The sequence below is a fragment of the Conyzicola nivalis genome, from assembly GCF_040548875.1.
GTDB lineage: Bacteria > Actinomycetota > Actinomycetes > Actinomycetales > Microbacteriaceae > Conyzicola > Conyzicola nivalis_A.
Genome location: NZ_JBEPSJ010000001.1, coordinates 55529 through 277799, shown reverse-complemented (window position 1 = coordinate 277799; position 222271 = coordinate 55529). Strand labels below are relative to the sequence as shown.

Genomic DNA, 222271 nt, shown 5'->3' with positions numbered 1-222271 from the left:
GGGCGGGCAGCTCGTCGGCCTCCCCGCCGCCGAAGGTGTTGCCGACAGTGCCGCGCCGCAGCACCCAGGTGACGCGCGTTCCGGGGTGACTCCCGGCGATTCTCGCCAGCTCGTTCACCGCGGTCGCCGCCGAGTGCCCGCTGCCTACGACGACGGTGTGCCTTCCGGCGAAGGGCTGCGGGTGCGCGAAGTCGGGGATGCGATAGGACAGACTCCCGGATGCCGCCCGCTCGCCGATCGCGGCAAGCCCATCGGCTCCGGCGGGGTTCGGTTGCCCCCATGTGCCGGAGGCGTCGATCACGGCGCGAGCGTCGACGCGCGACTCGCGCCCCGAGGCATCCACGATATGAACGGTGAAGGGCTGCCCGTCGCGCCCCGCGTCGACGAGCCGGTCGCGTCCCCTGCGCCCGACGCCGGTGACACGCGTGCCGTACCGCACGCGCTCCCCTACGACGGCGGCGAGCGGCGCGAGATACGCCGAGATCCACTCGCTGCCGGTCGGATAGCCGCTCTCGGGCGCCGCCCATCCCGTGGGCTCGAGCAGACGCGCCGCCGCCCGGTCGACGAGCTCTCTCCAGTCGGAGAACAACCGCACGTGTCCCCACTCGGCGACGGCCGACGCCGGCCCCGATCCCGCTTCCAGAACCAGCGGCGACTCCCCTCGCTCCAGCAGGTGGGCGGCGGCGGCGAGCCCCTGCGGGCCGGCCCCGATCACGACGACGGGCAGTTGGCTCACGGTGGTCTCCTCGCGACGAGCGGCTGATGCTGACTTCGATGCATCGAGACTCGTCGATACATCGACATTTGTCAATATGAATGGCAGGATGAATCCATGACCTCGCCGCTCCCCCTCGTCGACGACGCCTCCTGCTGCGCCACCGTGACCGGCGGGGTGCTCGACGCGCCCCAGGCCGAGCGCATCGCGCGTGTCTTCAAGGCCCTCGGCGACCCCACCCGGGTGCGCCTGCTCTCACTCATCGCGGCGAGCGACGGCGGCGAGGCGTGCATCTGCGACCTCACCGAGCCGGTCGGGCTGACCCAGCCGACGGTGTCGCACCACATGGGCAAGCTCGTCGCCGCCGGCCTCGCCACCCGTGAGCAGCGTGGGAAATGGGCGTACTACCGCGTCGTGCCCGAGGCGCTCGACTCGAGCGCCAGAGCGCTGCTCTCGTCGTGATCAGTCCGGGGCGCCCTAGCGCGTCACGTCGAGCGTGAACCGCTTCTTGTCGCGATAGACCGCGCCCTGCCGCTCGTAGAAGCGCACTGCGTCGTCGTTCCAGTCGGGCGTCTGCCACTGCACCTCGGCGACCCCGAGCTCGAGCGCGAGCACCCGCACGCGGTCGAGGATCCGGCGCCCGATCCCCGCCCCGCGGGCGCCGGGACGCAGATACAGGCAGTCGAGGTGCAGAAAGTGGGATGCCCTCCACGTCGACACCTCGAGGCTCGCCGTCGCATACCCGTCCAGACCCCCGTCCCCCTCGGCGACGATGGCGTGCAGTCGGGGCGGCGGCGAGAACAGGAGCGACTCCAGGCGCGCAACGAGTCCACCGTCGATCGGTGCCGCCCGCTCGAACAGGGCGTGCTCGCGGATGAGCAGCTCCAGCTCTGCGAGATCGTCGGGCCGCGCCATCCGTATCGTGACCGGCCCCGACGGTTCAGCAGTCACAGGTGATGGAGTTCATCGGCGCGGTGAGCGCGTCCTTCGGGCGCGTCGTGGCCCCGTCGTCGTTCTCGGTCGGGTACCCCTCCCGCGCCCAGTACTCGTAGCCGCCGATCATCTCCACGACCCGGTACCCGAGCTTCGCGAACTCCAGCGCCGCACGCGTGGAGCCGTTGCATCCCGGCCCCCAGCAATAGGTCACCACGGGCATGTCGAGGGGGATCTCGGCGGCAGCGCGAACGGCGATCTCGGCGGTCGGCATGTGCAGTGCACCCGTCACCCGGTCCTGACGCCATCCGGAGACCCCGCGCGAGTCGATCAGCGCGAACCTCACCCCGTTTTCCAGGTCTGCGTGAACATCGGAGGGGTCGGTCTCGAAGTCGAGTTTCGACGAGAAATGGGCGACGAGGCGATCGGTCTGTGAGGGTGTGATGTGCATGCACCGACGATATCCAAGCCGGAATGCGGTTCTGAAGAGCCAATCCACGCCATTAACGCGAGCAGACCGCCATTCTCGTGCCATAGTTTCGTCATGACCGCGAATATCACTTCCGCTCTCGACAAGGTCGATACGGCGATCCTGATAGCCCTCCAGGCGAACGGACGCCTGAGCATCGCCGACCTCGCACGAAGCATCAGCATGTCGCACAGCGCGGCGGCGGAGCGGGTTCGGCGCCTCGAGGAGTCGGGCATCATCAGCGGCTACGGCGCGCGGGTAGAGCCGGAACCGCTCGGGTTCTCGATCATGGCGTTTCTGCGCCTGCGCTATCCGAGCAGCAGCTACGACCCACTGCACCGGCTGCTCGCCGACACCCCCGAGGTCGTCGAGGCCCACCACGTCACGGGAGACGACTGCTTCATCATGAAGGTCGTGGCCACCTCTATGGGACACCTCGAACGGGTCAGCGGGCGCATCGGCACCCTCGGCAGCGTGACCACGAGCGTCGTGTACTCCTCACCGCTTCTGCCGCGCGCCATCCTCCCTCCAGCGGTCTAGCCCTGTCACCCGCCCGGGGTGAAGAGCCACGGGCACACGCCGCACAGGCTGTCTTCCAACGACACCGATGGAGGCACACATGACCGACGGCAAGCCGAACATCCTCGTGATCTGGGGCGACGACATCGGCATCAGCAATCTCAGCTGCTACAGCGACGGGCTGATGGGATACCGCACCCCGAACATCGACAGGATCGCCGACGAGGGCATGCGCTTCACCGACTCCTACGGAGAACAGAGCTGCACGGCGGGCCGGGCTTCGTTCATCACCGGTCAGAGCGTGTTCCGCACGGGACTGAGCAAGGTCGGCATCCCCGGCGCCGACATCGGCCTGCGCGCCGAAGACCCCACCATCGCGCAGTTGCTCAAGCCGCTCGGCTACGCCACCGGCCAGTTCGGCAAGAACCACCTGGGAGACAAGAACGAGTTCCTCCCCACCGTGCACGGCTTCGACGAGTTCTACGGCAACCTCTACCACCTCAACGCGGAGGAGGAGCCGGAGTCGCCCGACTGGCCGTCGACCGAGGACTTCCCGGAGTTCAACCGCAAGGCGCGTCCACGCGGGGTCATCCACTCCTGGGCCACCGACGAGGTCGACGACACCACCGACGAGCGCTACGGGGTCACCGGCAAGCAGCGCATCGAAGACACCGGCCCGCTGACCAAGGCGCGCATGGAGACCGTCGACGAGGAGTTCGCCGCGGCCGCCAAGAACTTCATCGCCCGCGCCCACGAGGCCGACACCCCCTTCTTCGTCTGGATGAACACCACCCACATGCATTTCCGCACGCACCCCAAGCCGTCGAGCGTGGGGCAGGCAGGCCGTTGGCAGTCCGAGTACCACGACACGATGATCGACCACGACGCCATCGTCGGCGAACTGCTCGACCAGCTCGACGAGCTGGGACTGGCGGATGACACGATCGTGATCTATTCGACCGACAACGGGCCGCACTCCAACACCTGGCCCGACGGCGGCACAACGCCGTTCCGCAGCGAGAAGAACACCAACTGGGAGGGCGCGTTCCGGGTGCCCGAGCTGATCCGCTGGCCCGGCCGCATAGCCGCGGGCACCGTCTCGAACGATATCGTGCAGCACCACGACTGGCTGCCCACACTGCTCGCCGCGGCCGGCGACACCACGACGGTCGACGAGCTCACGCAGGGGAAGACCGTCGGCGACACCACGTTCAAGGTGCATATCGACGGGTACAACCTGCTGCCGTACCTGACCGGCCAGGAGGCCTCCAGTCCACGGGAGGGGCTGGTCTACTTCTCCGACGACGGAGACGTGCTCGCGATGCGCTTCGACAACTGGAAGATCGTCTTTATGGAGCAGCGCCTCCCGGGCACGCTCGCGGTCTGGGCCAACCCGTTCACGCCTCTCAGGGTGCCGAAGCTGTTCAACCTGCGCACCGACCCCTACGAGCAGGCGGACATCACGTCGAACACCTACTACGACTGGCTGCTCACAAACGCGTACCTGGTCTTCGCCGCCCAGATCCTCATGGGCCGGTTCCTGGCGACGTTCAGGGAATTTCCGCCTCGGCAGAAGGCCGCCAGCTTCAGCATCGACCAGGCCGTGGCCAAGCTGCAGGCCTTCCTCGCGGGCGGGGACTAGCGCCGGATGGTCGAGCTCGCAGCCCGCAGCGACCAGGTTCGCAGCGACCAGGTGCGCACAGACCAGGTCCGCATCGACGCCGCGGAGTTCACGATGGGCTCCGACGCGCACTACCCCGAGGAGGGACCGGAGCGCAGGGTCTACGTCGACGCCTTCAGCATCGACGTCACGACGGTGACGAACTCGCAGTTCGCCGACTTCGTGCGGTCGACCGGGTACACCACCGTGGCCGAACGGCCGCTCGACCCCGCCGACTTCCCCGGGGCACCCGCCGAGAACCTGCAACCCGGATCTATGGTCTTCACGGGCACCCGCGGACCCGTCGACCTGCGCCACCTGAGCCAGTGGTGGGCGTGGGTGCCGGGGGCGAGCTGGCGGCGGCCGTTCGGGCCCCGGTCGTCGATAGACCATCGGATGAATCATCCGGTCGTCCACGTCGCCTACGAGGATGCCGACGCCTACGCCGTCTGGGCCGGGCGTCGGCTCCCCACCGAGGCGGAGTGGGAGCTGGCCGCGCGCGGCGGGCTGGACGGCGCCCGCTACACCTGGGGCGACAGGGCTGAGCGGTCGGGCGAGAAGCTCGCGAACTACTGGCACGGCGAGTTCCCGTGGCGGGCGGCTTCCGGCTACGGGTCGACGGCCCCGGTCGGCTCGTTTCCGCCGAACGGCTACGGCCTCTTCGACATGGCCGGCAACGTCTGGGAGTGGACGGCCGACTGGTACACGCAGCCAGAGCCGACCGACCACTGCTGCGCGCCCTCCAACCCCACGGGGGGTACCGCCGCGGACAGCGTCGACCCCGGCCAGCCGTTTGCCGTGCCGAGGAAGGTCGTGAAGGGCGGCTCGTTCCTGTGCGCCGACAGCTATTGCATGCGGTATCGGCCGGCGGCCCGCCGCCCGCAGATGATCGACACCGGGATGAGCCACATCGGGTTCCGCTGTGCGGGCTGACGCGCCTGCGGTAAGGTCAGTGCATGCTGACCATTGCGCCGCGTCTCGATGTCATGAACCGCCTCGGCCGCGCCATGGCCGACCCGAACCGGTCGCGCATCCTGATCAGCCTTCTCGCCGAGCCGGGGTACACCGCGCACCTCGCGCGTGAGCTCGAACTGACCCGGTCGAACGTGTCGAACCACCTCGCCTGCCTCCGCGGCTGCGGAATCGTCGCCGCCGTGCCCGAGGGCCGTCGGACACGCTACGAGATCGCCGACCCGCACCTCGCCCGCGCGCTCGCGGCACTGGTCGACGTGGTGCTCGCCGTCGACGACGGCGCACCGTGCTCGGACGACGACTGCGACGTGCCGCTCTGCTGCGGAGCCGGAGCATGACCGCCGTCCGGCCGGGCCGCACCGTCGATCCGCTGCGCAGGCGCGTGCTCCAGCGGCGCATCCGCCTGATCGTCGCGATCACCATCGCCTACAACGTGGTGGAGGCCGCGATCGCCCTCGCGGCAGGCACCGTGGCGTCGTCTGCCGCGCTCATCGGCTTCGGACTCGACTCCATCGTCGAGGTGCTCTCGGCCGCGGCGGTCGCCTGGCAGTTCGCCGCGCCCGACCCCGAGAAGCGCGAACGGGTCGCCCTCCGGGCCATCGCCGTCTCGTTCTTCGCGCTCGCCGCCTACGTCTCCGTCGAGGCGGCGCTCTCACTGGTCGGCGTTCGCGAGGCAGAGCACAGCCCCGTGGGCATCGCGCTCGCCGCGGTGAGCCTCGCGGTCATGCCGTTCCTCAGCTGGTTCGAACGCCGAACGGGTAGGGAGCTGGGCTCCGCCTCGGCGATCGCCGACTCGAAGCAGACCCTTATCTGCAGCTACCTCTCGGCCGCGCTCCTCGTCGGACTGCTGCTCAACTCGCTGCTCGGCTGGGCCTGGGCGGACTCGCTCGCCGCCCTGGTGATCGCTGGCTTCGCCGTGCGCGAGGGGCTTGAGGCCTGGCGGGGCGACGCCTGCGCGGTGCCGGTGTCGGCCCTCACCGGCGAGCGCGACGTGGAGCAGTGCGACTGCTGCTGACGCGCCCCTCGGTGTGAGCGGACGAGAAGCCGTCAGTGGATGACCGCCTTGAGCACGATCATCGCCAGTCCGAAAGCGGCGGTGCCGAGGGATCCGAGAACTCGAACCAACCAGCTCTCGCTCCGCAGTGCGAAGATCCTGAACCCGATGACGCCGAGGATCACCACGCCGAGCCACAGCGCCGTCCAGATGGCCAGGGTGTCGGGCACCACGCGCGTCGCGCCGAGCAGCAGGATGACACACGGCAGCAGAGCCGAGGTGAGAAAGCCGAGCGAGCTACGGAACGACCGGCGGATGGCGGCGCCGAGGCCCATGCCGTCGGCGGAGCGTCCGCTGCGGGCGATAGCGCCGGCATACATGTGCGCCGCCCAGAAGACGATCACAGTGCCGACGACGCTGAGGAACGTCTCCCATGACGTCGCCTTGAGCGGGCCCGAGGCGACGATCATGCCCCCGACGAGCACCGTGCCGTAGATCGACTCCTCGGTGATCAGGGCGATGTCGGAGGTCTGGCCCACGCGCGATGACACGGGTCTGCTCGACATTGCGTGCTTCCTTCCGGTGATGGACCGCATTTCCAGTGTGGCCCACCGCGTCTGCCCGCACCAGTGGCGGCGTCGGGTCTTTCGACCCTGTCGGTGACGGATGCGACGGCGCAGAGTTGACCCATGGAAAAACACATCCCGCTTATGGAGGAGTCCCCCATCGAGCGCCTCGGCGAAGACGAGTGCTGGGCGCTGCTGGCCGGAAACGACCTGGCGCGGCTCGCCCTACGACGCGGAGACGGCGTCGACATCTTCCCGGTGAACTACACGGTGAACGACAGGCGCATCTTCTTCCGCAGCGCGCCGGGGTCGAAGCTCGTCGACCTGACGAGGGATCCGGCGGTGGCGTTCGAGATCGACGGGGCGGAGGGGCGCGTCTGGTGGAGCGTCGTGGTGCGCGGCCGTGCGGAGCGGATGGACACCGACTCCGAGATCCTCGCCTCGGGCGTGCTCGCACTGCACGCCCTCACACCGACCACGACGTGGAACTACATCCGCATCGTCCCCGAGGCAGTGACCGGTCGCCGTTTCGAGGCCGCGCGCGGATAATTGCGACAACACCCGACGAGGAGGACCCGTGCAGGCACTCACCTACTTCATCGCACTGTCGATCGACGGCTTCATCGCGGGCCCCGACGACGAGGTCGACTTCTTCGAGGGTTCCGACGAGTACATGACGTGGATGGCGGACGAGTACGCCGACGCCCTGCCCTCCCACGTGCGCGAGCAGCTCGGCCTCGCCGATGCGCCGCTCACCCGATTCGACACCGTCGTGATGGGCAGACGCACCTACGAGCCGGCCCTGGCCGCGGGCATCCTCTCCCCCTACTCCCATCTGCGCCAGTTCGTGATCTCGACCAGCCTGGAGGAGTCGCATCCGCGGGTCTCGGTCATCCGTCACAACCCTCTCGAGGTCGTCCGCGAGCTCAAGGGAAGGGACGCCGACCTGGGGATCTACCTCGCCGGCGGCGGACGACTCGCGGGCGCGCTGCTCGGCGAGATCGACCGGCTCGTGGTGAAGCGGTATCCCGTGGTCGCCGGCGACGGCATCCCGGCGTTCGGGGCGCATTTCAACCCGACCGCCTTCGAGCTGGAGTCGGTGCAGTCGTTCGCGGGCGGCAATATCGTCGAGACTTACACGCGCTAGGCGCGGTTCGGGCCTGTGCCGTTCGGATCCGCGCGGTTCGTGTCGGCCGGGTCGGTGTCGGGGCGGCTCGTGTCGGTCTGGTCGACGTCGCCGGGCTGACGGTGCGCGCCTCTCGTTCGTCCGCCGGCATCGGGATCGATCGAGTCGGCCTCGCGCAGCCGGTCCTCCGACGCGGCGCGAACACGCTGTGCCTCCTCCTGACGTTCGGCGCTCTCCCGGGCGAGCCGGTCGGCGTCGACTCGCGCCTGCTGCGCCTCCGCCTCTGCCCTCGTCGCCCGAGCCTCGTGCTCGCGGGCGTCTATCCCCTCGGCCTGGGCCTTGCTGCGCAGCTCTGCCGCTCGCTGACGGTTCGCCTCCGCGACCGCGCGCGACCGCATGCGCATCGTCGAGGCGATGATCGCCACGGCGACGAGAACGACGACGACGGCGACGGCGATCCAGATGAGCAGGTTGGTATCCATGGTGTGACGACCTCTCTAGCGGGTGAGGGCACCAGTAAACTCCTGATCCGGCCGGTCCGGAAGGGCTCGGTCAGTCGGGAACGGTGTACTTGAAACCGACGTGCGAAGCGGTGAAGCCGAGTCGCTCGTAGAACCGGTGGGCGTCGACGCGTGCCGCATCGGAGGTGAGCTGCACGAGCTTCGCGCCGAGCGCGGGCGCCTCGGCGACCGCCCAGCGCATCATCGCACCGCCGATGCCGCGATCGCGCTGGTCGGATCGCACACGCACCGCTTCGATCTGCAGCCGAGACGCCCCGACCCGCGCCAGTCCGGGAATGGTCGTCAGCTGCATGGTGCCGAGAACGTCGCCGGCATGGGATGCCACGACGAGCAGCTGCTGCGCGGGATCGACGTCGATCGCGGCGAATGCGCGCTCGTAGGCCGGCAGGTCGCCGCTGCCGGCCACGTCGCCGCGAGCCGCACTTATCGGGTCGTCGGCGAGAAGCGAGATGATGGCCGGCAGGTCGTCGGCGGTCGCTCGGCGCAGGATCACCGGACCGGAGGCGAGCGGGAGTATCACGTCGCGCACGGCTCAGGCCCGCTCTTCGCCGAAGCGGGCGAGATCGACGGCGTAGATCCAGCGTTTTCCGGGAAACTCGGTGACCGACCACAGCTCGCCGCGCTCGGGCCACACGGCGAGGTCCTCCGGACCCGGCGGCAGCACCCCCTCGTGTCGGACCATCGCGTCGGGTGTCCCCACCCACAGGTCGGCGCCGAGCTTGTCGCCGCGGCTCGCGTTCACGAACCAGCGGCCGTCGTGCACGGCCACGCCCTGCATCTCGGCGATGCCGGGAACATGTGTCTCGTCGATCGTCGTCACGTCGCCCCGCACGCTGAGCCGGGCCAGGCGCCGACGGTCGTGCTTCGCGTACTCGCCGGCCACGATGCGCAGCACCTCGGCCTCGTGCTCTTCGCGGGTGCTGGTCTCGGCAGCGATGAACGAGTACCGCATCCGCCCCGCGTCTGCGTCCTTCGGCGGGCGGTGGCTCGCGAACTCCGGCAACAGGTAGCGGTAGCCGAACGGCCCGGCCGACCGCCGCAGCAGGCCGCGGGACGGCGCCCGGACGAGGTCGCCGAGGCGGAACTCGCGGATGCCGCCCAGGGTCGCCGACACCAGCAGGCGATCTCCGGCGATGACGATGCCCCCGGCGTGCACCACGACCGGGTCGTATCCGCCGCGTCGGGGCGACACCAGCAGCACATGGTGGTAGCGCGGGCGTCTCTCATCGCGCAGGTCGATCACGCTGATGCGCGAACCCATGTCGCGGCCGCGTCTGCGCTGGGCGAACCAGCTGGTGATCACGACCGGCCCGCCGTCGTGCTCCCCTACCGCGACGCCCTGCGGCCACCAGGTCTGGGAGAAGACGTCGACGAGTCGCCACCGGAATCCGCGCACCGCGGCGGAACCCGGCACCCGCGCCCGACGAGCGCGGTGGCCGCGTCTGGCGAGGAGCCCGCCGAGCCCGATGGTGGTCGATCCCGCCGCCGAATCGTCGATCAGAGCCCGGTCGGTGAACGATGTGCGGAGCTCGGGGTGTGCGGCAGCCATGCGAAAAGCATCGCACGGTGCGTGGGCTAGTAGACGAACAGCTGCCCGAGAACGACGATGGCGATGACGACCACCGCGACGACGGCGACGAGCACTCTGATGCCGCGGTCGGACAGCTTGGCGATGCCGAACCCCACGATGAAGGGCAGGGAGGCGAAGAGGAGGGTGACTATCCACCAGAAGGCCACATAGCCGGCCTGCGACGCCTCCTCCAGCCGCCCGCCGAACAGCCGTTGAGTCGCCGGCTGTGTCGCGAAGGCGAATGCAGTCGAGACCGGGAACGCGACGAGGACGGCGGTGATGAGGCCGGCGAATGCCCCCCACCAGCCCGCGCTCTTCTCGGCACTGCGGCTGTCGATCATCTGTGGCCTCCTCTCGTCGGCACTCATGATGCAATGCAGCCGTCGCGCACGACTCACCCGCGCCGGGCTACAGCGGCCCGGTTGTTGCCCGGCAGCGTCGGATAGTCCATTATGTGAACACGAGAAGTTGTTGGGTATGGGTTCGAGGGGGAACGCATGACTGTGCAAGACCGCGAGACGACGTTCGAGCTGCGACTGGCTCGCATCCGCAACGACATCTACCACCGCGAGCGCACTTCGACCGAGCTGCAGCGCGTCAGTGAGTTCGCCGACCGGGCGTTCACCGCCTTCCCCGAGCTTCTCGAGAACGTGCGCGGCAGCATCGTCGGAGCGGCCGACGCCCTCGCCGGGAGCGCCCTCGCCCTGCGCGGCCCAGACTCGTCGTCGCCCGGCGAGGCCCGCGCGCGAATCGTCGCGATCATCGAGGAGCGCTCGCGCACCCGCTGACGCACGGGCGACCGCCTGACGGCGGTCTCCCCCTCGCGCCGAGCCGCGACTGACGCTACGTTCACATCGTGGAGAGCCGCAGAAGAGCAGTACGCCAGGCCTTCGACAGCGCGCTCGACTGGGCGTTCTTCGTGTTCGGCGGGGCCGCCGCCGTCTGGCTCGCCGCCCTCGTGTTCTGGGACAGCTTCGACTTCGGCTGGTGGCAGATCGCCGTCATAGTGGTGTTCTGGATGTTTCTCGCGTATCTCGTGCTGCCGCGCCTGCACCGCATCCTCACGCGGATCTACGTGCCCGAGTACTTCATCGGCCGGGCGCGTACGAGCGACGGGCTGCTCGGCGACCCGGTGAACCTGGCCCTGCTCGGCACCGAGTCGCAGGTGCACGAGGTCATGTCGCGGGCGGGGTGGACGATGGCCGACGACCTGTCCGTCGCGACGGGCTGGCGGATCGTGACATCCACTCTGCTGCGGCGCAGCTATCTCGAGGCGCCGGTCAGCCCGCTGCTGCTCTTCACCCGCAAGCAGGACTTCGCCTATCAGCAGGAGGTCGACGGCTCCCCGGGCAGGCGGCATCACGTACGGTTCTGGCGTTGCCCAGCAGGGTGGAAGCTTCCGGGAGGCCGGGACGCGGAGTGGCTGGCGGCCGGAACGTACGACCGCAGCGTCGGCCTGTCGCTGTTCACCCTGCAGGTCACGCACAAGATCGACGCGAACACCGACGCGGAGCGCGATCACGTCGTCAGCAGCATCGAGGCAGCCAACCCGGCGGTGGTCGTCGACGTCATCGAGGACTTCTCGACGGGCTACCACGCCCGCAACGGCGGCGGCGATGCCATCGCGACCGACGGCAACCTGCCCGTCGTCGACCTGCGGCACGTGCGCGGGCCGATCGCCGCGCACGTGGACTTCACGACCGACAGCCGGGACCGCCGCCCCGCGCCCACCGTGATCGGCGCGGCGTTCGTCTTCGTGCGCGGCCTGTTCGCCCTCTATCTCGCGATCTCGTTGCTCGTGTCGCCCGCCGCGTTCGCGTCCGACCTCGCGGTCGTCCCGGCGGGGGGCGAGCGCACGGTCGCGTTCTGGACGGTTGTGGGCATTCTCGTGCTGTTCGCGGCGGCCGAGCTCGGGCTGGCCTGGGCGGTGCTGCTCGGGCGCAACTGGGCGAGGCTCGCGGCCATGGCGCTCAGCACCGTCGCGATCCTCGCCCAGGCGGCGAACGTCGTGCAGGGCGGACCGGGGATCACGCTGCAGACCAACCTGCCGGGACTCGCGCTCGACATCCTGCTGCTGCTCGCCCTGTCGAGCGAGCGCGCTCTGGTCTATGCCCGTCGCGAGCGCAAGGCGCCCGCCCTAGTCAGGCCCCGAAGGGGTCCCCCGTCAGCATAAACAGCACGAAGAACAGTACGGCGACCCAGAAGTAGACGATCGACTCGCGTCTCCTGCGCAGCATCAGCGAGAGCACTCCGGCGACGAGGCCTGGTGCCGCCCACGCGGCGGTGGGAAGGGCGAAGGCGATCGCGGCGAGCTGGGCCACGGCCCAGGTCAGGCACACGGGCAGGGCGAGCGCGTCTCCGGCCGAACGACGCTGCCTGACGATCCGCTCGCGCTGAACCGCCATGCGCTGAACTCCCCCGTGTCGACGCCCCGGACGGGCGCTCACGGGAATGCTACTGGTCGAAGACGACGGATCGGTCCGGTTAGAACTCCGACACGTCGCCAGACCCGGCCACGTCGGAGTCGACTCGGGCGCCGCCGGTGTGCCGCACCGACCCGCTGCCGGCGATCGACACGTCGAGGGTGTCGGTCGCGTGCACCTCGGCGTCGCCGGAGCCCGCGATGCTGATGGTGGCAGTGTCGCTCGTCAGTCCGCGCCCCAGGTAGTCGCCGGAGCCGCGGATGGTCACCGACTGCTCCGCCGTCTCGCCGCTGAGCCGCACGTCGCCCGATCCGGAGACGGACACGACGACGCTGTCGGCTTCTAGCGAGTCTCCCGTGACGTCTCCCGAGCCTCGGATTTCGATCTCGACCTCGCGAGCGCCGGAGAAGTCCGCCTCGACGTCGCCCGACCCCTCCACTCCGATCGAGTCCAGCTGCGGCAGGGTGAGCTCGTACCGCACTCGGCCGAGCCCCGGCATCATGGGCCCGTCGCTGTCGAGCATAAGAACGCCGTCGACGACCTCGAAGGTCAACGCCTCGAACGCGCGCTCGCTCGCGGTGGTGGTGAGGCTCGCGGCGTCTCCCCGGGTTACGACGAGGTCGCCCGAGGTGCGCAGCATGACCGCCGACGCCTCGCCGACCCGCTGCTCGCGCGTCACGGGCGGGCCGGCGTCGGGCAGCAACGCGCACCCGCCGACCGCGACGATCACGGCCGCGCCGACCGTTGTGAGTCCGAGAATTCGAGCGAGCATAGAAGCCTCCACGTGTGCGACGGACCGACTGAGTGAGCCTCATCGAGTGTAGAACCGCAGGCCGACGGCGACGAAGCGGCTTGCGCACTGGCAAGATTGGGCTGGTGACCACAGACCTCTCGCCCGACGCACTGCAGTTCGTCGCGGACCGCCATCTCGCCATGCTGTCCACCGTCGCGCGCGACGGGACCATCCATCAGGTAGCGGTGGGCTTCACGGTGCACGACGGGGTCGTGCGCATCATCACGCGCGACGGCAGCCAGAAGGTGCGCAATGTGGAGCGAGATTCCCGCGCGACGGTGGGGCAGGTCGACGGCGCGCGCTGGATCAGCTTCGTCGGAACCGCTGTGATCGAGCGTGGACGAGACGCGATCACCCTCGCGGAGAACCTCTACGCGGAACGCTACCGTCAGCCGCAGCCGAACCCGCAGCGCGTGGTCATCCGCATCGCCGTCGACCGCGTTCTCGGGTCGAGCGGGATGCGCGCGGCCCAGGCCGCATCCGCACCCCGCTCGTAGCGACCGTTAGTAGCTGCTGCTGCCGCCCTGTGTCGCGATCAGAACGACGAAGAACAGGATGTACGCGATCACGAACAGCACGCCGAGAGACGTGAACACGTAGCCGAGGATGAGGCCGGCCTTGGCGAGACCCTCGCCCTGCTCGCCCGTGCGGCGGATCTGCGACATCGCGATGTGACCCGTGACGATGGCCGCGACCGGCATCACGAAGGCGGCGATCAGCGAGATGATGGCGAGGACGTTCGTCTTCGCTTGAACGGCGTAGGCGTTCTGGTAGGCGGGGGCGGGCGGCGGAACCGGTGAATAATCGCTCATGTACTAGATCGTAGTGGCGCACGGGCGGCGTCCTCGCGAAGCGGCGACATGCTGGAATACGATGAGGCCCTATGCCCGCCTCATCGCCGAGAGTGCGGCCGCGCGACCTCGTCGCCCGGCTGCGTGCCGCCGGCTGCGTCTTCGCGGAAGACGAGGCACGCCTGATCGCGCGACAGGCGCACTCGCCCGCCGAGGTGGAACGACTCGTCGCTCTGCGGGAGTCGGGCCGTCCGCTGGAACACGTGCTCGGCTGGGTCGGGTTTCTCGGCTCGCGGATTCTGCTCGATCCCGGCGTCTTCGTGCCACGGCGCCGCACCGAGCTGCTCGCCCGCGCCGCGATCGGGATCGTGCGTCCGGGGGACACCGTGGTCGACCTGTGCTGCGGCGCCGGCGCGGTCGGCGCGGCCATCGCGGCCGCTGTCGACGGAGTGCACCTGTTCGCTGCCGACCTCGACCCGGCGGCCGTGCGCTGCGCCCGACGCAACCTGCCGCCCGACGCGGTGTTCGAGGGCGACCTGTTCGAGGCGCTGCCCGCGACGCTGCGAGGCGGTGTCGACGTGCTGGTCGCGAATGCGCCGTACGTGCCGACGGAGGCGATCCCGCTCATGCCGGTCGAGGCTCGTCGGTTCGAGGCGCGGATGGCGCTCGACGGTGGCGGCGACGGACTCGACGTTCAACGGCGCATCGCCGCGGAGGCACCGCTCTGGCTCTCGTCGCACGGGGTGCTGCTCGTCGAGACGAGCGGTGCGCAGGCGGGCCTCACAGCCCGCATCATGCGAGACGCGGGGCTGGAACCCCGGATCGTCGCCTCGAAGCGGCTCGACGCCACGGTAGTAGTCGGCTCCCTCGGCTCGCGGAGCGACTCCTAGGCCGGCCGCGCAGACGGCCTGACGAGGAAGACGTCGATCTCGTCCTCCCGTTCGAAGACGAAGCCGTGGCGCTCGTAGAGGCGACGGGCTGCGCTGCCCTGCAGGACGTTGAGACGGAACGGCAGGTCGTCAGGCGACTCGTCCAACAGCGAGCGAAGCACCGCGCTGCCGACCCCGCTGCCCTGGTGGCGCGTCGCGAGGTAGAAGTGCTCGATCCAGCGCTCCCCCGGCTCGCGGCGCACCGCCACCGAGCCGACCGCCTCGCCGTGGATCTCGATCACCCGCGTGTGCTCCACGGCGAAAGCGCGGAGGAAACGCTCCCGAACCCACACCGGGTCGAAGCGGCCGAGTCGCTCCAGATCGGGGCGCATCACCTCGGCCCGAAGTTCGGCGATCCACGCGGCGTCGGCGGGAGTGCTCGGCCGCAGGGTGTGGTGAGTCGATGACATCCCACCATTCAACACCGCGCCTTCACCACCGCGTCTCGGCCCCCCGTCGCTAGAATCCCAGCATGGCCGACACCCTCGCACCCACACCGGCGACCCGACTCTTCGGAATCGAGGTTCCCGTGGTGCTCGGACCCTTCGGCGGTATGTCGTCGGTGCGTCTCGCCGCCGCCGTGAGCGACGCCGGCGGTCTCGGTTCGTTCGGCCTCTACGGCTACCCGGCCGATCGCATCCGGGAGACCGCGGCGCTGCTGGCGGCGGCCACCGACCGGCCTTTCGCCCTCAATCTCTGGCTTCCCCTCGACGGCTCGGACACGCTGCGGGTGTCCGCCGACGAGTTCGACGCCTACGCCGAGGCGCTGCGCCCCTACTTCGACGAGCTCGACCTGCCGCTGCCGGCGATGCCCGAGCGCTACCTCCCGACGTTCGACGAGCAGATTGAGGCGGCCCTCGACGCACGGCCCGCTGTTCTCAGCTTCGTCTTCGGGGTTCCGCCCGCCCACGTCGTCGATCGCGCGCACGAGCTGGGCATCGTCGTCGTCGGCGCCGCCACGACGGTCGACGAGGCGGTCGCTCTCGAGAGCGGCGGCGTCGACGCGGTCGTCGCCAGCGGCATGGAGGCGGGCGGGCACAGGCCGTCGTTCCTGCGTGCGGCCGAAGAGTCGCTCGTGGGCACCTTCGCGCTCGTGCCGCAGGTCGCCGACGCCGTGCGCGTACCGGTCGTCGCCGCGGGCGGCATCGCCGACGGGCGCGGACTCGCCGCCGCACTCACACTCGGGGCCCACGCGGCTCAGGTCGGTTCGGCGTTCCTCGCCACCGAGGAGTCGGCCGCCGTGCCGGCGTATCGCGATGCGCTGCGCAACCGCGCCGGCCGCACGGTGCTCACTCGCGCCCTCAGCGGCCGGCTGGCCCGTGGCATACCGACGAGGATCACGGATGCCGCGGAGCCGGCGCCCTTCCCGGTGCAGAACTGGCTCACCGGCCAGTTTCGTCCGACCGCCGCCGAGCGCGGGGTCACCGACCTCATGTCGCTGTGGGCCGGCCAGTCGAGCCCGCTCGCGCGGGGCGACCACGCCGCCGATGTGCTCCAGGAGATGGTGCGCACCGCGGCGTCGCTGCTGCCGTAGTCGCGCCGCCGTGCACGCCGGCACAACGGGTTGTCCACGCCGATGAGACGTGCTTACAGTGACACTGACGCGGGGCAGCGACGCCCCCAGAGGTGCACGAGGTCGTCATGCTTGATCAAGAACTCGAAGAACTACGAGCCGCGATCGACGGGGAGCTGATCCTTCCCGGGGCTCCCGCCTACGACGAGGCACGACGGGTCTGGAACGGCATCATCGACCGCCGCCCGCTCGCCGTCCTCCGCTGTGACTCGACTGCGGACGTCACCGCCGGCATCCGCTTCGCCCGGGCCAACGACGTCCCCGTGGCGGTTCGCGGCGGCGGGCACAACGTCGCCGGCCACGGAACCGTCGACGACGGCATAGTGCTCGACCTGGCCGCGCTGAACGAGGTGGCCGTCGACACCGACTCCCGCAGCGTGCAAGTGGGTGCGGGCGCCACCTGGGGGCAGGTGGACGCGGCCACGCAGCAGCACGGACTGGCGGTTCCCGGCGGGGTGTTCTCCCGTACCGGGGTCGCCGGGCTCGCCCTGGGCGGCGGCTACGGCTGGCTGCGCAACGCCTACGGGCTCACCTGCGCCAGCCTCATCGGCGCGGAGCTCGTGACGGCCGACTCGGAGGTTCTCGACGTCGACTCGCGCAGCTACCCCGACCTGCTCTGGGCGCTGCGCGGCGGCGGCGGAAACTTCGGAGTCGTCACCCGCTTCACCTTCCGGCTGCACGCCGTCGGTCCCGATGTGTTCTTCCTGCTCGCCTTCCACGACGCGCGCCACAGCGGCGCGACCCGCGGCTTGCGGGCGTTCCGGCACTTCTGCGCGACGGCCCCGAACAACGTGAGTCTCGTCGCGCTGCTGGGGGTCGTCGAAGACGGGGCGCCCGGCTTCCCGCCCGGTACGGCGGGTCGGCCGTTCATCGCCTTCGCCGGCATGTTCGTCGGCGACCCGGAGGAGGGCGAGCGGCTCCTCCGCCCGCTGCGCAAGTTCGGCGAGCCGCTGTACGACGCGTCGGGCACCATGCCGTACACCGAGGTGCAGAAGGCATTCGACGCCGACTACCCCGACGGCGGACGCTACTACTGGAAGTCGACGAACATCGTGGAGCTCAACGACACGGCGATCGACCTCATCACGGCGACCGCGACGATGCCGGCCTCCCGGCTGAGCACCGTCGACGTGTGGCACGTCGGCGGCGCAGCCGCGCATCCCGTCGACGGGGCGTTCACGACCTCGAAGGCGGCGTTCCTCGTGAACCCGGAGGCGAACTGGGTCGACGCCCACGACGACGCGAAGAACATCGCGTGGGTGCGCGGACTGGTCACGGCGCTCGCCCCGTACTCCGACGGAACGCGCTACCTGAACTTCGCGGGCTTCCAGGAGGAGGGCACGTCGCTCATGCGCGCCTCGTTCGGCGATCACTACGACAGGCTCGCCGCGATCAAGGGCGAGTGGGACCCCGCGAACCTGTTCCGGCTGAATCAGAACGTCCGGCCGATGACGGTGATCGAGCGCTGACCGTCTCAGCGCTGACCGTCTCAGCGCTGACCGTCTCAGCGGGCCCGGACGCGCGAATGCCCGGAACCCCTCGCACTGAGCGGGGAGTTCCGGGCATTCGGGTGTTAGCGGTCCTTCGAACCGGCCTTGGCCTTCTTGTCGGCGCGCTTTTCCTTCAGCGACTTGCCGGCAGCCGTCTTGGGCGTGGACTTCTTGGGCGATTTGTCAGCCATGTGTGACTCCCTCGGTCGATTGTTGCGTTAGCCGTCGATGCGCTTCAGCACGTGAATGGGCAGAGCCACACCCGCGCTCGTGATGAGGATTCCGGCGAGGAATGCCGCGAATTCAAACCCCTCGATTTCGAAGGCGTAACCCATCAACAGGATTCCTCCGACGAAAAGACCAAGGGACACGACGAAGGCGATGACGTTCATGCTGCGATTCTAGTCAACCCGGCGCGTGGCGCACAGCCAATCCGGCGGCGAGCTACGGATGCGCGATGCCTCCGATACGCTGGCGAGCATGTCGCCGTCGATTGTCATCGCCCCGGATTCGTTCAAGGGGTCGCTCTCGGCCCGCGAGGTCGCCGACGCGATCGCGGCCGGGTGGAGATCCGTCAGCCCCGACGACGACCTCATCCTCGTGCCGCAGGCCGACGGCGGCGAGGGCACGGTCGACGCGATCGAGTCGGCGGTTCCCGGCTCGGTGCGCCGCTCGGCGGGGCTCGTCACCGGCCCCGACGGACGCCCCACCCCCGGCGAATGGCTGCAGCTGCCGAGCGGCGCAGCCGTGGTCGAACTGGCCTCGTCGAGCGGTCTGCCGCTCATGCACTCCCCCGATCCGCTCGGCGCGTCGACGCGCGGCCTCGGCGAGGTGATCCGCGCGGCGCTCGAGGCCGGTGCGACGTCGCTCGTCATCGGGCTGGGCGGCTCGGCATCGACGGACGGCGGCGCGGGCGCGCTGGCCGCTCTCGGACTCCGGCTCACGGATGACTCGGGGTCGGTGCTGCCCGACGGCGGCGGCGCTCTCGCCCACCTCGCACACGCCGACCGCTCCGCCCTCATGGCCGCGCCAGCCGGCGGGGTCACCCTGCTCAGCGACGTCACCGCTCCCCTGCTCGGCCCGACCGGGGCCGCCGCGGTCTTCGGCCCGCAGAAGGGCGCGACGGAACACGACGTCGCCACGCTCGACGCCGCCCTCGCCCGGTTCGCCCTGGTGCTGGGCGGCGACCCGGAGCTGCCGGGAGCCGGCGCGGCGGGAGGCACCGGATTCGGGCTCTCCGCGGTGTGGGGAGCGACGCTCGAGTCCGGAGCCGACTACCTCGCCGTGCTCAGCGGCCTGGGCGCCGCAGTCGACGGCGCCGACGTGCTCATCCTCGGCGAGGGCAGGTTCGATTCGCAGTCGCTCGGCGGAAAAGTCGTCGGGCAGTTGCTGCAACGAGCCGAGGAGCGGGCGGTGCGGCCGGGCGTGATCGCCGGCCAGGTCACGACGACCGCCGTGGTGAACGGCGAGCCGGTGTGGACCGTGTCGCTCGTCGAGCTCGCGGGCTCGGTCGAGGCGGCCATCGCGGAGCCCACGCCCTGGCTGCGCGAGGCGGGCGCCGCGGCGGCCAGGCACTTCGCGCCGACCGGTCCCTGAGCCTGTCGAAGGTGTCCCTGAGCCTGTCGAAGGGCCGACCCCGAGAACGCTCCGACAGCCTCAGCGACCGGCGTCGGCGCTGTGCCGGTCGAGAAACTCGTACAGCTCCTGGTCGTCGACGCCCGGGAAGGTGCCCGACGGCAGCGGCGACAGGATGTGCGCGTGCAGTTTGGCGCTCGACCAGGCGCGTCCCGACCAGCGCTGCGACAGCGTCGCATCCGGACGGCGGCAGCACGCCTCGTCGGGGCAGGTCGACGACAGCCGGTTGGTGATCTCCCGCCCGCGGAACCAGGTCGAGTGCACGAACGGCACCCCGACGGTGATGGAGAACTCCCCCGCGCTCGTGGTGCCGGTCTGCGTCGAGTCGAAGAACGTCCCCTCGGGAGTGTCGGTGTACTGGTAGAACTCGGTGGTGCGGTTGGTTCGCTGGAACGCGACCCTGGCGCTCCAGTGCCGGCAGACGAACTGCCCCTCAGTCGAGCCGGTGACGTCGACGGGAAGCCGCAGGCCGTCGTTCTCATACGCCTTGTACACCGCGCCATCGTCGCCGACCCGCAGGAAGTGCACCTCCATGTCGAGGTAGGCCGTCGCGAGGTTCGTGAACCGCAGGGCCGCGCTCTCGTGCGTCGTGCCGAACGCGTCGCGGAAGTCCTCGACCGCGATGTCGTGGTTGCGCTTGGCCTCGCTCAGGAACGCCACCGCCTGCCGCCTGGGCATGAGGCACGCCGCGGCGAAGTAGTTGATCTCGAGCCGCTGCTGCAGGAAGTCGGCGTAGCTCGCCGGCTCCGCGTGCCCGAGCAGCCGGTGCGCCATGGCCTGCAACGCCATCGACCGTAGCCCGTGCCCGCCGGGAATCGACGCGGGCGGCAGGTAGATGCGCCCGTTGTCGAGGTCGGTGACCGAGCGAGCGGAATGCGGCAGGTCGCCCACGTGCACCAGCTCGAAGCCGAGACGCTCGGCCATCCGAGTCACCGACCGGTGGGTCAGTGCGCCGCCGACGTGGCCCACGGCGGCGACCTCCGCCTCGGCGAGGTCCTCGATGTCGGCGAGGTGGTTGTCGAGCGACCGCATGCGCTGGCGCAGCTCGGTGTTGGAGCGCCGCGCCTCCTCGGGCGTGGCGATGGCCTCGCGCGAACGTCGCGCCAGCTCCCGGTGCAGGCCGACGAGCGCGGTGAGAGTCTCGTCGGCGACCCCCTTGCCCGGTCTCACGACGGGCAGGCCGAGCGACGCGTACAGGCTGCCGCGCTGGAGCCGCTCGAGCTCTATCTCCAGCCCGGCCCGCTCGCTCGGCGGGGCGTCGTCGAGGAGGTCGCCCACCTGCACGCCGAGGGCCGCGGCGATCGCCGAGATGAGGCTCAGCCGGGGCTCACGCCGCCCGTTCTCGATGAGCGACAGCTGACTGCCCGCGATATTCACGGCGACACCCAGCTGGTCGAGCGTCAGTCCGGCGGCGACCCGGAAATGGCGGATGCGGTGGCCCAGTGTCGCAAGATCCTTCATTCTTCGAATCTAGCGAAAGAAGTGGCCATCTTTCCAATACTTTCTACGTATTTAACCCCCATAACCGCGCCACCATATAACTACGAGCAAATTTACCGGCGCCACACTCAGATGGGAACGACGATGAGCATCCTCACCCGCACCGCACCGACACCCGTGATCGCGCCCCGGCCCCGCGAGGTCGCGCGGCTCGCACCCGGCGCTCCGGCCGAGGCCGCGCCATCCGTCGTCGCCTGGGTCGATTCGATCGCCGCCCTCACCACGCCCGACGCCGTCGTCTGGTGTGACGGGTCGCTGCGTGAGAACGACGCGCTCACCCACCTCATGGTCGAGTCGGGCACGCTGACTCAGCTCAACCCCGAGTTCCGGCCGGGAAGCTTCCTCGCCCGGGGAGACGCGAGCGACGTCGCCCGCGTCGAGGACCGGACCTTCATCTGCTCCGCCGACGAGGCCGACGCCGGTCCCACGAACAACTGGCGCGACCCGGCGGAGATGCGCGCCACGCTCGAGCCGCTCTTCGCCGGCAGCATGCGCGGCCGCACGATGTACGTCGTGCCGTTCTCGATGGGCCCGCTCGGGTCGCCGCTGGCCAAACTCGGCGTGCAGGTCACCGACTCCCCCTACGTGGTCGTCTCCACCGGCATCATGACGCGCATGGGCTCGGCCGCGCTCGAACTCATCGACGACGACACCCAGTGGGTGCCCGCCGTCCACTCCGTGGGCGCCCCGCTCGAGCCGGGCGAGGCCGACGTGCCGTGGCCGTGCAACGAGACCAAGTACATCTCGCACTTCCCCGAGACGAGGGAGATCTGGTCGTTCGGCTCGGCCTACGGCGGCAACGCGCTGCTCGCGAAGAAGGCGTTCGCGCTGCGCATCGCCTCGGTCATGGCGCGCGACGAGGGCTGGCTCGCCGAGCACATGCTCATCATCAAGGTCACCAATCCGCAGGGCCGGGTGTTCCACGTCGCCGCCGCGTTTCCGAGCGCGTGCGGCAAGACGAATCTGGCGATGCTGCAGCCCACCATCCCCGGCTGGAGCGTGGAGACCATCGGCGACGACATCGCCTGGCTGCGCCCGGATGCCGACGGCCGCCTGCGCGCCATCAACCCCGAGGCGGGCTTCTTCGGGGTCGCTCCCGGAACCGGCGTGACGACCAACCCCGTGGCGATCGACACCCTGTGGGGCAACACCATCTTCACGAACGTCGCACTGCGCGACGACGGCGACGTGTGGTGGGAGGGCATGACCGACAAGGCGCCCGCGCACCTGGTCGACTGGCGCGGCGAGCACTGGACGCCGACGTCGTCGACCCCCGCGGCGCATCCCAACTCCCGCTTCACGGTCGCGGCACGGCAGTGCCCGACCATCGCGGACGACTGGGACGACCCCAGCGGCGTCGTCATCGACGCGATAATCTTCGGCGGCCGCCGCGCGAGCACCGTGCCGCTAGTGGTGGAGGCACGGGATTGGGAGCACGGCGTCTACCTGGGCGCCACCATCTCGAGCGAACGCACCGCGGCCGCCGAAGGCACCATCGGGGAGCTGCGCCGCGACCCCTTCGCCATGGCGCCGTTCTGCGGGTACAACATGGCCGACCACTGGGCCCACTGGCTCGAAGTGGGGGCGAAGCTCGAGCACGCGCCCGCCGTCTTCCAGGTCAACTGGTTCCGCAAAGACGACGACGGCCGCTTCCTCTGGCCCGGATTCGGCGAGAACGCGCGCGTGCTCGCCTGGATCCTCGACCGGGTCGACGGCACCGCCCCCGCCGAGGAGAGCCCGATCGGCCTGCTGCCGGCGCCCGGCGGTATCCCCGTCGACGACCTCGACCTCGCCCCCGGCGACTGGGAGAAGCTGTTCGAGGTGGACGCCGCCGCCTACTCGCGGGAGGTCGACGGCGTGGGCGAGTTCTTCGACACGTTCGGCGGCCGGGTGCCCGCGGCGCTGACCCGCCAGCTGCTCGAGCTGCGGTTGCGGCTGAAGTAGCACAACGTTCTGCGCACGTCGTGCGTCTTGGAAGATAGAGACCTATCCCAGGAGGCAGAACCGTGTCGCAGGCAGCAGTGGATTCCCCGCACTGGGAGAACGTGGTGAGCCGGCTCGTTGCCGAGCGCGGCGACGCCCTCACCCGCTACGCGTACTTCGTCTGCGGCAGTCAGGACGACGCCGCCGACCTCGTGCAGGACGCCCTCGTGAAGACCTTCGGCCGGTTGCGCAACGGCTTCTCGGTGGACAGCGCCGAGGGATACGTGCGCCGCGCCATCCTGAACACGCACATCGACCGCGGCAGACGAACGACGCGCTGGCGCAAGATCGCGCACCTCACCGCGACCGCGGAGGTCGCCGAGTCGAGCTCGGGCGACACCGAGTCGCGCATCGACCTGCACGAGGAGCTGCAGAAGCTCACCCCACGCGAGCGCGCGTGTCTCGTGCTGCGCTACTACGACGACCTCAAGGTCGACGACATCGCCGCGACGCTCGAGCTCAGCCCGGGCACGGTCAAGCGCTACCTCAGCGACGGGCTCGCGAAGATGGCGATCTCGCTCGCAGAACCCGAGCCGCACACGACGCGTGCGACGCCCACGACATCGACCGACCGACCGACGACCGCACTGGGAGCACGCAATGGCAACTGAACCGAATCTCCGCGACCTGTTCCGCGCCCCCGAGGCCCCCGGCCGCCGGATCGACGTGCAGTCGGTCATCCGGCGCAGCAAGCGCCGCCGACTGCCCGCCCAGGTCGGGATCGGCGGCGCCTTCACGCTCGCCGTCGGCGGCATCGGCTTCGTCGCCGTGAACGAGTTCGGCCCGTCGGGCGTGCAGTCCACGAGCCAGGTCGCGACGACGGCCGAGCAGGGCCAGGCATACGACTCGCCGGCCGACGGGCGTGAAGCCACCGGCGAGACGATGGAGGGCGACGACCTGTCCTCCGGGATCAAGCGCGCTCCCGCCGACCGCATCAACCTGTGCGGCGGACCGCTGGCCGAGGTCGCTCCCAGCCCTACCGGCCTCGTGCTCACCGTCGACTTCCCCGACGCACCCGCGGGTACCGCCCCGGTCACCGGAACGGCGACCCTGACGAACACGGGAACGGAGCCGGTCGTCGGCTACTCGCCGGCCAACCCGGCGATCACGCTGTCGCAGAACGGCATCGTGCTCTGGCACAGCAACGGACCGACGATCATGATGCTGCAGGATGTGACCCTCGCACCCGGCGAATCGCTCGACTACGCGGCATCCTTCACCCCGGTCGTCTGCGCCGTCGAAGACGACACGGCCGAGGCCTTCCGCGACGATCTGCCTCCCGTGGCCCCCGGCGAGTACCAGGTGTCGGCGGCGACAGACGTCACGGTCGACGGAAACGCCGAGCTCGTGACCGGCCCGACCCGGTCGGTGCGCATCGGCTGACGCAACACTCAGGAAGGCGTCGCAGACAAGTCGATAGAATCTCCTCAACTAGCTGGCAACGGCCGAGGAGAGAACCGATGAAGTCGCGAATCGTGGTGGGCGTCTCGCTGCTCGTCGGTCTGATGGCCCTCGCACCGGCGGCGCACGCCGAGGATCCGGTCGATCTGGGCGGTGCCTACGTGCTCGACCAGGCGGGGGTCGTCACGGGCGACGAAGACCGCATCGTCGCCTCGCTCGACTCCCTCTACAACGACACCGGCATCCAGCTGTTCGTCGTCTACGTCGACTCGTTCACCGGCGCTTCGAGCGCCGCGGACTGGGCCGACACGACCGCCACGATCAGCGGGCTCGGCGACAAGGACGCGCTGCTCGCCATCGCGACCGAAGACCGCCTCTACCAGGTGTCGGTCGCCGAGGCGTTTCCGCTGAGCGACTCCGACCTCGCGGAGATCGAACAGAACGCACTGATCCCCGAGCTGCGCGACGACAACTGGGCCGACGCCGCGATCGCCTTCGCCGACGGTCTCGCGGGCAAGGGCGACGACTCGGGGAGCCTGCCGCTCTGGCCCATCGTTCTGATCCTCGTCGCGGCGGTCGGCGGCGCGCTCGTCTACCTGCTGGTGCGGGCCGCCCGGCGCAGGAAGGCCGGCGAGACGTCACTGCCGGCGGGGCAGCTCACCCAGCAGCAGCTCGACGCCAAGGCCTCGAGCCTCCTCGTCGAGGTCGACGACTCGCTGCGCACCAGCGAGCAGGAGGTCGGTTTCGCCGTCGCCCAGTTCGGCGACGACGCGACCAAGGACTTCAGGGCCGCCCTCGCCGCGGCCAAGACGGCGGTGGGAGAGGCGTTCTCGATCCGCCAGAAGCTCGACGACGCCTTCCCCGAGACCCCCGAGGAGAAGCGCGCACTCACCCTGCGCGTCATCGAGCTCGCCGAGAAGGCCGACGCCGACCTCGACGCCCAGGCGGACGCGTTCGACGCGCTGCGTGAGATCGAGAAGAACGCCCCCGCCATCCTCGATTCGGTGGATGCCTCGGCTCGCGCCCTCGAAGCCCGAGTCGCCGCCGCCGAGACCACGACGGCCGACCTCGCCGCCCGGTACGCCCCGAGCACCATCGCCACAGTCGCGGGCAATGCCGCGCAGGCGCGCACCCTGCTCTCGCTCGCCGCCACCACCGCGGCATCCGCCCGGTCGGCTCTCGCGGGCGGCGGTTCTTCGAACGGCAGCGCTACGCCGGCCGGCGGTAGTACACCGGCCGGCCGCGGCACCGGCTCGTCCGCCGTCGCGGTGCGGGCCGCGCAGTCGAGCATCGCGCAGGCAGGGCAGCTGCTCGACGCCGTCGACGCCCTCTCCTCCGAGCTCGCGGCGGCGCAGACCGCCCTCGCGGCCGCCGTCGACGAGCTGCACCGCGACCTGGCCGAGGCGCGTGCGGCATCGAGCGACCTCGCGCCCACGATCGAGGCGACGAGCACGGCGCTGGACGCCATCCTCCCCGACAGCGCCCGCGACCCGATCGACGCCCTGCAACGCGTCGAACGACTCGACGAGACTCTCGCGCAGGCGCTCACCGGTGTGCGCGACCGCCAGCAGCAGGAGGCGAGCGCACGCTCCTCGCTGGAGCGCGTGATGGCGGGCGCCCGCGCCCAGATCTCCGCCGGCGAGCAGTACCTGTCGACGCGGCGCGGCGGCATCGGCCCCGAGGCCCGCACCCGGCTGTCGGCGGCGCAGCAGGCGCTCGACGAGGCGGCCGCGCTCGCCGGGCCCGATCCGGTCGCCGCGCTGTCGGCCGCGCACCGCGCCTCGAGCCTCGCCCAGCAGGGCACAGAGCTCGCCCAGGGCGACGTCGACTACTTCCGCTCCACCACCGGCGGCGGGTTCGGCGGCCCGGCCGCCGGGATCGACACCACCGCGCTCATCGGCGGCATCCTCGGCGGCCTGCTCTCCAGCGGCATGGGCGGCGGGGGCGGCGGCTGGGGCGGCGGTGGCGGCTGGTCGGGCGGCCGCTCAGGCGGCTCGCGGTCCGGCGGCTTCCGATCCGGCGGCGGTGGCGGGTTCGGCGGCAGCTCGCGGCGGTCGAGCGGCGGCTCCCGCGGCGGCCGACGCGGCGGCGGCGGCCGCTTCTAGAAACTTCACGACAGTACCCATCCATCCAACGAAAGGCAGCTCCATGGCTAAGCAGTCCATCCTCGGTCGCATCACCCAACTGGCCAAGGCCAACATCAACGCGATGCTCGACCAGGCGGAGGATCCCGCCCTCATGCTCGACCAGATGGTGCGCGACTACACCAACAGCATCGCCGAGGCGGAGAGCGCCGTCGCCCAGACGATCGGCAACCTGCGCCTCATCGAGCAGGACTACGAGGAAGACGTCGCCGCGGCGAACGACTGGGGCCGCAAGGCACTCGCCGCGAGCTCGAAGGCAGACGAGCTGCGTTCCGGCGGCAACGCCGTCGACGCCGACAAGTTCGACAACCTCGCCAAGGTCGCCCTCGGCAAGCAGTTCCAGGCCGAGAAGGAGGCCAAGGACGCACAGCCGACCATCGCCTCGCAGACCCTCGTCGTCGACAAGCTCAAGAGCGGTCTCGACTCGATGCGCGGCAAGCTCGGCGAGCTCACGTCGAAGCGCGACGAGCTTATCGCCCGCTCGAAGACCGTCGACGCCCAGCGCCAGGTGCAGGAGGCCATCGGCTCGATCGACATGCTCGACCCGACGAGCGAGATCAGCCGCTTCGAAGACAAGATCCGCCGCGAGGAGGCCAAGGTTCTCGGACAGCAGGAGCTCGCGGCATCCAGCCTCGACGCCCAGTTCGAAAGCCTCGAGGACCTCGACAAGCAGACCGAGATCGAGGCCCGCCTCGCCGCCCTCAAGCTCGGCGCCGGCGGCAGCGCGTCGCAGGGGCAGCTCGGGCAGTAGCAGGCGACGCTTCGACAGGCTCAGCGACCGCTGCGGTCCCTGAGCCTGTCCGGTCCCTGAGCCTGTCGAAGGGGGAATTTCCCGTCGTCACGCGTCGTTGGCCCGCGCATGACAACTATCGGAATCATCGGAGCAGGACACATCGGCAGCCAGATAGCTCGCGTGGCGGTGAAGCTCGGGTATGACGTCGTGATCAGCAACTCCCGCGGGCCGGAGACGCTGGGCGATCTCGTCGCCGAACTGGGGCCGCGCGCCCGCGCCGCGACCTCGGCCGACGCCGCCGCGGCGGGCGACTTCGCCGTCGTCACCGTGCCCCTCAAGAACTACACGCAGGTTCCCGTGTCCGAGCTCGCCGGCAAGATCGTGATCGACACGAACAACTACTACTTCGAGCGCGACGGCCGCATCCCCGAGCTCGACGACGGCACAGCCACGGTCTCCGGGCTGCTGCAGGCGCACCTGCCCGAGAGCAGGGTCGTCAAGGGCTTCAACCACATCACGGCGAGCGACATCGCGACCGACGGCACTCCCGCCGGCACCCCGAACCGCCGCGCGCTGGCCACGGCTAGCGACTTCCCCGACGCGATCGAGCTCATCACCGCGCTGTTCGACGAGTTCGGGTACGACACCGTCAGCTCGGGCGACCTCGACACCAGCTGGCGTTTCGAACGTGATGAGCCGGCCTACGGCGTGCGCCAGAACTCCGAAGAACTCGCGCAGAACCTCGCTCGGGCTACCCGCAACGGTGATACTGAGTAGGTGCCAGCAACCTTTGTCGTAGTCCCGCAGTGGCAGGGCTCCGGATCTTCTCGTGCTCTCCGTCTCTCAGACGGAGCCGAGGCGATCCGGGGCGACCTCCCAGCAAGCTCCACCCGCGTCGTCGAGGTCCCGCTCGAGGCGGGCGACGAGCTCGGCTCGGGGCTCCCCCGGCTGGGGTCGCTGCAGCTCGTGCGCGACCGCACCCTCGCGGTGCTCGCCGATGTCGACGACTGGGCGCTCACGATCGGCGGCGACTGTGGCGTGGCGCTGGCCGCGGTCGACCACGCGCTCGAGCGCACCGGCGGAGACGTCGCCGTGATCTGGTTCGACGCCCACCCCGACCTGAACACGCTCGAGAGCTCGCCGTCTGCGGCGTTCTCGGGGATGGTGCTGCGCACCCTCCTCGGCGACGGCATCGGCCCGCTCGTTCCTGCCACGCCGCTCGCCGCGGGGCGCCTCGTGCTCGCCGGGGTGCGCTCGAGCGACGAGGGCGAAGACGAGTTCGTCTCCGCCACAGCCATCCGCCAGCTCACGGTCGACGATCTCGCCGACCCGGCTGCGCTGGTCGCTGCCGTCGAGGCCACCGGCGCAGGCTCGGTCTACGTCCACATCGACCTCGACGTGCTCGACCCGGGCGAGCTGCTCGGGCTGAGCGACCCCGTGCCGTTCGGGGTGACCCCCGCTGCGCTGGTCGCCGGGGTGCGCGCACTGAAGGGCCGCTTCGGCCTGGCCGGGGCGAGCATCGCGGGATTCTCCCCGGCGAGCCCCGACGAGGCATCCGACGACCTTCCCACGATCCTGCGCATCATCGGTGCGCTCACCGCCTCGTAGACGGCCGCACCGTTTTGTAGGTTTGCACGTGCGACCCGGGAGTTCGCGCCGCGGGGCTTGTCGCAACCTGTCGACGGGGTGGCCGCGAGCGGGAGCGACCATAGGCTGGTGCGCATGACGCAGAGCAGCGAATCCCCGGCCCGCATCACCATCGACCGAGACGGGCACGTGCTGCTCATCGGGCTCAACCGGCCGGAGAAGCGCAACGCCGCCGACCTGCAGCTGCTGAACGAGCTGTCGCTCGCCTACGCCGAACTCGAGAACGACGCCGAGCTGCGGGTCGCCCTCGTCTACGCGCACGGCGACCACTTCACCGGCGGTCTCGACCTCGCCGACGTCGCCCCGCGGATCGGCGCCGACGGCCTCGACACCACCGCGGAGGGCGGGATCAACCCGTGGCAGGTGTCGGGCACCGCGCTCAGCAAGCCCGTCGTCATCGCCGTGCAGGGCACCTGCCTCACCCTCGGCGTCGAGCTCGTGCTCTCGGCCGACATCGCCGTCGCCGCGGCATCCACCCGGTTCGGGCAGATCGAAGTGAGCCGCGGCATCCTGCCCTTCGGCGGCGCGACCATCCGCTTCCCCCGTGCCGTCGGCTGGGGCAACGCCATGCGCTGGATGCTCACCGGCGACCTCTTCGACGCCGCGGAGGCGCTGCGCATCGGACTGGTGCAGGAGGTCGTCGCCGACGGCGAGCAGTACGCCCGCGGGCTCGAGCTCGCCCGACGGATCGCCGCCCAGGCGCCCCTCGCCGTGCAGGCCACCCTGGCGAACGCGCGTCTCGCCGTGCGGGAGTCGGATGCCGCGGCCGAGGCCGGGCTGCAGCCCGCACTCGTGCGTCTCGCGGGCAGCGAGGACTCGGCGATCGGCATGCGGGCGTTCCTCAGCCGCACCCCGGCCGAGTTCGTCGGGCGCTGACGAGACGGCGCCGACTATCGCCTCCGTCGGCCGTGCCGAGTAGCCTCGAGCAATGACCGAAACTGAATACGACCTCATCATCATCGGCGGCGGCGCCGTCGCCGAGAACGTCGCCGACCGCGCCGTGCAGGGCGGGCTCACCGCGATCCTGATCGAGAGCGAGCTCGTCGGCGGCGAGTGCTCGTACTGGGCGTGCATGCCCTCCAAGGCGCTGTTGCGCAGCGGCATCGCCCTGCGCGCAGCCCAGAACGTCGAGGGCACCAAGCAGGCGGTCACGGGCGACATCGACGTCGCGGCGACGCTCAAGCGGCGCGACTCGTTCACCCACGACTGGGACGACTCGAGCCAGGTCGAATGGGTCGAGGGCGCGGGCATCGGCCTGTTGCGCGGCCACGGCAGGCTCACCGGGGTCAAGCGGGTCTCCGTCGAGGCGTCAGACGGCACTGTCACCGAGCTCACCGCCCGCCACGCGGTCGTGGTGAGCACCGGCTCAGACCCCGTGCTGCCCGACGTGCCGGGGCTCGCCGACGTCTCCCCCTGGACCCCCCGCGAGGCCACGAGCGCGAAAGTCATTCCCGCCAGCCTCGCGATCATCGGCGGCGGCGTCGTCGCGGTCGAGATGGCGACCGCCTATGCGACATTCGGATGCAACGTCACGATCATCGCCCGCAGCGGACTCCTCGGAACGCAGGAGGACTTCGCCGCCGAGATGGTCGGCGAGTCGCTGAAGAAGCTCGGAGTGACCCTCTCGCTCGGCGTCACGCCGACGAACGCACGGCGCGGCGACGACGGGGTCGCCCTCACCCTCTCCGACGGCAGCGAGGTCGTCGCCGCCGAGGTGCTCGTCGCCACCGGCCGCCAGCCGCGGTCGACCGACATCGGACTCGAGACCGTCGGACTCACTCCCGGAGACTGGCTCGACGTCGACGACACCCTGCTGGTGCGCGGCGACACCAACCACCACCACGGCTGGCTGTACGCCACCGGCGATGTCAATCACCGGGTGCTGCTCACCCACCAGGGCAAGTACCAGGCCCGCGCCGCCGGCGACGTCATCGCCGCGCGGGCGCTCGGCCACGCGGTTCACGACGGCGCATGGGGGGCCCACGCCGCGACCGCCGACCATGAGGCCGTTCCGCAGGTCACGTTCAGCGACCCCGAGGTCGCGTCCGTCGGGCTCACCAGCCGGGCCGCAGAGAAGGCCGGCTACACCACGCGCGTCGTCGACTACGACCTCGGCTGGGTCGCCGGGGCGAGCCTGCAGGCCGACGGCTACGAGGGCAAGGCCCGCATGGTCGTCGACGAGAAGCGCAAGGTCGTGCTCGGCGTGACGTTCGTCGGCCAGGATGTGAGCGAGCTCCTCCACGCTGCGACCGTCGCGATCGTGGGCGAGGTGCCCATCGACCGGCTCTGGCACGCGGTGCCGGCGTATCCGACGATGAACGAGATCTGGCTGCGACTGCTCGAGACCTACGGGCGCCCCTGACCGAGCGACCGGTAGACGTCGAGCAGGATCGACACCGACGCCGCCCAGGTGAAACCCTCGGCGAAACGGCGTGCCGAGATCGCGAGCTCGTCGTAGTACAGCGGGTCGTCGAGCAGCAGCGAGACGACCCGCGCCCACTCGGCCGGGTCACGTGAGTCGACCAGCACGCCCGACTCGCCGTCGGCGACCGACTCGACGAGCCCCGAGACCCTCTGGGCGACAGCCGGGGTTCCGCACGCCGCCGATTCGAGTGCGACGAGGCCGAAGGTCTCGGAGTGCGAGGGCACGAGAGTGACCGACGCGGCGGCGAGCAGCTCCGCCACGGCCTGCCGCTCGAGCGCTCCGACGAAGCGCACGTCGGCCGCGACGCCCGAATCGGCGGCGAGCTCGTGGAGCTTCTCGAGGTAGTCCTCCTCGCCCGGGGTGGGCTCCCCCGCGATGACGAGGATCGGCCGAGGCACGGGCATCGCGGCGAGCGCGCGCACCGCCAGCTCCTGGCCCTTGAGCGGCTGCACCCGTCCGACGACGGCCAGCAGCGGCCGACCGCTCTCGATTCCGAGCGCCAGGCGCACCGCGTCGCCCGCGTCGCTCTGGGGCGCGAACAGGCGGGTGTCGACTCCGGGCGGGATGATCCACACCTTGTCGGGCTGGGCCCCGACCTGTTCGATCAGGTCGTCGACCTCGGCGGTCGAGCTCGCGATCACGGCGTCTGCCTGCAGGGCGAGAAACGACTCGCTGCGCACGCGACGCTCGGGTTCGGTGAGCTGCCCGGTGGGCATCGAGCGGTGCTTCATGGCGCCGAGCGTGTGGAAGCTCTGCACGAACGGGATGCCCAGCTCGATCGCGACGGGCAGCACCGCGAGTCCGCTCAGCCAGTAGTGCGCGTGAACGACGTCGTAGGGGCGCGACTCCCGTCCGGCGATCCTGGCCACCGCCTCGCCGAACTCGTCGGCGACGGCCGACAGGTCGCCCTTCGCGACGACCCCGGCGGGGCCCGCCCCGAGTTCGTGCAGGGTGAGCCCCGGCTCCAACGTCGACACGGCCGCCGCGCCGGTCGCCCGCGTCAACAGGTCGACCTCCACTCCCCTTCGCGCCAGCTCACGCGCGATGGCGAGGATCGCCACGTTCATCCCGCCGGCGTCGGCGGTGCCGGGGGCGGCCGCCGGCGAGGTGTGCATCGAGATCATGGCCACACGACGCACTTCACCAGACATAAGGCCACTGTATTCTGCGATGTATGCAGCAGGTGCGTCCGGAGGCCCCCACGGGCGTCGTGAGAGCCATGCAACGATGGGCGGATGCCACGGCCCGTGTGCCCGCGGCACGCGCGACCCTGCTCCACCCCGTCGTCGCCCGCCCGGGCTACTGGTTCGCGACGGCCGCCGGTCTGCTCTGGGGGGCCGTCGTCAGCCTCGGCCGCATCCGCCCCGACGGCGGCGTCATCGTCGCCCGCCGGTGCCCCCGCTGGGCGTTCGGACGCGGCGGCACCACGATCGGCGCCGTCTACCTGACCCGCGACGGCGTCTCGGCCGACGTCCTCGAGCACGAGGCCGTGCACCGCGCGCAGTGGAAGCGGTACGGCCTCGCCTTCATCCCGCTGTATATCGCCGCCGGGCCCGTCGCGCGAACCAACCGCTTCGAAGTAGAGGCAGGATTGAGCAAAGGGGGCTACACATGACGAAGACCATCGTGATCACCGGGGCGAGCACGGGCATCGGCGCGAACGCCGCGGCGCGGCTCGCGCGTGAGGGCTGGGACGTGGCGATCGTGGGACGCAACCGCGAACGCACGACCCGCGTCGCGGCATCCGTCGACGGCACCCCGTTCGTCGCCGACTTCGACCGGCTCGACGAGGTTCGCGACCTCGCCGCCGCCCTGACCTCGCACTACCCGCGCATCGACGTGCTCGCCAACAACGCGGGCGGGCTCGTGAGCGGGCGCGGTCTGTCGGCCGACGGGCACGAACGCACCCTCCAGCTCAACCACCTCGCGCCGTTCCTGCTCACCAACCTGCTGCTGCCGAGGCTGCTCGAGAGCGGCGGGCGCGTGGTCTCGACGTCGAGCGTCATGAACCTCGTCGGCCGCGTGCGACTCGACGACCTCGAGTGGAGTCGCCGACGCTGGCTCGGCGGCTGGCCGGCCTACGGCACCAGCAAGCTCGAGACGATCCTGTTCGCCCGCGAGCTCGCGCGGCGCACCGGGCTGCAGTCGTACTCGTTCCACCCCGGCTACGTCGCGACCGGGTTCGGCGCCGACTCGGCGTTCATCAAGCTGTCGTATCTGGTGCGGTCGGGCGGCTTCGGCGTGCCCGTCGAGCAGGGCGCAGAGCCGCTGGTGCTGCTCGCGACCGGCCAGGCGGCACCCGCGGCGAACGGCAGCTACTACGACCGGCTGAAGCCGAACGGACGCACCCGCGCCCAGGGGCGCGACGACGCTCTGGCCGCCGCACTCTGGCAGCGCAGCGCCGAGCTCGTCGGGATCGACGCATGACCTGGCGGGTGCGTGCGGTACAGCCGTCTGACGAGGCGCAGTGGCGCGACCTGTTCAGCGCCTACCGGGAGTTCTACGCGCTCGCGCCAGATCGGCTCGTCGTCGAACGGGTGTGGGGCTGGATCGCGGACTCCTCGCACGAGACCCACGCGCTCGTCGCGGTCGACGAGGATGACACCCTCGGCGGACTCGCGCACTACCGCCGGTTCGCGCGCCCCTCCTCGGGCACGACGGGACTCTGGCTCGACGACCTGTTCACGCGTCCCGACCTGCGCGGCGCAGGCATCGGGCGCATCCTCATCGACGCCGTCTCGCAGATCGCGGAGACCGAGGGCCTCAGCGTCGTGCGCTGGATCACCAACGAGAACAACACCACGGCACGGCGCCTCTACGACACGATGGCCTCGGCGACGAAGTGGGTGACCTACGACAGACCTGTCGGCTAGTTCGAGCTCAGTCGGCTAGTTCGAGCTCAGGGTGCGCGCGGCGCCGTCGTTCGCGATCCACGCGTACACGCTGTGGTCGTCGAAGGCGGATACCGGCAGCATCTCGCTCAACCAGGCGTCGACCGAGCGGCGGAGAACCTGGCCGCGATCGCGCACCAGCCAGCAGACGGAGAAGCGGCCGGGGGCCGTGAGCTCGACGATGTCGCCGACGCTCTGAACCTCGACGAAGACCTGTCCGCGCGAACGGGCGGGCAGAGTGGCGAGGATGGTCTGGATGGTGGGGAGTGCGTTCTCGTCACCCGCGAGGAGGATCCTGTCGCTCGCATCCGGGTTCCAGCCGACCGACGCGGTGCTCTCGTCGAGGAAGGTCATGCTCTCAGTATAGGCATGCCTTACCTAATGCCGAAAGAAAGTTCTCGGCTGTGGGAAGACTCCCAGCAGGGCACACTGTAGCCATGGAATTCGGAATCTACAGCTTCGGCGACATCCATCAGGACCCGCAGAGCGGCGCCCGCGTCTCCGTAGAGCAGAACCTCGCCGACACGATCGAGAGAATCAGGCTCGCGGATGCCACGGGCATCGACTACTTCGGACTCGGCGAGCACCACCGCCCCGACTACTCGATCTCCGCTCCGGCCACGGTGCTGGCAGCCGCCGCGACCGTGACGTCGCGCATCAAGCTCGGCAGCGCCGTCACGGTGCTGAGCACCGAGGACCCGGTGCGGGTGTTCCAGCAGTTCGCCACGATCGACCTGCTCAGCCACGGCCGCGCCGAGCTCGTCGCCGGCCGCGGGTCGTTCATCGAGTCTTTCCCGATCTTCGGCGCCGACCTCCAGGACTACGACGCCCTCTACGCCGAGAAGCTCGACCTGCTGCTGACACTCAACGAGGAGGAGTTCGTCACGTGGAGCGGACGGTTCAGGCCCGCGCTCGCGAACCAGCAGATCCTCCCCCGGCCCAGCGCGGGCGGCGACTTCCCCGGAAAGCTCGACATCTGGATAGCCACGGGTGGCAACCCCGAGTCATCCGCCCGGGCCGGCGCCCTGGGCGTCCCCGTCAGCTACGCCATCATCGGCGGTCTGCCCGAGCGGTTCGCACCGCTGTTCGACCTGTACAGGCGTTCGGCGCAGCAGCACGGGCACGACCCGGCGACGCTGCGCACGGCGATCGCCTCCCCCGGCTTCGTCGGCACGGACTCGCGTGCCGCCAAGGACGCGTTCTTCCCGTACTGGATCGACTCGATGGCGCGCATCTCGGCCGAGCGCGGATTCGCCACCCCCACGAGGGAGACCTACGACGACATGGTCGGCCCGCGCGGCGCGATCTTCGCCGGCAGTCCAGACGAGGTGGCCGACAAGATCGTGCGCACCCACGGCCATCTGGGCATGGACCGGGTCGGCCTGCAGATGGACTGGTCGGGTGTGCCGCAGCCGATGATGCTGGAGTCGATCGAGCTCTACGCCACCGAGGTGGCGCCGCGCGTGCGGAAGGCGCTGGCGAGCGGTCCCTGAGCCGCGCCGGTCGCTGAGCCGGTCGGTCGGTCGCTGAGCCTGTCGGTCGGTCGCTGAGCCTGTCGAAGCGCGCGGGCCGTGCGGGTATCGTCGCGCACGAGCCTTCCGGCCTAGCCCCTCACCACTGCGGCGGGTGCCTGCGCTGCCAGGCGAAGCGGCGCTCGAGCTGCGCGCCGATGGCGAGCAGCGTGTGCTCGCCGCCCGGACGGCCGATGAGTTGCACACCCATGGGCAGACCCGCATCCGTCACCGCGACCGGGAGGGTGATCGCGGGCAGGCCGGCGACGTTCGCGAACGACGTGAACGGGGTGTACTGCACCTGCTGCTCGAAGTTGCGCTCGGCGTCGACCTGGTCGTACCAGCCGACGGGCCGCGGGGTGAGGGCGAGGGCCGGCGTGAGCACGGCGTCGACGCGGGAGAACTGGCGGATGACGCTCCGTTCGAACTGGGTGAGCGTCGTCAGCGCGCCGGCGAGATCGCGGGCGCCTAGCTCCCTGCCGCGGGCGACGAGCCAGCGGGTGAGCGGTTCGAGCAGGTCGAGCTGCTCCCGCTCGGCCGGGATGTTCGCGGCTCCGGCCTGCCAGATGGTGCGGAAGGCCGGTCCGTAGGTGTCGTCGGGCTCGAGGGCGAGCTCCTCGAGCCCGTGCCCGAGCACCGTGAGCTCGTTCACCGCGGCGTCGAGGGCGGCCCAGGCCTCGGGGGCGATCGTGATGTCGTAGGCGCTGTCCCACGGCGAGGTGGTCATCACGCCGATCTCGAAGCGGCCCTCCCCGCGCACGGCCGCGTTGAGCAGTGCACCGCCGTCCCACGACGGTGCGCGCGTCGCGTACTGGTACGGCCCGCCCTCGGTCATGGCGTCGAGCAGCATCGCGGCGTCGGCCACCGTGCGGGCGATCGGTCCGGGGGCGACGAGCCCGCCGAGCGAGGCGAATCCCGGGTTGGCCGGCACGCGCCCACGTGAGGGCTTGAGGCCCACCAGCCCGGTCGCGGCCGCGGGGATGCGGATCGAGCCGCCGCCGTCCGACCCGGGTGCGACCGGCAGGAGGCCCGCGGCGACGGCGACCGCGGCGCCGCCGCTGCTGCCGCCCGCCCCCAGGGTCGTGTCGTAGGGGTTCCGCGCCGGGGGCGCGACGAGCGACTCGGTGTAGCTCGGCATCCCGAACTCCGGAGCGTTGGTCTTGCCCAGGCTGACCCCGCCCGCCTCGTCGAGCACCCGCACGATCTCGTCCGACTCCTCGGGCACGAAATCGGCGAACAGGCGCGAGCCGTAGGTGGTGCGCACGCCGGCGCGGGCGCTGAGGTCCTTGTCGCCGAGAGGGAGTCCCCAGAGCGCGACGGCGCGCGACACGGTGGTCTCCACGTATGCGGCGCGGGCGAGCGCCGCCTCGCCGGTCACCGTCGTGAACGCGCCGAGCCCCGGGTCGAGCCGTTCGATGCGCTCGAGGTAGTGGGAGGCCAGTTCGGTGGGTGTGATGTCGCCGCGGCGAAGCCAGTCGGCCTGCTCCTGTGCGCTGAGGTGATGGAGTTCGAACATTCTCCGAGCCTAGGTCTTGACAGCGCCGGTCGGGGCTGGTTGGTTAGTTACATGAGTAATGAACCAACGAAGGCGGCGGACCGTGGATGAGTCACGGCCGATCTTCGTGCAAATCGCCGAGGGCATCGAGAACGACATCCTCTCCGGCGTCCTCGCCGAAGAGGGCCAGGTGCCGTCGACCAACGAGTTCGCCTCGTTCTACCGAATCAACCCAGCAACCGCGGGCAAGGGAGTGAATCTCCTCGTCGAAGCGGGAATCCTGTACAAGAAGAGAGGGATCGGCATGTTCGTCGCCGAAGGATCCAGGCAGCGCCTCGTGGCCAAACGCCGCGACCAATTCCAGTCCGATTACGTGCGTCCGCTGCTCGCCGAGGCCGGCAAGCTCGGCATCAGCCCCGCACAACTGACCGAGATGATCGAGAAGGAGGGAACCGCATGAACGCGGTGATCGAGGTCAGCGGCCTCACCAAGAGATTCGGCGACGTCGTCGCCGTCGACGACGCCACGTTCCGCGTCGAGGAGAACCAGATCTCCGGACTGCTCGGCCGCAACGGCGCGGGCAAGACCACCATGATGCAGCTGCTCACCGGGCAGGACTTCCGCACCTCGGGCGAGGTGCGCGTGTTCGGAGAGAACCCCGTCGAGAACTCCCGGGTGCTGTCGAACGTCTGCTTCGTCAAGGAGAGTCAGCGCTACCCGGAGGACTTCAGGCCCACGCACGTCTTCCGCAGCGCCGCCTGGTTCTTCCCCCACTGGGACGCCGCGTTCGCCGAGCGGCTCATCGCTGACTTCCGGCTGCCGCTCAACCGGCGCATCAAGAAGCTGTCACGCGGGCAGGTCTCCGCGATCGGCGTGATCGTCGGCCTCGCCTCGCACGCCCCGCTGACCTTCTTCGACGAGCCGTATCTCGGACTCGACGCGGTCGCTAGGCAGACGTTCTACGACCGGCTGCTCGAGGACTACGCGGAGAACCCGCGCACGGTGGTCCTCTCCACCCATCTCATCGACGAGGTGAGCAACCTGCTCGAGCACGTGCTCGTGATCGACGAGGGGAAGATCATCGTCGACTCGTCGGCCGAGGAGCTTCGCGGATCGGCGACCACCGTCGCCGGGTCGCGCTCCGCCGTCGACGCGTTCATCGGCGCCCGCGAGGTGCTCCACCGCGACGACCTCGGAGGGCTCGCCTCCGTGACCGTCGGGCGCCTCTCCCCCGCGGAGCGCCTCGCCGCGGGTCAGGCCGGCCTCGAACTGGCGCCGGTGTCACTGCAACAGCTCATCGTGCGCATGACGACGAGCGACGAAACGCAATCGGAACGGAGAAGGATCGCATGACCACCATCACGCTGAGCGAATCGGCATCCACAACGCACCGCCCCGCGGCGAACCGCATCCTCGCGGTCTTCCGGCTGCACTTCGTGAACCCGTACACGGTCGTGATCATCCCCTGGCTGATCATGCTGTTCATCTTCCTGGTGAACTACGCCATCTGGTGGCTCATCGACGCGAACGTGCAAGACGCGGCCGACCGCTCCGACGCCCAGCAGGGCCTGGGCTGGAGCGGCGCCTCGTTCTACATCTTCGTGTACCTGATGGTGGTGGCGATCCAGGCGATCAACTTCACCTTCCCCTTCGCGCAGGGCTACGGCGTGACCAGACGCGACTTCTATCTGGGCACCTCGCTCGCCTTCGTGGCGCTCGCGGCCGGGTACGCCGTCGCGCTCACCGTCCTGTCTTACATCGAGGAGGCCACCGGCGGCTGGGGGCTGGGCGGCCAGATGTTCACCGCCGTCTACTTCGGCACGGGCGAGTGGTACACGAGACTGGCGACGTTCTTCCTGATCCTGGCGTTCTTCTTCTTCGTCGGAGCCGCGATCGCCGCCGTCTACGTGCGCTGGCGCACAAACGGGATGCTGATCTTCTTCGGCCTGCTCACGGTGCTGCTCGTGGGGCTCGCGGCGCTCGCCACCTTCACGCAGAGCTGGCCGGCGGTCGGCGAATGGCTGGTCGAGAACGGGGCCAACGGCGTGATCCTGTGGAGCCTCGTGCCCACCGTCCTCGCCGCCGTCACCGGTTACTTCGTGTTACGCAGGGCGACCCCGCGCGACTGACCGCCGTCCGGCCGCGTATCGATAGGGCAACGGATGCCCCGTTCCGAAGGCAAAGGAACGGGGCATCCGTTTCGTACTGTTAGGTTTTTCCCTATGGAAAGGGCACCAATGAGCTCATCGAAATCACTGGCGGCTCTACCACTGGTCATCGTGGCGCTACTGGTCCTTGCGGGATGCAGTGCGGAGAAGCCGTCGGAGCTCACCACCCCGGACGCACCGCCGCCCGTCCCCACGGCGTCCACGACGCCCACTCCCGAGCCCCTCTCGTTCACGGCTCCGACCGAGTGCTCCACCATCGTGCCGCAGTCGCGGCTCGCAGAGTTCGAGACCGAGGGTCTGGTGCTGCTCGGCGGACCCGGCGGCAAGTACCCCGACTACCTGCAGGACGCCACCCCCGAGGAGCAGGCGGGCGGCATCAGCTGCATCTGGGGCTTCGCCGACAGCGAGGTGAGCAGCGTCACGATCTCCGTCGCACCGCTCTCCGGCGCCACCCGGCCCGACATCGTGGAGAGCTTCGCCGCGCAGGGCCTGAACGAGGCCACCACGGCCGACGGCACGGCGTTCACCCTGCAGGGCGACCGCACCCTCGACCCCGCGATCATCAACGTGCTGCGGGGCGACAGCTGGATCTCGGTGATCATGACGATCGGCGGAACCGAGTCGTACCGCGAGGCCGAGCTCATCTCCACCGAGGTCTACGCCTCGGTCTACAAGTAGGCGCCCGGCGCTACTTCAGGCTCTTCTGCATCATGTAGGTGCCGAGCCAACGGCCGAACTTGAAGCCGACCTTGCCCATGTGGCCGATGTCCTTGAAACCGTAGTCCTTGTGGATCTTGATCGATCCCTCTGCGCCCTTGTCGGCGATGACGGCGATGATCTCCTTGATGCCGGCGGCCTTCGACCGCGTGATCAGCTCGCCGAGAAGCACCTTGCCGAGGCCCTTGCCTGTGGAGGCGGGGCCGAGGTAGATCGAGTTCTCGACCGTGAACCGGTAGGCAGCCTTCTCCTTCCACGGGTAGACGTAGGCGTAGCCGAGGATCTGCCCGCTCGGGCTCACCGCCACGATGTACGGGAAGCCGAGCTTCTGCACCGAGGCGAACTTGCGGCGCAGCGCCGCGATCGTCATCGGCTTCTCGTCGAACGTCACCGTCGAGTTGAGGACGTAGTGGTTGTAGATCTCGCGGATGTGCGGCAGGTCCTGCTCGACGGCGTCGCGGATCGAGTATTCGAACACCGGCGTGGGCTCCGGCGCCTTCTTCAGGTGCGGCGGCAGAACGCGCCGCGGCTGGTATTCCTCTTCGAGCATCGGGGCGCCCTCCATCCGAGTCCAGCCTAAACGCCGATCAGGTCACGTCCTTCTTCCACGTGGTGACGTACCCGAGGATCGCCGCTACGGCGGCGATGGCGGCGAGCACGAGACCGCCCTGCCACCATTCGAGGGCGACGGTCTCGGTCGTCATCATCCCCAGCGACGTGAAGACGCTCCAGCCGACGAGGGCGTCGCTCGCCGACCCCGGCAGGAACTGGCCGACCTGCGCGGTCCACTCCCAGATGAACGACACCGAGCGGAGGATCGGCTCGAGAAACTGGGTGAACGCGAGCACGATCACGAGCACGGCCACCTGGTTGGGCACGAGGGTGCCGAGCGCCACCCCGATGGCCGCCCACAGAGCCATGGCCAGGATGACGCGCACGACGAGGATCCACGTGTTGCCGTCGTCGAGCCGGGCGTCCTGGCCGACCAGCGAGAGGATCAGGGCGCCGGGTCCGATCGACGAGATCAGCGCGATGACCCCGTAGAGCGCGCCGACGACGGCCATGGCGATGAGCTTCGCACCGAGCACCTGGCCGCGCCGCGGGTTCGCGAGGAAGGTCGGTGTGAGCGTCTGGTGCCTGAACTCCGACGTCGCCGACAGCGCGCCGAGCAGCACGGGGAAGACGTAGCCGATCGCCGAGGCAGAGCTGTAGATGATGAGGTGGATCTCCGACATGTCGAGCACCGGCGCCGTCGGGTCGGCCGACGTGTCGAGGCTGCCGAACACCCCGGCGAGGATGCCGGCGACCGAGCCGACGTAGACGAACATCACGAGGGCGAGGATCCACCACAGCCGGGTGCTGAAGATCTTGTCGAGTTCGGCACGTGTGGCCCTGACGAGGTTCACGACTGCGCTCCTTCGACCGGCGGGGCGGCGTGCGCGCCGACACGGGGTGGCGGCTCGTCGCTCGTGAGTTCGAGGAATGCCGCTTCGAGTCCGGCCTGCTGGGCGGCGAGCAGGCTGAGCGGAACACCCGCCCGCTGGGCGATCGCGCCGATGTCGGCGGCCGGGATGTCTTTGACGATGAGCCCGGCGTCTGTCGGGTCGACGCGCGCTCCGGCCGCGAGCAGTGCGCTGAGCAGCGCCGCCCGGTCGGGTGCGTCGACGGCCACCTTCGCCGACATCTCGAGCCCGGCGAGGGTCCCGTCGTAGACGAGGCGGCCGCGGGAGATGATGACGGCGCGGTCGACGCTCTGCTGCACCTCGCTGAGCAGGTGGGAGGAGACGAGCACCGTGCGACCCTCGGCCGCGAGCTCGCGCAGGAAGCCGCGGATCCAGCGGATCCCCTCGGGGTCGAGGCCGTTGATCGGCTCGTCGAGGACGAGCACCCGGGGGTCGCCGAGCAGGGCGAAGGCGAGACCGAGCCGCTGCCGCATCCCCAGCGAGTAGCCGCCGACGCGCCGGTCGGCGTGTTCGGCGAGCCCGACCTGGGTGAGCACCCGGTCGACGCGGCCCGCGTCGATCGCCGCGGCGGTGGCGTAGATGCGGAGGTGGGCGCGGGCTGTGCGCCCGGGGTGGAAGCTCGACGCCTCGAGCGCGGTCCCCACCATCGCGAGCGGCTGCTCCAGGTCGTGGTAGCCGACCCCGCCGAACGTCGCCGACCCCGAGCTGGGTCTGACCAGACCGAGCAGCATGCGCAGGGTCGTCGTCTTTCCCGCACCGTTCGGCCCGAGGAAACCGGTGACCTGCCCGGGCTCGACGGTGAACGTGAGGTCGGAGACGGCCTGCACCGGCCCGAAGGCCTTCGAGAGTTGCGAGACGTCGATGGTCGTTGCGGCTGCCATAGTGCAGAAACTACAGGACACGAGCGAGTCTCAGAAGGGACTAGTCGAGATTCCAGTCGATCGGATGCGCCCCCTGCGCCTCGAGGGCGGCATTGGCGCGGCTGAACGGCCTCGACCCGAAGAAGCCGCGGGAGGCCGAGAGCGGGCTCGGATGCGCCGAGGCGATCACCGGGGTCTCGCCGAGCAGCGGCTCGAGCGACTGCGCGTCGCGACCCCAGAGGATCGCGACGAGCGGCTGATCCCTGGCCACCAGGGTGCGGATCGCCAGGTCGGTGACCTGCTCCCAGCCTCGGCCGCGATGCGAGCCCGCGACCCCCGGCCGCACGGTGAGAACGCGGTTGAGCAGCATCACCCCGTTGTCGGCCCACGCCGACAGGTCGCCGTGCCCGGGGATGTCGACGCCGAGATCGTCGCGCAGCTCGCGGAAGATGTTGGCGAGACTCCGCGGCAGCGGGCGCACGCGGCGGTCGACGGCGAACGAGAGGCCGATCGGATGCCCCGGCGTCGGGTACGGGTCCTGCCCGACGATCAGCACCCTGACGTCGGCCAGCGGGCGGGCGAAGGCCCGCAGGACGTTCTCTCGGGCGGGGAGGAATCCGTGGCCGTGGGCCTCCTCGCCGTCGAGGAACGCCTCGAGCTCGGCAGCCCGACCCTTCACGGGCTCGAGGGCGGCTGCCCAGCCGGAGTCGATCGTGCCGAGGCTCATGCCCCGAGGGTGCTGACCAGAACCCCGTCGTCGTGCTGGTTGACCTGCCAGACGCTGCCCGTCCCGACGACCCGCAGCGAGTCGTCGCCCACGATCAGCACGGTGAACTCGTCGATCGCGATGCCTCCGTCGACCAGGCCGGCCTCGGTCGCCGCGACGAGCCTCGTGAGGGTGCCCCACTGGGCGGCGTGCACGTCGATCGCCAGGTCGACGAGGCCGAGCCCCTGAGCGACGGTGACGTCTTCGAGGTCTTCGCTCGCGGACTCCGCGCAGACAGGGATCTCGCCGATCATCCACCCGCCGATGAGTGCGGTGTCGGCGGCGATCGCGGCCCCGGCGGAGAAGCCGAGGTACGGCAGCCCGTCGGCGACGAGCATCCGGATCTCCTCGACGATGGGCGCTACGCCGTCGAGGTACGCGGGAGTGAGCCCGCCCCCGATCAACAGCCCGTCGACGTCGGTGAGCACCGCCGAGGTGAACAGCTCGCCCTCGGCGACGGAGGTCACGACCGGTTCGACGAGTGCGACGCGCAGCAGTTGCTCGCGATACTGCGCGGCGCGGTCGGGGGCGTTCCCGTCGCCGTCGCTGACGAGGAGGACGGCGACGCGCGGGAGGGCACGCCCGCTGGCGGACGCGCGCACCGCGACCTCGGCGAGGAAGTCGACGTAGACCTCGCCGTCGTAGTCGTCTGCCCAGCCGCCGCCGACGAGATGGATGCTCACGCGTCTGCTCCCCGGGTCGGCACGAATCCGTCGACCTCGACGACCGGGAGAACCGACCAGGGGAAGTTGATCCAGCGGTCGGTGTTCTTCCACGTGTAGTCGGGAACGTGCACGGTGCCCGGCTTGGTGTACAGCACGACGGTGCGCACGGTGGCGCCGCTCGCCTTGAGCAGCTGGTCGACCATGGCGAGCGTGCGGCCGGAATCGGAGACGTCGTCGACGAGCAGCACCTTCTTGCCGTCGAGGGTGGAGTCGTCGAACATCGGCGGGAGCATGATCGGTTCGGGGAGCCGCTCCCCCACCCCGGTGTAGAACTCGATGTTCATGGCACCGCAGCTCTTCGCCCCGATGGCGTACGCGATCGAGCCGGCCAGGAGCAGGCCTCCACGGGCGATCGCGACGACGACGTCCGGCACGAATCCGCTGCCCAGGACGTCGCGGCCGAGCTCGCGCGAGGCGACGCCGAACTGGTCCCAGGTGAGCACCTCGCGGTCGGGGGTGAGTTCGGGCGCTGGCGGGATGTCGGAGGCGAGAGAAGTCATAGAGACACGCTATCCCGCCGCCGAACCGCGCGGGTGTCGATGCCGCTAGCATCCGTTCATGACACTTCTTCGAGGCAGTGCTGGCGCGATCACCTTCGGCCTGATCGGGTACCTCTTTCTCGTCGAGATCGTGAGCGGGATCCTTCAGGGGTTCTACGTGCCGCTCATCCCCGACCTGGTCGAGCATCTCGGCATCCGCGACGCCGACTTCAACTGGTTCGAGGCGGCTCAGCTGCTCGTCGCAGCCCTGTCGGTTCCGATTCTCGCCAAGCTCGGCGACATGTACGGCCACAAGCGCATCCTGCTCGTCTCGACGGTGCTGACGGCGGGCGCGACCTGGTGGCTGGCGTTCGCGGGGGACTTCACGAGCTTCCTCGTGGCCTGGTCGCTGCAGGCGTTCTACACGGTGTGGCTGCCGCTCGAGATCGCGCTCATCTTCGACCGTGGCCGCCGCACCGGCACGGCGGCGTCGGCGACGCGCAAGGCCGCCGGCTTCCTGGTGGTCGCACTGCAGAGCGGGGCTATCGTCGGGGCCCTGCTCGGCGGACGCATCTTCGCGGCGTTCGACGAGAACGTGACGCTCACCCTCATGGTGCCGGCGGTCGCGGTGACCCTGGTGTTCTTCGCGATCCTGTTCGGGGTGCCGGAGTCGCAGCCGCTTCCCGGCCGCTCGCTCGACGCCGTGGGCTTCGGGCTGTTGAGCCTCGGCCTGCTGCTGATCACGGCCGGGCTCACCTTCCTGCGCATCACCGGCCCGGAGAGCTGGTGGGTCTACGCGCTGATGGTCGCCGGCGTGCTGGTGTTCGTGCCGTGGGCCAGGTACGAGCTGCGCAAGGACGACCCGGCGATCGACCTGCGCGTCATGCGCCAGCCGAACATGTGGCCCGTGCAGCTGACGGCGGCGCTCATCGGCATCAGCCTCCTCGGCGCTCAGGCGCCGTTGGCGACCTTCGCGGGAACCGACCGCGAGGAGGTCGGCTACGGCCTGTCGCTCGATGCGACGGACATCTCGTACCTGATCGGCGCCTACCTCGTCTCGCTCATCGTGGGCGCGCTGCTGTTCCCGCTGCTGTCGCGGCTCACCACGCCCCGCGTCGCTCTCATCGTCGCCGCGTTCGCCGTGGCCATCGGCTACGCGTTGTTCCTGCCGTTCCACGACACCGTCGTGCACGTGTTCACCAACATGATCGTGGCGGGCCTCGGGGCCGGTGCCCTCGTCGGAGCGCTCCCCGCGGCCGCCGCGGCGGCGGCACCGCGCGGTCAGACGGGCATCGCGACCGCGATGACCAACACGACCAAGACGATCGGCGGGTCGTTCGCGTCGTCGGTGTTCGCGGTTCTGCTGGCGGTGGGTGCGACGCAGCTCGTCGGCAGCACCGCGTCGAGCCTGTTCGGCTACCTCACGGTGTTCTCGATCTGCGCCGGCGGGGCACTCGTGGCGGCCGTGCTGCTGTTCCTGGTGCCCAAACTGGCGTTCGCCGACGCCGACGTCGCCCGGGAGGCGGTGCCGACGACGACGCTCTAGCGGGGGGCGAGCTCGCCGCGGACGACCTTGTGCGGCGCGGCCTGCGCCACCGGCTTGATCGTGATCAGGTCGAGGTTCACGTAGAACGGCAGCTCGATCGCGTGCACGATCGACTCCGCGATGTCCTCCGCGACCAGCGGGTCGGTCACGTCGTTGTACACGGCGTCGGCGCGCGCCTGGTCGCCGCCGAACCGCACCAGGGAGAACTCCTCGGTCTTGACCATGCCGGGGGCGACCTCGATGACGCGGATCGGCTCGCCGGCGAGTTCGAGCCGAAGCACCGCCATCAGCGCGTGCGCGGCGAACTTCGCGGCGTTGTACCCGCCGCCGCCCTCGTAGGCGACGTGCCCGGCGATGGACGTGACCGTGAGGATGTCCGCGCCGCCGCCGTCCACCGCGGCCCGACGCAGCAGGGGAAGCAGAGCGGACGTGACGCGCTTCACCGCGACGACGTTGACGTCGAACATCCGCGTCCAGTCATCCGCATCGCTGTCCTCGACGCTCGCCATGCCGAACGCGCCGCCCGCGTTGTTCACGAGGGCGTGCACCGGCCCGAGCCCTGAGACGTAGTCTCGCAGCGCGTCGACGTCGGCCTGCACGGTCACGTCGGCGACGAACACGTCTGCGCCGGTCTCGGCGGCGAGAGCCTCCAGCCGGTCGGCGCGGCGGGCGACGCCGACGACGTCCCAGCCGCGCTGACGGAACAGCCGCACCGTGGCGGCACCGATCCCCGAGCTGGCACCGGTCACTACAACGCGTCGAGAAGTCATAGGAACAAAAGTACCGTCGGTACACTGGCTTCGATGACAGTCGTGACCCCGCCGCCGCCGACCAGACCAGCGGCGCCGAAGGTGCGCGTTCCATTCTGGGACAACGCGCGGTTCCTCTGCGTGACCCTCGTCGTCATCGGCCACGGCATACAGCGGCTCATCGCCGAGTCCGACAACGCGCTCATCGTCTACCTCTTCATCTACGCCTTCCACATGCCGGCGTTCGCGATCATCAGCGGGTACTTCTCGAGGCCGGGCGCGCCGAACAACCGGCAGATGACCAAGGTGATCACCGACATCCTCGTTCCCTACGTGATCATGGAGACGATCTGGACTTTCGTGCAGTTCGTCGTCGAGGGCAAGCAGCAGTTCAACATCACGCAGCCCAGCTGGACCCTGTGGTTTCTGCTCGCGCTCGGCATCTTCCGGCTGATCCTGCCGTATCTGGCGTTGCTCAAGTTCCCGCTGCTGATCGCCGTCATCGCCTCTGTCGGCGTCGGCTACTTCGGCAACGTCGACAGCACCTTCTCGCTCTCGAGGGCCATCGGCATCCTGCCGTTCTTCGTGCTCGGTTGGAAGGCGAACGAGTGGGGGATCGTCGACCGCTGGCGCCGGGTCGCCGACGGCGGCGGCTGGTGGGTGCGCGGGGTCGCGGTCGCCGTGCTGCTCGGCTGGCTCGCCGTCGTGGCAGGCAACATCCAGGTGTGGCGGGCCATCGACCTGCGCTTCTGGTTCTTCTACGACGACTCCTACAGCGGCCTCGGCGAGGAGGAGTGGTGGGCGGGCCTCGTGCGGCTCGGGCTCATCGCGCTCGCGGTGGTGCTCACCGCCGCGTTCTTCGTGCTCATCCCCCGCGGCGAGACCTGGATCACCGACTTCGGCACGTCGACGATGTACGTGTACCTGCTGCACAGTTTCATCCTCTACCCGCTGCGCGAGACGGGCGTGATCTCCGACGAGCGCACCTCGGCGGTGTGGCTGCTGAGCATGATCCTCGCCTGCATCGCCATCTCGATCGCGCTGTCGTCGCCGCTCGTGCGACGGGTCTTCCGGCCCATCATCGAGCCGAAGCCGCGCTGGCTGTTCGTGAAACAGAAAGAGGGGCCGATGCGGGAGACGCGCACCGACCCCACCGGCTCCCGACGGAGCCGCTGACTACTCGACCGGTGCCGCGGGAGCGTGACCGCTCTCGACCCGCTTGGGCAGGGCGAAGACGAGCACGAACGCCACGATGCTCAGCGCCGCGCTCAGGCCGATGGCCCAGGCCGCCGCGTCGGTGAAGGCCTGAGCCACGTCGTCGGGTCCGGAGATGTCGGCGTTCGCGATGCCGGCGAACAGCACGCTGCCGACCACGGCGATGCCGACCGCGCTGCCGATGCGCTGCATCACGCCGATGACGCCGCTGGCGCCGCCCGCCTCGGAGCGGTCGACCGTCGCCACGATGAACTGCGCGTTCGGGGCGATGAAGAGTCCGTTGCCGAGTCCGGCGACGAGCAACGGCAGCAGGAGCATCCAGCTGGTGAGGTCCTCCCCCGCCACGGTGAGCAGCAGCACGAACACGGCGACGAGGCCGATGGCGAGCAGGCCGACACCCACGACCAGCACGTTGCGGCCGAGCCGTGCGGTGAGCCGGTTGCTCTGCGACGAGCCGATGATCGAGCCGATCGCGAACGGGATCGACACGAGCCCCGACTCGAGCGCGGTGTGGCCGAGGCCCGACTGCCAGAGCAGGGAGATCACGAAGAAGATGCTCGTGAACGCGGCGAAGTAGACGAGCGCGAGAATGGTACCGCCCGTGAACGCGGGGTGGCTGAACAGGTGCGGGGGCACGAGCGCGCTGTTGCCGCGCTTGGTGTAGGCGACCTCCCAGAAGGCGAATGCGACGACGAGCACGGCGCCGGCGACGAGCGTCAGGAACGTCCAGAGCGGCCAGCCCTGGTCTTCGCCCTCGATCAGCGGCACCAGCAGCGCGATGAGCGCGGCAGACAGCAGTACGAGGCCGATGACGTCGATGCCCGACTTGGCGCCCTTGGCGGCCTTCACGTCTGCGCCGTTGGGCAGCAGGATCGCAGCGGCGATCAGCGCGACGATACCGATAGGCAGGTTGACACCGAAGACGAGACGCCAGCCGCTCTCCTCGCCGAACGCCTCGATGATGAGACCGCCGATGATCGGGCCGAGCGCCGTCGAGACGCCGATGACGGCGCCCATGATCGCGAACGCCTTGCCGCGTGACTGGGCGGGGAAGAGCAGTTGGATGAAAGCCGTCACCGCCGGCACGAAGATGCCGCCCGCGAAGCCCTGCACGACGCGCGCGATGATGAGCTGCAGGTCGTTCTGTGCGAGACCGCAGGCGACGCTGGCCGCGGTAAACAGGGCGAGGCCGGTGAAGAACACCCATTTGTGGCCGATGCGGTCGCCGAGCCGGCCGGCCGGGATCAGCACGAGTCCGAAGGCGAGGGCGTAGCCGGAGATGATCCAGGAGAGGGTGGCCTCCGACGCGTCGAGGGAGGTGCGGATGCTGGGAAGCGCGACATTCACAATGGTGGTGTCGAGCAGGGCGATGAACATGCCGGCGAGCAGCACGATGAGCGCCTGCCAGGCGCGGCGGGGAATGGGCGGCGCGACGGGGCGTGCGGCGGCGGTCTCGGTCATGAGGTGGCTTTCTCTTGTGCCGACTCGTCGGCGATGATGGCGGGAAGTTCGGAGACGAGCGCGTGGTGCCAGTCGAGGTCGGCGCGAAGCCTCGCCGACTTGTGCGACAGCATGAAGCGCTCGTTGACGGTGAGGTACTGGTCGGCGCTGGCCCTCTGGGCCTCGCTCTCGGCGAGCATGCGCTCGAGGGTCGCGATGCGGGTCTCCAGGGTTTCGGCGACGCCGTCGAGCGTGTCCGGGTCGAGGCGGGACATGGCGAGGTCGAAGGGGTCGGGCCTGAACACGACGGTGCTCAGCGCCTCGCGACGCAGCCCGGCGAGCGCGGCCCTGCCGGCCGGCGAGATCTCGTAGACCTGACGCTCGGGGTAGTTGCCCTCGCGTTCCACCCGCAGCTCGGAGATGAGCCCCTCGGCCGCGAGCCGTTTGATGACGCCGTAGAGCGACCCGACGGAGATGTCGGTCCAGTAGTGCACGTGCTCCCTCTCGGCGAGGAGTCGCAACTGGTGTCCGTGCATCGGACCCTCGACCGCGAGCGCGCCGAGGACGTAGAGGCGCACGGAAGACATGCTTACTACTCTCGCATGAGTAGTCGCGCGATGCAAGCCTTCGACAGGCTCAGGGACCGCCCTTCGACAGGCTCAGGGACCGTGGGTTACGTCGTGTGTCGAGCGCGATTGCCTCCGCAGCGCGGGATTCATAGGCTCGCTGCCAACGGCGAGGCGTCACCTCGCAGAACCATTCACCGAGGAAGGGTTGCCATGAGCGACTGGAAGTTTGAAACCAAGCAGATCCATTCGGGCGCGGCACCCGACCCCGTCACCAACGCCCGCGCCACTCCGATCTACAAGACGACGTCGTACGTCTTCAACAGCGCGGAGCACGCCAAGAACCTGTTCGCGCTCGCCGAATTCGGCAACATCTACACGCGCATCCAGAATCCCACCCAGGCCGTCGTCGAAGAACGCGTCGCCGCGCTCGAGGGCGGCACCGCCGCCCTGCTCGTCGCCTCGGGGCAGGCGGCAGAGACCTTCGCCGTTCTGAACATCGCGCAGGCCGGCGACCACATCGTGTCGTCGTCGTCGATCTACGGCGGCACCTACAACCTGTTCAAGTACACGCTCGCCAAGCTCGGCATCGAGACGACGTTCGTCGAAGACCAGGACGACGCGCAGGCCTGGGCCGACGCCGTGCGCCCGAACACCAAGCTGTTCTACGCCGAGACGATCGGCAACCCGAAGATCAACATCCTCGACATCGCCCTCGTCGCCGATGTCGCCCACGAGCACGGCGTCCCGCTCATCGTCGACAACACGATCGCGACGCCCTACCTGATCCGCCCGTTCGAATACGGCGCCGACATCGTCGTGCACTCCGCGACGAAGTACCTCGGCGGCCACGGGACGGTGATCGGCGGAGTCATCGTCGACGGCGGCACGTTCGAGTGGAGCAAGAACGTGGAGAAGTTCCCCGGCCTCACCGAGCCGGACCCCAGCTACCACGGGGCGAGCTACACGGCCGCGGTCGGCGACGGCATCGCCTACATCATCAAGGCGCGGGTGCAGCTGCTGCGCGATCTGGGCTCGTCGATCTCTCCCGACAGCGCGTTCAGCCTCATCCAGGGCATCGAGACCCTAAGTCTGCGGGTGGAGCGCCACGTCGCGAACGCCCAGGCGGTCGCCGAGTGGCTCGACGACCACGACGACGTCGCATCCGTGAACTACTCCGGGCTGCCATCGAGCCCGTGGTACGAGGCGGCGGGCAAGTACGCACCCAAGGGCGTCGGCGGTGTGCTCTCGTTCGAGCTCAAGGGCGGGGTGGATGCCGGCCGCGCGCTGGTCGACAGTGTCTCCCTGTTCAGCCACGTGGCCAACATCGGCGACGTGCGCAGCCTCATCATCCACCCCGCGTCCACGACGCACTCGCAGCTCACCCCCGAGCAGCAGCTGACCTCGGGCGTCACCCCGGGACTCGTTCGACTCTCGGTGGGGCTCGAGAGCATCGACGACATCCTCGCCGACCTCCAGGCCGGCTTCACCGCGGCACGTGCGGCCGTGGCGGCGAACGCGAACGCGTAGCGCGACCGTCACACCGCGCGCGTAACAAAGCGACCCGTCGCGCGCGGATTGGCGATACTGGCTAGACCATGGACTGGCAGACACCCGAAGACACCGTGCCCTCGGCATTCATCACCGATGCCGACACGCGCTGGGTCGTCGGCAAGCCGTCGGCCACCGGGGCCTGGCGTGAGGGCGACCCGGCGGGCGACCGCCGGTTCGCCACCATCGGCGCGCTCGAACTCGAGCGCGGCGGCCAGCTGCCGTCGGTGCGCATCGCGTACGAGACCTGGGGCACCCTCGACGCGACGGCGTCCAACGCGATCCTCGTGCTGCACGCCCTCACCGGCGACAGCCACGTGACCGGTCCGCCCGGAAACGGCCACGCGACGGCGGGCTGGTGGTCGGGCAACGTCGGACCGGGAAAGGCCATCGACACCGACGAGTGGTTCGTGGTCGCACCCAACATGCTCGGCGGCTGTCAGGGCAGCACCGGCCCTGCGTCGCACTCGCCGCTCGGCCGCGAGTGGGGGGCAGACTTCCCGTTCGTCACGATCCGCGATCAGGTCGCCGCGCAGGCGGTCTTCTCGCAGGCCATCGGGATCGAACGCTGGGCGGCGGTGGTCGGCGGCTCGATGGGCGGCATGCAGGCCCTGGAATGGGCCGTGGGCCATCCCGACCGCGTCGAACGCGTCGCCGTACTGGCCGCGCCGCCGACGAGCCGCGCCGACCAGATCGCCCTGAACTCGGTGCAGATCGAGGCCGTGCGCATGGACCCCGCCTTCGCCGACGGCGAATACTACGAGGCCGCCGACGGCGACGGCCCGCATCGCGGGCTCGCACTGGCCCGGCGGATGGCGCTGCTCAACTACCGCTCCCCCGGCGAGCTCAACGACAGGTTCGAGCGCAGCTGGCAGAGCGGCCTCAGCCCCCTCGGCGGAGGCGGCAGGTACGCGGTGGAGAGCTACCTCGACTTCCACGGCAACAAGTTCACGAGGCGCTTCGACGCCAACAGCTACATCACGCTCCTCGAGGCCATGAACTCGCACGACATCGGCCGCGGCCGCGGCGGGGTCGCATCGGCCCTGGGACGCGCCACCGCGAAGGCGCTGGTCCTCGGCATCGACAGCGACCGGCTCTTCCCCGTGGACAACCAGCGGCTCATCGCGAGGCACCTGCCGGGGAACATCGACGGGACGGCCGCGGTCGTGATCGGCTCCGACTTCGGCCACGACGGCTTCCTGATCGAGGACGCGCTCGTGGGCACGCAACTCAGGCGCCTGCTGGAGGCCTGAGGCCGCGCGCACGCCGCTTTAACCGCGCAGGGGCCGCAGGTTTCCCTGCGGCCCCAGCATCCCCCGGTGTTTCTGTCCCTCTACGTGTGACTGTACCCCGATGGTCTTCCGCCATCGAGTGGCGGGGCACCCCCATTTGTGGTGGCAGACTGGCTATCACATACTGGTTGTGCGCCAGCCGTGTGGCGATCAGACGTGGGGGGCTGGATGGATCACATTCTCAAAGAGCGCGATCGCCTTCTGCAGCGCACGGCGAGAATCTACGGCCTGAGCTTCACCGCTATCGCCCTGATCTGCATCTGCGTGCCTGGCGCGGTCGTGGGCGACACCTACCTCACCGTGATTCCCCTCTTTCTCGTCCTCGGCTTCAGCCAGTACCGTGTCGGCACCAGCAGATCCCTCGTCTGGGTGCTGCTCCAGGTGATCGCCGGCCTCGGAATCGTCGTCGCGATCGCCGCGATCAACCCCCAGGGCATCTCCCCAGCCGCGCTGTCCGCCATCACCCAGCTCACCGCCGCCTCGCTCCCCTCTGTGGCCCTCGTGCTCTCCACCGACCGCATCCGCCTCGCCCTGCTCGCCCTCGTGTTCGCCGTCGTCGCCGTCACCACCGTCGCCCTCACGACGCCCTACCATTCGCCCCTCGCGACCGGCGCGCTGGTCGTTCTCGGCTGGGCGATCGCGTCGATGATCGGCATCTGGATCGGCGCCGGTGTACCCCAGGCCGCCCGGCGCATCGCGAGCATCGGGCGCGCGCACCGGGCAGAACGCCAGGCGAGCGAGATCGAGGCGCAGCGTCGCCAGTCGGCACGCCTGCTGCACGACACCGTGCTCGCCACCCTCACCCTCCTCGCGCACTCCGGAGTCGGTGTCGCCCCCGCCGCGCTGCAGCAGCAGTCGGCCGACGACGCGAAGCTGCTGCGCCAGCTGCGCCTCGGCGCGACGCCCACGCCCCTCTCGTCCGGCGGCTACAACCTCGAGCCGGTCGAGGAGACCGTGCTCGGAACGACCCTGGAGTCGGTGAAGCAGCGGTTCGGGCGGATGGGGCTCGAGGTCAGCTGGCACGGCACAGGACAGGTGCTGCTGCCGAGCGACGTGCTCGACGCGTTCCTCCTCGCCCTCGCCGAGTGCCTGGAGAACGTGCGCCGGCACTCCGGAGTGCGCGAGGCGCACGTGACCATCGTCGACGACGCGACCACCGTGCGCGCCATGATCACCGACGCCGGCGTCGGGTTCATCCTCGACGACGTCGACTCCGCCCGGCTCGGCTTCAAGGAGTCGGTCGTCGCACGGCTGAAGGAAGTCGGCGGCCACGCCCGACTGTTCTCCGAACCCGGATCGGGAACGACGGTAGTACTGGAGGTCCCACGGTGAGCTTTCCCCCGGTGAGCGAGAACACGCTCGGCCTGCTCGCCGAGGTGCGCGCGAGCCGCAGCCTCGTCGGCGGCGCCCGCCGCCTCGTGCGTTCCGACACCCCGCACCGGGCCAGCCTGGGCACCGCCTTCATCGGCATCGGCGCCTCGCTGGTCTGCGGCATCCGCGCCATCTACGGCTTCGGCTGGTTCGTCTCCTACTGGTCGACCTACCCGAACCCCGTTCCTGCCCTGATCGCCTGGGTGCTGCTCATCGTGGTGCTGGCGACAGCCTTCGTCACCGCGAGCGTCGTGGGCGACCGGCTGCCCGACTGGATGTTCGCGCTCTTTCTCGCGCTCCTCGCCACGGTGATCGTCCTCGACGTCGTCGCCATCTGGGATCTGCACGACGTCGGCCGGTACGCGACCGCGTCGCTCACCGCCGCGATGGCCCTGCTGCTCGTGATCACCCTCCGGAGGCCGTCGGAGATCCTCGTCGCGAGCGGCGCGATCGGCGTCGGCCTGCTCGCGGTGATCCTCGTCAACACCCCGCTGACCACCGACAACGTGACCATCCAGCTGACCTCGCTCGCATTCGCCGTGCTGCCCGTGGTGCTCGGCGTGCTCATCGTGCGCGGCTTCCGCAGCATGGTGCAGATCGAACTCGACCGCGTGCTCGTGCAGAGCACGGTCTCCGCGCCCCGCTTCGCGGTCGGCATGCTCGCCTCCGAGGAGCTCGCCCGGCTCGACCTCGCCGCGGAGGAGCTGCTCGACTCGGTCGCGACCGGCCGCATCGCGCTGCCGTTGCGCCCGAAGACGGCATCGGTCGCGGCCTCCCTCGCGACCGAGCTGCGCCTGCACCTCATCGAGGGCCGCCGCGAGACGTGGCTGTACCACGCCATCACGGAGTCCGAGCTGCTCGGCCGCTCGGTCACCCTCACCGACAAGGGCAGCCTCGCCGGTCTGCTCGACGCGAACCAGCGCGACGGGCTGCTCGCGGCGGTCTGGCTGCTGGTCAACGACAATGCCAAGAAGAACCTGGCGCGCACCGTGCAGGTGAACGTCGGTCCGATCGTCGCGACCACACCTGTCGCCCACGCCCATAAGCTGAGAGTGCCCATCGTCATCACGACGACGGGTGTTCCACGAAATCGTGTCGATCCATCAACATGGGACGCCATTCGACGGGTGGGACGCTACAGTGACTCAAGTCAGAACGCGAGCCTGCGGGTCGAGATCGAGTGTTTCGTCGACAACCCCGCCGACCTGTGATCCGACGCCTACGACCGCACTACAGATAGGGACCCACGTGACCGAGCCAGAAAACCGTATCCGCGTCGCCATCGTCGACGATCACCGGATGCTGTTGGGGGCCCTCACCGAGTGGATCCGCAGCGCGCAGGACATCGACATGGTGGCCGCGGTGGCCAGCTGGCCCGAGCTGCTCACCAGCCCCGCCTTCCCCGTCGACGTGGTCCTGCTCGACCTCGACCTCAAAGACAACATCCCGATCTCGCTGAAGATCTCCACCCTGAAGACGATGGCCGTGAAGGTCGTGCTCATGAGCACGTACTCCGAACCCAACGTGGTTCGCGAGGCACTGGCCGCCGGAGCCCTCGGCTACCTCGTCAAGAGCGAGGACGCCAGCATGATCATCGAGGCACTGCGCGCCGCCGCCGTCGGCGAGTCGTTCGTGTCTGCCGAGCTCGACCTGGCCCTCAACGCCGGCGAGGTGGGCGGCTCGCCCAAGCTGAGCGCCCAGGAGCGTCGCGTCATGGCGCTCTACGGCGGAGGCGAGCCCGTCAAGGCGGTCGCCTTCCAGCTGAGCATCAGCGAGGAGACCGCGAAGTCGTACCTCAAGCGAATCCGCGAGAAGTACCGCGTCGCCGGGTTCGACGTGGGAACGAAGGTCGCACTGCGCAAGCGCGCGATCGAAGACGGAATCCTCATCGAAGCCGACCTCCCCCGCGCGCTCTAACCCTCGGCCGACCCGCCTAGATCGAGTTCGAGGTGAGCGGCCTCCTGCGCTGCAACCACACACTTGCGAGCGCGAGAGCGACGCCGGGCACGCACAGCGCGAGCCCCACCCAGGTGGGCGACAGGTAGCCGAGGCCGGCCGCGATCGTGACGCCGCCGAGGTAGGCGCCGAGGCTGTTGCCGATATTGAGCGCCGCATGGTTCGCCGCGGCGGCGAGCGTCTGGCTGTCTCCGGCGACGTCCATCAGCCGGGATTGCACGGCGGGCGACAGGGCGGATGCTGCGCCGCCGACGACGAATAGCGAGACCAACAGGCCGACGGTCGTCTGGGCGAAGAGAGCGAACCCGGCGAGCGAGATCGCGAACAGCCCGAAGCAGACGAAGATCGTGCCCATCACGTTGTGGTCGGCCGCTCGCCCGCCCGCGAGGTTGCCCACGGTCATGCCGAGTCCGATCACGACGAGCGCTATGGGGATGAAGCCGTCGCCCTGCATCGTGACCTTGGTGATGACGGGCCCGACGTAGCTGTAGACGGCGAAGAAGCCGCCGAAGCCGACGGCTCCGGTGAGCAGGGCGAGCCAGACCTGCGGCCGGGTGAAGGCGGTGAGCTCCCGCCGCAGCGTGGCGGTGCGGTCTCCGGCCTGGAACGGCACGGCGAGGGCCACGGCGACGAAGGTGAGCGCGAAGATCGAGGCGACGACGAGGTAGGCGACGCGCCATCCGGCGTTCTGTCCCAGCAGGGTGATGAGAGGCACGCCGATGACATTCGCGATGGTGAGGCCCGAGAGCACGAGGGCGACCCCGCGTCCGCGTTTGCCCTCGCCCATGAGCGAGGCGGCCACGAGTGTCGCGATGCCGAAGTAGGCGCCGTGCGGCAGCCCGGCCACGAAACGCGCCACGAGCACGAGCTCGAAGGTGGGCAGGACCGCCGAGAGCACGGTCGCGAGGGTGAAGGCGGCGAGCAGCCAGAGCAGCAGCTGTTTGCGCGGGAATCGGGCGGAGAGCGCGGCGATGGTCGGCGCACCGACGACCACGCCGAGGGCGTACGCGGTGATGAGCCAGCCTGCCTGCGCGATCGCCTCGGTGGGCCTGTCGGCGTAGAGCCCGGGCAGGAGGTCGCGGGCGAGGTTCTCGATGAGGCCCATCGCCACGAATTCGGTGGTGCCGATTCCGAAGCCCCCGAGGGCGAGGGCGAGGAGGGCGAGTCGGACGCGTGCCGGTGAGAGGCCGCTCACTCGGTGTCGGCTTCGGCGATCGCACGCTCGACGCGTTCGACCTTGCCGGTGAGCTCCCCAGTGTGGCCCGGGCGGATGTCGGCCTTGAGCACGAGCGACACGCGCGGACCGAACGGTGCGACCGCCTCGGTCGCCGCCTTGACCACCGCGAACACCTCGTCCCAGTCTCCTTCGATGGTGGTGAACATCGCGTCGGTCTGGTTGGGCAGCCCGGAGGCGCGCACGACACGCACCGCGGCAGCGACCGCCTCGTGCACGGAGCCGTCGTCTGCGCTGCTTCCGACGGGTGATACGGAGAATGCGACCAGCATGATTATTCCTTCGCTCGGGGAGACGCGGCGTCGAGGGCGACGACCACCACCTCGCGAATCGCCCAGGCGAGAACCACGAACAACAGCAGGTTTCTCACGGTGATGGCGAGGACCAGGATCGGGTCGAGGGAGAGCAACTCGTTGTACAGATAAGGATAAAACGACTGGGTGAGCGCCGCGACCACGAGCACGAGGATCGCGGGAAAACGGAACGAGCGCCCGTGGCCGGCGAGTCGGGTGGCCAGCCCGAGTACGACGGGAACCGCGAGCCAGGAGATGAACTGCGGCGAGCCCACCTTGTTGAAGGCGATCAGCGTGGTGACGAGGGCCAGCGCGAGCGGGGCGAGGAGGGCGCTCGACCGGGCACCCCGCATCACGCCCCACACGCCCAGGGCCGCGACGGCGAGCGCGGCGAGCGCCAGGACCGGCGTCATCAGGCTCGCCGTGGCCGCCACTCCGTCGCCGACGAACTGGTACGTGAGGATCTGCTGGTCGTAGTAGATCGACGTGCTCGGCGAGCCGAGCGCCGCCTGCCAGAGCCAGACCATGCTGATGGGCGCCTCGACCTGCAGGCCGCGCCCTGTCTGCTGTGTCACGAAGCTGAAGACGTTGCCGCCGCTGCCGAACAGCAGTGCGATCGCGACGACCGCGGCGCTGACCGCCAGGGCCGCGAGCACGATCCCGCGGCGCCGCCGGTGCGTGATGACGACCGCGGCGAGCAGCGCGGCTGGCCACACCTTGACCCAGGTGGCGACGGCGAGCACGACCGCGGCTGCGACGGGGCGGGTGGCCAGCAGCAGCACGCCGACTATCGCCAGCGCCACCGTGATGGCGTCGATGCGCGCCACCGCGACCGGGCCCAGCAGCAGGAGGAAGCCGATCCACCACCAGCCGACGACGGCGCGGTTGCGGCTCGTGAGCCAGCCGGTGATGGCTGCGAACGCCACGGCGTCGACCAGCATCACGATCGTCAACCACGTGCTCGCGTACACGGCCGGGCCGAGGGCGAAGGCGGCCAGCATGGGGGCGATCGCGAGGATGGGGTAGACCCACACGCCGTCGATGCCGACCCAGTAGTCGCCGAGCACGATCTGGTCGACCCAGAGCCGGTAGACGACCGTGACGTCGCCGAGCGGGTAGCCGGGACCGAACAGGCACAGCATGCCGAGCCACAGGTGCACGGCCACGAACGCGACCCACAGCAGGCCGCGACTGGACAGCGCGGCGCTGCTCCACGGCATGGCGCGTTTCGACGGCACGACGCTCTTAGACGGCACGGCGCTGTTCGAGGGCGCGGCGCGGTCAGACGGCACGGCGTGGTCCGACAGAGCGTCCCGGTTCGACCGGGGTCGCTCCGACACCGGGGCTAGCCGCGCGACAGCAGCCCGGAGATGACTCCTGGCACCGCCGCCGCGAGGTCGAGGATGGTGAGCGGGCCGCCGACGCTCGCGCGGTGCGCCGCGAGGCCGTGGATGACAGACGCCGACGCCGCCAGTCGCGCGAGCACCGCGGGGTCGGCGGCGATCGCATCGGCATGAGTGGCCACGAGCGCGCCGAGGATACCGCCGAGGGCGTCGCCCGCCCCCGCCGTGGCGAGCCAGCTCGGCGCGGACGCCGCGACCAGCGCCACGCCGCCGCCCGCGACATAGGTGCGGCTGCCCTTGAGCAGCACCGTCACCCCGAGCCGGTCGGCCGCGCGCGCCGCCCAGGCCGCGGGGTCCGCGGCGACCTCGCCCTTGTCCGCTCCGAGCACCCTGGCCAGCTCGCCGAAGTGCGGGGTGATCACGACCGGTCCCCGCTTCACCTCGTGCAGGTCGATCGCTCCCCCGTCGAGCACGGTCGGGAGCGCCTGCGCCATCGCGAGCGTCGACCAGGCCACGGCCGCCTCGTCGCGCGACTCGTGATCCATGCCCGAGCCGATGAGCCACGCCTGCACGCGCCCCTCGCTCGTCACCGCCTCCGGCCGACGCTGCAGGACGAGCGTCGACGACCGTTCGCCGCCCAGGTATCGCACCATTCCCACACCCGTGCGCAGCGCCGCCTCCACGCCCAGCACGGCCGCCCCCGGGTACTGGTCCGACCCGGTGATGACCCCGAGCACGCCGCGCGAGTACTTGTCGTCGCCCGGCACGGGCACCGCTATGTGGCGAGCAGCGTCCGCGGCGGTCCATGGGGCGTAGTCGGTCGCTGTGATTCGGGGCATAGCTCACAGGCTAGTTTGGATGCATGACGCTGCATATCGCCGACCGGGTTGTTGTCTTCGACTACGGCGAGGTGATATCCCTCGAGCCGAGCGCGGCGGCCAGGGCGGCTATCGTCGAGATCGCCGACGCCGACGCCGAACCGTTCTGGGCGAGCTACTGGTCGCACCGCGACGGCCTCGACCGAGGAACGATCAGCGTTCCCGAATACTGGGCCCTCGTCGCGGCCGACACCGGCTCGGCCTGGTCGGCGTCGACGGTGCAGCGGCTGTGGGCCGCCGACTTCACGAGCTGGATCAGCGTCGAGACCGAGGTCGTCGACCTCATCGCCGAGCTGCACGCGGGAGGCACGCGCGTCGCGCTGCTGTCGAACGCCGGCTTCGACTTCGCGTCTCCGTTCCGCTTCTCCCCCATGGCCCAGTTCTTCGAGAGGGTGTTCGTGAGCGCCGAGATGGACGCGATCAAGCCGAGCCCCGGCATCTACCTCGAGGTCACCGACGGGCTGGGAATAACGCCGGCCCAACTCGTCTTCGTAGACAACAAGAAGATCAACACGGATGCCGCGGCAGAACTCGGCGCGACGGTGCACCACTTCGTGCATGCCGAGGGTCTTCGCCAGTTCCTCACCGCACTCGCCGCCTGAGCGCGGACCACTACCAGGAGACTCGTGAACACCTCTGCCCTCTTCACCCCGCTGAGCATCCGCTCGACCACCTTCCGCAACCGGCTCTGGGTGCCGGCGCTGTGCCAGTACTCGGTCGAGCGTCAGGACGGCGTTCCGACCGACTGGCATCTCGTGCACCTCGGCGCCTTCGCCATGGGCGGCGCGGGTCTCGTGATGACCGAGGCCACCGCAGTCGCCCCGATCGGGCGCATCTCGCCGCACGACACGGGGATCTGGAACCAGGAGCAGGTCGACTCGTGGTCGCGCATCACCCGCTTCCTGCACGAGCGCGGGGCCGTCGCGGGCATCCAGCTCGCCCACGCCGGGCGCAAGGGGTCGACGCACCGCGGCTGGGCCCCCGTCGCCACCGGAACGGTGCCGGAGGCGGACGGCGGCTGGCCGACGGTCGCGCCTTCCGCCCTGGCCTTCGGCGAGTACGCCGCCCCGCGCGCGCTCGACACAGCGGAGATCGCGGATGTCGTGGCCGAGTTCGTGACCGCCGCCGAACGCTCCGTGGAGGCCGGCTTCGACCTCGTCGAGATCCATGCCGCGCACGGCTACCTGTTGCACCAGTTCCTCTCGCCGCTGTCGAACCTGCGCACCGACTCCTACGGCGGCAGCCTCGAGAACCGCGCCCGCATCGTGCTCGAGATCGTGCGCGCCGTGCGCGCGGCGGTCGGCGACGAGATGCCGCTCTTCGTGCGGTTCTCGGCCACCGACTACGCCGAGGGCGGCTGGAACCAGGACGACACGGCTACCGTCGCGGCCTGGGCCCAGGACGCGGGCGCCGACTTCTTCGACATCTCCACCGGCGGCAACGTGTCGGGCGTGACCATCCCGCTGAGCCCCGGATACCAGGTGCCGTTCGCGGACTTCGTGGCGTCGACCGCCGGAGTTCCCGTCAACGCCGTCGGCCTGATCACGACCGCGGCGCAGGCCGACGAGATCGTGTCGAGCGGTCGGGCCGACGCCGTCATGCTCGGCCGCGAGATGATGCGCGACCCGCACTTCGCACTGCGCGCCGCGCACGAGCTCGGCGTCGAGGTCGACTACTGGCCCGAGGCGTACGTGCGCGCCCGCTGGCGCTGACCCGGCCAGGGCTCTCTCGACTTGCAGAGCGCTCTCGGCTGAGCAGAGCACTCTCGACAAACACCGCGGCCAATCAATAGAATTTCGCTCATGTACGCGGTGCTGTCTGTGGTCCTCCTGGTTGTCGTCATCGGCGCTCTCGCCGACATCATCACCCGGCAGGACGGGCAGGTGAAGCACCTGCCCAAGCTCGTCTGGGTGCTGCTCGTCGTGCTGCTGCCGCTCGTCGGCAGCATCCTGTGGTTCGCGGTCGGACGCGAGTACGACACCCCGGTCGACCGCGGAACCTTCGGCGACCCGCGCAGGAGCGAGCGGCCCGACGACCAGGTCGGGCGCGCGCGCACGACGGAGCAGGAGCTCGCCGACCTCGACCGGGAGATCGAGTACCACAGCAAGCAGGCCGAGATCGACCGCCTGGAGGCACTCCTGCACGAGCGCCGCCAGGATGACGAGGCCCGCTAGACGCTACATGCGTCGCGTCGCGTCCTGCACCTCGCCGACGAGCTCCTCGATGATGTCCTCGAGGAACAGCACGCCCTGGGTCGCGCCGTTCTCGTCGAACGCGCGCGCCACGTGCACGCCGGAGCGGCGCATGGTGGCGAGGGCGTCCTCGAGGTCGGTGCTGCGGAAGATCGAGATCAGCTGGCGGATGCGCTTGGGCGGAACCGGCTCGGTGAACTCGTCGCCGTCGAGGTCGATGACGTCTTTCAGGTGCAGGTAGCCGGTGGGCTCGTTCTCGTCGTCGACGAGGATGTAGCGCGAGAATCCGCGCTGCGCCACCGCGCGCTCGACGTCGGCCGGAGACGCGTCTTCCGGCAGGGTCACGAGGTCTTTGACGCCGATGGCGATGTCCTGAACCTTCTTCTCGGTGAACTCGAACGCCGCCAGCAGCGCGCCCGTGGAGTCGGTGAGCACGCCCTCCTTGGTCGACTGGGCGACGATGTTGGCGACCTCGCCGAGGGTGAAGACGCTGTTCGCCTCCGACTTCGGGGTGACGCCGAACAGGCGCACGACGCCGTTCGCCGTCGCGTTCAGCGCCACGATGACGGGCTTGAACACGTTGCCGACGAACACGAGCGGCGGGGCGAGCAGCAGCGCAGCCCGGTCGGGAATCGAGAAGGCGATGTTCTTCGGCACCATCTCGCCGATGACGACGTGCAGGAACGAGACCAGCAGCAGTGCGATCACGAACGCGATGACACCGCTGAGCTCTTCGGGGATGCCCGTCCAGGCCAGAGGCACCTCGAGCAGGTGGTGGATCGCCGGCTCGGAGACGTTGAGGATGAGCAGCGAGCACACCGTGATGCCGAGCTGGCTCACGGCCAGCATCAGCGTGGCGTGCTCCATCGCCCACAGCGTGGTCTTCGCGGCGCGGGAGCCGGCCTCGGCCTTCGGCTCGATCTGCGAGCGTCGGGCGGAGATGACGGCGAACTCGGCGCCGACGAAGAAGGCATTGACGAGCAGCAGCACGACGAGCCAGAGGATGCCCGGGAGGGATTCGCTCATTTCGCCTTCACCTCGCTCTCGTCGTCGGTCGTCACCGGGGTCGGCGTGTACCGCACCCTGTCGATGCGGCGGCCGTCGAGCCGCTCGATGCGGAACCGGCCGTGCTCGTGCTCGACGACGTCGCCGACCACCGGCAGCCTGCCCAGTTCGCTCATCAGCCAGCCGGCGACGGTCTCGAACGGGCCCTCCTCGGGCACGACGACTCCCGTGCGCTCGAGCAGTTCGTCGGGGCGCAGGATGCCGGGGAAGGTGAACCAGTCGCGCGATCTCACCACGTCGGCCTTGGTGCGGTCGTGCTCGTCGGACACCTCGCCCACGAGCTCCTCGACGAGATCCTCCAGGGTGGCTACTCCGGCCGTTCCGCCGTACTCGTCGAGCACGACGGCCATCTGATAGCCGCGACCGCGGAGCTCCGCGAGCAGCGAGTCGAGCTTCATGGTCTCCGGCACGCGCAGCGGCTCCGACTGCAGGGCAGACACCGGGACATCCACTCGCTTCTCCCGCGGCACGGCGACCGCCTGCTTGACGTGCACGATGCCCACGACGTCGTCGATGCTGTCGTCGATCACGGGGAACCGGGAGAGCCCGGTGGTGCGCGCGAGCTCGATCACGTCGAAGGCCGAGTCGGTGCGGTCGACGCTCTTCAGGCGCGGGCGGGGCGTCATCACGTCTTGAGCCGTGTGGTCGGAGAAGGCCAGCGTGCGGGCCAGCAGCGTGGCGGTGTCGGTCTCGAGGCTGCCCTCACGCGCGGACCGGCGCACGAGCGACGACAGCTCTTCTGCGGTGCGCGCGCCAGACAGCTCTTCCTTCGGTTCGATACCGAACGAGCGGATGATGGCGTTGGCGGTGTTGTTCAGCAGCGCGACGGCCGGTTTGAAGACCGCGGTGAAACCGATCTGGAAGGGGATCACCAGCTTCGCGGTGTGCAGCGGCAACGCGAGCGCGAAGTTCTTCGGCACCAGCTCGCCGATGATCATCGACAGCAGTGTCGCGATGAACACGGCGACGATCGTGGCGGTGGGGGAGATGGCGGCCGTGGGCAGCCCGATCGCGGTGAGCGAGGGCGTGAGCAGCGCGCTGAACGCGGGCTCCATCGTGTATCCGGTGAGCAGCGTCGTCAGCGTGATGCCCAGCTGCGCGCTGGAGAGATGCGTCGAGGTGCGCTTGAGCGCGCTGATCGTCATGCCGAGACCCCGCTCGCCCTTGGACTGCCTGACCTCGAGGTCGGAACGGTCGAGGTTGACGAGCGAGAATTCGGAAGCGACGAAGAGGCCGGTTCCGACTGTCAGGATGAGCCCGAGGCCGAGGAGCAACCACTCAGACATGGAGACTCACGCGCCCCAGAAGGAGCACGGTCGACGCAGTGGGCATGGGCAAGTGTGAAGGGGGGTCGTCCATTATCTGATCGAGTATATGCGGGGTTTGCTCAGCGGCAGCCGGTGCACGGCCCGAATTCGCCCACAGCGCATCGGACTACCAGCTGACCGGCAGCGCCTTGCCCTCCTCGTAGCCGGCGGCCGACTGGATGCCGACGAGCGCCCGGCGGTGGAACTCGCCGAGCGAGGTGGAGCCCGCGTAGCTCATCGAACTGCGCACGCCCGAGGTGATCATGTCGAGCAGGTCCTCCAGCGACGGCCGCAACGGGTCGAGGTAGATGCGCGAGCTCGAGATCCCCTCGGCGAACAGCGTCTTGCGAGCGAGCTCGTAGGCGTCGAGACGGTCGAAGCGCTGCTGCACCGCCTTCGTCGACGCCATCCCCCAGCTCTCCTTGTACAGCCGACCCGTCGCATCCATCGCCAGCGAACCGGGGGCCTCGATCGTGCCGGCGAACCATGAGCCGATCATGACGGATGCCGCGCCGGCGGCGAGCGCCAGCGCGACGTCGCGCGGGTAGCGCACCCCGCCGTCGGCCCAGACGTGCGCGCCCACGTCGCGGGCCGCCTCCGCCGTCTCGAGCACCGCCGAGAACTGGGGGCGGCCGACGGCCGTCATCATGCGGGTCGTGCACATGGCGCCCGGGCCGACGCCGACCTTCACGATGTTCGCCCCCGCCTTCACGAGGTCGCGCACTGCCTCGCGGGTCACGACGTTGCCCGCGACGATCGGAACGCCGAGGTCGAGCGCCGCCACGGTTGCGATCGCGCGGATCATGCCGGCCTGGTGGCCGTGCGCGGTGTCGATGACGAGAACGTCGACCCCTCCCGCCACGAGCGCGCGTGCCTTCGCCCCCACGTCCCCGTTGATGCCGATGGCTGCCCCGACGACGAGCCTGCCGTCGCGGTCGACGGCGCTGTCGTAGATGGTGGAGCGAAGGGCGCCCGTGCGGCTGAGGGTGCCGACGAGGTTGCCGTGGCGCAGCACCGGAGCGAAGTAGAGGTCGGCGGCGACCATGAGGTCGAACGCGGCCCGGGGGCTGTCGATGTCGTCGGCGTCGATCGACGTGAGCGTACCGTGGATGAGGTCGCCGAGCCGGGCGTCGGGCAGCGCGGTGGCCAGGCGGGTCGCCGGGATGCACCCGAGGAGGGCCTCTCCGTCGCGCACGACGATCCCCTGGCCGACCACCGGCGGAAGCAGCTCCAAGGCCGCCGCGACCGTGTCGCCCGGCGCCAGCTCGAGCGGGGTGTCCCACGGGACCGGCTGCCGCTTCACCCAGCGGATCGCCGCGTCGAGGTCTTGAAGGTGCATGTCCTGCGGGAGGATCCCGAGGCCGCCGCGTCTGGCGAGCGTCGCGGCGAGGCGCGGTCCGGTCACCGAGTTCATGTTGGCCGAGATGATCGGAATCGTGGCCGCGGTTCCATCACCCGGCGCGAGCGACACGTCAAGCCTGCTTTTCACGTTGGATCCGCTCGGAACCAGAAAAACATCGGAATAAGTCAGGTCGTGCTTGGGTGCAGTCTCGTAGAACTCCATAAATTTCACGTTAGACCCTCTGGTGTGCCCGCACGCGGTTAAGAATGTGATTACCCTTGGAGTGAAGGCGACCAGAGTTGGTCGCCTCACCGTGATATCGAAACCTGAGTGAACTGAGAGTGGGCGGTCGGCTGTGTCAAGCCAAGTGACCGGACTTGCAGCAGAAGACGGATCTTCTGGCGAGTTCGGGGCCAACGAATGGCTCGTAGACGAAATGTACGAACGGTACCTGGTTGACCGAAATTCGGTCGATCAGTCGTGGTGGCCGATCCTCGACAGTTACCGGCCGACGGAGACGCATCAGCAGGGCGAGGCGCACGACCCGGCCGCCGAGCACAGCGACCCGACCCCGACCACGTCGATCACCGTGATCCCGCCGGCCGAGAGCCAGACCGGCGGCGAGGCGCAGATCCCCGACGAGGTCACGGATGCGCCGGCCCCGTCGGCGGCTCCGGCCACAGAGGCGGCTCCGGCCGCCGAGGCACCCGCGGCACCGCCCGTCGTGGCCGCGACGGCGAACCAGCCGGTCGCTCGCACGACCTCCATCGAGGCGAAGCCCCAGCCGATCCCGGCCCAGGCCCCGAGCACGTCGACCACGCCGGTCGCCGTGAAGGACGCGGCTCCCGGCCCCGACGCCAACGTCACCGCTGTGCTCAAGGGCGCGTCGAAGGCGCTGGCCGCGAACATGGACGCGAGCCTCACGGTCCCCACCGCGACGAGCGTGCGCACCATCCCCGCGAAGCTCATGATCGACAACCGCATCGTGATCAACAACCACCTCAAGCGCGCCCGCGGCGGAAAGGTGTCGTTCACCCACCTCATCGCCTGGGCCATCGTCGAGACGCTCAAGGAGTTCCCGAGCCAGAACGTCTTCTACGACGAGGTCGACGGAAAGCCGTCGGTCGTCACCCCGGCGCACATCAACCTCGGCATCGCGATCGACATCCCGAAGCCCGACGGCACCCGTTCGCTGGTCGTCCCCGGCATCAAGCGCGCCGACACGATGGAGTTCGGCGAGTTTCTCGCCGCCTACGAGGACGTCGTCTTCCGCGGACGCAACAACAAGCTGACCGGCGCCGACTACGCCGGCAACACCATCTCGCTCACGAACCCGGGCGGGATCGGCACCGAGCACTCTGTGCCCCGCCTCATGCGCGGCGCGGGAACGATCGTGGGCGCCGGCGCTCTCGAGTACCCGGCCGAGTTCCAGGGCGCCTCCGTGCGCACGCTGTCGGAACTCGGCATCGGCAAGACCATCACCCTCACGAGCACCTACGACCACCGGGTCATCCAGGGCGCCGGTTCCGGCGAGTTCCTCAAGAAGATCCACGAGCGCCTCATCGGCCAGCACGACTTCTACGAGAGCATCTTCTCGGCCCTGCGCATCCCCTACGACCCGATCCACTGGGCTTCGGACATCAGCGTCGACGTCGCCGACAACGTCGACAAGACGGCACGGGTGCAGGAGCTGATCAACTCGTTCCGGGTTCGCGGCCACCTCATGGCCGACGTCGACCCGCTCGAGTACGTACAGCGCACCCACCCCGACCTCGACATCGCGAGCCACGGCCTCACCTTCTGGGACCTCGACCGCGAGTTCGTCACGGGCGGCTTCGGCGGCAAGCGTTCGGCGCTGCTGCGCGACATCCTCGGTCTGCTGCGCGACTCCTACTGCCGCACCGTCGGCATCGAGTACATGCACATCCAGGACCCGGCCCAGCGCAAGTGGATGCAGGACCGCGTCGAGATGCCGTACACCAAGCCCGGCCACGACGAGCAGATGCGCATCCTCGGCAAGCTCAATGAGGCCGAGGCGTTCGAGACCTTCCTACAGACGAAGTATGTCGGCCAGAAGCGCTTCAGCCTCGAGGGCAGCGAGTCGACCATTGCGGTGCTCGACGCCATCCTGCAGGGCTCCGCAGAGGACGGCCTCGAAGAGGTCGCGATCGGCATGGCCCACCGCGGCCGCCTGAACGTGCTCACCAACATCGCGGGAAAGACCTACGGTCAGATCTTCCGCGAGTTCGAGGGAACCCAGGACCCGCGCACCGTCCACGGCTCCGGCGACGTGAAGTACCACCTCGGAACCGAGGGCACCTTCACGGCCGCCGACGGCACGACCATCCCCGTCTACCTCGCCGCGAACCCCTCGCACCTCGAGGCAGTCGACGGCGTGCTCGAGGGAATCGTGCGTGCCAAGCAGGACCGACGCCCGATCGGCAGCTACAGCGTGCTGCCCGTCATGGTGCACGGCGACGCGGCGATGGCCGGACAGGGCATCGTCGTCGAGATCCTGCAGATGTCGCAGCTGCGCGGATACCGCACCGGCGGCACGATCCACCTCGTGGTCAACAACCAGGTCGGGTTCACCACCCCTCCCGGCGAGGGCCGCACGTCGATCTACTCGACCGACGTCGCCAAGACCATCCAGGCCCCCGTCTTCCACGTGAACGGCGACGACCCGGAGGCCGTAGTGCGGGTGGCGCAGCTCGCGCTGGCCTACCGCCAGGAGTTCCATCGCGACGTCGTCATCGACCTCGTCTCGTACCGCCGTCGCGGCCACAACGAGGGCGACGACCCCTCGATGACCCAGCCGCTGATGTACAACCTCATCGAGGCCAAGCGGAGCGTGCGCACCCTGTACGTGGAGGGTCTCGTCGGACGCGGCGACATCACCACCGAGGAATACGAGGCGAGCCACCAGGACTTCCAGGACCGCCTCGAGCGGGCGTTCGCGGAGACCCACGCGGCGCAGACGGGTTCGATCCCGGTAATCACGGGCGACAACAACGCCGTCTCCGACCTCGAGCGCCCGGACTCCCAGCAGGAGGACCTCACCGGAGAGCCGGAGTCCACCGGAGTGCGCGAAGAGGTCATCCAGCTGATCGGAGACGCACACAACAACCCGCCCGCCGGGTTCAGCGTGCACCCGAAGCTGCAGGCGATGCTGAAGAAGCGCGTCGACATGAGCCGGTCCGGCTCCGTCGACTGGGGCTTCGGCGAGCTTCTGGCGCTCGGCTCGCTCCTGGTCGAGGGCACTCCGGTGCGCATGGCCGGGCAGGACACCCGACGCGGCACCTTCGTGCAGCGTCACGCGGTGCTGCACGACCGTCAGAACGGCCAGGAGTGGCTGCCGCTCGGCAACCTGAAAGACGGCCAGGGTCGGTTCTGGATCTACGACTCGCTGCTGAGCGAGTACGCCGCGCTCGGCTTCGAGTACGGGTACTCGGTCGAGCGCCCAGACGCCCTCGTGCTCTGGGAGGCCCAGTTCGGCGATTTCGCAAACGGCGCGCAGACGGTCATCGACGAGTTCATCTCCTCGGCCGAGCAGAAGTGGGGACAGCGTTCCAGCGTCGTCCTCCTCCTCCCGCACGGCTACGAGGGACAGGGCCCCGACCACTCGTCCGCGCGTATGGAGCGTTTCCTCCAGCTGTGCGCGGAGAACAACATGACGATCGCGCGGCCGTCGACGCCCGCGTCGTACTTCCATCTGCTGCGTCGCCAGGCCTACGCCCGGCCGCGCCGCCCGCTCGTGGTCTTCACCCCCAAGGCGATGCTGCGACTGCGCGGCGCGACGAGTGAGATCGGCGACTTCACGAGCGGCAAGTTCCTGCCCGTGATCGACGACAGCCGTGTGGTCGACAAGTCGATGGTCAAGCGCGTGGTTCTAACCTCGGGCAAGATCTACTACGACATCATCGCCGAGCTCGACAAGCGCGAGGAGAAGTCGATCGCGGTCGTGCGGATGGAGCAGTTCTATCCGCTGCCGATCGCCGAGATCAATGCCGTGCTGGCGGGATACCCCGACGCCGACATCGTCTGGACGCAGGACGAGCCCGAGAACCAGGGCGCGTGGCCGTTCATCTCGCTCGAGCTGGTGAAGTACCTCGACGGACGCACCATCAAGGTGTCGTCGCGCCCCGCATCCGCGTCGCCCGCGACCGGATCGAACAAGCGCAGCGGCCTCGAGCAGGTGGCCTTGATCGACAAGGCGCTGACTCTGTAGCACTCGCGAACACCCGCACGGATCGAGCCTGTCGAGATCATCTCGACAGGCTCGATTTACCGGTCGGGCTCGATCGCCGGTCGGCCTCGATCGCCGGTCGGCCTCGATTGCCGGTCGGTACTAGCGAGTCGCCTGGATCTCGCGCAGCTTGAGCAGCACGTCGGCGCGCAGGTCGGCCGGCGCCTTCTCGTTGCACGCCTCGCGCACCTTTGCGGTGAGGGTGAGGCCGACGAGGTGCTCGCCGGAGCAGTCGGTGCAGGTGGCCATGTGGTCGGCGATGTCAGCCGCCTCGCCCTTGGTCAGCTCGTTGTGGATGTATTCCTCGAGTTCGGCTTTCGCCTTGTCGCAACCGCAGTCGGTCATTTCGTTCTCCCAGTGGCAGGCGCGGCGACGATTCCTCGGTCGCTCGCGTATTCAGCAAGTAGGCCCCGAAGGAGGCGTCGGCCGCGGTGGAGGCGGCTCATGACGGTTCCGACGGGGGTCTTCATAATGTCGGCGATCTCCTGGTAGGAGAAGCCTTCGACGTCGGCGAAGTACACCGCGAGGCGGAAGTCTTCGGGAATCGACTGGAGTGCGTCCTTGACAGCGCTGTCGGGGAGGTGGTCGATCGCCTCGGCCTCGGCCGAGCGGGTCGACGTGTGCTGGGTGACGGACTCGGCGCCGCCGAGCTGCCAGTCTTCGAGATCGTCGATCGTGCCCTGGTACGGGTTGCGCTGGTTCTTGCGGTAGTTGTTGATGAACGTGTTGGTCTGGATGCGGTACAGCCAGGCCTTCAGGTTCGTTCCCTGCTGAAACTGCCCGAACGCCGTGTAGGCCTTCACGAAGGTCTCCTGCACGAGGTCGGCAGCGTCGGAGGGGTTCTTGGTCATGCGCATCGCGGCCGCGTAGAGCTGGTCCATGTACTGCAGGGCCTGCTCCTCGAAGAGGGCTCGAACGTCGGCGACGGGCTCGACTGAGTCTGCCTGCTCGCCGTCGGCCGGCTCTTCTGGAATCGACGATTCTGGGGTCTCGGTAGTCATCAGGGACAATTCTAGGTTGTCGAGAGCGGTACTCTCCCGAGTCTCCATAAGCACCGTCATACCAGTGTCTCCATTCACTCGGCCCGAACAGCCGATACTCTGGTAACCGATGTTGGTATCCAAGTATTCCAAGCCAGAGTTCAGCCCCTACGACGACGACACCCTCGTCGTGGGCGACGACCCGGGGCCGTGGCGCGCGCCCGTGGCGCAGCGCGCCCTCGCGACGTCGGTGCGACTGCCCGGCTCGAAGAGCCTGACCAACCGCGAGCTGGTGCTCTCGGCCCTCGCGAGCGGCCCGTCGCTGCTGCGCGCTCCACTGCACTCGCGCGACACCGCGCTGATGATCGAGGCGCTGCGCGCGCTCGGCACGATCATCGAGGAGGTGCCCGGCGACGGCGGCTTCGGCCCCGACCTGCGGATCACCCCGGCCGAGCTGCTCGGCGGCACGTCCATCGAGTGCGGTCTCGCCGGCACGGTGATGCGCTTCCTCCCGCCCGTCGCGGCTCTCGCCCTCGGCCCGGTCGCCTTCGACGGCGACGAGAGCGCCCGCCGCCGTCCCATGCGAACGACGGTCGAATCGCTGCGCGGGCTCGGCGTCGACGTCAACGACGACGGCCGGGGTTCGCTGCCGTTCAGCCTCTACGGCACGGGCAGCGTCGCCGGCGGCGAGCTGTCGATCGACGCCTCGGCGTCGAGCCAGTTCGTCTCAGGGCTGCTGCTCGCGGCGCCGCGGTTCACCGAGGGCCTCACCCTCCGTCACACCGGCGAGTCGCTGCCGAGCATGCCGCACATCGAGATGACCATAGCCACGCTCGCGGCACGGGGCGTCGTGGTCGAGAGCCCCGAGCCGGGCGTCTGGGTCGTGCCGTCCGCCGAGATCCGCGGCATCGAGGTCGACATCGAGCCCGACCTCTCCAACGCCGCACCCTTCCTCGCTGCCGCGATCGTCGCCGGCGGCACCGTGTCGATCGGCGGCTGGCCCTGGTCGACCACCCAGGTCGGCGCGCACCTCGAGACGCTGCTGCCGCTCTTCGGCGCGACAGCGACGCGCGACGGCGACTCCCTCGTGATCGACGGCGGCGACGGGGTGCGCGGCGGAGCCGAGCTGCCCGGCGTCGACATCGACCTCTCCCTCGGCGGCGAGCTCGCCCCGGCGATCGTCGCCATCGCCGCCCTCGCGGGCTCGCCGAGCCGGATCACCGGCATCGGCCACCTCCGCGGGCACGAGACCGACCGGCTCGCGGCCCTCGCCGCCGAGATCAACGGTCTCGGCGGCGCCGTCGCCGAGCTCGACGACGGGCTCGCGATCGAACCCCGACCGCTGACCGGCGCCCTCTGGCACAGCTACGAAGACCACCGCATGGCCACGGCCGGCGCGATCATCGGGCTCGCCGTCGACGGTGTTCTCATCGACGACATCGGCACCACCGCGAAGACCCTTCCGCAGTTCCCCCGGCTCTGGTCCGACCTGGTGCGCGACCCCGACGAGATCGTCACGACCGTGACGACCGACACCCTGCTGCTGTGACTCTATGAGCTGGTTGTCCGACCCCGACGAAGACGACGGCGCCTACGCCGAGTACGACGAATCATCCATTCGCGTGCGCCCCAATCCCAAGGCGAACAAGCCCCGCAGCAAGATCCGGCCCGAGCACAAGAACGCCGTCAGCGGCCGCGTGTTCAGTGTCGACCGGGGACGCTACGGCGTCTGGGTCGCCGAGAACACGGAAGAGGAACGCCAGCTCGTCGCCACCCGGGCACGGGAGCTCGGCAAGAAGTCGGTCGTCACCGGCGACTGGGTCGAGCTGGTCGGCGACACCTCGGGCGACGAGGGCAGCCTCTCGCGCATCGTGCGCATTCAGCCGCGCGCGACGCTGCTGCGCCGCAGCGCCGACGACACCGACGCCGTCGAGCGCATCATCGTCGCCAACGCCGACCAGATGCTCATCGTGGTGGCCGCGGCGAACCCCGAGCCGCGCACGCGCCTGGTCGACCGCTACCTCGTGGCGGCGTTCGACGCCGGCATCACGCCCATCCTCTGCATCACGAAGACCGACCTGGCCGACCCGAGCGAGTTTCTCGCCAACTTCGCCGGGCTCGAGTTCCGCATCTTCGAGAGCCGCGACGACGACTTCCCGATCGACGAGATCTCGGAGGCCCTGCAGGGGCACACCACGGTCGCGGTCGGACACTCCGGAGTGGGCAAGTCCACCCTCGTCAACGCGCTGCTCCCCGACGCCAACCGCGCCGTCGGCCGGGTCAACGACGTGACCGGTCGCGGCCGCCACACTTCGTCGTCGACGGTGTCGCTGCGCATCGGCAGCGGCTGGATCGTCGACACCCCCGGCGTCAGGTCGTTCGGGCTGGGTCACGTCGATCCGGCGAACATCCTGAAGTCCTTCACCGACCTCGCCGAGCTCTCGCTGCAGTGTCCTCGGGGCTGCACCCACCTGCCCGACTCCCCCGACTGCGCCATCGTCGAACGCGTGGAGGCGGGCGACCTCGGCGAGATCGGCAAGCTCAGGCTCGACAGCCTGCAGCGTCTCCTCACCACCCTCGCCGCTTAGGAAGGCAGCACCATGACGACCTATACCCCGGCAGACGACCTCGCACTGGCGCTCGCGCTGGCCGGCGAGGCCGACCTCATCTCGCTCGACCGCTTCACCGCGCTCGACCTGGTCGTCACCACCAAGCCCGACCGCACCCCGGTCACCGACGCCGACCAAGCCGTCGAGCGCTCCATCCGCAACGGCATCCTGGCCGCCCGCCCCGACGACTCCATCCTCGGCGAGGAGTACGGAACGGAGGGCACCGGGTCGCGGCAGTGGATCATCGACCCGATCGACGGCACGACGAACTTCCTGCGCGGCGTCCCGATCTGGGGCACGCTCATCTCCCTCGCCATCGACGGCGTCCCCGTGGTCGGCGTCGTCAGCTCCCCCGCCCTCGGCAAGCGCTGGTGGGCGGCCACCGGCCACGGCGCCTGGGCGCAGGCGCACGGTGAGGAGGCGAAGCGCATCCGCGTGAGCGGCATCGACTCGCTCGAGAACGCGGCGCTCAGCTACAACAGCATCACCGGGTGGGACGACGCCGGCCGGCTCGACTCGGTGCTCGCCCTCTCGCGCAGCGTGTGGCGGGCCCGCGCCATCGGCGACATGTGGCCGTACATGCTGCTCGCCGAGGGCTCGATCGACATCGTCGGCGAGTTCGACCTCAAGCCCTACGATATGGCCGCGCTCATCCCGATCGTGCAGGAGGCAGGCGGTACCTTCACCTCGGTCGACGGCGAGCCCGGTCCCTGGCACGGCAGCGCTCTCGCCACGAACGGCATCCTGCACGACGCCGTGCTGGCGAAGCTCGGGTCGTAGCGGTCGCCTCCGGTCCGTCGAGGCGCTCGAGCGGACGAGCGGATGAGGAGACGAACAGACGAGCGGATGCCTCGGCCGACGTCTCAGCCGAAGGGCAGTATCCCCAGCACGCCGCCCTGCACGGCCCGCACGACGAGCAGCACGCCGAGGATGCCCACGATCCACGACAGCGTCTCGCTCGCGTTGCGGGTGAGCCAGGCCTCGAGCCGCTGCAACGCCGGCTCGATGCGTCCGGCCCCCGCGACCCGGGCGACGAGCAGCACCAGCGCCGGGAGCACCATCACGACGCAGTATCCGCCGAGAACGACGGCGGTGGTCGGCCACTCGAGCCCGCTCGCGGTGATCGCTCCGATCGCGCCGAGGTAGGGCAGCATGCTGCCCAGCTCGATCGTGGTCGCGGTGAGCGCGAGGGCGACGAGAGACCCGACGCCGCCTCCCGCGTCGCCGACGGCACGCTCGCGCCAGCGTCGGGCCCGGCCGGAGACGACGACCCCCTCGGCCTTCTGCCGCTTCGCCTGCTTCTCGAGCGCGTAGCTCCACACGATGAGTCCGATGCCGACGGCGAGCAGGATCACCGTGCCGAACGGGGAGGCGACCGCGGCGGCGATGCTCTCGAACGCCCAGCCGGCGCCCCAGAGGATCGCCAGTCCGACCGCGAAGTAGAACACCGCGACAGTGGCGAGGAACACCAGTACCCGGCCGACGCGGAGCCTGCCGGGCGTCGCGAGAAGCCAGAGCGGGATCACGAGAGTGCCGAAGCTGGTGGAGTCGATCAGGGCGAGCACCAGGAGGGTGCCGGCGAGTGCGATGGTCATGGCGGCAACGCTACGGACGCCCGGCCGGCTCCCCCATCGGCCAGGGGGACGACGAACCGGCAGGACGTACATCCTTCGGCCTACCCCGCCGAGCGCCGCACTGTGCTGGTATAGGAGCGTGACCACCCAGCAGACCGCGCCGCCGACCGTCGCGCGCGCCCACTGGCCCGAGCCGGTCGCCGCCGGGCTGACCTTCGCGCTCGGCGGGGCGCTCATCGCCCTCGGCGTCACGGGGCTGTGGTCGGGGGCGTTCGTCGGACAGGGTGCACCCGGGTCGCAGTGGTGGTTCCTGCTGCCCCTCGGGGTCGCCTGCGGAGCGATGCTGCTCAAGCGCCGCGCACCGCGCACCGCGCTCGTCGTCGCGACGGCCGCACTGCTGCTCGACCTCTACCTGGGCAGCAGCCTCGGCACGCTGCTCGCCTTCTACGACGTGCTCTACTCGGCCGCGATCGCCGCCTCACCGCGGCTGCGGCGGGTGCTCGTCGTCGGCGCGGCTGTGGGCATCGCCGGCCCCGCCGTGGCCGCGCTCCTCGCCGGCTCCGATCTGCGCGTCGCCCTCTTCGTGGGCCTGCAGATGTTCGCGCTGCTCGCCACTCCCCTGTGGTGGGCGTCCGACGTGCGCAAACGCAACGAGATCATCGCCCTCGCCGCCGAACGCACCACCGATCTGGAGCGCATCCACGCGCTGTCCCGCGAGCGCGCCGTCGCCGACGAGCGCACCGCCATGGCGCGCGACGTGCACGACCTCGTCGCCTCGCACATGTCGGCCGTCGCGATCCGGTCGGCGGCCGCGCTCGCATCCCCGCCCGATGCCGACCGTGACCGGGCGGCCCTCGAGGCGATCAGGGAGTCCGCCCTCGCCGCCCACACCGACCTGCGCTCGATGATCACCCTGCTGCGCTCGACCGCGCATGCACCGCCGGAGTCGGCCACGCTCGCCGACCTGGGCGGGCTCGTCGACCGCGCGAGGGGCATGGGTATCGCGGTGCGGCTGGAGACGCCGGAGCCGGCCTCCCTGGCCGACGTGGATCCGGCGACGCAGAACACCGCCTACCGCATCGCCCAGGAGGCGCTGATGAACGCCGCGAAACACGCGCCGGGCAGCGACGTCGTGGTGCTCGTCTCGTCGTCGGGCGACGGCGGGGCCGACCTGACGGTGCGGTCGACCCGCACCGTCGCCGGGGGTGGAGCCGAGGCATCCGCCCCGCACGACGGCGTGGGTCTCGTCACCATGGCCGAGCGGGCGCACGCGGTCGGCGGCCGCCTCGACGTCGAGTCGGGCGACTCGGAGTGGGTCGTCGCGGCCCACCTGCCGGGGGCGCGACCGTGAGCGCGGCGCGTGTGCTCATCGCCGACGACCACGGGGCGATCCGGGTGGGGCTGAGGCTGATCCTCGAGGCCGCCGACGACATCACCGTGGTCGGCGAGGCCGGCGACGGGGCGACCGCGGTGCGTCAGGCGGCGGCGTTACGCCCCGACGTGGTGCTGATGGACGTGCGGATGCCGGGGGTGGACGGCATCGCGGCGACCGAGCAGATCGTGCGGGCGGGGCACGGCGCGGTGCTGGTGCTCACGACCTTCGACCTCGACGACTACGTGTTCGGGGCGTTGCGGGCCGGGGCGAGCGGGTTCCTGCTCAAGACCGTCGACCCGGCCGGGCTGATCGACTCGGTGCGCCGGCTCGCGGCCGGGGAGTCGGTCGTGGCACCCGAGGTCACGCGGCGCATCCTCGACGAGTTCGTTCAGCTCGACCGGGCGCGTGCCGCCCCGATCCCGCCGAGCACCCGGCTGGCCGCGCTCACGCCGCGCGAGCTCGACATCCTGCGGCTCGTCGCCGAGGGGCTGTCCAACCGGCAGATCGCCGGGCGGCTGACGATCTCCGTGGCCACGGCGAAGACACACGTGTCGCGCCTGCTCGGAAAGCTGGGCTGCTCGTCGCGGGTGCAGGCCGCGATCCTCGCGAAGGAGGAGGGACTGGCCGGCTGACGGCCGCGCCCTACTCCCCCGCGATCTCGGGCACGGCGGTCTCGAGCCGTTCGCCGAGGTACGGCGCCAGGGTCGTGGCGTAGGTGGCGGTGATGTGGTGGCTGTCGCGGTAGCCGACGACGCCTCCGACGACGGGGCTGCACGTGCCGTTCTCGCAGAAGAAGTCGTTCATGTCGACGACGGTCACGCCGGGCTGGCCCTTCGCGGCCTCGACCAGCAGGTCGTCGTGCACGGCCTCGTTCTCCGGACGGTCGCAGGCTCCCTCTTCGCCCGCCGTCTCCGAGATGCAGAGGTTGGTTCCGGCGGTCATCTGCGGGATGTCGCGGATGACGACCACCTCGGTGCCGCGCTCGACGAGCGGGGCCCAGGCCTCGCGGAACCCCGCGATGGTCGCCTTGTCGGAGCCGTACTTGTCGCCGGCGGCGCTGTGGGCGAGCACGACGACGTCGAGCGGCTCGTCCGAGGCGAGCTCGTCGGCCAGGGAGTCGTTCCAGGTCGAGCACGAGCGCTCGATGTCGGCGGCGTCATCCTGCTTGGTCGCGGCCGACATGGGGCACGACGACTTCATAAACGGCGAGAGCGCCCAGGCGTTGTCCTCGGCGATCGTCTTCATCGCCGGGTACCAGGAGGCGGCGTGCGAGTCGCCGATCAGACCGACCGTGGTCTCGGATGCCGGGTCGCCGACGACGCAGGTGTTGACGTCGGGCGTCACCAGGTCGGAGTAGCAGCCGTTGGTGTAGATCTCCGCCTCGTCTTCGACGGCGAAGGACGGCAGCGGGGTGAGGGTCTCGTGCTCGATGTCGTCGCAGGCGCCGTCGGGGAGCGCGAGCGCCGATGCTCCGAAGCACTCGCCGGCGGTCGCGGCGACCGTCGCGGCGCGGGCGGTCTCGGCCGTGGCCTGCGTGGCCATCGACTGCGAGGCGAGCGCGGTGGGCACAGCGACCACGATCATCGCGACGACCATGGCGAGCGCCGTCCAGCGCGGACGCCGACCGACGAGCACCTTCCAGTCGCGGGCGGGGTTCTCGATGAGGGTGGTGGTGAGCCAGGCCAGGGCGATGGACACGATGATGATGGCGAACTTGCTGGCGACCTCGAGCTCGGTGAAGACGATCGTGCCGAACACGATGATCGGCCAGTGCCAGAGGTATACCGAGTACGAGATTCCGCCGACGAACTGCACGGGTCGCGCGCCCATCAGCCTGTTCGGCGAGAGGGCGGAGTCGGGGTCGCCCGCCCAGATCACGGCGAGGGTGGCGACGACGGGGATCAGGGCGGCGGACCCGGGGAACACGGTCTCGCCGGAATACGTGACGACCGCGTAGGCGATTCCCGCCCAGCCGGCGTAGGCGACGAGGGTGCGCAGCCCGTTCGACGCGCGCAGCGTCGCGGTGCCGATCACGGCCAGCAGGCCGCCGGCGGCGAACTCCCACGCGCGGGTCGTGGTGGCGAAGTAGGCCTCGCCGGGATTCGTGTCGGTGTAGCTGACGGAGAACGCGAACGACGCGACGGCGACCAGCGCGAGCGCGACGAACACGGCGGTGTGCCGGGCGCGGGCGCCCAGCCGCTGCGCGACCAGCACGACGACGCCGATGAGGATGGGCCAGACCAGGTAGAACTGCTCCTCGACCGAGAGCGACCAGAAGTGCTGCACCGGAGACGCCACGTTCTCGGCCGCGAGGTAGTCGATGCTCGACGAGGCGAGCACCCAGTTCTGCACGTAGAGGGCGCTCGCGGCGATCTCCTTGTAGAACTGCTCCCAGTAGAGCTGGGGCACGAGCAGGAAGACGCCGACCGCCGACGCGGCGAGCACAGTGAGCGACGCGGGCAGCAGCCGGCGGATGCGTTTGGCCCAGAACCGCGGGAGGGAGACGCGTCCGGTTCGCTCGGCCTCGCGCAGCAGGTGAGCGGTGATGAGAAAACCGGAGATCACGAAGAACACGTCGACGCCGACGAATCCGCCGGTGAGGGTGTTCGGCCACAGGTGGTAGACGACAACCACGAGAACGGCGACCGCCCGCAGGGCCTGGATCTCGGGGCGGAGCGTGGACTTGGCGCGCGTCGGCTTCGGCTCCTTGACGAATACCGGTCGGCCGTCTTCGTCGGTTGCCAGCGCGTGGGAGCGGCCGGAGGGCGTCGAGTGGCTGATGACGTCGGTCATGGCGGTCCTTTGCAATCGATGGGCGTTCTTGTTGAGCCGCGTCGATGCGGAGAATCTGCCACCCGCGAAACTCGGTCGGACCAGTCGTCATCGACTCGGGGAGCCCGAACACAGGAGGGGAAACGTGGACAGCCTATCCGAGGCGTACCCCGAATGGGGGGTACATATTTTTCCGGATTTCGGGTGACGTGGCCCTTAAAGAAGCTGATCCCCGGGGCGGTTTGCCGCCAGATTCCGGGGATCTGCCAAGAAAAGAATTTCACCAACGCGCGACAGCGCCCATGGTGGAGATGCGGGGAATTGAACCCCGGTCCACTGCTGTAATTCTGTGCCTTCTACGGGTGTAGCTCGCAAAGACGTTCTACTCGGCTCTGACCTTTGCTGCGAGCATCTAGGTCAACGAGCCCAGCCATAGTTCAAGTCCCGCGTAGCCCTAAGGCGTAACCACGCAGCAATCTCTCTAAATTACGCCAGGATCCGAGTAGAGAGCATTCTCGGACTGACGGACTTCTTTAGTGCGCTCGCTTAGGCAGCGAGGGCGAAGTCAGTGCGCTTGGAATCGGCACTTATAGTTTGCAGACATCGTTTACGAGATAAGCCTGCATCCTCGACCCGCTTCTCACAGTTTTGCAGGCAATGTCGAAACCGATCATCCCCATGGTCACTTCTGTGCAGAAGAGTGGCACTGTCGCGCGCTGTTGAATTATCAATCCGTATCCCGAAGGATGCGGCCTTCCAGTGTAACTCCGATTGCTACTTCGTGGGCAGCGGTGCGAGGTCGAATCTCTCGGCGTCCTCCGCGTCGATCTCACGCAGCGACGCACCCTTCGTCTCGCGCAGCGTCACGACGGTGATCGCCGTGATCGCGCAGGCGACGACGAGGTAGATCGCCACCGGCACCCAGGAGCCGTAGGCCTGCAGCAGCCCCGTGGCGATGATCGGGGCGAGCGAGCCGGCGATGATCGATGTGACCTGGTAGCCGAGCGAGACACCCGAGTAGCGCATACGGGTGGGGAACATCTCGCTCATGATCGCCGGCTGGCCGGCATACATCAGCGCGTGGAAGACGAGGCCGATCGCGATCGCGAGCACGATGATCGCCGGGTTGAGGGTGTCGAACAGCGGGAAGGCGAAGAACGCCCAGGTGGCGCCGAGCACGGCACCGGTGAAGTACACGGGCTTGCGCCCGATGCGGTCGGCCAGACGCCCCACCTGCGGGATCACGAGGAAGTGCACGACGTGAGCGATGAGCAGCGCGAGCAGCAGCTGCGCGGTGTTGTACTGGTGCACCGTCACGAGATAGACGATCGAGAAGCTGACGATCGTGTAGTAGAGGATGTTCTCGGCGAACCGCAGCCCCATGGCCTGCAAGATGCCCTTCGGGTAGCGCTTGATGACCTCGCGGACACCGTAGCTCGCCTCCTTGGTGCGCTCCACCCGCTCGCGCGCCTCGAGGAAGATCGGTGCCTCGCTGACGTGGGTGCGGATGTAGTAGCCGATCAGCACGATCACCGCGGAGAGCCAGAAGGCCACGCGCCAGCCCCAGCTGAGGAACTGCTCGTTCGTGAGGATCGTCGACATCAGCAGCAGGACGGCCGTCGCGAGCAGGTTTCCGACCGGGACCGCGGCCTGGGGCCAGCTCGACCAGAACGCGCGCGACTTGTTCGGGCTGTGCTCGGCGACGAGCAGCACGGCGCCGCCCCATTCACCGCCGACCGCGAAGCCCTGGATGAATCGCAGCGCGACCAGGAGCGCGGGTGCCCAGTACCCGATGGTGTTGAAGCCGGGCAGGCAGCCCATGAGGAAGGTCGCGACTCCGACGAGCACGATCGTCACCTGCAGGGTGTGCTTGCGCCCGAGCTTGTCGCCGATCTGGCCGAAGACGATCCCGCCGAGCGGCCGGGCGATGAAACCCACGGCGTAGGTGAGGAACGCGGCGATGATGCCGTCGAGCTGGGTTCCCGCGTTCGGGAAGAACACGGTACCGAAGACCAGGCTCGCGGCGGTGGCGTAGAGGAAGAACTCGTACCACTCGACGACGGTGCCGACCATGGAGGCGGCAACCACCTTCTTCAGCCCGGAGACCTTGCCCTCTCCGTCGCCCGAACTCGAAGCTCCGGATTTCGATCGTCGCGCCGTGGGCGCGTCGCTGTGTGCGGTCATGAGTGTCCTCCACTGTCGTCACTGACATGGGTTGCGATTGTCTGCACCTGAGTATTGGTGCAGACAGGGTGCGCGACAATACTCAGTTGCGCACATTCCCTGTGCATAATTGCAGATATGGCGCCCGTCTCCCCCACGACCTCCCTGCCGAACCCCGACGACCTGCTCGTGCTGCTCGCCGTCGCGCGCACCGGCCGCTTCACCGCGGCCGCTGAGAGCCTCGGGCTCAACCACACCACGATCTCCCGCCGCATCAACTCGCTCGAGAAGGCGCTCGGCGGCCGGGTGCTGTCGCGGGCGGCCGGCGGCTGGGAGCTGACAGAGCTCGGCCGGCGCGCGGCGACCGCGGCCGAGGAGGTCGAGGCGGCGGTCTCCGCCTTCGACGGCGGCCCCGACGCACCCCGCCAGCTCTCCGGAGTGGTGCGCATGACCGCGACCGACGGTTTCAGCGCGTACATCGCGGCTCCCGCGATCGCCCGCCTGCAGCGGTCGCACCCGGCGCTCACCGTGGAGATCGTCACCGTCACGCGGAGGGCGCTGCAGATCCGCTCCGGCATCGACATCGAGGTGGTGGTGGGCGAGCCGCAGGTGCACCGCGCAGAGGCCGTGCGCCTCGGCGAGTACGTGCTCGGCATGTACGCGTCGCGCGACTACCTGGCGGAACGGGGCGCCCCGACGTCCGCAGAGGAGCTCACGCGTCATCCGCTCGTGTATTTCGTCGACTCCATGCTGCAGGTCGACGATCTGGATGCGCCCCGGCGTCTGGTGCCGTCGATGCGCGACTCTCTGAGCTCCACCAACGTGTTCGTGCACGTCGAGGCGACGCGGGTGGGCGCGGGCATCGGGCTCGTGCCCTGCTTTATGGCCGACCGCCATGACGACCTGGTGCGGCTGCTGCCGGAGGTGTTCGCCGAACGGCTGCCCTACTGGATGGTGCTGCGCACCGACTCGCTGCGTCGCCCGGCGGTCGCGGCCGTCGCCGACGCCCTGCGCGAGCAAACCGCGCTGTTCGCGGCGGAACTCCTCGGTCGTGCCTAGCGGGCCGACCAGCCGCCGTCCATCGTGTAGCTCGCGCCCGTGACCATCGCGGCGTCGGGGGCGGCCAGCCAGGCAATGAGCGAGGCGACCTCCTCGGGTTCGACGAGGCGCTTGATCGCGCTCTCGGTGAGCATGATCTTGGCCAGCACCTCTGACTCGTCGATGCCGTGCGCGGCCGCCTGCGCCGCGATCTGCGACTCGACGAGGGGCGTGCGCACGTAGCCGGGGTTGACGCAGTTGCTGGTCACGCCGTGGTCGCCGCCTTCGAGCGCCGTCACCTTGGAGAGGCCTTCGAGACCGTGCTTCGCGGTGACGTAGGCGCTCTTGAACGGAGACGCGCGCAGGCCGTGCACCGACGACACGTTGACGATGCGGCCGAACCCGCGCTCGTACATGCCCGGTAACGCCGCGCGGATCAGGAGGAACGGCGCCTCCAGCATCAGCGACAGGATGCGCCGGAACTTCTCCGGCTCGAACTGCTCGATCGGGGCGACGTGCTGGATCCCGGCGTTGTTGACGAGGATGTCGACACCGTCGAGCGCGCGGGCGAGACCGGCGTCGTCGAGCGCGGCGGTGTCGACCAGGTCGACGATCCAGGTCGAGCCGCCGATCTCCGCGGCCACCGCCTCGGCGCCGTCCCGGTCGATGTCGGCGATGACGACGTGGGCGCCCGCCGCGGCGAGCGCCCGTGCCGTCGCTGCGCCGATTCCGCTGGCGCCTCCCGTGACGAGAGCGCGTCGGCCGGTCAGCGTGCCCGAACTGGTCATGCCAAGACTGGTCATGGGGGTCTCCTTCGACGGCGAATGGTCGCACCCTGAGTATTCCCGCACAGCAGACGCCGTTCAACAGACGAAATCGCACGAGCGCTGTGCGAAATCGCAGAACAGGGCTTCCTTGACACGGCGCACGGCCGCTCCATAGTCTCCAATCACAGCGCTCGATGAGGAGACAGATGACCACGGGACACACCACCAAGAAGCGCGGGAGCGCCGCGGATGCTCTGGCGGGCGTTCTGCAGGACGGCATCACCATCGCCGTGGGGGGCTTCGGGCTGAGCGGCGTACCGTTCGATCTGATCGAGGCGGTGCGGGATTCCGGTGTCCGCGACCTCACGATCGTCTCGAACAACATGGGCGTCGACGGCCAGGGTCTCGGAATCCTGCTCGAGAACGGGCAGGTCTCCCGAGTCGTCGCCTCCTACGTCGGAGAGAACGCCCTGTTCGCCTCCCTCTATCTGGCGGGAGAGCTGACGGTCGAGTTCACGCCGCAGGGAACGCTCGCTGAACGACTGCGGGCGGGCGGCGCCGGTATCGCGGGCTTCTACACCCGCACCGGGGTAGGCACCGTCGTCGCGGAGGGCAAGCATCTCGCCGAGTTCGACGGCGAGACCTACGTGCTCGAACGCGGCATCGTCGCCGACCTCGCCCTGGTGCACGCGCACACCGCCGACACCGAGGGCAACCTCGTGTATCGCAACACGGCGCGTAACTTCAATCCGGCGGTCGCAACGGCGGGCCGCCTCACGATCGCCGAGGCCGAGGTGCTCGTCGCGCCCGGCGAGATCGACCCGAACCACGTCGATACTCCGGGGGTCTTCGTTCAGAGGGTCGTGGCATCCGCCCCGCGTATCAAACCGATCGAACAGCGCACGACGCGGGCCCGCCCCACCTCTGTGCATCAGACGACGGGGGGCGCAGAATGAGCTGGACACGCGACGAGATGGCGGCGATCGCGGCGAGCGAGTTCGTCGACGGCGACTACGTGAACCTCGGCATCGGGATCCCGACGCTCGTGGCCAACCACGTGCCGGAGGGCATCCGGGTGACGCTGCAGAGCGAGAACGGGCTGCTCGGCATGGGGCCGTTCCCGTGGGAGGGCGAGGAGGACGCCGACCTGATCAACGCCGGCAAGCAGACCGTGACGATCCTGCCCGGCGGCAGCTACTTCGACTCGTCGACCTCGTTCGGCATGATCCGTGGCGGGCACGTGAAGATCGCGGTGCTCGGTGCGATGCAGGTCTCCCGTTTCGGCGACCTCGCCAACTGGTCGGTGCCGGGCAAGATGGTGAAGGGCATGGGCGGCGCGATGGACCTCGTGGCCGGCACGCCGCGCGTCGTCGTGGTCACCGAGCACACCGCGAAAGACGGCTCGCCGAAGATCCGCACCGAGTGCGACCTGCCGCTCACCGGGGTGCGCGTCGTCGACCGCATCATCACCGATCTCGCGGTCTTCGACGTCGGCGACGACGGGCTCACACTCACCCGGCTCGCGCCGGGGGTCTCACTCGACCAGGTGCGAGCGGCGACCGAACCGTCGTTCGAGGTGGCGCCGGGGGTGTGAGCGCGTTCGGCGGCGTCGCGCGGGTGCGCCGTACGTCCGCGTCGCGCGGGTGCGCCGTTCGTCCGCGTCGCGCGGGTGCGCCGTTCAGGACGGGGTGAGAGGATGCTCGGGCGACAGTCGCTCTACCCCGGAGGCACAATGACCGAGACAGTGATCACCGTTCAGGGCCGGTTCTCGGCGTTCTATCCCGCCGAGCGCGCGACGGTCGAGGTGTCGGTGCACCGAGAGGCAGCCCGGCGCCAGCCCGCCTTCGCGGGAACGCTCGCCGCCTCGGAGACCGTTCGCGAGAGCATCGTGGCGCTGCACGACCCCTCTGCGGGGCCGGTCACGTGGTGGGCGAGCGACAGCATCCAGGTCTGGACCGAGAAGCCGTGGAACAACGAGGGCAAGCAGCTGCCGCCCGTGTTCCACGCCCGCATCGGGTTCACCGTGAAGTTCAGCGACTTCGACGCACTCGCCCAGTGGATCGAGGCGGTGTCGGCGACCGACAGCGTCTCCATCGGCCAGGTCACGTGGGCGCTGACGGAGGCCCGCACCACGGGCGTCACCGCCGAGGTCCGCTCGCGCGCGGTCAAAGACGCGGTCGCGAAGGCCAGCGTCTACGCGCAGAGCATCGGCCTCGGCTCGGTGCATGCGGTGGCGATCGCCGACCCCGGCATGCTCGGCGACCAGGTGCACAGCGGAGGCGGCGGGGCGGAGGCGGCGTTTATGCGCGTAGCCAAGATCGGAGGCGGCAGCGGTGGCAGCGAGCCCGCGCTCTCGCTCAAGCCAGAGGACATCGAGGTGTCGGCGGTCGTCGACGCGCGGTTCATCGCGAGCTGAGGCGGCGCGCTCGCGTCTGCTTTCGCCCCCTCCTTACCCCTCGTCTTCCCGCCGATCATCCCCGGCTCCACCTCCCGCGCTCCCGCGCGTCCTCTCCTCCACAGACACGCTTTCGACACGTTTCTCCACTGAATACTGTGCCTGACCAGCATTTAGTCGAATGTCGGTGGTCGGCCTGACACTGTGGGCATGGACGACCAGACCTGGTCTCTCGAGACCCTGACCGAGCGGATGGCGCTGCTGACGAGCGCGCCGCTGGACCTGTTGACGCCCGAAGAGCTGTGCACGCACACCGTCGAGCTCGAACGGCTCGGGCGACTCGTCGACGCCGCGCGGGCTCGGGCGGCGGCAGAGCTCGCCGACCGCTCGCGCTTCGGACTCGGCAGCGACTCGCTCGCGTTCCGGCTGGGCTACGGCAAGGCGGCCATGCTCGTCGAGGGGCTCACGCGGGTGTCTCCGTGCGAGGCGTCGCGGCGCATCCGCCTGGGCACGTCGATCCGCTCGACCCGGTCGTTCGACGGCACGCTCCTGCCCGCCGAGCACGAGCACGTGGCTGCCGCGATGGCCGAGGGCACCATCGGCGTCGACGCGGCCGAGTCGATCGTGCGCTGCCTCGACCAGGCCGCCGCCCGCGCGGGCATCTCGCTCGAAGCGGAGGCGAACCGGGAGGTCGCCGAGCGGACGCTGGTGGAGTGCGCCGAGACCCGGACGGCCGACGAGGTCGCCGTGCAGGCGCGAGCCTGGCGCGAAGCGCTCGACCCCGACGGTGCTGAGCCGCGCGACGCCGAGATCTACGACAGGCGATCGTTCGTGCTCGGCCGCGAGTCGAACGGCGTGCGCACCTTCCGCGGCACACTGTACGGCGTCGACGCCGCCCTGCTGCAGGCAGCGTTCGACGAGGCGGAGAAACCCGGCAACGTTCCGCGGTTTCTCGCCGAAGACGACCCGGCGAGGTCGGTGCAGACGTCGACCGACGAGAACGGGGAGGAGCATACCGAGATCGTCGACTCGCGCACCAGGGAGCAGCGCCGCTACGACGTTTTCGCCGGCCTCATGACAGCGGGGGTCCGGGCCACCGGAACCGAGAGCGGCGGCATGCGTTCGACCGCGCAGGTGACCGCCGTGATCACTCTCGAAGAGCTACGGTCCGGCAAGGGGGTGGGCTGGCTCGACGGCGTCGACGAACCGGTGTCGGCCGCCACGATCGAGCAGCTCGTCTGCTCGAACGGCAAGGCGCTGGTCATCCTCGGCGACAACGGCGAGCCGCTCTACCTCTACCGCGGTCGCCGCTACTTCACCGCGCAGCAGATGCGAGCACTCGCCGTGCGCGACGGATCGTGCGTGTGGCCGGGATGCCACGCGGCCGCAGCCTGGTGCGACGGCCACCACGTGCTCGAATTCGAGGCTGACGACGGCCCGACAAACATCGACAACGGCGTTCTGCTCTGCCCGCACCACCACCGCATGCTGCACAAGTCCGACTATGAGATGAGAATGATCGGCGGGCGCCCCTACCTGCTCCCGCCGGCGTTCATCGACCCGGAGCGGTCGCCGATCCTGCTGGGGCGGTCGCGAATCGGCATCAATCTCGCCCTCGGGAGGCAGCTGGAGTAGGCGTTCACACGCGATTGCCAGCGACGTCGGGACCTAAGTCCCTGTCGAGTCGATGACGGCGAGCGTAGCGTTCGGGCTAGGTCAACCTAACCTCGACGCGAAAGAAGAAGCTCTTGTCATCGCAGACAACAAGCACACAGACGAACGCACCGGGCGCCCCCACGACTGGCGCCCGAACCGCGAACACGACCACGCCCGAACGCCGCATCTCCACGTCGGTGCTTGTGATCGGAACGGGCGGATCGGGCCTGCGCGCCTCGATCGAACTCGCCGAACGCGGGGTCGACGTTCTCGCCGTCGGCAAACGCCCGAAGAACGACGCTCACACATCCCTCGCCGCCGGCGGGATCAACGCGGCGCTCGGCACCATGGACGAGGAGGACTCCTGGCAGCAGCACGCCGCCGACACGATCAAGGAGAGCTACCTGCTCGCCAACCCGCACACGGTGGAGATCGTCACCAAGGGTGCACGGCGCGGCATCGAAGACCTGGAGCGCTACGGTATGCCGTTCGCGCGCGAAGACGACGGACGCATCAGCATGCGCTTCTTCGGCGCCCACAAGTACCGTCGCACCGCCTTCGCGGGCGACTACACCGGGCTCGAGATCCAGCGCACGCTGGTGAACCGTGCGGCGCAGCTCGACATCCCTATCCTCGACTCCGTGTACATCACCCGCATCCTCGTGAAGGACAACGTCGTCTTCGGAGCGTACGGCTTCGACCTGAACGACGGATCGCGCGTGCTCATCCACGCCGACGCCGTGATCCTCGCCGCCGGCGGACACAACCGCATCTGGCGCCGCACCTCGAGCCGTCGCGACGAGAACACCGGCGACTCGTTCCGTCTCGCCGTGCTCGCGGGCGGGCGCATCCGCGATCCAGAGCTCGTACAGTTCCACCCGAGCGGCATCATCGAACCCGAAAACGCGGCCGGCACGCTCATCAGCGAGGCGGCGCGCGGCGAAGGCGGCCACCTCTACAACTCGCTCGGCGAGCGGTTCATGGAGCGCTACGACCCCGAGCGCATGGAGCTGTCCACCCGTGACCGGGTCGCGCTTGCCGCGTATACAGAGATCAAGGAGGGGCGCGGCACCGAGAAAGGCGCGGTTCTGCTCGACATCTCGCACCTTCCACGCGAGACCATCATGACCAAGCTTCCCCGGGTGTACCAGACCATGCTCGAGCTGCAGATGCTCGACGTCACCACGACGCCGATGGAGATCGCTCCGACCGCCCACTACTCGATGGGCGGCGTCTGGGTACGCCCGGAAGACCACTCGACCGACGTCGACGGCCTGTACGCGATCGGCGAGGCGTCGAGCGGACTGCACGGCGCCAACCGGCTCGGCGGCAACTCGCTCATCGAGCTGCTGGTCTTCGGACGCATCGTCGGGGAGGCAGCGGCGCAGTACAGTTCCGGCCTGCTCTCCCAGGAGCGCTCCCCCGAGGCGATCGAAGAGGCCCGAGCCGAGATCGCCGAGCTGCTCGCCGCCGACGGCGAGGAGAACGTGCGGGCTCTGCAGCGCGCCATCCGCAACACCATGACCGAGCACGCGGGTGTCGTGCGCGACGAGGCGGGGCTGCTCGCCGGTCTCGCCGAACTCGACGCGATCGAGGCGCGGTTCGCCGGCCTGGGCATACATCCGGATGTCGCCGGGTTCCAGGATCTCGCGCACGCGTTCGACCTGAAGGCCGCCGCGATCGCCGCCCGGGCGACGTTGCAGGCGGCACTCGAGCGCAGGGAGACCCGCGGCGCCCACAACCGCAGCGACTACCCCGACCTCGACCCGTCGCTTCAGGTGAACCTGGTCTGGTCACGCGATCCGGCGACGGGTGTCGCAACGGTGAAGCGCGAGGAGATCCCGCCGGTGCCCGATGAGATCGCCGCGCTTATGCGCGACGAGGTCTCGGTGGCGGGCAAGCTGCTGGAGTAGCTCCGGTTGCCGTCGGCGAGCGGAGCCGCCAAGCGGCCGTGTCGACGCCCCGGCGGGGGTTTCGGCACGGCCGTGGACGGCCTGCCCGACCAGCGCTCACGGCCGTGGATGGCCTGCTCAAACAGCGGGACGCTAGTCACCCATGTTGCGCCGGGCCGACATGGCGCGGTCCGACTCGCGCTTGTCCTGGCGCTCGCGCAGCGTCTGTCGCTTGTCGTATTCCTTCTTGCCCTTCGCGACAGCGATCTCGACCTTGGCGTTGCCGTTCGAGAAGTAGATCGAGAGCGGGATCAGCGTGTAGCCGCCGTCCTTGATCTTGTTGTGGATCTTGAGTATCTGCTCCTTGTGCAGCAGCATCTTGCGCTTGCGCCGCACGGGGTGGTTGTTCCACGACCCGTGGTTGAACTCGGGGATGTGGACGGCGTCGAGCCACGCCTCGCCGCTCTCGATGAAGCCGTACCCGTCGACGAGGGTCGCACGACCGGCGCGCAGCGACTTGACCTCGGTGCCGGTCAGCACCAGGCCGGCCTCGTAGGTGGTCTCGATCAGGTAGTCGTGGCGCGCCTTCTTGTTGCTGGCTACGACCTTCTGGCCCTTTTCGCGTGGCATCCGTCAGTTCTCTCTATGTACTCAGGCTCTCTGGTGAGAGCAGCCTTTCAGCTTACCCGAGGCTAGACCTTCAGGTACCGGCTGATGGCGAAACCGGCGGATGCCGCGGCGAGAATGCCTCCGACGACGATGAGTATCGGCACCACCAGTATCGCCTCGTCGAGCCCGACCAGGGTCGTCGTGGTGGCGATCGTCTCGGCGAGGTAGCCCTTGACGAAGAACTGCACGATCGCGATCACCGCTCCGCCGGCGAGCAGCGAGCCGATGAGCGCGGCGAACACGCCCTCGAGAATGAACGGTGTCTGGATGAACCTGTTCGATGCACCCACGAGTCGCATGATGCCGAGCTCTCGCCGCCTCGAGAAGGCGCTGAGCCTGATGGTGGTGGCGATGAGCAGCACGGCCGCGATCAGCATAAGAACCGCGAGTCCGATTGCGGTGAAGCTCGCCGCGTTGAGCACGGCGAAGATCTGGTCGAGGTAGCGTTTCTGGTCTTCCACCGCCTGCACGCCCGCCTGACTCGAGAGCGACTCGATCAGGATGTCCGACTGCGTGGGGTCGTTGAGATTGACCCGGAAGCTCTCGGGGAGCATGTCCTTCGTGACGAACGAGGTGATCTGGCTGTCGGCGAACTGCGTCTGGAAGTTCGCGAAGGCCTGGTCGTGGCTCTCGAACTCGAACTTCTTGATGAACGGCGCGAGCGTGGTCGAGCCGAGCTGCGCCTCGACGGCGTCCTTCTGCTCCTGCGTCGCCTCCTCCTGCGCGCAGTTGCCCGTGTTGTCGGTCGCGGTGCACATGTATACGGCGACCTGGGCCCGGTCGTACCAGTAGCCCTTCATCTGTCCGATCTGCATCTGCAGCAGGATGGCGGCGCCCACGAAGGTGAGCGAGATGAAGGTGACCAGGATGACCGAGATCACCATCGAGACATTGCGGCGCAGGCCGCTGCCCGCCTCGCCGAGTACGAGACCGAGCCTCATCGGACCTCTCCGTTCGTGAGACCGAGCTGTTGGATCGGGATGGTCTGGGTCTGGTAGCCGCCCTCGCGCTCGTCGCGCACGATCTGGCCGCTGGTGAGCTCGATGACCCGACGCTTCATCTGGTCGACGATTCCGGCGTCGTGGGTGGCCATGATGACCGTCGTCCCGCCGAGGTTGATGCGTTCGAGAAGGGTCATGATGCCCGCGCTGGTCACGGGGTCGAGGTTTCCGGTCGGCTCGTCGGCCAGCAGGATGGCCGGCTTGTTGACGATGGCGCGGGCGATGGCCACGCGCTGCTGCTCACCACCGGAGAGCTCGTGCGGAAAGCGCGCCGTCTTGCCGGCGAGGCCGACCATCTTGAGCACGTCGGGCACGGCCTCCTGGATGAAGCCGCGGCTCTTGCCGATGACCTGCAGCGTGAAGGCGACGTTGTCGAACACCGTCTTCTGCGGCAGCAGGCGGAAGTCCTGGAATACGACGCCGAGGTTGCGTCTGAAGTAGGGCACTTTGCGGCTCGACAGCGTGCCGAGCTGCTGCCCGAGCACGTGGATCTTGCCTTGGGAGGGTTTCTCCTCCTTCAGCACGAGACGCAGAAAACTCGACTTGCCGGAGCCGGAGGCGCCGACGAGAAAGACGAACTCCCCCTTGAGAATCTCCAGACTGACGTTGTTAAGCGCCGGCCGGGTGTTCCCGGAATACAACTTGGATACAGAATCAAAGCGAATCATGACGTGATGAGCCTAGGCACCTCGATGTCGGATGCCCTCCGCGACACCCCAGAGCGACCCACGTTCACAGCTACCGGGGCCGGGCTCTGTAGACAAGCTCCAAGGGCGACCGAGCAGTTCGCCGGATTGCTTGGCGTGAACCACACACTTTTTTCTATTGCGGTCCAGCCGTGGTGCGCACTGCTAGCTTCTAGCCAATTCCTCACCTCTTCACCGTCTTTCGGTGCGCACCGTCGCGCCCCGAAGCCCAGCAAACGGAGACACCAGATGACCCAAGCCCACCCCTCGATGTCGCCGGCCCGTAACCGGGCCTCGAAGATCGCGATCACCGTGCTCTCGCTGCTTCTAGTGGCCCTGCTCGCGTTCTTCTTCCTCACGACCGACAAGCTCGCCGTGGGGGCGTCGCAACTGTCGGAGGGCGCGGGCGAGGCTCAGGATGGCGCGGTCCAACTCGCTGATGGCAGCGAGCGACTCTCGGCGGGCGCCTCCGAGCTCGAGGCGGGTGCCGCTTCGGCGGCCGAGGGAGCCGACAAGCTCGCCGTCGGCGCCGGAACGGCCGCCGACGGGGCGGGCAAGCTCTCGGTCGGAGCGGCCAGCGCCGCCGAAGGCGCCGCGAAGGTGAGCGAGGGCGCGCGCAAGGCCTACGTGGGAGCGCAGGGTCTCGCGGACGGCTCGGGCGCTGCCGCCGCGGGTGCGGCCAGCCTCGCCGCCGGCTCGAACGACGCAGCGGCCGGTGCGTCGGCCCTCGCCGCAGGATCCGGCGAGGCCGCGGCGGGCGCGGCTACCCTGGCGACAGGAGCGAGCAGCGTGGCGACTGGCGCCGCGACGCTCTCCGCCGGAGTCGTCAGCGCACGCGACAACACCGCGCTGCTCGCCGCGGGCGCCCAGAAGGTGTCCGGCGGAATCACGACCGTCTCGACCAGCCTCACCTCGTTGTCCGGATTCCTCGGCGTGCTCGGCGGCTCGACCCCGTCGGCGTCGCCCGATGTGAAGGTCACCACCGGACAGACGGTCGCCGCCGCGACGAGCCTCGAAGCGTACGTCGCGACTCTCAAGGTGGGCAATGCGCTCACACCGACGGATGTAGCGACTCTCACTCAGCTCGCAGCAGGACTCAAGGGCGGCACCGCCGGCGTGCAGCAGTACGTCGTGGGCGCCCAGGGCAGCGTCGTCCAGCTCGTCGGCGCGATCGCGAAGACCCCGACGCTTCCCGACGGCAGCGACTCCGGCCTTCAAGCCGCCGCGACCAGCGTCGCGGGCGGCCTCGGCAAGCTCTACACCGGGCTCGACACGCAGCTCGTGCCGGGTGCGTCTGCGCTCGTCGCCGGTTCCAACCAGGTCGCCACGGGCGCCGGCGCCGTCTCGGCGGGAGTCTCCAAGGTCGCCACGGGTGCGGGATCGCTCTCCGCCGGCGTCACGAAGGTTGCAACGGGTGCCGGATCGCTCTCGACCGGCGTGACCAAGGTCGCCAACGGTGCCGGGGAGCTCGCTTTCAAGACGGGCCCGCTCGCCGACGGCGCGGCCGGGCTCTATTCGGGTACGCAGACACTGAGCGCCGGAGCCTCCTCGCTCGCCGCGGGAACATCCACTCTCGCCACCGGCGCCGCGGCTCTGTCCGAGGGGACCGAGACCCTCGCCGAGGGAGCGACGACCCTGGGCGACGGCGCGTCCGAGCTGAGCGTCGGCATGGCGAGTCTGAACGAAGGCGCGGGCAAGATCGCGGACGGCTCGGTGCAGCTCAGCAACGGCGCCAACAGCGTGCGTCCGTCGACGCTCGCACCGGGCATGATCGGGGCTCTCGCCCTGCTCGTGGTCGGGGCGCTCGCCTGGCTTATCGTGCGACGTCGTCTGGCGGGAGCCTGAAGCCGGCCGCCCAAGGCGGGTGTCGGACCTGTCGGGGTCTCGCTGACGCGGATTTCGACAGGCTCGATCACCGGCCGGGCGGCTCGATCGACGGTGACCGCTAGTCCTTGTCGCGCTTACGCCACTTGATGCCGGCGTTGATGAAGCCGTCGATCTCGCCGTCGAACACCTTGGAGGGGTTGCCCTCTTCGTACTCCGTGCGCAGGTCCTTCACCATCTGGTACGGCGCGAGCACGTAGCTGCGCATCTGGTCGCCCCAGCTGGCGGTGATGTTTCCGGCGAACTCCTTCTTGGTGGCCGCCTCCTGCTCCTTCTGGATGATCAGCAGGCGCGACTGCAGCACACGCATGGCCGCGGCGCGGTTCTGGATCTGGCTCTTCTCGTTCTGCATCGACACGACGGTGCCGGTGGGAAGGTGGGTGAGGCGAACCGCGGAGTCGGTGGTGTTGACCGACTGGCCGCCCGGACCCGACGAACGGAACACGTCGACGCGGAGGTCGCCCTCCGGGATGTCGATGACGGCGGCCTCTTCGAGCAGCGGGATGACCTCGACCGCGGCGAAGCTGGTCTGGCGTTTGCCCGCCGCGCCGAACGGCGACATGCGCACGAGGCGGTGGGTGCCGGCCTCCACGCCGAGCGTGCCGAACGCGTAGGGCGCATCGATCTCGAAGGTCGCCGACTTGATGCCGGCCTCCTCCGCGTAGCTGGTCTCCATGACGGTCGACGAGTAGCCGTGCTTCTCGGCCCAGCGCAGGTACATGCGGAACAGCATGTCCGCGAAGTCGGCGGCGTCCACTCCCCCGGCGCCCGCGCGGATGGTGATGACGGCGGGACGCGCGTCGTACTCGCCGTCGAGCAGCGTCTGCACCTCGAGGTCGCCGAGGATCTTCTCGATCGATGCGAGTTCCGCCTTCGCCTCGGCTGCTGCCGCGGCATCCGCCTCGTCGTTGGCCAGCTCGACCATGATCTCGAGATCGTCGAGGCGCGAGGCGATGCTCGTGATCTTGGCGAGCTCGGCCTGGCGGTGGCTCAGGGCGCTGGTGACCTTCTGCGCCTTATCGGTGTCGTCCCAGAGGTCGGGCACTCCCGCCTGTTCGCTCAGGTCGGCGATCTCCGCCTCGAGTCGCTCAACGCCCACGACCGAACGGATGTCGTCGAACGTCGATCGAAGGGCAGCAATCTCTACAGAAAAATCCAGCTCGTCCATGTCTGTGCCAGCCTACCCTTCCCACTCGCTGAGCCGGGCGGTCCCTGAGCCCGTCGAAGCGCGCCCTTCGACAGGCTCAGGGACCGCTTGTCGAAGCGCGGAGTACAGTCGAACGAGTGACAACCGCCGACCTGCCTTTCCGCTGGCGATCGATCGCCCTTCCCGCGCTCGCCCCGACGCTGCTGTTCTCGATCGGCGAGGGCGCCATCATCCCGATGATCCCGGTCGTGGCCGGCGACCTCGGCGCCACCCTCGCGATCGCCGGACTCGTCGCCGCCCTGCTCATGGTGGGCGAGCTCGTGGGCGATATACCGAGCGGATGGCTCGTGGCCAGAGTCGGCGAACGCCCGGCCATGATCGGCGCGGCCCTGCTCTCGATCATCGGGCTCGTCGTCTGCGTGCTCGCCCCCAACCCGTGGGCGCTCGGCTTCGGGATCTTCCTGGTCGGGCTCGCGACCGCGGTGTTCGCGCTGGCCCGGCACGCGTTTATGACCAGCTTCGTGCCGATCGCCTACAGGGCCCGAGCCCTCTCCACCCTCGGCGGCACCTTCCGCGCGGGCTTCTTCATCGGACCGTTCATCACGGCCGCGGTCATCCACCTGACCGGCACCGCGGCATCCGCCTTCTGGATCCACATCGTCTGCTGCATCGGCGCGGCCGTCATGCTCATGCTGCTGCGCGACCCGAGCAAATCGTTCGGCGCCGTCACCAAGGTGCGCGGCGCGACCGGCGCAGAACTGCGTGAGGGCGAGGCGCTCGTCGAGCAGGAGTCGCACGGCCTGTTCCGCACGATCTACAACTGCCGGGCGGTGCTCGTGAAGCTCGGCGCTGGCGCCGCGCTCATCGGCGCGCTGCGGGCGAGCCGCGCGATCATCCTGCCGTTGTGGGCGGTGAGCATCGGCATCAGCGAGACCAACACCGCCCTCATCATCGGCATCGCTTCGGGCATCGACTTCGCCCTCTTCTACGTGAGCGGACAGATCATGGACCGCTTCGGCCGGCTGTGGAGCGCCGTGCCCTCGATGATCGGGCTCGGGCTCGGCCACCTGGCGCTCGCCTTCACCCACGACCTGCCCGACACCGTGGTCTGGTTCATCTCGGCGGCGATGTTCATGTCGCTCGCGAACGGCATCGGCAGCGGCATCCTCATGACCCTCGGCGCCGACCTGGCCGACAAGCGCAACCCGGCCCCGTTCCTCGGCGCCTGGCGGTTCACCGGGGACCTGGGCAGTGCGGGCGGTCCGCTCGTGGTGGCCGGCCTCACCGGTCTCGCCTCCATCGCCGTCGCGGCGGGGGTCATGGGCGTGCTCGGGCTCGTCGGTGCGGCGATCCTGCTGCGCTACGTGCCGAGGTATTCGCCGCACGTCCCGCGCAGCCTGCGCTGACTCTGCGGCGGTCGTCGCACGGCTTGTCGCGCGGCTTGTCGCGCGGAGCGTCAGCCGCCCTTGCGGCCAGACCCCTTCGTCGTGTCCGACGGCGAGTTCGTCGACGATGTGTCGGTGTCGGGAGCGGTCGAGCCGCAGGCCGACAGCGTGAGGACCGCGACGATCAAAATCGCCGCGATTGTGGTGATGCGCTTCAGGTGGATCAGCCGCCCTTCTTGGTCGTGCCCTTGTTCTCGCGTGTCATGTCCGACGGCGAGTTCGTCGAGTGGGTGCCGGTGTCGACGCCGTGGTCACTGTCGGTGATGCCGCACCCCGAGATTGTCAGACCGGCGACGATGGCGATCGCCGCGACGATGATTGTGCGCTTCACGTCTCCCCCAATGTGATGATCTCTAGCGTATCCAGCGGCGCGTCGTCGTCGGCGCCAAGGCTCGCCCCAGTGCAGGGGTCAGGCGCGTGAAACGGGCAGGTGGGTCCAGACTCAGGCGAGTGCGAGGCTCACTCGGGCGCACGTCGCGACTCATCGTCGCCGAGAGCTATCGGCGGCACGAGCATCCCCGCCTCCTCGCGCGTCCACCAGTCCCCCGTCTCGCGGCGTTGCTGCCGGGTTGTGAAGCGGTACAGATAGCGACGCGCCCGCACCGCGCGAGGGCGTTCGCCACCGAACGGGTCGGTGCCGAGCAGTCGCAGCGTCGGGACATCCGCCATCAGCAGTTTTCCGAGCAGCGCGATGAACCAGCGCTCCTCACGCGAGCCGAGGGCCAGGAACCACATGAGCCAGTCGAGCCGCAGGTGGTACGGCGCGAACTGCCGCGACCGGCGCCGGGTGTCCCCGGGCTTGCCGCGGAACCCGTACTCCACCCAGTCGCCCTCTTTCGGGTTTCGCGCCGTGGTGCCCTCGATCACGATCTCGTAGCGGCGCCGCGTGATCGTGCCGAACGCGCCGTAGGCGTTGACGAGGTGCCAGCGGTTGAAGCTCGCGTTCATCAGTTGGTGGCGCGAGAACAGGTTGCGCAGCGGCCACCAGCCGAGCACCGCGAGCAGGGCGCTCACGGCGAGCACGATCACCAGCCACCACAGCGGCGTCGGCGCGTAGTCGACCACGAGCCCGGCCGGGTCGCCGACCGCCGAAAAGGCGAGCACGATGGTGATCACGTTGAGCCAGGCGAAGTTGCCGGTGACCACGAGCCAGGCCTGGGTGGCGATGATGATGGCCGCCGCGACCGTCGCGACCGGCTGCGGGGCGAAGAGGAAGAACGGCACCACGAGCTGCGCGAAGTGGTTGCCGAGCACCTCCAGCTTGTGGAACCAGCGCGGCAGCAGGTGCGCCTGCCTGCTGAGCGGGTTCGGCATCGGCTGCGTCTCGTGGTGGTAGGTGAGCGCCGTGAGGTCGCGCCAGGCGGTGTCGCCGCGCAGCTTGATCAGCCCGGCACCGAACTCCAGCCGGAACACCAGCCAGCGCGTGAGCAGCAGCACGGTGAGCGGCGGGGCGACATCCGCGCTGCCCAGAAATGCGACGGTGAAGCCGGCCTCGAGCAGCAGGCTCTCCCAGCCGAACGAGTAGAAGGTCTGGCCGACGTTGACGATCGACAGGTACGCGCCCCAGAGCAGGAGGAACAGCACCATCGGAACCCACGACGGCGCGAGTTGCGGAATGCCCAGGACGATGGATGCCGCGACCGCGGCGCCCGCGACGCAGACGCCGCGCAGCATCCGGTCGCTGTAGCGCCAGCGGAAGATCGTGGGCTGACGCCGCGCGTACGGGTTGCGCAGAAACTGCTTCACCGGCAGCAGGCCGTTCTCGCCGAGCAGCGCGGGAAACTGCGCGGCGGTGGAGAGGAAGGCGATCACGAAGATAGCGGCGATTCCGCGCTGAAGGACCTGTCGCGCGATCTCGTAGCCCTCGGCGTCGAACCACTCCGTCCACTCCATGGCGGGACGATATGCCCGGTTTCACGGCGGCGCAATCGGGTTGATCTCGTCGCATTCCGGAGCGAAAGTTAGACAACACGTGTGATTTAGATGCGAATTCATGCACGTATCAAGGAATGAGAGAAACGACGCCTCGATGGTCACCTACCTGCTGAGCGACGAGGCGTCGTGCATCACCGGCGCGGAGTTCGCGGTCGACGGCGGCTTCACGGCGGGTTGAGTTAGCTGCGCTGGCGAGTCCTGTCGACGCGCGGCGACTTGTCACTAGTGGGGCCCTCTTGGCGGATCTAGGCCCCCTTAGTGACAAGTCGCGGCTCTGGAGAGGTCGCAGCGCGACTGCATGTCAGCCGACAACTCGCATACAGCCGCCGAACGCTCAGTCGAAGACCGAGCGCGCGACCGCCGTCACCTCGATGCGAAACCCGTCGGGCACCAGCAGCGACACGAGCGGCGGCCGCCAATACGCCGAGAGTTCGACCGTGGCGCTGCGACCGTCGTCGGTGCGGGCCGAATCGACGGCGAGCGATTCGAACTCCGACGCCGGTGCCGTCGACACGAACGCGGTGACCGCGGAGGCGACATCCGAAGACCGCAGTATCGGCCGGGTGCGCTCCCCCGTCGCCGCCACGTCGGAGAGCGAGAACGACTCCGCGCCGACGAGCGCCGCACTGTCGGCGAGGGTGAACAGCCGCTTGCGCTCGAGGTACAGCGAGGTCGCGGCGACAACCAGCAGCACGAGCACCAGCGCGAGGAAGCCGTAGAAGATCGTGAGCGGCAGGATCGAGCCGTCGTCGTCGCGGCGCAGCCGGTTCACGGGGCGGCTCCCCAGAATCTCGACACCTGCTGCGTCGCCGTCGACGACAGCGGCACACTCAGCGGCACGTCGAGGTCGAGCACGGGCGGCACCAACGGCAACACTGCCCGGCTCGTCACGACGACCGTCACAAACCCGCGGCGGGTGAGGCACTCCGACGGGCGGGGGGAGCAGCTGATCTCTACGGTCACACCGTTGGGGTCGAGCCCGTAGTCGGCGAGCGCGAACTGCACCGCCCGCTCGGCGCTCGCCTCCGCATCGGCGGGCGTGGCCGACTCGACGAAGACCCGGGCGGCCTGCCGCGATGCGCCCTCGACGGCGAGCGCCGCACCCTGGATGGCCGACATCGCGATCACCAGGTAGACGATTGGCACGAGCAGCACGAGCCCCGCGGTAACGAACTCGAGCGATGCCGAGCCGCGTTCGTCGTGGACTGTCTGACTAATCCACCGACTCCTTCGCCGCATGGCCGCTCACCTCCAGCCCGTTCTCCAGGCCGATCAGGCCGAGCAGCGGCAGCGGGGCGCGCACCGTGACGATGACGGCCGGATGCTCGAGGTACGTCCCCGAGGACGCCGTCACATCGGTCGCGTAGCCGGGACCGAGCGCCGTCTCGATGAGATCGCGGGCGCGAGCGACTCCGTCGCCCGGTGTGTTGTCGGCCAGAGCCGCGAACCTGGCGCCCTCGGCAGCGGCGTCGAGCACGGTGTTGCGCACGTGCAGCGCGAGCCCGAGTTGCAGCACCGAGAGGGTCATGATCGTCAGGAGCGCGCTCACCATCACGAACTCGGCCGGAGCCGAGCCGCGATCGTCGCGGAGCCGCGCCCACACGGTTCAGGACTCCACGAGCTAGAACCCGGTGACGCGTTCGATCGCCTGCTGGAAGACGGCGCTGAGCGCGGGACCGGCGATCCCCCAGATGATGATCACCAGGCCGGCGGTCATCAGCGTGATGAGCACCCAACCGGGCACGTCGCCGCGGTCGTCGACGAGTCGTCGTCTCAGGTTTGCGAACATGATTGCCTCTCTTCTGTCGCGCGCTACAGGCCCATTTGCAGCACGAGGATTCCGGGGAAGATCGCGAAGGCGATCGTGATGGGGAGGATGAGGAAGACGACGGGAACGAGCATCGCCACCTCTTTGCGGCCGGCGAGCTCGAGCAGCTGGCGTTTGGAGTCGTCGCGGGAGTCCTGCGCCTGGGCACGCAGCACCTCCACGATCGGTGTGCCACGATCGAGCGCCCCGGTGACCTGCTCCACGAACCGGGTGAACGGCGGCAGGTCGAGGTCGCGCGCGACCGCGGTGATCGAGTCGGCGAAGGGAAGGCCCGTATTGACGTCGGCGATGGCGCGGCCGAGCTCGCCCGCGAGCTCTCCTCCGCTGATGCGGGCGATGCGCCGGGTCGCATCGAGGATGCCCTCCCCCGCCGACAGGCTCAGCGTGAGGAACTCGAGCACTGTGGGCAGCTCGCTGGCCATGCGGGCGAGCCGGGCTTTCGCCGCCCGCTGCAGCAGGTGGTCGCGCAGGGCGACACCGCTCGCAGAGAAGACGAGCACTATGCCGAGCTGCCCGATCAGGGGGACGGCGCTTGAACGGGCGGCCGCGATGGCGGCGAGCACGCCGACGACTGCACCGACTGCCGCCCACAGCAGCTGGCGTCCGCGGAACTGCTCGACCGTGAGCTGCGACCCCGCCTGCCGCAGGCGGCGAGCCGTGGCATCCGGCCCGCCCAGCAGCACGCCCAGGCCTCGTCGCAACGCCCCGACCAGCGGCGCGAACACGAGGCCCAACACGGGGAGGGGGTCCGCCGTGCGGCGGGCGACAAGCTCACGGGCGCCGGGCGACACGTCGAGCACGTACGGTGCGACCCGGTCGATGAGGCGTGGACGGCTGAGCCGCGGGGTCAGTGCGACGAGCAGCCAGAGTCCGAAGCCGAGGCCGAGCCCGCAGGCGACCGCCCACGCGATGGCGGGGCTCATCGGAACCATCGCCGTTCATCGGGGATGCGGCCGATAGCGACCATGATGCGGTAGGCGACGACCGAGACGGCGAGGCCGGCGATCACGAGCACGCCTCCCGCCGCCGTGTTGTAGGCGACTGCCGCCTCCGGGCGGGTCGCCAGCAACAGCAGCACGATCCACGGGGCGGCGACCCCGAGACGGGCCGCGTTCATCACCCACGACTGCCGCGCCTCGACCTCGGAGCGGATCGCCGCCTCCTGCCGGAGGTACGCCGCGAGATTGCGCAGCACGGTCGTCAGCTCGGTACCGCCGACCTCACGCGACATGCGCAGGGTCTCGAGGATGCGGTCGGCCACGGGGTCGGCGAGCCGCTCCTTCAGCTCGGAGACACAGAGCGAGAAGTTACCGGTCGCCCGGTATTGCGTCTCGAAGCCGGCGAAGGCCTCGCGGGTGATGGGCGGCCCGGCGTGCGCCAGGGTCACGACGCTGTCGGGAAGCGCCAGCCCCGACCGCACCGCCGACACCAGATGGTCGACGACGTCGGGCCAGACGACCCTGGTCGCACGGCGTCGCGAACGCGATCGGCTCGTCACCAGCACGCTGGGCAGCACGAGCGCCACCACTCCAGCCGCGACGCCGAGGGCCGTCACCGGGATGAGGGCGATCGTCACGGCCGCGGTGAGCAGAGCGAGGATGACCGAGACCACGGCGAAGGTGGTTACCGACACCCGGGGCAGCCCGGCCTGCACGAGACGCACGCGCAGCACGTCCACCGGCCCGGACGAGTCCGCGCGCGGCAGAGCGGTGGCGGGCCAGAGCACCGGCGAGATGACGAGGAGCGCGCCGATGCCGAGCAGGAGACCCCAGATGAGAGTCATAGGCGGCTTCTGGTGAGTATCGACGCCGGATCGAAACCCGCGGTGCGGAACTTCGCCGTCTTTGTCGGATGCCCTCCGGTCGCCACCAGTTGGTCGCCGTCGAGCGCGAAGATCGTGCTGGTCTCGATGACCGCCCCGGTGACCTGCCCGCTCGGGGCGACGATCTCGACCACACGGCGGCGTCCCCCGCGGCCGATCTCACAGTGCACGACCACGTCGATGCACCCAGCGACGGTCGGGACGACGAATGCCGAGTCGATGTTGCGCCCGGCCAGCAGCGGGAGGGTGCACAGCTTGGCCAGAGCGTCGCGTGCGCTGTTGGCGTGGATGCTCGACATGCCGGGGAGGCCGCTGTTGAGGGCGATGAGGAGATCGAGCGACTCCGCCTCGCGCACCTCGCCGACCACGAGGCGGTCGGGGCGCATCCGCAGCGACTCCTTGATGAGCCGGCGCAGCGTGATCTCGCCCGTGCCCTCGAGACTGGGCTGACGACACTGCATCGCGACCCGGTCGCGCGCGCCGAGGTCGAGTTCGAAGGTCTCCTCCACCGTGACGATGCGCTCGCTTGCCCTGGCGCTCGACAGCAGCGCGTTGATCATCGTGGTCTTGCCGCTCTGGGTGGCCCCGGAGACGAGGATGTTCTGGCCCGAGAGCACGCACATGCGGAGGAACTCGGCCGCCTGATGGCTGAGCGAGCCGAGCGCGATGAGCCGTTGGAGGTCGCGGATGCGCTGCGTGAACTTTCGGATATTCACGGCCCAGTGCACCTGGGTCACATCCGGGATGACGACGTGGAGGCGGCTGCCGTCGGGAAGCGACGCGTCGACGAAGGGAGAGGACAGGTCGACGCGGCGGCCGGACGACTGCAGCATGCGCTCCACGAGGTCGCGCACCTCGCCGTCGGTCAGCACGACGGACGTGAGTTCCGGCACCCCATTGCGGGCGACGAACACGCGGTCGGGGCCGTTGATCCAGATCTCCTCGATCTCGGCGTCGTCGAAGAACGGCTGCAGCGCCCCGAAGCCGGTGAGCGTCGCGACGATCTGGCGGGTCGTGTGCGCCTCGTCGGCCAGCAGCGGCACCGATCCGCCGAGCGCCCGCTCGCTGTAGCGCTGCACGGCGTCGCGCACGTACCGTCCGGCGAGCTCGCGGTCGGTGCGCAGGTCGACGCCGTCGCGCCGCACGCGCTCGCGGACCTGGTCGGTGATGATCGACTCGGCGTGCGACATCCTGACATTTTCTTCGGACGGCGGATCTCGCGCGCGAGTTATCCACAACCGGGCGTGCCCTACGCTCGAGCCATGGGCGTCGACCACGAGAGCTTCAGCGAGATCCCGGGCGGCTCCATCACCTTGAGGGACGCGCGCACGGACGGCGCTCGTGAAGTGCGGCTGCAGCCGTTCGCGATCCGCGCCACACCCGTGCTGCTCGCAGAGTTCGCCAGGGCAGCGGATGCCACGGACATCACCGCCTCGCCGCTGGCACCCGCCCATGCCGTGACCTGGTTCGCGGCCGTGGGCTGGTGCAATGACGCATCTGTTGCCGCCGGCCTGACCGAGGCGTACTCCATCGACGGCCGTGCCGTCACCTGGGATCCCGGGTCCGACGGCTACCGCCTGCCGACCGAGGCCGAATGGGAGTTCGCCTGCCGCGCCGGCACGGCCACACCCACCTACGGGCCGCTCGACGAGATCGCCTGGTCGGCGGCCGACGGCATCGACGGTCCGCGGGATGTGGCGCTCAAGCTGCCGAACGATTTCGGGCTGTACGACACGATCGGCAACATCTGGGAGTGGTGCTGGGACTACGCCGACACCGCCCGCTACGGCGACTACCGGGCGCTGCGCGGCGGCGGCTGGGCCGACCAGGCGTGGAGCTGTCGCGCCTCGGTGCGCCGTGGCAGCGCTCCGGATGCGGTGCTGGAAGACGTGGGATTCCGGGTCGCGCGCGGCGCGGTCGGCGAACGCGGGGCGGTCGAGGCCCAGGGCTGGTCGGCCGCTGCCGATCGACAACGGGCCGACATCCGCGGACCGTTGCCGATCGGGTGGACTCCCCTGCGAGAGCTGCTCGGCTGAGGCATCCAGCCGCTACGGGCGTTCGCCGCGCACCACCGCAAGCTCAGCGAAGCAGCGCACTCAGCGGTCCTTGCGCGCTTCGACCCTGCGCTTGATGAAGATCGCGCCGAGGATCCAGCCGCCGAGGGCCGTCACCAGCCAGACGACGAGGGAGGCCAGTATCCAGGCCGTGACGCCGGTGATGTGCAGGCCGCCCTCGAACAGCGAGGCGATCGCCAGCGACAGCAGCGTGGTCACCAGGCCGATCCCGCCGAGTACCGCGGAGGCGTACTGGCGCGCGACGTTGAAGACGAACGGTCCGAGCACGCCCTGGCACAGGGCGAAGACCAGCACCGCCACGATGAAGCCGGCGGGCTGCAGCTCGACCCCGTCGATGAGCCAGCCGGCGATGAGCAGGCCGGCGGCGGAGGTGCCGAGGAATATGGCGGCCGAGATCAGGAAGCGAATCATGGGGGTGCCGTCCGTTCGGGGTAATGCTCGAATGTTATTGGCCGGTACGCCGCGCTGTCGACCCTCGTCTGCGACCGCCGGCTGTGTTCGCGGGCGCGGCGAAGCCGGGCATCCCCCAGAAGAATGCCCGGCCGTCACCGCGCGCTCAGTCGACTAGACCCGGCGACGACGCCCCAGAAGGGCGAGGGCGAGGCCCGCGACCAGAAGCGCGGCGACGACGCCCAGAACCGGCGCGAGGTCCACACCGGTGTAGGCCAGCCGCTGCGCCGAGAGAGCCGACGACGAGCTGGAGCCGATGGCCGTGGTTCCATCGGAGGCCGCCACCGTCACGGTCGCCGACGGGGTGGTCGGTATAGTCGGCGCGGTCGGCGTCACCGGGGCGACCGGGGTCACCGGCGTGGTCGGCGTCACAGGCGTGGTCGGCGTGACCGGCGTGGTCGGCGTCACGGGCGTGGCCGGCAGGCCGGACGTTCCTGCGGTCGCGGTGCCGAGAACGCTGATCGCGTTACCGCCCACCGTGACCGGCAAGGCAATCGCCGGGAGGATCTGTGTTCCGCCCAGGATTCCGTCGCCCCCCGTCGTGATTGCTCCACCGCTTGCACCCTCGGTTGCAGTCGGAGCCATGGCGCCCGTCGACGACGAGTCGCCGAGCAGGCTGATCGCGTTGCCGCCGACCGTCACCGGGATGGCGATGTCCGGCAGGACCTGCGTTCCCCCGGCGATGCTGTCGGAACCCGAGGTGGTCGCACCGCTACCGGTGGAACCCGTCGCCGGAGCGGCCGGAACCGTCGCAGCTGCCGCGCCCGTCGACGACGAGTCGCCGAGCAGGCTGATCGCGTTGCCGCCGACCGTCACCGGGATGGCGATGTCCGGCAGGACCTGCGTTCCCCCGGCGATGCTGTCGGAACCCGAGGTGGTGGGTGCCGTCTCCGGCGGGGTCGGCTCGGCCACCGGCACGACGGGGGCCGTGGCCCCCGACGAGACGGCGTCGCCGAGCAGGCTGATTGCGTTACCCTGCACGGTCACCGGAACCGTCGCCTCGACGATCGTCTGGGTTCCCCCAAGCACCGAGTCCGAACCGCTGGTCGCTGCCGGCGCGGGAGCTGCGACGGGCGGTGCGACGGGTGTGACCGGCGCGACCGGCTCGACCGGCGCCACGACGGGCGCCGCTGCCGGCGCGGCGACCGCGTCGCCGAGCACGGTGATCGCGTTGCCGACGGCGGTTACCGGAGCGGTGACGGGCGCGAGAATCTGGGTGCCCGAGAGCAGCCCGTCGTCTCCGGTGGTGTCGGCGGCGTTCGCTACGCCTGCCCCGAGGAGCGTGAGCCCCCCGGTGAAGAGCACGAGGTAGAGCCCCCGTGAGATGAATGTAGACATGGTTGTTACTCCTATTGATTGAGTGGTTGTTGCCTCCGTGGGGAGGCGGTGATCGTGCCTGCGTCCGGGCAGGAACGACCCACTCAGTCGGGAGTAGTGTCCGAGGGGAAAGTGGGCGACGACGGGAGTTCGTCGTCGAAGAGCGGGGCGCGCATCCCGGATACAGCGAAGTCGAATGAGAAGCGAGCGGGGTCGTCGCCGGCCGCCGAGGCACAGCCGCCTCCGCCGCCCGCGGCACCGCCCGAGCTGGCGGCCGGAAGGGCGGGGTCGGCGGGTGACTCCCCGGGCAGGGGTGAGGGCAGACCGCCGGAAGGCGTCACGAGCGTGGATGCCTCGATCGAAGCGCCGCTCGCCGGCGCCGACAGTGCCCGGCCTAGACTGGCCAACGCCGCGCCATCCGTCGTTCTCGCGTTCGAGCCGTCTGTACTCGGCTGCACGAAGGCCAGCGCGGCTGCGACGCCGGGAGTGCGGGCGGCCGGGTCGCGCCCGGACAGCAGCGGGGTGAGCACGTCGACGGCGGGCGTCAGCGGTGCGACGACCGGTCCGAGTACGGGGCCGAGCGGGGCGACGACGGGGCCCAGAACGGGCGCGAGCGGTGCGATCACGGGGCCCAGGACCGGAGCGAGCGGTGCGACGACGGGGGCGAGCGGGGCTACAGCGGGCGCGAGTGCACCCACCACCGGTGTGAGCGTCGCGACCACCGGAGCCAGCACGGGGGCGACGACGGTGGTGACGACGGGGGCAGCCGGAGCGGTGACGGTGGAGACGACGGTTGCGGCCGGCTTCACGACGGGCGCGACCGCAGCCGCGACGGGGGCGGATACCGCGGCCGAGACCACCGGAGCGGCGACCGGAGCAACCGCCTCGACGACGGGGACGACGACCGCAACCGGCGTCGCGACGACCGGCGTCACGGCGGCCGTCACTGGCGCTGTCACCGACCCGACGAGCGATGCCACACCGTCAAGAGGCGAACGCTCGTCGGCGTGCGAGGCGGCGGCGGAACTCGACCCGAGAAAGAGCGAGGCGACGAACCACAGGAAGGCGGCGGATGCTGCGAGCACGAGAATGCGCAGCACGGGCAGGGGCGATCGCGAGTGTGACGTGTCCACAGCGACGCTCCTCCCCCAGAACGCAAGAAAAGTTTTCACCTTTAGCTAAGCACTTCGAGGAGGCGGCGTCCATCGCTTTCGGGGTACAGTCGAAAAAGTTTCGACACAGAGCGACGGCATCAGGGGAACGGCTTGTTCACCGCGGCGGCCTCGAGCGCGACGCACACGACGAAGGTCGCCGCGACCAGCCCCACCCCTGCGGCAGCGACCCACCAGTTGCGGGTGTCGGGGTCGCGATCGCGGCGCACCGCCGTGACGACGATCGACACGAACGGCACCACGATGGCCACCCCGAACATGAGCTGGATCGCCCACGCCCGAGACTAACTGCTCGAAGGAAAGGTCAGCGATAGAGCGCGACGACCCGCTCGATCTCGGCGAGCGCCTCGTCGGAGGGCGCCTCGATGGCCATGCGGGTGGTTCCGCCACGCACACCGAGCAGCGCGTACGCGGCCTTCATCCGCCCCATGTTGCCGGCGATCGCATCCACGACCTCGTCGACGCTGCGCTGGGCGTTCTCGATCTCGGCGGCGTCGCCGGAGTCGTGGGCGGCAGCGAGCGCACGGAACGGCTTCGGCAGCACCGACGAGACGCCGGAGATGACGCCCTGGGCACCGTAGTCCGCGGCCCGGCCCAGGTCGCGGTCGGAGCCGGTGTAGATGAGGAAGTCCTCGGGAACCACGTCACGGTAGGCACGGATCTGCTCGAGCGGCTCGTCGCTGACCTTCGCGCCGACCACGTTCGGCAGGGTCGCGAGCGTGGCCATGAGCTCGTTCGAGATGAAGTTGCCGCTCACGGCGCGGAAGACGTAGATGAAAACGTCGAGCCCGCCGGCGGCGTTCGCGACGGCGGTGAAGTAGTCGAGCAGCGCCTTGTCGGTCGCCTTGAGGTAGTAGGGCGTGAGCACCGCGATCTCTTTGGCACCGGCCTCGCGGGCCTGCGCCACCAGACGCAGCGCCTCGTGCGTGCTGGCCGCACCCACATGCACCACCACGCGCATGTGGGGCGACAGCTCTTCGATGCTCGCCGCGACCAGCGCGGTGCGCTCCTCGAACGTGAGCGAGGGGAACTCCCCCGTCGTGCCGAGCACGAACGCGCCCTCGTTGCCCGAGGCGGCGACGTAGCGCAGGATCTCACGCGAGCCGTCGAGGTCGAGGTCGCCGTTCTCGTGGAAGGCGACGGGCACGGCTGTCAGGATTTCTCTGGTTCTCATTGCGGTTCAGCCCTACTTCTCGGGGGTGGTCGATGCGGATGCGCGTGTGTCGTTCTTCGCGGCGTCGATGTCGGCGACCTCCGCGTCGAGGAGGGACTGGGCGAGGGTCTTGCCCCGCTCGCCCTTCGGACCGCGCGCGCGGCGGATGATCGGCAGCAGCAGCGACAGCGCGGAGAGCGCGAGCAGCGCGATCGCGATGGGGCTGACGACCTCGAGGAACGGCTTGGTCGGCAGGATCGACAGGGTGCGCGACAGGTTCTCCTCGGCGAGCGGGCCGAGCAGCAGCCCGAGCACGACCGGGCCCGCGGGGAACCCGGTGCGCTTCATGATCACGCCGATGACGCCGAAGACCAGCATGGTGCCGACGGTGTAGAAGCTGTTGGTGGTCGCGTAGGTGCCGATGATGCAGAAGATCAGGATGGCGCTCCAGATGTAGTGCTGCGGAACGTCGAGCAGCTTCACCATCCCCTTCATCCGCACGAGGCTGAGGCCGAGCGAGAGGATGGTCGCCACGAGCATGATGCCCGTGATGCTGACCACGAGGTCGGGGCGCGAGGTGAACAGGTCGGGGCCGGGGGTGATGCCCCAGATGATCATGGAGCCGATCATCACCGCCATGACCGAGTCGCCCGGAACGCCCAGAGCCATAGTCGTCGTGAGCGATCCGCCGAGAGTGGCGCTCGACGCCGTGTCGGAGGCGGTGATGCCCTCGATAGACCCCTTGCCGAACTCCTCGGGGTGCTTCGAGATGCGCTTCGCGCGGTCCCAGCCGATGAGCCCGGCGATGTCGCCGCCGGCGGCAGGGATGAGTCCTACGATGAGGCCGACCAGACCGCTGACGCCGAGCGGGCGCCCCATGCGCTTGACCTCTGCCCTGGTCGGCCAGTAGCGGCCGAGGCTGGAGATCGGCTTGATCTTGCTCGCGTGGTGCGTGAGCAGCTGGTCGAAGAGCTCGGCGATGCCGAACAGGCCGATGATGACGGCGATGAAGTTGAAGCCGTCCCAGAGGTCGAGGCTGCCGAACGTGAGTCGCTGGTCGCCGGTCGCGGGGAACACCCCTACGGTGCCGAGCGCGAGGCCGAAGACGCCGGCGAGCACGCCCTTGAGAATCGACTTCGACGAGATGCTGATCATGATCGTGAGGCCGAAGATCACGAGGGCGAACAGCTCGGGCGACTTGAAGTAGTCGCGGGCGATCGTGGCGATCGGGATGGCGAAGGCTGCGAAGATCACGAGGCTGGCGAGAATGCCGATCGCCGAGACGATGGCCGACACGGTGAGCGCGAGACCCGCCTTGCCTTGCTTCGCCATCGGGTACCCGTCGAGGGTGGTCGCGATCGACGCCGGGGTGCCCGGGGTGTTGACGAGGATCGAGGGCACCCGGTCGCCGAAGTTCGCGGCCACGTAGATCGTGAGCAGTACCGCGAGGCCCTGCACGGGCTCGAGGGTCAGCGTGAAGCCGGCCGCGAGGGCGACGGCCATTGTCGCCGTGATTCCCGGGAAGGCTCCGACGAGGAACCCGAGCGCGAGGCCGAGGAGGAGACCGAGGAGCACCTGCAGGTCGAGCAGCGACGCTATTCCGTCGGCGAAGGCGTTCATAGGGGGATCCTTAGGAGCATTCCGAAGAGCACATAGATGAAGGCGGTCGTGATGACCGGGAAGAGAACGAAGGTCTTCCAGCTGCGGGCGCCGTAGACGTAGAGCAGAGCGAACAGGAAGAACGGCGTGATGAAGACGAACAGCTCGATGTTGTAGCCGAACGCCACGATCGAGCGCACCTGCCACAGCGCGAGATAGACGACGGTCAGCACGATGGTGGAGATGAGGCGGCGCATGCCGCCCTTCTGCAGTCTCTCCAGGTCGTCGCGATCGGCCGGCGGGCGCACGAACGCGTAGACGAGCCGCCAGGCGGCGATCACCACGCCCAGCACGCCCAGCATCGTGGGCCATGACCGGGCGTCGATCTGTCCTGCGCCGGTCTCGCGGCGGAGGTCGATCTGCAGCACGAGCACGAGGTACACCGCCATGAAGACGAGTGCGACGGCCGCGGCGACGATCTCGAGCCTGCGCGAGGGCTGCGCGACGATGTCCGCGTCGGCCGTGTCGGAGACGACGGCTTCGTCGCCGGTCTCCGAGCGAGTTTCTGTCACGATGAATCGCTTTCTGCTGGGATCGAACCGAGGGGTGCGCCGAGCCGACCGGCTCGGCACACCCCTCGCCGCGATGTGTCGGGTGTGCCGGAGACTAGCCGAGCAGTGTCTTGTAGAGGTCGAACTGGCTGTTCACGAACTCCGTGAACTCCTCCGCGTTGCGGTAGACCACGAGGTTTCCCGATTTCTTCTGGAACTCGACGTAGCTGTCGCTCTCGACCGAGTCGGCCACTGCCGACTCGAGAACGTCGCGCACGTCGTCGGGCAGGCCGGCCGGTGCGTAGATTCCGCCCCAACCGCCGTAGAGCAGCTCTGTTCCGATCGCCTCTTCGGCGGTGGGCACGTCGGGAAGGTTGAAGTACTCCTCGTCGTTGAGCACGGCGAGCACGCGCACGGCGCCGGCCTGGGCCACCGCCTCGCCCGCGCCGGAGACCGCGGCGACTGCCTCGCCGGATGCGGCGGCGGAGACCGCCGTCGCGCCACCGTCGTACGACACGGGCGTGAACTGCGCACCCGTCTCATCCGCGATGCCGAGCGTCGCCGCCTCCCAGATCGAGCCGGTCCCCGAGTTGGCGACCGTCACGGCGCCGTCCTTCGAGGCCTCGATGAGGTCTTCGAGCGTCTTGTACGGGCTGTCGACGCCGACCGAGATGACGCCGGGCGCGAGCATGATCTGCCCGATCAGGTCGAAGTTCTCGGGAAGCACATTCGCGTTCTGCGTGGTGTTGAGCATCGCGATCTCGACGGGACCGAAGCCGATCACGTAGCCGTCGGCGGGCTGCTGCGCGACGTACTCCATCGCGAGTGCACCGGATGCTCCCGGCATGTTCTCGGGGATCACGCTTACTCCCAGAACCTTCTCGAGCTCGGTCGCGAGCGCGCGGCTGGAGAGGTCGGAGCCGCCGCCCGGGTTGGCCTGGATGATCAGGCGGATGTCCTTCTCGGGAAACGTGGTCTCTGTCGCGGTGCCCTCTTCGGCCGGCTCCGCGACCGGGGTGCAGCCCGCCATGGCGACTGCCACTCCCAGTGCTCCGACAAGTACCAGTGCTGTTCTTGTGCTCTTCACAGGCTCCGTCAACTCCTTCGTTTGGGGCCTTTGACCCGTCTTCATTGATGTGTCATGGTCGAATCCGTGCGTCTGCGAGAGAGCAAGTAATCGATTTCATGGATGCTACGAGCCGCCGCCCTCGCTTGTCAAGCCGATCGGGCCAACGGTGTGTAATCGGTATCTGTTCAGTCGGCGAAGACCGCGACCGTGCCGGCCGAGAGCCGCCGGATCTCGGGCTCGCGGGAGGGCTCGCCGATGCGCGCCACGAGCAGCGCGGCGGCCTCCGTGCCCATGCGCATCGTCTCGTGGTCGAGCACAACGAGCGAGTAGCGCTGCGACGTGCTCCACGGCACCGGGTCGAAACTCGCGAGCGCGATCGTCTCCGGGTCGACGTCGAGCTCGGTGAGCGCGCGGATGGCACCGAGGGTCATCGCGTTGTTCGCGATGACGATCGCGTCGGGCGGCGTGCTCGAGGCGAGCAGCTCCCGCACCGCGCGGTAGCCGCCCTCCTCCGAGTAGTCCGAGTCGACGATGAGCGCACCGTCGGTGGCGATGCCCGCGGCCGCGAGCGCTTCGAGGTAGCCTTCCCGTCTGGCGCTACCGGTGAACGTCCGCTCGGGTCCCGCGATGTGCGCGATGCGCCTCCGTCCCGCCTCGACGAAGCGCGCGGTCAGCTGCGCGGCGCCGGTGCGGTTGTCGAACACGACCGAGTCGAAGTCGCCCGTGCCGGCGAGCCGGTCGATGACCACCACCGGCACACCCGTCGAGGTGAGCTCGGTCAGGTCGCTGCGCAGCGAGTCCGCGGGAGCGACGATGACACCGCTCACCTGCTGCGCCGACAGCAGGCGCAGGTAGCTGGCCTCCAGGTCGGTGTCGTCGTCGCTGTTGCAGAGCATCAGCATGTAACCGTCGTCGCGCAGCGCGTCGCCGATCCCCCGCACCACGTCGGTGAAGAACGGGTTCGCGATGTCGGGCACGATCACGCCGACCACGCTGTTCGACTGGCGCCGGAGGCTGCGGGCGACGCTGTTCATGCGGTAGCCGAGCTCGCTCAGGGAGGCGCGCACCCGCTCGGCGATCTCCGGGTCGACCCGTGGGTTGTTGTTGAGCACCCGCGACACTGTCGCAGTGGACACACCGGCGTGACGCGCGACATCGACCACCTTCGGCCTGGTGGATTTTGCGACCACGGTCACCTCTTCGTCTCCCGGATTGCGCCCAGCGAACCCCAGAGGCCGCCACGGCTGCTTGTGATGATAGCCGCAAGAAACCTTATGCTCAGGTTCTCGGCGACCGTCTGCGACCGCCGGGCGCACCGACCGGAGGCACGCCATGACCCGCACACCGATCCAGCTCGGCGCCTACGCGTCGCTGCCGCGCGAGGCGCGATCCGACGCCCGTCTGAACGACGCGCACCTGCGTGCGGCGATGGAGGCCACCGGATGCAGCGGGCTCGAAGTCCCCTGGGCGAGCGCGACCTTCGTCGCCGACGAGGCATCGCTCGTGCGCCTGCTCGAGGCGGGCGGCAGCCACGTGCTCACCATGGTCGCCGCCACGATGGAGGCGCGCGCCGACGGGCGTTTCGGGCTCGCGTCGCTCGATCCCGACGGCCGCCGGGCCGCGGTCGAGCTGGTTCGCGGCGCCCATGCGGCGACGGTAGCGATGAGCGACCGGGCCGGGCGACGCGTCGTCGCCGCCGTCGAAGTGCAGTCCGCGGCATCCGTCGACATCTCCGCCCGCGACGCGCACGTCGCCGCTCTCGCCGAGAGCCTCCACGAGATCGCCGGCTGGGACTGGCGCGGCGCCCGCGTGCTGCTCGAGCACTGCGACTCGGCGCTGGGAGTGCGCCCGGTCAAGGGCTTCCTGCCGCTCGACGACGAGCTGCGGGCACTCGCCGCGCTCGACCCGGCAGCCGGCGTCGGTGTCGGCGTCAACTGGGGACGCTCGGTGCTCGAGACGCGCGAGACCGCGAGCGCCGTCGATCACGTGCGCCGCGCCGACGCTCTCGGACTGCTGGGCGCCCGCGCCTATTCCGGCGTCGCCGCGACAGACAACCCGCTCGGGAGGGCGTGGGCCGACAACCACGTCGCGGCCGCCGGTGCGCTCGCCGTCGGCGCCGGTCTGGGCTCGAGCCTGCTCACTGCCGCCGAGGTCGAGTCGTTCGCCACGGCGGCTCGCGGCGGGCTCACGATCGTGAAGGTGAACGCGCCGCCGGGTGCCGATTCGCGCGGGTCGCTGGCGATCGTCGCCGAGTCGTTCGCCCTGGTCAGGGATGCCGTCGAGCGGGCGGCCGCAAACTCCGGGTTGACTGTGTAATCGATTTCTAGCATGCTGTCGGATACCGCCGTGACAGCCGGCGGGCAGTTCATTCGACCGCAATCAAGGAGGATTCGTGGCCACCGCTCCGTATTCGATGCCCACCCGTCTCGCCCGCCCCCAGCTCGAGGCGAAGACCGCCTGGCTTGTCACCAGCGGCGACCTCAGGCTCGCGGCGAACCTCGCCGGATGGCCGATCCAGCAGGCGATGGAGGAGCGACTGGCCGAGGAGTTCGCGGCGCTCGGCTGGAGCATCCAGCGTGCGCACGCGGTCGACGAGGCGAAGGGTCACGGCTTCATCGACAGCCAGCACTACGGGCTCGAGGTGTTCACGAACATCCCCGAGGACGCGCCGCTCATCGTCGCGGAATCGGTGTGGCAGTACAGCCACCACGTGCTCGCGGGCCTGCGCACGCACAAGGGTCCGATACTCACCGTCGCCAACTTCGTCGGCGACAACCCCGGCCTCGTGGGGCTGCTCGGCCTCAACGCCGGCATGACCAAGATGGGCGTCGACTACTCCACGATCTGGAGCGTCGACTTCAGCGACGACTGGTTCCGCGCCGGCATCGCCTCGTGGCTCGAGACCGGCCACATCGAGCACGACGCGTCGCACGTACGGCCCCTGCCCGCCCTCGCGGCGAGCGCGGAGACCGAGCTCGCCCAGGCGCTCGCCGGCCAGCTGCTCGACCGCAAGGCGATCATCGGAGTCTTCGACGAGGGCTGCATGGGCATGTACAACGCCATCATCGACGACGAACTGCTCAACCCGCTCGGCATCTACAAAGAGCGCCTCTCGCAGAGCGCACTGTACGCCGAGATGCTCACCGTCCCCGACGCCGAGGCCGAGGCGGTCCTCGCCTGGATCCGCGATGCGGGCATGACGTTCGTCGTCGGCACCGACGAGGCGACCGAGCTCACCGAGGCACAGCTCGTCTGGCAGGCCAAGATGTACGTCGCGGCTCTCCGCATCAGCGACGACTACGGCCTCTCGGCCGTCGGCATCCAGTACCAGCAGGGTCTCAAAGACCTGGTGCCGGCGAGCGACCTCATCGAGGGCATTCTCAACAACGTCGAACGCCCGCCCGTGCTCAGCCGCGACGGCAGCCGCGAGCTGTGGGCAGGCGAGGCGCTCCCCCACTTCAACGAGGCCGACGAGGGCGTCGCCGTCGACGCCCTGCTCACCAACCGCATCTGGACCGCGATGGGGCTCGACCCGGCGAACACGCTGCACGACATCCGCTGGGGCGAGGACTACGACGGCCAGTTCGTCTGGGTCTTCGAGATCTCCGGCTCCGTGCCGCCGTCGCACCTGACCGGCGGCTACCACGGCGCCGTGGGCTGGCGTCAGGGACCGGTCTACTTCCCGCTCGGCGGCAGCACGATCAAGGGAGTCTCCAAGCCGGGCGAGTTCGTCTGGTCGCGCCTCTACATCGCCGAAGGGGCGCTGCACTTCGACATCGGCCGCGGCACGGCCGTCGAGCTGCCCGCCGACGAGACCGAGCGTCGCTGGCAGGCGACGAACCCCGAGTGGCCGATCATGCACGCCGTGCTGCACGGCGCGAGCCGCGACCAGTTCATGGCGCGCCACAAGGCCAACCACCTGCAGGTCGCCTACGCGCCCGACGCCGAGACCGCCGACCGCGCGCTGCTGGCGAAGGCCGCCATGTTCGACGCGCTCGGCGTCACCGTCCACCTCGTCGGCGACGTCGCGATCTGACCGACGTCCGGTGCGGCCTCGTCTCCTCGGGGCCGCACCGGGACACGCGACGACCCGGCCCTCGTCGAGACGCTTCTGCCCGCCCATTACACTTGTAACCGCTCGCGGGAGTGGTGAAATTGGTATACACGCAGGTTTTAGGTACCTGTGCCGAAAGGCGTGAGGGTTCAAGTCCCTTCTCCCGCACTTCCTACCGGTCCGTTACTCTGACTCGCATAACGAACGCGGAGTGAAGGGTGTTGCCCGGACGTTCGAGCAGACGGTGACTCCCGAGGGAGGCGTGATCGGCAACGCCGCCGCTCTCTCGGGCACGCTGACAGTAAGCGGCGAATGCCTGACGCTCGACGGGGTCCCGTTGCTGATGCCCAGCCATTCCAGCGCGTGGGACGGCACGACACTGAGCATCGGTGCGTACAGATTTCGGCTCGGAGACGCGGTCGAACTCGCCGGGGGCATGGTGCCTCTCGCGAGTATGAGGGAGGCGGGTCGCGACGACGTCCTCGACCGATGCGGCGACATAGAGCCGATAGGCGTCACCGGATTCGACGCGCCCCGGTAGTGCATCGCGCCGTAGCCGCCGCGGTGGGCGAGGGCGGGCTCTGGCGATATGGGCCGTCGTCTTGGGACTCGCCCCGTCGCTCGTGTGGCTTGCCGCAGAATTCTTCACGGCGGCGTTGTTCGGTACGGGATACTCCGCCTTGTAACCGCGGTCGCGGAAGCAGCCAGACCGCAGTCAGCCCGCCGCTCGCACGACCAGTTTCGCGATCGTGTCGGCTCCATCGTCGGTCAGGTGGTCGAGCGCATACGACGTCGGCCACAGCCCGCCGTCGTCGTCGAGCTGCGCCGCGCCGCTGAAGCCCAGCGTCGAGTAGCGCTCCTTGTCGCCGAGGCCGCTGCGGAAGAAAACGACGACCTTGCCCGCCTTCGCCCACCCCGGCTGGCCGTAGTAGAGCTTCGGCAAGAGGCCGGGAGCGACATCCGCCACTATGGCCATCAACCGCTCGGCCATCGCGCGGTCGGGCTCGGCCATCTCAGCGATCTTCGCCAGAACGGATGCCTCGTCGGCGGCTTCCTTGTCGGCCGCCTTCCCGCGCTTGGCCTCTGCCTTCAGCTCGGCCGATCGTGCCTTCATCGCGGCACGCTCTTCCGCGGAGAACCCGCCCTCGGCCTTCGTCCGGTCGCCGGTTCCGCTCGTGGTTCGCGTGTCGCTCATCGCGTGGTGCTCCCTCTTGTCGGTCGTAGTCGTGATTGCGCCCCAGACTACGACCCGGCAGCGCGTCGCGCTTCTCGGATCCTGCTCGCCCGCGATGCGCCCCGAACTGGGGCCGCGTCGTGTCATACCGCGGGATGATCTCTGCCGAAAACGTCATTTTCTCAGCCAGTGCGAGCCCGCCAGCCGGTAGCCTGAGAGCGTTGAAACCGTAGCCGCCGCCGATTGACCTCAACGGCAACCGACGACTGGAGATTTGTCCGTGTTTTCCACCGCTCTCATTCCGTTCCTCGATCCGGCAAACCTGATCGAGGGATTCGGCGCCTTCGCGCTCCTCGGTGTCTGCTTCATCGTGTTCGCCGAGACCGGACTGCTCGTCGGCTTCCTCCTCCCAGGCGACACGCTGCTCGTCATCACCGGGCTCCTCACCTTCACCGGCACCATGGTCGTCGGCGGTTCCGGCATCGAGATACCCATCTACTGGGTGTGCCTCGCGATCGGGTTCGCGGCCTTCCTCGGCGGCGAGGTCGGCTACCTGATCGGCCACAAGCTCGGCCCGCGCGTCTTCGAACGCAAGGAGACCGGCCTGTTCTCGATGGAGAACGTGCGTCGCACCAACTCGTTCTTCGAGCGCTTCGGCGGCATGGCAGTGATCGTGGCCCGCTTCGTGCCCATCGTGCGCACCTTCGCCCCGGTCGCCGCGGGCGTCGGCCACATGAACTACAAGAAGTACTCGCTCTACAACCTCATCGGCGCGCTCATCTGGGGCGCCGGGCTCACGTTCGCCGGATTCCTGCTCGGCTACATCCCGCCCGTCGCCGACTTCGTCACTCACTACATCGACGTGATCCTGCTCGGCGCCGTGTTCATCGCGATCGTGCCGACCGTCTACCACTACATCCAGTCGGTGCGTAAGGCGCGCAAGAACCGCGCTGCCGCGAGCGCGACGGACACCTCCGAGCTGGTGCTCGACCAGGCCCTGTTCGATCAGGACAAGAGCAACGACCCGAAGAACTAGCTCTCGGCCGGCGCTTCTTCTCCGGCCGGCTTCTGCGGCTCGGCGGGCAGCTTGGCGCGCAGTTTCTTGAGCGCCCCGCCGGCCTCGCGACGCACTTCGATCTCCGGGTCCTTGAGCAGCGCACGCAGAACGTCGATCTCGTCGGCGGTGCCGATCTCGCCGAGCGCGCGTGCGGCCTGGGCGCGAACCCGGGCGACCTCGTCTTCGGCGAGCGCCGCGACCTCCGCCGGGTAGGCCAGCTCGCGACGGGCGACGACCTTCGCGCTCATCTCGCGAACGCGCCAGGCCTGGTTGCCCAGGCCAGCGAGCACGGCGGGGATCGCGGAGTCGTTCCACACGTAGAGGAACGTTCGGGCGCCCCACACCTCGGGCCAGTACAGCGGCGGTGCTCCGTCGAGGATGCCCTGGGCGTGACGGCCGCCGACCGCGAGCAGAAACTCCTCGCCGGCGTTGAGCCCGGCGATGAGCGCGGTGGCGCGGGCCACCACCTCGTCCTCCCCCAGCTCGGCGACGACCTTCTCGATGCGCTCGGAGGGGGTGTCGTCGTTGGGCTGGTTCTTCGGAGTGTGTGTAGTCATAGCGCTGCTACTTTACGCGGCCGGGCCGCTCACGGCTCACCCAGATCGAGTCCAGGGCGTCGGGAGACAGGTCGAGAGTGCCCTCCCGTTCTCCGAGGGCGACGGCGAACGGTTCGGCGGACGCCACGGTGAGCGAACAGTCGATGGTGAAACCCTCCGCCTCGAGGCGGCGCAGCAGCAACGGGTCCCGGTCGCTGATGCGGGCGACGAACACGGTCTCCCCTGCCGCCGCAAGGCGCAGCAGCACGGCGGCCGGCTGGTCGACGACGCCGTCTCGGCTCGGGATCGGGTCACCGTGCGGGTCGCGCGTCGGGCGTCCCAGCTCGTCGTCGATCTTGTCGAGCAGCCGGTCGCTGAGCGCGTGCTCGAGCACCTCCGCCTCGTCGTGCACCTCGTCCCAGGCGTAGTCGAAGTGCCGGACCAGCCACGTCTCGATGAGCCGGTGTCGTCGCAGCATCCGCAGGGCCAGGGCCGTGCCATCCGCCGTCAGCGTCACCGCCCCGTATGGCACGTGGTCGACGAGTCCCTGGGCGCCGAGCTTCTTCACCATCTCGGTGACGGATGACGCGGCCAGCCCCAGCCGACCCGCGAGCACCGACGTGGTGATCGGCTCGGGCTGCCATTCGGTGTGGGCGTAGACGACCTTCACATAGTCTTCGACGGCGATCGGATAGGCCGGCATCAGATCCCCGCGATCACGAGCACGATGAGCACGACGTTGATGGCGACGATCGCGGCGGTGGCGATCCAGCTCACCCAGCGCAGCCAGGGGAGGTTCGCGAACTCGCCCATCAGCGTCTTCGAGCTGGCGAACCGCACCAGCGGGATGAGAGCGAAGGGGATGCCGAAGCTCAGCACCACCTGGCTGAGCACGAGTGCCTGCGTCGGGTCGAAGCCGATGCCGAGCACGACCAGTGCGGGGATCATGGTGACCACACGCCGAGCGAGCAGCGGGATGCGCACCTTGAGCAGGCCGCCCATGATGGAGGCGCCGGCGTAGGTGCCGACGCTCGTCGAGGCGAGCCCGGAGGCGAGCAGGCCGATGGCGAAGATCACGCCGATCGCAGGGCCGAGGTTCGCGACGATGGCGGCGTGCGCCCCCTCGATCGAGTCGGTCCCCTCGACTCCGCGCAGGCTCGATGCGGCGAGCAGCAGCATCGAGATGTTGATGGCTCCTGCGACGATGAGCGCGGCGCCGACGTCCCAGCGGGTGGCCTTGAGCAGCATACGGATGCGACCGGGGTCGTCCGTCACTCCGTGCCTGTCGCGGGCGAGTGCGGAGTGCAGGTAGATCACGTGCGGCATCACGGTGGCGCCGAGCATGCTCGACGCGAGCAACACCGAGTCGGCGCCCTCGAACCGCGGCACCACTCCGGCCAGCATCGCGGCGGGGTCGAGGTCGCTCACGAACAGCCCGGAGACGAAGCCGACGACGATGACACCGAGCAGGGTGACGATGACGATCTCGAACGGCCGCTGTCCACGACGCGACTGCACGGCGAGCAAGACCATCGAGGCGACTCCGACGATCACCCCGCCGAGCAGCAGGGGCACGCCGAACAGCAGGTTGAGCGCGATGGCGCCGCCGATGACCTCGGCGATGTCGGTCGCCGCGGCGACGAGCTCTGCCTGCCCCCAGTAGAGCCGCCGCGGGGCGGTCGGCAGCCGCTCCCCCAGCAGCTCTGCGAGGCTGCGGCCGGTGACGAGACCCACCTTCGCCGACTGGTACTGCACGATCACCGCGATGAGGTTCGCGAGAATCAGCACCCACAGCAGCAGATACCCGTACCGGGCGCCCGCCGTGAGGTTCGCAGCGACATTGCCCGGGTCGACGTAGGCGATGGCGGCGACGAACGCCGGGCCGAGCAACATAAGAGTGGTGCGGGACGACGAGCGCTCGGAGCGGACGCGAGATTTCGGCATGCCGAAACCCTATCCGAATTTCGGTGAGCCGAAAAGTCAGCGGTGGTGCTGTTGCTCGTGCTCGGCGTGCTCGGTGGGTTCGAGCTGGAACGTCGAGTGCTCCACGTCGAAATGCCCGGAGAGGCAGCCGCCGAGCTCGTCGAGCAGAGCGCCGGTGCCTCCGCTCGCGAAGAGCTCCTTGGTGACCACCACGTGGGCCGAGAACACCGGCGCGCCCGACGTGATCGCCCAGACGTGCACGTCGTGCACGTCGACGACGCCGGGTGTGCCGAGGATGTGCTCGCGGATGGTCTCGACGTCCATGTTCTTCGGCACGGCCTGGCTCAGCACGTGGAAGACGTCGCGCAGCAGCGAGAGGGCGCGCGGCACGATCAGGCCGGCGATCACGAGCGACGCGATCGCGTCGGCCTGGGCGAACCCGGTGAGGAGGATGACGACGGCGGCGACGATCGCCGTGATGGAGCCGATCATGTCGCCGAGCACCTCGAGGTAGGCACCCCGCATGCCGATCGAGTCGGTTCCGCCGCGCAACACCAGCAGGGAGGCCACGTTGGCGCCGAGCCCCACGACCGCGACGACGAGCATCGGCGTGCTGAGCACGTGCGCTTCGTCGGGGTCGACGAGGCGGCTCACCCCTTCGACGGCGACGAACACGGCGACGCCGGCGAGCAGGAGGCCGTTGATCAGCGCGCCGAAGACCTCGGCCCGCTGGTAGCCGTAGGTCTGCCGGTCGGTGGCGGGGCGGGCCGCGATGAGGATCGCGATCAGCGCGACGACGAGGCCGAGAAGATCGGATGCCATGTGCCCGGCGTCTGCGAACAGGGCGAGCGATCCGGAGACCACGGCGCCGACGACCTCGACCACGAGGAAGACCGCGACGATGCAGATGGCGACAACCAGCCGCGTGCGGTTGGTCACCCCCGCCGCGTGGTCGTGGCCGTGCCCGGCGTGGTCGTCTCTCGTCACGATCCAAGAGTAAGGGCGCCCTGCCACCCCTACTAGGGGTGCGCTCCTGATAGGAATGATCGGCGTTATCGCTAGGCCGATGACAACCGCCCCTAACTGGGGCGATGAGACACAAAGCGCGCGCCACTAGTCTTCACCGGTGAGTGTACTTATCCTCGTTTTGGCGATCGTCTGTGTGGCGGTCTGGGTGGCAGTTGTCGGCCCGCGTTGGGGCCGGTTTCTGGCAGTGCCGGCGGTCAGCACATCGGTCGTCTTGCTGTCGGTCCTGACACTCGGAGTGACTCCGCTCCTCGGCTTTACCGTGGGCCTGGCCGTGATCGCAGTCCTGTTCGTCGCGACGGCATCGGGTGTCTTCATACTCGTTCGTAGCACGCGCCCGCTGCAACGCCCCTCGGCCGCGGCTCTCGCCCAGTGGTTGCCGTCGCTGCTCGGAGCCATCGTCTGGATTTCTTCCAGGCTGGTCGCTCACATCCTCCCGGGAGCCGCCAAGCTGAGCTGGAGCATGGAGGGCGACACGACCAACAACCTCCTGTACGCACGCAGGATCGTCGCCGACCACGGAATTCTCCTGGGCGGTGCGGAGAACCCGGTTCCACTTCCCGTGGGGATCCTCGCCCTTCCGCTCTCGATCGAACGTCTCGTGACGCCCGCCGATGATCTCCTGCGCAGCGACATTGCCGTATTCGGGTGGGCTTGGACCCTCGTCATCGCCGCCGCCTGCGTCGCCGTGGGCGCCGTTGTGGCATCATGTGCGCCGCCAACCAGACCACGGATCGTCGCAATCGCGAGTGCCGCGGGTTCCCTTCTCCCCCTCACGTGGCTCGTCAGCGGACTGCCAATTGATTTCGGGTTCTTCAACGTGCCGTTCGCCATCCCCATACTCATGACTTGCTGGCTGCTATATCTGGGTGCGGAGCGATCGCCGTTTGTCTCGATCGTGTCTCTTCTCGCCGCCGCGACCTTGCTGCTCTTGATCTGGACGCCCGCTTTGTTGATCCCGGCCTTTCTAGGGATCGTCATCGTTATCCGCGACCGCCGCAGGCTGCTTCGACTTCCGGCGCGCGATTATGCGGTTCCGCTCGGCATCGTGGCTGTTTTCTCGATAGTGCTTTCCAGGCTCACACTTCCCGCCTTCGCCGCGCAGGCCACCTCGTTCGACGCGGGAGGTATGGGGTACCCGCCGACCTGGCTTCTCGTCGCCCCCATCGCGGCCGGCGGTGTCCTGATCGTCGCACTGCTCCGCACTCGGACCTCCCTGCCGGTCTTCGCCGGATTCGTCGCGGTAGTGCTGGGATGCTACGCAGGCGTGGGTCTACTCCTGTTTATCTCGCGGGACCACTTCAATCCCTGGACCTCCTACTACCCCGTGAAGTTCGCGTGGCTGTCGACCGTCGTGCTCCTGCCCATCGTGCTCTCCCTAGCGATCGGCCTCCTCTCGGCGATCCGGCGGCCGGCGTTCGCGGCGTCGACCGTCGTTGCCGCGAGCACCATCGCGATAACGATTGCCGCGCTCGCGCCCATCCCCACACCGATCGGATACGAGACGCGACAACCGATCGACCGCATGCTCGGCGGCTACGTGTGGAACACCGGCGATGAGGCCGTCGAAACGATTTTGAAGTTGTCGCAGCGCGAAGAGCTGGCTCTGCTCTGGCATTCGAACTCGCCCGACGAGGCGATGATCAACTATTGGGTGATCGACGCCTTCGGTGGTCATCTCGAGGGCGACGAGACTCTCCGCCGGTTCTCCTTCAGCGACTACTCCGCCTTTCGGCAGTTCAACGCCCACCGCCCAGATTCCACCAACGATCTGTGCCAGGTCCTCCGCGACCCGTCGTCGACGCTGACGGTGTACACCGATGACGCGGACCTCGAGGCGAGCCTGCCCGACTGGTGCGAGGGTGGGACCGCTTCGTTTGTGCTCGGCCAGACGCCGGGCGTCGACTACTAGAGCAGCCGCTGCCGCACCACGGGCATGATCTGCCCGAACGCGCGAGCGCGGTGGCTGATCGCGTTCTTCTCGTCGGCGGTCAGCTGCGCTGCGCTCACCTCGAGACCCTCGGGACGGAACACCGGGTCGTAGCCGAAACCGCCGACGCCCGCCGGCTCGAGCAGCACTGAGCCAGGCCAGACCCCGTCCTCGACGTGCTCGAAGTCGCCGACGACGAAGGCCGCCGCGCAGTCGAACTGCGCCGAACGATCGGTGATGCCCGCGAGGTTCGCGAGCAGCAGCTCGAGGTTCTCACGGTCGTCGCGGTTGCCCGCGTAACGGGCGGAGTGGATGCCGGGGGCGCCGCCCAGCGCGTCGACCGAGATGCCGGAGTCGTCGGCGATCGCGGCGAGACCCGTGTGCTTCGCGGCGGCCCGCGCCTTGATCAGCGCGTTTGCCCCGAAGGTGTCCCCGTCTTCCACCGGCTCCGGACCGTCGTAGCCGATGAGATCGATACCGTCGAGCTTGTCGCCCAGGATGCGCCGGAGCTCGACGACCTTGTGCGCGTTGTGGGTGGCGAGAACCAGCTGCACGGGGCTCATGACGCGAGCGACGCGACCTGCATCGCGGTCAGGTCGGCGGTTCCGCCGAGGGCGAGGTCGAGCAGCGCGTTGAGCTCGTCGCGGTCGAAGGGTGCTCCCTCCGCGGTGCCCTGCACCTCGACGAAGAGCCCGCGGCCGGTGACGACCACGTTCATGTCGGTCTCGGCTTTGACGTCTTCGACGTAGGCGAGGTCGAGCAGCGGCTCGCCCTTCACGATGCCCACGGAGACCGCGGCGACGCTGTCGATGAGCGGCTTGGAGTTCTTGCCGATGAAGCCCTTGTCACGGCCCCACTCGAGCGAGTCGGCGAGCGCCACGTAGGCGCCGGTGATCGCTGCGGTGCGCGTTCCGCCGTCGGCCTGCAGCACGTCGCAGTCGATCACGATGGTGTTCTCACCGAGCGCCTTCATGTCGACGACAGCGCGCAGGCTGCGGCCGATCAGGCGGGAGATCTCGTGGGTGCGGCCGCCGATCTTGCCCTTGACGCTCTCGCGGTCCATGCGGTCGTTCGTCGAACGGGGAAGCATCGAGTACTCCGCCGTGACCCAGCCGGTGCCCTTGCCCTTCAGCCAGCGCGGAACCCCGTTGGTGAACGACGCCGTGCACAGCACCTTGGTGTTGCCGAAGGAGATCAGCGCCGAGCCCTCGGCCTGCGTGCTCCACCCGCGTTCGATAGTGACGGGGCGGAGATCGGTTGCGGTGCGGCCGTCGGAACGGGTCATGGGGTGTCTGCTTTCGGTAGCGGGGCTTAGGGCAAAACGAGCTTGGGCAGGTGGATCGTGCCGGTCTCGACGAGGTCGACGCGGGTGACCTCCGGGCCGAGGAAGCGGGACGCGAGGCTCAGGAACTGCTGCTGGCTTCCGCCGGTCGCCTCGAACGTGTAGGCCGGCGACTCGAGGGACGTGCGTTCGAGACCGTGCTTCACGAGCATCCGGTACACGTCGTACGCCGTCTCCTCGGCGCTCGAGACGAGCGTGACGTCCTCCCCCATGATGTATTGGATGGCGGCGGCGAGCAGTGGGTAGTGGGTGCAGCCCAGCACGAGCGTGTCGATGTCCGCGGCCTTGAGCGGGGCCAGATACTGCTCGGCCACCTCGAACAGCTCGGGGCCGCTGGTGACACCGGACTCCACGAACTCGACGAACCGCGGGCACGCCTCGGCGAAGATCTTGAGGTCGGATGCCGCGGCGAAGGCGTCCTCGTAGGCGAGCGACTGCACCGTGCCGACGGTGCCGATCACGCCGATGCGTTTGTTGCGCGTCTGACGCACCGCGGCCCGCACCGCGGGCTGGATGACCTCCACGACGGGAATGCCGTAGCCGCCGGTGAACCGCTCCCGGGCGTCGCGCAGCATCGCCGACGAGGCGGTGTTGCAGGCGATCACGAGCAGCTTGACGCCCTCGGCGACGAGGTCGTCCATCACCTCGAGCGCGTAGCGGCGCACATCGGCGATCGGCTTCGGCCCGTAGGGGGAATGCGCGGTGTCGCCCACGTAGGTGATCGACTCGCGCGGCATCTGGTCGATGATGGCCCGCGCGACAGTGAGGCCGCCGACCCCGCTGTCGAAGACTCCAATCGGCGCATCCGTCACGCCTCCGAGTTTAGTGGAAGCCGTCGCGCTCCCTCTCCTGCTGCACGACCGCCTCCCGGTCGGCGAGCCGGCGGAGGCCCGCGAGCGGCTGGGCCATGCGATGGTTGCCCCGCAGGGCCGGCTCCGCGCGGTCGAGGAACGCCCAGTAGCCCGCCGTGTACGGGCAGGCGTCGGGCCCGAGCCGCACCTTCGGGTTGAAGCGGCACCCGCCGCAGTAGTCGGTCATCCGGTCGATGTAGGCGCCTCCCGCGGCGTAGGGCTTCGTCGCCACGATTCCGCCGTCGGCGTGCTGGCTCATGCCGATGACGTTGGCCGGCATCACCCAGGGCGTTCCGTCGACGAACATGTCGGTGAACCAGTCGTTGAGCTGCACCGGATCGTAGCCGCGCTGCAGCGCCCAGTTGCCGATGACCATGAGCCGCTGGATGTGGTGTGCCCAGCCGTGCTCGCGGAGTCCGCCGACGGAGTGTCTCAGGCAGTTGGCCTCGATCGCCGCGGCATCCAGCTCGACGAACTCGCGCGGCAGGTCGACGGTCGCGCCGAGCGCGTTATGGCCGGTGCGGTAGCCCTCGCCGAGGTGCCAGTAGAGATGCCAGACGTAGTCGCGCCACCCCGCGACCTGTCTCACGAACCCCTCGACGCTCGACAGCGGCGCGTTGCCGTTCGCGTACTCGGCCGCGACCGTGTCGACGACGTGGCGGGGGTCGAGCAGGCCGAGGTTCATGGGCGCGCTGAGGAGGGAGTGCGCCATCGTCCAGTCTCCGGTGAGTGTGGCGTCTTCGAACGGGCCGAAGTCGCCGAGACGGGTCTCGACGAAGTCGGCGAGCGCCGCCTCCGCCTCGGTGCCGGTCACCGCGAAGCGGCGGGGGCCGTCGTCGCCGACGAGGCGGATGTCGCCCGCTGCCTGCCAGCGGTCGAGGTCAGCCCGCACCCCGGCGTCGATGTCGTCTTCGACGGGCCAGCGCGGGTCGGGCAGCCCGAGGGAGGACGCGTTCTTGGGCGGCGGTCGCCGGTTGTCGTGATCGTAGTTCCACTGGCCGCCGACCGGCGCGGCTCCCTCCATCAGCAGGCCGGTGCGAATCCTCGTGTCGCGGTAGAAGTCCTCGAGCAGCAGCCTGCCGTCGCCTCGGGCCGCCGCCCACGCGGCGAACTCCTCCTCGGTGGTGACGAAGCCGCGGCTCGGCAGGATGCGCGCGCCCAGAGCGCGCACCGCGCGTCTGGCGGCCCACGACGTCGGATCGATGACCTCGAGGTCGTCTCGCCCCCGTGTCACCTCGGAGTAGCTGTCGACCTGGTGGAACTCGACTCGGTCTCCCAGCTCGGCGGCGCGATGACGGATCGCGGAGAGGATCAGGTGTGCCTTGGCGCGATGGATCGGCCGGCGCCGGAGCACCGACCGCGCCTCGATGAGCAGCATCGGACCGCCGTCGTCGAAGAGCTCGCCGAGCTGCCCGGCGAAGATCCACCGCACTTTCGTCATGGCACCCACGCTAGGCGGTACCCCCGACCTCGATAGGCTCGTTGACATGACGAGCGCGCTGCTGACCGACCGCTACGAACTGACCATGATCGACGCGGCCATGCGCAGCGGTCTCCACGACCGGGAATGCGTCTTCGAGGTCTTCGCGCGCAGGCTCCCCGAGGGCCGCCGCTACGGGATCGTCGCCGGCACGGGGCGGCTGCTCGACCTCATCCGCGACTTCCGATTCGACGACGGCGACCTCGACTGGCTCCGTGATCACGCCGTCGTCACCCCGACCACGCTCGACTGGCTCGCCGACTACAGGTTCACCGGCAGCATCTCCGGCTACCGGGAGGGCGAGGTGTACTTCCCCAACTCCCCCATCCTCGTGGTCGACGGCACCTTCGCCGAAGCGGTGATCCTCGAGACGCTGGCGCTCAGCGTGCTCAACTACGACAGCGCCATCGCGAGCGCCGCGGCGCGCATGGTGTCCGCCGCCGATGGCCGCCCGATCGCCGAGATGGGGTCGCGCCGAACGGGCGAGCGCTCGGCCGTGGCCGCGGCGCGCGCCGCCTTCGTCGCCGGCTTCGGCGCGACGAGCAACCTGGAGGCCGGCCGCCAGTGGGGCGTGCCGACCATGGGGACCGCCGCGCACGCCTTCACCCTGCTGCACGACAGCGAAGAGGAGGCGTTCCGCTCGCAGGTGGAGGCGCTCGGCTCCGGAACCACCCTGCTCGTCGACACCTTCGACGTGCCGAAGGCGGTGGAGACGGCGGTACGCGTCGCCGGCACCGGCCTCGGCGCAGTGCGCATCGACTCGGGCGACCTGCCCGCTCAGGTCGCCGCCGTTCGGCGCCAGCTCGATTCGCTCGGCGCGGTGAACACGAAGATCACCGTCACGAACGACCTCGACGAGTACACGATCGCCGCGCTACGGGCGGCGCCGGTCGACTCGTACGGGGTCGGCACATCGGTGGTCACCGGCTCGGGGCATCCGGCCGCCTCCATGGTCTACAAGCTCGTCTCGCGCCGCGACGCCGCCGGCGAGTGGGTCGCGGTCGCGAAGAAGTCCGCTGCGAAGGCCAGCGTCGGCGGGCGAAAGCATCCGGTGCGCACGATCGAAGACGGCGTGGCCGTCGCCGAGACGATCTACGTCGGCGAGCCTCCGGCCCCGAACGCCGACGAACGGCCGTTGCTCGTGCCGCTCATGGTCGACGGCGAACCGGTGGCCGACTACCTCGGCGCCCACGGCACCGGCGTGGCCCGCACGCACAGGGCTGCGGCGATCGCCGAGCTGCCCGACCAGGCCTTCCGCCTGGCACGCGGCGAGCCGGCGATCCCGACGGTCTACGTCACGAACTAGAGCCCCTCGAGCGCCCTACTTCAGCGTCTCGTAGATCTCTTTGCACGTGGGGCAGACCGGAAACTTCTGCGGGTCCCGACCCGGAGTCCACAGCTTCCCGCAGAGCGCACGAACGGGCTTGCCCGTGAGGGCGGACTCCATGATCTTGTTCTTCGGCGCGTAGTGCGAGAAGCGCTCGTGGTCGCCCTCCTCGACCTGCTCGCTGTTGAGGAGCTCTTCGAGTTCGCGATCGAGAGTGGAGGTTCCTCCGCCGGTGTGCTCGGTGTCAGTCATGCGCTCATTGTAGTTTCGCTTCGAGGTGTTCGCAGCGGCTAGTTGCGCATGGCGAATGCCAGGATCTGCGAACCACGGCGCTCGAAGATCACGCTTCCCCAGAAGATGCCGATGAGAAGCATGCCGACGCCGATGACGACCCCCGTGCCGAGCGCGACGAGCGGCCAGAAGCCGCCGTACATGATGCCGAGGACGGCGGCGAACAGAGACGGAGCGGCGAACAGCAGGATGGCGAGGAAGGAGAGGGCCTGGATGGTGCCGGCGGGGCTGCCGCTCTGCGGTTGCGCGAACGGGCTGTCGCCGGGGCGCACGGCGGGGTACGGGAAACGTGCCGACATGATGCTCGACAGCCCGAGACCGCTGAGCAGGATCGCCGCGCTCACCCCGACCAGGCTGGGCAGTACGTCCCAGTCTCCGTAGACCCAGCTGCTCACCACGGAGCCGACGGCGATCGCGACGATGCCGACGGTGAGGGCGGGTATCAGCCGGCCGAGCCGGTCTGCGCGCCCGGAGGTGCTCGCCGACAGGTGCAGCCACACGGCGGTGCTGTCGAGCGCCACGTCGTTGTGCATCGACCACGACAGGAAGAGGCACATGACGGGCAGCGGAAGCAGGGCTATGAGCGGCAGCGGACCGACGCCGATCACGAGCGCGATCACCATGAAGATGGGGATGAACGGGATGGCGATGAGCGATGCGCCGTAGCGCGAGTCGCGCAGCCAGTAGGTCACGCTGCGGGCGGCGATCACACCGGTCGGGGTGGCGGGAAAGACGGCGAACCAACCGAGGCCCGAATACTTGCGCGCATGGGCCTGGCGCTGGGGGGTCACCAGCATCGTGGCGACGAGCGCCCGCCAGGCGACCGCGAGCACACCCACCCACGCGACCGCGATGAGCAGTTTGAGCATCGCGCCTCCGACGTCGCCGGCCGCGGCATCCGCGGGTATCGCCCAGGCGGCGCCGAGCGGGGTCCAGCCGACCACCCGCGCGACCGAGGCGAGCACGTCGAGGCCCTCTTTCGCCCAGTCGACCGAGACGAGGGCGAAGATCACCGGCGACAGGCTGATGAGGGCCAGCAGGCCGAGGATGCCCGTCGTGTCGCGTGCGCGCCTGGTCGAGAGCAGGAACGCGGCGATCGACGTCGAGATGCGCGCCGACAGCACAGCGGTGACGACGATGAGCACGGCCCCGACTGTGGCGAGGAGCACCGGGATGGGGCCTCGGCTCCACGTGGCGATCTGCGCGACCGCCATGATGGCGATGACGACAGTGGGCACGGAGATGAACGACGCGAGGGCGAGGTAGGTGGCGAGTTTGTTGTTGGCGATGCCGAACAGGGCGAACTTGCGGGGGTCGAGGGTGTCGTCGATGCCGAGGATGAGCGGAAGGACCGTGTAGATGACGAGCACGGTCGCGCCGAGCACGATCGTGGCGCTCGCGGCCACGTCGACTTCGAAGAACCGGAGGGCGAAGAGACCGCCGACGACGAGAACGGCTGTGGCTAGTCCGTAGAGCAGACCGAGCGCGAGCGCGACGAGCTGCCAGGGACTGCGACGAAACGAGTTTCCGAGAAGCCTGAGCTTCAGTCGGAGAATTTGTGCAACCACTCCATGCCCTCCGCCGCCTTGCGACCACCGGCGAGCTCGACGAACCGCTCCTCGAGGGTCTTGCCGTTGCGCACCTCGGCCATGGTGCCGCTCGCGAGAATAGCGCCGTTCACCACCACCGCGACCGAGTCGCAGATGCGCTCGATGAGGTTCATGGTGTGGCTCGACATCACCACGGTGCCGCCGGCGGCGACGTACTTCTGCAGGATCTCGATGACGTTGGCTGCCGACACCGGGTCGACCGACTCGAAGGGCTCGTCGAGAACGAGGAGCCTCGGCGAGTGGATCATCGCCGCTGCGATCGCGACCTTCTTCGTCATGCCGGCGGAGTAGTCGGTGACGAGACGGTCGAGCGACTCCTCGAGGCCGAATGCCGCGGCGAGGTCGGCGCTACGGCTGCGCACCACCTTCTTGTCGAGGCCGTGCAGGATGCCGGAGTAGTAGAGCAGCTGCGAACCGGTGAGCCGGTCGAAGAGCCTCAACCGGTCGGGCAGCACTCCCATGGTGCGCTTCGCGACCACGGGATTGGTCCAGACGTCGGCGCCGTGCACAGTGACGCTGCCCGCGTCCGGGCGCAGCAGTCCGGTGACCATCGACAGAGTCGTCGTCTTGCCTGCACCGTTCGGGCCGACGATTCCGAAGAACGATCCGGCGACGATCTCGAGGTCGATGCCGGCGACGGCTGTCGTGTCGTCGAACCGCTTGACGAGGCCGGTGACCTTGAGCACGACCTCGCGCTCGACCGGTGCCGCCACCTCGACGACTTCGACGTTCTCAATGGTCGCGACGTTCTTCACGTCGGGCTCGGGCGCCGATACCTGCGACACGACCTCGGACGACGGCGTCTTCGGTTTGGCCGCCGGAGTGCGGGGTTGAGACGCGGGCCGCTTCGACGGTGCGCGACGCACGGGCGGCTTCGGGGCGGTGGTGGTGGTCTCGGATGCCACGGATTCTTCTACCGTCTCGGCCCGAGTCTCCTCGGCGTTCAGCGTCTCGACGGGCGCCGGACTCTCGGTGAGCAGAGCCTCCGTGGCCTCGGGAAGCTGGGAGTCGACAACGGAGGCCACGTCGCCGGACGCCGGCTGCGCGGCGGCCTTGGCGCGCGCGGTCGTCTTGGCGGCGGGCGGGCGCTTGGCGGGGACGCTCTTCGGCGCCGGGCTCTTCGAGGTGGCGCTCTTGGCCGGCGTCGTGGTGGCGGCGTCGGAGCTCGCCGGCTTCGGGCGCGTGGTGCGGGGCTGGGTGGTGCGGGGCTGCGTCGTGCGCGGCTGCGTCGTCTTGCCCGTCTGCCCGGCGGGCTTCGCTGTGCTGCGCGACGTCGTCTTGCGCGGGGTGGCGGGCTTCACGGCGGTCTCGCCGGTGGCGGCGTCTGCCGCAGGCTTCGGCGTGCGAGCGGTGGTCGTGCGGGGTGTCGCCGGTTTGCGCGGAGTCGGCGCCTTCTTGGTCGTGCTGGATGTTCGAGCGGCCGGGGTGTCTACCTGCGGCGTCGGCTGGGCCTCGGGCAGGTCGGGTTCGGAATCCACGTGTCCACCGTACCAACCGCCGACGACTGTCAGAGCTTCCATCACGAATCGACAACATCAGCCGCGGGCCTCTGGCCCGCGGACGAGGGTCGCTGCTAAATTTACCCAAGCACAATGGTGTGTCCAGAAATTCACCTACAGGCAAACAACAGGCAAACAAGCCACAGTGTGTTGTTGCTTCGCAGAAGTAGATTGACAACAAGGAGACTCATCGTGACCACGCAGATCGTGATTCTGGCCGCCGGAATGGGCAGCCGTCTCGGCCGCACCCTGCCGAAGCCACTTACCGAGCTCGCCGACGGCCGCACCATCATGGGGCAGCAGTTCGACAACATCCACCAGGCCTTCGGCAAGGCAGCACAGGTCACGGTCGTCGTGGGCTACAAGCTCGAGCACATCATCGAGGCTTTCCCCGAGGCATCCTTCGTCTACAACGAGCAGTACGACCAGACCAACACCTCGAAGAGCCTGATGCGCGCTCTCCAGGCATCCGCCCCCGGCGGCGTCCTCTGGATGAACGGCGACGTGGTCTTCGACCCCGCAGCGCTCGAGCGCGCTGCCAAGCTGGTCGCCCGCGACCAGTCCTTCGTCTCGGTCAACACCGCGAAGGTCTCCGACGAAGAGGTCAAGTACACCACCGACGCGGAGGGCTACATCAAGGAGCTCTCGAAGACCGTGAAGAACGGTCTCGGCGAGGCCGTCGGCATCAACTACATCTCCCGCGACGACAAGGCCGTTCTGCTGCGCCAGCTCAAGCGCGTCGGCGATCAGGACTATTTCGAACGTGGCATAGAGTTGGCCATTGAGCAGGACAAGCTGCACATTGAGCCGGTGGACATCTCCGATCTCTACGCTGTAGAGATCGACTTCGCTGAAGACCTGGAACGGGCGAACCTCTTCGTCTAACCGGTTGCAACGGGGGAAGCGGTCCGCCGACAGGTGCCCGTTAAGCCCTAAAGGACCTTCGTGACCGTTGCACTACCCGAGCGATCCGTTCGCTCTCCGCTGGCGCGCTACTGGCAGTCCCTGTGGCTGCTCACGAAGCGCGACCTCCGGGTTCGTTACTCCACGAGCTTCCTCGGGTACTTCTGGTCGATCCTCGACCCGCTGGTCATGGCGGGTATCTACTGGTTCGTCTTCACCGTGATCTTCCAGCGCGCCGTCGGCGCGGAGCCGTACATCGTCTTCTTGCTGGCGGCCCTGCTGCCGTGGACCTGGTTCACCGGCGCTGTATCCGATTCCACGCGCGCGTTCGTGCGCGAGGCCAAGCTCGTGCGGTCGACGAAGATCCCACGAACCATCTGGGTGGTGAGCCTGGTCCTCTCGAAGGGCATCGAGTTTCTGGCGAGCCTGCCGGTTCTGGTGTTCTTCGTAATCGTCGGTGGCGCAGAAGTCAATCCCAATGTGGCTTTCTTCATCTTGGCGATCGCCATACAGCTCGTCCTGACCATCGGCGTCGGCCTGATCGTGGCTCCACTCGTCGTCTTCTTCCGCGACCTGGAGCGGGCCGTCAAGCTCGGACTGCGCTTCCTCTTCTACGCGTCTCCCATCATCTACGGGGTCACCGACCTGCCGCGGGTTCCGATCGACCTCCATTTCTGGGCGGCGTTCAACCCGCTCAGTGGCATCTTCTCCGTCTACCGTTCCGCGTTCTTCGCCGCGGAACTCGACTGGTTCATGGTGGCGGTCTCAGCCGGAATGAGTATCGTCATCCTGTGCATCGGCATGTTCGTCTTCAAGCGCACCATTCGTTCGGTGCTGAAAGAGATCTAGACCTTGTCCCAGAGTGAGCTCATCGAACGACCGGCGGCCGACAAGTCGACCGCGGTGATTTCGGTGACGGATGCGGGCATCCGCTATCGCCGCAACCGCCGAGCCCGTCGCAACTTCAAAGACCTCTTCAGCGCACGCGCACGTCGCACCCGGCCGGGAGAGTTCTGGGCGCTGCGCAACGTGACCTTCGACGTGCAGCCGGGCGAGGCGATCGGCGTCGTCGGGCGCAACGGGCAGGGAAAGTCGACGCTGCTCAAACTCGTCGCCGAGGTCGTGCTGCCCGACGAGGGACGCGTCGACGTCCGGGGCGGCGTGGCTCCGCTCATCGAGATCACCGGCGGGTTCGTCAACGACCTCTCGGTGCGGGAGAACGTCTATCTCACCGCGGGTCTCCACGGCATGAAGAAGACCGAGATCGCCGCCCAGTTCGACGAGATCATCGAGTTCGCCGAGATCGGGGAGTTTCTCGACACCCCCTACAAGCACCTGTCGAGCGGCATGAAGGTGCGCATCGCCTTCTCGGTCGTCTCACGCCTCGAAGAGCCGATCATCCTCGTCGACGAGGTTCTCGCAGTCGGCGACCGCGCCTTCAAGGAGAAGTGCTACAAGCGCATCGAGGAGCTCCTCGCCGGAGGGCGCACGCTGTTCATCGTTTCGCACAACGAGAAAGACCTGCGCCGCTTCTGCTCGCGCGGGCTGTACCTCGACAAGGGCAGGCTCGTCCTCGACGCGCCGATCGCCGAGGTGCTCTCGAGATACAACGCAGACTACGGAGTTGCATGACCACCCAGGAATCCCCCCACGCGAACCGTTTCGTCGTCTCCGGCATCGACCGGGTGCTCACGGTGCAGCGCCCCGCGGTGCTCGCGCACCTGCACAGCATCCGCTCGCGTAACCCCGAAGCGACGCCCGAGGAGGTCATCCGTATCCTCGAACGCCGCTTCCTCGCGGCCGTGACCACCGGCGGAGCGCTCGTCGGCGCGAGCGCTGTCCTGCCCGCGGTGGGGATCGGCGCATCCCTCGCCCTCTCCACGGTCGAGACCGGCGGCTTCCTCGAGGCAAGCGCCCTGTTCGCCCAGTCTGTCACCGAGGTGCACGGCATCGCCGTCGACGACCCCGACCGCGCCCGCACGCTCGTCATGACGCTCATCCTCGGCTCCGCAGGCACCGACCTCGTCAAGCAGCTCGCCAGCCAGGCCACGGGCTCGGGTCCCGTGCGCAACAAGTTCTGGGGCGAGCTGGTCACGAAGAGCGTGCCGCAGGCGGCGATGGGGCAGATCGCCGACCAGCTGAAGAAGACTTTCGTCAAGCGTTTCGCCGTGACCCAGGGCACCAACATCGTCGGCCGCGCCATCCCCTTCGGCATCGGCGCAGTAGTCGGCGGCACGGGCAACAACCTGCTGGGCAGACAGATCATCCGCAGCTCACGCGAGGCCTTCCGCGCCGCGCCCGCCGAGTTCCCCGCCGCGCTCGCCCTGCGGGTGCGCGCCCCCAAGGAGCCGAAGCCGCCGCGCGCCGAGCGCGAGCCGAAGCGTCTGCGCGGCCCGAGGCCTCCTAGGCCGTCGCGCACGCAGCGCGCGCTCGACAAGGCCCAGCGCGACTTCCCCGTGGATCCGGCGGAGTAGACCGGTTCGACCATGGGTGGCGCGCTCTCGTCCCGGCTTCTCGCCGTGGTCGACGCGCTGCCGCTGCGGCCCGGCCTGCGCGTGCTCGAGGTCGGGGGTGCGCCGGGTGCCGCGGCGCGCGAGGTCGCACGCCGCATCGCGCCCGAAGGCCACATCCTGGTTCTCGACCGCTCGGCGGCGGGGATCGATCTCACCCGCAAGAACTGCTCGGCCGAGATCCACGCTGGGCTTCTCTCGACGCTCTGCGCGACAGTGGAGGACTTCGCGCTTCCCCCCGGTGTCGAACCCTTCGACCTCGCCTTCGCCTGCCGCGTGGGCGCCCTGGACGGCCGGCATCCGCGGCTCTACGACGCGGCGATCCGTGCCGTTGCCCGTGCCGTCACGCCCGGCGGCGCGCTGTTCGTCGACACCGGCGACCCGCTACGGCGCGTGGCCCTCGACTGAAGCCCGTCCGGTTCACCCGCCGAGAAGCTCGCGCAGCTGCGTCTCGGCCGAATCGGGTCGCGCCGCGTCGATGGTCTTGCCGCGACGGTACTTCTCGACGACCCGCGGGTCGACGTAGCTCTTCTTCGCGATCGACGGGGTGTTGCCGAGCACGGCGGCCGCGTCACGCATCGCCTGGGCGAGCGCCCGATTGCGCTTCGACCGAGTGGCCTCCGGGCCGTGCTTCGCGAGGCTGAGCGCCGCCGCGACCGTGCCCCGGAGCGTGCGGAAGTCCTTGGCCGAGAACTCCCCGCCGGTGCGCTCGCGCAGGTAGGCGTTGATCTCCTCCGCGGAGACCGGATGCCACTCGCCGTCGTCATCGCGATAGGCGAGCAGTCGCGCGGTGGGCCCGCGGCGCTTCAACGAGGAAAGCAGGGCCGCGAGGTCGACGTCGGTGATCTCCGAGCTCCATTCCTGACCGCTCTTCGCCGGGAACTTGAGCGTGATGGTCGTGCCGCTCACCTTCGCGTGCGCGCAGAGGAGCGTCGACAGTCCGTGGCTGCCGTTGGTCTGCGCGTAACGCTCGGAACCGACTCGGAGAGCCCCGGTGTCGAGCATTCGGAACGCACCCGCGAGCACGCGCGAACGGGTCGGCCCGTCGCCGCGCAGGTCGGAGGTGACCTTGCGGCGCGCGTTGGGCAGTGCCTCGCACAGCTCGAGCGCGCGGTCGAACTTCGCCTTGTCCTTCTTCTCGCGCCAGAACGAGTGGTAGATGTACTGGCGGCGGCCTGCCTCGTCCACCCCGGTCGCCTGGATGTGGCTGTTGGGGTGCGGGGCGATCCAGACGTCTTCCCACGCCGGCGGGATGGCGAGAGCGTCGACGCGCTCGACCGTCGCCGGGTCCTTCACGGCGAGCCCGCGGGCGTCGCGCACAGAGAATCCCCGGCCGCGGCGCACCCGCCCCAGCCCGGGCGCGGTGAGGTTGCTTCGTCTCAGTCGTGGCATGCGCTCGACGTTACGCCGCCTCTCCCCCACAAATTAATCGCGCCGAAGGGCTTGCACAGCGCCGCCGAATAGGTCGTTGGCGCAACCTACCGTGCCGCCATGCAACCACTCGCCTATCGCGTTCCGTTCGTCGTCGACCGGTCTCGCGCGCCCTTCCGCTACTACCTCGTCAACCGCAGCGCCGAGACCCTCGACAGCGTTCGGCTGAGCCTCCTCGGCTCGGGTCTGATGCTACCGATCAGCACCAGGCGGGTGCTGCCAGGCGGCATCGTCGCGTTCTCCGCGCAGGGTCATGACCTGAGTCGCAACTCCGTGGTCATCGTGCGCTGGTTTCGCCCGAACGGAGACGAGTACCTGTGGCGGGTGAGCTTCTGAGCCGCCCGGTGTCTGTCGGGCGCGTGCCGGTCAGTCGTTGTCGCCGATCGAGTCCTCGTCGTCGTCGTCGTCGAACGGTGCCGGCTCGCTCGCCGCCGCATCGTCGGCGTGCAGCAGCGCGTTGCGCTCCCAGTCGGCGACGAGCTGCTCGACGGCTCCGTGGAAGCGCGCGGTCGCGGCCCCGGGGGTGGTGTCGCCGAAGTGGCGCTCGACCCAGAAGGTGAGCTTCTGCCTCGCCTCGTCGCTGTTCTGCACGCGGTCGACGATCGCCACGATGTCGCCGGCGGCGTCTGCGTCAAGCCACTCGCAGTCGCCGAGGTAGCCGCCCTCGTCGACGTCCGCGAGCGCAGAGAGCGGACGGGTCACGACGAGCGGCTTACCAGTGGCGAGGCGATCGTAGACCATGGCCGACACGTCGGAGATCGCGACATCCGCCCCCGACAGTTGCCAGCCCAGTTCGTTTCCGTCGTCGAAGATGTGGTGTGCCGACGGGTCTGCGGCGTTCGCTGCGGCGATGGCGGCGATGATCTGCTGGTTGGCTGCGCCGTAGGCGGGGTCGATGACTCCGCTGCGGGGGTGCGGGCGGTAGAGCACGCGGTGCGTGCCCGTGGCGAGCAGGGCGGCGACGAGCGTCACGCCGTGGCTGGCGATCGACCCGTAGGCGGCAGATGCCCGGTCGCCTTCCCAGGTGGGCGCGTACAGCACGACGGTGCGGTCGTCGGCGGGGTACGGAAGGGCCCCGGCGAAGTGGTCCGCCTGCGGGCGTCCGATCGAGATGGTCTTGCGGTCGAGGTCGAAGTCCCAGAGCTTGCGGCTGAGCCGGTCGCGTGCCGCGTCTCCGGCTATCAGGCTCTTGTCGTAGGCCTTGAACTGGTTGGTCGTCATGTACATCTTGTCGCTCTCACCGTGGTTGATGAAAACGTGCCACATGCGGCCGTAGCGGAACATCTGGAAGTTCTTGGTGTTCTGGTTCACGTAGAACACCATCTTGATGTCCTGCGACTGGATGAACCGCTCGAGGTCGGCGACCTGGCGCAGGTACACGACGGGCACCGGCGACTCGTCGAGCAGTGTGAGCATCGTGCCGGGAGACCGGGCGATGATCGTGACCGGGCGCGTCTTCGACAGCTCGGCCAGCGGCGCGTACCACTGCCGGATCTGGTACAGGTTCACCCGGGTGTCGGCGAAGTAGACCACGACATCGACGCTCTTGTCCGCGGGCCTCGGCACGCTCGGAAGGCGACGGGCGAGTTCGGCGCGGGCGCGGCGGGAACGGAGGATGTTGCGGAGCACTCGACGAGCGGCCCTGACGTCTTTGAGGAGTGGCACTCCCCGATTAAAACAGGGTCGCATGTGTGAACCCCAGTTCGGGGCCGACCGTTACCCACCTGATACCCGACACACGCTCGGCTGTTACGCTCGGGTGTGCCTGAGACCACGCCTGCAATCACCTTCGCCGCGGGCAACGCGAAGAAGCTGCTCGCCCTTCCGGGGTACGCGCTCGGCGCCGTCGCGAGCCTGCTGGTGCCCCGCCGCCGCGACCTCTGGGTGTTCGGGTCGGGTCCGGGCATCGGCGAAGGCGCCCTCGCGCTCTACCGTGTAGCCGAGCGGGAGCGACCGGGGCGCCGCCTCCTCTGGCTGGCCCGAGACGAGTCCGATCTGGCGACCGCCGCGCGCCTCTCGATCCCCGCGGTGCTCAAGTCGTCGCGCCAGGGCCTCTGGGCCACCCTGCGTGCGCGGGTGATCGTGGTCACCCACGGTTTCGGCGACGCCAATCGCTACGGCATCACCGGCGGCTTCGTGGTGCAGCTCTGGCACGGCATCCCGCTCAAACGCATCAACCTCGACTCGGCAGAGACGCTGCGCACGCGGCTGCTGCCGGATTCCGCGCTGCTGCGGAGGATGCTGCGGCTCATGTACCGCAGGGCCGCGAGGTCCATCGACATCCTCCCCGCGGCATCCGAGGTCTCCGCCCGTCGGCTGCGCACCGCGTTCGACCTGCCCAACGACCGGGTCGTCGTGACCGGCGACCCGCGCGACGACGTGCTGCTGCGCGGCGAGGACGCGGAGCGGTCGGCGGCTGCCCGCGCGCTGGTCTTCGAGCGGCTGGGGATCGCGCCATCCGACAGTCGCATCCTGCTCTACGCCCCCACGTGGCGTGACGGCGAGGCAGACCCCGGCATACCGACCGACGACGAGTGGCGGCGCATCGCCGCGCTTCTCGACGCGAGCGACTCGATCCTGCTCGTGCGCCCGCACCCGCACGGCGTGGGCGACTACGCCGCGGGGCCGGCGTTCAGCGACCGTGTGCTGCTGTTCGACTCGCGACTGTGCACCGACGTGACACCGGCACTGCCCGCGGTGGACATGCTGATCACCGACTACTCGTCGATCGCCTACGACTTCGCGCTCACCGGGCGGCCGATCGTCTTCCTAGCCCCCGACGTCGACGCGTACACGGCAAGCCGCGGCCTGTACGTCGCCTACCCGACGTTCAGCGGAGGTTCCGAGACCGCCTCCTGGAGCGAGGCGCTCGACCTGATCGAGCGAGCAGACACCGCGCCGGCCACCCGCAAACGCCTCGCCGAGCACAGCGAGAGCCTCGCCACGGCGCACCACGCGTACCGGGACGGCCTGAATACTGACAGAGTGTATCGGGAGATAACCACCCGGCTGAAAGAGCACGAATGACTGCGACGCCTCCCGCCGGATCCCCTGCGAACGCCGTGACGATCGACTCGATCGTCGTGGCACGGGGCTCCGAGCCCAGCCTCGAGCTGGCCGGCACCGGCGCGCCCCCATCGGCGGTGTTGCGCGGACCCCGCCAGGACCTCGTCGCTGTCGTCGAGGTGTCGGACGACGGCTGGCGCGCCTCATTCCCGCTCTTGGCCTCGCGCTGGGGCGGACATCTCCTGCCTCCGCCCTCAGGTCGGTACACGTTGGCTCTCGCCGACGAGTCCGGCGTCGACGTGCCCGTCACGGTCTCCGCGCCGCTGCCCGAGGCGTCGCTCGTGCCCGGAGCGTTCCGCTTCGAACTCGCCGCCACGGCGCACGTGCTCACGCTCGAGCTCTCGCCCCCGTTGGCGGACGACGAGCGCGGCGTCGAGCGCCAGACTGCACTCGAGCTCGACTACCGCACCACGAAACGCGCCCCGCTGAACGCGGTGTTCTTCGAGAGCTTCTACGGGCAGAGCGCGACGTGCAACCCGCTCGCGCTCGATCGCGAGTTCGCGTCGACCCGCCCCGACATCGCCCGCTACTGGAGCGTCGTCGACGCGTCGGTGCCTGTGCCCGAGGGTTCCATCGCGCTCATCGAGGGGAGCGCGGAGTGGTGGCGCATCCGCGGCTCTGCTCGTCTGCTCGTCGTGAACGACTGGCTTCGCAACCGGTTCCGCAAGCGTTCGTTCCAGACGGTGCTGCAGACCTGGCACGGCACCCCGCTGAAGAAGATCGCACTCGGCCGCCCCGGCGTCGGCCTGCGCACCGCGCTGGCCACGATCCGCGAGCGCGGCCGGTGGAGCATCCTGCTGGCGCAGAACCCGCACAGCACCTCGGTGTTCCGCTCGGCGTACGCCTACCTCGGGCCGATCTGGCAGGAGGGGTACCCGCGCGACGACACGCTCGTCTCCGGCGACGGTGCGGCCGTCCGCGCCCGACTCGGAATCGCCGAAGGCGTCACCGTGCTGCTCTACGCCCCCACCTGGCGCGACGACCGCCCCGAACACATCGACCACCTCGAGGTCGCCGCGTTCACCGACGCGCTCGGGCCCGGCTACGTGACGCTGATCCGCGGGCACTCCCGCACGCTGCGGCCCGGTCGCGACGTACGAGCCAGCAACGTGCTCGACGTGACCGGCTACCCCGACGTCTCCGAGCTCTTCCTCGTCGCCGACGCCCTCATCACCGACTACTCGTCGGTCATGTTCGACTACAGCGTCACCGGCAAGCCGATGTTCTTCTTCGCGCCCGACCTCGAGCACTACCGCGAGCAGTTGCGCGGCTTCTACTTCGACCTCGACGAGGCAGCGCCCGGCCCCGTCGTGCAAGACGCCGCGGAGCTCGTGCGGCTCGTGCTCGACCGCGAGGCGGTGAGCGCCCGCTACGCCGAGAAGTACCGCGCCTGGCAGGCCCGCTTCAACCCGCTCGACGACGGACGGTCGGCGTCGCGCGTCGTGGTGCGGCTGCTGGCGCGTAAGGCTGTCGGCTAGGTCTCGGCTAGATCTCGGTGCGCGAGGTGTCGACGGTGCCCCGTGCGCCGCGCAGCACGCCGATGATGAAGCCCACGCCCCAGCTCAGGTGCATCGTGGGCAGCACGACCACGAAGAACCAGCGGTCGAGCGGCTTCGCACCGCGGTCGGCGACGAAGGCCAGCCAGAGCACCAGCAGGATATAGGCGGCCGGGCCGAAATAGACGACGGATGCGAGAGCGCTCGGCCATCCGCTCACCACGCCGGTGACCTGCAATACGAGGAGGATCACACTCGCGAGCACGTTGAGCACGAGCAGGGGCGGCACGAAGAAGCGCCACGGGTTGCGTCCGCGGTAGCGGCGCACAAGCTCGCCGCGCCAGATCCCCGTCGCGCAGAACTGCCGGGCGAGCTTGTTCCAGCTCTCGCGCGGCCAGTAGGTCACCTTGAGCGCCGGGTCGAACCAGACGGTGTGGCCGGCCGCGCGGATGCGCAGGTTGAGTTCCCAGTCTTCGCCGCGTCGGATGGACTCGTCGAAGTACCCGACCTCTTCGAGAACCTCGCGGCGGAAGACTCCGAGGTAGGCGGATTCCGCCGCCCCCTCCTCGCCGCTGCCGTGGTACCGGGCGCCGCCGAGCCCGAACCGGCTGTTGTAACCGCGCGCGGCGGCGGTCTGGAACGGGGTCTTGCCGCGGGCGTGCATGATGCCGCCCACGTTGGCGGCCTTGGTGCGGCCGAGGGTCTCGATGGCCCGGCTGGTGTAGCCGGGTTCGAGCTCCGAGTGCGCGTCGACGCGCACGATGATCGAGTGCTTGCTCGCGCGGATGGCGAGGTTGAGGCCGACCGGGATATCGGTCTCCGGGTTGTGCACAGTGCTGATGCGTGGGTCGGCCGCCGCGAGGCGATCGACTATATCGTCCGTGCCATCCGTCGACGGTCCGAGAGCGAGGATCAGTTCCTTCTCGCCGGCGTAGTCCTGCGCCAAGACGGTGGTGATCGCGGTCTCGATGTAGAGCGCCTCGTTGAGCACGGGCATCACGTATGAGACTCCGGGAAGCGTGTCTGCCGTGGCGGCCATGTGGTCCAATACTCGTGCTGGGGCGGGTCGGTCGAGCCTATCAGCCGCCGATGCTGGGCTTTAACGAGTGAGGGACACGGTGCGCTGTGCGCCCGTGCCCCTCACCCGGATCGGCTACTTGAGGGTGCCGAGGGTCACGTCGACCGTCGTCGCCTCGCCACCACGCACGTACGTGATGGTCGTCTTGGCGCCGCCGGCTAGGGCGCGCACCTGGGCGGTGAGGTCGGTCGCATTGGTGACCGGGAGGCCGTCGATTCCGGTGATGATGTCGCCGGTCTTGAGACCGGCGGCTTCTGCGGCGCCTCCGGCGGAGATCTCGCGCACCGTCGCTCCGACCGAGGCACCCGAGGCTGGGGTGGCCTCGTCGGTCACGTTGCCGATGGTCGCACCCAGGAGGCCGTGAGAGGCCGCCCCGTTCTCGATGATCTCCTTCGAGACGCGCTCTGCGAGGTTCGCCGGGATCGCGAAGCCGACACCGATGCTACCGGCCTGCGATGCGGCAGAGGAGCCGCCGGCGCTGGCGATCGCGACGTTGATGCCGATCACTTCGCCGTCGGCGTTCAGGAGCGCGCCGCCCGAGTTGCCGGGGTTGATCGCAGCGTCGGTCTGGATCACCGCGAGGGAGATCGTCGACGACGACTGGCTGGGAGCGGACTGCTCCTCTTCCCGCTCGGGAAGGAGGAACTCGAAGGGGCTCTGCTGTCCGGGCGTGGTCGTATCCGGAGCTATCTCGCTGTTGTCCGGGGCTGCGGAAGAGGCGATCGTGATGCTGCGGTTGATCGCGCTCACGATGCCGTCGGTGACGGTGCCGGAGAGCCCGAGGGGTGCACCGATCGCGATGGCGGTGTCGCCCACGTTGAGCTTGCTCGAGTCGGCGAACGAAGCCGGCTGGAGGTCTGTGGCGTCGTCGATCTTGATGACGGCGAGGTCGGAGATCGGGTCTGTGCCGATGAGCTTGGCGGTGAACAGACGTCCATCGTTGGTCTGCACCGAGATGGCCGCGTCGCCCGTTGCGCCGTCGAGGGTGACGACGTGGGTGTTCGTGAGCACGTAGCCGTCGTCGCTGATGATGACACCGGAGCCGGTTCCGCCGGAGTCGCTGGACTTGGCGGAGATCGTGACGACCGAAGGTGTCGCCTTGGCCGCCACTGCGGTGACGGTGGTGGCGTTGTCGGGGTTGTTGACCGTGATGTTCGCGGGGGTCGTGTTGGCCGAGACCGACGAGTTCGACGAGTCGCCGTTCAACGCGAGCACGATGCCGCCGCCGGCGACTCCGCCGACGAGGGCGCCGACCGCGAGAGCGGCGACGAGCAGAACGGGCTTGGTGCGTCGGAACGAGGCGCCGGCATTGGCGTTCGCGGACTCAGCGGCGGGCGCGTTCGCGGAACCGGCTGCCGACGGAGGTGTCGGCGCGGATGCCGCATAGTCGGGAAGCGGCTGAGTGGACTGAGCGGGTGCCTCGGAGAGTGCACGAGGTACCGGGGGCGTCGGGGGCGTCGGGGGTGCTGCGGGCGTTGCGTTCGAGGGGGTTTCGGGGATCTCGGGGGTGTCGGTCATCGGGTGCTCCTTCCAGCGCAGTAAGCATCTCCCGCGAAGCTGGGCGTTATCTATGTCTGCGCTGGGAGCAAACCGCAGTTCTATTCTCCTCCTTTTCCGGCTCTGTTTGGTCCCTTCGAAGACCGAAGAAAGCGGCACAGCGGCACGGGTCAGCCGCACCCGATCGTCGATCGTCGATCAGTGGCTCCACCACTGTCAGCAGCCCATGCCTTGGGGGTTGGCGACGCAATCGCGAGCGACGAGGACGGTCTGCGCGTCTCCAGCGGTCGCGACTATGGGATTGGAGGGAACTGCCAACGTGCCCGCGATGGGAACCCAGGTAGGGCCGCCGAATCGATACTCGGCGGCGAAGGAGACCGTCAGCTGGATGGTAAAGGTGCCGGGGGTGCTGAATACGTGGCTGGTTGCTGTGGGCTCGAATTCGGGGAGTCCCAAGGCCGCCCAGGTGGCTCCGCCGGTCGCGCTAGCTCGGCTGGAGCCGTCGCCGTACGTCCAGCGCCACGAGACCGGACTGAAACGCACCGATGCAGGGAATCCCAGCAGCGTGCCGTCGACGACGTGCGCCGCCGTCGACGCGTAGAAATTGGTGGGCAGCCCCACGACCATCCACCCGTTCGGTTCCATCATGTTGATTCCGACCGTCGGGCGGAAACTCGCGATGTCGTCGAGGGTGACCGGGGTCGTTGCAGGACTTCTCACAACGAAGGAATCGCGGTACGGGAGGCCGTTCGCGGCGGCGTACTGTGCGCGGGCCGCGTCCCACGCGTCGCGTTCGGCCGCGGTCATCTTCGACGGGTCGACGGGGATGGAAGGGTCGTAGGTGCCGGGGGTGCCGGGTTTCGTCTGAGAGCCGCCGAGGTTCACGACTCCGTCTCCGATGGCTGCACCGCCAGTAGGGCACCCAACCGTTCGCCTAACAATGTCAGAGCAAAATGGCGCTGCATCGAGCGGCGCTTGAATGACGGTCGCGACAGCTAGCTGTAGAAGGATCGTCAAGCAAGAAGCTGCTACACGCAGAAATCGTTTCCCGACCATGGCGTTTCTCCTGAAAGCACTAACGAACGATCAGATGTGGCGGCGGTGAACGCCACCTCGAATGGGGTCCTTTCCGGTCGCGATGGAGACACAACGGACCTGCCCGACGAATCGACGACGTCGACATTCGAAACATCGACGCAGGCGTGGATGACTATCTGCGATGTCTTGGACATGGGCTGAAAATCTTGAATCGAAATGCTGTCGACCAGCGTCGTGCCAGTACCTCGCCAACCATTTTCCGCAACGTGCCGATATCCGGGGAGCTGCTTTTCGTATACAGATTGCGATGCGACGACTAGCAACCGCTCCGGATCCGAACCTCCGTCACTCAGGATCGCGTCGGTGACCGACAGGTACTCCCGATACGCCTCCTCCGCCGCCGCCAAGGCCTCCTCGTCGGTGGCGAAGAGCGCGGTGCTCGACGGCGAAGGCCTGGGCGGCTTGGCCGGCGAAGGCGGCGCACACGCCGACACGGACAGCGCAGCGACCGTCACGAGAGCTACTGCCGCCGGTCGAAACGAGGGTCGCATCCGCACACCATAATTCAACGAGCCCTCACGGCTCGAGAATTATCCACAACGCACGGCGTAACACCCCTTCGACGACTCGATAGGGTTTAAGCACGATGACAGTCTCCGGTTCCTGGCAGCACGCCGCTCGCGGAGCGATGCTCCTCGGCGACGACGGCGCCCTTCGCCCCACCATCTTCGCGGAGATGTCCGCCCTCGCCGTCAGCACGGGCGCAGTCAATCTCGGACAGGGATTTCCCGACGAAGACGGCCCGGCCGAAGTGCTCGAAGCGGCTCGCAAGGCGATCAGCGACGGATTCAACCAGTACTCCCCCGGCCCCGGCACGCCCGTGCTGCGCGAGGCCATCGCGACCCATCAGCAGCGTTTCTACGGCATGACGGTCGACCCCGACCGCGAGGTGCTCGTCACCGCCGGAGCCACCGAGGCCCTCGCCGCCACGATCCTCGCCCTCACCGAACCGGGCGACGAGGTCGTGACCCTCGAGCCCTTCTACGACGCCTACGGGGCAATCATCGGCCTCAGCGGAGCCAAGCACGTGACCGTCGGGCTGCACGCGCCCGCATTCCTGCCCGACCCCGACGAACTGCGGGCCGCGGTCACCGACCGCACCCGGATCATCCTGATCAACAACCCGCACAACCCGACCGGCACCGTGCTGCCCATCGAGACGCTGCAGCTCATCGTCGAGCTCGCGAACAGACACGATGCGCTGATCGTGACCGACGAGGTTTACGAGCACCTGGTTTTCGGTGCGGCGCACATCCCGATCGCGACGTTGCCGGGGGCGCGCGAACGAACAGTCACCATCTCGAGCGCGGGCAAGACGTTCAACACGACCGGGTGGAAGATCGGCTGGCTCGTCGCCCCGGCGCCGCTCGTCGCCGCGATCATCGCCGTCAAGCAGTTTCTGACCTTCGTGAACGGCGCCCCGTTCCAGCCGGCGATCGCCGTAGGCCTCGGGCTACCCGACTCGTTCTTCGCCGGCGTCGCGGCCGACCTCGCGCACAAGAGAGACCTGCTCTCGGCCGGCCTCGTCGCAGCGGGCTTCGGCGTGACGCAGCCGAAGGGCGGCTATTTCATAGTGGCGGATGCCTCGCCGCTCGGTTTCGACGACGCGGAGGAGTTCTGCCGCCGTCTGCCGTCCCTCGCGGGGGTCGTCGGCATTCCGATCAGCGCTTTCGTGAGCCACGGCAACCGCGCCGAGTACTCCTCGCTCGTGCGGTTCGCATACTGCAAGAGGGTGAGCGTTCTGGAGGACGCCGCCAGCCGCCTGAGCCGGCTGACTCGCTGACCCGGGCCGCGGGTTCGCCTAGCTGCTGAGCGCCGCGACGACGGACAGCTTCGGCAACCGCACGATGAACGTCGTGCCGACGCCCACCTCGCTCTCGACATCGAGGTCGCCCCCGTGCGCGTCGATGATCGCCTTCGTGATGGTGAGACCGAGCCCAACACCGGGCACTGCGGCCCTTGTCGCCGTCGACGCGCGGAAGAAGCGGGAGAACAGCTGGTCGAGCTCGTTCGCGGGAATGCCCATGCCGGTGTCGGTAAGCCGCACGAAGATGTTCTTGTCGTCGTCGGCGACGGTGATCGTGACGTTGCCACCGCGGGGCGTGAACTTGATCGCGTTCGAGAGCAGGTTGTCGATCGCCTGCCCGATGCGGGTCGCATCGCCGCGCACCATGGCGGCCTGGTCGTCGAGCTGCGATTCGATCAGCACGCCCTGAGCGGCTGCGGTCGGTTTCGCCGACTCCACCGAGGCACGCACGAGCGGCAGCACGTCGACGTCGGACTCGTCGATGTTGAACGAGTTCGCACCGACCTGCGCGGTGAAGAGCAGGTCGCCGACGAGTCGCAACAGGCGGTGCGCGTTTCGCTCGGCGATGCCGAGGTACATCATCTGCTCGTCGGAGAGCGGCTCGTCCGCGTCGTCGCGCATGAGCTCGAGGTATCCCAGGATCGAGCTCAGCGGCGTGCGGAGCTCGTGCGAGATCAGGCCGACGAACTCGTCCTTCAGGCGCGAGACCTCGAGGGCCTGGGTGATGTCGGTCGCCACGAACAGGTAGCCGGCCGTGTCTCCGGCGTCGTTGACGCGTCTGGTCACGGCGACCTCGACGGTGACCTGCAAGCCGTCGGCGCGCACGTAGGTCCACGGGCGGACCTCGGGGGTGCCCAGGCGCGCGGACTCGACGAGAGCGGAGAAGCCCGGGGTGAGCACGGTCTCCCCCGGCGGGTAGTTGAGTTCGCGGGACCGGTCGTCGAGTTCGGCCTCGACGTGGAACTCGTAGACGAAGCGCTGCCCCTGCGTCTGCGCGGGTGTGAGCCCGAGCATCCGTTCGGCCCCCGGGTTCCACACGTCTATGCGCCCGGTGACGTCGGTGCCGATGACCGACTGCTCGGTGACGGCGTCGAGCACGCTGCGAGTCAACTTGTCTGCCGCCCGCAGCTGCGCCTCGTTCTCGCGCAGGCGCTGGGTGTAGTCCTCTGCGCCGCGCAGCATCACCTCGCGCTCTTCGGCCAGTCGTCGAACCGCGTCGAGCTGCACGCGACTCTGGCGGGACACCTCGTTGATGATCGCTGCGCCGATGGCGAAGACGGTGGGCGCGAAGATCGACCGCAGCAGGTCGCCGTTCGTGCTGGGTGCGCCGAATCCGAGGATGTCGGTGAGGGCGAACGCGGTGCCCACACCGGCGATGACGATGTACTTGCGTCCGGGCTGGGTGGCGATCCAGATGATGGGGAGGATGAGCAGCGAGCCGAAGGGCGAGATGCTGCCGCCGGTGCCGGCCCGGAACGCGCCGAGGGCGAGCAGGTCGAGGATCGGGATCAGGATGGCGAGCCGCGCGAGCGTGGGCACGTAGGTGAACAGCGCGGAGAGCGCGGTGGCGAAGAGCACGCCCCACATGCCGAGCAGCGCGGCCGCCCAGACGGTGAAGTCGACACCCGGCGACACCATGACGATGACGACGGCCCCGGTGAACGCTATGGCGAACGGAGCCTGCTTGAGAAACGGTTGCGCGCTATCGACGCGAATCGTGTCGACGAGCCGGGTGAGGAAGTTCACCCCTCGACCCATTTGGGGATGCTCTCGCGCAGCATCTGGCGCACGTGCGCGCGGGTGACCGGCTTCGGCAGCGAGAGGTGCCCGGCGGGGTAGTCCTCCGCGTCGAGCACGCTGGTGATCGCGATGACGCAGTCGGGCTTGTCGACGGTCATGAGCGACGCGAGCGCCCAACCGTCCATGCCGGGGAGCACGAGGTCGATGACGGCGAGATCCGGGTTGACGTAGCCGTGCGAGGCGATGGCCTCCTCGGCGGTCGAGGCCACCTCGACGTCGCAACCGGAGCGTTCGAAGTACGTGCGGAGCAGCAACAGCTGGTCCTCGCTGTCGTCGACGATCAGCACGTGAACGCGATCGTCGACGACGGCCGTCGGAGCGGTGATGGTCACGCGCCGAGGGTCACAACTGCGGGCTCGGCGTCTGCCACGGCGGCGGCGGGTGCCGCTTCGCGCAGAACCTCGAGGGGCTCGACGCTGGTCCCTCCACCGAAGCGGCCCCAGTATCGTGCGGTCGCGAGAACGAGCTCGGGATCGCGGTAGGTGCGCACGTCGGCCTGCGACGTGAAGTGCGCGACCAGGGTGAGCTTGGTGTCGGTGTGGCCGTCGATCGAGACGAACTTCGACGGACGGAAGTCGACGGTCGAGCTCGGGCTCTGGAAGGCGAAGACGCTGGGTACGGATGCCGCGACGGCGAGAGTCGCCTCGTTGGCGGCGCGGTTGGCGCGCGAGTCGTCGTGCGCGCTGTGCGTGTAGACGACCGTGGGGCTGACCTCGGCGATGGCGCGCGCGATGGCGTCGGCGGTGGAACCGCCGGCGCTGATGTCGGACTCCGCGATGTCCTCGAGGAACAGGCGGGCGCCGATGAGCTCGGCGGCGGCGAGCGACTCGCTCTGGTGGTTGGTGGAGCCGGCGCTGGCGTTTCCGCGGGTGAGGGTGACGATGGTCACGGTGTCGCCCGCCGCACGGTGAGCGGCGAGGATGCCTCCGACGCCGATCTCGACGTCGTCGGGGTGCACGCCCACAGCGAGCACGCTCGCGCGTGTGCCCGAGCCGCCGCGGTTCGCGCGGGAGTCCGCGGCGAGGCGCATGACGGCGGCGACGAGGTCGGCCGCGCTGATGGGCTTGATCAGGAATTCGTCGGCCTGGCCGTTGAGCGCTCCGACGGCGTAGTCGACGGAGATGTGCGCCGTCATGACCACGATGGGGATGCCGGGCTGGTCGGAGCGGATCTGCGCCATCAGCTCGAGGCCGTTGAGGCCGGGCATCTCGATGTCGGTGACGACGACGTCGGGCTTGAACTCGGCGATGATGCCGCGAGCGAGCGACGGATCGGCGACCGTGACGACCTCGCAGCCGCCCCGCTTCTCCAGAACCGTCTTGGTATAGAAAGCTACATCCGCATCGTCCTCGACGACTACAACACGATAGGCCTCAGCCATGGCACATCCTCCCCGAAACTACTTCAGTCAACTCTAGGCGAGAGATCGCTCATCGAACCGCCACGACAAACCGTCGCAATTGAAGAGCCGGGTTGATTTCACGGGTCTGCTCGACCCGCTCCGTGGAGAGCCAGGCGACCGCGACATCCGTGGACTCCCCGATCGTGGCGATCTCGACGCCCATCGGATCGACGACCATGCTGTTTCCGGCGCCGACCGGCGGCGCGTGATCGGCCGCGGCGACGTAGATCGTGTTCTCGATCGCGCGTGCGGTGACCAGGGTGCGCCAGTGGTGCTCCTTGAGCGGGCCCCGCACCCATTCGGCGGGGATCAGCACGACGTCGGCGCCGGCGTCGACTATGCGGCGGGTGACCTCCGGGAAGCGCACGTCGTAGCAGGTCTGCAGGCCGACGGTGAAACCGCCCCACTCGAACGTCTCGGGGGCGTCGAGCGTGCCCGCGACCACCCAGTCGGACTCGCGCGCCCCGAACGCGTCGTAGAGGTGGGTCTTGCGGTAGGTCGCGACAGTCGCACCCGACGGGTCTACCGCCACGATCGTGTTCGAGAACCGCGCCTCGTCGTGTGTGCTCTCGACGACTCCGACGACGAGGTGCACGGCGAGCTCTGTCGCCAGAGCCGCGAGGCCCGCGACGAACGGGCCGTCGAGCGGCTCGGAGGCCGCCGCGAAGCCCGGGCCGAGCTCGGGTTCGAAGTACGACGAGTACTCGGGGAAGACCACGAGGCTCGCGCCTCGCGAGACCGCTCTCTCGGCGAGCAGACGGATGCTCGCGAGGTTCGACGCCGAGTCGGCGACCGGGGCGAACTGGGCTACGGCGATCGCTGACTCGACGGGGTTCATACCGTCAGCCTAGTTACGACTGGTGTGCGCGCACGACTGCGACGACGTCGGCGAACAGCGGGTGACCCTCTTCGAGGCCGCTCACCTGCGCGACGAACGACTCGGCCGGGAGCGACGTGAGCAGCTGCTGCAGTTCGACGCTCTGCGGGTCTTCCGGTACGTCGAACGCGAGCGCGACGCCCATCGTGCGCACGAGGGCATCGCTCGGCATTCCACGCTCGGCGAGTTCGGCGGCCGGGCCGACGAACCGCTCGTTGCGGCCGAGCTTGCGCAGCGGCTGCCGGCCGACGCGGTCGACGGTGTCGCTGAGCTCGGGGTTGGCGAATCGCACCATGTTCTTATCGATGTACGCCTGCTGCACCTCGGGGTCGAAGTCGTGCTTGGCGACGAGCAGCGCCTTGGTCTCCGCCAGTACCGCACGCACCTCCGCCGCGATAGCCGGGGTCGAGAACGCCTCCGACATCGACGAGACTCCGGCCGCGAAGCCGTGGTACGCGGCGGTCGCGTGACCGGTGTTCACGGTGAAGAGCTTGCGTTCGATGTAGGGCGCGAGGTCGTCGACGAAGTGCGCGTCGGGAATCACCGGAGTCGCAGCGCCGAACGGCGTGCTCTCGATCGCCCATTCGAAGAACGACTCGACGGTGACGTCGAGCCCAGCGTCGGGGTCCTGTCCGGGCACGATGCGGTCGACCGCCGTGTTGGCGAAGACCGCCCCTTCGGCGAGGGCTGCGTCGGGCAGCGCCTTGACGACCTCCGCCTTGAGCAGGTCGGTCGCGTTGATCGCGTTCTCGCAGGCCATCACGGCGAGCGGCGGCAGATCGGCGGACCGCTGAGCGATCGCCGCGGCGATGAGCGGTGCGACGAAGCGCAGGATGTTCGGTCCGACAGCCGTCGTGACGATGTTCGCGGTCGCGATCTCGGCGACGACGTCGGCCTCGTGGGTGGCGCTGTTGAGCGCCCGGTAGTTGTCGACCGTCCACACGCTCGCCCCGTCGCCGACCTCGGTGACGACGTAGCTGGGCGTCGACGCGAGGGAGTCGATGAGCTCGGCGTTGACGTCGGCGAAGACGACCTCGTAGCCGGCCTTGTGCAGGATGAGCCCGACGAATCCGCGGCCGATGTTGCCGGCGCCGAAGTGCACTGCCTTCAGAGCGCTCACGCGTTCACGTCTCCGAGCAGCTCGAGGATCTCTTCCGGCGTCTCGGCGGCGAGCAGCTTGGCGACGTCGTCGTCCTCGCTGAACACGACGGCGATGGAGGAGAGAACCTCCATGTGGCCGCCGTCCTTGCCTGCGATGCCGACGACGAAGCGCACCTCGTTGCCGCCCCAGTCGATGGGGTCGTCGTAGCGCACGAACGAGAGCGCGGACTTCAGGATCGTGTCCTTGCCCTCGTTCGTGCCGTGCGGAATAGCCAGGAAGTTGCCCATATAGGTCGACACGGTGGCTTCACGAGCGTGCATGAAGTCGATGTAGTCGGGCGTTACCCCGCCCGATGCGACCAGCAATCGTCCTGCTTCGTCAATCGCCTCGGCGGGGGTCGTTGCCGTGCCGTGCAGATTGATCTGGGCGAGTTCGAGCACGTTGCTCATGGGCTTCCTCTATTCTTCCTGGCTATTCGGTGCTGCAGTGGTGTGGCTGGTGTTACTTCTCGGCGTTCTTCTGCGACTCCAGCATGGCGACAACCTCGTCGTACTTGGGGCTTCCCATGAAGTTGTCGACCGAGACGTGCATCGAGTTCGGCGACTTCTCCTCGGCACGCTGCGTGAGTTCGCGCTGCGTGATGACCAGGTCCGCGCCTCCGTCGAGGTTCGCGATCGCCTGGTTGACGACAGTCACGCCCTCGATGCCGGCCTTCTTGATCTTGTTGCGCATGACCGTCGCACCCATGGCGCTCGAGCCCATTCCCGCGTCGCAGGCGAACACGATCGAGGAGATCGGACGGGTGACCGTCGTGCCCTCGGGAGCGGTGGAGCCGGCGTAGGCCGCTCCGCCAGAGGCGCCGAGCAGCGAGCCGACCTGGCTGTCGCGGCCCTTGTTGGCCGCGTTCTTGGCGACGGCGTCGGCGAGGGCGGTGTCGCCGGCGGCGACAGCCTCGAGGTCGCGCTTGCGTCCGGAGCGGATGATGACGGATGCCACGAGGAACGAGACACCGGCCGAGAAGACGACCGAGAGGATCACGCCGACGAAGCTACCCGGAGGGGTCTGCGCGAGGATCGCGATGATCGATCCGGGAGACGCGGGAGCGCGGAGGCCCGACTGGAAGATCACGTTGGTGAGCACACCAGTCGCGCCGCCGGCGATGGCGGCGAGCACCAGCAGCGGCTTCGCGAGGACGTAGGGGAAGTAGATCTCGTGGATTCCGCCGACGAACTGGATGAGGATCGCGCCGGGGGCGCTGGCACGAAGCAGACCGACTCCGAAGATGGAGAAGGCGAGCAGGATGCCGAGGCCCGGGCCGGGGTTCGCCTCGATGAGGAACAGGATCGACTGACCGGTCTTCTCTGCCTCGATCGTGCCGAGCGGTGTGAACACACCGTGGTTGATCGCGTTGTTGAGGAACAGGATCTTGCCCGGCTCGACAAAGACGCTCGCGAGCGGCAGCAGGCTGCTGACCACGAGGAAGTTCACGACGGTCTCGAGGAAGTTGCTGATCGCGGTTACCGCGGGGGCGATGAGGAAGAACGAGAATACGGCCAGGGCCGCACCCACGATTCCGCCGGAGAAGTTGTCGACGAGCATCTCGAAGCCGGCCTTGATCTTGCCGGCCCACATCTTGTCGACCTGCTTCATGACCCACGCGGCACCGGGGCCGACGATCATCGCGCCGAGGAACATCGGGATGCCCGCGCCCACGATCACGCCCATCGTGGCGATGGTGCCGACGACGCCGCCGCGCACGCCGTAGACCATGCGGCCACCGGTGTTCGCGATCAGAAGCGGGAGCAGGTAGGTGATCATCGGACCGACGAGGCCGGCGTTGACCACGTCTTCGTCTCTGCTCCACCCGCCGAGCTGCTGCACCCAGCTGGCGTCGATGCCGAGCAGCGGCAGCCATCCGGTCTCGATGAAGAGGGCCGTGATGAGGCCCCAGGCGATGAAGGCGGCGATGTTAGGAAGCACCATGCCACTGATGAAAGTGCCGAACTTCTGAACACCTACTCGTGTTCCACCGCGTTTGGTTGGAGACGTCGTTGTCATGGGTCTTACTCCGATTCTGTGTTGTTGGTGGTGAGGGAACTTGCTGCGGCGAGCACCGCGACGCGGGCCTCCACAGCGCTATCGGCCGAGAGGGCAATCTCGGCGAATTCCTTGGCTTGCTGCAGGGTGTAGCGCGCGAGCTCGGTGCGCACGTCGGCGAGTGCCGCCGGCGACATCGAGAGCGAGGTTGCACCGAGTCCGACGAGGACGACGGCGAGCAGGGGGTCGGCCGCGGCCTCGCCGCAGATGCCGACCGGTTTGCCGACGGCGACGCCGGCGCGGCCGACCTCGCCGACCAGACGCAGCACCGCGGGGTGCCACGGATCCTGGAAGGATGCGACGGACCCGAGCAGCCGGTCGGCGGCGAGGGTGTACTGCGTGAGGTCGTTGGTGCCGATGCTCGCGAAATCCGTGTCGGGCAGGATGCGGTCGGCGAGCAGTGCCGCGGCGGGCACCTCGATCATGACGCCGGCGGTCTTGATGCCGAGCTCGCGGGCGAGCTTCGTGAAGTAGCGCGTCTCCTCGACCGTCGACACCATCGGTGCCATTACCCATAGTTCCGCGTCGGTCGCCGCGTCTGCGTTGGCCAGGGCGGTGAGCTGGTCGCGCAGGATCGGCTCGTTCGCACGCAGGGCGCGCAGACCGCGGAGGCCCAGAGCCGGGTTCTCCTCGGGCTCGTCGTTGAGGAAGCTCAACGGCTTGTCGGCGCCCGCGTCGAGGGCACGAACGACGACCTTCTTGCCGGCGAAGGCGGTGAGCAGCTGCGTGTACTTCTCCTGCTGCTCCTCCACGGTGGGTGCACGGTCGGCGTCGAGGAAGAGGAACTCGGTGCGGAACAGGCCGACGCCCTCCGCACCCTTCTCGATCGCAGGCAGGGCGCCGTCGACCGAGCCGAGGTTGGCGAGCAGCGGCACGTGCGTCCCGTCGGCGAGCGCGCCGGGCCCGACCGGGGCGTCGGCAGCCGCGGCGCGGGCCGCGATGGTGGCGGCGGCGGCCTTCTGCTCGGCCTCGGTGGGAGCCACCGAGACGGTCCCGGCGACGGCGTCGACGATCACGATCTGGTCGTCGGCGAGCTCGAGTGCGCCTGCGGCTCCGACGACCGCGACGATCGCCTTCTCGCGGGCGAGGATGGCGGTGTGCGAGGTCGGGCCGCCGTCGCTCGTGACGAGGGCGAGGACCTTGTCGAGGTCGAGCAGCGCGGTGTCTGCCGGTGCCAGGTCGCGGGCGACGAGGATGAACGGATACGACGGGTCGGGCACACCGGGAGCAGCGACTCCCTGCAGGTGGGCGACGACGCGCTGCGAGACGTCGTTGAGGTCGGTCGCACGCTCCCCCATGTAGCCGCCCATGCTGGTGAGCAGATCGCGGAACGCGGCGAATGCCTCGTAGACCGCGCGTTCCGCCGTCTTGCCGGCGGCGAGCCGGGCGTCGACGTCGTCCTTGAGCGTCGGGTCCTCGGCCATAAAGGCCTGGGCGTCGAGCACGTCTTTGGCCGCTCCACCGGCGCGCTGGCCGCGCAGGCGGATATCGGCGGCGGTAGCGGCGAGGGCACCGGCCACGCGCACCTTCTCGGCGTCGGCGCCGATCGTGCTCGTGACATCCGTCGGCTCCGGCAGCGGCTCCGGCATACGCAGGATGGGGCCGACGGCGAGGCCGCGACCGATTCCCACGCCGGTCAGGTCCTCAGCGGTGTCGCTCATGCGTCGTGGTCCGTTCCGAGGAAGGCGGCGAGGCCGTCGAGCACGCCGTCGGCGTCGTCTCCGTCGGTGTGCAGGGTGACCTCGTCGCCGTGCTGGAGACCCAGGGCGATGAGCCCGAGGATGCTCGCCGCGTTCATCGTCTTCTCGCCGCGGGTCAGCTCGACTGCGAGTCCGGACTTGGTGACTTCCTGCACGAACAGCGATGCGGGGCGAGCGTGGAGTCCGTTTACGGAAGCGATTGTGACGCTGCGATCAGCCATGGGTGGTGTCCTTCTGTGGGTTGGAGATGACGGCGCCCTCGGGGGACGCCAGCGAGGAGTAGAGATCGAAGGCGGACTCCGGCCCGCCGGGGCCGAAGACCGTGGGGGCGAGGAGTCCGGCGGGCACGCCGTGGGCCGCGGCGCGGTCGCGCAGTTCGTCGAAGGTCGCGGAGAGGTGCGCGCCGACGAGCAGGACGTCGGTGGAGGGGAGACGGGAGTCGAGGTCGTCGTCGCTCGCGGCGACGATGGTCACTGACTCGCCGCGGCTGGCGGCGATTGCGCGCATGCGGCTGGCGAGGAACGTGCTCGAGGCGCCCGCGCCGCAAACAACCAGAATCGTAGTCATGGATCGCCTCCTTGCGTTCCCTGCGGTACAGCGAATCGACGTGCTTAGGCCTCCATTTTCGATCGGATCCGGGCATCGCTCCAGTAGTTCTCCTTCCGCACCCGCGGAAATTGCCTGCCTCGACTCGCGGAACGTGGTTAAGTTGCAGTAAATGAGCGATAAGTACGAGCGCCTGCTGGACTACCTGTCGCAGAGCGATACCCGCGTGACCGCGGCGGAGCTGGCCGAACACCTCGGGGTGACGACGCGCAGTGTGCGCAGCTATGTCACGGCGGCGAAGGCGGCCGCGCACCCGCTCAGCATCATCTCCTCGTCGACGAACGGGTACCGGCTCAACCGCGAGGCGTACACGGCCTTCGCGAGCGGCGGGCACGGTCGCGACGGCGACACCCCGCGCGACCGGGTGCACCATCTGGTGCGACGCCTGACCGAGGCACCTGACGGCCTCGACGTGCACACCCTCGCCGACAGCCTCTACGTGAGCGAGTCGACGATCGAGACCGACCTGCGCAAGGTGAAGGCGCTGGGCGAGGAGGCCGGGCTGCGGCTCACCCGCACCGGCAGTGTCGTACGGCTCACGGGCACCGAGGCGGAGTACCGGCGCGTGCTCAGCAAGATCTTCCGCACCGAGAGTGCGCAGGGCTTCCTCGAGCTCGAGACGGTTCAGCGCGAGTTCGTTTCAGAGGACCTCGGCGTGTTCAAGACCGCGCTCATCGCGGAGCTCGAGGAGCAGGGGTACTTCGTCAACGAGTACGGGGTCAACAGCGTGCTGCTGCACGTCGCGATCGCCGTCGACCGGGTCATCCGTCGCCCCGTCCCCACGATCCCCGACCCGTCGCCTCTGGCCGACACCCCGATGAGCTCCGCCCTGGCGCAGCTCACCCGCACCCACTTCGACGTCGAACTCGACCGGACCGACCTGGATTACCTGAGCAAGCTGCTGACGACGCGGGTGGTGACGCCGGGCCAGAACGAGCCGGTGCAGTCGGTCATCGACAACTACGTCGTGCCCGAGCACCTCGACACCGTGCGTCGCATCGTCGGCCAGGTGGGCGAGGAGTACCTGCTCGACCTCGACGACGAGACGTTCATGGTGCGGTTCGCGCTCCATGTCGGCAATCTCATCGCCCGCGCACAGGACAACTCGTACTCTCGCAACCCGCTCGTGAAGTCGATCAAGACCTCGTACCCGATGATCTACGACGTAGCCGTGTTCATCGCGAGCCAGATCCAGCGGGAGAAGTCGATCACGATCAACGACGACGAGATCTCCTACATCGCCATGCACCTCGGCTCGCACCTCGAACGACAGTCGCGGCACGAGGAGCGGCTCACTGTCGCGATCGTCTCCCCCGGCTACTACGACATGCACGACATCCTGCGGCAGAACATCGAGCGCACCCTCGGCGACGAGGTGACGGTCGAGGTCGTGGTCACGCGCACCGACGTGGCGTGGAGCGACTTCTCGACCGATCTGGTGCTGACGACGATCGCGGTCAAGGGCGCGGGCGACAACGTCGTGGTCATCCAGCCGTTCTTCACCGAGTCCGACGCGGAGAACGTGCGCCGGGCGGCGTCGCGCCTGCGCCGCCACCGTCGCCGCATCCGCATCAAGGACGATCTGCTGCGCTACTTCGACGAGGGGCTATTCCTACGCAACGTGTCCGCGCCCGACGAGGCGTCGATGATCCGCCTGCTGGGCGACCTGATGCTCGAGCAGGGCATCATCGACGAGAGCTACGTCGCGGGAGCGATCGAGCGGGAGGCGCTGTCGTCGACAGCGTTCACCGAGTCGATCGCGGTGCCGCACGCCATGTCGATGAGCGCGTCGCGCACCTCGATCGCCATCGCGGTGAACGAGACGGCGATGCCGTGGGGCGAGAACCGCGTCAACGTGATCGCGCTGATCGCCTTCTCGTCGAGCGGACGCGCGTCGTTCCAGACCACGTTCGACCAGTTCGTCGAGGTGTTCGCCGACCGGGCAGAGGTGCTCGAGCTCATCAGGCGCTCCACCGGCTTCAGCGAGTTCATCGAAGAGCTCGTGCGGGTGATCGACAAGTAGATGGACGAGCTCTAGATGCACGACCTCGAGTTCCGCGACGTGTGTCTGGGGCTGCGCGGCGCCACGGAGAGCTTCCCGTTCGGACCCGAGACACCCGTGTACAAGGCGGCGAACGGCAAGGTCTTCGCGATCATGAGCGAGCCGGGAGACCCCGCCCCCGCGGTGACGCTGAAGGCGCACCCCGACGACGGGGAGGCGCTGCGGGCGCAGCATCCGTCGATCGTCCCCGGCTACCACATGAACAAGCGGCACTGGCTGACGGTGCCGCTCGACGTGGCCGACCGGCTGCTCGTCGACCTCGTGACCGAGAGCCACCGGCTGGTCGCGCCGCGACTGTGACCGTGTCGCGTGGAGCGGCTCACGCGGCTACAGCGTTATGGCCGGATCAGTCGGCTATCCACTCGCCATTCGAATCCTGCACGAAGTCGTAGGCCTCGTAGCGGCTGACTGTGACGTCGCCGTTCTTCATCACCGTGAGGTCGGCGTGCGCGAAAGCGTCTTGGCTGAACGTGCCGTCGGCGCTGTCTCCCGCGCTCCAGAAGCTCACGGGAACATCAGCCGATTCTGAATCGTACGGCTGTGTCGCGCAGTCGGTGACCCACGTCGCGCTCTTGGAGTCGTCGGCGACCCACAGCATCAGGGGCGACAGGTTGTCGAGGTCGGGCTCGCCGATCGCCCGGTCTCCCCTGAATCCGTCGAATCCCAGAACACCGCTGACCGCCTGGGTGCGGTCTCCCTCGAGACTGGGGTACAGCTCGAGGTAGCCGTCGACGAGCGTGTCGACGTCGACACCGTCGGCGTAGTCGTATACGAACTCGACCGCGCAGTATTTCGGATCCTTCACCTTCAGACCCGTCACGGTGACCGAGTCGAAAACCCGGTCGTCGGCGTAGTCGCCGGCGACCGCCTGAAGATCGTCGTTGACCGTGAAGGTGATCGACGGGGCGGAGACCGAGGCCTGTGCCGAGCGTTCGGTGAAGTCGAAGGAGTTGTCGGAGGACGACTCCTCGGCGGCCGGAGCACCGTTACCGGCGGGAGCGCCGTTGCCGGCAGGCGAGCCGGCGCTGTTCGCACAGCCGGTGAGTGAGAGGAGCGCGACCGCGCCGAGAGCAAAGAGCTTCTTCTGCATGTGATGGTGCTGGCGGAGCCAGTCGTCCCCTTTTCGCAATCGGTGGACGTGCTCCATCCCATTTCGGCAGCGCCCGCCATGCGGCAGGAGCTCAGCACGATCGAGCTAAAGAAAAAGGCCCCAGGTCAAGGACGAATCCTTGACCTGGGGCCTCATTTCTGTTGCGGGGACAGGATTTGAACCTGCGACCTCTGGGTTATGAGCCCAGCGAGCTACCGAACTGCTCCACCCCGCGCTGCAAGATCAACAGTAGCACGGTATTTCGGAGTGCCCGTCCACGGTGCGCCGGGGGTTGCGTTCGACGCCCCGGGTCAGAGCGGTTTGCTCGCACCGATGCTGAGACCGAGGGGCAGCCACTTCTTGTCCGGCCACCGGAACAACCGGTCGTCGGTCGCCTCGAGCGAGTCGAACATCTTCCACGGCAGCTCGTAGTGCTCGTGGAGGAAGTCGATCGTGAGCCCCGTGGCGATCAGCGCCGTCACCGTCTCGCTCACCGGGTGGTTCCACTCGAACGTGCGGGTGTTGACCAGTGCGGCGCCCTCGACGGCGTAGTCGGTGTCGTCCTCGACGATGTCGGGTGCGCCGTCTGAGTCGTAGGGATAGGCGAACGCTGGAAGCTCGTCGCCGCCGTCTTCGAAGACGAACGCGGCCGGATGCCCGTCGGCGAAGTACAGCTTGCCGCCCGGCTTCAGGTACCACTCGACGATGCGCGCCCACTCGGCCACGTCGGGCAGCCAGCCGATCGTGCCCCACGTCGTGTAGACGATGTCGAACGATTCCGGCTGGGGAAGCGTGTGGCGCGCGTCGTACACGTTGGCGTTGACGAACCGCGAGCGGTCGTCCAGGCCGAGCTCGACGGCGAGGGCCCTTGCCTCGACGATCGCCGGCTTCGAGAAGTCGATGCCGACCACGGTCGCACCGCGCTGCGCGAGCACGAGCGTGTCGGCACCGAAGTGGCACTGAAGGTGCAGGATGCGCTTGCCCTCGAGACCCTCAGGGAAGTACGCGGCGAGCTCCGTCTCCTCGATGGGGTAGAGCTCGCCCTCGCCGGCGAGGAGCTTCGACCGGTCGTAGAACCCGCTCGCCGCGTGCAGTGGGACACGTTCGTCCCACTGCGCGCGATTTGCGTCCAGCCACTCGCCGGACCGGAGGTCGGTCATGCTGTTTCCGTGACTACTCGCCGCTGGCCACGAGGGCGGCGGTGAGCGCCGCCGTCAGACGGTTGTCGGCCTCGGCTGCGGCGACCAGGTCGTTCGCCGCGTAGGCGGCCTCACGAGCGGACAGCGCGGACTTGGCTTCGGCGAGGGCCGCGGCCAACGCGACCTCGTCGACCGTTCCCGTGCCCGGGTTCGCGGGGGCGTCCGGGGTCTCGGGCGTGGTGGGCGCGTCGGGGTCGGTCGGCACCGGCACCTCTTCGGGCAACGGCTCGACCACGGTTCCGCCGTCGCCGGCGTCGGCACCGGAGTCGCCGCCGAAGAGGGCGTCCAGTGCGAGGTCGAGGGTGTCCTCGAACGCGATCTTGTCACCGAATCCGACGAGCACCTTGCGCAGCAGCGGGAAGCTCGTGCCGCTCGTCGACTGCACGTAGACGGGCTGGACGTAGAGCAGACCTCCGCCGACCGGGACGGTCAGCAGGTTGCCCTGGATCGCCTCGGTATCACCGCGTTGCAGCAGCGACAGCTGGCTGGCCACGACGGTGTCGGAGTTGAAGTTGTTCTGCACCTGTCCGGGGCCGGGGACCGTGTCCTGCTTCGGCAGCGTGAGCAGCGTCAGCTTTCCGTAGTCCGGTCCGGCATCCGAGTTCACCGCGAGATAGCCGGTGAGAATGCTGCTGCTCGAGGTCGCCGCCGCCCGGGGGATGTACGTGGAGTACAGGGTGAAGGCGGATGAATCGGTGCCGGGCACCTTCATGGTGAGGTAGTACGGCGGCTGCAGCGTCGGGGCTGCCGCGGGCGACGTCGGGTCGTCGGGCGTGACCCACTGGTCGTCGCTCGAGTAGAACGAGTTCGCGTCGGTGACGTGGTACGAACCGAGGATCGCGCGCTGCACCTTGAACAGGTCGGACGGGTAGCGCACGTGCGAGGTGAGCTGCTCGCTCATGTCGTCGGCCGACTTGAGGGTCGTGGGGAAGATCTTCTGCCAGGTCTTCAGCATCGGGTCCTCCTTGTCCCAGGCGTACAGCGTCACCTTTCCGTCGTGGGCGTCGACCGTGGCCTTCACCGAGTTGCGGATGTAGTTGAGGTTGTCGACCGCGTAGGGCACGGCGGGGGTGTTCGAGTCGACGATCGTGTCGCTGAGCTTCTCCACCTGCGAGTACGGGTAGTTCGCGCTCGTGGTGTAGCCGTCGACGATCCAGACCACCTTGCCGTCGACGACGGCGGGGTAGGTGTCGCTGTCGAGGGTGAGGTACGGAGCGACCTTGCCCACACGCTCGATCGGGTCACGGTCGTAGAGGATCTGCGACTTCTCGGTCACCGCGTCGGAGAGGAAGATCTGCTCCGACTGGAACTTGATCGCGTACACCAGCTTGTTGAAGATGTTGTCGAGCATCGGCCCACCGTCGCCTGAGAAGGTCGTGGTGGTGTTCGACGCGGCGTCATCGTCTGCCGACGGGTAGTCGAGCTCGATCGGCTTGTCGCCCTCGGGAGCTCCGACGATCGAGTAGGTCGGCGACTCTTCGCCGAAGTAGATGCGCGGCTCCTCGATCTCGAGGGCACCCGTGGACGGGATTCCCGATTCGAGGAAGACGGGCTGGCCGTCTGACGTGCGCTGGTTGCCGAATGCGGCGACGACTCCGTAGCCGTGCGTGTAGACGACCGTGTTGTTGTACCAGCTGCGGGAGGAGCCGAGGCCCTCCTGGTCGAGTTCGCGAACCGCGATCACCGTGTCCTGCACGGTGCCGTCGATCTCGTAGCGGTCGACGTCGAGGTGCGCGGAGAACTGGTAGTACTGCTTGAAACGTTCGAGCTGCGCGAACGAGTTCGACACGAGCGCCGGGTCGATGATGCGGATGTTGGCGGTCGTCTCCGCATCCGTCCGCAGCGCGCCTCCGACGGCGTCCGTCGTGGCGTTGTACGGCACTTCCTCGACACCGGAGACTCCGTAGGCGTCGCGGGTGGCCTCGATGCTGCGCTCGATGTACGACGACTCGAGCGTGCGGGCGCTCGGCTCGACCTGGAAGCGCTGAACGATCCAGGGGTAGATCGTGCCGACGACGAGGCCGGCGACGAGCAGCAGTGCCGTGCCGATCACGGGAAGGCGCCAGCGGCCGATGACCGCGGTGACGATGAACAGCACGGCGACGAGGGCGGCGATGCCCGCGATGATGGCGCGGCCGGGGATGGTCGCGTTGTCCTCGGTGTAGCCGGCACCCGTCTGCAGGTAGCCCGCGCTGGCCGAGGTGAGGGTCGTGTACTGGTCGAGCCAGATGCTGACGGCCTGCAGCGCGATGTACAGTGCGGCGGTGACGGCGATCTGGATGCGGGCGGAACGCGAGATGCGCACCTCTCGGCCCGAGACGCGGATCGCGCCGTACAGGTAGGCGGTGGCGAGGGCCGCGATGCCCGCGATCAGGACGATGGCCGACGCGTACGCGACGACCCCGCGCAGGAAGGGCAGCTCGAACATGTAGAACGAGATGTCGAGGCCGAACTGCGGGTCGGTCTCGCCGAAGCTGGTGCGGTTGAGGTACTGCAGGGCGACCGGCCAGCGCGTGGCGGCGGAGACACCGGTGAACAGGCCGAGCACCGCGGGGATGCCGAACATCGCGAGGCGACGCAGCGGCTCGATGACCTGCTGGTAGCGGTCGAGCTGCGAGTTGAGCTTGGCGTAGACGGGACGCGCGCGGAACGCGATCTCGATGCTCGCCCAGACCGGAATCGCCATGGCAAAGAACCCGATGAGGAACATGACCGCGGTGGCGGTCCACTGCGTGGTGAGAACGTTGAGGAATCCGAGCTGGTCGAACCAGAGGACATCCGTGTACAGCCCTGCGACGATGAAGAAGATCACCACCAGGACGGCGACGATCGCGGCGGTAATCGCGAGGGTGACCCTCGTGCGGCTGGCGGGTGGGTTTGCTGTGGAAGTCAAGCGACTGCTCCTGGCCTTAGTGGTCGGTCAGGGTCATCTTAACGGTGCGGACTGGAAGAGTGCTGGTGCTAGCCCGCGCTGCAGCTCGGAAGCTCCGCCGTGGAGGTTCCCGCCGCGATGGCGTCGAGCGCCGCCATCGAGTCGGAGAGATCGGTGATCGCGAAGACCGTGAGACCGTCGGGGACATGACCGACGACCTCGTTGCAGTTGTCGACGGGCGCGAAGAAGTAGTCGGCGCCCGCGCGCACCGCGCCGTACATCTTCTGCCGGATGCCGCCGATCGGCCCGACGGTGCCGTCGCCCGTGATGGTTCCGGTTCCCGCGACGTCGTTGCCGCCGGTGAGCGATCCCGGGGTGAGCTTGTCGATGATGCCGAGGGCGAACATCTGCCCGGCGCTGGGCCCGCCGACCTTCTCCAACTGGATGGTGACGTCGATGGGGAAGACGAAGTTGCCCTTCACCGTGATGCCGAGGATCGGCTCGCCCTGGGCGCCGTCGCCGGCGACCGGCGTGATCGACTCGGTGCGCTCGACGCCGTCGCGTGACACCACGACGGCCGCCGGAGCGTCGACGCCGTTCGCCGCGATGGCGGACTTCAGGCCGGTGACGTCGGTGAAAGTCTGGCCGTTGACGCTCAGCACCGTGTCGCCGGCCTCGAGCACGCCGTTCGCCGGCTTGTCGTCGCTGACGTCGACGATCTCGAGGCTGGTGGAGAATTCGTAGCCGAGGTCGGTCAGCGCCGCGGCGACGGCCTCCTGCTGGGAGTTCTGCATGTCGATCTGGCTCTGCTCGTTTGACTGCTCGACGGTGACGCCCTCGGGGTAGACGTTGTCGATCGGCACGACGGCCTTGCTCGAGTCCAACCACGCGGAGGCGACCTGGAACCAGTTGAGCCGGTTGTCACGGTTGCCGTTGATCGACACCGTGAGCATGTTGAGAGACCCTTCGGTGGGGTAGGTGGTCGCGTTCTGGATGTCGATGAGGGGAACGGACTCGCCGCCCACCTCGACCTCGCCGAGGGTGTCGAACACCGGGCCGGGCTGTTCGATCACGTAGGGCGATGGGACGAGGGCGACCACGATCGTCACGAGCATCGCGATGAAGATGAACGACCAACCCACGGTCGAGGAGCGTGAACGACGCGGCGCGGCGACCGGGTCAGAATCGGCGAAAAGCGCCACCGTAGTCCTTTTGTGTCAGAGGGCGAGAGGAAGTGTTCGCCACGGGCGCACTGCCAGACGAACCAGCCTAGGTGAAAACCCAGCCCCGTCGAGCGTGCAGCAGCTAGCGTAGTTCGCATGCCTGAAGATTCGCGGGAAGAGCCGCCCGAAGAAGAGTTCCGTGAGATGCTGCGCGCGTTCCTCGAGGGGAACACCGACCTCGACCCGAGCAAACTGGCCAGCGCCGCCGGCCTGCCCAACGACCCCGAGGTCGTCGCGCAGCTGATCGCCCAGCTGCAGAACGCCATGCAGTCGAGCGGAGACGGCATCAACTGGGGCCTGGCTCTCGAACAGGGCAAGGCCCTCGCCTCCCGGTCGACCGTGGTGTCGCTCCCCGCAGAGCGGTCGCAGATCGAGCAGGCCTTCCACGTGGCGTCGCTCTGGCTCGCCGAGGCCACCGAGATCTCCGAGCTCACGGTCGCCCCCAAACTGATGAGCCGCACCGAGTGGGTCACCGCGACGATGCCGATCTGGATCCAGCTCGCCGAGCCGGTCGCCACGAGCATCGCCGACTCCCTCACCGACGTGCTCGCCGAACAGGCGCCGGAGGAGATGAACGACATGATCGCCGGCGCCAGCCAGCTCATGCGCAACGTCGGCGGCACCCTGTTCGCCATGCAGCTCGGCCAGGTCGTCGGCCAGCTCGCGAGCGAGGTCGTCTCCGGCGGAGACATCGGAATCCCGCTGCTCGGCACCGGCGACGGCGACCAGCAGGCCGCGATGATCCCCCAGAACGTCGCCGCGTTCGCGTCCGGTCTCGACGTGCCCGTCGACCAGGTGCAGCTCTACCTGGCCGTGCGCGAGCTCGCCCACGCCCGCCTGTTCCGCCACGCCAAGTGGCTGCGCCTGCAGCTCATGACGTCGATCACCGAGTTCGCCCACGGCATCCGCATCGACACCTCCCGGCTCGAGGAGCTCGCCTCCGACTTCGACCCCGCGAACCCGGAGGAGCTGCGGGCCGCGATGACCAGCGGCGCCCTGATCCCCCCGAAGTCCGACGACCAGCTCGCGGCCCTCGGCCGGCTCGAGACGACGCTCGCGCTCATCGAGGGCTGGGTCGACGTGGTCACCGCCCAGGCGACATCGCGGCTTCCCTCCAGCGCCGCCATCGCCGAGACGGTACGCCGTCGACGCGCATCCGGCGGTCCAGCCGAGTCTGCGTTCGCGACGCTCGTCGGCCTCGAGCTGCGCCCGCGGCGACTGCGCGAGGCGGCAGCGATGTGGCAGCAGGTGACGGATGCCGTCGGCGCCGACTCGAGGGACGACCTGTGGTCGCACCCAGACCTGGTTCCCACGGCCGAGGACATCACGGATCCAAGCGCACTGGTCGCCCGCCTGAAGGCCGGAACGCCCGCTCCGGACGACGTGGACCAGGCCATCGCCGACCTGCTCAACGACGACACGACGGAGCGTCCGCGCGAGGACTGAGTAACCGCCGTCACCGAGCTGTGGATAGTTCGCGCGCAGTGTCGCGGCCCCGTGGCATCCTCTCCCGCATGGTGCTGAAACTCGACCCCCGCTTCCCGCTCGTGTGGCGCACACCCACCAGCCTGCAGTTCGGGGTCGCGGCTCCGGTCGTGGTCCTGCGCGAGGTCACCACCGCCGACGAGCACATGGTGTCGGCGCTCACGATGGGCATCAGCCGTCCGGGACTCACGATGGTCGCCCGGGCCTGCGGGGCGTCGGACGCCGCCGTCACCGACCTGCTCGACCGCCTCGCTCCGGCGCTCGAGACCCGGGCGGCCGATACCGGGCACACCGTCACCCTCGTCGGCGCCGGGCCGACCACTCGCCGCATCGCCGAGGCGCTCGAGGGCGCCGGCGTGACCGTGCGGGTCGCCGCAGACGCCCGCGCGGCCGGATCGGAGGCCTGCGACCTGGCGATCGCGGTCGGTCACTTCGTGCTCGCTCCCGAGCTGCACGGCCTCTGGCTGCGCCGCGACATCCCCCACCTGCCCGTCGTCATCTCCGACACCTCGGTGTCGGTCGGCCCGGTCGTCGACCCCGGGGCCGGGCCATGCCTGTACTGCCTGCACTTCTACCGCACAGACGCCGACTCCGCGTGGCCGGCGCTGTCCGCCCAGCTGTGGGGCAGGAAGAGCGGCAGCGAGTCCGCGCTGATCGTGAGCGAGGTGGCGGCGGTGGCGAGCCGCGCGGCGCTCGCCCGCCTCGAGGCCGGCCACGCGGCATCCGCCCACTTCTCGACGGAGATCGATGTCGACACCGGGAGGGCGACGCGGCGGGAGTGGCTGCCGCATCCGGAATGCGGATGCGTCGGGGTCAGCGCTGCAGTTCGGCCAGGAAGCGGCTCGCCTGACGCTGGCCCGCGCGGAACGAACCGCCCGACCCCGATCCCGTCGCGGCCCACGTCAGACTCAGCGTGCGCCTAGCGCGTGTGATGCCGACGTAGAGCAGCCGGCGCTCCTCGTCGATCGCCTCTTCGGTCTTCGCGTAGACGATGGGCACGAGCCCCTCGGAGAGCCCGACGAGGTGCACCGAATCCCACTCGAGGCCCTTCGCGGAGTGCAGTGTGGCGATCGTCACGGCGGAGAGGGTGGGTTCGTGCTGGGCGGCCTGGCGTTCGAACAGGTCGTCGACGAAGTCTTTGAGGCTGGTGCCGGCCGGGGTCTGCTCGGCGAGACCCATCAGGGCGTTGAGCGATTCCCAGCGGTCGCGCACCGCGCCTCGCGCCTCGGGGGCCTCCTGCGTCCAGCCGAGGGAGCGCAGCACGTCGCTCACCGTCTTGAACAGCGGCTCGCCCACGATCGAGACCGACGCGCCCTTGAACATCATCAGCGCCTCCTTGATCTCGCGGAGCTCGAAGAACCGGGTCGCGCCGCGCACGAGGTAGGGCACGCCGATCGCGCTCAGGGCCGCCTCGATGGCCGCCGCCTGGATGTTGATGCGGAACAGGATCGCGATGTTCTCCGGCCGCGTCCCCTCGGCGATCTCGTCGGCCACGGCCTTCGCCACCGCCCTGGCCTCGCTGGTGTCGCTGTCGAAGCCGTCGACGATCGGGGGGCGCGAGCCTCCCGGCGTGACCGGGGCCTCGGCCGGCGGGTGCAGGGTGAGCGCGCCGGGCCGGCCCTTCATCAGGCGGTTGGCAGAGTCGATGATGCCCGGCGTGGAGCGGTAGTTCTGCTCGAGCCGCACCACGACGGCGTCGTCGTATGCCGCGGGGAAACCGAGCAGGTACTCGGGCGTCGCCCCGGCGAAGGAGTAGATGGTCTGGCTGGCGTCGCCGACGACGCACAGGTCGTTGCGCTCGCCCATCCACAGTTTGACGAGGTCGTGCTGCAGCGGCGAGACGTCCTGGTATTCGTCGATGACGAAGAAGCGGTACTGCTCGCGCACCTGCTGGGCGACGCGCGCCTCGGTCTCGATCATGCCGGCCGTGGCTAAGAGGACGTCTTCGAAGTCGAGCTGACGGCGCTCGTCCTTCAGATTCTCGTAGGCCTGCTGGAGCGCCGTGGCCTTGTCGATCGTGAGCGAGGGCGGCAGCGTGCGGGACTGCGCGGCGACGCCGTACTGCTCGATGCTCAGCCGCGACACCTTGCGCCACTCGATCTCTGCGGCGGTGTCGCGCAGGGTGGCGGTGTCGAGCTTGAGACGGATGGTGTCGGCCGCCTGGGCGAGCAGCCGCGCCTTGCTGTCGATGAGCCGCGGCATGGTGCCGCCGACGACCTGCGGCCAGAAGAAGTTCAGCTGGGCGAGGGCGGATGCGTGGAACGTGCGGGCAGAGACGCCGGCGGCCCCGAGATGGCGGAGTCTGCTGCGCAGCTCGCCCGCCGCGCGGCTGGTGAAGGTGAGCGCCATGACGCGCCCGGGCGGATACACGCCGGTGGCGACGCCGTACGCGATGCGGTGCGTGATGGCGCGGGTCTTGCCCGTTCCGGCGCCGGCGAGGAGGCAGACCGGGCCGAGGAGTGTCTCGGCGGCGATGCGCTGCTGGTCGTCGAGGCCAGCCAGCAGGCTCTCCGCGCTGCGGATCTCGGTGCTGCTCATGCCACGCCGTCGTCGATCGGGCCGCCGAACCACCGTTCGATGATCGATCGGGCGATGGAGGTGGGACCGGGAAGCATGATCTCGCCGAGCGAGGCGCGCAGTTCGTCGCGCGTGAACCAGCGCAGCTCGAGGATCTCGTTGCCGTCGGGGGTCAGCTCGCTCTCGACGGCGGGGTCGAGCCTGGCGGTGAAGCCGAGCATGAGGGAGGCGGGGAAGGGCCAGGGCTGGCTGCCGAGGTAGACGGGGTCGATGATCCTGAGTCCCGACTCCTCGAAGATCTCGCGCACCACGGCGGCCTCGAGCGACTCCCCCGGCTCGACGAAGCCCGCCAGCAGAGAGAAGCGGTTGCTCTCCCAGAGGGCGTTCGAGCCGAGCAGGAGGCGGTCGTGGGAGTCGACGACGCCGACGATGATCGCGGCGTCGGTGCGCGGGAAGATCTCGGCGTTCGTCGTGGGGTCGACACGCACCCAGCCGGCCTTGCCGGGGGCGGTCGCCACTCCGGTGCGCGGCGAGAAGGCGTGCGACGCGTGCCAGTTGACGATGCCGAGGGCCTCGGTGAACAGCCCGGCGTCGCGGTCGCTGAGCTGGCTGCCGAGCTGGCGGAGGCTGCCCCACTCCGCCTCGGCGAGATGCCCGGCGTCGCCGAGCACGGCGGCCACCACGGGGGTGCCGGCCGGCTCGGGACTGGTCGTCGAGGTGGACAGGCCGAGATACACGTACAGGTCGGCGGGAGGGACGGCGGAGACCGGCACGAGGGCGAGCGCCGTGGGGCTCGACAGCAGCGCGGTGCCCTGGAACATCGGGAGCAGCCGCGTCGCGGGATCCGCGAGAAGCCGCTCGATGGCATCCGGAGCATCTCGTCTGAGATAGTCACGGTCGACCTCGTAGCGCGACAGCGGAAGCCGCGCGAGGAAGGAATTCGGCATGCGGCGACCCATCAGAAGTGCGTGGCGTTGAACGAAAGCGGAGCGCTGGCGATCTACCCTGTTGGGTATGGCCAGATCACATCTCACTCTAGCCGCGCTCGCGACCTCGGCTGTCGACGACCTCGACCTCGTTGCCTCGTCGAGCTTCGGTTCCCAGCAGAACAACGAATTCGATTCCGCCCTGCTGACCGCCCGCGACGGTCGGCACCTCATCATCCGGGTGCCCCGCAACGAACGCGCCGAGGCCGAGCAGTCGGCCGATCTGGTCGCGCTGCGCGCCATCAGCGCGGGAGTGCGCACCCGGCTCCCCTTCGCCGTCTCCACCTACGTCGGACAGGTTCCCGTCTCCGGCACCCGTGGCATCGTCTACGAATTCGTCTACGGCACCAAGGTCGGCCTCGGCCGCCTCGACGCCGGTCCTACCGGACTCGCCGCGTCGATCGGCGCGTCGATCGCCGCCGTTCACGCTCTGCCCACGAGCTTCGTCGCAGACGCCGGACTGCCCGTGATGCAGGCGAGCGAGTGCCTGCGCGCCGCGGTGAGCGTCATGGACCGCGCCAGCGCCACGAGCCTCGTCCCGCCGCCCCTGCTCGGACGCTGGGAGCGCGCGACAGAAGACGGCAAGCTCTGGCAGTTCCAGCCCGCCGTCATCAACAACTCGCTCAGCGCCGACTCCTTCCTCTCGTCGGACGGCGTGGTCACCGGCCTGCTCGGCTGGCAGGACCTGCGCGTCGGCGACGCCGCCCGCGACCTGTCGTGGCTGCTCGGCGCACCGGAAGAGGTCGCCGACAGCGCCTTCGACGCGTACCACGCGGTGCGCGGATCGGGCGATCGCCACCTGCGCCAGCGCGCCAAGCTCTACGCCGAGCTCGAGATCGCGAAGTGGCTGCTGCACGGCACCGAGACCCGCAGCACCGAGATCGTGGATGACGCGGTCGAGATGCTGAGCGCGCTGGTCGACTCGACCCTCAACGACGTGATGAACCCGCTGAACCCGCAGACCATGGAGGTCATGGCCGTCGAAGACGTCGAGGCCCTGCTCGACCGCACCGAGCGCGCGGTCTGACCCGTTCCTGACCGGGGCGGGTCAGCGACCGGTCGTGCTCGCGCGCCAGAGAGCCACGAGCTCGTCCTCGTCGAAGATGCGCGCCGGCGTCACCACGCGGTCGTCGGCGACGAAGTAGAACACCGCATCGATGAGGTCGATGTCGATGCCCGCCCAGCGCGCGTAGGCGAGCCGGTAGAGCGCCAGCTGCAGCTGTTTGTTCTCGAGGTCGGCCGCGTCGCGCGGCGCCTTGCCCGTCTTCCAGTCGACCACCTGGTACCGCTCGCCGTCGAAGTACACGGCGTCGATCTTGCAGATGACGATGCGGCCGTCGAACGGCAGGTGGATCTCGCGTTCCACGTCGACCGGTCGGCGTCCCGCCCACACGGAACGCGAGAACGTCTCCTGCAGGCGCACGAGCTCCGCGTCGTTCGTGATCTCCCCGGTCGCTCCCCCGTCGTCGAGCTCGAGGGCGAACGCGTCGAGCTCCTCGCTGGTACCACCCATTCCGTAGCGCTGCTCCACCCAGGAGTGGAAGAGCGTTCCGATCTGGGTCGCCTTGTACGGCCGCTCTGGCATCGGGCGCCGCAGGGCGGAGGCGACGACGGCCGGCTCGGTCACGAAGTCCTTGAAGCGCGAGGCAGACACACGCGCGGGGATCTCGACCAGCCCGTTCGCCCCGATGCGCCGCTCGCGTTCGCGCAGCAGCAGCGTCAGGTCTTCGCTCCACCGGCCGCCGTCTGACGGCGACCCGTTCTCGAGAACCGCACGCACCGCATCCGCCCCGGCTTCGACCCGGCGTCGCCGCACGCCGAGCGGGTCGACCGGCCACTGTACGTACTCCGGCTCGCTGCCGAGCGGGTTCTCCTCGTGCTCGCTCTGCACCGGGAGCTCGTCGATCACGCCGGCGTTCTCGAGGTCGAGCAGGAACTCGCTCGGGGTGCGCGGCTTCGCCTGGGTCGACCAGAACGACCCGCTGAGCAGCAGCGAGTGCCTGGCCCTCGTCACGGCCACATACGCGAGACGGCGCTCCTCCAGGCGGTGGCGGGTCTCGAGGTCGAGCTTGAACTGCTTGCGGTTGTCGTCGAACTCCTTCTGCGTCTGGATGCCACGCCAGCGCAACAGGGGCAGCTCGCTCGCGTCCCCGCGGAACTCGTACGGCAGTGCGCCGAGCGACAGCCAACCGTTGTACCCGTCTTTCGCCGCTCCCGGCAGCTCGCCCTCGACGAGGCGCGGAACGGAGACGATGTCCCACTCGAGACCCTTGGAGCCGTGGATGGTCAGCAGCTGCACGGTTCCGGGTTCGGGGTCTTCGGGGCGTGGACCGAGACTGTCGCGCCACTCGGCCACGGTGAGCCAGCCGAGGAAGCCGCCGAGCGAGGCGTTGTCGTCGCTCGACAAGTAGCCGCCGAGCGCGTCGAAGAACGCCTCGAGGTTGGCGTTGCCGAGCGGCAGCCGGTCGTTGGCCGCGACCTCGATGTCGAGCATGAGCTCCTGCTCGACGAGCGTGACGAAGTCGGCGAGCTCGAGGTTGGCCCGCGACCGCAGCCGCGCGAACGTCGATCCGGCGTCGCGCAGGCGCTCGAGGCCCACCTCGCTGAAATTGCGCAGGGCGCCGTGCTCGCCCCGGGAGTGGGCGATGAAGTCGAGCGCCTCGACGATCGAGCCGCCCTCGCCGTCGGCGACAGATGCGCGCATCGCCTCGCGCAGATCGTCGTCGAGGGGCTGCTGGGCGTAGTCGCGGTCGCGCAGCCACGACGCGAGCCGGCTGAGCGCGTGCACGTCTTGCACGCCGATGCGCCAACGCGAGCCGGTGAGTAGCCGGATCAACTGGGATCCCGCCGTCGGGTCGTTGACCACCCAGAGCGCGCTCACCAGGTCGACGATCTCGGGCTCCTGCAGCAGACCGCCGATGCCGAGCACGTGGTACGGCACGCCGGCCTCGTCGAGCGCGGCGGTGAACACCGGCAGGGTCGACCTCGTGCGCATGAGCATCGCGGCGGTGCGCTGCTCCCCCTTGCCCGACGGCACGGCGAGCTGCGCCTTGAGCCAGGCGGCCGCGGCAGCCGCCTCCTCGGCGACCGTCTCCTCGAAGACGACGGACAGGCTCTCCGCGGATGCGGCGGGGCTGGCCGTGAGCGACCCCACTTCGACCTTCGTGACGAGGTTGAGTTTCTCGACGAGCGCGTTCGCCGCCGCGAGGATCGAGTGGCCGTTGCGCCAGCTCGTCGACAGGTCGAACTTCGCGACGGGCTCGAGCCGGTTGAGGCTCGAGAAGTCGCTGGGGAAACTGCCCAGGTTCGCGGCACTCGCGCCGCGCCATCCGTAGATCGACTGGTGGGGGTCGCCGACCGCCATTACCGCGTGGTCCGCGAACAGAGTCTTCAAAAGCCGCGTCTGCACTACGGACGTGTCCTGGTATTCGTCGAGCAGCACCACGGCGAATCTGGTGCGCAGGTCGTCGGCGATCTTCGGCACCCGCTCGGTCGCCAGCAGGGCGAGGGCGACCTGGTCGGAGTACTCGACGAGACCGCGGTCGGCCTTTGCCGCGGCGAACGCGTCGGCGAGGTCGAGGAGCACCGGCAGGCCCTGCACGGCCTCGACCGCCTTGCGCACGTCGGGGTAGCGGGCGTTCGACCGTCCGCCATAGGGCAGTTCGAGCACCGATCCGAGTTCGGCGACCATGCGGCGCACGTCGTCGGAGTCGCCCTCGATCTCGCTCAGCTCGTGATTCAGGGTGATGACGGCCTTGGTGACGACATCGACGCTCTTGTCGAGATCGGCGATGCGCTCGTCGCGGCTGGCCACCACGATCGAGCGGGCGAGCTGCCAGCTGGATGCCTCGCTCAAGACCGCGGCGTCGCTCTCACGCCCGATGAGGGCCGCGTTGTCGCGGTAGATGGAGTTTGCGAAGGAGTTGTAGGTGGCTACGGTGGGCGCGTCGAACACGTCGTAGTCGTCGCCGACGAGTCCGGCCGCAGCGAGCTGCTCGATGCGTTCCCTGATGCGTTTGGCGAGCTCTCCGGCGGCCTTGCGGGTGAAGGTGAGGCCGAGCACCTCGCTCGGCTTCACCATGCGGTTCGCGAGCAGGTAGAGAACCCGGTTCGCCATCGTCTCGGTCTTGCCGCTGCCCGCTCCCGCGATGACGAGGGCGGGTGCCAGGTCGGCCTCGATGACCGCCTGCTGCTGCGGGGTGGGCGGATTGCCGCCGATGGCCGCGGCGATCTCGAGCGCGCTCACGCGTGTGGTCACGTTCAGGTCGAGCGTCATGCGCTCACCGCCTTCACCAGGTGGATGCGGTATTTGGGATCGTTGCCCGAGCCGTAGCTGTCGAGGTTGAGCACGCCGGCGAATTCGGCCGCGGCCATGCCGATCGCGGCGAGCTCGATGCGACGGCGCAGCTCGTCGAGCTCCTCGCCGACGAGCGGGCCCTGCACGGCCTCGCGGTACAGCTTTCCGCCCTTGCCCGACGACACGTAGAGCAGCTTCGCGCCGCCCGGCCGGTGGCCCTCGGGCAGCTCGATGTGCTCGAGCACGCCGTGGTCGTAGGCGAGCTGGTAGGCGCCGAGCTGGGCGTTCGCGTCGATTCGCGACTGGTTGGTCTCTGCCCGGCCGGTCTTCAGATCGACGATGACGATCGCGCCGTCGTCATGCTGCTCGACCCTGTCGATCTTGCCGTTGAGCTTTCCGCGGCCGACGACCACGCTGAACGCGGCCTCCGGGGCGACGAGCGTGCGGTCGGCCGCGGCGAAGTCGTGCAGGTACTGCGACAGTCCGGCGGTCAGCACGCGCGCGGCCCTGCGCTGCTTCTCGGCGAGCCACGGCGACTCGAACACGAGCTCGCTCCACCGCGACTCGACCGCCTGCCAGAGCGCCTCGACGGAGGGGTCGGTGGCGGTCTCCATCGCCCAGTGCACGATCGTTCCGAGGCCCATCGCGGTGCTGGTCTGCGATCCGCTCATCACGTCGATGAACCAGTTGAGCGGCGATGCCTCGAAGGCCTCCAGCTTCGACGGCGAGACGCCGACCGTCACCTCCGGGTCGTCGAGGTCGTGCAGCGGGCCCGTCGTCGACGGCTCGAGCAGACCGTGCCACTCGGCGGGGTCGGCGCCGGGCACACGTTCGACGGCCAGCCGGGCGAGGGATGCCGCGGCGTCGGCGCGGTCTCTCTCGGCCAGGGCCGCCGAGACCTCGGGGCGGGGGCGCACGAGCTCGCGTCGCAGCCTCCCGGTGACCCCGCGGAGGGAGAGCGGATGCCACTCCGTCGAGTCGAGGGCGACCCCGACTCCGTTCGGCACGAGACCGAAGAGCACGGACGCCGCCTCGTCTTCGTTCGCGACGGCGCTCAGGATGACCTGGGTGTCAGCGCGGGAGACGGCGAGCGCGAACATCCGCAGCTCGTCTCCGAGCACCTGCTTGCGGTCGTCGATCGCGGCGCCCCCGTCGTCGCTACGGGTCGCGGCGAGGGTCGACTTCGACGCCTCGACGAGCGCCTGCGGGTAGAGCAGCGACCCGCGCACGCGCAGGTTGGGCCAGACGCCCTCTTGGAGTCCGGCCACCGCCACGACGGCGAACTCCATTCCCACGGCGCCGGAGGGGGTGGTGACCAGCACCGACTCGTCGTTCGTCTGAGGCGCGAGCGTGTCTTCTGGCACCTCCGCGCCGAGCAGGTCGTCGATGAACAGCCGCGCGCCGTCGTTGGGGCGGCGCTCGGAGAAGCGTCTCGCCGCGGTGAAGAGCGCCATGACGCCGTCGAGGTTGCGGTTCGCGTCTGCCGCGGTGAGGCCGGTGCCGAGGGCCTGGTCGAACCAGAGGCCGGCGAGGCCGCTGCGCTCCCACACCAGCCAGAGCAGTTGCTCGATCGACGCGTCGGTCGCCGCGAGCTCCGCCGTTGCGGCGAGGGTCTTCGCCACACGGTCGGCGTTGCGGCCGATGCGGTGGTCGATGGTCGCGAACCGACCGGGCGCGCCGAGCGCCTCGACGAGCAGCTCGTCGCTGCCGCGGTTGCCTCCGCCGGCGAGTTCTTCGGCGCGCAGGGCGACACGCAGCCGCCGCAGGGCGAGGCGGTCGAAGCCGCCGAATGGGCCGAGCAGCATCTCCGCGGCGAGCGGCGGGGTGAGCGGGGTGCGGCCGAGCGCGACGTCGACGACGGCGAGGAGGCTGCGTGCCGCGTGGTCGTCGCGCAGAGCCGAGCCGCCCGCGAGCGTGCGGGTGGGCACCTCGGCGAGGGCGAGCACCCGGGAGATGGGACGGACGAGGGAACCGGTGCGCACGATGACCGCCATGCGGCCGAACGGGATTCCCCGCAGGAGGTGGTGCTGGCGGAACAGCCGGGCGATCGCGGCGACTTCGCGGGCCGGTGTGGCCGCGTGCACGGTGACGACGGGCTGGTCGAAGGATTCCCCGCCCGCGACAGCGGCGTGCTGGCGACCCGCCGCGGCGGTGCCGATGCGGTCGGTGACGGCGCTCGTGAGCGCTCGCAGGTGGGCACCCTGGCGGTGTGCGGTACTGAGGATGAAGGTGTGCAGGCCGGGCACCCCGAGTCGGGTCGAGAGGGTGCCGAGCGCGTCGCGCTCCCCGCTGCGGAAGGCGTTGGTCGCGACATCCGGGTCTCCGAACGCGACGACGGCGACGCCGCGGGCCACGAAGGCGCGCAGCATGGCGATCGTGGCCTCCGTCGTCTCTTGAAGGTCGTCGACGATGACCAGACGCACCCGGTCGAGCCGCTCGCCGATTGACCCGTCGGCACCCAGAGCCGTCGTCGCGAACGCCATCAGCTCGGCGGCGTCGAGGGCGTTCTGCTGCATCGAGCCGAGCACGCCGAGGTACTCGTCGATGAAGTCGGCGGCGGCGACCCACTCTTCGTGGTCGTGCCGCGCGCCGAGCAGGCGCAGCCTGTCGGGCGAGATGTCGAACTCGGTGGCCCGCATCATGAGCTCGCGCAGCTCGGTGCGGAACCCGCCGAGCTGCCGCACCTCGGGCGCGAGCAGCGCCGGCCAGGCGGGGCCGGTGCCCTCGTCTATGTGGCCTTGGAGCAGTTCTTTGATGATCTGGTCCTGGTCGCCGCCGGTGAGCAGCTTCGGGCGCTCGGCGCCGGCCAGCCGGGCGGCGTGCTGCACGAGCTCGAAGGCGACGGAGTTCGTCGTTCGGGCGATCGGCCCGTTGGTCGCGACTCCCAGGCGGAGAGACAAGGTGTCGCGGAGGCGGGTGGCCGAGGCACGGTTGGGGGTGAGCACCACGATCTCGTCGGCGCCCCAGCCCTGCTGCAGCACCCGTCGGGCGACAAGCTCGACGAGCGTGGTGGTCTTGCCCGTTCCCGGGGCGCCGATGACGGCGGCGGATTCTCCTTCGGGCAGCTCGACGACCGCCTGTTGGGAGGCGTCGAGAAGAGCCGTCGTGGGTGCGGTCGTGCTGTCGCTCGGCTGCACGAATCCCCGGATGGTCACGGCTTACACGGTACCGTCAGGCACCGACACCGCCGGTCAGGTTATGCCGGTAGTGAACGTGTCGGCCCCCGCGGGCACCGTGTCGTAATCTTGGCTCGTGGACATTCGCATCGGTATTACCAACAGCCCCCGTGAGATCAACTTCGAGTCGTCGCAGACGGCGCAGGAAGTGGAGACGATCGTCGCGACAGCGCTCGAGTCGGACAGCAAGTTCATCAAGCTGGTAGACAGCAAGGGCAAGCTGTACATCGTGCCCGTCGCCGGCATCGGCTACATCGAGATCGGCTCCGAGTCGACGCGTCGCGTCGGGTTCGTGGCCTAACCATGGAGCTGTTGTTCGTCGTCCTCATCGCCGCGGGCGTCGGCTTCATCCTCCCGTTCGTGTTGCGCGGTCGCGAGACATACGGCGTGGTGCTCCCGGCTGCGGTAGCCGCTGCCGTGGCATCCGTCGTCTGGGTGGGCCTCCTCTGGCTCGGCTGGACGTTCGACGGCGGCTGGATCTGGGCCGTCAGCCTCGTCGCCGGTTCTCTCGCCGCGCTCGCTGTCGCGTTGGCCCTCCCGCCGCGTCGCCGCGAGTCTGACCGTGCTCTGCTCACCAGGCTCTCCGGCGGGCGCGCGTAAGAGCACCAGCGCCGCGAGTCGTCGCGTGTGGGGTCATTGCGGCGTGAGCCAGCCCGCTTGGTGACAAGTCGCGGGCCGCGACATGCGCTGCCGCGGGCCGGTCTGCGACTAGGCGGTGAGGCCGAGCGCGTCCATGCGACGCGTGTGCGCGGCGATGAGCTCGGTGAAGACCGGCTCGATGCGCGCCTCGTCGCTCACGGTGTTCGCGCTCAGCGCGAGAGTCGACCGCGCGACGAGCATCGTGTCGCCGACGAGACGGCGGCCCCACATCGCGAGCCGCGACGCCAACAGCGTGTTCTCGTCGATCGACCGCCTCACCTGCTCGGCGAGCAGCTCCGAGCCCGAGTCGGCGCGCAGCACGGCCGCGACCCTTCCCGCGTAGTCACTGGGGAGCCCGGAGGCCAGGTGCACGAAGAAGTCGTCGAGGAAGCCGGCGGTGATGTGGCAGGCCAGCAGCTCCTCGTGCCAGTCGGCGCCCTGCGTGGTGCGCTGGTACTCGTCGATGGCGGCGGTGAACGGCTGCATCACCGCGCCGGGCTCTTCGCCGTGGCGACGGATCTCGGCGGTGAGTCCGTGGTGCTTGGCGAGCGAGAGGGCGGCGACCCGGCTCAGGGTCTCTTTGGCCTCGGTCGTCGGTGCCAGCGCGAGCGTGCGGCCCAGGTTCTCGAAGATGGTCAGTTGCAGGTAGGCCGACTTGCCGAGGAAGGTGAGGAGGTCGGGCGTGAGCTCGGCGAGGTCGACCTTCAGGGCCGGTTCAGCCTCGGAGCGGGGACGCAGTCGTGGCACCTCGGCGCGCTTGCCCTTGCGCGAAAACCAATTGACCACGAGCCCAGCTTAGAGGCATGCGACAGCGCCGGCCGCGCGGCTGATGCCCTTTCACAGGCGCGACGGCTAAACTAGCGCCATTGCCCCCCATTTCTGGCGGGGGCTCTACGCCCCAGGAACAAGCGGGCGTACTCGACCGTAAGGGCACTCGTACATTGACATTCGCTGATCTCAAGATCGACCAGGACATGGTCGACGCACTCGCAACCAAGGGCATCGTCGAGCCCTTCCCCATCCAGGAGCAGACCATCCCCATGGGTCTCGCCGGACAGGACATCATCGGCCAGGCCAAGACCGGAACGGGCAAGACGCTCGGCTTCGGCCTCCCCCTGCTTCAGGAGCTCGGGCTCAACCCGGCTCCCGGCGTGCAGGCTCTCGTGGTCGTCCCGACCCGCGAGCTGTGCGTGCAGGTCGCCGAAGACCTCACCCTCGCGGCATCCAACCGCTCCACCCAGGTCGCGGCCATCTACGGCGGCAAGGCCTACGAGGGCCAGGTCGAACAGATCAAGGCCGGCGCGCAGGTCATCGTCGGTACCCCCGGCCGCCTGCTCGACCTCGCGAGCCAGCGCATGCTGTCGCTCAAGGACATCAAGGTCATGGTGCTCGACGAGGCCGACAAGATGCTCGACCTCGGCTTCCTCAGCGACATCGAGAAGCTGTTCGCGCAGACCCCGGCAACCCGCCACACCATGCTGTTCTCCGCCACGATGCCCGGCCCGATCGTCGCCCTCGCGCGCCGGTTCATGAACAAGCCGATCCACATCCGCGCCACCGACCCCAACGAGGGCCTCACTCAGGCGAACATCAAGCACGTCGTCTACCGCGCGCACTCGCTCGACAAGGACGAGGTCATCTCGCGCATCCTGCAGGCCGAGGGCCGCGGCAAGACCGTGATCTTCACGCGCACCAAGCGCGCCGCCGCGAAGCTGGTCGAAGAGCTGAACGACCGCGGCTTCAACGCCGCAGCAGTGCACGGCGACCTCAACCAGGACCAGCGCGAGCGCGCCATGGCGGCGTTCAAGGCGGGCAAGAAGGACATCCTCATCGCCACGGATGTCGCGGCTCGAGGCATCGACGTGAACGACGTCACCCACGTGATCAACCACACGATCCCCGAAGACCACGACACCTACCTGCACCGCGCGGGCCGCACCGGGCGTGCAGGCAAGACCGGCATCGCCGTGACGTTCGTCGACTGGGACGACATGCACAAGTGGTCGCTCATCAACAAGGCGCTCGAGATGGGCATCCCCGAGCCGATGGAGACCTACTCGTCGTCGCCGCACCTCTACGTCGACCTCGAGATCCCCGAGGGCTCCAAGGGCCGCCTCAAGACCGCGGGCCCGCCGCGCGTTCGCGAGCCGCAGGCGGCTTCGGGTTCGCGTGACGGCGGACGTGACGGCGGCCGCGGCGGTCAGCGCTCCGGCGGCGACCGCAACGGCGGCGGACAGCGTCCGCCCCGCACGAGCACCACAGGAACGGCTCCCGCTGCGACCCCCGCGGCCGACGGCGCGGCCCGCCCGCCCCGCAGCCGCAACCGCACGCGCACGCGTCGCCCGTCGACGCCCGCGGCCGAGTAGCCGCCGGCTCGACACGCTCGACTCATGAGACGGGGTCGGCCCGCCAGGGCCGGCCCCGTTTTTCGTGCCCGCACCACCCCACACTCGACAAGACCTCAAATACACGCCAGTATCTGACCATGACCGATGCCAGCGTGGACTCCGCGCCCCCTCTCGACCAGCCCCACTACGGCATCGGAGTGGTGGCCGCCGTCAAGAGGTTCTTTCAGAAGTACTCCACCTTCTCGGGGCGTGCGAGTCGCTCCGAGTACTGGTGCGTCGTGTTGGCCTTCGGCGCCTTCTCGATCCCGCTCAGCATCCTCAATGTGATCGCCGTGTCCGCGGGCGTCACGATCGACGCATCGAGTCCGCTCTTCGCGGTGGCAATGGGGATCGCGGTGCTCTTCGGACTCGCGATCATCGTGCCGCACATGGCACTCACCGTGCGTCGACTGCACGACGCGAACCTTTCCGGCCTCCTGTATCTGCTCAATCTCGTGCCGTACCTCGGCAGCCTGTTGCTCGCAGCCATCGCCGCCCGGCCGTCCAACCCGCACGGTGCCCGTTTCGACGCGGTGCGATCAGCGACGGACGCCCCGCTCGACTCGCCGGTGGGCGGCTAGAAAGGGCGCGCGCCCGACGTCGCGGCAATGAGCCGGTCGAGCACCTCGGGCGACGTCGAGTTCTCGGCGAGCCGGTTGGGCTTGCCCTCGCCGTGGTAGTCGCTCGACCCGGTGACCGCGAGGTCGAACATCTCCGCGAGCTCGAACAGCCTCGCGCGACCGCTCTCGGTGTTGTCGCGGTGGAAGATCTCGACGCCGAACAGCCCGGCCTCCTTGAGTGTGCGCATGTGCTTCTCGTCGATGACCCATTCGCGGCCGCGGGTGCCGGGATGCGCGAGCACGGGCGCGCCTCCCGCGGCGACGATGAGCTTCACCCCGTCGAGCGGGGAGGGCGCGTAGTACTTCTCGTAGTAGCCGCTGCGCCAGTGCAGGATGCTCGTGAACGCCGCGCTGCGGTCGACGACGTGGCCGCGCGCCACGAGCGCGTCGGCGATGTGCGGACGTCCGATGGTGCCGCCCTCGATCGACTGCGCCAGCACGTCGTCCCAGGTCAGGTCGTAGTCGGCGGCGATGCGCTCGACGATGCGTTCGGCACGGTGCATCCGTCCGTCGCGAATGAGCGCCGTCTCGCGCAGCACCGCGGCGTCGGTGGGGTCGAAGAGGTAGGCGAGAACGTGCACGCTGGCCGGGCCGTGATTGGTGCTGAGCTCCATGCCGGGGATGACGGTGAGCGAGGAGCCGGATGCCGCGGCCTCGGCCTCTGCCCAGCCGGCGGTCGAGTCGTGGTCGGTGAGCGCCACAGCGCCGAGTCCCGCGGCGATGGCGGCCTCGACGAGCTCGGCGGGCGTCTCCGTGCCGTCGGACACGCTGCTGTGCGTGTGCAGGTCGATCGGTCCGGTCATTGTTCAACTCTATTGCGGCCGGGATCGCGCCGACGACGCCCGCCCAGCACGAACGGGTATGGTGAGGGGCCATGTTTCGCCGAGTCCTTGCCGCCGTCGTCCTCGTAGCGGTGGCGGCGACGCTGCTCGTCCTCGCCTGGCCGCAGCTGTTCGGCCTGCAGCGCGCCTTCGGGATCGCGCACGTGATCTCGTTCCGCGCGGGCGCCGCCCTCATCGCGGTGGGACTCATCGTCATCCTGACTCTGCTCGGCCTGCTGAGCCGCACGGTGCGTCGGTTCGCCTCGAGCCTCGCCCTGCTGCTTCTCGTCTTCGCCCTGGTCAACGCCGCCGTGCTCGGCACCCGCGGCTTCGGCGACACGTCGTTCGAGACCCCGAACGACTCCTCGCTCACCGTTCTGTCATGGAACACCCTCGGCGACGAGCCGGGCGCCGCCGCGGTGGCGAAGCTCGCCCTCGACTCCGGCGCCGACGTGCTCACCCTCCCCGAGTCGACGAAGGAGTTCTCCTTCGAGGTCGCCGCGATCATGAAGGACGCCGGACGGCCGATGTGGCTGGAGACCGCGGCGTTCGACCAGATCTCGAAGTCGCGATCCACCTCCGTGCTGTGGAGCGCCGACCTCGGCGAGTACACGATCGACGAGACCGTCGGCGCGACCTCCGTGCTGCCCAGCCTGGTGATGCGACCCGACGACGGAGACGGTCCGGTGATCATCGCCGTGCACGCCGTCGCGCCACTGCCGGTGGAGTTCGAGAACTGGCGCGCCGACCTCGCCTGGCTCGGCGACCAGTGCTCGGGCGACAACGTGATCATGGCGGGCGATTTCAACGCCACACTCGACCACATGAGCGGTCTCCAATCCACCGGCTCGACGAACCTCGGGGACTGCGCCGACGCCGGGCTGGCGAGCGGCAACGGCGCCGTCGGCACGTGGCCCACGACCCTGCCTGCGCTGCTCGGCTCCCCCATCGACCACGTCATGGCGACCGAGAACTGGCGGGTGGCCGGCATGCGCGTCGTGCAGGACCTCGACACGGCCGGCAGCGACCACCGCCCCCTCGTGGTCACGTATACGCCCGCGGACGGCTAGCGCACCCCCGAAAGGGACGTGGACAACACCGATCCGCCTCTGCGAGCATCGGATCAGGACCATCCGAGCAGCGGGCGGCCGGAAGGATGTGGCCCATGTCGGCCTCCGAGCAGCTCACCGCACCCCGCGACATCGAGACGCTCACGCTCCACACTCCGGACGCCGCCGACAGCTGGCAGCCCGTCGCGGCCACCGCGCACGTCGGCACCCGTCAGTCGTCGGACTCCTTCCTCACGATCCTCCCGGACGATGCGCACCAGGGCACCCCGCGCGGCGCCAGACGCCAGACCTGGCGGCGCTGACGCCCCCGGCGCATCCGCACCGACGCCCAGCCGCGTAGGGGCACAATAGAGGCATGGCTGACAACACGACCGACGCTCCGCGCGCCACCTCCAACCGTTCCACCACCCCGGTCTCCTCGTCGTTCAAGGACTACATCTCCTCCGGGTGGGCCGAGCGAACCACGGCCGACCCCGCCCCGCGCGAGCAGGCGCCGTTCGCCGCCGCGCGCCGCGACCGCATCTCGGCGCTACACCCGGGCAAGCGCCTCATCGTTCCGGCCGGCGCCGCGAAGGTGCGCTCGAACGACACCGACTACCCGTTCCGCGCGCACACGGCATTCGCGCACCTCACCGGCTGGGGCGCCGATGCCGTGTCGGACAGCGTGCTCGTGATGGAGCCCACCCCGACCGGCCACGAGTCGACCCTGTACTTCCGCGAGGCCGCGGGCCGCGACTCCGACGAGTTCTACGCGAATCCCGACGTCGGCGAATTCTGGACCGGGCCGCGCCCCTCCCTCGCCCACGTGGCCGCCGACCTCGGCCTGGCGACCGCGAACCTCGACGGCTTCGCCGACGTGCTCGACCAGATCGACGCCGACACCCTCCTCGTGCGCGGCGCCGACCGCGACGTGACCGACCAGGTCGACGGTCGCCGGCTCCTCGCCGCCGACGCCGACGGCGTGGAGAACGACGGCGACGCCGAGCTCGCCCGCGACCTGAGCGAGCTGCGACTCGTCAAGGACTCCTACGAGATCGCCCAGATGCGGCTCGCGGTCGACGCGACCAAGCAGGGCTTCGACGACGTCATCGCCGACCTTCCCCAGATCGTCGCGCACGAGCGCGGCGAGCGTCTGGTCGAGGGCACGTTCAACCGTCGCGCCCGCGCCGACGGCAACACGGTGGGCTATGACACGATCGCGGCATCCGGCCCCCACGCCTGCATCCTGCACTGGACCCGCAACGACGGCCCCGTCGTTCCCGGCGACGTGATCCTGCTCGACGCCGGCATCGAGCTGGAGAGCTACTACACGGCCGACATCACCCGCACGCTGCCGATCAACGGCACCTACACCGAGGTGCAGCGCCGGGTCTACGACGCCGTGCTCGAGGCGGCCGACGCCGCGTTCGCGATCGTGCGTCCCGGCATCCGCTTCCGCGAGATCCACGCCGAGGCCATGAAGGTCATCGCAGCCAAGACCGCCGAATGGGGCCTGCTGCCGGTGAGCGCCGAGGAGTCGCTCGAGCCCGACAACCAGTTCCACCGCCGCTACATGGTGCACGGCACCAGCCACCACCTGGGCCTCGACGTGCACGACTGCGCGCAGGCCCGCCGCGACCTCTACCTCGACGGCGTGCTGGAGGCCGGCATGGTCTTCACGATCGAGCCGGGCCTGTACTTCCAGCCCGACGACCTCACCGTGCCCGAGGAGTATCGCGGCATCGGAGTGCGCATCGAAGACGACATCCTCGTCACCGACTCCGGCGCCGAGAACCTCTCCGTGGGCATCCCGCGCACGGCAGACGACGTCGAGGCGTGGCTGGCGCGCTAGCTACTTTCTCGACAACCGGTCGCGGGCGGCGGCGAGAGCCTGCCGCTCGCGTTTGCGTGCCTCGCGCAACTGCTTCTCCGCCTCGCGTCTGGCCTTGGCCGCCTCACGCACCTTGGGCTCGCGCTCGGCACGGTCGAGCAGCGGGTCGACCGGCTCCGGCGGCGCGCCCTTGCGCCCCGCGAAGTAGCCCTCGACGCCGTCGATGATACGGGCGAGGCCGAAGGGGAATGGACTGGGGCCGGCCGGCCCGAACACTCCCGCGTGCAGCGCCTCGTAGACCGCGGGAAACTCCTCGGCGGTCACGAGCTGCTCGAGCATGGCGCTGCCCCGCGCGTCGATGTCGTCGGGCGTGATTCCCGCCTGTCGTGCCGCCTCCTCGTAGCTGCGCGACACCAGCCCCTCCCAGCGAGACTGAGCCATCACCGCGAGCACGATCGACAGCCGCTCGTGCTGGTCGAGGGGTGTGCCGGCGAGCGTCTGCAGCGCCGCGTCCAGCCAGGCCAGGTTGTTCGGGGTAGCAGGCGTGCCCGCGATCGGCACGTCGAGCAGCCACGGGTGACGCCCGTAGACGGCGGTCTGCTCGGCCGCCCATAGCGAGAGTCCGGCGCGCCATCCGGACGCCTCGGCGATGGTCTCCGGCGGAACCCCGATGCCCCGCTCCTGCATCAGCATGACCAGGTCGTCTTTGGCCGTCACGTAACGGTAGAGCGACATGGTCGTGAATCCGAGGGCCGCCGCCACGCTCGACATCGACACGGCCGAGAGCCCTCCCGCGTCGGCGATGTCGACCGCCGTGTCGACGATGCGCTCGATGCTCAGCTCGCGCTTGGGACCTCGCTGGGGGTTGGCGGCCACGCCCCAGGCGAGTGCCACCGCGTGCGGCAGCTCGGGTTCGGGTGTCACGTCGTTCATCGGGTCCCATCGTAGGCGTGCTTGACACGGCGAGACTTAACTGTGTATGACTTAAGCAGTTCACTATGCGCCATAAACAGTTTATGGCCTAAACACGAATATCGAAAGGACGACCATGACATCGACGATCACCCTGAGCGGGGTCGAGAAGGCGTTCCGCGGAGTGCGGGTGCTCGACGGCCTCGATCTCGCCGTGCCGCGCGGAAGCGTGTTCGCGCTCCTCGGCCCCAACGGCGCCGGCAAGACCACGATCATCAACATCCTCTCCACACTCGTCGCCCCAGACGCCGGCACCGCCATCGTCGCCGGCTTCGACGTCGTGCGCGACGCCGAGGAGGTGCGCCGGCGTATCAGCGTGACGGGACAGTCGGCGGCGGTCGACGAGATGCTCACCGGAGAAGAGAACCTGCGCATGATGGCGCGGCTCAGCGGTCTCGGGCGGGTGCAGGCGGTCGAGCGGTCGCGCGAGCTGCTGGCGCAGTTCGACCTCGAGGGCGCGGCGCGGGCGCGCGTCGGCTCTTACTCGGGAGGCATGCGCCGACGCATCGACCTCGCGATCAGCCTGCTGCGCACTCCCCCCGTCGTCTTCCTCGACGAGCCGACGACCGGGCTCGACACCCGCAGCAGGCAGGAGCTCTGGCGCATCATCCGCCGGCTCGCCGTCGGCGGCGCGACGATCCTGCTTACGACGCAGTACCTCGAGGAGGCCGACCAGCTCGCCGACCGCATCGCCGTGCTCGACCACGGGCGCATCGTGGCCGAGGGCACGCCCGCCGAGCTAAAAGCCCGCATCGGCGGCGAGGTGCTGAGCGTGCACGACGCCGCGGGCGCCGTCCTGCGCGACATCCCGATCGACGGCAGCATCCAGGGACTGCGGGACGCGCTCGCGACGGTGGAGACCGCGGATGCGACCTCCGTGTCGCTGCGCAGTCCCAGCCTCGACGACGTGTTCCTCGCCGTCACCGGGCAACCCGCTCCAGCCCGCACCGAACCAGAACTCATCGACAGCAAGGGATGACGACCATGACCACCACCGACCAGCGACCGGCCTACGTGCCGCTCCCCCGCCTCGCTCCCCTCGTCGCGGAGTCGACGTTCGTGCACCGCAGCCTCCTGCACACCGTGCGCACCCCCGACGCGCTGATCATGGCGATCGCGCTGCCCGTGATCCTCATGCTGATGTTCACGTTCGTCTTCGGCGGCGCCATCGATCCCGGCGGCGACTACGTGAACTACGTCGTGCCGGGCATCGTCCTGCTCTGCGCGGGTTTCGGCGCAGCATCCGTCGCCGTCGACGTCGCGAGCGACATCACCACCGGCATCATCGACCGCTTTCGGACAATGCCGCTGCGCGCGTCCGCAGTGATCACCGGGCACGTCGTGGCGAGCCTCGCGCGCAACCTCGTCGCCACAGCCATCGTGGTCTCGGTGGCGGTCGGCGTGGGCTTCCGTCCGACAGCCTCGCCGCTCGAGTGGCTGGCGATGTTCGCGCTCGTCGCGCTGTACATCCTCGCGATCACGTACCTGTTCGCGGCGATCGGCCTCGCGGCGTCCAGCCCCGAGGCGGCGAACGGCTACGGCTTCGTACTGCTCTTCCTGCCGTACATCTCGAGCGCGTTCGTGCCCGTCGACACCCTGCCGACCTGGCTGCAGTGGATCGCCGAATACCAGCCGCTCACCCCGATCATCGAGACGATCCGGGCGTTGCTGCTCGGCGCGGACGTCGGGCCGACCGTGTGGGCGGCGCTCGCGTGGTGCGCGGTCATCCTCGTCGGCGCCGTCGGCTGGACCGGGTGGCTGTTCCGCCGCCGGGCGGGCAGACGCTAGCCGCCTAGTCCCACCAGGCCGGCATCATGGCCATCAGCACGTCGGCGACGCGGTCTTTGTCCCACAGCTCCGACGTCGCGGCGAGGGCGATCGCGCCGACCAGCCCGTTCGCGACGAATGCGGCGACGAGGGCCGGATCGCCCGGCACCCGGTCGGGGCTCACCGAGTCGCGCAGGTGCTGCAGGCACGACACCTCGAGGTGCGAGGCCAGGACGTGCTGCGTGGTGCCGTCGGTGCGGTCGCTCAGCGCCAGGCGGTACACCGGCAGGAACCGATCGATGTGGGCCGCGGTGGAGGCGACGGCGTCACGCGTGATGAGGGACGGTTCCCGCTCCCCCGCTGCCCGCTCCTCGGCGTCCACGCGGCGCACCTCGTCGAGGTCGCTCGTGAGGACGCTCGCCAGCAGGGCGGACGGCGACGAATGGTGGGCGTAGAAGGTCGCCCGATTGATGCCAGCCTCGCGGGTGACGTCGGACACGGTGATGCGCGAGACGGGCTGCTTCGACGCCAGTTCGACGATGGCGGCATTGAGCGCCGCCGCGGTGTTCAGGATGCGTGCGTCGACCATGCGGGCTAGGCCGTGGGACGGTCGGGCTGGGCGAGGACGTCTTGCGCCTTGGCGGTGAGCAGCGGGTCGATGATGATCTGGTAGTTGGAGGCGAGCACCTGGTGCGTCGACGTGAAGTCGCGACGTCGGCGGCCCAACGAGTAGGTGACGATGCCGAAGAGCATTCCGAATCCCGCGCCGATCAGGGCCGCGGCGAGGACGAACCCGATCTGCGGGGTGGCGGAGAACAGGAAGAGCAGGATTCCGAAGAAGAGCCCGAACCACGCGCCGCTCGCCGCACCGGTCGCCGCCGTGCGGCCGTAGGTGAGCTTTCCGGTCACCCGCTCCACCGTCTTCAGGTCGTTGCCGACGATGGCGAGTTGCTTGACCTCGAATTCGGCCTTCGACAGGCGGTCGACGACGCTCTGCGCCTCGACGTAGGTCTCGTAGGTGCCGAGAACGTCGCCTTTGGGCAGGGTCGGCTGGGACTGCGGTTTGCGTCCGAAGGGGCTCTGATTGCTCACATGATCATTCTTCCATTGCGGCGGTAGGGTTTTACCGTGAGCGCCACAAGAGTTTTCGCTGCCCGCCTGACGGGATGCTCCGTTTTCGACCCCAACGGAGACAAAGTCGGCCGCGTCCGCGACGTGCTCGTCGTGTACCGCAACACCCAGTCTCCGCGGGTGATCGGCTTCGTCGTCGAGGTTCCGGGCAAGCGTCAGGTATTCCTCTCGATCGGCCGGGTCACCAGCATCGGGTCGGGCCAGATCATCACGACAGGGCTCATCAATCTGCGCCGCTTCGAGCAGCGCGGCGGCGAGATCCGGGTCATGGCCGAGCTGCTCGGCCGCAAGGTCACCCTCGCCGACGGGTCGGGCGAGGCGACCATCGAAGACGTCGCCATCGAGGAGGTCGGCCTCGGCGAGTGGGAGATCTCCCAGCTCTTCTGCCGCCGCCCCAAGGCGTCCGCCTCTCCGTTCGGCAAGGGCGCGACCGTGTTCGTGCGCTGGAAGGAGATCCGCGAGAAGACCACGACCGGCGAGGCCCAGTCGGCGACCCAGCTGGTCGCCAGCTACGCCGACCTGCTGCCCGCCGACCTCGCGAACGCGATGCTCGACCTCACCGAGCAGCGCATGTTCGAGGTGGCCGAGGAGCTCAGCGACGACCGCCTCGCCGACGTGCTGGAAGAGATGCCGGAGAGCGAGCAGGTCGACATCCTCAACCAGCTCGACGACGACCGGGCCGCCGACGTGCTGGACCAGATGCAGCCGGATGACGCGGCCGACCTCATCGCCCACCTCAGCGACGAGCGCGGCGAGGCCCTGCTCGACCTGATGGAGCCCGAAGAGGCCCAGGACGTGCGCTTCCTGCTCGCCTACGCCCCCGACACCGCGGGCGGCCTGATGACCACCGAGCCGATCATCGTCTCCGCAGACGCCACGGTCGCCGAGGGGCTCGCCCTCATCCGGCGCCACGAGCTCGCTCCGGCCCTCGGCGCCGCGATCTGCGTCACCCTGCCGCCGTACGAGTCGCCCACCGGGCGGTTCCTCGGCATGGTGCACTTCCAGCGGATGCTGCGCTACCCGCCGAACGAGCGTCTCGGCACGCTGCTCGACCAGACCCTCGAGCCCGTGCTCGCCACGGCGAGCGCCGCCGAGGTCTCCCGCATCCTCGCGAGCTACAACCTCGTCTCGGTTCCCGTCGTCGACGAGAACCACCGACTGGTCGGGGTGGTGACCATTGACGATGTCCTCGACTATCTGCTGCCGGAAGACTGGCGAAGTACCGACTCCGCAGACGACGACCATTCGGGGCCCGTCCCCGTACCCGTGACCACCGCGAGCATCCCTGTGAAGGGGAGGAGGACAGCCCATGGCACGCACTAGCCGCATCAACCGAGCCGAGAACAGGCTCGACTCCCCCAAGGGCCTGCGCACCGCGTTCCGCTTCGAGAGCCGGGACCGGTTCGGCCGGTTCACGGAGTCGATCGCCCGCGGCATGGGGACCCCGTGGTTCCTCTTTGGCCTCTCGGTCTTCGTCGTCATCTGGATGATCTACAACACGGTCGCCCCCGAGGGCATCCGCTTCGACTCCGCGGCGATCGGCTTCACCGCGCTCACGCTCATCCTGTCGCTGCAGGCGTCGTACGCCGCGCCGCTGATCCTGCTCGCGCAGAACCGTCAGGACGACCGCGACCGTGTGCAGATCGAACAGGACCGGCAGCGCTCGGAACGCAACCTCAACGACACCGAGTACCTGGCCCGCGAGGTCGTGGCACTGCGACTGGCGATGCGCGACATGGCGAGCAAGGACTTCATCCGTAGCGAACTGCGTGCACTGCTCGCCGAGCTCGACGAGCGCGACGGCACGAAAGAGACCGCGGATTGAGTGACGACACACGGCCGCTGAACTCGACCCCTTCGACGCATTCGACAATCTCGGCGACCGAGGCGACGGTGCTCTCGGCGCTCGGCCGCGTCATCGACCCCGAGATCCGTAAGCCGATCGTCGAGCTCGACATGATCGGCGGCGTGAGTGTGCAGGGCGGCACCGCCTCCATCGCGCTCAAGCTCACGATCGTCGGCTGCCCGGCCGCCGACACCATCGAACGCGATGTACGCGAGGCCGCGGCATCCGTGCCCGGCGTCTCGGCCGTCGACGTCGACGTGACGATCATGACCCGTGCCGAGCGCGACGCCCTCACCGACAAGCTGCGCGGCGGCCGGGCCAAGACGATGCAGTTCGGCCCCGACTCGCTCACCCGCATCTACGCCGTGACCAGTGGAAAGGGCGGGGTGGGCAAGTCCACTCTGACCGCGAACCTCGGCGTGGCCCTCGCCGCCCGCGGCCTGCGGGTCGGCATCGTCGACGCCGACGTCTTCGGGTTCTCCATCCCCGGCATTCTGGGCATAGCCGGCGCCAAGCCCACCCAGGTGAACGAGATGATCCTGCCGCCGCTCGCCCACGACGTGAAGGTCATCTCCATCGGCATGTTCGTCCCTTCGACGAGCTCAGGACAGGCGGCAGACAGGGTGGTCTCCTGGCGCGGGCCGATGCTGCACCGCACCATCCAGCAGTTCCTCACCGACGTCTACTTCGGCGACCTCGACATCCTGCTGCTCGACCTTCCCCCGGGCACCGGAGACATCGCCATCTCCATCGGCCAGCTGCTGCCCCAGGCCGAGATCATCGTGGTCACGACGCCGCAGCCCGCGGCCGCCGAGGTCGCGGAACGCAGCGCCCTCGTCGCCCGCCAGACCGGCCAGAAGGTCATCGGAGTGGTCGAGAACATGGCCGGGCTCCCTCAGGCCGACGGCTCGATCCTCGACATCTTCGGCAGCGGGGGCGGGGCGGATGCCGCGGCTCGCCTCTCCACGCCGGAGGAGCCGGTGACCGTGCTCGCCTCGATCCCGCTCTCGATCGCCCTCCGCGAGGGCGGCGACACCGGCCGGCCGATCGTGCTCACGCACCCGGACGAGCCGGCCGCTCGCGCCATCACCGAGCTCGCCGCACAGCTCGCCGTGCGGGCGCGCGGTCTCGCCGGACGCAAACTGGGCTTCACCGTCAACTGATTGCGCCGCGGTGCCGGCGCGGGTTAGGTCGTAGCCATGATGCAATTGCACTGGATCGGAACCGACACCGTCGAGAACACCACGGTGACCATGTCGGCCGAGGGCTCCCACGCCGACGGGCAGATCGACAGCTCGATCGACGACGCGGTGCTCACCCGCTACTCGATCGACACCGACGCGAGCTGGGCGACCCGGTTCGTGCGGGTGGCCACCGAGGAGGGCGACCTCGTGCTCATCGGCGACGGTCTCGGCGGCTGGACGGAGGGCGACGGAACACGTCTCGACCACCTGGCCGGGGCAATCGACGTCGACATCACGGCGACCCCGCTCACCAACACCCTGCCGATCTGGCGGCTCGGCCTGCGGGTGGGCGAGAGCGCCGACGTGCTGACCGCGTACATCGACGTGCCGCAGCTGACCGTCATCGCCGACCCGCAGCGCTACAGGCGCCTCGACGAGCGCAGCTACCGATTCGAGTCGCAGGGCGGAGACTTCGCGCGTGACATCACGATCGACGACGCCGGGTTCGTGGTCGACTACCCCGGGCTGTTCCGCCGGGCGTGAGCCGCGGCATCCGCCCGCCGTGCACCTCGTTAACGACGAGAGCGCAGCCCCGCTCTGGCGGGACTGCGCTCCGGTTGCGCGGCTGCTGCCGCGGCGGCTGGCTACGCGCGGCGGGTCGGGACGCGACGGTATCCGTCACGGGCGGTCACGACGACGGCTCCGATGATTGCTGCGATGGACAGTGCGCCGATGACGGCGAATTCGATGATCATTTCGGGTTGTTCTCTCTCTAGGTCTCCCCCTATTCAACAACCGACAACTTTTTAGCACAATCTAATCTTTCTTGGGTCATTGTGTAGCATTGCTTTATGGATGTTCGGCGCTTGGAACTGCTTCGCGAACTGGCCGAGCGCGGAAGCATCACCGCGGTCGCCGCGGCGACAAACCGCACCTCATCTGCTGTTTCGCAGCAGCTCAAGGTGCTGGAGCGCGAGGCCGGCATTCCGCTCACCGAGAGGCGCGGACGCGGGGTCGTGCTCACCGGCGCCGGGCGGATGCTCGCGCAGACCGCGACCGACGTCGCGATCGCCCTCGAGCGCGCCGACGCCCTGTGGGAGGACTTCAAGCAGGCGCCGCGCGGCGACGTGACCCTGACGATCTTCCCCACCGGCGGGCAGATGCTGCTGCCCGGTCTGCTGTCGGCCATCGCCGAGGTTCCCGGCCTCGAACTCAGCTGCACCGACCAGGACCCTCTGCTGCCCGACTTCGCCGACCTGACCCCCGACTTCGACATCGTCGTCGCCGACGCGCCGTCCATCCTCCCCTCCTGGCGCGAGCGCGGCCTCGCCGTCGTGCCGCTCATGACGGAGCCGCTCGACGTCGCGCTGCCCGAGGGCCACCCGCTGTCGGAGAAGCGCACCCTCTCGCCCAAGGACCTCGTCGACGAGACCTGGGTGGGGGTGCCCCTCGGCTTTCCCTACGACCGCATCCTGCGCCAGATCGAGGCGGCCAACGGCGTTCCGGCGCGGGTCGGCCAGCGCTTCCTCGACAACGGCATCGTGGAGGCGATCGTGGCGGCGGGCCACGGCATCGCGATCCTGCCCCGCTACACGACCCGCGACCACGAGAACGGACTGGTCACCCGGCCGCTCACCGGCGTGCGCGCCCTGCGGCAGATCTCGGCTCTGCTGCGGCCCGACCGGGCGGAGCGCCCCTCGGTGCGACTCGTGGTCGAGGCGCTGCGGGCCGAGGCCGAGCGGTTCCGCAAGGAGCACGAGACGCTGCCCGCCGGCTGAGCCGTGCCCGGCGGGCGGTCGACGTCTAGCCGCGCGGCTCCACCAGCCGCGCCAGCAGCTCGACCAGCAGTCGCTCGGTGAGCGGGGCCGGCAGCGCCTCGATGAGTGCGAGGAGGGGCGCCATGCGTTCGGGCAGCCCGTCCGAGCCGTCGTCGAGCCCGATCAGGCCGAGCAGCGCGAACGCCGTCTGGGCGTCGAGCGGCGGCGCGTCGGGCGAGGCGAGCCCCGCGGCGACGGCGGGCGGCAGCGCGCCGAACACCTGTTCCGCGGTCACAGCGGGCACGCCGCGCACCTCGTCGGCCGCGAGCGTCAGGGCCGCCGTCAGCTCGTCCAGCACTCGCTCGGTGACCGGGGTGACCGTCAGGTGCGTCGTGTGCGGGAGGCGTGATCCGTCAGCCTGCGTGAACCCGGGCTGCAGCTGCAGCAGCCAGCCATGGGCCCGCACCCGGTCGGCCCAGTGATGCGGGTCGACGCGGCGCTCCGGCGCGACGGACTCGTCGGCCGCGACGGCCAGCAGCGGGCCGACGGGCATGCCGACGACACGTAGCCCCTCGATGCCGTCGACGAGATCTTTGAGCGCCGCTGTCGACCGTTCGCACGAGGCGGCGAGGGTCGCGAGGCCGTCGCGGCCGAGAGCGTGCACGATCGCCCACGCCGCGGCGAGGGCTCCGGCCGACTTCGAGCCGAGCATGGTGGCGTTCACCACCGGGTAGCCGGGCCACCGTGTCGTCGCGAAGTACTGCCCGCGCTGGCGGTCGCGACCCCGGGTGAGCAGCACCGAGGCGCCCTTCGGCGCGTAGCCGAACTTGTGCAGGTCGGCGGAGAGGCTCGTGACACCGGGCACGCGCAGGTCCCACGATGACAGACCGCCCCAGAACGGCAGCACACAACCGCCGATGCAGGCGTCGACGTGGCAGTCGATGCCGCGCTCGAGCGCCGCCGCCGCGACCTCCGCGACCGGGTCCATGGCCGCGTGCGGATAGGACGGCGCAGATACCACCACCAGCGCCACGTCGGGCGCCATCCGCTCGACCATCGCATCGGCCGAGACCCGCCCGTCGGAGCCCACGGGCACCAGGTCGAGGACGAGCCCGAAGTAGTGGGCCGCCTTGTGGAAGGCGGCGTGCACCGTCACCGGCGCGAGCAGCCGCGGGGCGCCGTCGCCGACCCAGTTGTCGCGGGCGGTCTTCACCGCGAGCAGGCAGCTCTCGGTGCCTCCCGTCGTGACGCTGCCGACGACGTCGGAATCGCCGCCGAGCAGGGCGCGGGCGAAGCCGACGACCTCGCGCTCCATGACCGCGACCGAGGTGAAGGTCGTCGGGTCGAGCCCGTTGACCGGCTGGACGAGACGCATGGCGGATGCCGCGAGCTCGTCGATCTCGGAGAGCCCCGAGTCGTACACGTACGAGAGCACGTGCCCGCCGTGGGTCGGCGCGTCGGCGGCACGCAGCGCGGCCAGCCGAGCCAGCACGGAGTCGGGGTGCTCGGCGAAAACGGTCATGTGCGTGCCTCCACGGGTCGGTCGACGGTGTTCCTGCGCAGCGGGTAGCGGGAGAAGGCCCACAGGCTCACCACGACGAGGGCTGCGGGCACGATGCTGAAGCTCACGACGATGCCGGCGATCGCCGCCGGCGGCTGGGCCACAGTCTGGCCGGCGACGGAGTCGACGTATCCGGTGACCGCGAGCACCACGGTCAGCGCGGTGGCGCCGAGCGCCATGCCGGTCGTCTCCCCCGCCGTCCACACGCCGCCGAACGTCCCAGCGGCCGAACCGCCGTGACTGGCGGCATCGGTGGAGATCACGTCGGGCAGCATCGACAGCGGCAGCGACTGCATGCCCGCGAAGCCGGCCCCGGCGAGCGCCACCGGCAGGTACACCCAGTCGCCCGGCGCCGCCAGCAACGTCGTCAGCGCGAGGGCGGCAAGGGCGAAGAGCAGCGACGCCGCGACGAACGCCCGTTCCTTGCCGACGCGGCGCGACACCGCCTGCCACACCGGCGCGAACAGCACCGCCGGGGCGATGAGCGCGATGAACAACAGGGTCACGGCGGCCTGCGACTCGAGAACCCACGTCGCCACGTACTGCGCGCCGGCGAGCATCAGCCCCGTGGCGAGGCCCTGCAGGGCGAAGGCGCCCAGCAGTGCGCGGAACGGCTGGCTGCGGCGCAGGACGACCACGCCGGAACGGAAGCTCTGCGCGACCGACACGGCCGGGGCATCCGTCGTCTGCCGCTTGGCCGCGACGAACGACGCCACGAACAGCCCGGCCCCGATCACGAGCCCGGCGACCACCGCCATGATCAGGTAGCCGAGGTGCTCGTCCGCTCCCCCGAGCTCGCGCAGCGCCGGGCCGCCCGCACCGAAAAGCAGGATCGCCACCGTGAGCACGACCACCCGAACCGACACCAGCCGGGTGCGCTGGTCGTAGTCGCCCGTCAGCTCGGCGGGCAGAGCGATGTACGGCACCTGGAACAGGCTGAAGGCGGTGGCGGCGGCCGTGAACGCGACGAGCACCCACACCCACGACGCTGCCGAGCCGAGAGCGGGCGGAACCGCGAAGGTGAGCACGAAGAACAGCGGCAGCAGCAGCGCGCCGAGCACCATGTACCGGCGTCGCGACCCGGTGACGGCGAGAGACCGGTCGCTGCGCGCGCCGATCACCGGGTCGATCACGACGTCCCAGATCTTCGCCACGGCGACGAGTGCGCCCGCGGCGAGGGCGGCGATGCCGAGGGTGTCGGTCAGGTAGTAGACCAGCACGAGCCCGGGCAGGGTGGAGAACCCTCCCGTGCCGAGCGATCCGACGGCGTACGCGGCGATGGTCCTTCTCGAAAGCGGCGACTCTGCAGCACTCATTTTGGGAGCCTACAACCAGTTGAGCGGCGCTCCGGTCTACGCTGATGCCATGCCAGCTTCTTCCCTCGATTCAGTCCGGATCTCCGACCTCGCCCGCGATCTCGTCCACTTCTCCGGCGCCACGGCGCGAGTGCTGGCGCCGTTCACCGGCGAGCTCCTGCACGAGCTTCCGCTCGGTTCGGCGGGCGACGTGGTCGACGCCGCGACCGCGGCGAGGGTCGCGCAGCGCGCCTGGCGTGCCGCCGGGTTCGCGCACCGTCGCGCGGTGCTGCTCAGGGCGCACGACCTGCTGCTCGAGCGCCGGGAGGAGCTGATGGACGCGCTGCAGTCGGAGACGGGCAAGACCCGTGGGCAGGCCTTCGAGGAGGTGTTCAGCGGCGCGAGCGTGACCCGCTACTACGCGGTCGCCGCCCGATCCGTGCTCGCCACGCGGCGCCGCAGGTCGGGCATCCCCCTCGTCGTGTCGACCCGCGTGGGCTACAAGCCGAAGGGCCTGGTCGGCGTGATCACCCCGTGGAACTATCCGCTCAGCCTCTCGCTCATGGACGTCGTGCCAGCCCTCGCCGCCGGAAACGCCGTCGTGCAGAAGGCCGACAACCAGGGCGCGCTCAGCATCCTCGCCTCCCGCCGCGCCTTCATCGACGCCGGTGTGCCCGAGGCGCTGTGGCCCGTCGTCGCCGGCGACGGAGACGAGATCGGAAATGCGGTCGTGGATGTCTCGGACTACGTGTGCTTCACCGGCTCGACGGCCACGGGCAGGAAGGTGGGGGTGCGTGCGGCCGAGCGCCTCATCGGCGCCTCCCTCGAGCTCGGCGGCAAGAACCCGCTGATCGTGCTCGACGACGTCGACCCGGCCGCTGCGGCGGCCGACGCGGTGTACAGCTGCTACTCGTCGATGGGGCAGCTGTGCGTGTCGATCGAACGTGTCTACGTGCTGCGGCACGTCGCCGACTCCTTCACCCGCGCCTTCGTCGAGCGGGTCAGGCAGCTGAAGCAGGGCGGCGCCTTCGACTACTCCACCGATGTCGGATCGCTCACCTCGGCGGCGCAGCTCGAACGGGTCTCGGCGCACGTCGACGACGCCGTCGCGAAGGGCGCCATGCTGCTCGCGGGCGGAAGGGCGCGACCCGACCTCGGACCGTTCTTCTACGAGCCGACCGTGCTCGCCGCCGTCACCGACGACATGCTCTGCGCGCGCGAGGAGACGTTCGGGCCCGTCGTCGCGATCCACGTCGTGCAGAGCGAAGACGAGGCTGTGGCGCTGGCGAACGCGTCGGAGTACGGCCTGAACGCGTCGGTCTTCAGCGGGTCGCTGGCGCACGGCCGACGCGTGGCCGAACGGCTCGACGCGGGCAGCGTCAACGTCAACGAGGGCTACCGAGCCACATTCTCGAGCGTCGACGCCCCGATGGGCGGCATGAAGCAGTCGGGCATCGGCCGCCGCAACGGCGCCGAGGGCCTGATGCGGTTCGTCGAGCCGCGCACCGTCGCCGCGGCTACAGGCCTGCTCACCCTGCCGCGCACCGGCAAGGAGTTCGCGGCGGTCGCCGGCGCGCTGGTCTCGGTGCTGGTCGTGCTGAAGGCGCTGCGACAGCGCTGAGCTCGGCCGAACGGGCAGGGGTTAGGTGGCCTCTGTGTCGTAGGGAGCCGGCACGCCGTCGCGCAGCAGCCGCTGACGCTGGGAGTAGGCCGACTCGATGGGCGGCTTGACCACCGGGACCGGTTCGTCTTCGACGAGGGCCTCGCGGATGATGCGCCGGGGGTCGTACTGACGCGGGTCGAGCTTCTTCCAGTCGACCTCGTCGAAGTCGGGGCCCATCTCCTCGCGCATGCGCTCCTTGGCGCCGTTGGCCATGCCGCGCACGGTCTTGGTGAGGCGGGCGAGCTGCGACGCGTAGTACGGCAGCCGCTCGGGTCCGAGCAGGAAGACGGCGATGATCCCGATGATCACCAGTTTCTCGAACGTCAACCCAAAGGACACCCGCTCAGAATAACCCCTGTCGACGGTGCACTGGCTTACAGTGGGGACGAACAAGGAGTAGTTGGTGGCTGGTAAAGAGTCGAGCTGGAAGTTCGCAGAAGAGTTTGTCGTCGAACGACCGGAGATAGCGCAGGCGAGGCAACACTCCGTGGAGGTCGGCGTCGAGCCGGTCTCCCCGGCCACCGGAGCCCAGCTCGCGGTTCTCGCCGCCGCCACCAACGCGAGCAACATCATGGAGATCGGCACCGGTCTCGGCGTCTCCGGCCTGTGGATGCTCACGGGCGCCCCGAACGCCGTGCTCACCTCGATCGACTCCGAGATCGACCATCAGCAGCTCGCGAAGGTCACCTTCACTGCGGCCGACATCCCCGCGAACCGCGTGCGTCTCATCGCAGGCCGCGCCCTGGACGTGCTGCCGCGCATGAACGAGTCGAGCTACGACCTCGTGCTCGTCGACGCCGACCCACACTCGGTCATCGAGTACGTCGAGCACGGCCTGCGCATGGTGCGTACGGGCGGCACGGTCGTCGTGGCGCACGCGCTGTGGCGCGGCCGCGTCGCAGACCCCGCGCAACGCGATGACCTCGTGGCGAATTTCCGCACCCTGCTGCGGGAGGTCGCCGAATCATCCGCCGTCATCAGCTCGCTGTCACCCGTCGGCGACGGCCTTCTGCAGCTCACCCGCGTCGCCGACTAGGGGCGCAGCGCCCCGGGGTGCACAAAACCCGCGTGCCGCCGGAGGGCAGCACGCGGGTGATGTGACGGCCGCTAGGCGGTCGCGACGACTCCCTCGAGAGCGTCGTGGAGTTCTTTGGCCTCAGCGTCGTTGACCGATACGACGAGTCGTCCGCCACCCTCGAGTGGAACGCGAACGATGATGAGGCGTCCTTCTTTGACAGCCTCCATTGGGCCGTCGCCAGTCCTCGGCTTCATGGCTGCCATAGAAGTCCCCTTTCATAGGTACTCAACCATTATTGACTATGAATCGGCATGCTAAAAACCGAACAACCCGTTTTGGGGGATTACGGGGGTGTCCAGTCGTACCCGTCGACCCACCACGCGATGTGGATCCAGCCCACTTGCCCGAGCACGCAGAGCAGCACCAGGGCGAGCCGGTAGACCCACGACCGCGGCTGCGCCAGGGCGCCCCAGAGCGGGAAAAACGGCACAAACAAGCGGAACGTGCTCGACTGCGGAAAGAACACCGCGAGCAGATAGAGCGCGTAGCTGGCCACCCAGAAGCGGATGTCGGGGCCGAGGCGGCGCACCCAGGGCGTGAACATAAACCCGACGAATCCTCCGACCGAAAGAATTAGCACGAGAATGCCGAGCGGGCCCGGAATCCAGAAATCGGCGGCGAGGATCCACGGGGTGAGGGGCAGCAGCTCCTGATAGCCGACGTACGCCGACCGCCACGCGAGTTCGGTGTCGATGTAGGCCGTGAGCGACCCGGTCGCCGCCGCCGCGATGAGCAGCCAGGCGAAGCCCGCGACGACGCTCGACGCCCCGACGACGACGGATGCCACGATCTCGCGTCGCGGGAACGGGTCGCGTTCGCGCACCACCCAGCGGTAGATCACGTGCAGCCCCATGGCCAGGGCGAATGCCAACCCGCTGGGGCGCGTCACCGACATCACGACGACCACCGGCAGAAGCATCCAGTAGTCCCTCTTGAGCAGCAGGTAGAGGGCGAGGGTGAGGAAGAACGCGTGCATCGACTCTGCGTAGGCCACCTGCAGGATCGGCGACAGCGGCGCGAAGCAGTAGAGGACGACGGCGAACAGCGCGGTGCCCTCCGGCAGCACGAGCCGCATCAGCTTGTAGAACATCAGGGCGGTGGCCAGCGCGAACGCCACGGAGACGAAGACCGCCAGCACCCGGAAGTCGAGGCCGGTGACGAACATGAGCCCGCGGATCAGGCCGGGGTAGGCGGGCATAAACGCCCACGCGCTCTCGCCGACGTGGCCGTCGTCGGTCAGCGGCAGCTCGCTCGGATAGCCGGCGACGGCGATGATGAAATACCAGTGGCCGTCCCACAGCTTGGCGAAGTCGAGATATCCCGGATGCGCGCCCGTCCACGCGTTCGCCTCCTGGCGGGCGGCGAACGACAGCATGATGGCCGTCGTGACGACGCGCGAGACGACGAAGACGACCAGCACACGGGCCCACCACGCCGTGAGCCGGTAGCGCACGGTCAGCCATGGCGCGGTGGAGCTATGGAAAACGCGCCAGCGTTTTCGTGACCCCAGCGCCGACCGATCCTGCGAGGGAGGGTCTACCTGAGCGCCGGACGAAGAATGCGACGTCAGCCCGTCATGAGCCACGCGCGCAGCCCCTGTTCGCACGAGGTGATCTGGTCGACGGCCACGCGCTCGTCGTCGGCGTGCGCCTTGAGGGGGTCGCCCGGGCCGTAGTTGACGGCGGGCATGCCGAGGGCGGAGAACCGCGCGACGTCGGTCCAGCCGTACTTCGGCTTCGCCTCGCCCCCGACGGCCGCGAGGAAGTTCTTCGCCAGCGGGGCGTCGAGCCCCGGGCGGGCGCCCTCGGCGAGGTCGACGACGGTCACGTCGAAGCCGGCGAACAGCTCGCGAAGGTGCGCGATCGCCTCCTCGCCGGACCGGCTGGGCGCGAAGCGGTAGTTGATGTGCACCATCGCCGCGTCGGGGATCACGTTGCCGGCGACGCCGCCCGTGATGCCGACCGCGTTGAGGCCCTCGCGGTAGACCAGTCCGTCGACCTCGACCTCACGGGGGACGTAGGCGGCGAGCGTGTCGAGGACGGGCGCGAGATCGTGGATCGCGTTGTGGCCGACCCAGGCACGCGCGGAGTGGGCACGGAGGCCGAAGGTGCGAACCTCGATGCGGGCGTTGCCGTTGCATCCGCCCTCAATTTCGGAGCGTGTCGGCTCGCCCAGGATGGCGAAGTCGCCCTGCAGCAGGTGGGGGCTGTTGTCGGCGAGGCGCTTGAGTCCGTTGAGGTCGGCCGAGACCTCCTCGTGGTCGTACCAGAGCCAGGTGATGTCGACCGCGGGCTCGGAGAGCTCGACGGCGAGCTTGAGCTGAACGGCGAGGCCCGACTTCATGTCGACGGTGCCACGGCCCCAGAGGTACTCGACACCGTCCTCCGTCTCGTAGCGGGTCGGCAGGTTGTCGTTGAGCGGCACGGTGTCGGTGTGCCCGGCGATCACTACGCGCTTCTCACGGCCGAGGTTGGTGCGGGCGATTACGACGTCGCCGTCGCGCGTCACCTCGAGGTGGTCTGCGCCGGCGAGAGCCGTGAGGATCGCCTCCGTGATCGGCCCCTCGTTGTCGGAGACCGACTCGATGTCGCACAGCTGGCGTGTGATGTCGATCGAGGTCTGGGTGAGGTCGAGAACGGGCAGCGTGGTGTCGGCGACGGGCATGGGGTCAAGTTTAGGGTCGGTACGCTTGGGGCATGAATTCTCGCGCCGCCTGGGGCTACGGCCTCGCCACGATCGCCTCCGACTCCACGGTTCTCGACACCTGGTTCCCGACTCCGGTGCTCGGCGAGCTTCCCGCCGGAACCGACCCGCACATCGCTCCGTCCGAGCTCGAGCCGCTGCTCGGGCCCGACGAGCGTCGCGGCGTGCGGGTGGACTTCGTGACGGTGCAGATCGATCTGGATGCCGCCCCGGCGTCGACTCCCGACGCCTACCTCCGGCTGCACCTGCTGAGCCACCTGCTGGTCGCGCCGAACACGATCAACCTCGACGGCATCTTCGGGTACCTGCCGATCGTCGCGTGGACCACCGCCGGCCCCATGCACCCCGACGACTTCACCCGCCTGCGCCCCGTGCTGCAGCGCGCAGGCATCTCCGCGCACGGCATCGACAAGTTCCCGCGGCTGCTCGACTACGTGGTGCCGGCCCGTGTGCGCATCGCCGACGCCTCACGCGTGCGTCTCGGCGCCCACCTCTCCCCCGGCACGACCGTGATGCACGAGGGTTTCGTGAACTTCAACGCCGGCACCCTCGGCACCTCCATGGTCGAGGGCCGCATCTCGCAGGGGGTCGTCGTCGGAGACGGCTCCGACATCGGCGGCGGCGCATCCATCATGGGCACGCTCTCGGGCGGCGGCACCCAGCGGGTCACGATCGGCGAGCGCGCGCTGCTCGGCGCCAACTCGGGCATCGGCATCTCGATCGGCGACGACTCGGTCGTCGAGGCGGGGCTGTATGTGACGGCCGGCACGAAGGTCGTCGTCGTGCCGCCCAAGGGCGCAGCCGGCCAGCCTCTCGAACCCCGCACGGTCAAGGCGTCGGAGCTCAGCGGTGTCGCAAACCTGCTGTTCCGCCGCAACTCGCTCACCGGCGCGGTCGAGGTTCTCGCCCGGTCGGGTACCGGCGTCGAGCTCAACTCGGCGCTGCACGCGTAAGGCGGGCCAAAAGCGCTGCAGTCCGGGCGTCGGGCTCCAGCGCGCGCTGCAGCCCGGCGCCCGAGCTGTAGCGCGACCGCGGCGGAGCCGGCCGCATGCCGGCGGGGTTAGCATCGGGGCATGCGAAGGCGCTCGATCGCGATTGCCGCCGCGGCAGTGGTCGCCGTCGGGGTGGGCGCGGCGTGGGCGGGGTCCGCGGCGCCGATCGCGCGCGACACCGGCGACAGCTCGCTGCTCGTCGGCTACTACGAACCGCACGACGACATCGCGCTCGCGAATCTCACGGTCGGCGACGGCGTCTACCTGATCGAGTATGAGGCGTGGGTGCGGTTCCACTCGCGGCTGCCTGGCGTGCTTCTCGCCTGCGGCCTCGTCGACGCCAGCGGCCGCATCGGCTACCTCGACGACACGGTCTTCCCCGTGCCGGGCAACGGGCGCTGGACGCGCGTGAGCGTCTCCGCGACCTACGACATCCCCGAGACCACGCTCGGGCTGCGGTGCAGCCCGACCGCCGCCGGACCGTACGGCATCGGATTCCGCGACGTGACGCTCACGGCCGAGCCGATCGGCTGAGGCGCGCGGCCACGCCGTCGCCCCGGCTTCCGCGCCACCGCGGTACGCGCGCTCCACGTCGAGCTGGCGCGCACGTACCGGGATGGCGCGCACATCTGCCACCGGGCGCCGTGACCGACGCCGCGCGACCTGCTCAGCCGGCAATCCCGGCGGCGGTACTGCCTAGCGCTCGGGCCAGGCGCGCTCGGGCTCGCCGATGTACAGCTGCTGCGGGCGGCCGATCTTGGTCGCGGGGTCGAGGTTCATCTCGCGCCAGTGGGCGATCCAGCCGGGGAGGCGTCCGATCGCGAACAGCGGGGTGAACATGCGCGGCGGGAAGCCCATCGCCTTGTAGATGACTCCGGTGTAGAAGTCGACGTTCGGGTAGAGCTTGCGCTCGGCGAAGTAGTCGTCGGCGAGAGCGACGGCCTCGAGCTCCTTGGCGATGTCGAGCAGGTCGTCCTGCACGCCCAGAGCCTCGAGCACCTCGTCGGCGCTCTCCTTGACGAGGGTCGCGCGCGGGTCGAAGTTCTTGTACACCCGGTGGCCGAAGCCCATGAGGCGAACGCCCTGCTCCTTGTTCTTCACCCGGTCGACGAACTTGGTGACGCCGTCGCCCGAGTCCTTGATCTCCTGCAGCATCTTGAGAACCGCTTCGTTGGCGCCGCCGTGCAGGGGGCCGTAGAGGGCGTTGATGCCGGCCGAGACGGAGGCGAAGATGTTCGCCTCGGTCGAGCCGACGAGGCGCACGGTGGACGTGGAGGCGTTCTGCTCGTGGTCTTCGTGCAGGATCAGCAGGCGGTCGAGAGCCTTCGACAGCACCGGGTTGACCTCGTACGGCTCGGCCATGGTGCCGAAGTTCAGCTTCAGGAAGTTGTCGACGAAGCTGAGCGAGTTGTCGGGGTAGAGGAACGCCTGTCCGAGGCTCTTCTTGTGCGCGTAGGCGGCGATCACGGGGAGCTTGGCCAGCAGCCGCACGATCGACATCTCGATCTGCTCGGGGTCTTTGACGCTCAGCGAGCCCTCGTAGTAGGTCGACAGGGCCGAGACGGCGCTCGACAGAACCGACATCGGGTGCGCGTTGTGCGGCAGTGCGTCGAAGAAGCGACGGAGGTCCTCGTGCAGCAGGGTGTGCCGACGGATCTTCTCGTCGAAGCCCGCGAGTTCGTCGGCAGTGGGCAGCTCGCCGTAGATGAGCAGCCACGCGACCTCGAGGTAGGTGGAGTTCTTCGCGACCGCCTCGATCGGATACCCGCGGTACCGCAGGATGCCCGCGTCGCCGTCGATGTAGGTGATCGCGCTCTTCGTGGAGGCGGTGTTCACAAAGCCCTGGTCGAGCGTGGTGAAGCCGGTCTGCTTCATAAAAGTGGAGATATCGATGCTGTCGCGGCCGTCGACGCCGCGAATAACCGGGAACTCCGCTGTTCCCCCCGGGAAGTGCAGCGTGGCCGTTTCGGTTCCTGGCGCCATGTCATTCACCCCTACAGCCTATTAGGCGGCGCCTGACTAGTCGTATCGCGTCCAAAAGCCCACAAAGCGGCTTGGAGAAAACCTCTAAATCTCAGCGCAGTGCGGCGAATCTCTCGACCGCGGTGTCGACGTCGGCGTCGCTCACCGTCAGCGCCATACGCACGTGCTGCGGGGCGCCGTCGGTGTAGAAGCTGCCGGGCACCACCAGCACGCCGTGCTCGGCGAGGTCGCCGACGGTCTGCCAGGCGTCCTGCCCGCGGGTCGCCCAGAGGTACAGGCCGGCCTCGCTGTGGTCGACGGTGAAGCCCGCGGCCTCGATGGCCGCCTTGAGCCGGTCGCGGCGGGCGCGGTACAGCGCGCGCTGCGCCGCGACGTGCGACTCGTCGCCGAGGGCCACGATCATCGCCGCCTGCACCGGGGCGGGCGGGATGAGACCGGCGTGCTTGCGCACGGAGAGCAGCTCGGCGACCAGGGTCGCATCGCCCGCGACGAATCCGGCGCGGTAGCCGGCGAGGTTCGACTGCTTGCTGAGCGAGTAGACCGCGAGCACCGAGGAGTTGTCGCCGCCCGTGACTCGCGGGTCGAGGATCGACGGGGTCGGTTCATCCGCCGCCCAATTGAGCTCGGCGTAGCACTCGTCGCCGGCGATGACGGCGCCGAGCTCACGGGCACGCGCCACCATCGCGGCCATGGTCTCGACGTCGAGCACCCGTCCGTCGGGGTTGCCCGGCGAGTTGATCCAGACGAGGCGGGTGTTCTCGGGCCACGCGGCCGGGTCGTCGCTGGCGAGGGCTGTGGCGCCGGCGAGGGCGGCGCCGATGGCGTAGGTGGGGTAGGCGACCTCCGGATGAACCACCACGTCGCCCTCGCCGATGCCCAGCATCAGCGGCAGCCAGGCGATAAGCTCCTTCGAGCCGATCGACGGGAGCACGTTGCCCACTGACAGGTCGCGCACTCCCCTGCGGCGCCCGAACCACTCGACGATCGCCTCGCGCAGGGCGGGAGTCCCGGCGACCTGCGGGTAGGCGTGCGCGTCGGTCGCCGCGGTGATGGCGTCGCGGATCAGCTGCGGGGTGGGGTCGACGGGCGAGCCCACCGAGAGGTCGACGATGCCGCCCGCGTGCCGGCGGGCTACGGCGCCGAACGGGACGAGCGCGTCCCAGGGGAAGTCGGGCAGGTCGAGCGGCGTGCGCGCCACGTTATTCGGTGTGGCCGTTGAAGGGTTCTGCCATGACGATCGCGTGGTCCTTGTGAATCACGCCGACCTTCGCCGCGCCGCCGGGAGAACCGACCTCGTCGAAGAACTCCACGTTGGCCTTGTAGTAGTCGGCCCACTGTTCGGGCACGTCGTCCTCGTAGTAGATCGCCTCGACGGGACAGACCGGCTCGCACGCACCGCAGTCGACGCACTCGTCGGGGTGGATGTAGAGCATGCGGTCGCCCTCGTAGATGCAGTCCACGGGGCATTCGTCGATGCAGGCGCGGTCTTTGATATCGACACAGGGTTGGGCGATGACGTAGGTCACTGAGGTCGAGATCCTTTCACTGCACGAGAACTAGACAATCTTACCCACGCGCGGGCTGAGCGTCTGCGGTGCCCGCACGCACCCTGCCCAGATTCGGCCAGGCGACGACGACGAGGATCACGGCCGCCGGCGCCAAAGTCCAGATCAGACCCGTGATGTTGGCCGGCACGATGACCGAGCCGCCCATCGTCGGTGAGGCGAGAAACGTCGTCATCCCCATGATCCCCACCGTGGCGAGGATCGGGATGATGCGGGAAGAGGTGAGCACGCGCAGCCCGACGACGAACCCGGTGCTGGCGACGAGGGCGGGCACGAGCCCCCACGGGACGGCGACGTCGCCGACCGTGACGCTCGACTGGTGCACCGCCGTCATCAGCGCGCCGATGACCGCGCCGAACGCGAGGGCGAGGGCACCGACGCCGATCTTGATGCCCCGGCTCTGCTCGCGGAACGGAAGGTGCTCCGCGGCCGGCGTGGCGGCCAGGCGCCGGTAGGTCTCGGTCAGGGCGATCGGCTGGGACACACCGTTCGAGAGGGCGAAGGTGTCGCCGTCGAGCGTCAGCTGGCTGCGGTGGGCGGCAAGCGCCTCCCGCTTGCGGTCGGCGACCGGCGCCACGTCGACGACGATCGGCCCGGTGCCGTCGGTGACGACCTCGTAGAAGTCGACGCCCATGACCTCGGCGGCCCGGCGTGCGGCGTCGTGAGCGCGCACGTGGTCGGGATGCCCGTAGCCGCCGCGCTCGTCGTAGCTCACGACGGCCGTGGGGGCGATGTCGGCGATGACGGCGGCGATGTCGGCGGTCACGCTGCTCATCGAGGCCGCCGAGAGCGAGAGCGCGCCGAGCGACTCCAACGCCTCGGCTCCGGATGCGCCCCAGCGCATCCCCGAGTCGAGGTAACGACGCGGCGGGAGGTCGACCCAGCGGGCGTTCTCGTCGCCGAGGTAGCGGTGGTCGGCGACTCCGAGCGCCCGCATCGCGGCGGCGAGCTCGGTCTCGCGGTGGGCGGCGAGCGACTCCGGCGAGCTCGCCAGATGCTGCAGCTCGGCCGGGATCACCTCGCCGAGCTCGCCGCGCGTGCAGGTGAGCACGGTCACCGCGGCTCCCGAGGAGGTGAGCGTCGCGATGGTTCCGCCGGTCGTAATGCTCTCGTCGTCGGGGTGGGCGTGCACGAAGAGGACGCGCTCGACCGTGTCGATCGGTTGGCTGATGTCAGGCATGTGTGTGGACAGTTTAGACAAGAGTGATTAGAGTCAGATGGCTAAGGTAAGCCTTACCAACCTCCCTCGCTCTCTTCCCGGAAAAGACCCGTGCTCGCAAACTTTCTCATCGGCCTGCGCGAGGGCCTCGAAGCAGGGCTCGTCGTCGGTATCCTCATCGCCTACGTCGTCAAGATCAACCGGCGCGACGTGCTGCCGCGCATCTGGCTCGGCGTCGGCATCGCGGTGCTGCTGTCGCTCGCCCTCGGCTGCGTGCTGACCTTCGGCGCCTACGGGCTGTCGTTCCAGGCGCAGGAGCTGATCGGCGGGCTGCTCTCGATCATCGCAACGGGATTCGTCACGTGGATGATCTTCTGGATGCTGCGTACCGCGCGTGGGCTGTCGCGGGAGCTGCGCTCCGAGGTCGACGCCCACCTGTCGGGCGCCGGCTGGGGACTGGTGCTCGTGGCGTTCCTCGCCGTGGGCCGCGAGGGGCTCGAGACGGCGCTGTTCATCTGGGCGGCCGTGCAGGCGAGCGGCTCGACGACCCTGCCGCTCGTCGGGGCGTCCCTCGGCATCGCCGTCTCGGTCGTGCTCGCCTACCTGATCTACCGCGGCGTTCTCTCGATCAACCTCTCGAAGTTCTTCACGTATACCGGCGTCTTCCTCATCGTCGTCGCCGGCGGAGTGCTCGCCTACGGCGTGCACGACCTGCAGGAGGCCGGGTTCCTCCCCGGGCTCGGCACGCTCGCCTTCGACGTCACCGCAGCGGTGCCGCCCGACAGCTGGTACGGCACCCTCCTCAAGGGCGTCTTCAACTTCTCCCCCGCGACCACCGTGCTCGAGGCCGCCGCCTGGCTCGCCTACGTGATCCCCGTGATGACCCTGTTCCTGCTGTCGGTACGCCGTCAGAACAGGGCGTCCGCACCCGTCTTCCCCGCAGCATCCGCAGTCACCACAGAAGGAGCACTATGAACCGGTCGATCCTGGCCCCCGCCCGCACGCGAGCGGCCGTGTCCGTCGCGGTCGGCGCCGCGGCCCTGCTCGTGCTCTCGGGGTGCGTCGCCAACGACCCGGCCGGCGACGGCGCTGCGGCCACCGCGCTCACCGTCGACTCCAGCGCCGACGACTGCGTCGTCTCGGCTGCCGAGGCCCCGAGCGGCGCTGTGAGCTTCAGCATCGAGAACACGGGCGACCAGGTCACCGAGTTCTACCTGCTCGCCGACGACGAGCTGCGCATCATCGGAGAGGTCGAGAACATCGGCCCCGGCATCACCCGCGACCTCGTCGTGCAGGCCAGGCCCGGCGACTACTTCACCGTCTGCAAGCCGGGGATGATCGGCGCCGGCATCGGCAAGGCGGCCTTCACGGTCACCGACTCGGGAGCGGAACTGGCCGGAGCCGGCGACGACAAGGAGCTCGTCGACGCCGCGGCGGTCAACTACGTGTCATACATCAAGAACCAGGTCGAGGGCCTCGTCACCTCGACGGCGACGTTCCTCGACGCCTACCGCGCCGGCGACGACGAGACCGCGCGGGGGCTGTACGCCAGCACGCGCGCCGCCTACGAGCGCATCGAGCCCGTGGCCGAGTCGTTCGGCGACCTCGACCCCAAGATCGACTTCCGCGAGGCGGACGTCGAGGAGGGCACGGAGTGGACAGGCTGGCACCGCATCGAGAAGGACCTCTGGCAGCCGTCCGCAGCCGACAACGGCGGCGAGGCCTACGTGCCGCTGACGCCCGAGGAGCGCGTGCGCTTCGCCGACCTGCTCGAAGCCGACACCGCCGCGCTGAACGACGCCGTGCACGAAGACGACTACACCGTCTCGATCGACGCGATCAGCAACGGCGCCATCGGCCTGCTCGACGAGGTCGCCAGCGGCAAGATCACCGGCGAGGAGGAGATCTGGTCGCACACCGACCTCTGGGACTTCCAGGCGAACCTCGAGGGCGCGCGTGTCGCCTACGAGGGCGTGCGCGACATCGTCGAGCCGAAGGACGCGGAGATCGTCGCGACGCTCGACGCAGAGTTCACGTCGCTCGAGACGCTGCTCGGCCAGTACGGCAGCCTCGACGCCGGCTTCGTCTACTACGACGACCTCACCACCGAGCAGGTCAAGGAGCTCGCCGACGGCGTCAACGCCCTCGCCGAGCCTCTCAGCCGGCTGACGTCGGTTCTGGTCGGCTGAGCAACCTACTATCGGCAGATGACTGACGACTCGGCCCCGGCACGCTCCGGGCTCTCCCGCAGGGGGCTCCTCGGGCTCGCCGGCGCCGGCGTCGTCGGGGCCGGTCTCGGCTTCGGCGTCGACCGGGTGCTCACTCCAGAAGCGAGTGCCGCGTCCGGCGCCGCCGCGTCGTACCCGTTCTTCGGCGAACACCAGTCGGGGATCCTCACAGCCGCGCAGGACCGACTGCACTTCGCCGCCTACGACGTGAGCGACATCTCCCGCGACGAGCTCGAGGAGCTGCTCGCCGACTGGACCTACGCCGCCGACCGGATGTCGACCGGGCTCGGCGCGGGGGCGTACGGCCCCGCGAGCGGCCCGTACGACTCGCCGCCCGACGACACCGGCGAGGCGCTCGACCTCCCGCCGTCGGGGCTCACCATCACGTTCGGCTTCGGTCCGTCTCTGTTCGACGACCGCTTCGGCCTTGCCGGCAGGCGCCCCGCGGCGCTCATCGACCTTCCGCACTTCCCCGGCGACGCCCTCGTCGACACGCTCGTCGGCGGCGACCTCTGCATCCAGGCCTGCAGCGACGACCCGCAGGTCGCCGTGCACGCGATCCGCAACCTGTCGCGCATCGCCTTCGGGCGGGCGAGCATCCGCTGGTCGCAGCTCGGCTTCGGGCGCACCTCGTCGACGACACGGGCGCAGGCCACCCCGCGCAACCTGTTCGGCTTCAAGGACGGCACCGCGAACCTGCGTGCCGAAGACGCCGAGACGGCGAAGGACGTGTGGGTGCAGTCCGGAGACGGCGCCGAATGGATGACCGGAGGCTCCTACCTCGTCGCGCGCAAGATACGCATGACGATAGAGACCTGGGACCGTTCGTCGCTGCGCGAGCAGGAGCGCGTCGTCGGGCGCACCAAGGGCGAGGGCGCGCCCCTCAGCGGCGGCGAGGAGTTCACCGCGCCCGACTTCGCAGCCACGGGTCGCGGAGACGCGCCGCTCATCGACGAGGCCGCGCACGTGCGCCTCGCGCACCCCGACACGAATGCGGGCGCGACGATGCTGCGCCGCGGCTACAACTTCGTCGACGGCAACGACGATCTCGGACGCCTCAACGCCGGCCTGTTCTTCATCTGCTTCCAGCGCGATCCGCGCGAACAGTTCGTGCCGATCCAGCTGCGACTGGCCAAGAACGACGCGATGAACGAGTACGTGCGCCACGTCGGATCGGGAATCTTCGCGGTGCCGCCCGGCGCGCGCAAGGGCGGCTCGATCGGCGCTGGGCTCTTCGCCTAGAGCGACGCCTGCGGAGGTCGCGGGGCCGGTCCGAGCGGAGCCCCGGGACCGGGGCAGGCGCGGCGCGGCTAGTTGCCGGTCACCGTCACGACGTAGCTAGCGGTGACGACGCCGTCGGCGTCGGTTCCGATGGTGAGCACCACGGTGTGCGGCGCGAGAGTGAAGGTGCCGAAGCCGCCCGCGGCGTCGGAGTTGACGGCGCTGCTGACGAAGCCCGCGCCCTCGAGGGCGGCCTGCGCGGAGGCGAAGTCGTCCGAGGTCAGCGTCGACACGACACCCCAGCCCGAGCCATCCGGCCCGCTCGCCCCGCCCTTGACTTCGCCGACGACGGGGATCTCGTCTGCCGGGAATCCGGGGGGCAGCTGGCCGTCGGTGCTGATGCCTGCGCCGCCGAGCGCCTCGGACACAGCGTCTCCGGCCTGCTTCTGCGCCTCGGAGAGGGCGTCGTCGGCCCGGTTCTGCGCCTCGTCCATCACGCCGTTCACGACGTTGTCGGCGACGCCGCAGCCGACGAGCAGCGGCGAGGCGGCGAGAGCGGCTGCGATGAACAGGGTGCGGGCGATCCGGGTGCGCGTGGTCGTCATGGGTCCAAGCTTAAACGCAGACGAGCCCCGCACCGGATGAAACGGGGCGGGGCTCGTGTGGATGTGCTGTGACTTACGCGTTCTGCTTCTTCAGGCGGGCGGTGCTGCGCTGGCGGGCGCTCGCGTCGAGCTCCACCTTGCGGATGCGCACGAACTCGGGCGTGACCTCGACGCACTCGTCTTCACGGGCGAACTCGAGGCACTCCTCGAGCGTCAGCTTGCGCGACGGCGTCATACGCTCGAACGAGTCCGAGGTCGACTGGCGCATGTTGGTGAGCTGCTTCTCCTTGGTGATGTTCACGTCCATGTCGTCGGCACGCGAGTTCTCGCCGACGACCATGCCCTCGTAGACCTCCTGCGTGGGCTCCACGAAGAACGACATGCGCTCCTGCAGGGCGACCATGGCGAACGGGGTCGCGACACCGGAGCGGTCGGCGACGATCGAGCCGTTGGTGCGGGTCTCGATCGATCCGGCCCAGGGCTCGTAGCCGTGCGAGACGGCGTTCGCGATGCCCGAACCGCGGGTGATGGTGAGGAACTCGGTGCGGAAGCCGATGAGACCGCGCGAGGGGACGACGAACTCCATGCGGACCCAGCCGGTTCCGTGGTTGCTCATGCCTTCCATGCGGCCCTTGCGGGCGGCGAGGAGCTGGGTGATGGCGCCGAGGTACTCTTCGGGCGCGTCGGTGGTGAGGTGCTCGAACGGCTCGTGCAGCTTGCCGTCGACGCGCTTGGTCACTACCTGCGGCTTGCCGACGGTGAGCTCGAAGCCCTCACGACGCATCTGCTCGACGAGGATCGCGAGAGCGAGCTCTCCACGGCCCTGGATCTCCCAGGCGTCGGGGCGTCCGACGTCGACGAGCTTGATCGACACGTTACCGACGAGCTCGCGGTCGAGGCGGTCCTTGACCATGCGGGCGGTGAGCTTGTGGCCCTTGACCTTGCCGATCATCGGCGAGGTGTTGGTTCCGATGGTCATCGAGATGGCCGGGTCGTCGACCGTGATGGTCGGCAGCGGGCGCACGTCGTTCGGGTCGGCGAGGGTCTCACCGATGGTGATGTCCTCGAAGCCGGCGACGGCGACGATGTCGCCGGGGCCCGCGGACTCGGTCGGGTAGCGGTCGAGCGCCTTGGTGATCAGCAGCTCGGTGACCTTGACGTTAGCGACGGTGCCGTCGTGCTTGACCCAGGCGACGGTCTGGCCCTTCTTGATGGTGCCGTTGAAGACACGCAGCAGGGCGAGGCGGCCGAGGAACGGGCTCGCGTCGAGGTTGGTGACGTGCGCCTGCAGCGGGTGCTGGTCGTCGTACGACGGGGCGGGAACGTGCTTGAGGATCGCGTCGAACAGCGGTTCGAGGTCTTCGTTGTCGGGCAGGGTGCCGTTCTCGGGCTTGTTCCAGCTCGCGGCGCCGTTGCGGCCCGAGGCGTAGACGACGGGCACGTCGAGGATCGCGTCGAGGTCGAGGTCGGGGTGCTCGTCGGACATGTCGGACGCGAGTCCGAGCAGGAGGTCCTGGCTCTCGGCGACGACCTCGTCGATGCGGGCGTCGGGACGGTCGGTCTTGTTGACCAGGAGGATGACGGGCAGCTTGGCCTCGAGGGCCTTGCGCAGCACGAAGCGGGTCTGGGGCAGGGGGCCCTCCGACGCGTCGACGAGGAGCACGACGCCGTCGACCATGGACAGGCCGCGCTCGACCTCGCCGCCGAAGTCGGCGTGGCCGGGGGTGTCGATCACGTTGATCGTGATGTTGCCGCCGGCGTGGTTCTCTTCGGCGTGCTTGCCGTTGTAGAGCACCGCGGTGTTCTTCGCGAGGATGGTGATGCCCTTTTCGCGCTCGAGCTCGTTGGAGTCCATGGCGCGGTCTTCAAGGTGCGCGTGTGCGTCGAACGAGTTCGTCTGGCGGAGCATGGCGTCGACCAGGGTGGTCTTGCCGTGGTCAACGTGGGCGACGATTGCGACGTTGCGCAGGTCGGTACGGGTGGCGATTGCCATAGGTGTTTTCCTTGACTGCTTCTTAGCGGTGACGGGCGCGCGCGTTGCGCTTTCGCGGCATGGGCACGACCACGCACAAACGCGGAGGTGGTTTGTGGGGATCTCAGGATCACGTCGATGGTGCCCTGCACATCCAGTGTAACGGCTAAAACCCTCGTGTTCGCTGACGGCACACGAGATCTCGGGGGCGCGGGGCCGTTTTCTACTGTGAGAACGTCCCGGGCAGCTCGTCAGTCGGCGCGGCGATCGCGCTCGGCGACCTTGCGGTCGATCCTGGCTAGTCGGCGCTCGTCGCGGGAGTGCGCCGGGAGGCGGCGCGGCATCGCTCCCCCGCCGGCGTTCGAATCGGGCGCTGCGGCGGCGGGCAGCTTTACAGTAATGTCCGGCGGCAGGGGCGGCGAGACGGGCTTGCGCTCGTCGGGCCGACCCTGCTGCCGGAACATCAGACCCCGAGTGTCAGGTTGGCGCCGGGGATGGCCGCGAGCAGGTCGCGCGTGTACTGCTCACGCGGGTTGTCGAAGACCTCGTCTACCGATGCCGCCTCGACGATGCGACCGTTCTGCATGACGCAGACGTTGTCTGCGATCACCCGCACGACGGCGAGGTCGTGGGTGATGAACAGGTAGGTCAGTCCGAGCTCCGACTGCAGGTCGGCGAGCAGCTTCAGCACCTGGGCCTGCACGAGCACGTCGAGGGCGGAGACCGCCTCGTCGAGAACCACGATCTCGGGCTTGAGAGCGAGCGCGCGGGCGATGGCCACACGTTGACGCTGGCCTCCCGACAGCTCGTTCGGGTATCGCGAGGCGAGGCTCTGCGGCAGGGCGACCTGGTCGAGGAGTTCGAGCACACGCGCGCGGCGCTCGGCCTTGGTGCCGACCTTGTGCACATGCAACGGCTCGGCGATAGTCGCGCCGATGTTGCGCAGCGGGTCGAGCGACCCGTACGGGTCCTGGAAGACCGGCTGGGTCTTGCGGCGGAACGAGAGAACGTCGCGGCCTCGCAGGCCGGCGATGTCCGTGCCGTCGACGATGATCGACCCCGACGTGGGCTCCTCGAGTTTGAGCAGCAGCTTCGCGACCGTCGACTTGCCCGATCCGGACTCTCCCACCAGCGCCATGGTGGTGCCGCGGGCGATGCTGAACGACACGTCGTCGACCGCTTTGAACTCACGGGCGGCGAGCTTCTGCCCACGGATCTTGAAGACCTTGGTGAGGTTCTCCACCACGATCGCGGGGGCGACGTCGGTCGCCGCGGCGTGGGCCTCGGCCCGCACCTCCACGGCCTCGAGCAGGTCGACGCCCTCGGCAGCGGCCGGGGCCACGTAGTCGAGGTCGGCGAGCGAGCGGCTGGCGGAGCGGATGCGACGCGAGGCGAGGCTCGGAGCCGCGGCCACGAGACGCTGCGTGTACGGGTGGAGGGGGTTCTCGAGCAGTTCGCGCGACGGGCCCGACTCGACGATCTTGCCCTTGTACATCACGACGAGCTGCTCGGCACGCTCGGCGGCGAGGCCGAGGTCGTGCGTGATGAACAGCACGGCGGTGCCCAGGTCGCGGGTGAGGGTCGCGAGGTGGTCGAGGATGACCCGCTGCACCGTGACGTCGAGAGCCGAAGTCGGCTCGTCGGCGATCAGCAGCTTCGGGTTGGCAGCCAGGCCCATGCCGATGAGCACACGCTGGCGCATTCCTCCGGAGAACTGGTGCGGGAACTGGCGCAGTCGACGGTCGGCGTCGCCGAGCCCGGCCTGCTGCAGAACCTCGATCGCGCGGCGCTTGACCTCTTTCTTGTTGGTCGCGATGCCGTTGGCCCTGATGGCCTCTTCCACCTGGAATCCGATGCTCCACACCGGGTTCAGGTTGGCCATCGGGTCCTGCGGCACGAAGCCGATGCGCTTTCCGCGGATCTCTTCGAGCTCCTTGGGGTTCAGCTTGGTGATGTCACGGCCCTCGAAGAGGACCTCGCCGCCGGTGATGATGCCGGAGCCGGGGAGCAGGTTGATGATGGCGTGCGCCGTGGTCGACTTGCCCGAACCGGACTCGCCCACGATGGCGAGCGTCTGGCCCGGCATCAGGGTGATGTCGACGCCGTTGACGGCGGGTACGATGCCGCGCTGGTTGCGGAACCCTACCTGCAGGTTCTTGATCTCGAGCAGCGGGGCGACTCCGGAGGGTGTCGCGGGGGTGGTGATGGTCTCGCTCAACGCAGGGCCCTCGCCTTCGGATCGAGTGCGTCGCGCACGAGCTCGCTCAGCATGATGAATGCGAAGACCGTGATCGACAGGGCGAGTGATGGGTAGATGAGCGTCTGGGGTGCGGTGCGCAGATCGTTCTGCGCCTGGTTGATGTCGTTACCCCACGACATGACCGATCCGCCCAGGCCGACGCCGAGGTAGGACAGGGTGGCCTCGGCGACGATGGCTGCGGCCAGCGAGATCGCCGTGATGACGATCACTGGTGCGATCGAGTTGGGCAGCACGTGCTTCAGCAGGATCTTGAACTTGGACACGCCGAGGGCCGTGGAGGCCATGACGTAGTCGGCGCTCTTCACCCTGAGGATCTCGGATCTGAGCACGCGCGCCGTAGACGGCCACGCGAACAAACCGATGGCAAGCGAGATCGACCACACGCTCCTGTACTGCGAGAGCACCGACATGATGACGACGGCCGCGAGGATGTAGGGGATCGAGAAGAAGATGTCGCCGACGCGCGAGAGCACGGAGTCGACCCATCCGCCGTAGAAGCCCGCGAAGGCTCCGAAGATCAGGCCGAGGAACGTGGTGAGCACCAGCACGATGAAACCGACCGAGAGCGAGGTGGCCGTTCCGTCGATGATGCGGGCGTAGATGTCGCATCCCTGCTTGGTGAAGCCGAGCGGGTGGCCCTCGGTCGGGGCTCCGTTGCTGTTGGCGAGGAAGCACTCGTCGTTCGGCGGGGTCTGCGTGAACAGCCACGGGAACAACGCCACGATCACGACGAGGAGGATGAGGGCCGACGAGATCCAGAACAGCGGGCGACGACGGAGGTCGCGCCAGGCGTCGATCCAGAGGTTGCTCTTCTTCTCAGAGACGTTGACCGCGTCGACGCTGACCAGAGGGGTTTCCTCGATCGGCGCGACGTAGTGGTTCGCGGAGCGGGCGGGGGTGGCCGCCGACTCCGTCGTGGTGTTACTTGACATAGCGGATCCTTGGGTCGAGCAGGCCGTAGAGGAGGTCGACGATGAGGTTGACGCCCAGGTAGAGCAGCGTCATCACGGTGACGAACGACACGACGGTCGGTCCCTCGCCCTGTTGGATGGCCTTGAAGAGAGTGTTGCCCACTCCGGGGACGTTGAAGATACCCTCGGTGACCGTCGCGCCGACGAGCAGCACACCGAAGTCGGTAGCGAGGAACGTGACGACCGGGATCAGCGAGTTGCGGAGGATGTGCACGGGGATGATGCGGTTCCTCGAGAGGCCCTTGCTGTAGGCGGTGCGCACGAAGTCGAGGCCTGATGACTCGATCACCGACGCGCGCGTGAGGCGGACGATCTGCGCGAAGCTGACGCTCGCCAGCACGAGGGCCGGGAGTATCAGGTCTTGGATCGGGGCGCCCGAGCTGACCGTCGTGCGTGCCCAGCCGAGCTGGACACCGAAGACGTACTGGGCGACGAACGCGATGACGAAGATCGGCAGCGAGATCAGGATCAGGCTCACGACGAGTGCGCTGGAGTCGAACAGCTTGCCCTTGCGGAGTCCGGAGATCAGTCCGACGAAGATGCCGGCGACCGACTGGAAGAACAGCGCGAGGAGGGCGAGGCGAGCGGTGACCGGGAACGTGCGTACCAGGATGTCGCTGACCTGCTCGCCGTTGAACGCGACTCCGAGGTTGCCCTGCAGCAGGCCGCCGATGTACAGGAAGTACTGCACGATGAACGGCTGGTCGAGGTTGTACTGCGCCCGGAGCTGCGCGACGATCGCGGGGTTCGGGGTCTTGTCGCCGAAGAGCGCGACGATCGGGTCGCCCGGCATGGCGAAGACCATGAAGTAGATGAGGAAGGTCGTGCCGAAGAAGACGGGAATCGCTTGGAGGATTCGTCTGACAATGTATCCGGTCATCAGGCGCCGTTGCCTGCCGGGAAGTTATGGGAGTTCATGGAGATGGTGGGACCTATTCTGCGAGCGAGCCACGAGCTTGTTCACCCAGATTACTCGCGTGGCGTGCCAGCCATGGGTCGGGGGTGGCGGCTTATGGCCGCCACCCCCGACTGGGTTATGGGTTAGAGGCTACTTCGTGATCTCGTAGTAGAGCGGCACGGAGTTCCAACCGAACTGCACGTTGGAGACGGACTCGCCGAATCCACCGGTGACGTTCGCGTACCAGAGCGGCGTGGCCGGGAGGTCCTCGAGGAGGATCTCCTGAGCTGCCTGGAAGTCCGCGTTCGCGGCGTCGATGTCGGTCTCGGATGCACCAGACGCGAGCAGCTTGTCGAACTCGGGGTTCGAGTAGTCACCGTCGTTGGAGCCGGCGTTCGTCGCGTACAACGGGCCGAGGAAGTTGAACAGACCGGGGTAGTCGGCCTGCCATCCGGTGCGGAACGCGGTCGTGATCGTACGGTCGGTGATCAGCGTGCGAGCTTCCTTGAACGTCGGGTACGGGGCGCCGGCGGCGTCGATGCCCAGAACGTTCTTGATGCTGTTGCTCACTGCGTCGACCCAGCCCTGGTGTCCACCATCGGCGTTGTAGGCGATGCTGAACGTTCCGGTCCACGGCGAGATCTTGTCGGCTTCTGCCCACAGCTTCTGGGCTTCCTTCTCGTTGAACTCGAGAACCTCTGCACCCTTCAGGGAGTCGGAGTGACCGGCGATGACGGGCGACGTGAAGTCGGTGGCCGGCGTGCGGGTTCCCTCGAAGATGACCTCTGTGATCTCGTCACGGTTGATCGCCATCGAGATGGCCTGGCGACGCAGCTTGCCCTCTTCGCCACCGAAGTGCTCGAGGCGCTCCGGGATCGTGAACGACTGGAAGACTGCGGCGGCCTGGTTGATCGCGCGGTCGCCGAGGTCGGACTCGAAGGTCGAGTACGCGCTGTCCGGGATCGCGTCGAGGACGTCGAGGTTGTTCGCGAGGAGGTCGGAGTACGCGGCCGTCTGGTCGAGGTAGAAGACGATCGAGAGACCGCCGTTCTGCGCGACGCGTCCACCCTTGTAGTCCTCGTTCTTCACGAGGTCGATCTTCTCGTTGTGCTTCCAGGCGCCTTCGCCGTCGAGCTTGTACGGGCCGTTGCCGATCGGGTTCTGGCCGTAGGCCTCGATGTCGTCCCATGCCGATGCGGGCAGCGGGAAGAACGCCGAGTAGCCGAGGCGCAGCGGGAAGTCCGACGCAGCCTTGTTGAGCGTGACGGTGAAGGTCGTGTCGTCGACGACCTTCAGACCGGTGAGCTCGGTGTCCTCGTCGTAGCTGAAGCCCTCGATGTCCTCGAAGAAGTAGCTGCTGAGCTGGGCGTTGGAGGCGAGTGCTCCGTAGTTCCAGGCCTTGACGAAGCTCTCGGAGTCGACCGGGTCACCGTTGGTGAAGGTCAGGTCGGGCTTGATCTTGATGGTGAAGGTCGTGGCGTCGTCGGTCTCGATGGACTCGGCGACCTCGTTGATCGGCTTGCCGTCTACGTCGTAGTAGACGAGGCCCGCGAAGATGGAGTCGAGGATCTTGCCGCCACCGACCTCGTTGGTGTTGGTCGGGATCAGCGGGTTCTGCGGCTCGGAGCCGTTCGCCGTGATGATTGCGGAGCTGTCAGACGATTCCGCCGGGGCGGACTCACCCGCGCAACCGGAGAGCGCCAGGGCGCTTGCAACAGCCACCGCTACTGCGGTGACTCCAAGGGACCGAATTTTCAATTTTCCTCCTGTGCGAGATATGCAAACGGCAGAGCGAAGTGCTGCGTAGTGCCGCATTGGTTAGATGTACCCTAAATCGGTGTTCGTCCGTGGACAAACCAGAGGTGGGAAACGTTACACGCTGGTAACTCATTCTCCACATTGTTGCGCTTGACACACCTTTCGTGCGTCGATCGCGGCCGATTTGCACAGGACGTGCGAAAGTGCCGCCGGGCACCGGTCGTACCCCGATTCCCGCGGGGTCTAGCATCGAGAAGTGACCGATCTGAACTCGAGTACCGCGCCCGGCAAGTTCCTGTTCGTCTTCGACGGCGACTGCGCCTTCTGCACCACTTGGGTCGACCGCATGGCGCGCATGCTTCCGCGGTTCCCCGAGTCGATCCCGTCGCAGTGGGCCGACCTCGACTCGCTCGGGCTCACCGCCGACGACGTCTCCCGGTACTCCTGGCTCATCACGCCGACCCACCAGTACGCCGGGCATCTGGCGTTCTCCGCTCTGCTGCGCGCCCAGCCCTCCGTCGGGCTGCGGTTCGCCGGGCATCTCCTCGCCACTCCCCCGTTCTCGTGGGTCGCTGCCGCCGCGTACGCCTTCGTGGCGGTCAACCGCCACCGTCTCCCGGGAGGAACACCAGCGTGTCGGATGCCACGTCCCGCAGCCGACCGGGCGTGACGGGCGACCTCGGCCCGGGCGAGCCGCTCCCGTCGCGCGGCAGGATGCGCGCCGAGGTCGCCATCGTCCTCGGACTCTCGCTCGGTGCATCCGCGGTGTATTCGATCGTCTCGATCGTCAACCGCCTGACGCGCACCGAGGCTCTCGCCGACCAGAAGGCCACTCTCAACAACTCGCTGAGCGAGCGCCCGGCCTTCGACCTCGTCTACCAGGTGCTCGGTGTCGTCTTCGACCTCATGCCTGTGGCCCTGGTCGTGTTCCTGCTCTGGCGGTCGGCCGCGCCGCGGCTCGGGCGGCTCGGCATAGACGCCACCCGTCCGTGGCATGACGGCCTCGGCGGGGTGGCCCTCGCCGCCGCGATCGGCATCCCCGGCATCGGCGTGTACCTCGGCGGCCGGGCGCTCGGCATCTCCGTCGACGTCGTGCCCACCAACCTCGACGCCTACTGGTGGACGGTGCCGGTGCTGCTGCTCTCGGCTATGCGCGCTGCGCTCACCGAGGAGGTGATCGTCGTCGGATACCTGTTCGCACGGCTCGGCGACCTCGGCTGGGGGCGGTGGAAGATCATCGTGGGCAGCGCCCTGCTGCGCGGCAGCTACCACCTCTACCAGGGGTTCGGCGCGTTCATCGGCAACGTGGCCATGGGCATCGTCTTCGGCTGGCTGTACACGCGCTTCGGACGCCTCGTGCCGCTGATCGTGGCGCATTTCCTGCTCGACGCGGCGATCTTCATCGGGTACCCGTGGGCCGCCGCCACCTTCCCGATGCTGTTCGGACCTTCCGTATAGGTTCTGGAGAAACCTCAGCGATTCCCTTGACACTCGTTCGGGGGGAGGCTCATGGTTGTCCCAGCACACACCGCAGTGTGCCGCGCCGCTGGCGCTGATGGCACAAGGGGAACCCATGAGCAACGACGCTCCAGGCGCGGCGACGCGCGAACCCGTCACCGACTTCGAGCAGGCGCAGGCCTCGGAACCGTTCCAACGTCTGAAGCGGCGGCATCGCAGCTTCGTCTTCCCCCTCGGCATAGCGTTTCTGGTCTGGTATTTCGCCTACGTGCTGCTCGCCGACTACGCCCACGAGTTCATGTCGACACCGGTCATCGGCAACGTCAACATCGGACTGATCCTCGGCCTCGGACAGTTCGTGACCACCTTCGCGATCACCACCTGGTACGTGTCGTACTCCAACCGCAGACTCGACCCGCTCGCGGACGAGATCCGCGGCGACCTCGCCGCGGGCGCCCACTCAGACGGAGGCGTCCGATGACCTTCGCCGCCGCCACAGCCGAATCGACCAACGTCGGCGATCCTCTGCTCAACATCGCCATCTTCGGCGGCTTCGTCGCCATCACGCTCGTCGTGGTGCTGCGGGCCAGCCGAAACAACAAGACGGCCGCCGACTACTACGCGGCAGGACGTTCGTTCACCGGCCCCCAGAACGGCACCGCGATAGCGGGCGACTACCTCTCAGCGGCGTCGTTCCTCGGCATCTGTGGGGCGATCGCCGTCAACGGCTACGACGGATTCCTGTACTCCATCGGATTCCTGGTCGCCTGGCTCGTGGCGCTGCTGTTCGTCGCCGAGCTGATGCGCAACACGGGCAAGTTCACGATGGCCGACGTGCTGTCGTTCCGCCTGAAGCAACGTCCGGTGCGTCTGGCCGCGGCGACGACGACACTGGCCGTGTGCTTCTTCTATCTGCTCGCGCAGATGGCGGGCGCCGGCGGGCTGGTGTCGCTGCTGCTCGGCATCGACGACAGGATCGGGCAGTCGGTGGTCGTGGCCGTGGTCGGAGCGCTCATGATCATCTACGTGCTGATCGGCGGCATGAAGGGCACCACCTGGGTCCAGATCATCAAGGCGGCGCTGCTCATCGCCGGCGCGTTCATCATGACCGTGTGGGTGCTCGCGATCTACGGCTTCAACCTGTCGAGCCTTCTCGGCGCCGCGGCCGACAAGGGCGGCGAGGCCGTTCTCAGCCCGGGCCTGCAGTACGGCCTGACCGGGCTGAGCCGTCTCGATTTCGTCTCCCTCGCCCTCGCCCTGGTCCTCGGCACTGCCGGTCTGCCGCACGTGCTGATGCGCTTCTACACGGTGCCCACGGCACGCGAGGCCCGGCGCTCGGTGGTCTGGGCGATCTGGCTGATCGGCGTCTTCTACCTGTTCACTCTCGTGCTCGGCTACGGTGCAGGCGCGCTCATCGGCAAGGACACCATCCTCGCGGCACCCGGCGGCGTCAACTCCGCCGCCCCGCTGCTGGCGTTCGAGCTCGGCGGGCCGCTGCTCCTCGGCCTGATCTCCGCGGTGGCGTTCGCGACGATCCTCGCGGTGGTCGCGGGACTCACGATCACCGCCGCCACATCGTTCGCGCACGACGTCTACGCGAGCGTCGTCAAGAAGGGCAAGGCCGGGCCGGGAACCGAGGTGCGCGTCGCGCGCATCACGGTGGTGGTGATCGGCTTGCTGGCGATCGCGGGCGGCATCGGCGTGCAGGGCCAGAACGTGGCGTTCCTCGTGGCGCTCGCCTTCGCGGTGGCGGCGTCGGCGAACCTGCCGACGATCCTCTACTCGCTGTACTGGAAGCGGTTCAGCACGCGCGGCGCGCTGTGGAGCATGTACGGCGGCCTCGGCTCGGCCGTTCTGCTCATCGCGTTCTCGCCCGTCGTCTCCGGGGCCGAGACCTCGATGGTGCAGGGCGTGGACTTCCACTGGTTCCCGCTGACGAACCCCGGCATCGTGTCGATCCCGCTCGGGTTCCTGCTCGGCTGGCTGGGCACGGTCACCAGCCGCACGCTCGAGAACCCGCGGATCGCCGCCGAGATGGAGGTGCGCTCGCTCACCGGGTACGGCGCCGAGGAGGCGACGAAGCACTGAGCGCGGCGGCATTTCGGCGCCATCCCGGGACGAGCGCTACAGCGCGCGCTGTAGCCGATGTCCCGGGATGGCGCCGAAGCCCGCCGGATGGGCGCCTACGCCTCGAACGCCTCGGGCGGCGGGCAGTTGCAGAAC

General features: G+C 69.1%; 223 protein-coding genes, 2 tRNA genes, 1 other RNA gene and 1 pseudogene (2 of these 227 cut by a window edge). 104 read left to right on the top strand and 123 right to left on the bottom strand.

The window, feature by feature from the left end; translation table 11 throughout:
• Positions 1–736: the 5' portion of an NAD(P)-binding domain-containing protein gene (locus ABIE21_RS01410; protein ID WP_354022999.1), read on the bottom strand. It extends 572 nt beyond the left edge of the window; the window shows 736 of its 1308 coding nt (coding positions 1–736); its start codon is at positions 734–736; its stop codon lies off the left edge, out of view.
• A 96-nt stretch (positions 737–832) separates the two neighbouring features.
• Here ABIE21_RS01410 and ABIE21_RS01405 point away from each other — a divergent pair, with 96 nt between their 5' ends.
• Positions 833–1177 (top strand): ArsR/SmtB family transcription factor, encoded by a 345-nt coding sequence (locus tag ABIE21_RS01405; protein ID WP_354022998.1) that lies wholly within the window; start codon positions 833–835, stop codon positions 1175–1177.
• A 15-nt stretch (positions 1178–1192) separates the two neighbouring features.
• On the opposite strand, the gene ABIE21_RS01400 is transcribed toward ABIE21_RS01405, so the two are convergent.
• Together ABIE21_RS01400 and ABIE21_RS01395 are read right to left on the bottom strand one after the other, a co-directional pair.
• Complete coding sequence (locus ABIE21_RS01400; protein WP_354022997.1) at positions 1193–1630, bottom strand: GNAT family N-acetyltransferase; 438 nt, start codon at positions 1628–1630, stop codon at positions 1193–1195.
• Between the two features lie 25 nt (positions 1631–1655).
• A complete protein-coding gene (locus ABIE21_RS01395; protein ID WP_354022996.1) occupies positions 1656–2099 on the bottom strand; it encodes a rhodanese-like domain-containing protein in 444 nt (147 codons plus the stop codon).
• Between the two features lie 93 nt (positions 2100–2192).
• Here ABIE21_RS01395 and ABIE21_RS01390 point away from each other — a divergent pair, with 93 nt between their 5' ends.
• The 5 genes from ABIE21_RS01390 to ABIE21_RS01370 all read left to right on the top strand — a co-directional run bounded on the left by ABIE21_RS01390 (position 2193) and on the right by ABIE21_RS01370 (position 6283).
• Positions 2193–2657, top strand: coding sequence for an Lrp/AsnC family transcriptional regulator (locus tag ABIE21_RS01390; protein ID WP_354022995.1), 465 nt, complete (start codon positions 2193–2195; stop codon positions 2655–2657).
• 79 nt (positions 2658–2736) lie between these two features.
• Entirely contained in the window at positions 2737–4278 is a 1542-nt protein-coding gene (locus tag ABIE21_RS01385; protein WP_354022994.1) for an arylsulfatase, read from the top strand.
• A 6-nt stretch (positions 4279–4284) separates the two neighbouring features.
• Positions 4285–5229 carry a formylglycine-generating enzyme family protein gene (locus ABIE21_RS01380; protein WP_354022993.1) on the top strand — a complete coding sequence of 315 codons (945 nt, stop codon included), beginning with the start codon at positions 4285–4287 and terminating at the stop codon, positions 5227–5229.
• A gap of 23 nt (positions 5230–5252) precedes the next feature.
• The gene (gene cmtR, locus ABIE21_RS01375; protein WP_354022992.1) at positions 5253–5606 is read left to right on the top strand and encodes a Cd(II)/Pb(II)-sensing metalloregulatory transcriptional regulator CmtR; all 354 of its coding nucleotides are present in this window, start codon (positions 5253–5255) and stop codon (positions 5604–5606) included.
• Positions 5603–6283, top strand: a complete 681-nt coding sequence (locus ABIE21_RS01370) for a cation transporter (protein WP_354022991.1) — start codon at positions 5603–5605, stop codon at positions 6281–6283. Before cmtR ends, ABIE21_RS01370 begins: the two co-directional genes overlap by 4 nt.
• Before the next feature lie 32 nt (positions 6284–6315).
• On the opposite strand, the gene ABIE21_RS01365 is transcribed toward ABIE21_RS01370, so the two are convergent.
• Complete coding sequence (locus ABIE21_RS01365; protein WP_354022990.1) at positions 6316–6828, bottom strand: hypothetical protein; 513 nt, start codon at positions 6826–6828, stop codon at positions 6316–6318.
• Positions 6829–6951: 123 nt separating this feature from the next.
• Between ABIE21_RS01365 and ABIE21_RS01360 the strand changes: the two genes are divergently transcribed.
• Positions 6952–7377, top strand: a complete 426-nt coding sequence (locus ABIE21_RS01360) for a pyridoxamine 5'-phosphate oxidase family protein (RefSeq protein WP_354022989.1) — start codon at positions 6952–6954, stop codon at positions 7375–7377.
• A gap of 28 nt (positions 7378–7405) precedes the next feature.
• Complete coding sequence (locus ABIE21_RS01355; RefSeq protein ID WP_354022988.1) at positions 7406–7975, top strand: dihydrofolate reductase family protein; 570 nt, start codon at positions 7406–7408, stop codon at positions 7973–7975.
• Here the strand turns inward: ABIE21_RS01355 and ABIE21_RS01350 are convergent.
• The 4 genes from ABIE21_RS01350 to ABIE21_RS01335 all read right to left on the bottom strand — a co-directional run bounded on the left by ABIE21_RS01350 (position 7972) and on the right by ABIE21_RS01335 (position 10386).
• Positions 7972–8436 carry a hypothetical protein gene (locus ABIE21_RS01350; protein ID WP_354022987.1) on the bottom strand — a complete coding sequence of 155 codons (465 nt, stop codon included), beginning with the start codon at positions 8434–8436 and terminating at the stop codon, positions 7972–7974. The two genes, ABIE21_RS01355 and ABIE21_RS01350, sit on opposite strands and share 4 nt — an antisense overlap.
• A 70-nt stretch (positions 8437–8506) precedes the next feature.
• On the bottom strand, positions 8507–9004 hold the full coding sequence (locus ABIE21_RS01345) for a GNAT family N-acetyltransferase (RefSeq protein WP_436232294.1): 498 nt from the start codon (positions 9002–9004) through the stop codon (positions 8507–8509).
• Positions 9005–9007: 3 nt separating this feature from the next.
• Complete coding sequence (locus tag ABIE21_RS01340; RefSeq protein ID WP_354022986.1) at positions 9008–10024, bottom strand: hypothetical protein; 1017 nt, start codon at positions 10022–10024, stop codon at positions 9008–9010.
• 26 nt (positions 10025–10050) lie between these two features.
• On the bottom strand, positions 10051–10386 hold the full coding sequence (locus ABIE21_RS01335) for a hypothetical protein (protein ID WP_354022985.1): 336 nt from the start codon (positions 10384–10386) through the stop codon (positions 10051–10053).
• Between the two features lie 156 nt (positions 10387–10542).
• On the opposite strand from ABIE21_RS01335, the gene ABIE21_RS01330 reads away from it, so the two are divergent.
• A complete protein-coding gene (locus tag ABIE21_RS01330) occupies positions 10543–10833 on the top strand; it encodes a hypothetical protein (RefSeq protein ID WP_354022984.1) in 291 nt (96 codons plus the stop codon).
• Positions 10834–10901: 68 nt separating this feature from the next.
• Positions 10902–12218: an LssY C-terminal domain-containing protein gene (locus ABIE21_RS01325; protein ID WP_354022983.1), complete on the top strand. Its 1317-nt coding sequence runs from the start codon at positions 10902–10904 to the stop codon at positions 12216–12218.
• Here ABIE21_RS01325 and ABIE21_RS01320 read toward each other — a convergent pair.
• A complete protein-coding gene (locus ABIE21_RS01320) occupies positions 12187–12450 on the bottom strand; it encodes a hypothetical protein (RefSeq protein ID WP_354022982.1) in 264 nt (87 codons plus the stop codon). The two genes, ABIE21_RS01325 and ABIE21_RS01320, sit on opposite strands and share 32 nt — an antisense overlap.
• Before the next feature lie 79 nt (positions 12451–12529).
• Positions 12530–13240 (bottom strand): head GIN domain-containing protein, encoded by a 711-nt coding sequence (locus ABIE21_RS01315; protein WP_354022981.1) that lies wholly within the window; start codon positions 13238–13240, stop codon positions 12530–12532.
• A 104-nt stretch (positions 13241–13344) separates the two neighbouring features.
• On the opposite strand from ABIE21_RS01315, the gene ABIE21_RS01310 reads away from it, so the two are divergent.
• A complete protein-coding gene (locus ABIE21_RS01310) occupies positions 13345–13758 on the top strand; it encodes a pyridoxamine 5'-phosphate oxidase family protein (protein WP_354022980.1) in 414 nt (137 codons plus the stop codon).
• A gap of 6 nt (positions 13759–13764) precedes the next feature.
• Here the strand turns inward: ABIE21_RS01310 and ABIE21_RS01305 are convergent, their stop codons facing one another.
• Positions 13765–14073 (bottom strand): DUF4190 domain-containing protein, encoded by a 309-nt coding sequence (locus tag ABIE21_RS01305; protein ID WP_354022979.1) that lies wholly within the window; start codon positions 14071–14073, stop codon positions 13765–13767.
• 71 nt (positions 14074–14144) lie between these two features.
• On the opposite strand from ABIE21_RS01305, the gene ABIE21_RS01300 reads away from it, so the two are divergent.
• Entirely contained in the window at positions 14145–14942 is a 798-nt protein-coding gene (locus ABIE21_RS01300; protein ID WP_354022978.1) for a putative protein N(5)-glutamine methyltransferase, read from the top strand.
• Here ABIE21_RS01300 and ABIE21_RS01295 read toward each other — a convergent pair.
• A complete protein-coding gene (locus ABIE21_RS01295) occupies positions 14939–15391 on the bottom strand; it encodes a GNAT family N-acetyltransferase (RefSeq protein WP_354022977.1) in 453 nt (150 codons plus the stop codon). The genes ABIE21_RS01300 and ABIE21_RS01295 overlap by 4 nt on opposite strands.
• A gap of 62 nt (positions 15392–15453) precedes the next feature.
• On the opposite strand from ABIE21_RS01295, the gene ABIE21_RS01290 reads away from it, so the two are divergent.
• Complete coding sequence (locus tag ABIE21_RS01290; RefSeq protein ID WP_354022976.1) at positions 15454–16515, top strand: NAD(P)H-dependent flavin oxidoreductase; 1062 nt, start codon at positions 15454–15456, stop codon at positions 16513–16515.
• Positions 16516–16622: 107 nt separating this feature from the next.
• Positions 16623–18023, top strand: coding sequence for an FAD-binding oxidoreductase (locus tag ABIE21_RS01285; RefSeq protein ID WP_354022975.1), 1401 nt, complete (start codon positions 16623–16625; stop codon positions 18021–18023).
• A gap of 239 nt (positions 18024–18262) precedes the next feature.
• Here ABIE21_RS01285 and ABIE21_RS01280 read toward each other — a convergent pair whose 3' ends face one another.
• A complete protein-coding gene (locus ABIE21_RS01280) occupies positions 18263–18436 on the bottom strand; it encodes a hypothetical protein (RefSeq protein WP_354022974.1) in 174 nt (57 codons plus the stop codon).
• Positions 18437–18524: 88 nt separating this feature from the next.
• Between ABIE21_RS01280 and ABIE21_RS01275 the strand changes: the two genes are divergently transcribed.
• Entirely contained in the window at positions 18525–19640 is a 1116-nt protein-coding gene (locus ABIE21_RS01275) for a glycerate kinase family protein (RefSeq protein WP_354022973.1), read from the top strand.
• Between the two features lie 60 nt (positions 19641–19700).
• Here ABIE21_RS01275 and ABIE21_RS01270 read toward each other — a convergent pair whose 3' ends face one another.
• Positions 19701–21140, bottom strand: coding sequence for a helix-turn-helix domain-containing protein (locus ABIE21_RS01270; protein WP_354022972.1), 1440 nt, complete (start codon positions 21138–21140; stop codon positions 19701–19703).
• 123 nt (positions 21141–21263) lie between these two features.
• Here ABIE21_RS01270 and ABIE21_RS01265 point away from each other — a divergent pair, with 123 nt between their 5' ends.
• Together ABIE21_RS01265 and ABIE21_RS01260 are read left to right on the top strand one after the other, a co-directional pair.
• Complete coding sequence (locus tag ABIE21_RS01265) at positions 21264–23123, top strand: phosphoenolpyruvate carboxykinase (GTP) (protein ID WP_354022971.1); 1860 nt, start codon at positions 21264–21266, stop codon at positions 23121–23123.
• Positions 23124–23185: 62 nt separating this feature from the next.
• Positions 23186–23662: pseudogene (locus ABIE21_RS01260) on the top strand (RNA polymerase sigma factor); the annotation flags it as partial.
• Here ABIE21_RS01260 and ABIE21_RS01255 read toward each other — a convergent pair.
• A complete protein-coding gene (locus ABIE21_RS01255; RefSeq protein WP_354024380.1) occupies positions 23644–23763 on the bottom strand; it encodes a hypothetical protein in 120 nt (39 codons plus the stop codon). The pseudogene ABIE21_RS01260 and the gene ABIE21_RS01255 sit on opposite strands and share 19 nt — an antisense overlap.
• Between ABIE21_RS01255 and ABIE21_RS01250 the strand changes: the two genes are divergently transcribed.
• From ABIE21_RS01250 to ABIE21_RS01220, 7 genes are all read left to right on the top strand, one after another.
• Positions 23763–24545, top strand: a complete 783-nt coding sequence (locus tag ABIE21_RS01250; protein ID WP_354022970.1) for a hypothetical protein — start codon at positions 23763–23765, stop codon at positions 24543–24545. The two genes, ABIE21_RS01255 and ABIE21_RS01250, sit on opposite strands and share 1 nt — an antisense overlap.
• Before the next feature lie 77 nt (positions 24546–24622).
• Positions 24623–26668 (top strand): TPM domain-containing protein, encoded by a 2046-nt coding sequence (locus tag ABIE21_RS01245; RefSeq protein ID WP_354022969.1) that lies wholly within the window; start codon positions 24623–24625, stop codon positions 26666–26668.
• Between the two features lie 43 nt (positions 26669–26711).
• Positions 26712–27458, top strand: a complete 747-nt coding sequence (locus ABIE21_RS01240) for a PspA/IM30 family protein (RefSeq protein WP_354022968.1) — start codon at positions 26712–26714, stop codon at positions 27456–27458.
• Between the two features lie 108 nt (positions 27459–27566).
• Positions 27567–28217 carry an NADPH-dependent F420 reductase gene (locus tag ABIE21_RS01235; protein WP_354022967.1) on the top strand — a complete coding sequence of 217 codons (651 nt, stop codon included), beginning with the start codon at positions 27567–27569 and terminating at the stop codon, positions 28215–28217.
• On the top strand, positions 28218–29048 hold the full coding sequence (locus tag ABIE21_RS01230) for an arginase family protein (protein WP_354022966.1): 831 nt from the start codon (positions 28218–28220) through the stop codon (positions 29046–29048).
• Between the two features lie 114 nt (positions 29049–29162).
• Positions 29163–29963, top strand: a complete 801-nt coding sequence (locus ABIE21_RS01225) for a crotonase/enoyl-CoA hydratase family protein (RefSeq protein WP_354022965.1) — start codon at positions 29163–29165, stop codon at positions 29961–29963.
• A gap of 52 nt (positions 29964–30015) precedes the next feature.
• A complete protein-coding gene (locus ABIE21_RS01220) occupies positions 30016–31449 on the top strand; it encodes a dihydrolipoyl dehydrogenase family protein (RefSeq protein WP_354022964.1) in 1434 nt (477 codons plus the stop codon).
• On the opposite strand, the gene ABIE21_RS01215 is transcribed toward ABIE21_RS01220, so the two are convergent.
• Positions 31434–32663 carry a glycosyltransferase gene (locus tag ABIE21_RS01215; protein ID WP_354022963.1) on the bottom strand — a complete coding sequence of 410 codons (1230 nt, stop codon included), beginning with the start codon at positions 32661–32663 and terminating at the stop codon, positions 31434–31436. The two genes, ABIE21_RS01220 and ABIE21_RS01215, sit on opposite strands and share 16 nt — an antisense overlap.
• Before the next feature lie 23 nt (positions 32664–32686).
• Between ABIE21_RS01215 and ABIE21_RS01210 the strand changes: the two genes are divergently transcribed.
• From ABIE21_RS01210 to ABIE21_RS01200, 3 genes are read left to right on the top strand one after another with little or no spacing between them, the layout of a single operon-like run.
• Positions 32687–33127: a hypothetical protein gene (locus ABIE21_RS01210; RefSeq protein ID WP_354022962.1), complete on the top strand. Its 441-nt coding sequence runs from the start codon at positions 32687–32689 to the stop codon at positions 33125–33127.
• Positions 33124–33939, top strand: coding sequence for an SDR family NAD(P)-dependent oxidoreductase (locus ABIE21_RS01205; protein WP_354022961.1), 816 nt, complete (start codon positions 33124–33126; stop codon positions 33937–33939). The genes ABIE21_RS01210 and ABIE21_RS01205 overlap by 4 nt, the downstream gene beginning before the upstream one ends.
• Entirely contained in the window at positions 33936–34385 is a 450-nt protein-coding gene (locus tag ABIE21_RS01200) for a GNAT family N-acetyltransferase (RefSeq protein ID WP_354022960.1), read from the top strand. The genes ABIE21_RS01205 and ABIE21_RS01200 overlap by 4 nt, the downstream gene beginning before the upstream one ends.
• A gap of 15 nt (positions 34386–34400) precedes the next feature.
• Here the strand turns inward: ABIE21_RS01200 and ABIE21_RS01195 are convergent, their stop codons facing one another.
• On the bottom strand, positions 34401–34757 hold the full coding sequence (locus tag ABIE21_RS01195) for a siderophore-interacting protein (protein ID WP_354022959.1): 357 nt from the start codon (positions 34755–34757) through the stop codon (positions 34401–34403).
• An 83-nt stretch (positions 34758–34840) separates the two neighbouring features.
• On the opposite strand from ABIE21_RS01195, the gene ABIE21_RS01190 reads away from it, so the two are divergent.
• Positions 34841–35896, top strand: coding sequence for an LLM class flavin-dependent oxidoreductase (locus ABIE21_RS01190; RefSeq protein ID WP_354022958.1), 1056 nt, complete (start codon positions 34841–34843; stop codon positions 35894–35896).
• Positions 35897–36014: 118 nt separating this feature from the next.
• On the opposite strand, the gene ABIE21_RS01185 is transcribed toward ABIE21_RS01190, so the two are convergent.
• Positions 36015–37430 (bottom strand): amidase, encoded by a 1416-nt coding sequence (locus tag ABIE21_RS01185; protein ID WP_354022957.1) that lies wholly within the window; start codon positions 37428–37430, stop codon positions 36015–36017.
• Positions 37431–37488: 58 nt separating this feature from the next.
• On the opposite strand from ABIE21_RS01185, the gene ABIE21_RS01180 reads away from it, so the two are divergent.
• The 4 genes from ABIE21_RS01180 (at position 37489) to ABIE21_RS01165 (ending at position 40255) form a co-directional block, all read left to right on the top strand.
• Positions 37489–37869: a GntR family transcriptional regulator gene (locus ABIE21_RS01180; RefSeq protein WP_436232293.1), complete on the top strand. Its 381-nt coding sequence runs from the start codon at positions 37489–37491 to the stop codon at positions 37867–37869.
• A complete protein-coding gene (locus ABIE21_RS01175) occupies positions 37866–38762 on the top strand; it encodes an ABC transporter ATP-binding protein (RefSeq protein WP_354022955.1) in 897 nt (298 codons plus the stop codon). The genes ABIE21_RS01180 and ABIE21_RS01175 overlap by 4 nt, the downstream gene beginning before the upstream one ends.
• Complete coding sequence (locus ABIE21_RS01170; protein ID WP_354022954.1) at positions 38759–39538, top strand: hypothetical protein; 780 nt, start codon at positions 38759–38761, stop codon at positions 39536–39538. Before ABIE21_RS01175 ends, ABIE21_RS01170 begins: the two co-directional genes overlap by 4 nt.
• Before the next feature lie 150 nt (positions 39539–39688).
• Positions 39689–40255, top strand: coding sequence for a hypothetical protein (locus ABIE21_RS01165; protein WP_354022953.1), 567 nt, complete (start codon positions 39689–39691; stop codon positions 40253–40255).
• A 10-nt stretch (positions 40256–40265) separates the two neighbouring features.
• On the opposite strand, the gene ABIE21_RS01160 is transcribed toward ABIE21_RS01165, so the two are convergent.
• From ABIE21_RS01160 to ABIE21_RS01135, 6 genes are read right to left on the bottom strand one after another with little or no spacing between them, the layout of a single operon-like run.
• A complete protein-coding gene (locus tag ABIE21_RS01160) occupies positions 40266–40844 on the bottom strand; it encodes a GNAT family N-acetyltransferase (protein WP_354024379.1) in 579 nt (192 codons plus the stop codon).
• 37 nt (positions 40845–40881) lie between these two features.
• Positions 40882–41700 carry an ABC transporter permease gene (locus ABIE21_RS01155; RefSeq protein WP_354022952.1) on the bottom strand — a complete coding sequence of 273 codons (819 nt, stop codon included), beginning with the start codon at positions 41698–41700 and terminating at the stop codon, positions 40882–40884.
• Positions 41697–42638, bottom strand: coding sequence for an ABC transporter ATP-binding protein (locus ABIE21_RS01150; protein ID WP_354022951.1), 942 nt, complete (start codon positions 42636–42638; stop codon positions 41697–41699). Before ABIE21_RS01150 ends, ABIE21_RS01155 begins: the two co-directional genes overlap by 4 nt.
• A gap of 40 nt (positions 42639–42678) precedes the next feature.
• Positions 42679–43344 carry a uracil-DNA glycosylase gene (locus ABIE21_RS01145; protein WP_354022950.1) on the bottom strand — a complete coding sequence of 222 codons (666 nt, stop codon included), beginning with the start codon at positions 43342–43344 and terminating at the stop codon, positions 42679–42681.
• Positions 43341–44066: a Type 1 glutamine amidotransferase-like domain-containing protein gene (locus tag ABIE21_RS01140; protein ID WP_354022949.1), complete on the bottom strand. Its 726-nt coding sequence runs from the start codon at positions 44064–44066 to the stop codon at positions 43341–43343. Before ABIE21_RS01140 ends, ABIE21_RS01145 begins: the two co-directional genes overlap by 4 nt.
• A complete protein-coding gene (locus tag ABIE21_RS01135) occupies positions 44063–44608 on the bottom strand; it encodes a phosphoribosyltransferase (RefSeq protein ID WP_354022948.1) in 546 nt (181 codons plus the stop codon). The genes ABIE21_RS01140 and ABIE21_RS01135 overlap by 4 nt, the downstream gene beginning before the upstream one ends.
• A 58-nt stretch (positions 44609–44666) precedes the next feature.
• Between ABIE21_RS01135 and ABIE21_RS01130 the strand changes: the two genes are divergently transcribed.
• On the top strand, positions 44667–46133 hold the full coding sequence (locus tag ABIE21_RS01130) for an MFS transporter (protein WP_354022947.1): 1467 nt from the start codon (positions 44667–44669) through the stop codon (positions 46131–46133).
• Here ABIE21_RS01130 and ABIE21_RS01125 read toward each other — a convergent pair.
• On the bottom strand, positions 46130–46903 hold the full coding sequence (locus ABIE21_RS01125) for an SDR family NAD(P)-dependent oxidoreductase (RefSeq protein ID WP_354022946.1): 774 nt from the start codon (positions 46901–46903) through the stop codon (positions 46130–46132). The two genes, ABIE21_RS01130 and ABIE21_RS01125, sit on opposite strands and share 4 nt — an antisense overlap.
• Before the next feature lie 33 nt (positions 46904–46936).
• Between ABIE21_RS01125 and ABIE21_RS01120 the strand changes: the two genes are divergently transcribed.
• Entirely contained in the window at positions 46937–48058 is a 1122-nt protein-coding gene (locus ABIE21_RS01120) for an acyltransferase family protein (protein ID WP_354022945.1), read from the top strand.
• Here the strand turns inward: ABIE21_RS01120 and ABIE21_RS01115 are convergent, their stop codons facing one another.
• Positions 48059–49558, bottom strand: coding sequence for an MFS transporter (locus ABIE21_RS01115; RefSeq protein ID WP_354022944.1), 1500 nt, complete (start codon positions 49556–49558; stop codon positions 48059–48061).
• The gene (locus tag ABIE21_RS01110; protein WP_354022943.1) at positions 49555–50124 is read right to left on the bottom strand and encodes a PadR family transcriptional regulator; all 570 of its coding nucleotides are present in this window, start codon (positions 50122–50124) and stop codon (positions 49555–49557) included. Before ABIE21_RS01110 ends, ABIE21_RS01115 begins: the two co-directional genes overlap by 4 nt.
• A gap of 192 nt (positions 50125–50316) precedes the next feature.
• Here ABIE21_RS01110 and ABIE21_RS01105 point away from each other — a divergent pair, with 192 nt between their 5' ends.
• The 5 genes from ABIE21_RS01105 (at position 50317) to ABIE21_RS01085 (ending at position 56234) form a co-directional block, all read left to right on the top strand.
• Positions 50317–51633, top strand: a complete 1317-nt coding sequence (locus ABIE21_RS01105; protein WP_354022942.1) for a bifunctional o-acetylhomoserine/o-acetylserine sulfhydrylase — start codon at positions 50317–50319, stop codon at positions 51631–51633.
• A gap of 68 nt (positions 51634–51701) precedes the next feature.
• Complete coding sequence (gene metX, locus ABIE21_RS01100; RefSeq protein WP_354022941.1) at positions 51702–52907, top strand: homoserine O-acetyltransferase MetX; 1206 nt, start codon at positions 51702–51704, stop codon at positions 52905–52907.
• Between the two features lie 207 nt (positions 52908–53114).
• Positions 53115–54278, top strand: a complete 1164-nt coding sequence (locus tag ABIE21_RS01095; RefSeq protein ID WP_354022940.1) for a sensor histidine kinase — start codon at positions 53115–53117, stop codon at positions 54276–54278.
• An 11-nt stretch (positions 54279–54289) separates the two neighbouring features.
• Positions 54290–55528, top strand: coding sequence for a hypothetical protein (locus tag ABIE21_RS01090; protein ID WP_354022939.1), 1239 nt, complete (start codon positions 54290–54292; stop codon positions 55526–55528).
• A 37-nt stretch (positions 55529–55565) separates the two neighbouring features.
• Positions 55566–56234: a response regulator transcription factor gene (locus ABIE21_RS01085; RefSeq protein ID WP_354022938.1), complete on the top strand. Its 669-nt coding sequence runs from the start codon at positions 55566–55568 to the stop codon at positions 56232–56234.
• 16 nt (positions 56235–56250) lie between these two features.
• Here ABIE21_RS01085 and ABIE21_RS01080 read toward each other — a convergent pair whose 3' ends face one another.
• The 4 genes from ABIE21_RS01080 to ABIE21_RS01065 form a co-directional block, all read right to left on the bottom strand.
• Positions 56251–57468: an MFS transporter gene (locus ABIE21_RS01080; RefSeq protein ID WP_436232292.1), complete on the bottom strand. Its 1218-nt coding sequence runs from the start codon at positions 57466–57468 to the stop codon at positions 56251–56253.
• Entirely contained in the window at positions 57465–57779 is a 315-nt protein-coding gene (locus ABIE21_RS01075; RefSeq protein ID WP_354022937.1) for a thiamine-binding protein, read from the bottom strand. The genes ABIE21_RS01080 and ABIE21_RS01075 overlap by 4 nt, the downstream gene beginning before the upstream one ends.
• 2 nt (positions 57780–57781) lie before the next feature.
• A complete protein-coding gene (locus ABIE21_RS01070) occupies positions 57782–59056 on the bottom strand; it encodes a glycosyltransferase 87 family protein (RefSeq protein ID WP_354022936.1) in 1275 nt (424 codons plus the stop codon).
• An 89-nt stretch (positions 59057–59145) separates the two neighbouring features.
• On the bottom strand, positions 59146–59982 hold the full coding sequence (locus tag ABIE21_RS01065) for an ADP-dependent NAD(P)H-hydrate dehydratase (protein WP_354022935.1): 837 nt from the start codon (positions 59980–59982) through the stop codon (positions 59146–59148).
• Between the two features lie 23 nt (positions 59983–60005).
• On the opposite strand from ABIE21_RS01065, the gene ABIE21_RS01060 reads away from it, so the two are divergent.
• The 3 genes from ABIE21_RS01060 (at position 60006) to ABIE21_RS01050 (ending at position 62195) form a co-directional block, all read left to right on the top strand.
• Positions 60006–60623 carry an HAD family hydrolase gene (locus ABIE21_RS01060; RefSeq protein WP_354022934.1) on the top strand — a complete coding sequence of 206 codons (618 nt, stop codon included), beginning with the start codon at positions 60006–60008 and terminating at the stop codon, positions 60621–60623.
• Between the two features lie 24 nt (positions 60624–60647).
• On the top strand, positions 60648–61733 hold the full coding sequence (locus ABIE21_RS01055; RefSeq protein ID WP_354022933.1) for an NADH:flavin oxidoreductase/NADH oxidase: 1086 nt from the start codon (positions 60648–60650) through the stop codon (positions 61731–61733).
• Positions 61734–61823: 90 nt separating this feature from the next.
• On the top strand, positions 61824–62195 hold the full coding sequence (locus ABIE21_RS01050; RefSeq protein ID WP_354022932.1) for a PLDc N-terminal domain-containing protein: 372 nt from the start codon (positions 61824–61826) through the stop codon (positions 62193–62195).
• A gap of 3 nt (positions 62196–62198) precedes the next feature.
• On the opposite strand, the gene ABIE21_RS01045 is transcribed toward ABIE21_RS01050, so the two are convergent.
• The 3 genes from ABIE21_RS01045 to ABIE21_RS01035 form a co-directional block, all read right to left on the bottom strand.
• On the bottom strand, positions 62199–63239 hold the full coding sequence (locus ABIE21_RS01045) for a hemolysin family protein (protein ID WP_354022931.1): 1041 nt from the start codon (positions 63237–63239) through the stop codon (positions 62199–62201).
• The gene (locus ABIE21_RS01040; protein WP_354022930.1) at positions 63236–64564 is read right to left on the bottom strand and encodes a hemolysin family protein; all 1329 of its coding nucleotides are present in this window, start codon (positions 64562–64564) and stop codon (positions 63236–63238) included. Before ABIE21_RS01040 ends, ABIE21_RS01045 begins: the two co-directional genes overlap by 4 nt.
• 148 nt (positions 64565–64712) lie before the next feature.
• Positions 64713–66149, bottom strand: coding sequence for a GuaB1 family IMP dehydrogenase-related protein (locus ABIE21_RS01035; RefSeq protein ID WP_354022929.1), 1437 nt, complete (start codon positions 66147–66149; stop codon positions 64713–64715).
• A gap of 133 nt (positions 66150–66282) precedes the next feature.
• Here ABIE21_RS01035 and ABIE21_RS01030 point away from each other — a divergent pair, with 133 nt between their 5' ends.
• The gene (locus ABIE21_RS01030) at positions 66283–70155 is read left to right on the top strand and encodes a multifunctional oxoglutarate decarboxylase/oxoglutarate dehydrogenase thiamine pyrophosphate-binding subunit/dihydrolipoyllysine-residue succinyltransferase subunit (protein ID WP_354022928.1); all 3873 of its coding nucleotides are present in this window, start codon (positions 66283–66285) and stop codon (positions 70153–70155) included.
• A gap of 120 nt (positions 70156–70275) precedes the next feature.
• On the opposite strand, the gene ABIE21_RS01025 is transcribed toward ABIE21_RS01030, so the two are convergent.
• A complete protein-coding gene (locus ABIE21_RS01025; RefSeq protein ID WP_354022927.1) occupies positions 70276–70518 on the bottom strand; it encodes a zf-HC2 domain-containing protein in 243 nt (80 codons plus the stop codon).
• Positions 70515–71174: a sigma-70 family RNA polymerase sigma factor gene (locus ABIE21_RS01020; RefSeq protein WP_354022926.1), complete on the bottom strand. Its 660-nt coding sequence runs from the start codon at positions 71172–71174 to the stop codon at positions 70515–70517. The genes ABIE21_RS01025 and ABIE21_RS01020 overlap by 4 nt, the downstream gene beginning before the upstream one ends.
• Before the next feature lie 109 nt (positions 71175–71283).
• On the opposite strand from ABIE21_RS01020, the gene aroA reads away from it, so the two are divergent.
• From aroA to ABIE21_RS01005, 3 genes are read left to right on the top strand one after another with little or no spacing between them, the layout of a single operon-like run.
• Complete coding sequence (aroA, locus tag ABIE21_RS01015) at positions 71284–72702, top strand: 3-phosphoshikimate 1-carboxyvinyltransferase (protein ID WP_354022925.1); 1419 nt, start codon at positions 71284–71286, stop codon at positions 72700–72702.
• 4 nt (positions 72703–72706) lie between these two features.
• On the top strand, positions 72707–73741 hold the full coding sequence (gene rsgA, locus ABIE21_RS01010; protein ID WP_354022924.1) for a ribosome small subunit-dependent GTPase A: 1035 nt from the start codon (positions 72707–72709) through the stop codon (positions 73739–73741).
• 12 nt (positions 73742–73753) lie between these two features.
• Positions 73754–74542, top strand: a complete 789-nt coding sequence (locus ABIE21_RS01005) for an inositol monophosphatase family protein (RefSeq protein ID WP_354022923.1) — start codon at positions 73754–73756, stop codon at positions 74540–74542.
• Between the two features lie 83 nt (positions 74543–74625).
• Here the strand turns inward: ABIE21_RS01005 and ABIE21_RS01000 are convergent, their stop codons facing one another.
• A complete protein-coding gene (locus ABIE21_RS01000; RefSeq protein WP_354022922.1) occupies positions 74626–75357 on the bottom strand; it encodes a GAP family protein in 732 nt (243 codons plus the stop codon).
• Positions 75358–75475: 118 nt separating this feature from the next.
• Between ABIE21_RS01000 and ABIE21_RS00995 the strand changes: the two genes are divergently transcribed.
• Positions 75476–76687: a sensor histidine kinase gene (locus ABIE21_RS00995; protein ID WP_354022921.1), complete on the top strand. Its 1212-nt coding sequence runs from the start codon at positions 75476–75478 to the stop codon at positions 76685–76687.
• Positions 76684–77343, top strand: a complete 660-nt coding sequence (locus ABIE21_RS00990; protein ID WP_354022920.1) for a response regulator transcription factor — start codon at positions 76684–76686, stop codon at positions 77341–77343. The genes ABIE21_RS00995 and ABIE21_RS00990 overlap by 4 nt, the downstream gene beginning before the upstream one ends.
• Positions 77344–77353: 10 nt before the next feature.
• Here ABIE21_RS00990 and ABIE21_RS00985 read toward each other — a convergent pair whose 3' ends face one another.
• The 3 genes from ABIE21_RS00985 to ABIE21_RS00975 form a co-directional block, all read right to left on the bottom strand.
• On the bottom strand, positions 77354–79504 hold the full coding sequence (locus ABIE21_RS00985; RefSeq protein WP_354022919.1) for an acyltransferase family protein: 2151 nt from the start codon (positions 79502–79504) through the stop codon (positions 77354–77356).
• Between the two features lie 282 nt (positions 79505–79786).
• Positions 79787–80161: a transfer-messenger RNA gene (gene ssrA, locus ABIE21_RS00980) on the bottom strand.
• A gap of 96 nt (positions 80162–80257) precedes the next feature.
• Positions 80258–81667: an MFS transporter gene (locus ABIE21_RS00975; protein ID WP_354022918.1), complete on the bottom strand. Its 1410-nt coding sequence runs from the start codon at positions 81665–81667 to the stop codon at positions 80258–80260.
• 117 nt (positions 81668–81784) lie between these two features.
• Between ABIE21_RS00975 and ABIE21_RS00970 the strand changes: the two genes are divergently transcribed.
• Positions 81785–82705: a LysR family transcriptional regulator gene (locus tag ABIE21_RS00970; RefSeq protein WP_354022917.1), complete on the top strand. Its 921-nt coding sequence runs from the start codon at positions 81785–81787 to the stop codon at positions 82703–82705.
• Here the strand turns inward: ABIE21_RS00970 and ABIE21_RS00965 are convergent.
• Positions 82702–83487 carry a 3-hydroxybutyrate dehydrogenase gene (locus ABIE21_RS00965; protein WP_354022916.1) on the bottom strand — a complete coding sequence of 262 codons (786 nt, stop codon included), beginning with the start codon at positions 83485–83487 and terminating at the stop codon, positions 82702–82704. The two genes, ABIE21_RS00970 and ABIE21_RS00965, sit on opposite strands and share 4 nt — an antisense overlap.
• Positions 83488–83657: 170 nt before the next feature.
• Between ABIE21_RS00965 and ABIE21_RS00960 the strand changes: the two genes are divergently transcribed.
• The 5 genes from ABIE21_RS00960 (at position 83658) to ABIE21_RS00940 (ending at position 89415) form a co-directional block, all read left to right on the top strand.
• Positions 83658–84407 (top strand): CoA transferase subunit A, encoded by a 750-nt coding sequence (locus tag ABIE21_RS00960; RefSeq protein ID WP_354022915.1) that lies wholly within the window; start codon positions 83658–83660, stop codon positions 84405–84407.
• Positions 84404–85045: a CoA transferase subunit B gene (locus ABIE21_RS00955; protein ID WP_354022914.1), complete on the top strand. Its 642-nt coding sequence runs from the start codon at positions 84404–84406 to the stop codon at positions 85043–85045. Before ABIE21_RS00960 ends, ABIE21_RS00955 begins: the two co-directional genes overlap by 4 nt.
• A gap of 138 nt (positions 85046–85183) precedes the next feature.
• Positions 85184–85867 carry an SIMPL domain-containing protein gene (locus ABIE21_RS00950; RefSeq protein ID WP_354022913.1) on the top strand — a complete coding sequence of 228 codons (684 nt, stop codon included), beginning with the start codon at positions 85184–85186 and terminating at the stop codon, positions 85865–85867.
• Positions 85868–86056: 189 nt separating this feature from the next.
• Positions 86057–87481 carry an HNH endonuclease signature motif containing protein gene (locus ABIE21_RS00945; protein WP_354022912.1) on the top strand — a complete coding sequence of 475 codons (1425 nt, stop codon included), beginning with the start codon at positions 86057–86059 and terminating at the stop codon, positions 87479–87481.
• Between the two features lie 206 nt (positions 87482–87687).
• Entirely contained in the window at positions 87688–89415 is a 1728-nt protein-coding gene (locus ABIE21_RS00940; RefSeq protein WP_354024378.1) for an L-aspartate oxidase, read from the top strand.
• A gap of 132 nt (positions 89416–89547) precedes the next feature.
• Here ABIE21_RS00940 and smpB read toward each other — a convergent pair whose 3' ends face one another.
• The 3 genes from smpB to ftsE all read right to left on the bottom strand — a co-directional run bounded on the left by smpB (position 89548) and on the right by ftsE (position 91732).
• Positions 89548–90024 carry an SsrA-binding protein SmpB gene (gene smpB, locus ABIE21_RS00935; RefSeq protein WP_354022911.1) on the bottom strand — a complete coding sequence of 159 codons (477 nt, stop codon included), beginning with the start codon at positions 90022–90024 and terminating at the stop codon, positions 89548–89550.
• Positions 90025–90086: 62 nt separating this feature from the next.
• Entirely contained in the window at positions 90087–91004 is a 918-nt protein-coding gene (ftsX, locus tag ABIE21_RS00930) for a permease-like cell division protein FtsX (RefSeq protein WP_354022910.1), read from the bottom strand.
• On the bottom strand, positions 91001–91732 hold the full coding sequence (ftsE, locus tag ABIE21_RS00925) for a cell division ATP-binding protein FtsE (RefSeq protein ID WP_354022909.1): 732 nt from the start codon (positions 91730–91732) through the stop codon (positions 91001–91003). Before ftsE ends, ftsX begins: the two co-directional genes overlap by 4 nt.
• A 267-nt stretch (positions 91733–91999) precedes the next feature.
• Here ftsE and ABIE21_RS00920 point away from each other — a divergent pair, with 267 nt between their 5' ends.
• Entirely contained in the window at positions 92000–93595 is a 1596-nt protein-coding gene (locus ABIE21_RS00920; protein ID WP_354022908.1) for a hypothetical protein, read from the top strand.
• 100 nt (positions 93596–93695) lie between these two features.
• Here the strand turns inward: ABIE21_RS00920 and prfB are convergent, their stop codons facing one another.
• Positions 93696–94802, bottom strand: a complete 1107-nt coding sequence (gene prfB, locus ABIE21_RS00915; RefSeq protein WP_354022907.1) for a peptide chain release factor 2 — start codon at positions 94800–94802, stop codon at positions 93696–93698.
• A 116-nt stretch (positions 94803–94918) separates the two neighbouring features.
• Here prfB and ABIE21_RS00910 point away from each other — a divergent pair, with 116 nt between their 5' ends.
• Positions 94919–96187, top strand: a complete 1269-nt coding sequence (locus ABIE21_RS00910) for an MFS transporter (RefSeq protein WP_354022906.1) — start codon at positions 94919–94921, stop codon at positions 96185–96187.
• Positions 96188–96389: 202 nt separating this feature from the next.
• Here ABIE21_RS00910 and ABIE21_RS00905 read toward each other — a convergent pair whose 3' ends face one another.
• Both ABIE21_RS00905 and ABIE21_RS00900 read right to left on the bottom strand, forming a co-directional pair.
• Positions 96390–96557, bottom strand: coding sequence for a hypothetical protein (locus ABIE21_RS00905; RefSeq protein ID WP_354022905.1), 168 nt, complete (start codon positions 96555–96557; stop codon positions 96390–96392).
• Positions 96558–96685: 128 nt separating this feature from the next.
• Entirely contained in the window at positions 96686–98119 is a 1434-nt protein-coding gene (locus tag ABIE21_RS00900) for a lipase maturation factor family protein (RefSeq protein WP_354022904.1), read from the bottom strand.
• A 100-nt stretch (positions 98120–98219) separates the two neighbouring features.
• Here ABIE21_RS00900 and ABIE21_RS00895 point away from each other — a divergent pair, with 100 nt between their 5' ends.
• Entirely contained in the window at positions 98220–98339 is a 120-nt protein-coding gene (locus ABIE21_RS00895) for an SDR family oxidoreductase (RefSeq protein ID WP_354022903.1), read from the top strand.
• A 156-nt stretch (positions 98340–98495) separates the two neighbouring features.
• Here ABIE21_RS00895 and ABIE21_RS00890 read toward each other — a convergent pair whose 3' ends face one another.
• Genes ABIE21_RS00890 through ABIE21_RS00860 form a run of 7 tightly spaced genes read right to left on the bottom strand, consistent with a single transcriptional unit; the run spans position 98496 to position 103001 of the window.
• Positions 98496–98933, bottom strand: coding sequence for a pilus assembly protein TadG-related protein (locus ABIE21_RS00890; RefSeq protein ID WP_354022902.1), 438 nt, complete (start codon positions 98931–98933; stop codon positions 98496–98498).
• The gene (locus ABIE21_RS00885) at positions 98930–99316 is read right to left on the bottom strand and encodes a hypothetical protein (protein ID WP_354022901.1); all 387 of its coding nucleotides are present in this window, start codon (positions 99314–99316) and stop codon (positions 98930–98932) included. Before ABIE21_RS00885 ends, ABIE21_RS00890 begins: the two co-directional genes overlap by 4 nt.
• A gap of 58 nt (positions 99317–99374) precedes the next feature.
• Positions 99375–99764 (bottom strand): TadE/TadG family type IV pilus assembly protein, encoded by a 390-nt coding sequence (locus ABIE21_RS00880; protein ID WP_354022900.1) that lies wholly within the window; start codon positions 99762–99764, stop codon positions 99375–99377.
• Between the two features lie 18 nt (positions 99765–99782).
• On the bottom strand, positions 99783–99950 hold the full coding sequence (locus tag ABIE21_RS00875; RefSeq protein WP_354022899.1) for a hypothetical protein: 168 nt from the start codon (positions 99948–99950) through the stop codon (positions 99783–99785).
• 23 nt (positions 99951–99973) lie between these two features.
• A complete protein-coding gene (locus ABIE21_RS00870) occupies positions 99974–100912 on the bottom strand; it encodes a type II secretion system F family protein (RefSeq protein ID WP_354022898.1) in 939 nt (312 codons plus the stop codon).
• Entirely contained in the window at positions 100909–101772 is an 864-nt protein-coding gene (locus ABIE21_RS00865) for a type II secretion system F family protein (RefSeq protein WP_354022897.1), read from the bottom strand. Before ABIE21_RS00865 ends, ABIE21_RS00870 begins: the two co-directional genes overlap by 4 nt.
• Complete coding sequence (locus ABIE21_RS00860; RefSeq protein ID WP_354022896.1) at positions 101769–103001, bottom strand: CpaF family protein; 1233 nt, start codon at positions 102999–103001, stop codon at positions 101769–101771. The genes ABIE21_RS00865 and ABIE21_RS00860 overlap by 4 nt, the downstream gene beginning before the upstream one ends.
• Before the next feature lie 72 nt (positions 103002–103073).
• On the opposite strand from ABIE21_RS00860, the gene ABIE21_RS00855 reads away from it, so the two are divergent.
• Positions 103074–103847 (top strand): formylglycine-generating enzyme family protein, encoded by a 774-nt coding sequence (locus ABIE21_RS00855; protein ID WP_354022895.1) that lies wholly within the window; start codon positions 103074–103076, stop codon positions 103845–103847.
• Positions 103848–103907: 60 nt separating this feature from the next.
• Here ABIE21_RS00855 and ABIE21_RS00850 read toward each other — a convergent pair whose 3' ends face one another.
• The 9 genes from ABIE21_RS00850 to ABIE21_RS00810 all read right to left on the bottom strand — a co-directional run bounded on the left by ABIE21_RS00850 (position 103908) and on the right by ABIE21_RS00810 (position 112387).
• On the bottom strand, positions 103908–104297 hold the full coding sequence (locus tag ABIE21_RS00850) for a phage holin family protein (protein ID WP_354022894.1): 390 nt from the start codon (positions 104295–104297) through the stop codon (positions 103908–103910).
• A gap of 153 nt (positions 104298–104450) precedes the next feature.
• Entirely contained in the window at positions 104451–105674 is a 1224-nt protein-coding gene (locus ABIE21_RS00845; protein WP_354022893.1) for a chaplin family protein, read from the bottom strand.
• An 83-nt stretch (positions 105675–105757) separates the two neighbouring features.
• Positions 105758–106786: a hypothetical protein gene (locus ABIE21_RS00840; RefSeq protein ID WP_354022892.1), complete on the bottom strand. Its 1029-nt coding sequence runs from the start codon at positions 106784–106786 to the stop codon at positions 105758–105760.
• 119 nt (positions 106787–106905) lie between these two features.
• Positions 106906–107085 (bottom strand): hypothetical protein, encoded by a 180-nt coding sequence (locus tag ABIE21_RS00835; RefSeq protein ID WP_354022891.1) that lies wholly within the window; start codon positions 107083–107085, stop codon positions 106906–106908.
• A 44-nt stretch (positions 107086–107129) separates the two neighbouring features.
• Positions 107130–107999, bottom strand: a complete 870-nt coding sequence (locus ABIE21_RS00830; RefSeq protein ID WP_354022890.1) for a dihydrodipicolinate synthase family protein — start codon at positions 107997–107999, stop codon at positions 107130–107132.
• A gap of 12 nt (positions 108000–108011) precedes the next feature.
• On the bottom strand, positions 108012–109598 hold the full coding sequence (locus ABIE21_RS00825; protein ID WP_354022889.1) for a tripartite tricarboxylate transporter permease: 1587 nt from the start codon (positions 109596–109598) through the stop codon (positions 108012–108014).
• Positions 109595–110149 (bottom strand): tripartite tricarboxylate transporter TctB family protein, encoded by a 555-nt coding sequence (locus ABIE21_RS00820; RefSeq protein ID WP_354022888.1) that lies wholly within the window; start codon positions 110147–110149, stop codon positions 109595–109597. The genes ABIE21_RS00825 and ABIE21_RS00820 overlap by 4 nt, the downstream gene beginning before the upstream one ends.
• 94 nt (positions 110150–110243) lie before the next feature.
• The gene (locus tag ABIE21_RS00815; protein WP_354022887.1) at positions 110244–111170 is read right to left on the bottom strand and encodes a tripartite tricarboxylate transporter substrate binding protein; all 927 of its coding nucleotides are present in this window, start codon (positions 111168–111170) and stop codon (positions 110244–110246) included.
• 212 nt (positions 111171–111382) lie between these two features.
• Positions 111383–112387: a LacI family DNA-binding transcriptional regulator gene (locus tag ABIE21_RS00810; protein WP_354022886.1), complete on the bottom strand. Its 1005-nt coding sequence runs from the start codon at positions 112385–112387 to the stop codon at positions 111383–111385.
• Positions 112388–112529: 142 nt separating this feature from the next.
• Here ABIE21_RS00810 and ABIE21_RS00805 point away from each other — a divergent pair, with 142 nt between their 5' ends.
• From ABIE21_RS00805 to ABIE21_RS00790, 4 genes are all read left to right on the top strand, one after another.
• Positions 112530–113513 (top strand): DUF4862 family protein, encoded by a 984-nt coding sequence (locus tag ABIE21_RS00805; RefSeq protein ID WP_354022885.1) that lies wholly within the window; start codon positions 112530–112532, stop codon positions 113511–113513.
• A gap of 76 nt (positions 113514–113589) precedes the next feature.
• Positions 113590–115233 carry a fucose isomerase gene (locus tag ABIE21_RS00800; RefSeq protein WP_354022884.1) on the top strand — a complete coding sequence of 548 codons (1644 nt, stop codon included), beginning with the start codon at positions 113590–113592 and terminating at the stop codon, positions 115231–115233.
• Positions 115234–115337: 104 nt separating this feature from the next.
• Positions 115338–115419 (top strand) — tRNA-Leu (locus ABIE21_RS00795).
• A 43-nt stretch (positions 115420–115462) separates the two neighbouring features.
• On the top strand, positions 115463–115792 hold the full coding sequence (locus tag ABIE21_RS00790; protein ID WP_354022883.1) for a hypothetical protein: 330 nt from the start codon (positions 115463–115465) through the stop codon (positions 115790–115792).
• Between the two features lie 174 nt (positions 115793–115966).
• Here ABIE21_RS00790 and ABIE21_RS00785 read toward each other — a convergent pair whose 3' ends face one another.
• Positions 115967–116446, bottom strand: a complete 480-nt coding sequence (locus tag ABIE21_RS00785) for a DUF1801 domain-containing protein (RefSeq protein ID WP_354022882.1) — start codon at positions 116444–116446, stop codon at positions 115967–115969.
• A gap of 259 nt (positions 116447–116705) precedes the next feature.
• Here ABIE21_RS00785 and ABIE21_RS00780 point away from each other — a divergent pair, with 259 nt between their 5' ends.
• Positions 116706–117461, top strand: coding sequence for a DedA family protein (locus ABIE21_RS00780; RefSeq protein ID WP_354022881.1), 756 nt, complete (start codon positions 116706–116708; stop codon positions 117459–117461).
• Here ABIE21_RS00780 and ABIE21_RS00775 read toward each other — a convergent pair.
• The 4 genes from ABIE21_RS00775 to ABIE21_RS00760 are packed head-to-tail and all read right to left on the bottom strand — an operon-like array spanning position 117458 to position 120928.
• On the bottom strand, positions 117458–118039 hold the full coding sequence (locus tag ABIE21_RS00775) for a HEAT repeat domain-containing protein (protein ID WP_354022880.1): 582 nt from the start codon (positions 118037–118039) through the stop codon (positions 117458–117460). The two genes, ABIE21_RS00780 and ABIE21_RS00775, sit on opposite strands and share 4 nt — an antisense overlap.
• 7 nt (positions 118040–118046) lie before the next feature.
• Entirely contained in the window at positions 118047–118721 is a 675-nt protein-coding gene (locus tag ABIE21_RS00770) for a metal-dependent transcriptional regulator (RefSeq protein WP_354022879.1), read from the bottom strand.
• On the bottom strand, positions 118721–119962 hold the full coding sequence (locus ABIE21_RS00765) for an Nramp family divalent metal transporter (protein WP_354022878.1): 1242 nt from the start codon (positions 119960–119962) through the stop codon (positions 118721–118723). Before ABIE21_RS00765 ends, ABIE21_RS00770 begins: the two co-directional genes overlap by 1 nt.
• Before the next feature lie 36 nt (positions 119963–119998).
• Positions 119999–120928, bottom strand: a complete 930-nt coding sequence (locus ABIE21_RS00760) for a cation diffusion facilitator family transporter (RefSeq protein ID WP_354022877.1) — start codon at positions 120926–120928, stop codon at positions 119999–120001.
• Positions 120929–121115: 187 nt separating this feature from the next.
• Here ABIE21_RS00760 and ABIE21_RS00755 point away from each other — a divergent pair, with 187 nt between their 5' ends.
• Entirely contained in the window at positions 121116–122879 is a 1764-nt protein-coding gene (locus ABIE21_RS00755; RefSeq protein ID WP_354022876.1) for a hypothetical protein, read from the top strand.
• Here the strand turns inward: ABIE21_RS00755 and rdgB are convergent.
• From rdgB to ABIE21_RS00735, 4 genes are read right to left on the bottom strand one after another with little or no spacing between them, the layout of a single operon-like run.
• Positions 122876–123460 carry an RdgB/HAM1 family non-canonical purine NTP pyrophosphatase gene (rdgB, locus tag ABIE21_RS00750; protein WP_354022875.1) on the bottom strand — a complete coding sequence of 195 codons (585 nt, stop codon included), beginning with the start codon at positions 123458–123460 and terminating at the stop codon, positions 122876–122878. The genes ABIE21_RS00755 and rdgB overlap by 4 nt on opposite strands.
• Entirely contained in the window at positions 123457–124182 is a 726-nt protein-coding gene (gene rph, locus ABIE21_RS00745) for a ribonuclease PH (protein WP_354022874.1), read from the bottom strand. The genes rdgB and rph overlap by 4 nt, the downstream gene beginning before the upstream one ends.
• A gap of 26 nt (positions 124183–124208) precedes the next feature.
• Positions 124209–125051: a glutamate racemase gene (gene murI / locus ABIE21_RS00740; RefSeq protein WP_354022873.1), complete on the bottom strand. Its 843-nt coding sequence runs from the start codon at positions 125049–125051 to the stop codon at positions 124209–124211.
• A 10-nt stretch (positions 125052–125061) separates the two neighbouring features.
• Positions 125062–126531 carry a cryptochrome/photolyase family protein gene (locus ABIE21_RS00735; RefSeq protein ID WP_354022872.1) on the bottom strand — a complete coding sequence of 490 codons (1470 nt, stop codon included), beginning with the start codon at positions 126529–126531 and terminating at the stop codon, positions 125062–125064.
• Positions 126532–126577: 46 nt separating this feature from the next.
• Between ABIE21_RS00735 and ABIE21_RS00730 the strand changes: the two genes are divergently transcribed.
• Complete coding sequence (locus ABIE21_RS00730) at positions 126578–127876, top strand: nicotinate phosphoribosyltransferase (RefSeq protein ID WP_354022871.1); 1299 nt, start codon at positions 126578–126580, stop codon at positions 127874–127876.
• Between the two features lie 15 nt (positions 127877–127891).
• On the opposite strand, the gene ABIE21_RS00725 is transcribed toward ABIE21_RS00730, so the two are convergent.
• Genes ABIE21_RS00725 through ABIE21_RS00715 form a run of 3 tightly spaced genes read right to left on the bottom strand, consistent with a single transcriptional unit; the run spans position 127892 to position 130535 of the window.
• Complete coding sequence (locus ABIE21_RS00725; RefSeq protein WP_188508800.1) at positions 127892–128149, bottom strand: DUF3039 domain-containing protein; 258 nt, start codon at positions 128147–128149, stop codon at positions 127892–127894.
• A 38-nt stretch (positions 128150–128187) separates the two neighbouring features.
• A complete protein-coding gene (locus tag ABIE21_RS00720) occupies positions 128188–129756 on the bottom strand; it encodes a hypothetical protein (RefSeq protein WP_354022870.1) in 1569 nt (522 codons plus the stop codon).
• Positions 129732–130535 carry an ABC transporter ATP-binding protein gene (locus ABIE21_RS00715; protein ID WP_354024377.1) on the bottom strand — a complete coding sequence of 268 codons (804 nt, stop codon included), beginning with the start codon at positions 130533–130535 and terminating at the stop codon, positions 129732–129734. Before ABIE21_RS00715 ends, ABIE21_RS00720 begins: the two co-directional genes overlap by 25 nt.
• A 954-nt stretch (positions 130536–131489) precedes the next feature.
• On the opposite strand from ABIE21_RS00715, the gene ABIE21_RS00710 reads away from it, so the two are divergent.
• From ABIE21_RS00710 to ABIE21_RS00690, 5 genes are read left to right on the top strand one after another with little or no spacing between them, the layout of a single operon-like run.
• Positions 131490–132182: a phosphocholine cytidylyltransferase family protein gene (locus ABIE21_RS00710; RefSeq protein WP_354022869.1), complete on the top strand. Its 693-nt coding sequence runs from the start codon at positions 131490–131492 to the stop codon at positions 132180–132182.
• Positions 132183–132242: 60 nt separating this feature from the next.
• Positions 132243–133049: an ABC transporter permease gene (locus tag ABIE21_RS00705; protein WP_354022868.1), complete on the top strand. Its 807-nt coding sequence runs from the start codon at positions 132243–132245 to the stop codon at positions 133047–133049.
• Between the two features lie 3 nt (positions 133050–133052).
• The gene (locus tag ABIE21_RS00700) at positions 133053–133832 is read left to right on the top strand and encodes an ABC transporter ATP-binding protein (RefSeq protein WP_354022867.1); all 780 of its coding nucleotides are present in this window, start codon (positions 133053–133055) and stop codon (positions 133830–133832) included.
• Positions 133829–134674, top strand: coding sequence for a hypothetical protein (locus tag ABIE21_RS00695; RefSeq protein WP_354022866.1), 846 nt, complete (start codon positions 133829–133831; stop codon positions 134672–134674). The genes ABIE21_RS00700 and ABIE21_RS00695 overlap by 4 nt, the downstream gene beginning before the upstream one ends.
• 12 nt (positions 134675–134686) lie before the next feature.
• On the top strand, positions 134687–135118 hold the full coding sequence (locus ABIE21_RS00690) for a methyltransferase domain-containing protein (protein WP_354022865.1): 432 nt from the start codon (positions 134687–134689) through the stop codon (positions 135116–135118).
• Between the two features lie 12 nt (positions 135119–135130).
• On the opposite strand, the gene ABIE21_RS00685 is transcribed toward ABIE21_RS00690, so the two are convergent.
• The gene (locus ABIE21_RS00685; protein WP_354022864.1) at positions 135131–136102 is read right to left on the bottom strand and encodes a DNA topoisomerase IB; all 972 of its coding nucleotides are present in this window, start codon (positions 136100–136102) and stop codon (positions 135131–135133) included.
• A 99-nt stretch (positions 136103–136201) separates the two neighbouring features.
• Between ABIE21_RS00685 and ABIE21_RS00680 the strand changes: the two genes are divergently transcribed.
• Positions 136202–136477 (top strand): hypothetical protein, encoded by a 276-nt coding sequence (locus tag ABIE21_RS00680; RefSeq protein ID WP_354022863.1) that lies wholly within the window; start codon positions 136202–136204, stop codon positions 136475–136477.
• A gap of 30 nt (positions 136478–136507) precedes the next feature.
• Here ABIE21_RS00680 and ABIE21_RS00675 read toward each other — a convergent pair whose 3' ends face one another.
• On the bottom strand, positions 136508–137806 hold the full coding sequence (locus tag ABIE21_RS00675; protein WP_354022862.1) for a CDP-glycerol glycerophosphotransferase family protein: 1299 nt from the start codon (positions 137804–137806) through the stop codon (positions 136508–136510).
• A gap of 96 nt (positions 137807–137902) precedes the next feature.
• On the opposite strand from ABIE21_RS00675, the gene ABIE21_RS00670 reads away from it, so the two are divergent.
• Entirely contained in the window at positions 137903–139168 is a 1266-nt protein-coding gene (locus ABIE21_RS00670; RefSeq protein ID WP_354022861.1) for a CDP-glycerol glycerophosphotransferase family protein, read from the top strand.
• The gene (locus ABIE21_RS00665; RefSeq protein WP_354022860.1) at positions 139165–140685 is read left to right on the top strand and encodes a CDP-glycerol glycerophosphotransferase family protein; all 1521 of its coding nucleotides are present in this window, start codon (positions 139165–139167) and stop codon (positions 140683–140685) included. The genes ABIE21_RS00670 and ABIE21_RS00665 overlap by 4 nt, the downstream gene beginning before the upstream one ends.
• Positions 140686–140692: 7 nt before the next feature.
• On the opposite strand, the gene ABIE21_RS00660 is transcribed toward ABIE21_RS00665, so the two are convergent.
• The 4 genes from ABIE21_RS00660 to ABIE21_RS00645 form a co-directional block, all read right to left on the bottom strand.
• A complete protein-coding gene (locus ABIE21_RS00660) occupies positions 140693–141742 on the bottom strand; it encodes a glycosyltransferase family 2 protein (protein WP_354022859.1) in 1050 nt (349 codons plus the stop codon).
• Positions 141743–141856: 114 nt separating this feature from the next.
• Positions 141857–143299, bottom strand: coding sequence for a S1C family serine protease (locus tag ABIE21_RS00655; protein WP_354022858.1), 1443 nt, complete (start codon positions 143297–143299; stop codon positions 141857–141859).
• Positions 143300–143494: 195 nt separating this feature from the next.
• On the bottom strand, positions 143495–144163 hold the full coding sequence (locus ABIE21_RS00650; protein WP_354022857.1) for a PKD domain-containing protein: 669 nt from the start codon (positions 144161–144163) through the stop codon (positions 143495–143497).
• Between the two features lie 143 nt (positions 144164–144306).
• Entirely contained in the window at positions 144307–144831 is a 525-nt protein-coding gene (locus ABIE21_RS00645; protein WP_354022856.1) for a hypothetical protein, read from the bottom strand.
• Positions 144832–144962: 131 nt separating this feature from the next.
• Here ABIE21_RS00645 and ABIE21_RS00640 point away from each other — a divergent pair, with 131 nt between their 5' ends.
• Complete coding sequence (locus tag ABIE21_RS00640; protein ID WP_354022855.1) at positions 144963–146159, top strand: pyridoxal phosphate-dependent aminotransferase; 1197 nt, start codon at positions 144963–144965, stop codon at positions 146157–146159.
• Between the two features lie 18 nt (positions 146160–146177).
• Here ABIE21_RS00640 and ABIE21_RS00635 read toward each other — a convergent pair whose 3' ends face one another.
• Genes ABIE21_RS00635 through ABIE21_RS00590 form a run of 10 tightly spaced genes read right to left on the bottom strand, consistent with a single transcriptional unit; the run spans position 146178 to position 155728 of the window.
• Complete coding sequence (locus ABIE21_RS00635) at positions 146178–147929, bottom strand: PAS domain-containing sensor histidine kinase (RefSeq protein ID WP_354022854.1); 1752 nt, start codon at positions 147927–147929, stop codon at positions 146178–146180.
• Positions 147926–148315, bottom strand: coding sequence for a response regulator (locus ABIE21_RS00630; protein WP_354022853.1), 390 nt, complete (start codon positions 148313–148315; stop codon positions 147926–147928). Before ABIE21_RS00630 ends, ABIE21_RS00635 begins: the two co-directional genes overlap by 4 nt.
• On the bottom strand, positions 148312–149364 hold the full coding sequence (locus ABIE21_RS00625; protein WP_354022852.1) for a response regulator: 1053 nt from the start codon (positions 149362–149364) through the stop codon (positions 148312–148314). The genes ABIE21_RS00630 and ABIE21_RS00625 overlap by 4 nt, the downstream gene beginning before the upstream one ends.
• Positions 149365–149413: 49 nt before the next feature.
• On the bottom strand, positions 149414–150223 hold the full coding sequence (locus ABIE21_RS00620) for a carbon-nitrogen hydrolase family protein (protein WP_354022851.1): 810 nt from the start codon (positions 150221–150223) through the stop codon (positions 149414–149416).
• Between the two features lie 13 nt (positions 150224–150236).
• Positions 150237–151373, bottom strand: coding sequence for a mannitol-1-phosphate 5-dehydrogenase (locus ABIE21_RS00615; RefSeq protein ID WP_354024376.1), 1137 nt, complete (start codon positions 151371–151373; stop codon positions 150237–150239).
• A gap of 5 nt (positions 151374–151378) precedes the next feature.
• Entirely contained in the window at positions 151379–151813 is a 435-nt protein-coding gene (locus ABIE21_RS00610; RefSeq protein ID WP_354022850.1) for a PTS sugar transporter subunit IIA, read from the bottom strand.
• A 52-nt stretch (positions 151814–151865) separates the two neighbouring features.
• The gene (locus tag ABIE21_RS00605; protein WP_354022849.1) at positions 151866–153422 is read right to left on the bottom strand and encodes a PTS mannitol transporter subunit IICB; all 1557 of its coding nucleotides are present in this window, start codon (positions 153420–153422) and stop codon (positions 151866–151868) included.
• A gap of 5 nt (positions 153423–153427) precedes the next feature.
• Positions 153428–155122: a phosphoenolpyruvate--protein phosphotransferase gene (ptsP, locus tag ABIE21_RS00600; protein WP_354022848.1), complete on the bottom strand. Its 1695-nt coding sequence runs from the start codon at positions 155120–155122 to the stop codon at positions 153428–153430.
• Positions 155119–155382 (bottom strand): HPr family phosphocarrier protein, encoded by a 264-nt coding sequence (locus ABIE21_RS00595; protein ID WP_354022847.1) that lies wholly within the window; start codon positions 155380–155382, stop codon positions 155119–155121. Before ABIE21_RS00595 ends, ptsP begins: the two co-directional genes overlap by 4 nt.
• Positions 155375–155728: a PTS sugar transporter subunit IIB gene (locus tag ABIE21_RS00590; protein ID WP_354022846.1), complete on the bottom strand. Its 354-nt coding sequence runs from the start codon at positions 155726–155728 to the stop codon at positions 155375–155377. The genes ABIE21_RS00595 and ABIE21_RS00590 overlap by 8 nt, the downstream gene beginning before the upstream one ends.
• 151 nt (positions 155729–155879) lie before the next feature.
• Here ABIE21_RS00590 and ABIE21_RS00585 point away from each other — a divergent pair, with 151 nt between their 5' ends.
• Positions 155880–157790: a BglG family transcription antiterminator gene (locus ABIE21_RS00585; RefSeq protein ID WP_354022845.1), complete on the top strand. Its 1911-nt coding sequence runs from the start codon at positions 155880–155882 to the stop codon at positions 157788–157790.
• Positions 157791–157805: 15 nt separating this feature from the next.
• Positions 157806–158129, top strand: a complete 324-nt coding sequence (locus tag ABIE21_RS00580; RefSeq protein ID WP_354022844.1) for an MmcQ/YjbR family DNA-binding protein — start codon at positions 157806–157808, stop codon at positions 158127–158129.
• 46 nt (positions 158130–158175) lie between these two features.
• Here the strand turns inward: ABIE21_RS00580 and ABIE21_RS00575 are convergent, their stop codons facing one another.
• The 5 genes from ABIE21_RS00575 to ABIE21_RS00555 all read right to left on the bottom strand — a co-directional run bounded on the left by ABIE21_RS00575 (position 158176) and on the right by ABIE21_RS00555 (position 164132).
• Positions 158176–158919: a hypothetical protein gene (locus ABIE21_RS00575; protein ID WP_354022843.1), complete on the bottom strand. Its 744-nt coding sequence runs from the start codon at positions 158917–158919 to the stop codon at positions 158176–158178.
• Positions 158920–159080: 161 nt separating this feature from the next.
• Positions 159081–159154 (bottom strand) — tRNA-Met (locus ABIE21_RS00570).
• 76 nt (positions 159155–159230) lie between these two features.
• Entirely contained in the window at positions 159231–160079 is an 849-nt protein-coding gene (locus ABIE21_RS00565; protein WP_354022842.1) for a class I SAM-dependent methyltransferase, read from the bottom strand.
• Positions 160080–160092: 13 nt separating this feature from the next.
• Entirely contained in the window at positions 160093–163011 is a 2919-nt protein-coding gene (locus tag ABIE21_RS00560; RefSeq protein WP_354022841.1) for a UPF0182 family membrane protein, read from the bottom strand.
• A gap of 68 nt (positions 163012–163079) precedes the next feature.
• On the bottom strand, positions 163080–164132 hold the full coding sequence (locus tag ABIE21_RS00555; RefSeq protein WP_354022840.1) for a YlbL family protein: 1053 nt from the start codon (positions 164130–164132) through the stop codon (positions 163080–163082).
• Positions 164133–164309: 177 nt separating this feature from the next.
• On the opposite strand from ABIE21_RS00555, the gene ABIE21_RS00550 reads away from it, so the two are divergent.
• Both ABIE21_RS00550 and ABIE21_RS00545 read left to right on the top strand, forming a co-directional pair.
• A complete protein-coding gene (locus ABIE21_RS00550; protein ID WP_354022839.1) occupies positions 164310–165659 on the top strand; it encodes a zinc-dependent metalloprotease in 1350 nt (449 codons plus the stop codon).
• 38 nt (positions 165660–165697) lie between these two features.
• Complete coding sequence (locus tag ABIE21_RS00545) at positions 165698–166621, top strand: TOMM precursor leader peptide-binding protein (RefSeq protein ID WP_354022838.1); 924 nt, start codon at positions 165698–165700, stop codon at positions 166619–166621.
• Here the strand turns inward: ABIE21_RS00545 and ABIE21_RS00540 are convergent.
• Both ABIE21_RS00540 and nudC read right to left on the bottom strand, forming a co-directional pair.
• The gene (locus ABIE21_RS00540; protein WP_354022837.1) at positions 166512–168236 is read right to left on the bottom strand and encodes an ATP-dependent helicase; all 1725 of its coding nucleotides are present in this window, start codon (positions 168234–168236) and stop codon (positions 166512–166514) included. The two genes, ABIE21_RS00545 and ABIE21_RS00540, sit on opposite strands and share 110 nt — an antisense overlap.
• Positions 168233–169162: an NAD(+) diphosphatase gene (gene nudC, locus ABIE21_RS00535; protein ID WP_354022836.1), complete on the bottom strand. Its 930-nt coding sequence runs from the start codon at positions 169160–169162 to the stop codon at positions 168233–168235. Before nudC ends, ABIE21_RS00540 begins: the two co-directional genes overlap by 4 nt.
• A 67-nt stretch (positions 169163–169229) precedes the next feature.
• Here nudC and ABIE21_RS00530 point away from each other — a divergent pair, with 67 nt between their 5' ends.
• The gene (locus tag ABIE21_RS00530; protein WP_354022835.1) at positions 169230–170228 is read left to right on the top strand and encodes a phosphotransferase; all 999 of its coding nucleotides are present in this window, start codon (positions 169230–169232) and stop codon (positions 170226–170228) included.
• 21 nt (positions 170229–170249) lie between these two features.
• Here ABIE21_RS00530 and ABIE21_RS00525 read toward each other — a convergent pair whose 3' ends face one another.
• Both ABIE21_RS00525 and ABIE21_RS00520 read right to left on the bottom strand, forming a co-directional pair.
• Positions 170250–173477 carry an ATP-dependent DNA helicase gene (locus ABIE21_RS00525; protein WP_354022834.1) on the bottom strand — a complete coding sequence of 1076 codons (3228 nt, stop codon included), beginning with the start codon at positions 173475–173477 and terminating at the stop codon, positions 170250–170252.
• Entirely contained in the window at positions 173474–176653 is a 3180-nt protein-coding gene (locus tag ABIE21_RS00520; protein ID WP_354022833.1) for an ATP-dependent helicase, read from the bottom strand. The genes ABIE21_RS00525 and ABIE21_RS00520 overlap by 4 nt, the downstream gene beginning before the upstream one ends.
• Positions 176654–176750: 97 nt before the next feature.
• On the opposite strand from ABIE21_RS00520, the gene ABIE21_RS00515 reads away from it, so the two are divergent.
• Positions 176751–176975: a DUF3107 domain-containing protein gene (locus ABIE21_RS00515; RefSeq protein ID WP_354022832.1), complete on the top strand. Its 225-nt coding sequence runs from the start codon at positions 176751–176753 to the stop codon at positions 176973–176975.
• Between the two features lie 2 nt (positions 176976–176977).
• The gene (locus ABIE21_RS00510; protein WP_354022831.1) at positions 176978–177274 is read left to right on the top strand and encodes a hypothetical protein; all 297 of its coding nucleotides are present in this window, start codon (positions 176978–176980) and stop codon (positions 177272–177274) included.
• Between the two features lie 108 nt (positions 177275–177382).
• Here ABIE21_RS00510 and ABIE21_RS00505 read toward each other — a convergent pair whose 3' ends face one another.
• Entirely contained in the window at positions 177383–178099 is a 717-nt protein-coding gene (locus tag ABIE21_RS00505) for a ferritin-like fold-containing protein (RefSeq protein WP_354022830.1), read from the bottom strand.
• Between the two features lie 155 nt (positions 178100–178254).
• Between ABIE21_RS00505 and ABIE21_RS00500 the strand changes: the two genes are divergently transcribed.
• Positions 178255–179679: a DEAD/DEAH box helicase gene (locus ABIE21_RS00500; RefSeq protein WP_354022829.1), complete on the top strand. Its 1425-nt coding sequence runs from the start codon at positions 178255–178257 to the stop codon at positions 179677–179679.
• 119 nt (positions 179680–179798) lie between these two features.
• Entirely contained in the window at positions 179799–180281 is a 483-nt protein-coding gene (locus ABIE21_RS00495; RefSeq protein WP_354022828.1) for a DUF805 domain-containing protein, read from the top strand.
• On the opposite strand, the gene ABIE21_RS00490 is transcribed toward ABIE21_RS00495, so the two are convergent.
• Positions 180278–181123, bottom strand: coding sequence for a PHP domain-containing protein (locus ABIE21_RS00490; RefSeq protein ID WP_354022827.1), 846 nt, complete (start codon positions 181121–181123; stop codon positions 180278–180280). The two genes, ABIE21_RS00495 and ABIE21_RS00490, sit on opposite strands and share 4 nt — an antisense overlap.
• 71 nt (positions 181124–181194) lie before the next feature.
• Between ABIE21_RS00490 and ABIE21_RS00485 the strand changes: the two genes are divergently transcribed.
• The 3 genes from ABIE21_RS00485 to ABIE21_RS00475 all read left to right on the top strand — a co-directional run bounded on the left by ABIE21_RS00485 (position 181195) and on the right by ABIE21_RS00475 (position 184042).
• Complete coding sequence (locus ABIE21_RS00485; protein ID WP_354022826.1) at positions 181195–182211, top strand: endonuclease/exonuclease/phosphatase family protein; 1017 nt, start codon at positions 181195–181197, stop codon at positions 182209–182211.
• Positions 182212–182306: 95 nt separating this feature from the next.
• Positions 182307–182513 (top strand): hypothetical protein, encoded by a 207-nt coding sequence (locus ABIE21_RS00480; protein ID WP_354022825.1) that lies wholly within the window; start codon positions 182307–182309, stop codon positions 182511–182513.
• Positions 182514–182566: 53 nt separating this feature from the next.
• Positions 182567–184042, top strand: coding sequence for an aminopeptidase P family protein (locus ABIE21_RS00475; protein WP_354022824.1), 1476 nt, complete (start codon positions 182567–182569; stop codon positions 184040–184042).
• On the opposite strand, the gene ABIE21_RS00470 is transcribed toward ABIE21_RS00475, so the two are convergent.
• Positions 184043–184954 carry a TetR/AcrR family transcriptional regulator gene (locus ABIE21_RS00470; RefSeq protein ID WP_354022823.1) on the bottom strand — a complete coding sequence of 304 codons (912 nt, stop codon included), beginning with the start codon at positions 184952–184954 and terminating at the stop codon, positions 184043–184045.
• Positions 184955–185069: 115 nt separating this feature from the next.
• Between ABIE21_RS00470 and ABIE21_RS00465 the strand changes: the two genes are divergently transcribed.
• The gene (locus tag ABIE21_RS00465) at positions 185070–185972 is read left to right on the top strand and encodes an ATP-binding cassette domain-containing protein (RefSeq protein WP_354022822.1); all 903 of its coding nucleotides are present in this window, start codon (positions 185070–185072) and stop codon (positions 185970–185972) included.
• Positions 185973–185977: 5 nt separating this feature from the next.
• The gene (locus ABIE21_RS00460) at positions 185978–186781 is read left to right on the top strand and encodes an ABC transporter permease (protein WP_354022821.1); all 804 of its coding nucleotides are present in this window, start codon (positions 185978–185980) and stop codon (positions 186779–186781) included.
• A 4-nt stretch (positions 186782–186785) separates the two neighbouring features.
• Here ABIE21_RS00460 and ABIE21_RS00455 read toward each other — a convergent pair whose 3' ends face one another.
• Entirely contained in the window at positions 186786–187349 is a 564-nt protein-coding gene (locus ABIE21_RS00455; protein WP_354022820.1) for a TetR/AcrR family transcriptional regulator, read from the bottom strand.
• Between the two features lie 5 nt (positions 187350–187354).
• Positions 187355–187852, bottom strand: coding sequence for a general stress protein (locus ABIE21_RS00450; RefSeq protein ID WP_354022819.1), 498 nt, complete (start codon positions 187850–187852; stop codon positions 187355–187357).
• 36 nt (positions 187853–187888) lie between these two features.
• Between ABIE21_RS00450 and ABIE21_RS00445 the strand changes: the two genes are divergently transcribed.
• The 5 genes from ABIE21_RS00445 (at position 187889) to ABIE21_RS00425 (ending at position 192699) form a co-directional block, all read left to right on the top strand.
• Positions 187889–189214, top strand: a complete 1326-nt coding sequence (locus ABIE21_RS00445; RefSeq protein ID WP_354022818.1) for a magnesium transporter MgtE N-terminal domain-containing protein — start codon at positions 187889–187891, stop codon at positions 189212–189214.
• A complete protein-coding gene (locus ABIE21_RS00440; protein ID WP_354022817.1) occupies positions 189201–189716 on the top strand; it encodes a DUF1003 domain-containing protein in 516 nt (171 codons plus the stop codon). The genes ABIE21_RS00445 and ABIE21_RS00440 overlap by 14 nt, the downstream gene beginning before the upstream one ends.
• Positions 189717–189763: 47 nt before the next feature.
• Positions 189764–190900, top strand: coding sequence for a P-loop NTPase (locus tag ABIE21_RS00435; protein WP_354024375.1), 1137 nt, complete (start codon positions 189764–189766; stop codon positions 190898–190900).
• A gap of 36 nt (positions 190901–190936) precedes the next feature.
• Positions 190937–191464 (top strand): putative glycolipid-binding domain-containing protein, encoded by a 528-nt coding sequence (locus ABIE21_RS00430; RefSeq protein WP_354022816.1) that lies wholly within the window; start codon positions 190937–190939, stop codon positions 191462–191464.
• Positions 191465–191772: 308 nt separating this feature from the next.
• A complete protein-coding gene (locus tag ABIE21_RS00425) occupies positions 191773–192699 on the top strand; it encodes a LysR family transcriptional regulator (protein WP_354022815.1) in 927 nt (308 codons plus the stop codon).
• Between the two features lie 25 nt (positions 192700–192724).
• Here ABIE21_RS00425 and ABIE21_RS00420 read toward each other — a convergent pair whose 3' ends face one another.
• Together ABIE21_RS00420 and ABIE21_RS00415 are read right to left on the bottom strand one after the other, a co-directional pair.
• Positions 192725–194200 (bottom strand): pyridoxal phosphate-dependent decarboxylase family protein, encoded by a 1476-nt coding sequence (locus ABIE21_RS00420; RefSeq protein ID WP_354022814.1) that lies wholly within the window; start codon positions 194198–194200, stop codon positions 192725–192727.
• On the bottom strand, positions 194197–195555 hold the full coding sequence (locus tag ABIE21_RS00415; RefSeq protein ID WP_354022813.1) for an MFS transporter: 1359 nt from the start codon (positions 195553–195555) through the stop codon (positions 194197–194199). Before ABIE21_RS00415 ends, ABIE21_RS00420 begins: the two co-directional genes overlap by 4 nt.
• 49 nt (positions 195556–195604) lie before the next feature.
• On the opposite strand from ABIE21_RS00415, the gene ABIE21_RS00410 reads away from it, so the two are divergent.
• The gene (locus ABIE21_RS00410) at positions 195605–197155 is read left to right on the top strand and encodes a succinic semialdehyde dehydrogenase (RefSeq protein ID WP_354022812.1); all 1551 of its coding nucleotides are present in this window, start codon (positions 195605–195607) and stop codon (positions 197153–197155) included.
• Between the two features lie 21 nt (positions 197156–197176).
• Here the strand turns inward: ABIE21_RS00410 and ABIE21_RS00405 are convergent, their stop codons facing one another.
• Positions 197177–197536, bottom strand: a complete 360-nt coding sequence (locus ABIE21_RS00405) for a Sec-independent protein translocase TatB (protein WP_354022811.1) — start codon at positions 197534–197536, stop codon at positions 197177–197179.
• A gap of 64 nt (positions 197537–197600) precedes the next feature.
• Between ABIE21_RS00405 and ABIE21_RS00400 the strand changes: the two genes are divergently transcribed.
• Positions 197601–198233 carry an O-methyltransferase gene (locus ABIE21_RS00400; protein WP_354022810.1) on the top strand — a complete coding sequence of 211 codons (633 nt, stop codon included), beginning with the start codon at positions 197601–197603 and terminating at the stop codon, positions 198231–198233.
• Between the two features lie 71 nt (positions 198234–198304).
• Here ABIE21_RS00400 and ABIE21_RS00395 read toward each other — a convergent pair whose 3' ends face one another.
• From ABIE21_RS00395 to dapE, 3 genes are all read right to left on the bottom strand, one after another.
• Positions 198305–198478: a DUF3117 domain-containing protein gene (locus ABIE21_RS00395; RefSeq protein ID WP_354022809.1), complete on the bottom strand. Its 174-nt coding sequence runs from the start codon at positions 198476–198478 to the stop codon at positions 198305–198307.
• Between the two features lie 80 nt (positions 198479–198558).
• A complete protein-coding gene (locus ABIE21_RS00390; protein WP_354022808.1) occupies positions 198559–199728 on the bottom strand; it encodes a hypothetical protein in 1170 nt (389 codons plus the stop codon).
• A gap of 113 nt (positions 199729–199841) precedes the next feature.
• The gene (gene dapE / locus ABIE21_RS00385) at positions 199842–200939 is read right to left on the bottom strand and encodes a succinyl-diaminopimelate desuccinylase (RefSeq protein ID WP_354022807.1); all 1098 of its coding nucleotides are present in this window, start codon (positions 200937–200939) and stop codon (positions 199842–199844) included.
• 32 nt (positions 200940–200971) lie between these two features.
• On the opposite strand from dapE, the gene dapD reads away from it, so the two are divergent.
• The gene (dapD, locus tag ABIE21_RS00380; RefSeq protein ID WP_354022806.1) at positions 200972–201931 is read left to right on the top strand and encodes a 2,3,4,5-tetrahydropyridine-2,6-dicarboxylate N-succinyltransferase; all 960 of its coding nucleotides are present in this window, start codon (positions 200972–200974) and stop codon (positions 201929–201931) included.
• 120 nt (positions 201932–202051) lie between these two features.
• The gene (locus ABIE21_RS00375; protein ID WP_354022805.1) at positions 202052–202504 is read left to right on the top strand and encodes a hypothetical protein; all 453 of its coding nucleotides are present in this window, start codon (positions 202052–202054) and stop codon (positions 202502–202504) included.
• A gap of 162 nt (positions 202505–202666) precedes the next feature.
• Here ABIE21_RS00375 and ABIE21_RS00370 read toward each other — a convergent pair whose 3' ends face one another.
• The 4 genes from ABIE21_RS00370 to ABIE21_RS00355 all read right to left on the bottom strand — a co-directional run bounded on the left by ABIE21_RS00370 (position 202667) and on the right by ABIE21_RS00355 (position 206698).
• Positions 202667–203953: a citrate synthase gene (locus tag ABIE21_RS00370; RefSeq protein WP_354022804.1), complete on the bottom strand. Its 1287-nt coding sequence runs from the start codon at positions 203951–203953 to the stop codon at positions 202667–202669.
• Between the two features lie 91 nt (positions 203954–204044).
• Entirely contained in the window at positions 204045–205151 is a 1107-nt protein-coding gene (dapC, locus tag ABIE21_RS00365) for a succinyldiaminopimelate transaminase (RefSeq protein WP_354022803.1), read from the bottom strand.
• A gap of 1 nt (position 205152) precedes the next feature.
• Positions 205153–205479 carry a ferredoxin gene (gene fdxA / locus ABIE21_RS00360; RefSeq protein WP_354022802.1) on the bottom strand — a complete coding sequence of 109 codons (327 nt, stop codon included), beginning with the start codon at positions 205477–205479 and terminating at the stop codon, positions 205153–205155.
• 40 nt (positions 205480–205519) lie between these two features.
• Complete coding sequence (locus tag ABIE21_RS00355) at positions 205520–206698, bottom strand: PIG-L family deacetylase (protein WP_354022801.1); 1179 nt, start codon at positions 206696–206698, stop codon at positions 205520–205522.
• Between the two features lie 90 nt (positions 206699–206788).
• On the opposite strand from ABIE21_RS00355, the gene efeU reads away from it, so the two are divergent.
• Genes efeU through efeB form a run of 3 tightly spaced genes read left to right on the top strand, consistent with a single transcriptional unit; the run spans position 206789 to position 210147 of the window.
• Positions 206789–207652 (top strand): iron uptake transporter permease EfeU, encoded by an 864-nt coding sequence (gene efeU, locus ABIE21_RS00350; protein ID WP_354022800.1) that lies wholly within the window; start codon positions 206789–206791, stop codon positions 207650–207652.
• The gene (gene efeO / locus ABIE21_RS00345; RefSeq protein ID WP_354022799.1) at positions 207649–208866 is read left to right on the top strand and encodes an iron uptake system protein EfeO; all 1218 of its coding nucleotides are present in this window, start codon (positions 207649–207651) and stop codon (positions 208864–208866) included. Before efeU ends, efeO begins: the two co-directional genes overlap by 4 nt.
• 18 nt (positions 208867–208884) lie before the next feature.
• Positions 208885–210147, top strand: a complete 1263-nt coding sequence (gene efeB, locus ABIE21_RS00340; RefSeq protein ID WP_354022798.1) for an iron uptake transporter deferrochelatase/peroxidase subunit — start codon at positions 208885–208887, stop codon at positions 210145–210147.
• A 68-nt stretch (positions 210148–210215) separates the two neighbouring features.
• Here the strand turns inward: efeB and ABIE21_RS00335 are convergent, their stop codons facing one another.
• From ABIE21_RS00335 to ABIE21_RS00305, 7 genes are all read right to left on the bottom strand, one after another.
• Complete coding sequence (locus ABIE21_RS00335) at positions 210216–210731, bottom strand: hypothetical protein (protein WP_354022797.1); 516 nt, start codon at positions 210729–210731, stop codon at positions 210216–210218.
• 73 nt (positions 210732–210804) lie between these two features.
• Positions 210805–212724 carry a translational GTPase TypA gene (gene typA, locus ABIE21_RS00330; RefSeq protein WP_354022796.1) on the bottom strand — a complete coding sequence of 640 codons (1920 nt, stop codon included), beginning with the start codon at positions 212722–212724 and terminating at the stop codon, positions 210805–210807.
• Between the two features lie 230 nt (positions 212725–212954).
• The gene (locus tag ABIE21_RS00325; protein WP_354022795.1) at positions 212955–213167 is read right to left on the bottom strand and encodes a hypothetical protein; all 213 of its coding nucleotides are present in this window, start codon (positions 213165–213167) and stop codon (positions 212955–212957) included.
• Entirely contained in the window at positions 213167–214921 is a 1755-nt protein-coding gene (locus ABIE21_RS00320) for an ABC transporter ATP-binding protein (RefSeq protein WP_354022794.1), read from the bottom strand. Before ABIE21_RS00320 ends, ABIE21_RS00325 begins: the two co-directional genes overlap by 1 nt.
• Complete coding sequence (locus tag ABIE21_RS00315) at positions 214918–215895, bottom strand: ABC transporter permease (RefSeq protein ID WP_354022793.1); 978 nt, start codon at positions 215893–215895, stop codon at positions 214918–214920. Before ABIE21_RS00315 ends, ABIE21_RS00320 begins: the two co-directional genes overlap by 4 nt.
• The gene (locus ABIE21_RS00310) at positions 215885–216814 is read right to left on the bottom strand and encodes an ABC transporter permease (protein WP_354022792.1); all 930 of its coding nucleotides are present in this window, start codon (positions 216812–216814) and stop codon (positions 215885–215887) included. Before ABIE21_RS00310 ends, ABIE21_RS00315 begins: the two co-directional genes overlap by 11 nt.
• Positions 216815–216982: 168 nt before the next feature.
• Positions 216983–218590, bottom strand: a complete 1608-nt coding sequence (locus ABIE21_RS00305) for a peptide ABC transporter substrate-binding protein (protein WP_436232291.1) — start codon at positions 218588–218590, stop codon at positions 216983–216985.
• A gap of 256 nt (positions 218591–218846) precedes the next feature.
• Between ABIE21_RS00305 and ABIE21_RS00300 the strand changes: the two genes are divergently transcribed.
• The 4 genes from ABIE21_RS00300 to ABIE21_RS00285 all read left to right on the top strand — a co-directional run bounded on the left by ABIE21_RS00300 (position 218847) and on the right by ABIE21_RS00285 (position 222136).
• Positions 218847–219260 carry a thiol-disulfide oxidoreductase DCC family protein gene (locus ABIE21_RS00300; RefSeq protein WP_354022790.1) on the top strand — a complete coding sequence of 138 codons (414 nt, stop codon included), beginning with the start codon at positions 218847–218849 and terminating at the stop codon, positions 219258–219260.
• 44 nt (positions 219261–219304) lie between these two features.
• Positions 219305–220048 (top strand): CPBP family intramembrane glutamic endopeptidase, encoded by a 744-nt coding sequence (locus tag ABIE21_RS00295; protein WP_354024374.1) that lies wholly within the window; start codon positions 219305–219307, stop codon positions 220046–220048.
• Positions 220049–220163: 115 nt separating this feature from the next.
• Positions 220164–220529 carry a DUF485 domain-containing protein gene (locus tag ABIE21_RS00290; protein ID WP_354022789.1) on the top strand — a complete coding sequence of 122 codons (366 nt, stop codon included), beginning with the start codon at positions 220164–220166 and terminating at the stop codon, positions 220527–220529.
• Positions 220526–222136, top strand: coding sequence for a solute symporter family protein (locus ABIE21_RS00285; RefSeq protein WP_354022788.1), 1611 nt, complete (start codon positions 220526–220528; stop codon positions 222134–222136). Before ABIE21_RS00290 ends, ABIE21_RS00285 begins: the two co-directional genes overlap by 4 nt.
• Positions 222137–222231: 95 nt before the next feature.
• On the opposite strand, the gene gcvP is transcribed toward ABIE21_RS00285, so the two are convergent.
• A protein-coding gene (gene gcvP / locus ABIE21_RS00280; RefSeq protein WP_354022787.1) for an aminomethyl-transferring glycine dehydrogenase crosses the window boundary here: on the bottom strand, positions 222232–222271 show its 3' end. Its footprint extends 2936 nt past the window's final position; the window shows 40 of its 2976 coding nt (coding positions 2937–2976); its start codon lies beyond the right edge, outside the window; its stop codon occupies positions 222232–222234.

Bases quoted from the DNA above. Each gene is read 5' to 3' on its own strand.
- ABIE21_RS00945 (WP_354022912.1), top strand. From the start codon at position 86,057: ATGGACGACCAGACCTGGTCTCTCGAGACCCTGACCGAGCGGATGGCG.
- ABIE21_RS00415 (WP_354022813.1), bottom strand. From the start codon at position 195,555: ATGAGTGCTGCAGAGTCGCCGCTTTCGAGAAGGACCATCGCCGCGTAC.
- ABIE21_RS01265 (WP_354022971.1), top strand. From the start codon at position 21,264: ATGAGCATCCTCACCCGCACCGCACCGACACCCGTGATCGCGCCCCGG.
- ABIE21_RS00595 (WP_354022847.1), bottom strand. From the start codon at position 155,382: ATGGCTGATCGCAGCGTCACAATCGCTTCCGTAAACGGACTCCACGCT.
- ABIE21_RS00550 (WP_354022839.1), top strand. From the start codon at position 164,310: ATGCCTGAAGATTCGCGGGAAGAGCCGCCCGAAGAAGAGTTCCGTGAG.
- ABIE21_RS00585 (WP_354022845.1), top strand. From the start codon at position 155,880: ATGAGCGATAAGTACGAGCGCCTGCTGGACTACCTGTCGCAGAGCGAT.
- ABIE21_RS00575 (WP_354022843.1), bottom strand. From the start codon at position 158,919: ATGCAGAAGAAGCTCTTTGCTCTCGGCGCGGTCGCGCTCCTCTCACTC.
- ABIE21_RS01385 (WP_354022994.1), top strand. From the start codon at position 2,737: ATGACCGACGGCAAGCCGAACATCCTCGTGATCTGGGGCGACGACATC.
- cmtR (WP_354022992.1), top strand. From the start codon at position 5,253: ATGCTGACCATTGCGCCGCGTCTCGATGTCATGAACCGCCTCGGCCGC.
- ABIE21_RS01320 (WP_354022982.1), bottom strand. From the start codon at position 12,450: ATGGCGGTTCAGCGCGAGCGGATCGTCAGGCAGCGTCGTTCGGCCGGA.
- ABIE21_RS00950 (WP_354022913.1), top strand. From the start codon at position 85,184: ATGACCGAGACAGTGATCACCGTTCAGGGCCGGTTCTCGGCGTTCTAT.
- ABIE21_RS00335 (WP_354022797.1), bottom strand. From the start codon at position 210,731: ATGACGACCACGCGCACCCGGATCGCCCGCACCCTGTTCATCGCAGCC.
- ABIE21_RS01285 (WP_354022975.1), top strand. From the start codon at position 16,623: ATGCTTGATCAAGAACTCGAAGAACTACGAGCCGCGATCGACGGGGAG.
- ABIE21_RS01220 (WP_354022964.1), top strand. From the start codon at position 30,016: ATGACCGAAACTGAATACGACCTCATCATCATCGGCGGCGGCGCCGTC.
- ABIE21_RS00845 (WP_354022893.1), bottom strand. From the start codon at position 105,674: ATGTCTACATTCATCTCACGGGGGCTCTACCTCGTGCTCTTCACCGGG.
- ABIE21_RS01000 (WP_354022922.1), bottom strand. From the start codon at position 75,357: ATGACCATCGCACTCGCCGGCACCCTCCTGGTGCTCGCCCTGATCGAC.
- ABIE21_RS00420 (WP_354022814.1), bottom strand. From the start codon at position 194,200: ATGACCGTTTTCGCCGAGCACCCCGACTCCGTGCTGGCTCGGCTGGCC.
- ABIE21_RS01250 (WP_354022970.1), top strand. From the start codon at position 23,763: ATGGCAACTGAACCGAATCTCCGCGACCTGTTCCGCGCCCCCGAGGCC.
- ABIE21_RS01280 (WP_354022974.1), bottom strand. From the start codon at position 18,436: ATGAACGTCATCGCCTTCGTCGTGTCCCTTGGTCTTTTCGTCGGAGGA.
- ABIE21_RS00425 (WP_354022815.1), top strand. From the start codon at position 191,773: ATGGATGTTCGGCGCTTGGAACTGCTTCGCGAACTGGCCGAGCGCGGA.
- ABIE21_RS01225 (WP_354022965.1), top strand. From the start codon at position 29,163: ATGACGCAGAGCAGCGAATCCCCGGCCCGCATCACCATCGACCGAGAC.
- typA (WP_354022796.1), bottom strand. From the start codon at position 212,724: ATGGCAATCGCCACCCGTACCGACCTGCGCAACGTCGCAATCGTCGCC.
- ABIE21_RS00315 (WP_354022793.1), bottom strand. From the start codon at position 215,895: ATGTCAAGTAACACCACGACGGAGTCGGCGGCCACCCCCGCCCGCTCC.
- ftsE (WP_354022909.1), bottom strand. From the start codon at position 91,732: ATGATTCGCTTTGATTCTGTATCCAAGTTGTATTCCGGGAACACCCGG.
- ABIE21_RS00655 (WP_354022858.1), bottom strand. From the start codon at position 143,299: ATGACCGACACCCCCGAGATCCCCGAAACCCCCTCGAACGCAACGCCC.
- prfB (WP_354022907.1), bottom strand. From the start codon at position 94,802: ATGGACGAGCTGGATTTTTCTGTAGAGATTGCTGCCCTTCGATCGACG.
- ABIE21_RS01020 (WP_354022926.1), bottom strand. From the start codon at position 71,174: ATGACTACCGAGACCCCAGAATCGTCGATTCCAGAAGAGCCGGCCGAC.
- nudC (WP_354022836.1), bottom strand. From the start codon at position 169,162: ATGCCGAATTCCTTCCTCGCGCGGCTTCCGCTGTCGCGCTACGAGGTC.
- dapE (WP_354022807.1), bottom strand. From the start codon at position 200,939: ATGCCCGTCGCCGACACCACGCTGCCCGTTCTCGACCTCACCCAGACC.
- efeO (WP_354022799.1), top strand. From the start codon at position 207,649: ATGAACCGGTCGATCCTGGCCCCCGCCCGCACGCGAGCGGCCGTGTCC.
- ABIE21_RS00920 (WP_354022908.1), top strand. From the start codon at position 92,000: ATGACCCAAGCCCACCCCTCGATGTCGCCGGCCCGTAACCGGGCCTCG.
- ABIE21_RS00410 (WP_354022812.1), top strand. From the start codon at position 195,605: ATGCCAGCTTCTTCCCTCGATTCAGTCCGGATCTCCGACCTCGCCCGC.
- ABIE21_RS01105 (WP_354022942.1), top strand. From the start codon at position 50,317: ATGAGCGACTGGAAGTTTGAAACCAAGCAGATCCATTCGGGCGCGGCA.
- ABIE21_RS01025 (WP_354022927.1), bottom strand. From the start codon at position 70,518: ATGACCGACTGCGGTTGCGACAAGGCGAAAGCCGAACTCGAGGAATAC.
- ABIE21_RS01335 (WP_354022985.1), bottom strand. From the start codon at position 10,386: ATGATCGACAGCCGCAGTGCCGAGAAGAGCGCGGGCTGGTGGGGGGCA.
- ABIE21_RS00475 (WP_354022824.1), top strand. From the start codon at position 182,567: ATGGCTGACAACACGACCGACGCTCCGCGCGCCACCTCCAACCGTTCC.
- ABIE21_RS00695 (WP_354022866.1), top strand. From the start codon at position 133,829: ATGACCACCCAGGAATCCCCCCACGCGAACCGTTTCGTCGTCTCCGGC.
- ABIE21_RS00565 (WP_354022842.1), bottom strand. From the start codon at position 160,079: ATGACCGACCTCCGGTCCGGCGAGTGGCTGGACGCAAATCGCGCGCAG.
- ABIE21_RS00900 (WP_354022904.1), bottom strand. From the start codon at position 98,119: ATGGAGTGGACGGAGTGGTTCGACGCCGAGGGCTACGAGATCGCGCGA.
- ABIE21_RS00620 (WP_354022851.1), bottom strand. From the start codon at position 150,223: ATGAACCCCGTCGAGTCAGCGATCGCCGTAGCCCAGTTCGCCCCGGTC.
- efeB (WP_354022798.1), top strand. From the start codon at position 208,885: ATGACTGACGACTCGGCCCCGGCACGCTCCGGGCTCTCCCGCAGGGGG.
- ABIE21_RS00660 (WP_354022859.1), bottom strand. From the start codon at position 141,742: ATGGCCGCCACGGCAGACACGCTTCCCGGAGTCTCATACGTGATGCCC.
- ABIE21_RS00470 (WP_354022823.1), bottom strand. From the start codon at position 184,954: ATGAACGACGTGACACCCGAACCCGAGCTGCCGCACGCGGTGGCACTC.
- ABIE21_RS01150 (WP_354022951.1), bottom strand. From the start codon at position 42,638: ATGGCAGCCGCAACGACCATCGACGTCTCGCAACTCTCGAAGGCCTTC.
- ABIE21_RS00805 (WP_354022885.1), top strand. From the start codon at position 112,530: ATGACCCGCACACCGATCCAGCTCGGCGCCTACGCGTCGCTGCCGCGC.
- ABIE21_RS00680 (WP_354022863.1), top strand. From the start codon at position 136,202: ATGCAACCACTCGCCTATCGCGTTCCGTTCGTCGTCGACCGGTCTCGC.
- ABIE21_RS01005 (WP_354022923.1), top strand. From the start codon at position 73,754: ATGACGACCTATACCCCGGCAGACGACCTCGCACTGGCGCTCGCGCTG.
- ABIE21_RS01185 (WP_354022957.1), bottom strand. From the start codon at position 37,430: ATGTTCGAACTCCATCACCTCAGCGCACAGGAGCAGGCCGACTGGCTT.
- ABIE21_RS01190 (WP_354022958.1), top strand. From the start codon at position 34,841: ATGGAATTCGGAATCTACAGCTTCGGCGACATCCATCAGGACCCGCAG.
- ABIE21_RS01315 (WP_354022981.1), bottom strand. From the start codon at position 13,240: ATGCTCGCTCGAATTCTCGGACTCACAACGGTCGGCGCGGCCGTGATC.
- ABIE21_RS01115 (WP_354022944.1), bottom strand. From the start codon at position 49,558: ATGACCGAGACCGCCGCCGCACGCCCCGTCGCGCCGCCCATTCCCCGC.
- ABIE21_RS00490 (WP_354022827.1), bottom strand. From the start codon at position 181,123: ATGACCGGACCGATCGACCTGCACACGCACAGCAGCGTGTCCGACGGC.
- ABIE21_RS01200 (WP_354022960.1), top strand. From the start codon at position 33,936: ATGACCTGGCGGGTGCGTGCGGTACAGCCGTCTGACGAGGCGCAGTGG.
- ABIE21_RS00640 (WP_354022855.1), top strand. From the start codon at position 144,963: ATGACAGTCTCCGGTTCCTGGCAGCACGCCGCTCGCGGAGCGATGCTC.
- ABIE21_RS00580 (WP_354022844.1), top strand. From the start codon at position 157,806: ATGCACGACCTCGAGTTCCGCGACGTGTGTCTGGGGCTGCGCGGCGCC.
- rph (WP_354022874.1), bottom strand. From the start codon at position 124,182: ATGACCCGTTCCGACGGCCGCACCGCAACCGATCTCCGCCCCGTCACT.
- ABIE21_RS01075 (WP_354022937.1), bottom strand. From the start codon at position 57,779: ATGCTGGTCGCATTCTCCGTATCACCCGTCGGAAGCAGCGCAGACGAC.
- ABIE21_RS00770 (WP_354022879.1), bottom strand. From the start codon at position 118,721: ATGCCGGCCTATCCGATCGCCGTCGAAGACTATGTGAAGGTCGTCTAC.
- ABIE21_RS01215 (WP_354022963.1), bottom strand. From the start codon at position 32,663: ATGTCTGGTGAAGTGCGTCGTGTGGCCATGATCTCGATGCACACCTCG.
- ABIE21_RS00610 (WP_354022850.1), bottom strand. From the start codon at position 151,813: ATGAGCAACGTGCTCGAACTCGCCCAGATCAATCTGCACGGCACGGCA.
- ABIE21_RS00830 (WP_354022890.1), bottom strand. From the start codon at position 107,999: ATGAGAACCAGAGAAATCCTGACAGCCGTGCCCGTCGCCTTCCACGAG.
- ABIE21_RS00510 (WP_354022831.1), top strand. From the start codon at position 176,978: ATGGAGCTGTTGTTCGTCGTCCTCATCGCCGCGGGCGTCGGCTTCATC.
- ABIE21_RS01060 (WP_354022934.1), top strand. From the start codon at position 60,006: ATGACGCTGCATATCGCCGACCGGGTTGTTGTCTTCGACTACGGCGAG.
- ABIE21_RS00895 (WP_354022903.1), top strand. From the start codon at position 98,220: ATGCACGTATCAAGGAATGAGAGAAACGACGCCTCGATGGTCACCTAC.
- ABIE21_RS01295 (WP_354022977.1), bottom strand. From the start codon at position 15,391: ATGTCATCGACTCACCACACCCTGCGGCCGAGCACTCCCGCCGACGCC.
- ABIE21_RS01195 (WP_354022959.1), bottom strand. From the start codon at position 34,757: ATGACCTTCCTCGACGAGAGCACCGCGTCGGTCGGCTGGAACCCGGAT.
- ABIE21_RS01180 (WP_436232293.1), top strand. From the start codon at position 37,489: ATGAACCAACGAAGGCGGCGGACCGTGGATGAGTCACGGCCGATCTTC.
- ABIE21_RS00870 (WP_354022898.1), bottom strand. From the start codon at position 100,912: ATGAGCCCCGCCATCGCGTGGGCGGTCGCCTGCGGGCTCGGCCTCGGC.
- ABIE21_RS00460 (WP_354022821.1), top strand. From the start codon at position 185,978: ATGACCACCACCGACCAGCGACCGGCCTACGTGCCGCTCCCCCGCCTC.
- ptsP (WP_354022848.1), bottom strand. From the start codon at position 155,122: ATGAGCGACACCGCTGAGGACCTGACCGGCGTGGGAATCGGTCGCGGC.
- ABIE21_RS01380 (WP_354022993.1), top strand. From the start codon at position 4,285: ATGGTCGAGCTCGCAGCCCGCAGCGACCAGGTTCGCAGCGACCAGGTG.
- ABIE21_RS00965 (WP_354022916.1), bottom strand. From the start codon at position 83,487: ATGACCAGTCTTGGCATGACCAGTTCGGGCACGCTGACCGGCCGACGC.
- ABIE21_RS00765 (WP_354022878.1), bottom strand. From the start codon at position 119,962: ATGCCGAAATCTCGCGTCCGCTCCGAGCGCTCGTCGTCCCGCACCACT.
- ABIE21_RS01205 (WP_354022961.1), top strand. From the start codon at position 33,124: ATGACGAAGACCATCGTGATCACCGGGGCGAGCACGGGCATCGGCGCG.
- ABIE21_RS01045 (WP_354022931.1), bottom strand. From the start codon at position 63,239: ATGAGCGAATCCCTCCCGGGCATCCTCTGGCTCGTCGTGCTGCTGCTC.
- ABIE21_RS00690 (WP_354022865.1), top strand. From the start codon at position 134,687: ATGGGTGGCGCGCTCTCGTCCCGGCTTCTCGCCGTGGTCGACGCGCTG.
- ABIE21_RS00525 (WP_354022834.1), bottom strand. From the start codon at position 173,477: ATGACGCTCGACCTGAACGTGACCACACGCGTGAGCGCGCTCGAGATC.
- ABIE21_RS01290 (WP_354022976.1), top strand. From the start codon at position 15,454: ATGGCCGACACCCTCGCACCCACACCGGCGACCCGACTCTTCGGAATC.
- ABIE21_RS01035 (WP_354022929.1), bottom strand. From the start codon at position 66,149: ATGGAGTTCTACGAGACTGCACCCAAGCACGACCTGACTTATTCCGAT.
- rdgB (WP_354022875.1), bottom strand. From the start codon at position 123,460: ATGAGCCCCGTGCAGCTGGTTCTCGCCACCCACAACGCGCACAAGGTC.
- ABIE21_RS00665 (WP_354022860.1), top strand. From the start codon at position 139,165: ATGACTGCGACGCCTCCCGCCGGATCCCCTGCGAACGCCGTGACGATC.
- ABIE21_RS00430 (WP_354022816.1), top strand. From the start codon at position 190,937: ATGATGCAATTGCACTGGATCGGAACCGACACCGTCGAGAACACCACG.
- ABIE21_RS01245 (WP_354022969.1), top strand. From the start codon at position 24,623: ATGAAGTCGCGAATCGTGGTGGGCGTCTCGCTGCTCGTCGGTCTGATG.
- ABIE21_RS00955 (WP_354022914.1), top strand. From the start codon at position 84,404: ATGAGCTGGACACGCGACGAGATGGCGGCGATCGCGGCGAGCGAGTTC.
- ABIE21_RS00985 (WP_354022919.1), bottom strand. From the start codon at position 79,504: ATGACCGACGTCATCAGCCACTCGACGCCCTCCGGCCGCTCCCACGCG.
- ABIE21_RS00485 (WP_354022826.1), top strand. From the start codon at position 181,195: ATGTTTCGCCGAGTCCTTGCCGCCGTCGTCCTCGTAGCGGTGGCGGCG.
- ABIE21_RS01400 (WP_354022997.1), bottom strand. From the start codon at position 1,630: ATGGCGCGGCCCGACGATCTCGCAGAGCTGGAGCTGCTCATCCGCGAG.
- ABIE21_RS01370 (WP_354022991.1), top strand. From the start codon at position 5,603: ATGACCGCCGTCCGGCCGGGCCGCACCGTCGATCCGCTGCGCAGGCGC.
- ABIE21_RS00850 (WP_354022894.1), bottom strand. From the start codon at position 104,297: ATGATTCGCTTCCTGATCTCGGCCGCCATATTCCTCGGCACCTCCGCC.
- ABIE21_RS01130 (WP_354022947.1), top strand. From the start codon at position 44,667: ATGACACTTCTTCGAGGCAGTGCTGGCGCGATCACCTTCGGCCTGATC.
- ABIE21_RS01395 (WP_354022996.1), bottom strand. From the start codon at position 2,099: ATGCACATCACACCCTCACAGACCGATCGCCTCGTCGCCCATTTCTCG.
- ABIE21_RS01240 (WP_354022968.1), top strand. From the start codon at position 26,712: ATGGCTAAGCAGTCCATCCTCGGTCGCATCACCCAACTGGCCAAGGCC.
- ABIE21_RS01040 (WP_354022930.1), bottom strand. From the start codon at position 64,564: ATGTCTGAGTGGTTGCTCCTCGGCCTCGGGCTCATCCTGACAGTCGGA.
- ABIE21_RS01120 (WP_354022945.1), top strand. From the start codon at position 46,937: ATGACAGTCGTGACCCCGCCGCCGCCGACCAGACCAGCGGCGCCGAAG.
- metX (WP_354022941.1), top strand. From the start codon at position 51,702: ATGGACTGGCAGACACCCGAAGACACCGTGCCCTCGGCATTCATCACC.
- ABIE21_RS00370 (WP_354022804.1), bottom strand. From the start codon at position 203,953: ATGGCGCCAGGAACCGAAACGGCCACGCTGCACTTCCCGGGGGGAACA.
- ABIE21_RS00310 (WP_354022792.1), bottom strand. From the start codon at position 216,814: ATGACCGGATACATTGTCAGACGAATCCTCCAAGCGATTCCCGTCTTC.
- ABIE21_RS00590 (WP_354022846.1), bottom strand. From the start codon at position 155,728: ATGACTACGATTCTGGTTGTTTGCGGCGCGGGCGCCTCGAGCACGTTC.
- ABIE21_RS00480 (WP_354022825.1), top strand. From the start codon at position 182,307: ATGTCGGCCTCCGAGCAGCTCACCGCACCCCGCGACATCGAGACGCTC.
- ftsX (WP_354022910.1), bottom strand. From the start codon at position 91,004: ATGAGGCTCGGTCTCGTACTCGGCGAGGCGGGCAGCGGCCTGCGCCGC.
- ABIE21_RS01330 (WP_354022984.1), top strand. From the start codon at position 10,543: ATGACTGTGCAAGACCGCGAGACGACGTTCGAGCTGCGACTGGCTCGC.
- ABIE21_RS01360 (WP_354022989.1), top strand. From the start codon at position 6,952: ATGGAAAAACACATCCCGCTTATGGAGGAGTCCCCCATCGAGCGCCTC.
- ABIE21_RS01340 (WP_354022986.1), bottom strand. From the start codon at position 10,024: ATGGCTGCCGCACACCCCGAGCTCCGCACATCGTTCACCGACCGGGCT.
- ABIE21_RS00960 (WP_354022915.1), top strand. From the start codon at position 83,658: ATGACCACGGGACACACCACCAAGAAGCGCGGGAGCGCCGCGGATGCT.
- ABIE21_RS00285 (WP_354022788.1), top strand. From the start codon at position 220,526: ATGACCTTCGCCGCCGCCACAGCCGAATCGACCAACGTCGGCGATCCT.
- ABIE21_RS00295 (WP_354024374.1), top strand. From the start codon at position 219,305: ATGCGCGCCGAGGTCGCCATCGTCCTCGGACTCTCGCTCGGTGCATCC.
- ABIE21_RS01110 (WP_354022943.1), bottom strand. From the start codon at position 50,124: ATGTCTTCCGTGCGCCTCTACGTCCTCGGCGCGCTCGCGGTCGAGGGT.
- ABIE21_RS01300 (WP_354022978.1), top strand. From the start codon at position 14,145: ATGCCCGCCTCATCGCCGAGAGTGCGGCCGCGCGACCTCGTCGCCCGG.
- ABIE21_RS00860 (WP_354022896.1), bottom strand. From the start codon at position 103,001: ATGTCGCACGCCGAGTCGATCATCACCGACCAGGTCCGCGAGCGCGTG.
- ABIE21_RS01125 (WP_354022946.1), bottom strand. From the start codon at position 46,903: ATGACTTCTCGACGCGTTGTAGTGACCGGTGCCAGCTCGGGGATCGGT.
- ABIE21_RS01390 (WP_354022995.1), top strand. From the start codon at position 2,193: ATGACCGCGAATATCACTTCCGCTCTCGACAAGGTCGATACGGCGATC.
- ABIE21_RS00625 (WP_354022852.1), bottom strand. From the start codon at position 149,364: ATGGCTGAGGCCTATCGTGTTGTAGTCGTCGAGGACGATGCGGATGTA.
- ABIE21_RS00735 (WP_354022872.1), bottom strand. From the start codon at position 126,531: ATGACGAAAGTGCGGTGGATCTTCGCCGGGCAGCTCGGCGAGCTCTTC.
- ABIE21_RS00970 (WP_354022917.1), top strand. From the start codon at position 81,785: ATGGCGCCCGTCTCCCCCACGACCTCCCTGCCGAACCCCGACGACCTG.
- ABIE21_RS01175 (WP_354022955.1), top strand. From the start codon at position 37,866: ATGAACGCGGTGATCGAGGTCAGCGGCCTCACCAAGAGATTCGGCGAC.
- ABIE21_RS00685 (WP_354022864.1), bottom strand. From the start codon at position 136,102: ATGCCACGACTGAGACGAAGCAACCTCACCGCGCCCGGGCTGGGGCGG.
- ABIE21_RS01160 (WP_354024379.1), bottom strand. From the start codon at position 40,844: ATGCTCGAAGAGGAATACCAGCCGCGGCGCGTTCTGCCGCCGCACCTG.
- ABIE21_RS00865 (WP_354022897.1), bottom strand. From the start codon at position 101,772: ATGACTCTCATCTGGGGTCTCCTGCTCGGCATCGGCGCGCTCCTCGTC.
- ABIE21_RS00375 (WP_354022805.1), top strand. From the start codon at position 202,052: ATGCGAAGGCGCTCGATCGCGATTGCCGCCGCGGCAGTGGTCGCCGTC.
- ABIE21_RS00290 (WP_354022789.1), top strand. From the start codon at position 220,164: ATGAGCAACGACGCTCCAGGCGCGGCGACGCGCGAACCCGTCACCGAC.
- ABIE21_RS00775 (WP_354022880.1), bottom strand. From the start codon at position 118,039: ATGACTACACACACTCCGAAGAACCAGCCCAACGACGACACCCCCTCC.
- ABIE21_RS01350 (WP_354022987.1), bottom strand. From the start codon at position 8,436: ATGGATACCAACCTGCTCATCTGGATCGCCGTCGCCGTCGTCGTCGTT.
- ABIE21_RS01270 (WP_354022972.1), bottom strand. From the start codon at position 21,140: ATGAAGGATCTTGCGACACTGGGCCACCGCATCCGCCATTTCCGGGTC.
- dapD (WP_354022806.1), top strand. From the start codon at position 200,972: ATGAATTCTCGCGCCGCCTGGGGCTACGGCCTCGCCACGATCGCCTCC.
- ABIE21_RS00825 (WP_354022889.1), bottom strand. From the start codon at position 109,598: ATGAACGCCTTCGCCGACGGAATAGCGTCGCTGCTCGACCTGCAGGTG.
- ABIE21_RS00465 (WP_354022822.1), top strand. From the start codon at position 185,070: ATGACATCGACGATCACCCTGAGCGGGGTCGAGAAGGCGTTCCGCGGA.
- ABIE21_RS00605 (WP_354022849.1), bottom strand. From the start codon at position 153,422: ATGACAACGACGTCTCCAACCAAACGCGGTGGAACACGAGTAGGTGTT.
- ABIE21_RS01050 (WP_354022932.1), top strand. From the start codon at position 61,824: ATGTACGCGGTGCTGTCTGTGGTCCTCCTGGTTGTCGTCATCGGCGCT.
- ABIE21_RS01170 (WP_354022954.1), top strand. From the start codon at position 38,759: ATGACCACCATCACGCTGAGCGAATCGGCATCCACAACGCACCGCCCC.
- ABIE21_RS01065 (WP_354022935.1), bottom strand. From the start codon at position 59,982: ATGCCCCGAATCACAGCGACCGACTACGCCCCATGGACCGCCGCGGAC.
- ABIE21_RS00530 (WP_354022835.1), top strand. From the start codon at position 169,230: ATGGCCAGATCACATCTCACTCTAGCCGCGCTCGCGACCTCGGCTGTC.
- ABIE21_RS01365 (WP_354022990.1), bottom strand. From the start codon at position 6,828: ATGTCGAGCAGACCCGTGTCATCGCGCGTGGGCCAGACCTCCGACATC.
- ABIE21_RS00355 (WP_354022801.1), bottom strand. From the start codon at position 206,698: ATGCCTGACATCAGCCAACCGATCGACACGGTCGAGCGCGTCCTCTTC.
- ABIE21_RS01405 (WP_354022998.1), top strand. From the start codon at position 833: ATGACCTCGCCGCTCCCCCTCGTCGACGACGCCTCCTGCTGCGCCACC.
- aroA (WP_354022925.1), top strand. From the start codon at position 71,284: ATGTTGGTATCCAAGTATTCCAAGCCAGAGTTCAGCCCCTACGACGAC.
- ABIE21_RS01235 (WP_354022967.1), top strand. From the start codon at position 27,567: ATGACAACTATCGGAATCATCGGAGCAGGACACATCGGCAGCCAGATA.
- ABIE21_RS01275 (WP_354022973.1), top strand. From the start codon at position 18,525: ATGTCGCCGTCGATTGTCATCGCCCCGGATTCGTTCAAGGGGTCGCTC.
- ABIE21_RS00855 (WP_354022895.1), top strand. From the start codon at position 103,074: ATGGGCGTCGACCACGAGAGCTTCAGCGAGATCCCGGGCGGCTCCATC.
- ABIE21_RS00975 (WP_354022918.1), bottom strand. From the start codon at position 81,667: ATGACCGCACACAGCGACGCGCCCACGGCGCGACGATCGAAATCCGGA.
- ABIE21_RS00440 (WP_354022817.1), top strand. From the start codon at position 189,201: ATGGCACGCACTAGCCGCATCAACCGAGCCGAGAACAGGCTCGACTCC.
- ABIE21_RS00455 (WP_354022820.1), bottom strand. From the start codon at position 187,349: ATGGTCGACGCACGCATCCTGAACACCGCGGCGGCGCTCAATGCCGCC.
- ABIE21_RS00785 (WP_354022882.1), bottom strand. From the start codon at position 116,446: ATGAGCGACACGCGAACCACGAGCGGAACCGGCGACCGGACGAAGGCC.
- ABIE21_RS01095 (WP_354022940.1), top strand. From the start codon at position 53,115: ATGGATCACATTCTCAAAGAGCGCGATCGCCTTCTGCAGCGCACGGCG.
- ABIE21_RS01305 (WP_354022979.1), bottom strand. From the start codon at position 14,073: ATGAGCGATTATTCACCGGTTCCGCCGCCCGCCCCCGCCTACCAGAAC.
- ABIE21_RS00540 (WP_354022837.1), bottom strand. From the start codon at position 168,236: ATGAGCAGCACCGAGATCCGCAGCGCGGAGAGCCTGCTGGCTGGCCTC.
- ABIE21_RS00495 (WP_354022828.1), top strand. From the start codon at position 179,799: ATGACCGATGCCAGCGTGGACTCCGCGCCCCCTCTCGACCAGCCCCAC.
- ABIE21_RS01145 (WP_354022950.1), bottom strand. From the start codon at position 43,344: ATGAGCCTCGGCACGATCGACTCCGGCTGGGCAGCCGCCCTCGAGCCC.
- ABIE21_RS01135 (WP_354022948.1), bottom strand. From the start codon at position 44,608: ATGACTTCTCTCGCCTCCGACATCCCGCCAGCGCCCGAACTCACCCCC.
- ABIE21_RS00725 (WP_188508800.1), bottom strand. From the start codon at position 128,149: ATGACTGACACCGAGCACACCGGCGGAGGAACCTCCACTCTCGATCGC.
- ABIE21_RS01210 (WP_354022962.1), top strand. From the start codon at position 32,687: ATGCAGCAGGTGCGTCCGGAGGCCCCCACGGGCGTCGTGAGAGCCATG.
- ABIE21_RS00835 (WP_354022891.1), bottom strand. From the start codon at position 107,085: ATGTTCGGGGTGGCCATCGTGGTGCCGTTCGTGTCGATCGTCGTCACG.
- ABIE21_RS00875 (WP_354022899.1), bottom strand. From the start codon at position 99,950: ATGTTCGCAAACCTGAGACGACGACTCGTCGACGACCGCGGCGACGTG.
- ABIE21_RS00395 (WP_354022809.1), bottom strand. From the start codon at position 198,478: ATGGCAGCCATGAAGCCGAGGACTGGCGACGGCCCAATGGAGGCTGTC.
- ABIE21_RS00730 (WP_354022871.1), top strand. From the start codon at position 126,578: ATGACGAGCGCGCTGCTGACCGACCGCTACGAACTGACCATGATCGAC.
- rsgA (WP_354022924.1), top strand. From the start codon at position 72,707: ATGAGCTGGTTGTCCGACCCCGACGAAGACGACGGCGCCTACGCCGAG.
- ABIE21_RS00325 (WP_354022795.1), bottom strand. From the start codon at position 213,167: ATGTTCCGGCAGCAGGGTCGGCCCGACGAGCGCAAGCCCGTCTCGCCG.
- smpB (WP_354022911.1), bottom strand. From the start codon at position 90,024: ATGCCACGCGAAAAGGGCCAGAAGGTCGTAGCCAGCAACAAGAAGGCG.